We start from the raw sequence: 228110 nt of genomic DNA, 5'->3' as shown, positions 1-228110 counted from the left end.
AGATCCTGCGCCACCGCCGCATCGACTTCGTCGAGCCGTGCCGGATCCGTGCACACGCGTTCGCGCACGAAACCGGAATACAAACGACTCGACCGCGCGGACGCGGTCGAGTCGCAATCGTCCAAGAGCGCGAACGACGCGCTCTCGTTGCCTTCAGTCATGCCGTTACTCGAAGAAGCTCTTCACCCGGTCGAACCAGCTCTTGCTCTGCGGGCTGTGACGCGCACCGCCCTCGGCCAGCGACTTCTCGAACTGCTTGAGCAGGTCGCGCTGCTGGTCGGTCAGCTTCACGGGCGTCTCGACCTGCACGTGTACGTACAGATCGCCCGCGATGCTCGAACGCAGACCCTTGATCCCCTTGCCGCGCAGGCGGAACGTCTTGCCCGACTGCGTGCCTTCCGGCACCGGGAACGACGCACGGCCGGCCAGCGTCGGCACCTCGATCTCGCCGCCCAGTGCGGCGGTCGTGAACGGGATCGGCATCTGGCAGTGGAGATCGTCGCCGTCGCGCTCGAACACCGAGTGCGGCTTGATGTGGATCTCGACGTACAGGTCGCCCGGCGGCCCGCCGTTGATACCCGGCTCGCCGTTGCCGGCGGAGCGGATCCGCATCCCGTCGTCGATGCCGGCCGGGATCTTCACTTCGAGCGTCTTGGTTTCCTTCACCTTGCCCGAGCCGTGGCAGTGCACGCACGGTTCCGGGATGTAGGTGCCGGTGCCGTGGCACTTCGGGCAGGTCTGCTGGATGCTGAAGAAGCCCTGCGACATGCGCACCGTGCCCTGGCCGTGACAGGTCGGGCAGGTTTCCGGCTTCGTGCCGGGCTTCGCGCCCGACCCGTGACAGACTTCGCACGATACCCAGCTCGGCACGCGGATCTGCGTGTCGTAGCCGTGCGCGGCCTGCTCGAGCGTGATTTCCATGCTGTAGCGCAGGTCGGCGCCGCGATACACCTGCGGACCGCCGCGGCCGCCGCGCGCGGCACCGCCCGCGGCCTGGCCGAAGATGTCGCCGAAGATGTCGCCGAACGCATCCGCGAAGCCGCCGAAACCCTGTGCGCCCGCACCGCCCATGTTCGGATCGACGCCCGCGTGGCCGTACTGGTCGTACGCCGCGCGCTTCTGGTCGTCCGACAGCATTTCATAGGCTTCCTTCGCCTCCTTGAAATGCTCTTCCGCATCCTTGTTGTCCGGATTGCGGTCAGGGTGATACTTCATCGCAAGCTTGCGATACGCCTTCTTGATTTCGTCGTCGCTCGCGTTCTTCGCGACGCCCAGAACCTCGTAGTAATCCCGTTTCGCCATATCGATTCACTGTGCCGTCGCGCGTCACGCACGCGGCGGCTCCTTTCGCCCGCAGTAAAGTCTCTCGACTCGTCTGGCGCTGCGCCGTCCGCGGACGGCTCGCGCAGCACCCGCCAAAAAACAAATGTGCCCGGAGGGCCGCGAAGCCCGCCAGGCGTGGAGTCGATCCGGCCATCCGGAAGGAAAGACAGACCGCTTTCAGTCGTTGGTCAACCGCGCCGCGCGCGTTTCCACGCGCGGCGTACGGTGCCATTGCAACCCGGCTTAGTCCTTCTTCACTTCCTTGAACTCGGCGTCGACGACGTCGTCGGCAGCCTGCTGCGCACCGCCCGCCTGGGCCGCGCCTTCCGCTGCACCCGCCGCGCCGGCTTGCTGCGCCTGCATGTCGGCGTACATCTTTTCGCCGAGCTTCTGCGAAGCCTGACCGAGTTCCTCGACCTTCGCGTCGATCGCCGCCTTGTCGGCCGACGTATCCTTCAGCACGTCCTCGAGCGACTTCAGCGCCGCTTCGATCTTTTCCTTCTCGCCCGCGTCCAGCTTGTCGCCGTACTCGGTGAGCGCCTTCTTCGTGCTGTGGACCAGCGCGTCGCCCTGGTTGCGCGAATCAGCCAGCTCGCGCAGCTTGTGGTCTTCCGCTGCGTTCGCTTCCGCGTCCTTGATCATCTGGTCGATTTCAGCGTCGGACAGGCCCGAGTTCGCCTTGATCGTGATCTTGTTTTCCTTGCCGGTCGCCTTGTCCTTCGCGCCGACGTGCAGGATGCCGTTCGCGTCGATGTCGAAGGTCACTTCGATCTGCGGCACGCCGCGCGGCGACGGCGGGATGCCTTCGAGGTTGAACTCGCCGAGCAGCTTGTTGCCCGCCGCCATCTCGCGTTCGCCCTGGAACACCTTGATCGTCACGGCCGACTGGTTGTCGTCCGCCGTCGAATACACCTGAGCGTGCTTCGTCGGGATCGTCGTGTTCTTGTTGATCATCTTCGTCATCACGCCGCCGAGCGTCTCGATGCCGAGCGACAGCGGGGTCACGTCGAGCAGCAGCACGTCCTTGCGGTCGCCCGACAGGACCTGGCCCTGGATCGCCGCGCCGACTGCGACGGCTTCGTCCGGGTTCACGTCACGGCGCGGATCCTTGCCGAAGAACTCCTTCACCTTCTCCTGCACCTTCGGCATGCGGGTCTGGCCGCCGACCAGGATCACGTCGTCGATGTCCGACACCTTGACGCCGGCGTCCTTGATCGCGATGCGGCACGGTTCGATCGTGCGCTCGACCAGATCCTCGACCAGCGCTTCCAGCTTCGCGCGGGTGATCTTCAGGTTCAAGTGCTTCGGACCCGATGCGTCGGCCGTGATGTACGGCAGGTTGATTTCGGTCTGCTGGCTCGACGACAGCTCGATCTTCGCCTTTTCAGCGGCTTCCTTCAGGCGCTGCAGCGCGAGCACGTCCTTCGACAGGTCGACGCCCTGCTCCTTCTTGAACTCGCCGATGATGTAATCGATGATGCGCTGGTCGAAGTCCTCGCCGCCGAGGAACGTGTCGCCGTTGGTCGACAGCACTTCGAACTGCATTTCGCCGTCGACGTCCGCGATCTCGATGATCGACACGTCGAACGTGCCGCCGCCGAGGTCATACACGGCGATCTTGCGGTCGCCCTTCTCGGCCTTGTCGAGGCCGAACGCGAGCGCGGCTGCCGTCGGCTCGTTGATGATCCGCTTGACTTCGAGGCCCGCGATGCGGCCGGCGTCCTTGGTTGCCTGGCGCTGGCTGTCGTTGAAGTACGCCGGCACCGTGATCACGGCTTCCGTGACCGGCTCGCCGAGGTAGTCTTCGGCCGTCTTCTTCATCTTGCGCAGCACTTCGGCCGACACCTGCGGCGGCGCGAGCTTCTCGCCGTGCGCTTCGACCCATGCGTCGCCGTTGTCGGCCTTGATGATCGCGTACGGCATCAGGCCGATGTCCTTCTGGACTTCCTTCTCTTCGAAGCGGCGGCCGATCAGGCGCTTCACGGCGAACAGCGTGTTCTTCGGGTTGGTCACGGACTGGCGCTTGGCCGGCGCGCCGACGAGCACTTCGTTGTCGTCCATGTAGGCGATGATCGACGGCGTCGTGCGCGTGCCTTCCGAGTTCTCGATGACCTTGACCTGGTTGCCTTCCATGATGGCGACGCACGAGTTCGTGGTGCCGAGGTCAATACCGATGATCTTTCCCATTTTTCCTAATCTCCAGAAATGCTTGTTTGCTGCGCGAAACCCCGCGTTTTTGGGCAGTTTCGCGCGCCAGAATTCAACTCTGTTCCCGAAATGCGTCCGGCCGATCCGTTTTCAAGACCCGCCAAGCGATGCGGATATTAAATTTTTTCAATCGCCGCCGGTAGCCGGATCGTACGAACCGGCGTCGCGGTCCGACGGCGCGCCGGCCGCCGCGGCGATCTTCGCGCGCGCCGCCGACACCGCCGCCTGGAACTGCGCGAGGCCATGCCAGCCGGTCGCGCGGCCGAGCCGCTTGCCGCGGTGGAAGAAGAACCACGTCGGCACGCCGTGCAGGCCGAAGCGGCGCCCCAGCTCATGATGTTCGTACACGTTGCAATGGAACCACTTCAGATCCAGCGCGCGGATCGCGTCCGGCTGGGCGAGCATCGCCTTCTTGGCGATCTCGCAGTTGAAGCAGTCGATGCCCCAGAAGAACACCACGGCGAGCGCATCCCCGGCGCCGGCGATCGCGGCGTCGAACGTGTCGGCCGCCAGCGCCTGCATGTCGAACGCGTCGAACGCGGCCGGATCGACGCCGGCGGGAACCATCGCGTCGGCCTTACTTCGGCTGGGCGACCGTGACGAGCGCCGGGCGCAGCACGCGGTCGGCGATCATGTAACCCTTTTGCAGGACGGTCACGACGGTGTTCGGCTCCTGCTCGGCCGGCACCATCGAAATCGCCTGGTGCTGGTGCGGATCGAACTTCTCGCCGACCGGGTTGATCGCGACGACGCGGCCCTTCTCGAGCGCGCTCGTCAGCTGGCGCAGCGTCAGTTCGACGCCTTCGCGCACCTTCGTGATGTCGCCGGACGTATCGCCGACGGCAGCCTCGAGGCTGTCCAGCACGGGCAGCAGGTGCTCCGCGAAGCCCTCGATCGCGAACTTGTGCGCCTTCGAGACATCTTCCTGCGCGCGGCGGCGGACGTTCTCGGTCTCGGCCTTCGCCCGCAGGAAGCTCTCCTGCAGCTCGGCGACCTTGGCTTGAGCCTCCGCGAGCGCCGCGTCGGCTGCTTCGGCGGCGGGCGCCGCGCCTTGCGCCGCCTGCTTCTCGCTGCCGATGTCTTCGGCCGATTGGGTAGCCGGGTTCTCTTGCGTGTTTTCCATGTCGCTGAAAGTCGATTAGAGGTTGAAGCCAAATCGGCAACCGCCGGACCGTATGCCGGCGGCACCGCACATTGTTGGTGCAAATAAGGGCGAAAACTGCGATTTCAAGGGGGTTATTCACCGGCATTCGCCAATGCCGTGAAACAACCGCGCTGCGCGCCGCCGATTACGTGCATTTGTCGCCGGATCGGACGAAACGACCGGTAACAACGCTTACCAGGCAAGTACTAGCTCGGCACAGGGGGGTGCACTACACTCCATTCAAGCGTCGAAAAAGCGCGTTTACCCTAGCTTACCGGCGCCTGACATCCACCTGGCGCTGCATTCACAGTCCCATCGAGGCGCGTACCGTGAAACTGACCTTTGCCATATCGGTGGTCGCGCTGGTACTGATTGCCGGCACCACCACCATCTGCCTGTCCGGAGCCGTCACCGACCGCACGACCGAATACGGCAGCGCGCGGGCGACATTCGACCAGATGTTCAGCTCCCACCAGAAAATCTGTCGATGATGCGCCGGTCGCGCTTGGTCGGCCGGCCGTGCAGTTCCGCCGCCGGCTCGCGATAGGTGCGGCGCCGTTCCAGTTCGGCGAGCCGCGCGACGCGCCCCGCTTCCGTTTCCTCGTAAAGCGTCTGCGCGATGCTCGCGGGCCCGCGCACGTCGCAAATGCCAAGCACGGCAATGTGCCAGACGACACCGTCGATCGCAATCTCGACCTCGTCGCCGACGCGCACGTCCTTGGCCGGCTTCACCGTCGCGCCGCCGATCTTCACGTGGCCCTTGTCGACCGCGTCGGACGCGAGCGAGCGCGTCTTGAAGAAGCGGGCCGCCCACAGCCATTTGTCGATGCGCAGCTTCGCGCCGGGTTCAGTCGAAATCCTGTAGTTCATCGCGTTCAACTCACCGTTTCGGGCTGCGCGGCCTTCACCGGCCAGCCCTGCAGATTCTCGGCGACGATCTCGCCCACCGCGCCGATCCACGCGGGCGCGCCGTTCAGGCACGGAATCCGGTGGAACGCCTGGCCGCCGCCCGCGATGAACTCGTCGCGCACCTCCATCCCGATCTCCTCGATCGTCTCCAGACAATCGGCCGTGAAACCGGGACAGAACACGTCGGCCCGCCGCACCCCCGCCTCGCCGAGTTCGCGCAGCGTCGGCGCCGTGTACGGCTGCAGCCACTCGGCCTTGCCGAAGCGCGACTGGAACGTCACGCGGCATTCGAGCGTCGACAGCCCGAGCGCGGCCATCAGCAGCGCGCCCGTCTGCTGGCACTGGTCGTGATAGGGGTCGCCCAGATCGAGCGTGCGCTTCGGCACGCCGTGGAAACTCAGCACGAGCTTGTCGCCGGCCGCGAAGTCGGGCCGGCCATGCTGCGCCCAGTACTGGCGCACCTGCTCGGCGAGCGCGTGGATGTAGGCCGGATGGTCGGCGTAGTGCCGCACCGTGCGCACTTCCGGCTGGTTGCGCATCCGCGCGAGCCCGGCGAACGCGGCATCGAATGCCGTCGCGGTGGTGGACGCCGAGTATTGCGGGTACATCGGCATCAACAGCACGCGCTCGACGCCCGCACGCTTGAACTGCGCGAGCGCCTGCGCAATGCCCGGGCTGCCGTAGCGCATCGCGTAGTCGACCGTCACCTGATAGCCGTTCGACGCGAGCAGGTGGCGCACGCCGTCGGTCTGGCGCTCGGTGTACACGCGCAGCGGCGAGCCCTCGGGCATCCAGACGGCCGCATACTTCTTCGCGGACGCGCGACCGCGCAGCGGCAGGATCAGCGTGCGCAGCAGCACCTGCCAGACGACCTGCGGGATTTCGACGACACGCGGGTCCGACAGGAACTCGGCCAGATAGCGCCGCACCGCGCGTGGCGTCGGGGCGTCGGGCGTGCCGAGATTGATCAGCAGCACGCCGATGCGATGGGCAGCTGCGACGCTCGAAGGCGGCTCAAGATCGAAACGCATGGGCAGGAACGTGCTCGGGGCACGCAGTCGGACGGCCCTCAATTATAGCGGGCCGTCTCGCCCGGGTCGGCTGGCCGTTCGGCCGACTGGCGGTGCGCACGGCGCCGCGGCACGATGGCGGGACGGTATCGGTCGGGTTACTGCTGGCTCAGCGTGAGCGACAGCAGCCGCGCGGTGATGTCGACGATCGGGATCACGCGGTTGTACGCCATGCGGGTCGGGCCGATCACGCCGAGCGTGCCGACGATCTGGCCGTTCACCTCGTACGGCGCGGTCACGACGCTCATTTCCTCGATCGGCACGAGCGTCGATTCGCCGCCGATGAAGATCTGCACGCCCTGGGCGTGGCTCGACACGTCGAGCAATTGCAGGAGGCCCGTCTTTTGGTCGAACACGTCGAACAGCTTGCGCAGCCGCGCCATGTCGGACGACAGATCCGCCACTTCGAGCAGGTTGCGCTCGCCGGAAATGAGCACGGTGTCCTCGGTGTCGGGCACCTCGGTGCTGGCCGTCACGGCCGCATGCATCAGCGTGGTCATGTCGCCGCGCAGCTGGTCGATCTCGTCGCGCAGGCGGCGGCGCACCTCGTCGAACGACAGCCCGGCGAAGTGCGCGTTGATGTAGTTGGACGCCTCGGTGAGCTGCGACGGCGAATAGTCGCGCGGCGTCGCGAGCATCCGGTTCTGCACGTCGCCCTCGGGCGTGACGATGATCAGCAGGATGCGCTTGTCCGACAGCCGCATGAACTCGATCTGCTTGAACACGTGGCTGCGGCGCGGCGTCAGCACGACACCCGCGAACTGCGACAGGTTCGACAGCACGCTCGCCGCGGCCGCCACGACCCGCTGCTGCGGTTCGCCCGCCTGCAGCGTGTTCTGCACCTGGCGCGCGACGGCCTCGGCGTCGATCGGCGCCTCGACCGTCAGCATCGTGTCGACGAACAGCCGGTAGCCGCGCGGCGTCGGCACGCGGCCGGCCGACGTGTGCGGGCTCGACACGAGGCCGAGCTCCTCCAGGTCGGACATCACGTTGCGGATCGTTGCCGGGCTCAGTTCGAGCCCGGAGTAACGGGACAACGTGCGCGAGCCGACCGGCTGACCGTCGGCGATATACCGTTCGATCAGGGTTTTCAGGAGGGTTCGTGCGCGAGGATCTAGCATGGTGGAAAATTTTAGCGCAACCGCGCGAGCACGGCGAGTGGCCGCGGCCACTGTCGCCCGGGCCGACCGATCCGGCCCCGTTCGCGCACAGCCGGTTCTTTTCGTCAACGAGCTATGGTGTAATGCCGGCATGAAAACCGGTAATCAGTTCAACACCGTCGCGCTCGTCGGCCGGAGCAACACGCCCGGCATCGCCGAGCCGCTCGCCACGCTGGCTGGCTGCATCGCGAAGCTCGGCTTCGAGGTCGTGTTCGAAGCCGAAACGGCGCGCGAGATCGGCATCTCCGGCTATCCGGCGCTCACCCCGGCGGAGATCGGCGCGCGCGCGGACGTGGCGGTCGTGCTCGGCGGCGACGGCACGATGCTCGGCATCGGCCGCCAGCTCGCGCCGTACAAGACACCGCTGATCGGGATCAACCACGGGCGGCTCGGCTTCATCACGGACATCGCGGCGGCCGACATGCAGGCGCGCGTCCCGGTGATCCTGTCGGGCAAGTTCGAGCGCGAGGAGCGCTCGCTGCTCGAGGCCCGGATCATGCGCGACGGCGAACCGATCTACCACGCGCTTGCGTTCAACGACGTCGTCGTGAACCGCAGCGGCTTTTCCGGGATGGTCGAGCTGCGCGCGTCGGTCGACGGCCGGTACATGTACAACCAGCGTTCGGACGGCCTGATCGTCGCCACGCCGACCGGCTCGACCGCGTACGCGCTGTCGTCGGCCGGCCCGATCCTGCATCCGCAGCTCCAGGGCATCGTGCTCGTGCCGATCGCGCCGCACGCGCTGTCGAACCGGCCGATCGTGCTGCCCGACGATTCGAAGATCGCGATCCAGATCGTCGGCGGCCGCGACGTCAACGTGAACTTCGACATGCAGTCGTTCACGTCGCTCGAGCTGAACGACACGATCGAGGTGCGCCGCTCGAAGCACACGGTGCCGTTCCTGCACCCGGTCGGCTACAGCTACTACGCGACGCTGCGCAAGAAGCTGCACTGGAACGAACACGCATCGAACGAAGACGACAAGGCGTCCTGACGCACCCACGCCCGACACCATGCTCCGCCACCTCTCGATTCGCGACTTCGTCATCGTCGCCGCGCTCGATCTCGAATTCGACAGCGGCTTTACCGTCTTTTCCGGCGAAACCGGCGCCGGCAAATCGATCCTGATCGACGCGCTGGCCCTCGCGCTCGGCGAACGCGCCGACGCGAGCGTCGTGCGCGCCGGCTGCGGCCGCGCCGACATCACCGCCGAATTCACGCCGCACGACCGCGTCGCGCGCTGGCTCGACGAACACGCGTTCGACGCCGAGGACACCGTGATGCTGCGCCGCGTGATCGACGCGAACGGCCGCTCGCGTGCGTTCATCAACGGCACCAGCGCGACGCTCGCGCAGCTGCGCGAGCTCGGCGAGATGCTGGTCGACATCCACGGTCAGCACGCGCACCAGCTGCTGATGCGGCCCGACGCGCAGCGCGAGCTGTTCGACACGCACGCGGGGCTCGTGGCCGATGCCGCGAACGTCGCACGCGCGTGGCGCGTCTGGCGCGACGCAACGCAGGCGATCGACGCCGCGAAAGCGCATGAGCGCGAACTGCAGCTCGAACGCGAGAAGCTCGCCTGGCAGCTCGCCGAACTCGACAAGCTCGCACCGCAACCCGGCGAATGGGACGAAGTCGGCAGCGAGCACAAGCGCCTGTCGCATTCGGCGAACCTGATCGCCGGCGTGCAGGGCGCGCTCAACGCGCTGTCCGAGGCCGACGACGCGATGCTCCCGCAGCTCGGCGCGATCGTGTCGAAGCTGCGCAGCCTGGCCGACTACGACACGGGGCTCGGCGATGCGCTCGCGTCGCTCGAACCGGCCGAAATCCAGCTGCAGGAAGCCGTCTATTCGCTGTCGCACTACGCGCAGCGCCTCGATCTCGACCCGGCCCGGCTCGCGCAGGTCGAAACGCGCCTCGACGCGCTGCACTCGACCGCCCGCAAGTTCCGGCTGCCGCCCGACACGCTGCACGAGGAACATGCGGCACGCCGCGCGCAGCTCGCCGCGCTCGACGCGGCCGCCGATCTCGGCGCGCTCGAAGCCGCGCAGGCGAAGGCATGGGAAGCCTATCTCGCCGACGCGAAACACCTGTCGACGGCCCGCGCGCAGGCCGCGAAGGCGCTCGGCACGGCCGTCACGGCCGGCATGCAGGAACTGTCGATGGCGGGCGGCAGCTTTGAAGTCGCGCTCGTGCCGCTCGCCGACGGCGGCCCGCACGGGCTCGAACAGGTCGAATTCCGGGTCGCCGGGCACCCGGGCGTGCCGCTGCGGCCGCTCGCGAAAGTCGCGTCGGGCGGCGAACTCGCACGGATCAGCCTCGCGCTGGCCGTGATCGCTAGCGCCGCCAGCCCGACGCCGACGCTGATTTTCGACGAAGTCGACACGGGGATCGGCGGCGGCGTCGCCGAGGTGGTCGGCCGCCTGCTGCACCAGCTCGGGCGCGACCGCCAGGTGCTGTGCGTGACGCACCTGCCGCAGGTCGCCGCGCGCGGCGACCATCACTTCCAGGTCGCGAAAGGCGCCGACGAGCGCGGCGGCACCGTCTCGTCGGTCGTCCCGCTCGACAAGGCGAGCCGGGTCGAGGAAGTCGCGCGGATGCTCGGCGGGCTCGAGATCACCGCCACCACGCGCAAGCACGCGAAGGAAATGCTGGCGGCCTGACGCCGGCTTCGTCGGCCGAATGCAGAAGATCGGCGCATGCGCCGGTCCCGGACTGCCGACGAACCCCACGTTTTTCGGCACGTGGCGTGTCGCTTTTCCCGGAACAGGCCTGCAGCGGCACGGCGAGCAGGCAGACCGATCTGCCGGTCGAACCGCTCGCACGGCGCAGTTTTTCGATGGACGGGCGCCGCCCGGGCGCGCCCGCCCTGCCCCGCGGATTCGAGCGTCCCGCCGCGAACGCGGGATTCAAACGTCCGCCTCAAACGCCCGTTTCGACTGCGCCGAACACACGCTCCCACAACGCCGTCACGGCCGCCCGCTCGTCGGCCACCAGCGCCGGATCGACCCGCGCCTTCTCCATCCCGTCGAGCCGCAGCTTGTGCTGCAGCTTCCGGTACTTGCGGTACGCGGCGCCGACGCGCTCGGCCTCGTCCTCACCCATCAGCCCGAACCGCGCGACCTCGCGCAACAGCGCGATGTTGCCGGTGTTGCGGATCAGCTCGGCATCGCTCGACGCATGCAGCAGCACCCAGTACTGGACGATGAACTCGATGTCGACCATCCCGCCGCGATCGTGCTTCAGGTCGAACAGCTCGGTCTGGTTCGGATGGCCGGCGAACACCTTGCCGCGCATGTCGACGATTTCCTTCGCGAGCACCGCCCCGTCGCGCGGCGTCGTCAGCACCTGCTGGCGGATCGCCTCGAAGTCCGTGCCGATCTGCGGGTCGCCCGCGCTGTAGCGGGCGCGCGTCAGCGCCTGGTGTTCCCATACCCACGCGGTGTTGGCCGCGTCGCCCTCGCGCAACTGGTAGCGGCGGAACGCGTCGAGATCGGTCACGAGCAGCCCGGCCTCGCCATTCGGCCGCAGCCGCAGGTCGATGTCGAACAGCGCACCCGCGCCGGTCGCTGTCGTGAGCCACGTGATCAGCCGGCGCGTGAACGTCGTGTAGACGTCCGCCGAGCGCTCGTCGGGGTCGTCGTACAGGAAGATCAGGTCGAGATCCGATGCGTAGCCGAGCTCCTTGCCGCCGAGCTTGCCGTACGCGATCACCGCGAACTTCGGCACGTCGCGGTGGCGCTTCGCGAGCTGCGACCAGACGACTTCGATCGTCACGTCGAGCACCGCGTCGGCGAGCTCGGACAGGCGGTCGCTCACATGCTCGACCGACAGCTGGCCAGCCAGATCGATCAGCAGGATGCGGAACACTTCCGCGTGCTGCGCGTGCCGCAGCAGGTCCATCTGCTGCTCGGGGCCGTCGGCGGCCGCGAGGCGCGCACGCAATGCGTCCTTGAACGCAGGCCAGTCGAACGGGCTCGCGATCGCTTCGTCGTCGAGCAGTTCGTCCAGCAGCTGCGGATGGCGGATCAGGTAGCCGCCGCCCCAGCGCGTCGCGCCGAGCACCGACAGCACGCGGTCGAGCGCGGCCGGATACTCGGTCAGCAGCGCGAGATAGACGCCGCGCCGGCTGACCGTCTCGAGCAGGTCGAACAGCCGCACGATGGTGTCGTCGCGGCGCGCGGCATCGATCCGCGGCGCGGCCTCGAGCGCGCGCTGCGCGACGCTGTCGAAACGCTGCCGGCTCTTTTCCGGCAGGCCCGCGTAGCGCGACGACTGCCAGATCGCGCGCAGCCGCGCGAGCACGGCCGCCGGATCGGTGAAGCCCACGCCGTCGAGGCGCGCGAGCAGCGCGTCGTCTTCGCCGTCGTCGGCGAGCGCCCCGCTCCAGATCCACGTCGCGGCCGTGTCCTCGCCCGCCGCGCAGGGGCCGCCGTTCACCTTGTCGGCAAAGATCTGGTCGAACTGCGCCTCGACGAACATCCGGTGACCGTCGAGCACCGTCATCAGCGCCGCATAGTCGGCAAAGCCGAGCGACGCGGCCAGCACCGCCCGCTCGCCCGCATCGACCGGCATCGCGTGCGTCTGCGCGTCGTCGCGGTACTGCAGCCGGTGCTCGAGCGTGCGCAGGAAGTTGTAGGCGTCGGTCAGGCGCTCGCGCACGTCCTCGCCGATCAGCCCGCGCGCCTGCGCATGGCGCAGCACCGCGAGCGTCGGCCGCACGCGGAATTCCGCATCCTGGCCGCCGCGGATCAGCTGGAACACCTGCGCGCTGAATTCGATCTCGCGGATTCCGCCGCGCCCGAGCTTGATGTCGTCGGCCTTGTCGGGCCGCATCGACGCGCGGCGCGCGGCTTCCTGGCGAATCTGCTGGTGCAGCGCACGGATCGCGCCGATCACGCCGAAGTCGAGATAGCGGCGGTATACGAACGGCTTGACGATCGATTCGAGCTGCGCCGCCAGCCGCCGCGCCGCGTCGCTGTCGCCTTCGGATACGAGCCGCCCCTTGATCCACGCGTAGCGCTCCCATTCGCGCCCCTGCACGTAGAAATATTCCTCGAGCATCCCGAGGCTGCAGACGAGCGGCCCCGAATCGCCGTTCGGGCGCAGCCGCATGTCGACGCGAAACACGTAGCCGTCGGCCGTGACCTCGGACAGCACGCCGATCAGGCGGCGGCCGAGCCGCGTGAAATATTCCTGGGTGGACAGCGGCGAGCGCGTGCCGCCGGCCGTTTCGCCGTCGTCCTCGTAGACGAAGATCAGGTCGATGTCCGACGACACGTTCAGCTCGCGGCCGCCGAGCTTGCCCATCCCGACCACGCCGAGCACGACGCGCTGGCCGTCGGCGCCGCGCGGCTCGCCGTACATCGCCTCGAGTTCGGCCGACAGCAGCGCGAGCGAGCGCTGCACGGCCACTTCGGCGAGATCGGTCATCGCGCCCGTCACCTCGGCGACGCTCGCGACGCCGCGCAGGTCGCGCTCCGCGACCGCGCCGAACACCTCGATACGCAACTGCCGCAACGCGCGCTTCAGTTGCTCGTCGCCCGGCGCGGCCGTGCCGGCCGGCGTGGCGAGCAGTTCGGTCAGGCGCGCGTCGAGCTGCGCGCGCGTGAGCGGCGCGGCGGCCCACGCGGCGATCTGGCCGGACAGCGCGGGACGCGCGGCGGCCGCGCGGGCGAGATAGCGGGAATAGGACGTGCTGATCAGGGCGGAAGCGTCGGTCATCGAAAAGCGGGCCTGGCAGTAAGGCCCCGCTGCGGGACAACGCGTGCGCGCCCCGCTGCCGACAGGCCCCTTGGACTCGGCGCGGTGTCGCGACGCGGGTGCGCCGCCGCGAAAACCGCGCGCAGGAAAGCCCGTGCCGTGCGGCCTCAACGGCCGCCGGCACGAACCCGTGTGATACATTTCAACGTCAGTCTGCAAAACTACCATATCGCCGCCCTTCCGCCGCATGTCCGACCGTCAGGAATCCGCCGTAGCTGAGCCCGAAGCGGGACCTCCGAAGCACGATCATCCGGTCCTGCGTCGCGTGTTCAGGGTGACGCTGGCAGTCGGGATCGGCACGTACTTCGTCGCGTCCGGCGTGTTCCTCGGGATGCGCTACGTGCTGCTGCCGCGCATCGACGAATACCGCCCGCGCATCGAGCGCGCGGTGTCCGACAAGCTGCACGCGCAGCTTTCGATCGGCAAGCTGTCTCCGCACTGGTCCGGCATGCAGCCGGGCGTCGAAGTCGCCAACCTCACCATTCGCGGCCGTGACGGCCAGATCGCGCTGTCGGTCCCGCACGCGACGGCAGCGCTGTCGTGGATGTCGCTGCTGCGGCTGTCGCCCGCGCTGTCGAGCCTGATCGTCGACCATCCCGACCTCGTCGTCGCGCGCGCCGCCGACGGCTCGCTGAGCGTCGCGGGCGTCGGCGTCGCGACCACTCACGGCGGCAACGACACGTTCGGCACGTGGCTGCTGAAGCAGGAAGCGATCGTGCTGCGCAACGGCACGCTGCGCTGGCGCGACGCGCAGCACGACGCACCGGAGCTCGCGCTGTCCGGCATCCGCCTCGCGGTGCTCAACCACGGCCGCGAGCACAAGGCCGCGCTGCAGGCGCCCGCGAACGGCACGCTGCTGCTCGGCCCGCTCGATTTCCGCGCGCGTTTCCGCCACAAGCCGCTCGCGCCGATCGGCAAGCCGACGAACTGGACCGGCGACGCGTACCTGTCGACCGGCCCGGTCGACCTGCAGACACTCGGCCGTTATCTCGACATTCCGCTCACGATCCACGCGGGCCGGATCGACAACGCGATCTGGGCGACCTTCCAGGACGGCCACCTGCGCTCCGCGGGCGGCGACCTGCAGGGCGCCGACGTCGTGCTGCGCGTGCGGCCGACCCAGCCGCGCCTCGACGTGCCGACGGTCGGGTTCGGCTGGGACATGGCGCTGGACGCCGGCCACGACTACACGCTGCACCTGACGCGCTTCAACGCGGAGCTCGGCCAGCCGCCGCTGCCGGACGGCACGCCGCTCGCCCGTTCGCTCGCGCTGTCGACGCTGACCGCCCGCTACCGCGTGCCGACCGCCGACCAGGGGCAGCTGCTCAGCGTCGTCGGCGACCGCGTCGATCTCGGCATCCTCAGCGAGTTCATCCGCGGGCTGCCGCTGCCCGCGCGGCTGCGCAACGAGCTGATCAAGCTCGACCCGCGCGGGATGGTGTCGAACTATCACATCGAGGTCGAACGCGCGAAGCCGGCGCGGGCCGAGCTCGCCGACGAAGAACGTCGCACCGGCGCCGCGCCGATCGTCCGCTACCGTTTCCTCGGCGATCTGCAGGGCATCAGCGTCGCCGCGCAGGAGCCGCCGCCGGGTCTTTCCCCGCGCGGTCACCCGCGCGCCGGCTGGCCGGGCGTCGAGAATTTGTGGGGCCGCATCGATGCGAAGGAAACCGGCGGCACCGCGCACTTCGACACGGTCAATGCGGCGGTCACGGTGCCCGGCGAATTCGACGAGCCGCGCCTGACCTTCGACCGGCTGCGCGGCAACGCGAAATGGGTGATCACGCCGGCGCCGGGCGAGAAGCACGCGCGCGTCGACGTGACGTTGCCCGACCTGTTCGTCGCGAACCCCGATGCGGAAATCGCGGTGTCGGGCACGTACACGAACCCAGGCCACGGCCGCGGCTCGCTCGACCTGCGCGCGGATTTCGCGCGCGCATCGGTGGCGCGCATCCCGCGCTACCTGCCGACCGGGATGTCCGAGCACCTGCGCGACTATCTCGGCCATGCGCTGCAGGACGGCCAGGTGACCAAGGGGGCGTCGATCGTCGCCCGCGGCCCGCTCGAGAAATTCCCGTTCGAACACGAGCCGGACGCCGGCGTGTTCCACATCGTCGCGCCGTTCACCGGCGGGCGCTTCGAACCGACGCCGTACCCGCCGCGCAAGCTCGCGAACGGCACGCCGAGCGTCTGGCCCGCACTCGACGGAATCGACGGCGTGTTCGAGCTCGCGCAGAACAAGCTGCGCTTCGACATCGCGCGCGCGCACTACAAGCGCGTCGCGCTGACGAAGGTCGCCGGCCGGATCGACGATCTCGGCAATCCGTCGAAGTCGCCGCTCGTCATCGACGGCCATGCGCAAGGCCCGCTCGCGGACCTGATCGACTACGCGGACAACAGCTCGCTCGGCGCGATGAGCGGGCACATCGGCCAGCGGATCGATGCGCAGGGGCCCGCGTCGCTCGCGCTCAAGATCACGATTCCGCAGCACGTTCCGCATCCGCATACGCACGTCGAGGGCACGCTCGCGTTCGGCGGCAACACGCTGTCGACCGACGGCGTGCCGCCGCTGTCCGCGCTGCGCGGCAGCGTGCGCTTCAGCGAGGCCGGCGCGTCGCTGCACGAGCTGTCGGGGCGCTTCCTCGGCGGCCCGGTGCGCGCGAACGGCAACTTCCAGTCGCACGGCCCGTACGCGGTGGACGTCGACGGCAAGCTCGCGCTCGACGCCGCGCGCGGCCTGAACCTGCGGGGCACGGCCGCGGCGCTGCTCGAGCACGTGGTCGGCGACGCGCCGTACCAGCTCGCCGTGCGCGGCGCGCCGGGCCGCCTGCCGGAGGTCACCGCGCATTCCGACTTGACGGGCGTCGCGCTGAATTTCCCGGCGCCGTTCGCGAAACCGGCCGGCACGCCGATGCCGTTCCGCTTCACGCTGCAGCCGGCCGCCCAGGCCGGCGGCAAGCGCCTCGAGCATGCCGACCTGACGCTCGGGCCCGTGTCCGCGACCTACCTGCTCGACGCGACGCCCGGCCAGCCGCTGCGCGCGGTGCGCGGCGCGATGGGCATCCACCGGATGCCCGACCTGCCGCAGGACGGCGTGAGCGCCGCTGTCGACGTCGACGAACTGGACGCCGACGCGTGGCTCGCGCTCGCCCGCACGCTGCAGCACGACACGCCGCGCGCGCCGGAGCCGCAGGCCGCGCCGCGCGTCGACGTCGCGAGCTTCACGCCGAAGCGCTTCGCGCTCCACTTCGGCACGCTGAAGCTGCTCAAGCGCAACTGGGAAAACGTGATCATCGGCGCGTCGCACGTCGACGAGCTGTGGCAGGCGAACATCGCGTCGAACCAGGTCTCGGGCTACCTGTCGTGGGCGCCGGGCGGCGGCCACAACGGTGCGGGCGTGCTGAACGCGCGGCTCGCGAAGCTCGTGATCCCGCAGAGCGCGCAGCACGACCTCGTCGGCCGCGCGATGAACCTGCCGACGCCGACCGACCGGCCGATGCCGTCGGTCGACCTGATCGTCGACCAGGTCGTCGCGCGCGATCACGACATCGGCCGGCTCGTCGTCAACGCGCGCAACCTCGAGGAAGACGGCGCGCCGGTGTGGCAGCTCGACAAGTTCGAGCTGGCGAACCCGGCCGCGAAGCTGACGGCGACCGGCAACTGGCGCACGTCGCGCCGCGCGCTGGCCCGCGGCGTCGACGAAAACGATGCGCCGCGCCGCAGCGTGTTCGACTTCAAGCTCGACGTCGGCAACGCGGGCGCGCTGCTCGACCTCGTGGGCCTGCCGCGCACGCTTGCAAACGGCCACGGCACCGTGACCGGCAAGGTCGGCTGGCGCGGCGGCCCGACCGCGGTCGATCTGCCGTCGCTCGGCGGCCAGGTCGCGCTCGACCTGGAGCACGGCCAGATCCTGAAGGTCGATCCGGGTGCCGCGAAACTGCTCGGCGTGCTGAGCCTGCAGAGCCTCGCGCGCTTCCTGACGCTGAATTTCCGCGACGTGATCGGCAAGGGGCTGCCGTTCGACAAGATCACGGGCACCAGCCGGATCTCGAACGGGATCGCGCGCACCGACGACTTCTCGATGACGACGGCGCCGGCGAACGTGACGGTACGCGGCGCGGTCGACCTCGGCGCCGAGACGCAGGACCTGCACGCGCACGTCGCGCCGAAGATCGGCGCCGGCACGGCGGCAATCGCGGCCGCGATCATCAATCCGCTGCTGGGTGTCGGCGTGCTGGCCGCGAACTACGCGCTGTCGGAGACGCTGTCGCACGCGTTCGCGCTCGACTACGCGATCACGGGCTCGTGGGCGCATCCGCACATCGAGCGGGTGCGAGGCGATCAGGGTAAGATGAATCACGGTCCGGCCGATGCGGCGAGCCACTGACGCGCGCAGGGTGCCGGGCCGCACCCCATTTATGACGCAACCGATCCAGCGATGACCGATCACACCCGTTCCGCCACGCCCTTTCGGGTCGCCGCGCTGCAGATGGTGAGCACGCCGGACGTCGCACGCAATCTCGCCGAAGCCGGCCGCCTGATCGCGGAAGCGGCCGGCGACGGCGCGCAGCTCGTCCTGCTGCCCGAGTATTTCTGCTTCATGGGCCATCGCGACACCGACAAGCTCGCGCTCGCCGAACCCTACCGCGACGGCCCGATCCAGCGCTTCCTGTCGGAGGCCGCGCACCGTCACGGCATCTGGGTGATCGGCGGCACGCTGCCGCTGAAGGCGCCGGAGCCCGATCGCGTGCTGAACACGACGCTCGTGTTCGACCCGAACGGCCAGGAAGCCGCCCGCTACGACAAGATCCACCTGTTCAACTTCGAGAAAGGCGACGAATCGTTCGACGAGGCGCGCACGATCCGCGCGGGCGACACGGTCGTCGCGTTCGATGCGCCGTTCGGGCGGGTCGGCCTGTCGGTCTGTTACGATCTGCGCTTTCCGGAGCTGTATCGCAGGATGGGCGACTGCGCGCTGATCGTCGTGCCGTCGGCGTTTACGTATACGACGGGCCGCGCGCACTGGGAAATGCTGCTGCGCGCGCGGGCCGTGGAGAACCAGTGCTACGTGCTCGCGGCCGCGCAAGGCGGCAAGCACGAGAACGGCCGGCGCACCTGGGGCCACAGCATGCTGATCGACCCGTGGGGCGAGATCGTCGCGGTCCGCGACGAAGGCGCGAGCGTCGTGACCGGCGCGCTCGATCCGCAGCGCACCGCCGACGTGCGCCAGAGCCTGCCCGCGTGGCGGCATCGCGTGCTGGCCTGAACCGCTGAACCGCCCGGCGCTTGAAACGCCGCCCGGCCAACCCATCTGCCCAGAACGCACCCGACAACTTTTTGAGAACCCTCGATACCCGCATGAACATCATCGAACCCGGCATCCGCAATCTTGCGCTGGCGAAGGACATCCTCCTCACGCCGTACGGCCTCGACGAGAGCCTGCTCACGCGCACGATCGCCGACATCTTCACGCATCGCGTCGACTACGCCGACCTGTACTTCCAGGCGACCCGCAGCGAAGCGTGGAGCCTCGAGGAAGGCATCGTGAAGTCGGGCAGCTTCAGCATCGACCAGGGCGTCGGCGTGCGCGCGGTCGCGGGCGACCGCACCGCGTTCGCGTACTCGGACGACCTGTCGCCGGAAGCGATCGCGCAGGCGGCCGCGGCCACCAAGGCGATCGCGGCGGCCGGCGGCGGCCGCCAGAAGATCAAGGCGGCGACCTCCCTGAAGGGCATCTCGGGCCGCGACCTGTACCTGCCGTCCGATCCGCTCGCGTCGCTCGACGCGACCGCGAAGGTCAAGCTGCTCGAGCGCATCGAGCAGATGGCGCGCGGGCGCGACCCGCGCGTCACGCAGGTGATGGCGGGCCTCGCCGGCGAATACGACGTCGTGCTGGTCGCGCGCAGCGACGGCGCGCTCGCGGCCGACATCCGCCCGCTGGTGCGCGTGTCGGTCACGGTAATCGCCGAACAGAACGGCCGCCGCGAGATCGGCTCCGGCGGCGGCGGCGGCCGCTTCGACTACGGCTACTTCACCGATGAAGTGCTGTCGCGCTACGTCGACGACGCCGTGCACGCGGCGCTCGTCAACCTCGACGCGCGTCCCGCGCCGGCCGGCGCGATGACCGTCGTGCTCGGGCCGGGCTGGCCCGGCGTGCTGCTGCACGAGGCGATCGGCCACGGCCTCGAGGGCGACTTCAACCGCAAGGGTTCGTCGGCGTTCGCCGGCCGGATCGGCGAGCAGGTCGCCGCGAAGGGCGTGACGGTGGTCGACGACGGCACGCTGCCGAACCGCCGCGGCTCGCTGAACATCGACGACGAAGGCAACCCGACGCAGTGCACGACGCTGATCGAGGACGGCATCCTGAAGGGCTACATCCAGGACACGCTGAACGCGCGCCTGATGAAGATGCCTGTCACCGGCAACGCGCGGCGCGAGTCGTACGCGGCGCTGCCGATGCCGCGCATGACCAACACGTACATGCTGAACGGCGACAAGGATCCGCAGGAAATCATCGCGTCGGTGAAGAACGGCCTGTACGCGGTGAACTTCGGCGGCGGCCAGGTCGACATCACGAACGGCAAGTTCGTGTTCTCGGCATCCGAGGCGTACATGATCGAGAACGGCAAGATCACCTACCCGGTGAAGGGCGCGACGCTGATCGGCAGCGGCCCGGAATCGCTGAAGTACGTGAGCATGATCGGCAACGACATGTCGCTCGACTCGGGCGTCGGCGTGTGCGGCAAGGAAGGCCAGAGCGTGCCGGTCGGCGTCGGCCAGCCGACCCTGCGGATCGACAAGATGACGGTCGGCGGTACGGCATAACCGCATCGCGGCGCATACAATCCGCGCATTTTGGCAAAAGCGCGCGGATTCTCCGCATTTTTGAGCACCCCCGGTTGCCAGCGACGCGGCGACCGGGTATAAATTCCGAATCAACTTTTTTGACGAACCGAATCTCCGTCATGTCCGCCAAGTTTTATTTTTACTTTTTTTGGCATCTCAGACCGCTGGCGGATCGAGAGGGTTGATGGCGCGTGAAGCGCAACCGAAATTCCCGAAAAAACCGCCGGCGAACCCGGCGGTTTTTTTTCGCCCTTCGCCACCCGGTCGCCGCCGCAGCGGATCCCGCGGCCCCGACCGAAATCACTGAATCGCTTGAATCGATGAATCTGCCGCACGCGCACTGACCGAACGGCGCCCGCAAAACCAGGAGAAACAGCATGCCCCCGCACAACACCGACGACGTCCGCATCCGCGAACTCAAGGAACTGACGCCGCCCGCCCACCTGATCCGCGAATTCGCGTGCTCCGAGGCCGCGTCCGAGCTGATCTACAACTCGCGCCAGTCGATGCACCGCATCCTGCACGGGATGGACGACCGGCTGATCGTCGTGATCGGGCCGTGCTCGATCCACGATACGAAGGCGGCGATCGAGTACGCGGGGCGGCTCGTGAAGGAGCGCGAGCGCTTCAAGGGCGAGCTGGAAATCGTGATGCGCGTGTACTTCGAGAAGCCGCGCACGACGGTCGGCTGGAAGGGGCTCATCAACGATCCGCACCTCGACAACAGCTTCAAGATCAACGAAGGGCTGCGCACCGCGCGCGAGCTGCTGCTGCAGATCAACGAGATGGGGCTGCCGGCCGCGACCGAATACCTCGACATGATCAGCCCGCAGTACATCGCCGACCTGATCTCGTGGGGCGCGATCGGCGCGCGCACGACCGAGTCGCAGGTGCACCGCGAGCTGGCGTCGGGGCTGTCGTGCCCGGTCGGCTTCAAGAACGGCACCGACGGCAACGTGAAGATCGCGGTCGACGCGATCAAGGCCGCATCGCAGCCGCACCATTTCCTGTCGGTGACGAAGGGCGGCCATTCGGCGATCGTGTCGACGGCCGGCAACGAGGACTGCCACGTGATCCTGCGCGGCGGCAAGACGCCGAACTACGACGCGGACAGCGTGAACGCCGCGTGCGCGGACATCGGCAAGGCCGGCCTCGCCGCGCGCCTGATGATCGACGCGAGCCACGCGAACAGCTCGAAGAAGCACGAGAACCAGATTCCCGTGTGCGCGGACATCGGCCGCCAGGTCGCGGCCGGCGACGAGCGCATCGTCGGCGTGATGATCGAGTCGCACCTCGTCGAGGGGCGCCAGGACCTGAAGGAAGGCTGCCCGCTGACCTACGGCCAGAGCATCACCGACGCGTGCATCGCGTGGGACGACAGCGTGAAGGTGCTCGAAGGCCTCGCGGAATCGGTGAAGGCGCGCCGCGTCGCGCGCGGCAGCGGGAACTGACAGGCGACACCGGCCCGGACCGTGGCTTCCCGCTTGCCAGCGGGTTGCCATGGTTCGACTGCGGCCGGTATCCGGTTCTGCTAAACTAGCTAACACCCCCTAGCTAACCGGAGGTACTCATGTCGACCGTCAACATGCATGATGCCAAGTCGCGGCTTTCAAGTCTCGTCGAGGCACTGGAACTGGGGCGCGAATCCGAAGTCGTGATCGCCCGCAACGGCCATCCGGTCGCCCGCATCGTCCCCTACACGGCGCCGCGCCGCATCGGCGCCGCTCGTCAGCTGCTTGCCGGCCTGAACATCCCGACGACGGTCGAAGCATTCAACGCCGGCGACGAATCGATTGCCGCCGATTTCGATGCCAGCGCCGAGCGAGGACTCGCGCCGTGAAGCTGTTGCTCGACACGCATATCGCGCTGTGGGCGGCTGAAGGCGCGCCGCAACTGTCGCCGACCGCCGTCGCATTGATCGAGGATCCGCAGAACACGCTGTACGTCAGCGCCGCGTCTATCTGGGAAATCTCGATCAAGTATCGTAAAGGCAACCTCCCCGTTCATCCACGCGATGCCCGTTCGGCATTCCGGCTCGCTGGCTTCGCGGAATTGTCGATCAATAGCGATCACGCCGAGGCGGTCGCTGCGTTGCCGGATTTCCCTGACCATGCCGATCCGTTCGATCGCATGATGGTCGCGCAGGCGCTACATGAAGGCATGCCGCTCGTCAGTGCCGATCCGAAGGTATGGCGCTACCACGCAACCCTGATGCTACGCGCCTGAAGTCGCCCGCCTGGCGCAGCACGAACAAAAGCCCGACTCGCGCCGGGCTTTTTCATTGCCTCGGCCGGAACCGGCCGTCAGATTCCTCACTCGAGCGCACCCGAGCCGAAGATCTCGGTATTGATGCGTTCCGGCGCGACGCCGAGCGCGACCAGCGCGTCGCGTTGCGCCTTCATGAACGCGATCGGGCCGCAGATGTAGTAGTCGGCATCCGCCACCAGTGCGTATTGCTTCACGCGTTCCGGCGTCAGGCGCCCTTCGAGGTCATGATCGATGCCGACGCGATCGTTCGGGCCGACCAGCTCGTACAGCACCGTGCGCTTCACGTTCGCGTTCTCGCGCACCGTATCGTTCAGCCAGTCGCGGAACGCGTGCACCGCGCCCGACCGGCAGGCGTGGACGAACCGCACTTCACGCGTGCTGCCTTCGCCGACCAGCGTCGAAGCCATCGACACCATCGGCGTCAGCCCGACGCCGCCCGAAATCAGCACGACCGGCGTATCGGCGCCGCGCTTCAGCGAGAATTCGCCCATCGGCGCGGTCACCTCGACGATTGCGCCCTCCTCCACGCCGTCATGCATCAGTGTCGACACCTTGCCGGCCGGGATCGCTTCCGGCTGGCCGGCCTCGCGCTTCACCGAGATGCGCAGCCACTTGCCGTGCGGCGCGTCGGACAGGCTGTACTGGCGCGGCTGATCGACGCCGAGATCGCCGACGAAGCGCTTCACCGTGACGTACTGGCCCGGCGCGAAGGTCGGCGCGTCGCCGCCGTCGGCGGGTGTCAGGTAGAACGACGTGATCTCGTCGCTCTCACGCACCTTGCGGGCAACCTTGAACGGACGGAAGCCGCTCCACGCTGCGCCCGCGTACAGGTCGGCCTCGGCGCCGATCAGGATCTGCGCGAGCTGGCCGTACGCGACGCGCCATGCCTCGAGCGTCTCGGCATCGACCGCATCGCCGAGCACTTCGACGATCGACGCGAGCAGGTTCTCGCCGACGATCGGGTAATGCTCGGGGCGGATGTTCAGGCTCGCGTGCTTGTGCGCGATGTGCGACACCGCCCCGCCGAGCGCGCCGAGGTTGTCGATGTCCGCCGCATACGCATAGACCGCCTTCGCGAGCGTTTCCGGCTGGCTGCCGGTCTTCTGGTGCGTCTGGTTGAACAGGTTCTTCAGTTCCGGATGCCGCGCGAACATGCGCTGGTAGAAATGCTTCGTGATCGTCGCGCCGTGCACGGCGAGGACAGGGGCAGTGGCCTTCACGCGAGCCATCTGGTCAGCGGTGATGTGGGTCATGTTCGTTCTCCGTTAAACATGCGCATACGATACATCTTTAAAAACAGACGTCCGTCGGGCAAATTGTCGCAGTGCGGAAACACGACGCCGGGTGTCAGCGGACGCGCCCGCGCTCCCACAGCACGTCCGAGCCGCCATCCGCGCGGTTCAGCACACGCGCCAGCACGAACAGCAGGTCCGACAGCCGGTTCACGTAGCGCCGCGGCGCGTCATTGAGCGTGTCGGTGCGCCCGAGCGCGACGATCGAGCGCTCCGCGCGGCGGCACACCGTCCGGCACACGTGCGCGAGCGACGCCGCACGCGAGCCGGCCGGCAGGATGAATTCCTTCAGCGGCGGCAGCGTCGCGTTGTAGTCGGCCAGCCAGTTGTCGAGGCGCGCGAGGTGCGTGTCGTCGAGCACCGCATGGCCGGGAATGCACAGCTCGCCGCCGAGATCGAACAGGTCGTGCTGGATCGTGACGAGCGCCGTGCGCACGTCGTCCGGCAGCGTCTCGGCGAGCAGCACGCCGAGATTCGAGTTCAGTTCGTCGACGTCGCCGATCGCGGCGATCCGTGCGTCGTCCTTGCCGATGCGCCGGCCGTCGCCGAGGCCCGTGGTGCCGTCGTCGCCCGTGCGCGTCGCGATCTTGCTCAAGCGGTTGCCCATGCGAATGTCCTCTGGTGAGCGGCCGCGATGCGGCCCGGTTGGGTTGGTACGCGATTATCGCAGCCCGCGGCGGCGGGCGCAGCGGGCGCAGCGGGCGTTCCAGCGTAGAATGGGCCGAAGGTTTGACAAGCAGTCGTCAGGAGACATTCGTGAATCACCCTGCCCCGCCGGCCACCACGCGCCGCCCGCTGCCCCCCGCCATGCTCGATGCGCTGCGCGCCGCCTTCGGCGAGCGCGTGTCGACCGCCGACGCCGTCCGCGCCCATCACGGCCGCGACGAATCGCCGTTCGATCCGCAACTGCCCGACGCCGTCGTGTTCGCCCGCAACGCCAATGAAGTCCGCCAAATCGTGTCGCTGTGCGCGCTCTACAGCGTGCCGCTGATCCCGTACGGCGCCGGCTCGTCGCTCGAAGGCCATCTGCTCGCGGTGCGCGGCGGCATCTCGCTCGACCTGTCGGAAATGAACCGCGTGCTGTCGATCAACGCGGAAGACCTGACGGTCACGGTCGAACCGGGCATCACGCGCAAGGCGCTCAACGAAGCGCTGCGCGACACCGGCCTGTTCTTCCCGATCGATCCGGGCGCCGACGCCAGCATCGGCGGGATGACCGCGACCCGCGCATCGGGCACCAACGCCGTGCGCTACGGAACCATGCGCGAGAACGTGCTCGGCCTGACCGCCGTGCTCGCCGACGGCCGCGTCGTGAAGACGGGCTCGCGCGCGCGCAAGTCGTCCGCCGGCTACGACCTCACGCGCCTGTTCGTCGGCTCCGAAGGCACGCTCGGCGTGATCACCGAGATCACGCTGCGCCTGCATCCGCTGCCCGAAGCCGTGTCGGCCGCGATCTGCACGTTCCCGTCGATGGGCGACGCGGTGCGCACGGTGATCGAAACGATCCAGATCGGCGTGCCGATCGCGCGCGTCGAATTCGTCGACGCGCTCGCGGTGCGCTCGATCAACCGCCATTCGAACCTGACGCTCGCCGAAGCGCCGACGCTGTTCTTCGAATTCCACGGCACCGAGGCCGGCGTGAAGGAACAGGCCGAGCTCGTGCAGGCGCTCGCGGGCCAGAACAACGGCCAGGGCTTCGAATGGGCGACCCGCCCCGAGGACCGCACGCGGCTCTGGGCCGCGCGCCACAACGCGTACTTCGCGATGCTGCAGCTGAAGCCCGGCTGCCGCGCGGTGACGACCGACGTGTGCGTGCCGATCTCGCAGCTCGCCGCGTGCGTCGAGGAAACCGAGATCGACCTGCGCGCATCGTCGCTGCCCTGCCCGATCGTCGGCCACGTCGGCGACGGCAATTTCCACGTCGCGATCCTGATCGATCCCGACAAGCCCGAGGAAATCGACGAAGCCGAACGCATCAACGACCGGATCGTCGAGCGCGCGCTGCGCCTCGGCGGCACCTGCACCGGCGAACACGGCGTCGGGCTGCACAAGATGCGCTTCCTGCCGAAGGAGCACGGCGACAACGCGATCGACGCGATGCGCGCGATCAAGCTGGCGCTCGATCCGCGCAACCTGATGAATCCCGGCAAGATCTTCACGTGCTGACACGGCGGCGCGCCGCCGCGCCCCGGCTGGAGACCCAATGAACGCTTCCGTCGAACTGTCGAGCGCGACCCGCGCGCAGCGCCAGCGCGAAGTCGTGCAGGCGCTGATGGCCGTGCTGCCGACGCATTGCCTGCTGTTCCGCGACGAAGACACCGCGCCGTACGAATGCGACGGCCTGTCGGCGTACCGCCGGCTGCCGCTCGCGGTCGCGCTGCCCGAAACCGAATCGCAGGTGCAGCGGATCGTGCAGATCTGCCGCCGCATGGAAGTGCCGATCGTGCCGCGCGGCGCCGGCACGAGCCTGTCCGGCGGCGCGCTGCCGATCGCGAACGGCGTCGTGCTGTCGCTCGCGCGCTTCACGCGCATCGTCGAGGTCGATCCGTACGCGCGCACGGCCACCGTGCAGCCCGGCGTGCGCAACCTCGCGATTTCGGAAGCCGCCGCGCCTTACGGGCTGTACTACGCCCCCGATCCTTCGTCGCAGATCGCCTGCACGATCGGCGGCAACGTCGCCGAAAATTCCGGCGGCGTCCATTGCCTGAAATACGGGCTGACGGTGCACAACGTGATGCGCGTGCGCGCGGTCACGATCGACGGCGAGGTCGTCGAATTCGGCTCGCTCGGTCTCGACGCGCCGGGCCTCGACCTGCTCGCGGTGATGATCGGCAGCGAAGGGATGTTCGCGATCGTCACCGAAATCACGGTGAAGCTGATCCCGAAACCGCAGACCGCGCAACTCGTGATGGCGAGCTTCGACGATGTCGTGAAGGGCGGCGAGGCGGTCGCCGCGATCATCGCGTCGGGGATCATCCCGGCGGGGCTGGAGATGATGGACAAGCCGGCCACCCAGGCCGTCGAGGCGTTCACGCACGCGGGCTACGACCTCGACGCGAAGGCGATCCTGCTGTGCGAATCGGACGGCACGCCCGAAGAAGTCGCGGAGGAAATCGTCCGCATGACGGCCGTGCTGCGCGAGCATGGCGCGACGCGCATCCAGGTGTCGCGCAACGAAAGCGAGCGGCTGCGCTTCTGGTCCGGCCGCAAGAACGCGTTCCCGGCCGCCGGGCGCATTTCCGCCGACTATTACTGCATGGACGGCACCGTGCCGCGCCGTGCGATCGGCCCGCTGCTCGCCCGCATCGAGCAGCTCGAGACGCGCTACGGGCTGCGCTGCATCAACGTGTTCCATGCCGGCGACGGCAACATGCATCCGCTGATCCTCTACAACGCGAACGATCCGGACGAGCTGCACCGCGCCGAGCAGTTCGGCGCGGAAATCCTCGAATGCTGCGTGGAATTCGGCGGCAGCGTGACGGGCGAGCACGGCGTCGGCATCGAAAAGCTGAATTCGATGTGCGTGCAGTTCTCGCCGCAGGAGCGCGATGCGTTCTTCGCGGTCAAGCGCGCGTTCGATCCGGCCGGGCTGCTGAACCCCGACAAGGGCATCCCGACCCGCGCGCGCTGCGCCGAATACGGCCGCCAGCACGTGCGCGGAGGGCTGCTGCCGCACCCCGACCTGCCGCGCTTCTGAGCGCCGCGCGGTGCGCGGCCCGTGCCGCCGCGCGGGCCGCGATGTGCCGCCCTGCCCGCGCCGGCCGTGCGCGCGGCGACGCCCGCATGCATTCGTCATGCGTGGCTTAGGGATAGTCGCGATGTGGATTCGCGCCACCCCGGTACAATCGACCGGACAACAACGAGGCAGCAATACAACATGGAAGAGGACGACATCGTCGCCGGATGGGCCGAACGCGTCCGCGCCGCCTGTGCCGACGGCCGGCCGCTGCGGATTCGCGGCGGCGGCACCAAGGACTGGTACGGCCAGGCGCTGGACGGCGAAATACTCGACACGCGCGCGTTTCAGGGCGTCGTGTCGTACGACCCGGCCGAACTCGTCGTCACGGTCCGCGCGGGCACGCCGCTCGCGCAGCTTGAAGCCGTCCTCGCCGAGTGCGGCCAGATGCTGCCGTTCGAGCCGCCTCACTTCGGCCGCGCGGCCACCGTCGGCGGCTGCGTCGCGGCGGGCCTCGCGGGGCCGCGCCGCGCGACCTGCGGCGCGCCGCGCGATTTCGTGCTCGGCGTCACGCTGATGAACGGCCGCGGCGAAGCGCTGCGCTTTGGCGGGCAGGTCGTGAAGAACGTCGCCGGCTACGACGTGTCGCGGCTGATGGCCGGCTCGCTCGGCACGCTCGGGCTGATGCTCGAGCTGTCGATCAAGGTGCTGCCGGTGCCCGTCGCCGAAGTCACGCTGAAGTTCGAGATGACCGCGACCGACGCGGTGCGCAAGCTCAACGAATGGGGCGGCCATCCGCTGCCCGTCAGCGCGAGCGCGTGGCGCAACGGCACGCTCGTGCTGCGGCTGTCGGGCGCCGAGGCGGCCGTGAAATCGGCGAAGACGCTGCTCGGCGGCGAAGTCGTCGACGCGGTCGAGGCCGAGCGCTTCTGGGCAGCCGTGCGCGAGCACACCGACCCGTTCTTCAACGGCATCCCGCCCGGCTATGCGCTGTGGCGGCTCGCGCTGCCGTCGATCACCGAACCGATGCACCTGCCCGGCACCCAGCTGATGGAATGGGGCGGCGCGCAGCGCTGGTGGATCACCGACGCCGACGCGCAGACGGTGCGCATGAGCGCGAAGCAGGCCGGCGGCCATGCGACGCTGTTCCGCGCGGGCGAGTCGTACGACCGCAGCGCGGGCGTGTTCACGCCGCTGCCCGCGCCGCTGATGAAGATTCACCGCGGGCTGAAGGCTGCGTTCGATCCCGCGCGCATCTTCAACCGCGGCCGGCTTTACCCTGATCTCTGAGGGATCGATGCAAACGAACCTCGCCGATTTCATCCGCAATACGCCCGACGGCGACGAGGCCGACGCGATCCTGCGCAAGTGCGTGCATTGCGGCTTCTGCACCGCGACGTGCCCGACCTATCAGCTGCTCGGCGACGAACTCGACGGCCCGCGCGGCCGCATCTACCTGATCAAGCAGATGGTCGAAGGCGCGCCCGTCACGCGCAGCACGCAGCAGCACCTCGACCGCTGCCTCACCTGCCGCAGCTGCGAGACGACCTGCCCGTCGGGTGTCCAGTACGGCCGGCTCGTCGAAATCGGCCGCAAGCACGTCGAGGCGCAAGTGCAGCGCCCGGTGCAGCAACGGCTCGTGCGCCGCGTGCTCGCCAGCCTCGTGCCGAACGCGGCGCTGTTCTCGCCGCTCATGCGGCTCGGCCAGCACATGCGGCCGCTCTTGCCGAAACGGCTGCGCGACAAGGTGCCGCCGCGCACGCGGCTGCTCGAATGGCCGCAGCGCCCCCATTCGCGCAAGATGCTGATGCTCGCCGGCTGCGTGCAGCCGTCGATGCTGCCGAACATCAACATCGCGACCGCGCGCGTGCTCGACGCGCTCGGGGTCGAGACGATCGTCGCGCCCGACGCGGGCTGCTGCGGCGCGATCCGCCTGCACCTGAACTATCACGACGAAGCGCTCGACGACGCGCGCCGCAACATCGACGCGTGGTGGCCGTACGTCGAGCAAGGCGCCGAGGCGATCGTGATGAACGCAACGGGCTGCGGCGCGACGGTTCTCGAATACGCGCACCTGCTGCGCGACGATCCGGCCTATGCGGAGAAGGCGCAGCGCATCGTCGCGCTGACGCGCGACATCTCCGACGTGCTGCTCGCGTTCGAGGCCGAGATCGCGACGCTCGCGCGGCGCCGCGCGATCCATACCGTCGCGTACCACCCGCCGTGCACGCTGCAGCACGGCCAGCAGTCGCGCGGCAAGGTCGAGCGCCTGCTCGAGACGCTCGGCATCGACGTGCGGCTGCCGGCCGACAGCCATCTGTGCTGCGGCTCGGCCGGCACCTATTCGCTGACGCAGCCGTCGCTGTCGTACCGGCTGCGCAAGCAGAAGCTGCTGAAGCTGCAGGCACTCGAGCCGCAGATGATCGTGTCCGGCAACGTCGGCTGCATCGCGCACCTGCAAAGCGGCACGCAGATTCCGGTCGCGCACTGGATCCAGCTCGTCGAACATCTGCTGTACGGCTGACGCGGATGGCCGGCCCCGCCGGCGCCCCGTCCGTATAATGGGCGAACCGATGCGGCGCGTGCCGTGCCGCCTCCGCTGCCGCGTTCGTCGCCGCATTCGTCACCATTCGCCGCCGTACTCGCTTCCCGTGCCTGCTTCCGTGCCCGTCATGTCCGATTTCGCCGTCCGTCTCGATTCCGTTCACCGCCGCATCGCCGACGCCGCCCGCGCGGCCGGCCGCGATCCCGCCACCGTCTCGCTGCTCGCCGTGTCGAAGACGTTTCCCGCCGACGACGTGCGCGCCGCGCATGCGGCCGGCCAACGCGCGTTCGGCGAGAACTACGTGCAGGAATCGATCGACAAGATCGACGCGCTCGCGGATCTGCGCGCCGCGCTCGAATGGCATTTCATCGGGCCGCTGCAATCGAACAAGACGCGCCCGGTCGCCGAACGGTTCGACTGGGTCCATTCGGTCGACCGGCTGAAGATCGCGCAGCGCCTCGCCGAACAGCGCCCCGCGCACCTGCCGCCGCTCAACGTATGCGTGCAGGTGAACATCAGCGGCGAGGCGTCGAAGAGCGGTGTCGCGCCGGCCGACGTGGCCGACGTCGCGCGCGCGGTCGCCGCGCTGCCGGCGCTGCGCCTGCGCGGCCTGATGGCGATTCCCGAGCCGGCCGGCGATATCGATGCGCAACGCGTGCCGCATCGCGCGCTGCGCACGCTGTACGACGCATTGCGTGCCGACGGCCTGCCGCTCGACACGTTGTCGATGGGCATGTCCGCCGATCTTGAGGCCGCGGTGCTCGAAGGCGCGACCATCGTGCGCGTCGGCACCGCGATCTTCGGCGCCCGCGATTATTCGCACTGAGCGCCGCCCTTTTCCGCCTTCCCGTTCACTCACTTGCTCAATTCGACACCATGAAAATCGCATTCATCGGCGGCGGCAACATGGCCGCGGCCCTGATCGGCGGCCTGATCAAGCGCGGCGTCGCCGCTGACGGCCTGTATGCCATCGACGTCAACGAAGACGCCCGCGCGCGCACCGCGCAGCAGTTCGGCATCCGCACCGGCGCGGCCGTGGACGCGACGCTCGCGGACTACGACGCGATCGTGCTCGCGGTGAAACCGCAGGTGCTGAAGGACGTCGCGCAGGCGCTCGCGCCGCACCTGAAGTCGCAGCTCGTGATCAGCATCGCGGCCGGCATCCGCGGCACCGACCTCGCCCGCTGGCTCGGCGACTACGCACGCGTCGTGCGCACGATGCCGAACACGCCGGCGCTGGTCGGCATGGGCGTGACGGGCCTCGCCGCGCTGCCGCGCGTCGACGCGGCCGGTCGCGAGCTCGCGTCGAACGTGCTCGGCGCGGTCGGCGAGATCGTCTGGTTCGACGACGAAGCGCAGCTCGACGCGGTCACGGCGATCTCGGGCAGCGGCCCGGCGTACGTGTTCTATTTCATCGAAGCGCTGCAGGAAGCCGCGCGCCGCCTCGGCATGAACGACGAACAGGGCCGCGCGCTCGCGGTCGCGACGTTCGCGGGCGCCGCGCAACTCGCCGCGCAATCGGGCGAACCGGCGAGCGTGCTGCGCGAGCGCGTGACGTCGAAGGGCGGCACGACGGCCGCCGCGCTCGCGTCGTTCGACGCGCAAGGCGTGAAGGAAGCGATCGTGCGCGGCGCGCTCGCAGCCGAGGCACGCGCGAAGGAAATGGGCGACGAGCTCGGTCGCGCGTAAGCGCCGCGTCGTCGGCCGGACGTGCCCGGCCGCGCCAACAAAAAAAGCGGCCGCGGCCGCTTTTTTGTTGGCATCGCGCGCCGGCGAGGCGCCCGTACCGCTTCAATTGGCAGCCGGCCCCGCCAGCAGGTAATGCACGGCGATCCCCGCGAACAGCACGCCGCCGAGCCAGTTGTTGTGCCGGAACGCCGCGAAGCACGGCATCCGCTCGCGATCCTTGATCAGCGTGTAGTGATACAGCGCGCAGCCGACCGCCGCGGCCCAGCCGGCCCAGTACGCGAGACCGAAGCCGAGCGTCACGCCGATCCACACGTAGATGCCGAGCGTCACCGCATAGCACGCCATCACGGCCGCGACGTCGAAGCGGCCGAACGTCAGCGCGGATGTGCGAATGCCGATCTTGATGTCGTCGTCGCGGTCGACCATCGCGTATTCGGTGTCGTACGCGACCGACCAGAAGATGTTCGCCACCAGCATCACCCACGCGAGCATCGGCACCGTGTCCTGCACGGCCGCGAACGCCATCGGGATGCCGAAGCCGAACGCGATGCCGAGATACGCCTGAGGAATCGCGAAGAAACGCTTCATGAACGGGTACGAGCCTGCGACGAACAGCGCGACGACCGACAGCTCCTTCGTCAGCGTGTTGAGCGGCAGGATCAGCAGGAACGCGATGAACGACAGCACCACCGCGATCGCGACGGCTTCCCATGCGCGGATCTTGCCCGACGTCAGCGGCCGGTCGGCCGTGCGCTTCACGTGGCGGTCGAAATCGCGGTCGGCATAGTCGTTCATCGCGCAGCCGGCCGAGCGCATCAGCAGCGTGCCGAGCGCGAAGATCACCAGCAGCGGCCAGCGCGGATGACCGTCCGACGCGATCCACAGTGCGTTGAGCGTCGGCCAGAGCAGCAGCAGGCTGCCGATCGGCTTGTCCATCCGGACGAGCCGCAGATACAGGGGAAAGCGGGCGAGCATGGCGAACCACCGGGAAGAGAATCCCGGCATTTTAGAGCCGAGCGGCGGTTCGCGTCATGTCGGGACGGCCCGCAGCCGGGTGCGGCGGCACGCGCGCAGACTGCTCGGGCCCGCTGCACGCGGCCGAGCAGCCGCATACGTCAATCAGGGGACAGATGCATGGGGGGGCGGGACCCGCCCTGCCCGACATTCGATGCCGATGCGGGCAATCCGACCCCGCTTCGACTTCGGGACACCGCCCAGTTGACACCGGCCGCACGACGCACGGCCGGTCACGCCGGATTCAGGCAAGCAGCGACCGCAGCATCCACGCGGTCTTTTCATGCGTCTGCAGGCGCTGCGTCAGCAGGTCGGCGGTCGGCTCGTCGCTCGCCGCATCGGCGATCGGGAAGATTTCGCGCGCAGTGCGCACGACCGTCTCGTGCCCTTCGACGAGCTGGCGGATCATCTCTTCGGCCGCCGGCACGCCGTTCGCTTCCGGCACCGACGACAGCTTCGCGAAATCCGCGAACGTGCCCGGCGCGACGACGCCGAGCGTGCGAATGCGCTCGGCGACCAGGTCGACCGCGAGCCACAGTTCGTTGTACTGCTCTTCGAACATCAGATGCAGCGTGTTGAACATCGGACCCGTGACGTTCCAGTGGAAGTTGTGGGTCTTCAGGTACAGCGAAAACGTATCGGCGAGCAGACGCGACAGGCCGTCCGCGATCTTCTTGCGGTCCTTGTCGCTGATGCCGATGTTGATCTGCGTGGCGTTGCCTTTCCTGGCCATCTTCGGGACTCCTCATTCGAAATGTTGAACCGGCGAAAACGCGTCGAGCAATCCGCATGCCGCGCCGTGCGGCAGCCGTTCGCGACGTGCCAGTCTAGCGCGGCGCGCGATTCGCTGCGCTCAGCCGCCGGCGCTCGACACGAGCGGTGCGAGCGCGTGCAGCGCCTGCGCGACCAGCTCGGCCGCCCCGCCGATGACGATCGCGAAACCGACGATACGGCGCGCCAGCTCGGCCGGCGTGAACGCGGCGCGCATGTTCAGCATCATTTGCGTCATGGTCGTCACTCCTTCGACAAGACCTTGAATCGGAAGAAAAAACGGCCGGTCGTGCGACCGGCCGTTTCACGTTTACAGCGTGACTGCGTCAGCGCATCGCGACTTTCACGCGAGGTCGAAGCGGTCGAGGTTCATCACCTTGTTCCAGGCCGCGACGAAATCGCGCACGAACTTCTCGTGTGCGTCGGCGCTGCCGTACACCTCGGCCAGCGCCCGCAGCTGCGAGTGCGAACCGAAGATCAGGTCGACGCGCGTGCCGGTCCACTTGACCTGGCCCGTCGCCCGGTCGCGCCCTTCGAACACGTCGTTCGCGGCCGACACCGGCTTCCACTCCGTGCCCATGTCGAGCAGGTTCACGAAGAAGTCGTTGGTCAGCGAGCCCGGACGATCGGTGAACACGCCGTGCTTTGCGTCACCGACGTTCGCGCCGAGCACCCGCAGGCCGCCGACGAGCACCGTCAGCTCCGGCCCGCTCAGCGTCAGCAGCTGGGCCTTGTCGACCAGCAGCGCCTCGGCCGGCGTCTTGTACGCGTGCTTCAGGTAGTTGCGGAAACCGTCCGCAACCGGCTCGAGCACGGCCATCGCCTCGATGTCGGTCTGCTCTTGCGACGCGTCCATCCGGCCCGGTGCGAACGGCACCGTCACCGCGACACCCGCGTTCTTCGCGGCCTGCTCGACGCCGGCTGCACCGGCGAGCACGATCAGGTCGGCGAGCGACACCTTCTTGCCGCCCGTCTGCGCATCGTTGAACGCCTTCTGCACGCCTTCGAGCGTCTCGAGCACCGCGGCAAGCGCCGCCGGCTGGTTCACTTCCCAGTCCTTCTGCGGGGCGAGGCGGATGCGCGCGCCGTTCGCGCCGCCGCGCTTGTCCGAACCGCGGAACGTGGAAGCCGACGCCCACGCGGTCGACACGAGCTGCGCGACCGACAGCCCCGACGCGAGCACCTTCGCCTTCAGCGCCGCGACGTCGGCGGCGTCGATCAGCGGGTGGTCGACGGCCGGGATCGGGTCTTGCCACAGCAGGTGCTCGGCCGGCACTTCCGGGCCCAGATAGCGCGCACGCGGACCCATGTCGCGGTGCGTCAGCTTGAACCAGGCGCGCGCGAACGCGTCGGCGAACTCGGCCGGGTTCTCGTAGAAGCGGCGCGAGATCTTCTCGTAGGCCGGGTCGAAACGCAGCGACAGGTCGGTCGTCAGCATCGTCGGGCGATGCTTCTTCGCCGGATCGAACGCATCGGGAATCACCTCGTCGGCGCCCTTCGCAACCCACTGGTGCGCGCCGGCCGGGCTCTTGGTCAGTTCCCATTCATAGCCGAACAGGTGCTTGAAGAAGTCGTTGCTCCACTTCGTCGGCGTCGACGTCCACGTGACTTCGAGGCCGCTCGTGATCGCGTCGCGGCCCTTGCCCGATGCGTACGTGCTCTTCCAGCCGAGGCCCTGCTGCTCGATGCCCGCCGCTTCCGGCTCGGGGCCGACGTTCGTGGCGGGGCCGGCGCCGTGCGTCTTGCCGAACGTGTGGCCGCCGGCGATCAGCGCAACCGTCTCTTCGTCGTTCATCGCCATCCGCGCGAACGTCTCGCGGATGTCGCGGGCCGCCGCGACCGGGTCGGGGTTGCCGTCCGGGCCTTCCGGGTTCACGTAGATGAGGCCCATCTGCACGGCCGCGAGCGGGTTCTCGAGATCACGGTCGCCCGAGTAGCGGCTGTTCGGGCCGCCGCTCAGTTCCAGCCAGATCTTTTCCGAACCCCAGTAGACGTCGTCCGGTTCCCACGTGTCGACGCGGCCGCCCGCGAAGCCGAAGGTCTTGAAGCCCATCGATTCGAGCGCGACGTTGCCGGTCAGGATCATCAGGTCGGCCCACGAGATGTTGCGGCCGTACTTCTGCTTGATCGGCCACAGCAGCCGGCGCGCCTTGTCGAGGTTGCCGTTGTCCGGCCAGCTGTTCAGCGGCGCGAAGCGCTGTTGCCCGCCGCCCGCGCCGCCGCGGCCGTCGGCGGTCCGGTACGTGCCGGCGCTGTGCCAGGCCATCCGGATGAACAGGCCGCCGTAGTGGCCGAAGTCGGCCGGCCACCAGTCCTGCGACGTGGTCATCAGCGCCTGCAGGTCGCGCTTCACCGCCGCGAGGTCGAGCTTCTTGAACGCTTCCGCGTAGTCGAAATCCTTGTCCATCGGATCGGACAGCGCCGAGTGCCGGTGCAGGATGTTGAGATTGAGCTGGTTCGGCCACCAGTCCCTGTTCGACGTGCCGCCGGCCGCCGTATGGTTGAACGGACACTTCGATTCGGTCGACATGCTTTTTCTCCTTTGCTTGACTCGTAAGCCCCCACTTGCCGGGCGCGGTTCATGGAGCATTGCGGGGGGATGAAACGGAACAGGTTGATCCTGTCGTACTACGGGGTGTCAGGCCGCGCGGCCTTCGATGCGGGTTGCGGGACTTCGGACATGCAACGCTCCCTCATGGCTGAACGGCGGTGAGTCGGGGAACACCGAACCGGCATGCAACGGCACTCATCCGCCATACGTACGGTCCGCCAGGTACGCGAACGCAATCGGGCGCAGGCTCCGGGCCGCGGCCCTCGCACGATTGACGACCTCGTCGCGCGACGGGATGTTCCGCTGCGCGTGCTGCAGTACCGACCGCATCATGACATCCTCCTTTGACGCTTGCATTCAACGTGCGAATCGAACCGCCGATCCGACGCAATCCATGGAAATGATTCTAATTACGTCTATCGATATTTTGAATTTAATAAATTTTATCTATTCGATAGGCAAAATAAACGGGGTCGCCAGACCCCGTTCATCCGCCTGCCTCGGGAGCACTGCTCCCTGATCAGTTCACTCAGTTCATCGTCGCCGGCATGTCGAGCTTCGCGACGCCCGGCAGCTCGCACGCGGCGATCGCCTCGCTGATCGCGTCGATCGCGGGCATCCGCGTGAAGCTCTTGCGCCACACCAGCACGACGCGGCGATCCGGCACCGGTTCGTTGAACGGCACGTACGACAGCAACTCGGCGTCGGGGCCGTTCGCGCGCGGACCAACCTCGGCGACCGACATCCGCGGCAGCACCGTGATGCCGACGCCGCTCGCGACCATGTGGCGAATGGTTTCGAGCGACGAGCCCTCGAAGGTCTTCTGGATGCCGTCGGCCGTCTGCGAGAAGCGCATCAGCTCCGGGCACACGCCGAGCACGTGATCGCGGAAGCAATGGCCGTTGCCGAGCAGCAGCATCGTTTCCTGCTTCAGGTCCTCGGCATCGATTTCCTCGCGCTTCTCCCACGGATGGCCGGCCGGCAGCGCGACGACGAACGGCTCGTCGTACAGCGGCCGCACCATCAGGCCGGTTTCGGGGAACGGCAGCGCCATGATCGCGGCGTCGATCTCGCCCTGCTTCAGCAGTTCGAGCAGCTTCAGCGTGTAGTTTTCCTGCAGCATCAGCGGCATCTGTGGCACGCGCTGGATCATCTGCTTGACGAGCGTCGGCAGCAGGTACGGCCCGATCGTGTAGATCACGCCGAGCCGGAACGGGCCGACGAGCGGGTCCTTGCCCTGCTTCGCGATCTCCTTGATCGCGAAGGTCTGCTCGAGCACGCGCTGCGCCTGCGTGACGATCTGGTCGCCGATCGGGGTCACGCTCACTTCGCTCGCGCCGCGCTCGAAAATCTGCACGTTGAGCTCGTCTTCGAGCTTCTTGATCGCCACCGACAGCGTCGGCTGGCTCACGAAGCACGCTTCGGCCGCGCGACCGAAGTGCCGTTCGCGCGCGACCGCGACGATGTATTTCAATTCAGTCAGGGTCATTGTGGGTCAATCAGGGATATACAGGCGATAGGTTTAATTTATACACCCGTTGGCACCGGTTCGCCAAGTTTCTCTGTATCGCAACACGCCGAATCAGCGCTGAATGGCGGTTTTAAATCCGACCCTGAATGCGCGAATCAGGCCTTCAGATATTGCTCGCGCGCGCCGAGCCAGCGGGCGAGATGCTGCGTGACCACGTCGGGATACGCGGCGATCAGCCGCGCCGCCGCGTCGCGGGCCGGATCGATCAGCCAGCCGTCGGTCTCGAGGTTCGCGAAGCGCAGCATCGCCGCGCCGGACTGGCGCGCGCCGAGGAATTCGCCGGGGCCGCGGATCTCGAGGTCGCGCCGCGCGATCTCGAAGCCGTCGGTCGTCTCGCGCATCGTCTTCAGCCGCTCGCGGCCGGTCAGCGACAGCGGGCCCGTGTACAGCAGCACGCACACCGACGCCGCGGTGCCGCGCCCGACGCGGCCGCGCAGCTGGTGCAGCTGCGCGAGGCCGAAGCGCTCCGCGTGCTCGATCACCATCAGCGAGGCATTCGGCACGTCGACGCCGACTTCGATCACGGTCGTCGCGACGAGCAGCTGCACGTCGTTGCGCGTGAAGGCCTCCATCACGGCCGCCTTGTCGGCCGGCGACAGCCGCCCGTGCACGAGCCCGACCTTCAGCTCGGGCAGTGCCGCGGCCAGCGTTTCATAGGTTTCGACGGCCGTCTGCAGCTGCAGCGTCTCGCTCTCCTCGATCAGCGGACACACCCAGTACACCTGGCGGCCGGTCAGCGCGGCCTCGCGCACGCGGGCGATCACCTCCTCGCGCCGCGCGTCGCCGACGAGGCGCGTCAACACCGGCGTGCGGCCCGGCGGCAGCTCGTCGATCGTCGACACCTCGAGGTCCGCGTAATACGTCATCGCGAGCGTGCGCGGGATCGGCGTGGCCGACATCATCAACTGGTGCGGCTGGAAATCGCGCGCGCCGTTGGCCGCGTTCGCGGCCTTCGCACGCAGCGCGAGACGCTGCTCGACGCCGAAGCGGTGCTGCTCGTCGACGATCACGAGGCCGAGCCGCGCGAATTCGACGGTGTCCTGGATGATCGCGTGCGTGCCGATCACGAGCTGCGCGGTGCCGAGCGCCGCGGCCTCGATCGCCGCGCGCTTCTCCTTCGCCTTCAGGCTGCCCGCGAGCCATGCGACCGTGACGCCGAGCGGTTCGAGCCACGCGCGCAGCTTGCGCGCGTGCTGTTCCGCGAGGATTTCGGTCGGCGCCATCAGCGCGGCCTGGTAGCCGGCGTCGATCGCCTGCGCGGCCGCCAGCGCCGCGACGACCGTCTTGCCGCTGCCGACGTCGCCCTGCAGCAGCCGCTGCATCGGGTGCGCGAGCGTGAGGTCGTGCGCGATCTCGTCGACAACGCGCGACTGCGCGCCCGTCAGCGTGAACGGCAGCGCCGCGTAAAGGCGTGTGGTCAGCGCATCGGCATCGGTCGCGGCGCGGCGCGGCATCGCGGGCGCCGCGCGCGTGCGGCGCTCCTCGTGCGCGCGCTTGAGCGACAGCTGCTGCGCGAGCAGCTCCTCGAACTTGATGCGGGTCCACGCCGGATGCGAGCCGTCCATCAGCGCGGCTTCGTCGGAATCGACGGCCGGGTGGTGCAGGATGCGCACGGCCTGCGCGAGCGTCGGCACGCCGAGCGGCTTCAGGTAGTCGCGCTCGATCTCGGGCGGCAGCAGCTCGGGCAGCGGCGTGCGCTCGACCGCGTTCTCGATCGCCTTGCGCAGATACGCCTGCGACACGCCGGCCGTGCTCGGATAGACGGGCGTGAGCACCTGCGGCAGCGGCGCATCGGCCTCGACGACGCGCACGGCCGGATGCACCATCTCCATCCCGAAGAAGCCGCCGCGCACGTCGCCGCGCACGCGCAGCCGCTGGCCGACGGCCATCTGCTTGACCTGCGAGCCGTAGAAATTGAGGAAGCGCAGCACGAGCTGCTCGCCGTCGTCGTCCTGGATCTTCACGACGAGCTGCCGACGCGGCCGGTACGCGACCTCGTTGTCGAACACGACGCCTTCGGTCTGCGCGATGCCGCCCGGCAGCAGTTCGCCGATCGGCGTGAGCGTGGTTTCGTCCTCGTAGCGCATCGGCAGATGCAGCACGAGATCGATCGAGCGCGTGAGGCCGAGCTTCGCGAGCTTGTCGACGGTCTTCACGGGTTTGTCGGCGGCCGGCTTCTTCTTGCGTTTCGCACCGGATTGTCCCGCTGCGCCCGCCTCGTCGCTGCCCGCGCCCGGTTCGGCGTCGGGCGCGGCCGCGGCCGGCTGCGCGAGCCGGCCGTCGGCACCGCGCTTCGGGCCCGTGCGGCGCGGCGCGATACTGCGCGGCGGCTCGTGCTCCCCCGCGCTGCGCGCGGGCAACGCGGCATCGTCCGCGTCGAACGGATCGGCGGAATCGGCAACGGCGGCGGTGGAACGGCGTGGTGACACAGGCATCGGATCGTCTGGGTGCTTCGCAAGGCAAGTACAATAGCGGCTTTCACGTCGTCCGAACGAACGACGCCGGCCAGGCCGCGCATCCCGCCATCATAGCGGCTCGCGCGCTCCATTCATGGGTTTCCGCCTTGTCGGCGGCGCCCGCCGGCCGTTTCGAACCAGCCCGCATGTTCACGCTTTCCGATTTCGATTTCAATCTGCCCCCCGAGCTGATTGCGCAAACCGCGCTGCCCGACCGTACCGCGAGCCGCCTGCTCGAGGTCGACGGCACCGTCGAGCCCGCGCGCCTCGTCGACCGCCGCTTCGCCGAGCTGCCGTCGTGCATCGCGCCCGGCGACCTGCTCGTGTTCAACGATACCAAGGTCCTGAAGGCGCGCTTCTTCGGCCAGAAGGCCAGCGGCGGCAAGATCGAGGTACTGATCGAGCGCGTGACCGGCACGCACACCGCGCTCGCGCAGATCCGCGCGAGCAAGTCGCCGGGCGCCGGCACGACGCTGCGCCTCGCCGACGCGTTCGACGTGACGGTCGGCGAGCGCGTCGAGCCGTTCTTCACGCTGATCTTCCCCGAGCCGTGCCTCGACCTGATCGAGCAGTTCGGCCGCCTGCCGCTGCCGCCCTATATCGAGCACGATCCGGACGCGACCGACGAAACGCGCTACCAGACCGTCTACGCGAGCAATCCGGGCGCGGTCGCCGCGCCCACGGCCGGGCTCCATTTCGACCAGCCGCTGCTCGAGCAGCTCGACGCGATGGGCGTCGAGCGCGCGACGCTGACGCTGCACGTCGGCGCCGGCACGTTCCAGCCGGTGCGCGTCGACAACATCGCCGAGCACAAGATGCACAGCGAGTGGTACGACCTGCCGCAGTCGCTCGTCGACAAGATCGCCGCGACCCGCGCGCGCGGCGGCAATGTGATCGCGGTCGGCACGACCTCGATGCGCGCGCTCGAAGCCGCGGCGCGCAGCGCCGACGAAGCCGGCCGCCCGCTCGCGGCGACGCAGGCCGAGACCGACATCTTCATCACGCCCGGCTACGCTTTCCGGATCGTCGACCGGCTCGTCACGAACTTCCACCTGCCGAAGTCGACACTGCTGATGCTGGTGTCGGCGTTCGCGGGCGTCGAGACGATCCGCGCCGCGTACCGGCACGCGATCGACGCACGCTACCGCTTCTTCAGCTACGGCGACGCGATGCTGCTCACGCGGCGCGATACGCCGGAGGCGCCGCGCGCGTAAGCGCGCCAGGCGCGACGACACGCCGGCCCGCGCCGGCCCGCGACCGCGCAGCGGCAGCTGCGCTTCGCGCCGTCGCGCGTCGCGCCGTTGTCCCCGCGCTGTCGCCCCCGTTTTGCTGCGGTACGCGCTACGATGGCGCGCACCCGCTTTTCCCCGCCGCCGGTTGCCCGGCGGCGTTTCCAACGTGCGCCGGACTGTTTTCCGGTGGCAAGGAGAATGACGCGATGACCGAAGGTTCATCCCACGATACGCACGCTCATCCGCACGCCCCCGTGCAGGACCGCCCCGCGAACGGGCTCGAATTCGAACTGCTGACGACCGACGGCCATGCGCGCCGCGGCCGCGTGAAGCTCAACCACGGCGTGGTCGAGACGCCGATCTTCATGCCGGTCGGCACGTACGGCACCGTGAAGGCGATCCAGCCGCGCGAGCTGCACGAGATCAAGGCCCAGATCATCCTCGGCAACACGTTCCACCTGTGGCTGCGCCCCGGCCTCGACACGATCGACGCGCATGGCGGCCTGCACGGCTTCATGGGCTGGAACAAGCCGATCCTGACCGACTCGGGCGGCTTCCAGGTGTTCTCGCTCGGCGACCTGCGCAAGATCACCGAGGACGGCGTCACGTTCGCGTCGCCGATCAACGGCGACAAGCTGTTCCTGTCGCCGGAAGTGTCGATGCAGATCCAGAAGGTGCTGAACTCGGACATCGTGATGCAGTTCGACGAATGCACGCCGTACGCGACCAACGGCGTGCCGACCACGCACAAGGAAGCGGCCGAGTCGATGCGGATGTCGCTGCGCTGGGCGAAGCGCTCGCTCGACGAGTTCGACCGGCTCGGCAACCCGAACGCGCTCTTCGGGATCGTCCAGGGCGGGATGTTCGAGGACCTGCGCGACGAATCGCTCGCGGGCCTGTCGGAGCTCGGCTTCCACGGCCTCGCGATCGGCGGGCTGTCGGTCGGCGAGCCGAAGGAAGACATGATGCGGGTGCTGCGGCACGTCGGCCCGAAGCTGCCGGCCCACAAGCCGCACTACCTGATGGGCGTCGGCACGCCGGAGGACCTGGTCGAGGGCGTCGCGAACGGCATCGACATGTTCGACTGCGTGATGCCGACCCGCAACGCGCGCAACGGCTGGCTGTTCACGCGCTTCGGCGACGTGAAGATCCGCAACGCGACGCACAAGAACTCGCTGAAGCCGCTCGACGCGAGCTGCACGTGCTACACGTGCCAGAACTTCTCGCGCGGGTACCTGCATCACCTGCACCGCGTCGGCGAAATCCTCGGCGCGCAGCTCAACACGATCCACAACCTGCACTACTACCTGCAGCTGATGAGCGAGATCCGCGACGCGATCGAGACCCATACGTTCGACGCATTCCGCCAGCGCTTCGTGGAGGATCGCGCGAGAGGGGTCGACTGACGGGCCGGCGGCCCGCAGCGCGCCCGTCACATAGGACGTGTACTAAATAATGCGTTCTGAGTGCCGGTCGCGACCGCCAAACATTACAATTGCCTTTCCAAACGAGTCGCAACGGTGTCGTTTCACGCTTAACAGCTTGATCCGAAAGCGCATTTGCCGAGCCGTTCGCGCATGGGGCCGGTGGTAGAATAACCGGCTTATTTTTCGATCTTCCCCTACGGAGAGACCAACGTGCCGTTCATTTCCAATGCCTTCGCGCAAGGCGCCGGTGGCGCCGAATCGAGCCTGATGAGCTTCCTGCCGCTCATCCTGATGTTCGCGGTGCTGTACTTCATCATGATCCGTCCGCAGATGAAGCGCCAGAAGGAACACCGCAACATGCTCGCGGCCATGGCGAAGGGCGACGAGGTCGTCACGAGCGGCGGCCTCGTCGGCAAGGTGACGAAGGTCACCGAAGGCTACATCGGCGTCGAGATCGCCGAAGGCACCGAAATCACCGTGCAGAAGGCTGCGGTCACGACCATTCTGCCGAAGGGCACGATCAAGTCGCTGTAAGGTTTTCACCGAGCGTCCGGCTCCCCGCGCCGTGCCCGCCTGACAGCGCGGGCCGCCGCGGCGCCGGACGCGACGCTTTCACGCCAACCACCCGTTCGGCCCCCTCATGAATCGTTATCCACTCTGGAAATATGTCGTGATGGTCGTGGCGCTCGCCATCGGCCTTCTGTACACATTGCCCAACTTCTTCGGTGAAGCGCCGGCGGTGCAGGTGTCGAGCGGCAAGGCCACGGTCAAGCTCGACTCGACCACGCTGACCCAGGTCGAATCCGCGCTCGCGTCCGCGCAGATCACGCCGGACGACGTCACCTTCGAGAACACGGCGTCCAACGCGAACATCCGCGTGCGCCTGAAGGACACCGATACGCAGCTGCGCGTCAAGGACCTGCTGCAGAAATCGCTGAACACCGACCCGAACGATCCGCAGTACGTCGTCGCACTGAACCTGCAGAGCGCGTCGCCGCGCTGGCTGACCGCGCTGCATGCCCTGCCGATGTATCTCGGCCTCGACCTGCGCGGCGGTGTGCATTTCCTGCTCCAGGTCGACATGACGGGCGCGCTCACCAAGAAGCTCGACTCCGACGCGTCCGACGCCCGTGCGCTGCTGCGTGACAAGAACATCCGCGACGGCGGCGTGAGCCGCGTCGACCAGTCCGTCGTCGTCAACTTCAGCGACGCGCAAACGGCCGAAGACGCCCGCAAGGTGCTCGCCGCGTCGGTCACCGAACTGCAATGGGCGACCCAGCCCGGCGGCGGCGGCACGCAAGTCGTCGGCACGTTCACGCCGGCCGTGCAGAAGGCCGTCGAGGACGCCGCGCTCAAGCAGAACCTGACCACGCTCCACAACCGCGTGAACGAACTCGGCGTGTCCGAGCCGATCCTGCAGCAGCAGGGCAGCGACCGTATCGTCGTCGAACTGCCGGGCGTGCAGGACACCGCGAAGGCGAAGGACATCATCGGCCGCACCGCGACGCTCGAGGCGCGCCTCGCCGATCCGCTCAACACGCACCCGAACCCGAACGACCCCGTGCCGCCGGGCGAGGAGCTGTTCACGCAGGGCAACCAGGCGCCCGTGCTGCTGAAGAAGGACGTGATCTTCACCGGCGACCGCATCATCGATGCGTCGGCCGGCTTCGACGAACACCAGCGTCCGTCGGTCAACATCCGCCTCGACTCGGCGGGCGGCCGCTCGGTGCGCGCGGTGTCGCGCGAGAACATCGGCAAGCCGATGGCGATGGTGCTGTTCGAGAAGGGCAAGGGCGAGGTGCTGACGGTCGCGACGATCCAATCCGAACTCGGCGACCGCTTCCAGATCACCGGCCAGCCGACGCCGCAGGCGGCGGCCGACCTCGCGCTGCTGCTGCGCGCCGGTTCGCTCGCCGCACCGATGGACATCATCGAGGAACGCACGATCGGCCCGAGCCTCGGCGCGGACAACATCAAGATGGGCGTCCACTCGGTGATCTGGGGCTTCTGCGCGATCGCCGTGTTCATGATCGCGTACTACATGCTGTTCGGCGTGATCTCGGTGATCGGCCTGTCGGTGAACCTGCTGCTGCTCGTCGCGGTGCTGTCGCTGATGCAGGCGACGCTGACGCTGCCCGGTATCGCCGCTATCGCACTCGCGCTCGGCATGGCGATCGACTCGAACGTGCTGATCAACGAGCGCGTGCGTGAAGAACTGCGCGCCGGCCAGCCGCCGCAGCTCGCGATCCAGGCCGGTTACGCGCATGCGTGGGCGACGATTCTCGACTCGAACGTCACGACGCTGATCGCCGGCCTCGCGCTGCTCGCGTTCGGCTCGGGCCCGGTTCGCGCATTCGCGATCGTGCACTGTCTCGGCATCCTGACGTCGATGTTCTCCGCGGTGTTCTTCTCGCGCGGGATCGTCAACCTCTGGTACGGCGGCCGCAAGAAGCTGAAGTCGCTCGCGATCGGCCAGGTGTGGAAGCCGGAAGGCGCCACGGCCGGCGCCGCCGGTGCAGCGTTCGGCGCGGCCGACGAATCGACCGACACCGCGCGCGCCGCGAAGCTCGCCGCACCCGCGAAGGGCGACGCACCGCGCGCCGGCAAGCCGCAGCTGCGCAACCGCGCGCAGCAAGGCGTGTCGCCGAAGAAACCGGGCTCGACCCAATAAGGCCCCGGAGACGAAGCCATGGAATTTTTCCGCATCCGTAAAGACATTCCGTTCATGCGGCACGCGCTGGTGTTCAACGTGATCTCGCTGGTCACGTTCCTCGCCGCCGTGTTCTTCCTGTTCCACCGCGGGCTGCACCTGTCCGTCGAATTCACCGGCGGCACGGTGATCGAGGTCCAGTACCAGCAGGCCGCGCAGCTCGAACCCGTGCGCGACACGCTCGGCAAGCTCGGCTATGCCGATGCGCAGGTGCAGAACTTCGGCACGTCGCGCAACGTGCTGATTCGCCTGCAGCTGAAGGAAGGCCTCACGTCCGCGCAGCAGAGCGACCAGGTGATGACCGCGCTGAAGGCGCAAAGCCCCGACGTGACGCTGCAGCGCGTCGAGTTCGTCGGCCCGCAGGTCGGCCGCGAGCTTGCGACCGACGGTCTCCTCGCGCTCGCGTGCGTGGTGATCGGCATCGTGATCTACCTGTCGATCCGCTTCGAATGGAAGTACGCGGTCGCCGGTATCATCGCGAACCTGCACGACGTCGTGATCATTCTCGGCTTCTTCGCGTTCTTCCAGTGGGAGTTCTCGCTGGCGGTGCTCGCGGCCATCCTCGCGGTGCTCGGCTACTCGGTCAACGAGTCGGTCGTCATCTTCGACCGGATCCGCGAAACGTTCCGCCGCGAACGCAAGATGAGCGTGCAGGAAGTGATCAACCACGCGATCACGACCACGATGTCGCGGACGATCATCACGCACACGTCGACGGAAATGATGGTGCTGTCGATGTTCTTCTTCGGCGGCCCGACGCTGCACTACTTCGCGCTCGCGCTGACGGTCGGCATCATGTTCGGCATCTACTCGTCGGTGTTCGTCGCGGGCTCGCTCGCGATGTGGCTCGGCATCAAGCGCGAAGACCTGATCAAGGAAAAGAAGACCGCGCACGATCCGGACGATCCGAACGCGGGCGCGCAGGTTTAAGCGCCGTATCGCTTCGGCTGATACCGGAAGGCCGGTCCCTCGTGGACCGGCCTTTTTTCATGGGCGAGCCGCCGCCCTCCTCGTCCGTCGCGACTGCACGGACCGTCGGCTACAATCGCGTCACCGTCCCGCCCCGCCACCCGCCGAAGCCGCGGTCCTCATGATGCCAGCCACGCGTGTCGTTCATCGCATCGTCGCCTGGAGTACCGGTGCAGCCGCCGCGGCTGCGTTCGTTGCATGCGCATCGGCCGCGCGCGCGCAATCCGCGTCCGCGCCGCCTGCCGTCCCGCCTGCGGCCCCGTCCGCGGCCGCGGCGGCCGCTGCTGCCGCCGCGTCGCAACCGTCACCCTGCCCGCCCGACTGGGAACCGCAACTCTGCGAACTGAAGGCCGCGGTCGACGTGCTGAAGAAGCAGCACCTGACCGACGTCGACATCGGCGCGCTGCTCGACGCCACCGTGCACGACGGGATCAAGACGCTGCCGCACGCGCGCTTCTTCAACGCGAAGGAGGAGCAGGAACGGCGCGACGACGAGCGCCGCGCGCGCGACGGCACGCCGGGCATCGGCATCGTGTTCGAGACACGGCCCGACGGGCTGCACATCCTCGACGTCATCCCCGACGCGCCCGCCGAACAGGCCGGCGTGCGGCCCGACGATCTCGTCGTCGCGATGAACGACCGGAGCGTCGTCGGCATCGACAGCAGCGAGGTCGTGAAATTCGCGAAGGGCGACGCGGGCGTGCCGCTGAAGCTCACGGTCCGGCGCGGTCCGAACCACGTGACGCTGACCTTCGCGCCGGTCCGCGCGATCGTCCGGCCACACCCGGCGACGACGAAGCGGCTCGCCGGCGACATCCTGTACACGCGGCTGTCGAGCTTTCCGGAGCCCGCGGTCGGCAGCTATATCGACGCGGTGCAGGCCGCGCGCCGCGCGGGGCCGCCGGTGAAAGGCGTGATCCTCGACCTGCGCATCAACGGCGGCGGCGCGCTGAATGCGGCGATCGGCATCACCGCGCTGTTCGCCGGGCGCGACCGTACCGCGATGATCACGCTCGAGCGCGACGGCACGAAGCGCCGCCGCTTCACGACCAACTGGCCCGACTACGAACTGCCGGTCATGCGCGGCCAGGATCCGCTCGCGCCGCTGCAGGCCGACGACTGGTGGCGCACCGTGCCGCTCGTGGTGCTCGTCGACGGACAGAGCGCGTCGGCCGCCGAAGCGACGGCGGCGGCACTGAAGGATCTCGGCCGCGCGCGGCTGCTCGGGATGCCGACCTACGGAAAGGGACTCGCGCAGACCGGCGTCGACCTGATCGACGGCACGCGCCTCGCTTTCACGTTCGCGCGCAACCTGCGGCCGAACGGCTGCCCGATGGACGGCTACGGCGTCGTGCCGGACTGGCTCGTGCCGCCGCGCCGCGACTCGGACGTCGACGGCGTGCTGCTGTGGTACCGCGAAGTCGATCTCGCCCGCGCGCCGTATGCGGACCTGCTCGCGCCCGACCCGTTCGCGCAGGTTCGCAAGGCACGGCAGGCACTGCGCGAAGCCCGCGTGCGCGCGAAGATCGATACGGCGAAGAGCGCGGCGCTTCCGCAGCGCGAATTCGGCACGGCAAGTGACTGGCAGCTTCAGCAAGCGCTCGACGCGCTCGCCGGCCGCCCGGTGCAGACCGTCGCTGCACCGGCGCAACTGATGCCGGCGCAGCCGGTATGCGAGCGCGGCGAGCACTGACGTGCCGTCGGACCGACCGCATCGGCCGCGGTGGTAGATTGAACGCTCCGTCACCTCCGGACCGAAGCCGATGACACACGCCAGACCACGCCGCTCCATCCGCGCATTCCTCGAACATCCGCTCGCCGTGGGAATCGCCTGTGCACTGATCGGCAGCGCCAGCACCTGGATCGTCAACCACGAGATGGCGCGCGCCGACGAGCAGCGCAAGGCCTTCGATGAAGCGTGGGGTCGAGCCGAGCTTTTCGCCGAGAAGCAGGCACGGTACGACGATGTCGCGGCACTCGACGCGCTGGCGGCAGAGATGCCGCAAAACCCGGTGTCGCCGCTCCTCCGGAAGCACTATCGCGCGCTCGGTGCCGATGCGCAACGTGCTCGAGACGACGCACGCGATGCACTGGCCACTCGGCGCCTGCTGCTCTCTAAACCACAGTACGACGCCACTCACCGCTTCATCGAAACGGTATCCGCGACGAACCCGGCCGGCCGGCAGAACATCCCGGCCGATCTCGAAACGCTGCGCGCGACGGCAAAGACGCTGCGCGATACCGACGGCTGATCGACGGCCGCCCTTCCCGATCACCGGAACCCGAACCGCCGCCGCAACACCACCAGCGCCGCGAGGCTCAGCACGGCCGCGAACATCAGGTAGAAGCTCGGCGCGGTCTTCATCCCGGTCGCGCGGATCAGCCACGCGATGATGAACGGCCCGAAGCCGCCGAAGATCGTCACCGCGACGTTGTACGCGAGCGACATCCCGGTCGTGCGCGTCTGCACCGGAAACACTTCGGACAGCAGCCCCGGCAGCGCCGCGAAATAGCCGGTCATCAAAAACGCGAGCAGCACCTGCAGCGCGATCAGCGTGCCGAAGCCCGGATGCGCGACGAGATACGCGAACGCCGGATAGATCAGCACGAGAATGCCGACGGCCGGCGCGAGCATCACGCGCACACGGCCGTAACGATCCGACCAGTGGCCGACGAGCGGCGCGAACGCCATCTGGATCACGCCGACGACGAGGATCGCCGCGAACGCGGCCGACGGCGCGAGGCCGAGCTGCTTCACGCCGTAGGTCGGCATGAACAGCACGAGATAGGTCGCGACGGTGCCGAGCACCACCACGCCCATCGCGGCGACGAGCCGCGCCTTGTGCGACGCGAACGTGTCGCGCAGCGGGTTCGCGGTGCTTTCCGCCGCGAGGAATTCGGGCGTCTCGTCGACCTTCGAGCGGATGTAGTACGCGACGGGCCCGAGTAGCAGTCCGAAAAAGAACGGGATGCGCCAGCCCCACGCGGCCATCTGCTCGGCCGTGAGCTGCGCGTTCAGCACGGTGCCGAAACCCGCCGCGAGCAGCGTCGTGAGCCCCTGGCTCGCGACCTGCCAGCTCGCGAAGAAACCGCGCCGCCCGGGCACATGCTCGGCCAGGAACGCGGTCGCGCTGCCGAATTCGCCGCCGGCCGAAAAGCCCTGCATCAATCGCGCGGCGACGAGGATCAGCGGCGCCGCGACGCCGATCGTCTGGTAGGTCGGCAGTACCGCGATGACCAGCGTGCCGGCCATCATCAGCAGGATCGACAGCGTGAGCGCGGCCTTGCGGCCCGCGCGGTCGGCGTACGCACCGAGCACGATCGCGCCGAGCGGGCGCATGAAGAACGACACACCGAACGTGCCGAGCGTGAGCAGCAGCGACACGGTGTCGTTGCCGGCCGGAAAGAACAGCTTCGAGATCGTCACCGCGAAGAAGCCGTAGACGACGAGGTCGAACCATTCGAGCGCGTTGCCGATCGACGCGGCGATCACCGCGCGCCATACGCGCGACGACGAAGCAATGGAGCTGGACTGCGTGACGGCGTGCATCGGCGATCTCCTTGTCGTTGTACGTTCTGTCCGACGCGTCCGTTCTCGCGCCGCGAGCTGTGCGCACGATTATAGGCGCGCAAAAAAAACCGCCGCGCCCCCGAACAACGGGAGCGCGGCGGCTGGCACGCGACGGGCCGGCGAGCGTGACGCGGCGGCCGGCCCGGCCGGGCGCGTTACTGCTGCTTGACGGCTTCGGCCGTGATCAGCAGCTTTGTCTTCATCTTGAAGCCGTACTGCTTGCCGTAGTCGAGGCCGAAATCGTCGCGGCTGAATTCGCCGACCGCGTCGACGCCGCACACTTCACGCTTGAGCATCGGATGCGGCATGCACTTGAACGAATCGATCTTCAGCGTGAGCGGCTTCGTGACGCCGTGCAGCGTCAGGTTGCCGACCACCGACACCGGCTTGTCGCCGTCGAACTTGATGGTGCCCTTGTAGTTCGCCTGCGGGAACTTGGAGACGTCGAAGAACTCGGCCGTCTGCAGGTGCTCGTCGAGCTTCGCGCTGCCCGTCTGGATCGACGCGACGTCGGTCGTCACGTCGACCGTGCCGGTCTTCGCCGCGCGGTCGAGTGTCACGCTGCCGCTCGACTTGTCGAACTTGCCGCGCCAGACCGACAGGCCGCCGAAGTGGTCGGCCTCGAAGCTCGGGTACGTGTGGCTCGGGTCGAACTGGTACGTCGCGCTGTCGGCGAATGCCGAGAACGACAGCGAGGCGGCCAGCGCGCCCGCGGCGATGATCAGATGCTTTTTCAAATGCTTTCTCCTTGGAACAGCGCCGCGCCCTCGCGCGGCATTCGGGGTGATGCGACAGCCCGCCGCTTACTTCGTGGCGACGAGATGGAACTTGATCTGCACTTCGTCGGCGACGATCGACGTGTCCTTCCACTCGCCGGTGCCGACGTTGAACGCCGAACGCTTGATCGGCAGCACGCCGTCGAAGGTCTGCGTCGCGCCGCTCTGCGTGACCGTGACGGGCACGGTGACGGTCTCGGACTTGCCCTTGATCGTCAGCTTGCCGGTCACGTTGTACTTGTTGCCGCCGGCCGGCGCGATCGCCGACGACGCGAAGGTCGCCTGCGGATACGCCTTCGCGTCGAACCAGTCCTTGCCCGTGACCTGCTCGTTGTACATCTTGTCGCCGAGGTCGAAGCTCGCGATGTCGATCGACATTTGCGCGCTGCCCTGCGCCGCCTTCGCGGGGTCGAACTTCACCTGCGCGGAGAACTTCTTGAACGCGCCTTCGGTCGGCACGTTCATCTGCTTCGACACGGCGGACACCTTGCTCTTCGAGAGATCGACGTCGGCATGCGCCGCGGCCGACGCGACAAGTGACACCGCGGCGAACGCGGTCAGCATGGAGCGGGAGAAAGACACTTTCATGGGATCCTTCATTTGGCGGAGGGAAGCATCCGCGACAGCAGGCCGTCGCGGTCCAACAACTGGTGCTTGAGCGCCGCGAGCACGTGCATGGCGACGAGCGCAAGCAGAATGTAATTCAAGGACACGTGCAGCGTCTTGAAGGTTTCCTTCAGCACCGGATCGGGATCGATCAGGCGCGGCAGCGGCACGATGCCGAGGTAGACGACCGGGATGTTCGATGCCGAGCTGTACAGGTAGCCCGTTACCGGGATCACGATCATCAGCACGTACAGCAGCATGTGCACGCCGTGCGACACCGCGCGCTGCCACGCCGGCGTGTCGCCCGGCAGCGGCGGCGGCACGTGGGTCGCGCGCCACAGCACGCGCACGACGGCCAGTGCGAACACCGTCACGCCGATCCACTTGTGCCACGAGAAGTACTTCAGCTTCGTCGGCGTGAAGCCGGGGATGTCGGTCATGACCCAGCCGAGTGCGAAGCCGCAGACGATCAGCAGCGCGATCAGCCAGTGCAGCGCGATCGCGGTGTGCGCGTAGCGTGCCGGCCCGGCCGGCGGCGATTTCGATGCCATCTTGGATTCCTCAGTTGAGCGAACGGCTGCGCCGGCCCATTCGTCCGACGCTTGTCAAGGCCGCCATGCTACCGCAACCTTTTGCCACGCGCGGACTCTGAGGACACGCGCGCCAGCCGGCTGCCATGTTTACGCCATGTTACCGACCGGTCACGCGGCAACCGGGCGTTGACACGTCGAAAAAGCCGTTTTGGTAAGATTGGCGCGGGTTCCGGCCCCGTCGACGCGTCTCCCGCCCGTCGCACAACCGCTTTTCCCATGCAACGACACGACCTGATTGCCTGCCACGAATGCGACGCACTGTTGCATAAACCGCACCTCGCGCGCCGCGAAATCGCACGCTGCCCGCGGTGCGACGCGCTGCTCTATCGCGACAGCACCACGCAGATCGAGCGAATCAGCGCGCTGGCGGTCGCGGCGCTCGTCACGTTCATCATCGCGCAGGGGTTCCCGATCCTCGAAATGGACCTGAACGGCACCCGCGTTCAGACGACGCTGATCGGCGCGATCGACGCGCTGTGGCATCAGGACATGGAGATCGTCGGCGTGATGGTGTTCTGTTCGACCGTGCTGTTCCCGCTCGTCGAGATGGCCGCGCTGCTTTACGTACTGCTGCCGATCCGGCGTGGCGTCGTGCCGCCGGGCCTGAACTTCGTGCTGCGCATGATCCAGTTCGTGCGGCCGTGGGGGATGATCGAGGTGTTCATGCTCGGGATCCTCGTGACGATCGTGAAGATGGTGAGCCTCGCGCGCGTCGTGCCCGACGCGGCGCTGTTCGCGTTCGCCGCACTCACGCTGATGACCGCCGTCGTGCTGATGTTCGATCCGCGCACGCTGTGGGACATGGCCGACGACCTGCGCGCCGGGCGCTCGCCCGTGCGGCCCGACAACACCCCGCCGCGACCGGAAGCCCCCCGCCGATGACGACGCCGACCGCCGCCCGCGAGGGCTACGCCAGCTGCCACGCATGCGGGCTCGTGCAGACGATCGACCATCCGCACGCGCATTGCGCGCGCTGCGGCAGCGCGCTGCACATCCGCAAGCCGAACAGCATCATGCGTACGTGGGCGCTGCTGATCGCGGCCGCGATCCTCTATATCCCGGCGAACCTGCTGCCGATCCTGCACACGTCGTCGATCGTCGGCTCACAGGAAGACACGATCATGAGCGGCGTCATCTATTTCTGGACGTCCGGCGACTGGCCGCTCGCGGTCGTCGTGTTCGTCGCGAGCATCCTCGTGCCGATGCTCAAGCTCGGCGTGCTGACGATCCTCGTCACCAGCGCGCAGCGGCGCGCCACGTGGCGGCCGCTGCAGCGCACGCGCCTGTTCCGGATCGTCGAGCGGATCGGCCGCTGGTCGATGCTCGACATCTTCGTCGTGACGCTCACCGTCGCGCTCGTCCATTTCCGTTCGCTCGCCGTCATCACGGCCGGCCCCGGCGCGCTCGCGTTCGGCTCGGTCGTGATCCTGACGATGCTCGCGTCGATGCAGTTCGATCCCCGCCTGATCTGGGATCCAGTCGAAACCTCAGGGAAACACCATGAATAGTCCGCAAGGCCCGCAGCACGATGCGTCCCGGCCGCCCGATCCCGCGATCTCGACGAAAAGCGGCTGGCTGCCGTCGCTCGTCTGGCTCGTGCCGCTGATCGCCGCGCTGATCGGCATCGGCCTCGTGATCAAGTCCGTGCGCGAGCGCGGCCCGGAAATCTCGATCAGCTTCCACAGCGCGGAAGGGCTCGAGCCGGGCAAGACGCAGGTCAGGTACAAGGATGTCGAGATCGGCACGGTCAAGACGATCAAGCTGTCGAAAGACCTGTCGCGCGTGCTGGTGCAGGTGCAGCTGAAGAAGGAAGCCGAGGACTTCGCGATCAAGGGCTCGCGCTTCTGGATCGTGCGTCCGCGCATCGGCGCGACGGGCGTGTCGGGGCTCGGCACGCTGCTGTCGGGCGCGTACATCGGCGTCGATGCCGGCCACGGGCAGGACACGCAGACCGACTTCACCGGCCTCGAGACGCCGCCGCCCGTGACCGGCGACCAGAAGGGCACGCAGTACGTGCTGCGCGGCGATTCGCTCGGCTCGGTCGACATCGGCTCGCCCGTCTACTACCGCCGCGTGCAGGTCGGCCAGGTGGTCGGCTTCTCGCTCGACAAGGACGGCACCGGCGTCACGTTCAACGTGTTCGTCAATGCGCCGTACAACCAGTACGTCGGCGTGAACTCGCGCTGGTGGCAGGCGAGCGGCGTCGACCTGCGGCTCGATTCGAGCGGCCTGAAGCTGAACACGCAGTCGCTCGCGACGGTGATCCTCGGCGGCATCGCGTTCCAGACGCCGCCGAACCAGGACAGCGGCGCGACGGCGCCGAACAACACGACCTTCCGCCTCGGCTCCGACGAGGCCGACGCGATGCGCGATCCGGACGGCCAGCCGCTGCAGGTCGTGATGAACTTCAACCAGTCGCTGCGCGGGCTCGCGGTCGGCGCGCCGGTCGACTTCCGCGGCATCGTGCTCGGCGAAGTCACGAACATCGGCATCGACTTCGATCCGAAGACCAAGAACTTCCTGATGCCGGTGACGATGAACGTGTATCCGGAGCGGCTCGGACCGCGCTTCCGCGAAACGATCGAAAGCAAGGGCGAACCGGCCCGCCGCGAGATCGTCGAGCGCCTGGTCCAGCACGGGCTGCGCGGCCAGCTGCGCACGGGCAACCTGCTGACGAGCCAGCTGTACGTCGCGCTCGACTTCTTCCCGAAGGCGCCGGCCGTGAAGATCGACACCGCGCGCCAGCCGCTCGAGCTGCCGACCGTGCCGAACACACTCGACGAACTGCAGCTGCAGGTCGCCGACATCGCGAAGAAGCTCGACAAGGTGCCGTTCGACCAGATCGGCGCGAACCTGAACAGCGCGCTGTCGAATGCCGACAAGCTGTTCAAGCAGCTCGACACGCAGGTCGCGCCGGAAGCGCGCGACACGCTGTCGGCCGCGCGGCAGACCTTCTCGACCGCCGAGGTGACGCTGCAGCAGGATTCGCCGCTGCAGTCCGACGTGCGCGGTGCGCTGAAGGAACTCACGCGCACGCTGCAATCGCTGAACGCGCTCGCCGACTATCTGGAGCGCCATCCCGAATCGCTGCTCAAGGGCAAATCAGGAGATCGATAATGACGACGACACGCGTGAACGTCCTCGCGAGCGGCGCGGCGGCAGTGTTCGCCGCACTCGCGCTCGCCGCGTGCAGCTCGCCGCCCGCGCGGTTCTATACGCTGAGCCCGGCCGACGCCGCGGCGCCCGTGCGCACCGCGCCCGCCAACCCGCCGTTCCTGATCGAGGTGCCGTCCGTCGGCGTGCCCGAACAGGTCGCGAAGAACCAGCTCGTCGTGCAGAAGAACGCCGCGCAGGTCGACGTGCTCGAGCAGGAACGCTGGGCCGCGCCGCCCGCCGACGAGATTCGCCGCGCGCTGTCCGACGACCTCGCCGCACAGCTCGGCACGATCGACGTCGCGAATTCCGCGTATCCGGCCGGCGTGCCCGTCTATCGGATCAGCGTGAACGTGCAGCGCTTCGAGTCGTGGCCCGGCAAGCGTGCGGCGATCGATGCGGTGTGGAGCGTGCGCGCGCTCGGCACGCAGGCACTGATGACCTGCCGCACGAGCGTCGCGGAACCGGTCGCCGACGGCTACGACGCGCTCGTCGCCGGTCACCGGCGCGCGCTCGACGTGATTGCATCGCAGGCCGCGTCCGGCGTGCGCGCGCTCGCCGCGCGGCGCGGCTCGACGGCTGCCTCGACCCCGTCGACGACCGCGTCCGGCAAGGCGGCGGCCGCCGCGCCCGTCATACCCTGCCCGGCCAATCCGACGCCCGGCGGCGACGCGAGCGCGAGCGTCAAGTCCGGCGCGTAAGCGCGGCGCGCGGCTGGCGTCCGGTGCCTGCGCGCCTGCGACCGGATTCGGCACGCGCCGCCCGATAGTCCTCGTCGGCATCGATCCGCGTGCGCGCGCCGCCGCGCACGCGAACCCGCCGCCCTCGTCGCCACGGCCGACGCAGCACGGCATCCATCGGCCGGACGGCCGCTTTGCAGTGTTTGTCAAAATCCGCCGGAACCGGCGCCATGCAATGCGGTCGGCTTGCGTTTTCGCGCCCGATTGACGATCCTACGCACTTTCCGGCGCGTGCCGCGTGCCACCTGTCGCGCGCGCCAGCCGGCGGCGATCCGCCCGTTGTGTCCCGTCCGGCCGCCGCGTCTCCCGGAGCTCGCACGCGTGTTCGCGTGCACCGCATCGGGGCAGCCGCATCGCGGGTCGCCGCGCATCGCGCCGGCATCCCGACCAGCTTCACCGTTCTCGCCGGCGCCGCGCCGTGTGTTCCCGCCGGCATCCCGAACCCGCCCGTCCAGGGCCATCGCTATTCCGTTTATGTTTCGTTCCCTGACGACCCTGATCAAGAAGTGGCGCGCGTCGCGCAATGCGGGCCACCAGCTCGATGCGCTGCTCGCGCATGCCGACGCGGACGCGCCGTACGCCGAGCGCAGCGAATGGCTGATCGAGCTCGCGCACTGGCTGCGCCGCAACGGCGCGATGCAGGCCGCGCACGACACGCCGGCCGCACGCGATGCCGACGCACGCGCGTATCCGGCGCACGCGCGGCTGCGCTACCTGTTCCACGTGCTCGACCGCAACCCGGCATGGAAATCGCACGCGGCGCGCATCCTGCGCGGGATCCTGCGCGAATGCGACGGCATCTCGCTGCTGTGCGACGCGGGGATGCCCGTGCATTCCGGTTTCTTCGGCGCGCTGTTCGAGCGCATCGACTCGTCGCTGATCCCGCCGGCGCCGAACCGCCGCGAGCTGACGGCGCTGTTCACGCTGATGTTCCCGACGCCGGAAGACGCGCAATGGATCGACGCGCTGCCCGATGACCTGCTCGCCCGCCTCGCCGAGCTGATCTCGTTCGACGTCACCGACGAAGAACGCCACGAGCCCGGCTCGTTCTCGCGCGACCTGCTGGCCGCGCTGCACAACCTGACCTGCCAGATCAGCTCGACCGGCCTGTCGCAGACGGTGCGCAGCCGCCTGTCCGACGACGACGCGCGCAAGCCGCTCGAAACGCAGCCGTTCTACCGCCTCACGCGTGCGATGCTCGCGGTCGAGACCGCCCACGCGGCCGTCGAGGACGGCGGCGACCCGAGCAAGCTGCTGCACGAGGTGAATTACCTGCGCGTGCTGCTCGACGAATGCCGGATCGCGGTCGACGACGTGTTCGCGCACCTGTACCGCAACGGCGTGTCGGTCGACATCGTGTTCCAGGTCGAACGGATGCGCATGCGCATCCTGCGCGCGGAACTGCTGCTCAACGCGTGGATGGCACGCGACGACCTGCGCGGGATGGCGCGTCTGACGGCCGAGCTCGTCGACGCGAACCAGAACAGCCAGAGCGTGTCGCACCTCGTGCGCAGCAACTTCTCGCTGTTCGCGCGCAAGCTCGTCGAGACCAACGCGGACACCGGCGAGCACTACATCTCGCGCGGCCGCGCCGAGTACCTGAAGATGCTGCGGATGGCCGCGGGCGGCGGGCTCGTCACCGTCGTGACCGTGTGCGTGAAGTTCGCGATCACGGGCGCGCACCTGCAGTCGATGCTCGAAGGGCTGCTCGCGGGCGTCAACTACGCGGCGAGCTTCATGCTGATGCACTTCCTGCACTTCACGCTCGCGACCAAGCAGCCCGCGATGACCGCGCCGACGCTCGCGCGCGAGCTCGACGACACCGGTCACGAGGAAGGCGTGAAGGCGTTCGTCGCGTCGGTGGTCGCGCTGATCCGCACACAGGCTGCGGCGATCTCCGGCAACGTGCTCGTCGTGCTGCCCGTCTGTCTGCTCGTGCAGCTGTTCGCGGGCAACCTGCTGCACGCGAACCTGATCTCGCCGGAGAAGGCGCACGCGACGCTGCATTCGTTCTCGCTGCTGGGCCCGACGCCGTTCTATGCCGCGCTCACGGGCGTGCTGCTGTGGGCGTCGAGCCTGCTCGCGGGCTGGGCCGACAACTGGTTCGTGCTGCACCGGGTCGGCGACGCGCTCACGTACAACCGCCGGCTGCGGCTCACGCTCGGCGCGCCGGGCGCCGCGAAACTCGCGCACTTCTGCCGCTCGAACGTCGCGGGCGTGGTCGCCAACGTCGGCCTCGGCCTGATGCTCGGCCTGATCCCCGCGATCGTCACCGTGTTCCTGTTCCCGTTCGAAGTGCGGCACGTGACGCTGTCGGCCGGCTCGATCGGGATCGCGCTCGGCGTGCTCGGCAAGGGCGCGCTGAGCACGCCCGAACTCTGGTGGGCCGGCGCCGGCGTGCTGAGCATGGCGATCCTCAACGTGCTCGTGAGCTTCGCGCTCGCGTTCACGATGGCCGTGCGCTCGCGCAGCCTGCGCCGCACCAAGGTGCGCGCGCTGGTCGGCGCGATCGTCCGCACGGTGCTCGCGAAGCCGTCCGCGCTGTTCTGGCCGGCCGGCGGAACGGCCGCGCGCGCCGGCCAGACGGGCTCGCACTGAGCGTTCGACGGCGGCGCGCCTGCCCGGGCGGGCGCCGCCGCGCGGCCCGGCGGGCCGCCGTCACGGCCGGCCGACCCGCGCCGGCGTCCCGAATCCGACGCAACGCCGGCCCCGGGCGCCCGCGCCGCGTACAATAGTGGACTTTTGCACGTCCTCACCCGCCTTATGTCCTCGCCCACCCTGTACGAATTCTTCGCTCCCTGCCCGCGCGGCCTCGAAGCGGCGCTTGCCGCCGAGCTGGCCGAAATCGCCGGCCGCCATCTGGACGGCGCGCCGTTCACCGCGGGCGCGCAGGTGCCGGGCGGCGTCCATTTCCGTGGCGGCTGGGCCGCCGGCATGGCCGCGAACCTCCATTCGCGAATCGCGAGCCGGATCCTGCTGAAGATCGCGCACCGCCCGTACCGCAACGAACAGGACGTCTATGCGCTCGCGCTCGAGCAGCCGTGGGAACGCTGGTTCGCGTCGACGCAGACGCTGCGCGTCGACATCACCGCGATCAAGTCGCCGCTGAAGAGCCTCGAGTTCGCGACGCTGCGCGTGAAGGACGCGATCTGCGACCGGATGCGCGACAAGACCGGTTCGCGCCCGAGCATCGACACCGGCGCGCCGGACGTGCGCGTGTTCGCGTTCCTGACGGCCACCGAGTGCACGCTGTACCTCGATACGTCCGGCGAGCCGCTGTTCAAGCGCGGCTGGCGCCTCGACAAGGGCGCGGCGCCGCTGCGCGAGAACCTCGCGGCCGGCATCCTGCGCCTGACGGGCTGGACGCCCGGCACCGCGCTGTACGACCCGATGTGCGGCAGCGGCACGTTCCTCGCGGAAGCCGCGCAGATCGCGCTCGGCGTCGCGCCGGGCGTCGAGCGCCGGTTCGGCTTCGAGAAGCTCAAGCAGTACGACATCACCGCATGGCAGGGCCTGAAGGTCGCGGCGCTCGACGCGAAACGCGCGGCGCGCGGCAAGCGCGATTCGCTCGGCGTGTACGGCAGCGACATCTCGGGCGACATGCTCGAGAAGGCGCGCGCGAACCTCGAGCGCGCGGGCGTGCCGTCGGTGTGGCTCAAGCAGGTCGACGCGCGCGGCATGACGCCGCCGTGCGACGGCCCGGGCATCATCCTCGCGAACCCGCCGTACGGCGAGCGGATCGAGGTGCGCGGCCGCAGCGCGCGCGGCGAGGTGCGCGAGACGGGCCGCAACCGCGGCAACGACGACGCATTCCGCCGCACGCACACCGACGCGCCGGACAGCGAGTTCTTCAACGCGCTCGGCGATGCGCTCAAGCAGCGCTTCACCGGCTGGCAGGCGTTCCTGCTGACGTCGGACCGCTCGCTGCCGGGCCAGTTGCGCCTGCGCGAATCGGCGAAGACGCCGCTGTTCAACGGCGCGCTCGAATGCCGGCTGTTCCGCTTCGACCTGATCGCCGGCAGCGTGAAGGCACGCCCGGCCACGCCGGAAGGCGACGCCTGATACGCGAGGCGGCGGCTGCGGCCGCCTGCTGACACCGTGACGATGCCCGGCCAATCGGCCGGGCATTTTTCTTTCCGCCGCACCCAGGCGAGCGGCGCCACGCGCGCCGCCGAAGTTCCGCGCGGTCGTTGTGGGAGCGAAGCCGCCATTTGTCGGCGTCATTTGTCAGCGTCGCCACGACTACTGACAGCACGCTGTCAGCAGCCCCCGGTCACACTGCAATCCCGGCGCAATGCAAGGCTGGTTTCCATCAAGAACCCGAACAACACGGAGCTCGTCATGACGTCCGCAACTGCAACCGACACCGCAACCCTGGAACGCGCGATCGCGTGGTTCGACATCCCGTCCCTCGATTTCGACCGGGCGATCCGTTTCTACGAAACCGTGCTGCAGACGACGCTGCAGCGCGAAGTCATCGGCGGCGTGCCGATGGCCATGTTCGATCACGAAGCGTCGAGCACGGGCGGCAGCATCGTGTTCGATCCGCAGCAGATGAAGCCGAGCGCGAACGGCGTGCTCGTCTACCTGAACGCCGGCGAGTCGGTCGTCGCGGCACTCGAACGCGCGAAGCGCGCGGGCGGCGTCGTGCAGGGCTCGGTCGTCGAGTTGCCGAACAACTACGGCTACATCGGCTACCTGATCGACACCGAAGGCAACCGCGTCGGCCTGCACGCGCCGAAATGCCACTGAGCGCGTCCACGCTCCGGCGGGCACGGCGCTATCATCGCGAAGTCCCCGTAGCCGTTGGAGTCGAGGTGCAGCCATGACGCGCCGTGCCGACCGCCTGTTCCAGATCGCCGAGCTGCTGCGCGGGCGACGTCTCACGACCGCGCAGCAGCTCGCCGACTGGCTGTCGGTGTCGCCGCGCACGGTCTATCGCGACGTGCGCGACCTGCAGCTGTCGGGTGTGCCGATCGAAGGCGAAGCCGGCATCGGCTACCGGCTGAACCGCAACGCGAGCCTGCCGCCGCTCACGTTCACGGCCGAGGAGCTCGCGGCGCTCGCCGCCGGCGCGCGCATGCTCGAGACCTGGGGCGGCGCGCGCTTCGCGGGCGGCGCGCGTTCGGCGCTCGCGAAGATCGCGTCGGCGATGCCGGCCGACAAGCGCACCGCGCTCGATCGCCTGCCGGTGTTCGCGCCGTCGTTCCACATCGACGAGACGTTCTGCGCGAAGGTCGACGCGATCCACCAGGCGGTCGACACGCATCACGTCGTCAGCTTCGACTACCGCGACCGGCTCGGCGCGCACACGAAACGCCGCGTGTGGCCGCTCGGGCTCGTCTACTGGGGCGGACGCTGGACGATCGGCGCATGGTGCGAGCTGCGCGACGACTTCCGCACCTTCGACATCGCGCGGATGGGCGACATCTCCGTGCACGAGCAGTTTCCGGACATGGAAGGCCGGCGGATCGCCGACTACATGCGGATCGCGGAAGCGCCGATGCGCTGAGGCGGGGAGAGCCGCTGCCCGCTGAATGCCGCGCCGCGGTTCGGCGGTTCGGCGGTTCGGCTGTTCGGCTGTTCGGCTACCTGGTTGTCCGGCGGTCTGGCTGGCTGTCCGGCCGCCCGACTGTCTGGTTGTCTGGCTGTCTGTCCGGCTGCCCGACTGTCAGGCCACCTCGCCGCCATTCGCACGCCGGGGCGTCCGCGCCCCGGTCGCACCCGTCACTCGCCGAACACCACCGACCGCTTCGGCCGCTCGTCGACGTGCAGCGAAAACACGTCCGGGCGCGCATAGTGCCCGACCACATCGAAGTCGTAACGCGCGCGCACGAGTTCATCGGTATCGATACGCGCGGTCACGAGCCCGGCCTCGCCGATCAGCGGCTCGGTCAGCAGGTCGCCGAGCGGCCCGACGATCACGCTGCCGCCGCGGATCAGCGGCCGCTCCGGATCCCAGCCCGGCACGTCGATGCCGAGCGCGCGCGGCGACGGCTGCACCTGGCAGGCGCTCACGACGAAGCAGCGTCCCTCGTGCGCGATGTGCCGCATCGAGCTTTGCCACAGGTCGCGCTCGTCGACGGTCGGCGCGCACCAGATCTGCACGCCTTTCGCATACATCGCGCAGCGCAGCAGCGGCATGTGGTTCTCCCAGCAGATCACAGCGCCCGCGCGGCCCGCGGCCGTGTCGACCACCGGCAGCGTCGAGCCGTCGCCCTGCCCCCAGATCAGCCGTTCGGTGCCGGTCGGCATCAGCTTGCGGTGCTTCGCGACGAGCCCGTCGCGCGGATCGAAGAACAGCGCCGTGCAGTACAGCGTGCTGCCGCCGCGCTCGATCACGCCGACCACGAGGCTCGCGCCCGTGCGCTGCGACAGCGCCGCCAGTTCGTCGGTTTCGGGGCCCGGCACGTCGATCGCCTGCGCGGCGTAGCGCGCATACGCGTCGCGGCCCTCGGGCAGCCGGTAGCCGAGCCGCGTGCCGAAGATCTCGCCTTTCGGATAGCCGCCGAGCACGGCCTCGGGCAGCACGACGAGCGACGCGCCGCTGTCGCGGATCGCGGTTTCGTAGCCGAGGATCGTGTCGAGCGTGGCGCGCGTGCCGGCGGGCGATGCGCCGATCTGCAGCGCGGCGATGACTGAGGTGGACATGAGGACGTCTCCGGTGAATGGGGTGACGCCATCTTTATCGATATCATTTCATCGATCAAATCGATACAACGATAACTGACATGAATACGGATGATATCGCCGGGCTCGACCTGAACCTGCTGAAGGTGTTCGAGGCGCTGTACGAGGAAGGCGGCGCGAGCCGCGCGGCGCTGCGGCTCGGCCTCACGCAGTCGGCCGTCAGCGCGGCACTCGCGCGGCTGCGCGTAATCTACGCCGACCCGCTGTTCGTGCGCACCGGCCGCGGGCTCGCGCCGACGCCGCGCGCGGACGAGCTCAAGCCGATCCTGTCCGACGCGCTCGACCGCTGCCGCGCGAGCCTCGCGATCGCGGCCGACGGCGGCGAGCGGGTCGGCCGCACGATCTCGATCGGGCTGTCGGACGACTTCGAGATCGCGCTCGGCCGCGCGCTGATCGACGCGGTCGCGCGGGAAGCCGCGGGCATCCGGCTGATCTTCCGGCAGACCCACAGCGGCATCGCGGGCGACGCGCTGCTGCGGCACGGCGTCGATCTCGCGATCGCGTCGGGCGGGTTCTCGGCGAACGGGCTCAGCCGGCGCGCGGTCGCGACGGGCGGCTACGCATGCCTGATCGATCCGGCCGGCCGGGCGCGCGCGCCGCGCACGCTCGCGCTCGCCGATTTCCTGCGGCGCGATCACCTGCTCGTGTCGTCGGGCGGCGTGATCGGGATCGTCGACGAGGCGCTGGCCGCGCTCGGCCACAAGCGGCGCGTGGCGGCGTCGACCACGCATTTCGCGGCGCTGCCGTACCTGCTCGCCGGCTCCGACGCGGTGGCGACGATACCGGCGCACGCGGCCCGCGCGATCGCGCAGTCGACGTCGCTGCGTGCGCTCGCGTGCCCGGTCGAGCTGCCGCGCTACCCGGTGGAAATCGGCTGGCGCACGAGCACGCAGCGCGACCCGGCGATCGTGCGCGTGCGGGACACGATCGCCGCCTGCGTCGCGACGATCGTCGCGCCATAAAAGGGCGTGATACGGCGTGCACTGGTGAGGCGAGGGCGCAAGACCGGGGTCGGATTCGTCTAACGTAATGGCCGGCAGCGTCCGGGCGCAACCGGTAAAATGCCGATCCATGAAACCCGAAATCTGGACCCCGCATGTGACCGTCGCGGCGCTCATCGAGCGCGCCGGTCGCTTTCTCGTGATCGAGGAAGAAACCTCGACGGGCCTGCGCATCAACCAGCCGGCCGGCCATCTCGAGGCCGGCGAGACGCTCGCCGACGCCGTGATCCGCGAGACGCTCGAGGAAACCGCGCATCCGTTCGTCCCCGATGCGCTCGTCGGCGTCTATCTCGCGCACTACGACCGCCCCGGCAGCGCCGGCGCGACCTACCTGCGCTTCACGTTCTGCGGCACGGCCGGCGAGCCGCTGCCGGGCCACGTGCTCGACGACGGCATCGTCCGCACGCTGTGGATGAGCGCCGACGAGCTGCGCGCGTGCAGCGAGCGTCACCGCTCGCCCGCGGTGATGCGCTGCGTCGACGACTATCTGGCCGGGCGGCGCATTCCGCTCGATTTCGTGCACACGCATTCGGTCGCGCCGCGCCCGGAAGCATTCGACCGTCAGGCGGTAAACAAATGAGCAAGCGCCGTGTAGTAGTGGGCATGTCGGGCGGCGTCGATTCGTCGGTGACCGCGTGGCTGCTGAAGGAACAGGGATACGACGTGGTCGGCCTGTTCATGAAGAACTGGGAAGACGACGACGACGGCGAATACTGCTCGACGCGCCAGGACTGGATCGACGTGGTGTCGGTGGCCGACCTGATCGGCATCGACGTGGAAGCCGTGAACTTCGCGGCCGAATACAAGGACCGCGTGTTCGCCGAATTCCTGCGCGAATATTCGGCCGGCCGCACGCCGAACCCGGACGTGCTGTGCAACGCCGAGATCAAGTTCAAGGCGTTCCTCGACCACGCGATGTCGCTCGACGCGGAAATGATCGCGACCGGCCACTACGCGCGCGTGCGCGAGCGCGACGGCCGCTTCGAACTGCTGAAGGCATTCGATCATACGAAAGACCAGTCGTACTTCCTGCACCGGCTGAACCAGGCGCAACTGTCTAAGACGATGTTCCCGCTCGGCGAGATCCCGAAGACGAAGGTGCGCGAGATCGCCGCGCAGATCGGCCTGCCGAACGCGAAGAAGAAGGACTCGACGGGCATCTGCTTCATCGGCGAACGGCCGTTCCGCGACTTCCTGAACCGCTATCTTCCGACGAAACCCGGCCCGATGAAGACGCCGGACGGCAAGGTGGTCGGCGAGCACATCGGCCTCGCGTTCTACACGTTCGGCCAGCGCAAGGGCATCGGCCTCGGCGGCAGCAAGAGCGGCAGCGGCGAGCCGTGGTTCGTCGCGGCGAAGGACATCGCGTCGAACACGCTGTACGTCGTGCAGGGCCACGACCATCCGTGGCTGCTGTCGCGCGAGCTCGTCGCCGGCAACGTGAGCTGGGTCGCGGGCGAACCGCCGGCCGACGGCTTCGCGTGCGGCGCGAAGACGCGCTACCGGCAGGCCGATGCGGCATGCGCGTTCGGCGCCGCCGCACCCGGCCCGGCCGGCGAAGCCCGCTTCTCGCTCGCCTTCGACGACGCGCAATGGGCGGTCACGCCCGGCCAGTCGGCCGTGCTGTACGACGGCGAGATCTGCCTCGGCGGCGGCATCATCGAGTTCGCGGCCACCGGCCAGCCCGGCCAGACGGCGCCGGCACCGGCGGCCGCCCGCGCGGGTGCGCTCGCCGAAGCACGCTGACATCCATTCGGTTTAGACTTGCGGCACGCCGCGCCCGGCGGAACACGATTCCGCCGCGGCCGGTGCGCCGCCGCGCAGCGTACGCATGGCGGCATTTCAAGATTCTTACGGAGTCCCCATGCTTTCCAGACGCTACCTCGCGATGTGGTGTGCCGTCCTGCTGCTCGTTGCCGCGGCCGCGCTCGCGTCGATCCACGTGCTTTCCTGGCTGTGGATCATCATCCCCGTCGCCCTCGTCGCCGTCGGCCTGTACGACCTGAACCAGGACCGCCACGCGATCCTGCGCAACTACCCGCTCTGGGGCCATTTCCGCTTCCTGTTCGAGTTCATCCGGCCTGAAATCCGCCAGTACTTCGTCGAGGACGACACCGACGAGAAGCCGTTCTCGCGCGCGCAGCGCAGCCTCGTCTACCAGCGCGCGAAGAACGTCGCCGACAACCGTCCGTACGGCACCGAACTGAACGTGAAGTCCGTCGCGCACGAATGGATCAGCCACTCGCTCGCGCCGACGAAGCTGCCGAACCACGACTTCCGCATCCGGGTCGGCGCGAATCGCGCGCAGCCGTACGACATCTCGATCTTCAACATCTCGGCGATGAGCTTCGGCTCGTTGTCCGCGAACGCGATCCGCTCGCTGAACCTCGGCGCGAAGAAAGGCGGGTTCGCGCACGACACCGGCGAAGGCTCGCTGTCGAAGTACCACCGCGAGAACGGCGGCGACATCATCTGGGAAATCGCGTCCGGCTACTTCGGCTGCCGCAACGAGGACGGCACGTTCAACCCGGACAAGTTCGCGAAGCAGGCCGCCGATCCGCAGGTCAAGATGATCGAGATCAAGCTGTCGCAAGGCGCGAAGCCGGGCCACGGCGGCGTGCTGCCGGCCGCGAAGATCACGCCCGAGATCGCCGAGACGCGCGGCGTGCCGATGGGCAAGGACTGCATCTCGCCCGCGACGCACTCGCAATTCTCGACGCCGCGCGGGCTGCTCGAATTCGTCGAACGGCTGCGCACGCTGTCGGGCGGCAAGCCGACCGGCTTCAAGCTGTGCATCGGCCATCCGTGGGAATTCTTCGGGATCGCGAAGGCGATGCTCGAGACGGGTATCGTGCCCGACTTCATCGTCGTCGACGGCGCGGAAGGCGGCACCGGCGCGGCACCGCTCGAATTCACCGACCATGTCGGCGTGCCGCTGCAGGAGGGCCTGCTGCTGGTGCACAACACGCTCGTCGGGATCGGCGTGCGCGATCGCGTGAAGATCGGCGCGAGCGGCAAGATCATCAGCGCGTTCGACATCGCACGCACGCTCGCGATCGGCGCGGACTGGGTGAACTCGGCACGCGGCTTCATGTTCGCGGTCGGCTGCATCCAGGCGCAGCACTGCCACACCGATCGCTGCCCGACCGGCGTCGCCACGCAGGACCCGGTGCGCCAGCGCGCGCTCGTCGTGCCCGACAAGGCCGAGCGCGTGTACAACTTCCACCGCAATACGCTGCACGCACTGCAGGAACTCGTGCAGGCGGCCGGCCTCGGCCATCCGTCCGAGCTGCGCGCGCATCACATCGTGCAGCGCGTCGCGCCGCACGAGGTGCGGCTGATGTCGCAGCTGCTGAAGTACCTGAAGCCCGGCGCGCTGCTCGACGGCCAGACCTGCGGCTATACGCTGTACGACAAGTGGTGGCCGATCGCGCGCAGCGATTCGTTCGTGCTCGGCGAAACCGTTTACACGTCGATCGAGTAACGCGCGAGCGCCCGCCGCCGGGCGGCTCGCCAAAAAGAAAAGCGCCCCGCGGGGCGCTTTTCTCTTGTCTGCCCGATCCGCCGGCGGCGGCCGGTCAGCCTTGCGGCAGCGTGTCGACGAACGTCTGCCGCTGCGACAGCTTCACGAAATGCTTGTCGAGGTTCGGATGGCGGTCGCGCCAGTTGAGTTCGGACATCCGGAAGTCGAGGTAGCCGAGCGCGCAGCCGAGTGCGATGTCGGCGAGCGTGTAATGATTACCGACACACCACGTCTTGCCGCCGAGGCCCTGCGACATCGCGACGAGCGCGTCGTCGATCTTGCGCTGCTGGCGCGCGATCCAGCTCGCGCTGCGCTGCGCTTCGTCGCGCAGCGTGTGTTCGAGACGGATCGCCACGGCCGCGTCGAGCACGCCATCGCCCAGCGCTTCCCAGCACCGCACTTCGAGCCGCTCGCGCCCCGACGGCGGAATCAGCTTGCCGACCGGCGACAGCGTGTCGACGTATTCGCAGATCACGCGGGAATCGAACACCGCGGCACCATCCTCCATCACGAGACACGGGACCTTGCCGAGCGGATTCGATGCATGAATGTCCGTCTCCGGCGCCCATACGTTCTCGAGCTCCAGCTTGTAGTCGATCTTCTTTTCAGCAAGCACGATCCGCGCCTTGCGGACGTACGGGCTGCTGAGCGAACCGATTAATTTCATCATCTGCCTTTTCAAGGGAACTGCCGAGAGTATACGTTGTCGCCGATCATAACCGGCCGGCGCGGCCCGATAGAAAATCGCCCGTCCGGCCTGTGGATGGTTTGCAACAGCCGCCGCCGAGCCCCGTCCGGCGCGGCTTGCAGCCGTGTCTCTCACGCGCCGCGTCCGGCGGCGCTACAATCGCACGATGAATGCGCCCCTCGATACCGCCATCGCCGTCGACGTCTACCGCCAGCGCCGTGAACGCGTGCTTGCCGCACTGCGCGCCTCCGGCGGCGGCGTCGCCATCGTTCCCACCGCGCCGGAAATGCTGCGCAACCGCGATACGGCCTTTCCGTACCGGCATGACAGCTACTTCCACTACCTGACGGGCTTCACCGAGCCGGACGCCGTGCTCGTGCTGAACGCGGCCGGGTCGCACGGCGCGCCGGAATCGATCCTGTTCTGCCGCGCGAAGAATGCCGACCGCGAGATCTGGGAAGGTTTCCATTACGGGCCCGAGGCCGCGCGCGATGCGTTCGGCTTCGACGCGGCCTACGCGGTCGACGTGATCGACACCGAAATGCCGCGCCTGCTCGCCGATGCGGGCACCGTGCACTACCGGTTCGGCGCGTCGGCCGAGTTCGAGCGCCAGCTCGCCGGCTGGATCGATGCGGTGCGCGCGCAGGCGCGCAGCGGCGTCGCCGCACCAGACGCGCTGCTCGACCTCACGCCCCTGCTCGACGACATGCGGCTCGTGAAGGACGAACACGAACTCGCGATCATGATGCGTGCCGCACACATCTCCGCGCTCGCGCACCGTCGCGCGATGCAGGTGTGCCGCCCAGGGATCCGCGAGTACGAACTCGAGGCCGAGCTGCTGTACACGTTCCGCAAGCATGGCGCGCAGGCGCCCGCGTACGGCTCGATCGTCGCGGCCGGCGCGAACGCGTGCGTGCTGCACTACCCGGCCGGCAACGCGGCCGCGCGGGACGGCGACCTGATCCTGATCGATGCCGCGTGCGAACTCGACGGCTACGCGTCGGACATCACGCGCACGTTCCCGGCCAACGGGCGCTTCTCGCCCGCGCAGCGCACGCTGTACGACATCGTGCTCGCCGCGCAGCAGGCCGCGATCGACGCGACGCGCGCGGGCGTGCCGTTCGAGGCGCCGCACGACGCGGCCGTGCGGGTGCTGGCACAAGGGCTGCTCGATACGGGCATCATCCCGAAGACGCGCTTCTCGAGCGTCGACGACGTGCTCGCCGAGCGCGCGTACGCACGCTTCTACATGCACCGCACCGGCCACTGGATCGGCATGGACGTGCACGATTGCGGCGACTACCGCGAGCGGCTCGCCGCGCGCGACGCCAACGGCGCGCTGCCGTGGCGCACGCTGAAACCCGGCATGACGCTCACCGTCGAGCCGGGCCTGTACGTGCGCGCCGCCGACGACGTGCCGTCCGAATACTGGAACATCGGCATCCGCATCGAGGACGACGCGATCGTGCGCGAGCACGGTTGCGAGCTGATCACGCGCGACGTGCCGGTGGCGGCCGACGAGATCGAGGCGCTGATGCGTGCGGGCGCGGCGCACGGCGCGTGAGCGTGCCGCAGGTTGCCATCGCGCCGGTGCCGGGTCGCCGTTGGCCCGGTGTTGATCTGCCGTTGACCTGCCGTCGACCCGCAGTTGACCCGCAGTTGACCGTTACCCCGTTTCACGAACACAGATGACGACCGCTTCCTCCCCGGCCACGCCGGACTACGACCTCGCCATCGTCGGCGCGGGCCCCGTCGGGCTCGCGCTCGCCGGCTGGCTCGCCCGACGCAGCGCGACGCAGCACGCGTCGATCGCGCTGATCGACGCGCGCGAGCCGGCCGCGAGCGCGAACGACCCGCGCGCGATCGCCGTGTCGCACGGCAGCCGCGTGCTGCTCGACACGCTCGGATGGCCGGCCGACGCAACGCCGATCGAACACATCCACGTGTCGCAGCGCGGCCATTTCGGCCGCACGCTGATCGATCGCGACGAGCACGACCTCGCCGCGCTCGGCTACGTCGTGCGCTACGGCTCGATCGTGCAGGCGCTCGCGCAGGCCGTGCGCGGCACGCGCGTCGACTGGCTCACGTCGACCACCGCACACACGCCGCAACAGGACGCCGACGGCGTCACGCTGACGCTCGACGGCCCGCAAGGCGAGCGCACGCTGCGCGCGCGCATCGTCATCAACGCCGAAGGCGGGCTGTTCCACGAACAGCAGGCCGATACCGGCAAGCAACGCCGCGACTATGGCCAGACCGCGATCGTCGGCACGGTCACCGTCTCGGCGCCGCGCCCGAACGTCGCCTGGGAGCGCTTCACGCACGAAGGCCCGCTCGCGCTGCTGCCGCTTGGCGGTGCCGACTATTCGCTCGTGTGGTGCTGCACGCCCGACGAGGCGGCCCGCCGCGCCGCCCTTCCCGACGACGCGTTCCTGCGCGAACTCGGCGCTGCATTCGGCGAGCGGATGGGCCGATTCGTCGCGATCGCGGGACGCGCATCGTTCCCGCTCGGATTGAACGCGGCGCAGACGCTCGTCAACGGGCGCATCGCGATCGTCGGCAACGCCGCGCAAACGCTGCATCCGGTCGCCGGCCAGGGGCTGAACCTCGGATTGCGCGATGCGCACACGCTCGTCGACGCGCTGTCCACGCAGGGCTTCGAAGCGACCGCGCTCGCCACCTTCAACGCACGGCGCGCGCTCGACCGGCGCTTCACGATCGGCGCGACGGACACGCTCGCGCGCCTGTTTACCGTCGACGCCGGCCCTCTTCCGCTGCTGCGCGGCGCGGCGCTCACCGCGCTCGAATTCGTGCCGCCGCTCAAGAAGGCGATCGCACGCCAGATGATGTTCGGCCAGCGCAACTGACACGCCGCGCGTTGCGCGCCGTCAGGCCGCGCAAACCGGGTCAAATCGGCGGGGCATGGGAATACGGTAAAATAGCCGTTTTCCCTCTGCCCTTTTTTGTCCGCGACGCCCGGCGCTCGCGGGCGGTGCCATTGCGATGCCCGTTATCGGCTCTCACGTATTGCGTAACAACCTGTTCGTCGCCCCGATGGCCGGCGTGACGGATCGTCCGTTCCGCCAGCTGTGCAAGCGGCTGGGGGCCGGGTACGCCGTGTCCGAGATGGTCGCGTCCAATGCGCAGCTGTGGAAGAGCGCGAAGACGATGCGACGGGCGAACCACGAAGGCGAGGTCGAGCCGATCGCGGTGCAGATCGCCGGCGCCGATCCGGCGATGATGGCCGAAGCGGCCCGCTACAACGTCGACAACGGCGCGCAGATCATCGACATCAACATGGGTTGCCCGGCGAAGAAGGTCTGCAACGTCGCGGCCGGCTCCGCGCTGCTGCAGAACGAGCCGCTCGTGCAGCGGATCGTCGAGGCCGTCGTCGCAGCGGTCGGCACGGGGCCGGATGCGGTGCCCGTCACGCTGAAGATCCGCACCGGCTGGGATCGCGAGCACAAGAACGCGATCACGGTCGCGCGCCTCGCCGAGGCGGCCGGCATCTCGATGCTGACCGTACACGGCCGCACGCGCGCCGACCTCTACCGCGGCGACGCGGAATACGACACCATCGCGGCCGTGAAGGCGGCCGTGCGCATCCCGGTCGTCGCGAACGGCGACATCACGTCGCCGGCAAAAGCGAAGGCCGTGCTCGACGCCACCGGCGCCGACGCACTGATGATCGGTCGCGCCGCGCAAGGCCGGCCGTGGCTGTTCCGTGAAATCGATCATTTCCTGCAAACCGGCGAGCTGCTGCCCCCGCCGCGGATCGACGAGATCCAGCACGTGATGAACGAACACCTGGAAGACCACTACGCGTTCTACGGTGAATTCACGGGCGTCCGTACTGCGCGCAAGCACATCGGCTGGTACACTCGCGGCCTTTCCGGTGCCAACGGGTTCCGGCACAGGATGAACACGCTCGATTCCACCCGCGAGCAACTCGCCGCCGTCAATGCATTCTTCGAGGCGCAAAAGGCGCTGTCGGACCACCTCGTCTACGTCGATGACGAAGAGGAAAACGGCCAGGGCGAGTCGGACGACCATAACCAGTTAGCAGCATGAGCAAGCACAACATCGAACAATGTGTCCGCGAGAGCCTGGACGTGTATTTCCGGGATCTAGACGGCTCCAATCCGCACGACGTCTATGAAATGGTGATGTCCTGCGTCGAAAAGCCGATGCTCGAGGTCGTGCTCGTACAGGCCGGCGGCAACCAGTCGCTCGCCGCGGAGTACCTCGGCATCAATCGCAATACGCTGCGCAAGAAGCTGCAGCAGCACGGCCTGCTGTAGGCAGCCGTCCCGTCCCCGTTTCCCTGGCTATTGGTGGTTCCATCATGATCAAGCAAGCGCTCATTTCCGTTTCCGACAAGACCGGCATCGTCGACTTCGCGAAGTCGCTGTCCGACCTCGGCGTCAAACTCCTGTCGACCGGCGGCACCGCGAAACTCCTCGCCGACGCGGGCCTGCCCGTGACCGAAGTCGCCGACTACACGGGCTTCCCGGAAATGCTCGATGGGCGCGTGAAGACGCTCCACCCGAAGGTGCACGGCGGCATCCTCGCCCGCCGCGACCTGCCCGAGCACATGCAGGCGCTGGAGCAGCACGGCATCCCGACGATCGACCTGCTGGTCGTGAACCTGTACCCGTTCGTCGCGACGATCGCGAAGGACGACTGCACGCTCGCCGACGCGATCGAGAACATCGACATCGGCGGCCCGACGATGCTGCGCTCGGCCGCGAAGAACCACCGCGACGTGACGGTCGTCGTCGACCCGGCCGACTACGCGGTCGTGCTCGACGAAATGAAGGCGAACGGCAACGCGATCGGCTACGCGACCAACTTCCGCCTCGCGACCAAGGTGTTCGCGCACACCGCGCAATACGACGGCGCGATCACGAACTACCTGACGAGCCTGACCGACGAGCTGCAGCACGCATCGCGCAGCGCATACCCGGCCACGCTGAACATGGCGTTCGACAAGGTGCAGGACCTGCGCTACGGCGAGAACCCACACCAGAGCGCGGCGTTCTACCGCGACCTCGCGGCGCCGGCCGGCGCACTGGCGAACTACCGCCAGCTGCAGGGCAAGGAACTGTCGTACAACAACATCGCGGATTCGGACGCGGCGTGGGAATGCGTGAAGACGTTCGACGCGCCGGCCTGCGTGATCATCAAGCACGCGAACCCGTGCGGCGTCGCGGTCGGCAACGATTCGGCCGACGCGTACGCGAAGGCATTCCAGACCGACCCGACGTCGGCGTTCGGCGGCATCATCGCGTTCAACCGCGAAGTCGACGAGACGGCCGCGCAGGCGGTGGCCAAGCAGTTCGTCGAAGTGCTGATCGCGCCGTCGTTCACGGACGCCGCGAAGCAGGTGTTCGCCGCGAAGCAGAACGTGCGCCTGCTCGAAATCGCGCTCGGCGACGGCCATAACGCGTTCGACCTGAAGCGCGTGGGCGGCGGCCTGCTCGTGCAGTCGCTCGATTCGAAGAACGTGCAGCCGAGCGAGCTGCGCGTCGTCACGAAGCGTCAACCGACCGCGAAGGAAATGGACGACCTGCTGTTCGCATGGCGCGTCGCGAAGTACGTGAAGTCGAACGCGATCGTGTTCTGCGGCAACGGCATGACGCTCGGCGTCGGCGCAGGCCAGATGAGCCGCGTCGATTCGGCACGCATCGCGAGCATCAAGGCGCAGAACGCGGGCCTCACGCTGGCCGGTTCGGCCGTCGCGTCGGATGCGTTCTTCCCGTTCCGCGACGGTCTCGACGTCGTCGTGGCGGCAGGCGCGACCTGCGTGATCCAGCCGGGCGGCTCGATGCGCGACGACGAAGTGATCGCGGCGGCCGACGAGCACGGCATCGCGATGATCCTGACGGGCGTGCGCCACTTCCGTCACTGATCGCACGCGGCCCGTGTGGCCGCCGCACGAAAACCCGGCGGCATCATACCCGCCGGGTTTTTTATTGCGCGGCGCCGGCGCACGCAGCCACGCGGCCGGCCCCGCGCACCATTCGTTGTAGTATCGCGGCATCAGGTTTTTCTCCTCACTCATGCGAATTCTCGGCATCGACCCCGGCCTGCGCGTCACCGGCTTCGGCGTCATCGACGTCAGCGGCCACCGGCTCGCCTATGTCGCAAGCGGCGTGATCCGCACGCCCACGGCCGATCTGGCTACCCGGCTCGGCACGATCTTCCAGGGCGTATCGACGCTCGTGCGCGAACACGCGCCCGACCAGGCCGCGATCGAACAGGTGTTCGTGAACGTGAACCCGCAGTCGACGCTGCTGCTCGGCCAGGCGCGCGGCGCCGCGATCTGCGGGCTCGTCTCCGGCGGCCTGCCGGTGGCGGAATACACCGCGCTGCAACTGAAGCAGGCGGTCGTCGGTTACGGCCGCGCGACCAAGTCGCAGATGCAGGAGATGGTCACGAGACTGCTCAACCTGACCGGCCAGCCTGGCAGCGACGCGGCCGACGCGCTCGGGATGGCGATCTGCCACGCGCACAGCGGCAATACGCTCGGCACGATCGGCGGCCTCGCGCCGGCGCTCGCGAAAAGGGGGCTGCGCGTGCGGCGCGGACGGCTCGTCGGCTGACGCGACGGCACGCATCCCCTCGGCGCGGCGCGCGGCTACCCGCATCGCGCGCATTGCGCCTGCCACCGTCCTGCCTGCCTGATCGCCCCGCGTCGCGCACGCGTCGCGCGGCGCCCCGACCTGACGGCCAACCCATCGGCATCGCGCCGCAGCTGCGCTACACTCGCGCTTTCTTCCTCGCATCCCGCCATCCATGATCGGTCGCATCGCCGGCATCCTGCTCGAAAAGAATCCGCCTCACCTGCTCGTCGACTGCAACGGCGTCGGTTACGAAATCGACGTGCCGATGAGCACCTTCTACAACCTGCCGCAAACGGGCGAGCGCGTCGTGCTGCTCACGCAGCAGATCGTGCGCGAGGACGCGCACCTGCTGTACGGCTTCCTGACGCCGCAGGAGCGCACGACCTTCCGCGAACTGCTGAAGATCACCGGCATCGGCGCGCGCATGGCGCTGGCCGTGCTGTCCGGCATGAGCGTGCAGGAGCTCGCGCAGGCGGTGACGATGCAGGATGCTGCACGTCTCACGCGCCTGCCCGGCATCGGCAAGAAGACCGCCGAGCGCCTGCTGCTCGAGCTGAAGGGCAAGCTCGGCGCGGACCTCGGCGCACTCGCCGGCGCCGCGTCCCAGTCCGACCACGCGACCGACATCCTCAACGCGCTGCTCGCGCTCGGCTATTCCGAAAAGGAAGGCCTCGCCGCGATCAAGAACGTGCCGGCCGGCACCGGCGTGTCCGAAGGCATCAAACTCGCGCTCAAGGCACTGTCGAAGGTGTAACGGCCGCCCGAGCCGGCTGTCGGAGCCAGTGTCGCGCCGTCGCGCGGCACGCGCCAGTCGGCCGTTCGGCCAGTTCGGCCGCGTGACGGCGCGCGGTACAATGGCCGCATGATTGAAACCGACAAACTCGCCGCCGAGCGGATCATCGCCGCCACGCCCGCCTCGTCGCACGAGGAGGTGTTCGAACGCGCGCTGCGCCCGCGCCAGCTCGACGACTACGTCGGCCAGGAAAAGGTGCGCGGCCAGCTCGAGATCTTCATCGAGGCCGCGAAGCGCCGCGCCGAGCCGCTCGACCACGTGCTGCTGTTCGGGCCGCCCGGCCTCGGCAAGACCACCCTCGCGCACATCATCGCGCGCGAGATGGGCGTGAACCTGCGCCAGACGTCGGGCCCCGTGCTCGAACGCGCGGGCGATCTCGCCGCGCTGCTGACCAACCTCGAAGCGAACGACGTGCTGTTCATCGACGAGATCCACCGGCTGTCGCCGGTCGTCGAGGAAATCCTGTATCCGGCGCTCGAGGATTACCAGATCGACATCATGATCGGCGAGGGGCCGGCGGCGCGCAGCGTGAAGCTCGACCTGCAGCCGTTCACGCTGGTCGGCGCGACCACGCGTGCGGGGATGCTGACCAACCCGCTGCGCGATCGCTTCGGGATCGTCGCGCGCCTCGAGTTCTACGATGCCGAGCAATTGTCGCGCATCGTGCGGCGCTCGGCGTCGCTGCTGAACGCGCAGATCGATCCGAACGGCGCGCTGGAGATCGCGAAGCGCTCGCGCGGCACGCCGCGGATCGCGAACCGGCTGCTGCGCCGCGTGCGCGACTATGCGGAAGTGAAGGCCGACGGCCAGATCACCGCGGCCGTCGCCGACGCCGCGCTCGCGATGCTCGACGTCGACCCGGTCGGCTTCGACCTGATGGACCGCAAGCTGCTCGAGGCGATCCTGCACAAGTTCGACGGCGGCCCGGTCGGCATCGACAACCTCGCGGCTGCGATCGGCGAGGAGCGCGACACGATCGAGGACGTACTCGAACCGTACCTGATCCAGCAGGGCTTCCTGCAGCGCACGCCGCGCGGGCGCGTCGCGACGCTGCTCACGTACCGCCACTTCGGGCTCTCCGCGCCCGACGCCGGCAACCCGGAACGCGGGATGTGGGATACCGCCGACGGGAAGTAACCCGCTGCCCGCGCCAAGCTCGCCATGACCACGCCGCCCAGCCCGCACCCCGCCCCGCCCACACCGGGCCCGCGCTGGGTCGAACCGATCCGCAAGCGGCTCGTGGCCGGCATCACGCACCTGACGACGGGCGGCGGCGGTCCGTCGATCGATCTCTCGTCGCCGCCCGGAGACCCGGGGCTGTTCGGCCCCGACGCGATCTGCTGGCGCGTGCATGCCGATTTCACGTCGATGATGACGGGCGGCATTGCCGCGCTGCTGCTGCAGGCGCTCCATCCGCTCGCGCTCGCGGGCGTCTGGGATCACTCGTCGTTTCGCACCGACATCCTCGGCCGCTTGCGGCGCACCGCCACGTTCATCACGGGCACGACGTTCGGCAGCCGCGCGGACGCGCTCGCGCTCATCGAGCGCGTGAAAACGATCCACGCGCGCATATCGGGCACGGCGCCCGACGGCCGGCCGTATCGAGCCGACGATCCGGCGTTGCTGACGTGGGTGCATGTCGCGGAAGTTTCGAGCTTCCTCGCCGCGCATTTGCGCTATGTGAATCCGTCGCTGTCGGGCGAGCTGCAGGACGGCTATTACGCTGAAACGGCATTGATCGCGGAGTTGCTCGGCGCCCGGGATGTGCCCCGTTCACGCGCCGAGGTAGCGGCCTATTTCGCGCGCATGCAGCCCGAACTCGAAGCCGGGCCGCACACCTTCGAGGTCATGGACATCCTGCTGAACGTGCCGGTCGCAACGCCCGCGCTGCGGCCAGCCGCGTCGCTGATCATGCATGCGGGAATCGACCTGCTGCCGCCCTGGGCGCAGCGCATGCTCGACGTGTCGACGTTCGCGCCGCTGCGACGCGCGGTGGTCCGGCCCGGTGTGCGGGCAGTCGCGCCCGTGCTGCGCTGGGCGCTCGTCAACGGCGCGTCGAAGCGCGCACGCCGCCGCGCAACCGCGACACCGCCCGACGACACCCCGCCCGCCTGACGATCGGCTTCTTCCGCCGGGCGGAGCCGGTACGACCGGATCAGAGTACCTTGCGATACCCGTCGTCGTCGTCGCTCGCGGCGTCCAGGTGCGACACGTCGGCCCATTGCACGACCTGTGCGCGACCATCGACGTAATCGACGACGTTGATGCTCGTGTTGAGCAGCTGATAGCTGCGCGGCGCCGACAGGTCGATACCGTTGGCGAAGCGGTACACGCAGTCGAGCACGCCGCCGTGTGCGACACACGCGATCCGGCCGCCCGGATGCGCGGCGACGATCGGCTCGAGCGCATGCAGCACGCGATGATAGAACTCGCGCTGCGACTCGCCGCCGTCGGGCGCGAAGCCCGGGTCGCGCGTCTGCCACGCGGCGTAGGCGTCCGGAAACAGCGTCTCGATCTCGGTGCTGTCATGCCCCTGGAACACGCCGTACGCGCGTTCGCGCAGCCCTTCGCGCAACTGCGGCGGCAGCCCGAGCGCATCGGCAAAGGGTTGCGCGGTTTGTTGCGCGCGCATCAGGTCGCTCGAATAGATCGCGTCGATCCGCTGTCCTTCGCGCGCGTCCCGCGCGAGCCGGACGGCCAGCCGCTGCGCCTGCGCGAGCCCCGTGTCGGCCAGCGGAATGTCGATATGGCCCTGGATGCGCTTGATGCGGTTCCAGGCCGTCTCGCCATGTCGAATGAAGAGAATCTGCGTGGTGGCCATCGCGGCGCGTCTCCGGGAATGAATCAGGGCCGCACTTGCAGCCAGAACGTCACGGGGCCATCGTTGACGAGCGACACCTGCATGTCGGCGCCGAACTCGCCCGTCTCGACGACCGGATGACGCTCGCGCGCGGCCGCGACGAAATAGTCGAACAGGCGCGCGCCTTCGTCGGGCGGCGCGGCCGGCGTGAAGCTCGGCCGCAGCCCGCTGTTGGTATCGGCCGCGAGCGTGAACTGCGACACGAGCAGCAGGCCGCCGGCGCCGCCCGCGCCGTCGATGTTCGACACCGGCAGGTTCATCTTGCCCGCGGCATCGCTGAACACGCGATAGCCGAGCAGCTTCGCGAGCAGCTTGTCGGCCGCGGCCTCGGTGTCGCCACGCTCCGCGCAGACGAGCGCGAGCAGCCCAGCGCCGATCTCGCCCGTCGTGCGGTCGCCGACGCGCACGTCGGCGCGCTTCACGCGCTGGATCAGCGCGATCATGCGGTCAGCGTGACGCGCGCGAAGCGGCGCTTGCCGACCTGGACGACGAACTCGCCGGCCTCGACCTTCAGCCCCTTGTCGGAGACGGTCGCGCCGTCGATCTTCACGCCGCCCTGCTCGATGTTGCGCAGCGCTTCGCTCGTCGACGGCACGAGGCCCGCCTGCTTCAGCAGCTGGCCGATCGCGAGCGGCGCGCCCGCGAGCGTGACCGACGGGATGTCGTCCGGCACGCCGCCCTTCGCGCGGTGGTTGAAGTCCTCCAGCGCACGCTCGGCATCGGCCTGCGAGTGGAAGCGCGCGACGATTTCCTGCGCGAGCAGCACCTTGAAGTCGCGCGGGTTGCGGCCGCCTTCGGCGTCGCGCTTGAAGCCCGCGATTTCTTCGATGCTGCGGAACGACAGCAGCTCGAAGTAACGCCACATCAGCGTGTCCGAGATGCTCATCAGCTTGCCGAACATGTCGGTCGGCTTCTCGCTGATGCCGACGTAGTTGCCCTTCGACTTCGACATCTTCTCGACGCCGTCGAGGCCTTCGAGCAGCGGCATCGTGAGAATGCACTGCTGTTCCTGGCCGTACTGCTTCTGCAGTTCGCGGCCGACCAGCAGGTTGAACTTCTGGTCGGTGCCGCCGAGCTCGAGGTCGGCGTTCAGCGCGACCGAGTCGTAGCCCTGCATCAGCGGGTACAGGAATTCGTGGATCGAGATCGGCACGCCGCCCTGGAAGCGCTTCGTGAAATCCTCGCGCTCGAGGATCCGCGCGACCGTGTAGCGCGACGCGAGCTTGATCATCCCGTCCGCGCCGAGCGGCATCGACCATTCGCTGTTGTAGCGGATCTCGGTCTTGGCGCGGTCGAGCACGAGCGCAGCCTGCTCGAAGTAGGTTTTCGCGTTCGATTCGATCTGCTCGCGCGTGAGCGGCGGGCGCGTCGCGTTGCGGCCCGACGGGTCGCCGATCAGCGACGTGAAATCGCCGATCAGGAAGATCACCGTGTGGCCGAGGTCCTGCAGCTGACGCATCTTGTTCAGCACGACCGTATGGCCGATGTGGATGTCGGGTGCGGTCGGATCGAGGCCGAGCTTGATGCGCAGCGGCGTGCCGGTGGCCGCGCTGCGCGCGAGCTTCTGCGCGAACTCTTCCTCGATCAGCAGTTCGTCGACGCCGCGCTTCGTGACGGCGAGCGCATGGCGGACTTCGTCGGTGATCGGGAAAACAGGCTTGGAACTGGGTTCGGTGCTCATCGGGGCCAGGAAGAATGTCGCAAAGACAGGGATTTTCCCATAACTTGCGCGTGCATCGCTTAACGACGCGTCAGGTTGCGCGGATAATCGGGCGCAAGGCGCGTGGCACCGGCCCGCGCCGCTCGATCCAGGAGGACCCAACGTGCCGCAACGACATCCGCAACCCGCCCATCCGGCCGACGGCATCTACTTCGGGCTGATGTCGGGAACCAGCATGGACGGCGTCGACGGCGTCGCCGTGCGTTTCGAGACCGGCCGCGCGCCGGTCGTGCTCGCGGAAGCGTTCGTCGGCTTCGCCCAATCGCTGCGCGACGCGCTGTTCGCGCTGCAGCAGCCCGGCGACAACGAGATCGACCGCGAATCGGTCGCGGCGAATGCGCTCGTCGCGCGCTACGCGGTGTGCTGTCACGAGCTGCAGCGCACGGCCGGCCTGTCGCGCGACGAGATCCGCGCGATCGGCGTGCACGGCCAGACGGTCCGGCACCGTCCCGAGCGCGGCTACACGCGCCAGCTCAACAATCCGGCGCTGCTCGCCGAACTCACCCATCTCGACGTGATCGCCGATTTCCGCAGCCGCGACGTCGCGGCCGGCGGGCACGGCGCGCCGCTCGCGCCGGCGTTTCACGCGACGGTGTTCGGCGCGCCGGGCGAGACGCGGGTCGTCTGCAACCTCGGCGGCATCAGCAACATCACGATCCTGCCCGGCGAAGGCGGCGACGTGCGCGGCTTCGACTGCGGGCCCGCGAACGCGTTGCTCGACGAATGGGCGACGCGCCATCTCGGCAAGCCTTACGACGACGGCGGCAAGTTCGCCGCGCGCGGTACCGTGCACGCGGCGCTGCTCGACGCGCTGCTCGACGAACCCTACTTCGTCGCGCCGCCGCCGAAAAGCACCGGCCGCGATCTGTTCAATCCCGCGTGGCTCGACGCGAAGCTCGCCGCGTTCGCGCAGGTCGCGCCGGAAGACGTGCAGGCGACGCTGACGGCACTCACCGCCGTCTCGGTCGCGCGCGAGATCGCCCGGCACGCGGCCGGCTGCAAGGCCGTGTTCGTCTGCGGCGGCGGCGCCCGCAACCCGGTGCTGCTCGATGCGCTCCGGCATGCACTGCACGAGGCCGGCGTGCCGGCGACGGTGGAGACGACGGCCGCGCTCGGCGTGCCGCCGCAGCAGGTCGAGGCGCTCGCGTTCGCGTGGCTCGCGTACCGCTTCACCGCGCGCCAGCCCGGCAATCTCGCGAGCGTGACGGGGGCAGCGGGCGAGCGCGTGCTCGGCGCACTTTATCCGCGCTGATACGAGAAAACGACGAAACGAGCGGGAGCCCCGATGCGGCGCGTCCGGGACGCGCCGACAGGCCGCCCGCGCGGTTCGTCGCGTACAACGGACGCAAAAAAACGGGGCATCAAGCCCCGTTTTTCATTCCGGCGAACCGGACAGAATCCGTCGTGCGTTCAGACCGAGAACGACGAGCCGCACCCGCAGGTGGTCGTGGCGTTCGGGTTCTTGATCACGAACTGGGCGCCGTTGAGGTCGTCCTTGTAGTCGATCTCGGCGCCGACCAGGTACTGGTAGCTCATCGAGTCGATCAGGAGCTGGACGCCGTTCTTGTTCATCACGGTGTCGTCCTCGTTGACTTCCTCGTCGAACGTGAAGCCATACTGGAAGCCCGAGCAGCCGCCACCCTGCACGAACACGCGCAGCTTCAGGTCGGGATTGCCCTCTTCGTCGATCAGTTGCTTGACCTTGTCGGCCGCGGCGTCGGTGAAGACGAACGGTGCCGGCATTTCGGTGGTCGTTGCTGCGGATTCGGTAACAGCGTTCATGCGAACTCTCCAAAAAGCTTTAGCCGCTATTGTAGGGCCGATCAGAAGATCGTGCTGATGTCCATGAAATCAATAGGTTCTTGTTGATTTCAGTAAAGGAAACCGCCCGCGGGGCGCCGCCGCGCGGGCATAAAAAAACCGCCAGCGCGAAAACTGGCGGTTTTTCCGGCGGACGCCGCCCGGAAGCGGCGCGGCCATGAAGCGGAATTAACGCTTCGAGAACTGCTTTGCGCGACGTGCCTTGCGCAGACCAACCTTCTTACGCTCGACTTCACGTGCATCGCGCGTGACGAAGCCTGCGTTCGACAGCGACGGCTTCAGCGTTGCATCGTAGTCGATCAGCGCGCGGGTGATGCCGTGACGCACTGCGCCTGCCTGACCCGTTTCGCCGCCGCCGTTGACGTTGACCTTGATGTCGAACGTCTGGCCGTGGTTCGTGAGTTCCAGCGGTTGACGCACGATCATCAGCGACGTTTCACGCGAGAAGTAGTCGGCGATGGGCTTGCCGTTGACGATGATGTCGCCCTTGCCAGCCTTGATGAAGACACGTGCGACTGCGCTCTTGCGGCGGCCCGTACCGTAGTTCCAGTTACCGATCATGTGGGCTCCCCTTAGATCTCGAGCGCCTTCGGCTGTTGAGCCGAATGCGGATGCGTAGCTTCAGCGTAGACCTTCAGCTTCTTGATCATCGCGTAGCCGAGCGGGCCCTTCGGCAGCATGCCCTTGACCGCCTTCTCGAGCGCACGGCCCGGGAAGCGTTCTTGCATCTTGCCGAACGTCGTTTCATAGATACCGCCCGGGTAGCCCGAGTGACGGTAGTACTTCTTGTCCAGAGTCTTGTTGCCCGTGACCTTCAACTTGCTCGCGTTGATGATGATGATGAAATCACCAGTGTCGACGTGCGGGGTGAACTCAGGCTTGTGCTTGCCGCGCAGACGGCGTGCCACTTCGCTGGCAACACGGCCGAGAACCTTATCCGTCGCGTCAATCACGTACCATTCGCGCGTCACCTCATGGGCTTTTGCGGAAAACGTCTTCATGATCGATCCAAAAAAAATGCTTTGCCCGATGTGTTCTTCCTGCTTGTCTGTGTGCGCTTCGAGGCGCGGTGCAGGCTCTCCCTGTTCTTTTTCCGTGGGCATGAATGCGGAAAAGCCCTGAATTATAAAGGAAATACCGCAGCGCGGTCAAAGAGAATCCACGCCCCGTGCCGGCGGCGCCCGAAATGGGCCAAAATCCGGTCGTGCCCCGATACACCAGGCGAACCGAGCGCCTGGGGCGGCACCCATCGACGCGCGGCACCTGACCTGGCCGCGCCAGACCGGCCGATCACGGAAAACAACAAACAAGCATGATGAAACAACGACTTACGCCCTTTCTCGCGGCCGCGTTGCTGGCCGCCGCGGCGCCCGCCGTCGCCGCCCGGGCCGGCTGCGAGGCCAAGCTCGACGCTCTCGACGCCCGCATCGCCGACGCCCGCCACGCCCATGCCGAAGATCGCATCGCCCGCCTGCGCGCGGTGCGCGAACGCGTGCGCCACTTCTGCGCGCGCGGTCATGGCCATGCATCGGCCGCACACGTTCCGCCCCCTGCCGCCCGTTCGACGGACACGCCGCCCGGCGCGGCATCGCAGCCAGCCGCGCGGCGGCCGGCGTAAACGGGAGTCAATGACGGATATCGACGCGCGCAAACTGCGCGCCGATGCTTGCATGGGACGAAAAAAAGCCCGAACGGCTGGTTCGGGCTTAATCCACCTTAGGAGGAGGGTGGAGGAGACATGCGGAGGTTGCCGCAGCGCGACAACCAATGAGGCTCATTATACGAACGCGTCGCCGACTTCACAAGAAAATTTGCATTGCGAAATCCAACACCATAATGCGGAATCCGGTGAGCCTCACGCGATGAATGGATTTTCCCTTTTAAAATCAATCAACTGGGAGGAAAGCGCGCAGCCGGAAGCCCGCCACGCCTAGAGTAAAACCCCTAAAGACAGCAGGGAAATCGCCGTTCGGCGCCCCGCCGGGCGCCGCATGCGGCGGCATGGCGTGGCGCGTCGTGCAGCGCATCAGCCGAGCGAAGCGCTGCGGGCTACAATGCCGGATCGAATCCGAATCAGGCAACGCTGGAGTGCAAGCATGGAATGCAAAGTAAGCTGGATGGGTCAGGACGGCATGGCGTTTTCCGCCCAGACCGGAAGCGGGCACCTCGTCGCGATGGACGGCGCGCCGGAAGGCGGCGGCCACAACCTCGCGCCGCGCCCGATGGAAATGGTGCTGGTCGGCACCGGCGGCTGCACCGCGTACGACGTCGTGCTGATCCTGAAGAAGAGCCGCCAGGAAGTCACCGGCTGCTCGGTCACGCTGAAGGCCGAACGCGCGAGCGAAGATCCGAAAGTGTTCACGAAGGTCCACTTCCACTTCACCGTCACCGGCCGCAACCTGAACCCGGCCACGGTCGAGCGCGCGATCAACCTGTCGCACGACAAGTACTGCTCCGCGTCGATCATGATCGCGAAGACCGCCGAACTCACGCATTCGTTCGACATCGTCGCCGACTGAACGCACGGCAGCCACGCATGAAAAAAAGGGCCGGCGCCCCTGACGGAGCGCCGGCCCTTTCGCATTCGAACGGCAAAGCAGGCCGATAAGCCGGATTCTGTGCACGCTGCACGCCGAAGCGCGCGGCGCGTGGCAGCCATTCCTCTAGGCGCGCCATTGCTGACGCGCTCAAGCTTCCTACCCGCAGACGAGACGGGGGCCCCGTCCTGCATCCGAAAATGCGCGCCTGCCTACTTGGAATTGCTCCGGGTGGAGGTTACCGTGCCGGCGAACGTCGCCGTCGCCGCGGTGCGCTCTTACCGCACCGTTTCACCCTTACCTGATCCCGGCTTGCGCCGGGCCATCGGCGGTTTGCTTTCTGTTGCCCTGTTCCGCGTGTCGCCACGGATGGCCGTTAGCCATCACCCTGCCCTGTGGAGTCCGGACTTTCCTCGCCCCCGCCAGCCCGAAGGCGGCGAGGCCGCGACTGCCTGGCCTGCTTTGCGACGCGCATTCTAGCACTGTGCGCCGCCGCCGGCAGCGCGCGAGCGGCGGCCGCTGCGGAAAACCGCCGGATCGTCGTAGAACGCGGGCGCGGCATTCGCTTCGCACCAGCCCGGCACGCCGAGCACCGGCAGCGGCGCGAAATCGCGGCTCGTCAGGTCGCGGGTCGCCAGTTCGCCGGCGATCCGCGCATCGACATGCGCGGCACGCTGCGCGTCGGGCCACGAAAAATAGTCGTCGCCCACTTCGACGATCCATGCGTGCGCGGTGCACGACTTGTAGGGCGCGACGAGCTTCTCGAGCAGCGCATGGCCGACGAGCCGCGCCTCGCAGCGCGTGCCCCACGCGTCGCGCGCCGCCACCAGCAGCTGCTGCCAGCTGAAGCCGCGCAGCGCGTCGGCGAGCGTGCGGTCGGCCGTCACGAACAGCGCGGCATTTTCGTCGAACAGCGTCAGCGCATCGCGCAGCGTGCCGCGCACCGGCCCGACGCCGCCCGCGGCATCGATCGCCGCGGCCTGGCGTGCGTTCAGCGCGGCCTTGGTGCGCGGATACGCGAACCAGACGAGCGCATTGAAGAAGTCGTGAAGATTGTGGCGGGTCGGGACGCCGCCGGTCGCGGCGATATGGGTTTCGTATGCGATGCCGGGCGGCAGCTCGGCCTGTGGCACGAAGCGCAGCGGCTTGCCGCGGCCGCTGACTCGGGCATCACCGCGCAGTGCGCCGTTCAGTGCGTCGAGCAGCGCGGCCTCGCCGGCGAGCGCGGCCGCCTGAAGCGTGCGGCCCGGTTCCGCGTAACGCGCGAGCCACGGCGCGGACCAGTCGATCCGCGCGAACGCCGCCGCGCCGCCGCCGGCCGCGTGGCCGGCCGCGCGCGGCGGCGTGCCGGTCACGCGAACTTCCAGCCGATCGATTCGCCGGCGCGCAGCGGCACGACCGGCGTATCGCCCGCGAACACCTCGCGCGGCAGTTCCCAGGTCTCGCGGCGCAGCGTGATCGTCTCGGTGCTGTGCGGCAGCCCGTAGAAATCGGCGCCGAAGCGGCTCGCGAAATTTTCCAGCTTGTCGAGCGCGCCCGCCTTGTCGAACGCTTCCGCATACAGCTCGAGCGCGTGCAGCGCCGTGTAGCAGCCCGCGCAGCCGCACGCGGTTTCCTTCGCGTCGCGCGCGTGCGGCGCGCTGTCGGTGCCGAGGAAGAAGCGCGGGTTGCCCGACGTCGCGGCTTCGACGAGCGCGACGCGGTGCGTTTCACGCTTCAGCACCGGCAGGCAGTAGTAATGCGGGCGGATCCCGCCGACGAACAGCGCGTTGCGGCTGTACAGCATGTGCTGCGGCGTGATCGTCGCGCCGAGCAGGCCCGGCGCCGCATCGGCGTCGCGCACGTAGTCGGCGGCGTCCTTCGTGGTGATGTGCTCGAACACCACCTTCAGGCCGGGGAAATCGCGGCGCAGCGGCGCCATCACGCGGTCGATGAACACCTTCTCGCGATCGAACATGTCGATCGCCGGATCGGTCACCTCGCCGTGCACGAGCAGCGGCATGCCGGTTTCCTGCATGACCTCGAGCGTCTTCGCGCACTTCGCGAGATCGCTGACGCCGTGGTCGGAGTTCGTCGTCGCGCCGGCCGGATACAGCTTCACGCCGTGCACGAAGCCGCTGTCGCGCGCGCGGCGGATTTCGTCGGGCGACGTGTTGTCGGTCAGGTACAGCGTCATCAGCGGCTCGAACGCCATGCCCGCCGGCAGCGCGGCCAGGATTCGCTCGCGATAGGCCTGCGCTTGCGCGGTGGTCGTGACGGGCGGCTTCAGGTTCGGCATGACGATCGCGCGGGCGAACTGGCGCGCCGTGTGCGGCAGCACCGCGGCCAGCATGTCGCCGTCGCGCAGGTGCAGGTGCAGGTCGTCGGGACGGGCGAGCGTGAGCGTCGCCGGAGAGGAAGCGTTCGAGGCAGTCATAGGAGGCGTCGTGAGGAACGGGGCTGGCCATCTGCGGGGCCGGAACGCGCGTGCGCGGGCCGACTGACGGCAAACCGCAACACGGGGCCTTCGGCCGGCGGAATCCGCTTTTTACCGCTCAAGGCTCGGTGATATGCTAGAAGCCATATTGTACCGGGGTTCACCCGGTTGGTTACCCCGCTTCCGCCCCCGCCCCAAGTAAAATGTGCCAACTCCTAGGAATGAACTGCGCCGCGCCGACGGACGTCACATTCTCCTTCACAGGTTTCGCGGCCCGGGGCGGCCTCACCGATCACCATGCCGACGGCTGGGGAATCGCGTTCTTCGAGGACAAGGCCTGTCGCCTCTTCGTCGACCACCAGGCGTCGGCCACGTCGCCGCTCGCCGAAATGGTCAAGCGCTACCCGATCAAGTCCAAGAACACGATCGCGCACATCCGCAAGGCCACGCAAGGCCACATCCTGCTCGAGAACAGCCACCCGTTCATGCGCGAGCTGTGGGGGCGGCACTGGATCTTCGCGCATAACGGCGATCTGCAGGAGTACGAACCCGATCTCGACGGCAGCGTTTACCACCCGGTCGGCACCACCGACAGCGAGAAGGCGTTCTGCGTGCTGATGCAGGGGCTGCGCGAAGCGTTCCCCGGCGCGCAGCCGCCGTTGCCGGAGCTGTTCGAGCGCGTCGGCGAGCTGACGCGCGACATCACCGATCACGGCGTGTTCAACTTCCTGATGTCGAACGGCCAGGCCCTCTTCGCGCACTGCTCGACGCGGCTGCACTACCTCGTGCGGCGCTGGCCGTTCTCGACCGCGCATCTGGTCGACGAAGACCTGTCGATCGACTTCGCGAAATACACGACGCCCGAGGATCGCGTCGCGGTGATCGCCACGCAGCCGCTGACCGACAACGAAATCTGGACCTCGTTCGAACCGGGCGAGCTGATCATGTTCCAGTGCGGCGACGTCGCCGCGCGGATGCAGATTCCGGTGCCCGAGTGCGTGCTCGAGAAACTGCGCAACCCGGCGCTCGACGCATCGGCGTCCGCGCCGTGCGGTACGCAGCACGCCGTACTCGCGGCCGGCGCCGACGGCGATTCCGACGACGCGATCGATTTCTGAGCGCGCCGCGCCGCCGCCGGGCGCGCCCTTCGTGCGTTGCGCTGTTCCGCCAGCGTCGCGGCTCGGCGATCCCGCGTCATGGCCGGATCGTCGAACCACGCATTCGGCGCCCGGCATCCGCCGATGATTGCCCGCATTGAAAATCTCCCCCGACAACTCCATTCAGGCTGCCCTTTCAAGCACGCGTGCGTCGCCACACGACATTCACTTTTATTTAATTAATTTTCAAGTGAAAATGATTAACCGTCGAAACAAATAAAACAAGATATTCGTCGAAACCGGATAATCCGGAAGCCTCAGCTTAAAGCAAAATCCCCACGCCTATCGTGCGCCAGCCTACCGAACCGGCGCTTCCGCCTGTTCTATAAAAAAACCCACCAAGCCTTTACCCACAAAGGCTTTCAGTTCGATTTCCCACACAACTCAGAAATACCACCCAATACCGTTACCATCCCCACATTTCCTGATTTTTTGAAAATCGCCCGCCCCGCCAATTAGTAGACTCGCTCCATCTTCGGTGTAACGAAACCCGACCGGCGCGTCATGCAGCCACGGCTGCCGCATGTCCATTCGCGTCACGCGGCACCGTGGAATGCGCATTCGCCGCATGCGGCGAATAACACGTCAAAACAAGAAAGAGGGCATGTCGTGAATCACTCATTTCGATCGATCTGGAGCGACGCCGCCGGCTGCTGGGTCGCGGTCGCGGAAACGACACGGGCGCGCGGCAAGCGTTCACGCCGCGAATCGGGCGCAAGCACCCGCGCCGGCCGCACGGCGATCCGCCGCTCGCCGCTGCGCGTCGCCGCGCTCGGTGCCGCGCTGGTCGCGCTGTCGGCCGGCTCCGCGTACGCGTCGAGCTGCGGCGACGGTTCGGCGGTCGCGAGCGGCGGCAGCTGCGCGCTCGGCAGCGTCAGCCCGACCGTGAACGACAACCTGGCCGGCGCCACGACCGTGTCCAGCGGCGACGCGGTCGGCGTGACGGGCGCATGGACGGCGCAGAACAGCGGCGACGCCGGCTACACGCGCATCCCGTTCGGCACGACGACGATCGTGTCGGGAAATCCGGATCAGCCGCTGGTGTCGCTCGGCGGCAAGACGCAGAACATCGGCACGCCCGACACGATCACGGGCACCCATACGTCGGTCGCCACCTACGACTCGTCCGCGTTCTCCGCGTCGACGGTCGGCACGACCGACGTGCCCGTCTACCGCGACGTCAACGGCGACCAGTACGTGAACACGCGGATCGGCACCGTCGACCGCTCCGGCGGCACGCTGAACGTGTCGATCGGCAATCCCGCCAACGCGCCCGGCGCGGCCGGCAACGCAATCACGATGGCCGCGAAGCAGACGGACCTCACCGTCGCGGACGGGACGGGCGCCACCCCGAGCGTCGTCAACTGGAATTCGCGCAACCAGGTCTGGTTCACCACCGGCGACTACCTCGCGAGCGGCGGCTCCGTCGGCAACCTCCAGCTCGACGTGCCGGCCTATGCGGGCACTTTCACCGCGTTCGACGGCAGCACGTGGACCGTCAGCGACGCCGCGTCGCTCGCCGCCTACAACGACTTCCTCGTGCGTTCGGTCCGGAGCGGCGCGCTCGGCTCGCAGGCCGCGTACGACACCGCGTTCGGCCAGGCCGTCACGTTCTCGAAGGAGACCTTCCAGTACGCGAACAACGTGTCCGCCGGCGACAAGAACACGCTGCCGATCGATCATCTGTCGGCAATGCACGGCACCGGCGCGAACGCGACGCTGCAGATCGGCAAGGACGGCCAGATCGACTTCCGCGGCACCAACACGATCGCATCGAGTTCGGCCGTCCTCGCGGAAAACGGCGCGCACTTCGTCAACGACGGCAGCCTGTCGGGTGATTTCACGCTGGTGCGCCTGCTGAGCGGCGCGAGCGGCGTCAACAATGGCGTGATCTCGTCCGGCTACGCGTCCGGCGACAATTTCGACACGAGCAGCGGCACGCCGCCCGACAACTTCGGGTTCCATGCGTACAGCGAGGGCAACGGCGTGTACGCGAACGGCTCGGGCACCTCGTTCGTCAACCACGGCGTGATGAACGTCGGCGCATGGACGCTCGCCGGCGACCGCCCCGACCTGCAGAACTACGCGGTGGCCGTGACGGGCGGCGCGAACGCGTCGAACGCCGGCACGATCAACGTCGGCGTCAACGCGACGACGCTCGACAGCCAGGTGATCGGCGGCTTCGCGGCGGGCGGCACCTTCACGAACGCGGCCGGCGGCACGATCTATCTCGGCCGCGCGGCCCAGTACGGCCCGGGGGCGGCGGCGAACGACGTCGCGCTGTCCGCGCACGCGTACGGGATCCTGCTCGGCGCGTCGGGCACCGCCAGCAACCTCGGCTCGATCGTGATCGGCTCGCAGACGCAGAACGGCGTCGGGATGGCGAGCATCGGCTCGTCGTCCGGCACGCTGCGCAACGCCGGCACGATCGTCGTGAACGGCGCGGCGCCCGGCACGCCGTTCGCCAACGTCGGCATGCTCGCGGCCAACACGGCCGCGACCGTGACCAACACCGGCACGATCACGCTGAACGGCGTGAACGGCATCGGCATCATGGTGGTCGGCACCGGCTCGAGCGCAACGGCCGCGACGTCGACCGGCACGATCAACGTGGCCGGCGGGCTCGATCCGGCATCGGACACGCGCAACTACGGCGTATGGGCCGAAGGGCCGCGCGCGAAGGCCACGGTCGACGGCGCGCTCAACCTGACGGGCACCGGCGCGATCGGCGTCCATGCGCGCTCGGGCGCGACCATCAACGTCGACGCGAACGCGGTGCCCCACTTCATGTCGGGCACGAACCAGATCGGCTTCTATGCGTATGGCGCAGGCTCGAAGATCAACGTCGCCGCGCAGCACCTGAGCGTCGATACCGACGATTCGACGCTGTTCCGCATGGCGGGCGGCGCGGCCTATACGGGAGCATCGGCCGCCGGCACGCTGATGACGGACGTCAACGGCCAGCGCGCGCGCGGCGTGCTCGCGACCGGTGCCGGCACGACGCTGTCCACCGGCCACGCCACCTACAACGTCAACGGCGCGAACGGCATCGCGGTAGCAGTCGAAGGCGGCGCGAAGGGCACGATCGACTCGGGCGCGACCATCAACCTGAATGCGGCCGGCGCGATCGCGGGCGTCGTCGACGGCCAGGCGCACGACCTCGCCGGCGCGAATGCCGGCGCACCGGTCGCGACGACGCTGACCAACAATGCCGCGGTCACCTCGTCGACCTCGGGCGTGACGGGTTTCGTCGCGCAGAACCTCGGCACGCTCGACAACCGCGACACGGTGCTGCTGAGCGGCGCAGGCTCGACGGGCGTCGTGGTCGGCACGCTCGGCACCGTGAACAACGCGTCGGCGATCCGCGTGGCCAACGGCACCGGCGCGCTCGTGCAGGGCGCATCGGCGACGCTCGCCAACGCGGGCACGATCGAGGCCGACGACGGCGTCGCGGGCGTGCACCTGACCGGCGCGGGTGCGTCGGTCGCGCTGTCGGGCGCGGGCACCGTCGTCGCGAACGGCAGCGCCGACGGCGTGCTGATCGACTCGACCGTCTCGAACGGCGGGATCGCGGCCGGCGCGACGTCGATCGCGGCGGGCGGCGCCGGCAAGGGCATCGACAACCTCGGCACGAACACGACGATCGTGCTGTCGGGCACGCAGATCGGCACGACCGGCAATGGCGCCGACGGGCTGTCGTCGACGGGCACGGGCGCACGCATCGCGACCGACGCGGCGACCGTCGTACGCACCGCCGGCGACAACGCACGCGGCCTCTTCGTGACGGGGGCGGATTCGACGCTCGCGGCGGACGGCACGACCGTCGCGACGACCGGCGCCGGCGCGCATGCGATCGTCGCGGGCAGCGGCGCGACCGTGTGGCTGTCGGGCACGAAGGTCTCTGCGGCGGGCGCGGCAGCCGACGGTCTCGTCGCGCGCAACGGCGGCCGTATCGGCGACACGGGTTCGTCGCTCGCGAGCGCGGCCGGCAACGGCGCGACCGTCGACGGCGGCGGCGTGCTCGCGCTGACGGGCACGACGCTCAAGGGCGCGACGGCCGGCGTCATGAGCACGGACACGCTCGCGACCGGCGCGACGAGCTCGGTGCGCGTCGACGGCGGCAGCGTCGCGTCCGTCGCCGGGCCGGCGTTCGCCGCACGCGGCGGCACCGTCGACATCGCGGTGCGCAACGGCACCGTCGTGACGGCCGGCAACGGCACGCTGCTGGACCTCGCGAACGGCAGCACCGCGACCTTCAACGCATCCGCCGTGAATCTCGCCGGCGACATCGTGTCGGACGCGTCGAGCACCGGCAACGTGTTCCTGACGAACGGCACGACCCTGACCGGCACGATCGACCCGGTCGCGCTGAGCGTCGACGGCTCGAGCACGTGGCACATGACCGGCAGCTCCGTGCTGAGCAGCCTGAACAACGCGGGCCTGGTCGCGTTCGCCGCGCCGTCCGGTTCACCGACGGCGGCCGCCAGCTACCGGACGCTGACGACCGGCAGTTACGTCGGCAACGGCGGCACGATCGCGCTGAACACCTACCTCGGCGCCGACGCATCGCCGACCGACCGGCTGATCGTGAACGGCGGCACCGCGAGCGGCACGACCGGCCTGAAGATCGCGAACACGGCCGGCACCGGCGCGCAGACGACGGGCGACGGGATTCCGGTGGTCGTCACGGCCAATGGCGGCACGACTACCGCGTCGGCGTTCCATCTCGCGGGCCCCGTACAGGCCGGCGCGTACGAATATCGTCTCTACCGCGGCGGACAGGGCGATGCGAACGGCTGGTACCTGCGCTCGCAACTGGACCCGACGGACCCCGGCGATCCGGTCGGCCCGTCCATCATCGACGACGGCGGCGATCTCGCGTACCGTCCGGGCGTCGCGGGCTACGCGATGACGCCGCTGCTGAACGCCGACTACGGCTTCTCGACGCTCGGCAAGCTGCACGAGCGCGTCGGCGACATCTACAACCTCGAGAAGCAGGCGCCGGGCAACCGCGACGGCGTGTGGGGCCGCATCGGCGGACAGAGCCTCGACGCGAACGCGGGCCGCTTCGCGGCCGACGAGCGCACGTTCTTCGCGCAGTTCGGCAAGGACTGGACGCTCGACCAGGCGCCCGCCGGCGGCAGCACGCATGCGGGCGTGACAGCGAGCATCGGCGTCGCGAACGCAAGCTTCAGCGACATGGCACGCGCCGGCACGGCCGGGCTGTCGACGTCGACGGGCTCGGTCGAGATGCATGCGCAGAGCGTCGGCGGCTACTGGACGCGCTACCTGTCCGACGGCACCTACTTCGACAGCGTCGGCCAGGTCACGCACTACGGCAACCGCTATCGCGACAGCTACGGCAACGAGGCCTCGCAGAACGGCTTCGGCATCGCGCTGTCGCAGGAGGTCGGCAAGCCGTTCGGGATCGGCGGCACGCCGATCGCGGTCGAGCCGCAGGCGCAGCTGATGTACCAGTACCTGAAGCTGAACGGGTTCAACGACAACGTATCGGCCGTGTCGGGCACGACGACCCACGCGCTGCGCGGACGCGTCGGCGTGCGCGTCTTCCGGCCGAACCTCGACGCGAACGCGGGCGGCGGCGCCGCGACGCCGTACTTCACGGCCGACGTGCTGCACGACTTCCTGTCGCCGGGCCAGACCGTCGTCGGCGGCACGCCGTTCGCGACGCACCTGGGCCGCACCTGGTACGAGCTCGGCCTCGGCGTGACCGCGGGCTTCGGCAAGTCGGGCGCGTTGTACGCGAACGTGAAATATGCGCGCAACATCGGCGGCGATTACCGGCGCGGCGTGACCGGGCAGGTCGGCTACCGCTACAGCTGGTAACGCCCGACTCGGCAACCCGTCCGCTGCCACCGGCGGGCGACGGGCAGCCCGCGAAAAAAAACCGCCCGGTGTTCAGCCGGGCGGTTTTTTTCATCGGCGTGCATGCGGCACACGCGCTGCACGAACGCTCAGTGCAGGATTTTCGCGAGGAAGTCCTTCGCGCGATCCGACTTCGGATTCGAGAAGAAATCGTCCTTGCGGTCGTCCTCGACGATCGCGCCCTTGTCCATGAAGATCACGCGATGCGCGACCTTCTTCGCGAAGCCCATCTCGTGCGTGACGACCATCATCGTCATCCCTTCCTGCGCGAGTTCGACCATCACGTCGAGCACTTCGTTGATCATCTCGGGATCGAGCGCGGACGTCGGCTCGTCGAACAGCATCGCGATCGGGTCCATCGACAGCGCGCGTGCGATCGCGACCCGCTGCTGCTGGCCGCCCGACAGCTGGCCCGGAAACTTGTGCGCATGCGCCTTCAGGCCGACGCGATCGAGCAGCTTCATGCCCTTCTCGGCCGCTTCGTCCTTGCCGCGGCCGAGCACCTTGACCTGCGCGAGCGTCAGGTTCTCGGTGATCGACAGGTGCGGGAACAGCTCGAAATGCTGGAACACCATTCCGACCTTCGAGCGCAGCTTCGACAGGTTCGTCTTCTTGTCGCCGACCGACTGGCCGTTCACGAGGATCTCGCCCTGCTGGAACGGCTCGAGGCCGTTCACGGTCTTGATCAGCGTCGACTTGCCCGAGCCGGACGGGCCGCACACGACCACCACCTCACCCTTCTTGACCTCGGTCGTGCAATCGGTGAGGACCTGAAACTGGCCGTACCACTTGGAAACGTTCTTGATGGAAATCATCTTGTGACCTTTTTCTGGAGACCTTTGACGAGGGCAGACGCCACCGAGCAAACCACGAAATAGCATGCGCCCGCGAACAGGACCATCTCGACGGTCGTGCCGTCGCGATCGCCGACGTTGGCGGCCGTGCGGAAGAAGTCCGCGAGACTGATCACGTACACGAGCGACGTATCCTGGAACAGGACGATCGCCTGCGTGAGCAGCAGCGGCACCATCGCGCGGAACGCCTGCGGCAGGATCACGAGGCGCATCGCCTGCGCGTAGTTCATGCCGAGCGCGAACGCGGCGTTGACCTGCCCGCGCGGCACCGCCTGGATGCCGGCGCGGATGATCTCGGAATAATACGCGGCTTCGAACAGCGAGAACGCGACCATCGCCGACGCGAGGCGAATGTCGATCGTCGGCGACAGCCCGAGCACGCCCTGCAGCACCTGCGGCACGATCAGGAAGAACCACAGCAGCACCATCACGAGCGGGATCGAGCGGAACACCGTCACGTACGCCTTCGCGAACCACGCGAGCGGCTTCACGCCCGACAGCCGCAGCAGCGCGAGCAACGTGCCCCACACGATGCCGACGACGATCGCGATCAGCGTGATCTTGAAGGTGACGATCGCCCCCGTCCACAGCGTCGGTATCGCGCCGGGAATACTACTCCAGTCGAACTGATGCATCACTTGCCTCCGATGTAGCCGGGCAGCCGCGTGCGGCCTTCGATCCAGCGCATGAACGCCATCACGACGAGGTTGATGATCACGTACGCGAGCGTGACCGCGATGAACGACTCGTAGGTCTGCGCGGTGTAGTCGACGAGCTGGCGCGCCTGCGCGGACAGGTCGAGCAGGCCGATCGTCGACGCGACCGCCGAGTTCTTGAAGATGTTCAGGAACTCGGACGTGAGCGGCGGCACGATGATCCGGTACGCAACCGGCAGCAGCACGTAGCGGTACGTCTGCCATTGCGTGAAGCCCATCGCGAGGCCGGCCGCGCGCTGGCCCTTCGGCAGCGCGTTGATCCCCGAGCGCACCTGTTCGCACACGCGCGCGCCCGTAAACAGGCCGAGACAGATGATCGACGAGGTGAAGAACTGCGTGGTCGGCGGCAACTGCTTGATCCAGGTGCCGATCGACGCGGGCAGCAGCTCGGGCACGACGAGGTACCAGATGAAGAACTGCACGATCAGCGGAATGTTCCGGAAGATCGACACGTACACGGTGCCGATCGCGGACAGCCATTTGTTCGGCACCGTGCGCAGCACGCCGAACAGCGAGCCGACGATCAGCGCGATGACCCAGGCGACGAGCGACACCTCGATCGTCACCCAGAAGCCGGACATCAGCCATCCGAAATAAGTCGTCGGCTCGCCGGTCGAGACGGGGCTCAGGAAGACGCCCCAGTTCCAGTGGTAAGACATGGGCAAGACTCCAGCAAAAAGAAACGGAAGAAGCGTGGCCTCTTCCGTTTCAGTAGCGTCATTTCTGCGTCAACGGCCGCGTGGTCAGTCGAGCGCCTTGTCGTTCGGGTTCGCGTACAGCTTCTTCATCGAATCGGACAGCGGGAAGTTCAGGTTCAGCCCCTTCGGCGGGATCGGGTTCTCGAACCACTTCGCGTAGATCTTCGCGGCTTCGCCCGACTTCTCGACTTGCGAGATCGCGTCGTCGACGACCTTCTTGAAGTCCGCATCGCCCTTGCGCATCATGCAGCCGTACGCCTCTTCCGACTGCGGCGTGCCGACGATCACCCATTCGCCCGGCTGCTTCGCCTTCGCGCGCTCGCCCGCGAGCAGCGCATCGTCCATCATGAACGCGACCGCGCGGCCCGACTCGAGCGTGTTGAACGAGTCGCCGTGATCCTTCGCGCTGATGATGTTCATGCCCAGCTGCTTGTCGTTGTTCATCTTGCGCAGCAGGCGCTCGGACGTCGTGCCGGCGGTGGTCACGACCGTCTTGCCCTTCAGGTCGGCGAAGTCCTTCACGCCCGAATCCTTCTTCGTCATCAGGCGCGTGCCGATCACGAAGATCGTGTCGGAGAATGCGGCCTGCTGCTGACGCTCCAGGTTGTTGGTCGTCGAGCCGCACTCGATGTCGACCGTGCCGTTCTGCACGAGCGGGATGCGGTTCTGCGACGTGACCGGGATGTTCTTGACCTGCAGGTTCGGCAGGTTCAGCTTTTTCTTCACCGCGTCCACGACCTTCAACTGGAATTCGCGCGAATAGCCGACGACCTGCTGGTTCTGGTCATAGTAGGAGAACGGAATCGACGATTCGCGGTGGCCCAGCGCGATCACGCCCGTGTCCTTGATCTTCTTCAGCGTGCCGGTCTCCTGTGCGTGCGCGCCGCTCGCGAACGCGCACAGCGCCGCGACCATCAGGACTGCCTTGTGGTATTTCATTTTGGTCATCTCCTTGGCTAAAACCCGCGCCAGTGTATCAAAGTAATATTTTTGAAAGTACTGGTTGTTAACCGCACTACGAATCGCGCTGTGCGAAGCCGTCCTCCCGGCTCCGGGCGCCCGTTTCGGCACCTGAATGCGCGCGCGGGCGATGCCGGATTCGGCATCGCCCGCGAGGGTTCATGCACGCAATCGGGTGGATTGCGTCATGCTTTGATCGTAGTCAACCGATCGGCGATCGGCAACGACCGATCAGGGGTACAGGCCGCGCATTTCGCGCGCCATCAGGATGCGCTTGCACGCGACGATGAACGCCGCCGTACGCACCGTCACCTTGTGCTCTTCCGCGACCGCCCACACGCCGGCGAACGCTTCGCGCATCACGCGCTCGAGACGGTGGTTGATCTCGTCTTCCGTCCAGAAGAAGCTCGAGAAGTCCTGCACCCACTCGAAGTACGACACGGTCACGCCGCCCGCGTTCGCGATCACGTCGGGGATCACGAGCACGCCGTTCGCGCTCAGGATGTCGTCCGCCGCCGTCGTCGTCGGGCCGTTCGCGCCTTCGACGATGATCTTCGTGCGGATCTTCGCCGCGTTCTTTTCGGTGATCTGGTTTTCCAGTGCCGCCGGGATCAGGATGTCGGTCTCGACCGTCCAGAACTCGTCATTCGGCATCGGCTCGGCGCCTTCGAAGCCCGCGACGCCGCCCGTGCGTGCGACGTGGTCGAGCAGCTTGTTCGAATCGAGGCCGGCCGGCTGGTAGATCGTGCCCGTGTGATCCTGCACCGCGATCACCTTCGAGCCCGCTTCCTGGAACAGCTTCGCCGCGATGCCGCCGACGTTGCCGAAGCCCTGCACCGCGATGCGCGCGCCTTCGATTTCCAGGCCCTTCTTCTTCGCCGCTTCGGAGCCGACGACGAACACGCCGCGGCCCGTTGCTTCCTTGCGGCCGAGCGAACCGCCGAGCGCGATCGGCTTGCCGGTCACGACGCCGGTCGACGTCTGGCCCTGGTTCATCGAGTACGTGTCCATCATCCACGCCATCACCTGTTCGTTGGTGTTGACGTCCGGTGCCGGAATGTCGGTGTTCGGCCCGATGATGATGCCGATTTCGCTGGTGTAGCGGCGCGTCACGCGCTCGAGCTCACCACGCGACAGCTTGCGCGGGTCGACGCGGATGCCGCCCTTCGCACCGCCGTACGGCACGTTCACTGCGGCGTTCTTCACCGACATCCATGCCGACAGCGCCATCACTTCCGACAGCGTCACGTCCTGGTGGTAGCGCACGCCGCCCTTGCCCGGGCCGCGCGACACGTTGTGCTGCACGCGATAGCCTTCGAAGTGCGCGACGGTGCCGTTGTCGAGCTCGATGGGGCAGTCGACGATCAGGATGCGCTTCGGACGCTTCAGCGTCTCGAGCCAGCGCGACAGCGAGCCGAGGTACGGCGCGACGCGATCGACCTGCTGAAGGTAGTTGCCCCACGGGCCGAGATCGTCGGCGTGAAGGTAGGACGGGATGGACTGCAGTTGCGAAGACATGGACACTCCAACGTTCAACGGATTGCGCACATTGTCGAAAAACCCGTTTTTTTTATCCAATGCCGTTTGCTTATTCGATTATGCGTTTCTTGCATGATCGTGATTTTTCGCAAATCCGCGGTCGATTTGCGCAAGAACGCCCGCGATCGGCCATGCATCGCGTGCGTGAAAAATCGTCGGTGAAAGTCGCGGGATGCCCGCCGGACGGGCGTCCGAGCGGCGTCGAAAGCGGCTCGTCAGTCGCTCGCGCCCGACCGGCCCGGTTAACCGCCGACGGTTAACCGGTGGTTTCGCGCAGTTCGTCGCGCACGACGTCCCACAGCGCGCGCACGAGTTTCTGGTGCGGATCGTCGCCCTGCAGCGCGAGCTTGTCGCAGTACAGGCGGATCTCCATCGTCAGCGTGAACGGATGGGTGCCGCCGCGCGCGGAACGGTCGAGCCGGATCAGGCGGCCGCTCGCCACCGCATCCTCGACCGCGCTGTGCGGCAGGAACGCGACGCCGTGGCCCGCGAGCGCCATCGCCTTCAGCCCCTCCGCCATGTCGGTTTCGTAAACACGATCGAGGAACAGCGACGTCGGTGCATTCGCCACGATGACTTCGGTCATCCGGCCGAGATACGCGTTCGGCGTATACGACAGGTACGGCACGCGCGCCTCGGCCGTGCCCGGCAGCGTATAGCGCGGCCGGCCCGCGCGGCCCGGCGCCGAAAACGCGCTGATCGGCTCGCTGCCGAGCACCAGCATGTCGTAGCGGGCCGGGTCGAGCGCGACCGGGTGGCTCGGGTGGTGGTAGCCCATCACGAGATCGCAGCCGCCCTCGACGAGCGACAGCACGGCATCGTGCACGTTCAGCGCGCGCAGCCGCGTGTGAACCTGCCCCATCTTCGCCTCGATCCGCTGCAGCCAGCGCGGAAAATACGTGAGCGACAGCGTGTGCGGCACCGCGAACTCGATCGTCGGCACCGGCGCGCCGACGTGGCCGCGCAGCAGCGTGCGCGCCTCGTGCGCCTGCGACAACATCGTCAGCGCCTGCTCGTAGAAGATCTGGCCGGCCTGCGTGAGCCGCGTCGGATAGACCGAACGATCGATCAATTCAGTCGCGAGCCACGCCTCGAGCGCCTGGATACGCCGCGAGAACGCGGGCTGCGACACGTGCCGCAGTTCGGCGGAGCGGCTAAAGCTGCGCGTTTCCGCGAGCGAGACGAAGTCTTCGAGCCATTTCAGTTCCATGCAGGCGGGCGCGGCGGGCGGCGGTCGGGAAGAAGCCTGCATTCTACCGGCGGGCGGGCCGGCCCGGCGGCGTGGCGGGCGCCCCGGCGAACCGGCGCGGGCGCCTGCCGGCAGGCCGGTCGCGCGCCGCCCGGGCGCCGGGCGCGTGCCGATCGCCCGCGGCGGCCGCGGCCGGACCGGTTCGGCCGGGATCGCCCCGCGGCGATGGTAAAATGCCGGATTCTTCCCCCCTCGCTCGACCCGGCCCCAAGGCCCGCCCGATCATGTCCGACACTCGTCCCGATACGCTTTTCGCCCTCACCGCGCTCTCGCCCATCGACGGCCGCTACGCCAGCAAGACCGAAGCGCTGCGCGACTGGCTCTCCGAAGCCGCCTTCATGCGCCACCGCGTCACCGTCGAGGTGCACTGGCTGATCGCGCTGTCGCGCGCCGGCTTCGCGGAAGTCCCGCGCTTCTCCGACGCGTCCGAACAATTCCTGCTGCAGCTCGCCGAGCGCTTCACCGCGCACGACGCCGCGCGCATCAAGGAAATCGAGCGCGTGACGAACCACGACGTGAAGGCCGTCGAATACTGGCTGAAGGAATCGGTCAAGGGCCAGGCCGAACTCGAGAAGGCCAGCGAATTCATCCACTTCGCGTGCACGTCCGAAGACATCAACAACACGTCGCACGGGATGATGCTCGCCGGCGCGCGCGAGCACGTGATCGTGCCGGCGCTGCGCACGGTCCACCAGCGCCTCGTCGCGCTGTCGCACGCGCTCGCCGAGCAGCCGATGCTGTCGCGCACGCACGGCCAGCCGGCCAGCCCGACGACGCTCGGCAAGGAGCTCGCGAACGTCGCCGCGCGCCTCGCACGGGCGATCACGCGCATCGAGAAGGTCGAGATCCTCGGCAAGATGAACGGCGCGGTCGGCAACTTCAACGCGCACCTGTCCGCGTATCCGGAATTCGACTGGGAAGCGTTCTCGCGCGACGTGATCGAGAACCGCCTGAAGCTCACGTTCAACCCGTACACGATCCAGATCGAACCGCACGACTACATGGCCGAGCTGTTCGACGCGGTTGCGCGCGCGAACACGATCCTGCTCGACCTCGATCGCGACGTGTGGGGCTACATCTCGGTCGGCTACTTCAAGCAGAAGACGAAGGCCGGCGAAATCGGCTCGTCGACGATGCCGCACAAGGTCAACCCGATCGACTTCGAGAACTCGGAAGGCAACCTCGGCCTCGCGAACGCGACGCTGCGCCACCTCGCCGACAAGCTGCCGGTGTCGCGCTGGCAGCGTGACCTGACCGACTCGACGGTGCTGCGCAACATGGGCGTCGCGCTCGGCTATTCGCTGCTCGCGTACGACTCGCTGATCCGCGGCCTCGACAAGCTCGAAGTCAACCCGCAGCGCCTGAACGAAGATCTCGACAACTGCTGGGAAGTGCTCGCGGAGCCGGTGCAGACGGTGATGCGCCGCTACGGCATCGAGAACCCGTACGAACAGCTGAAGGAACTGACGCGCGGCAAGGGCATCACGCGCGAAGCGCTGCAGGAATTCGTCGCCACGCTCGCGATCCCGCAGGATGCGAAGGACCGCCTGCTCGCGATGACGCCGGCGTCGTACATCGGCAAGGCCGTCGAACTCGCGAAGCGGATCGCGTAAGCGCCGCCGTCGCCGGACGGAAAAAAAGCCCGATGCGAAATTGCTCGCATCGGGCTTTTTCTTTGGCAGCTCTCGCGCGCTCGACGAAAAAAGGCGCCCCGAGGGGCGCCTGTCTCACTGCGGCATCACGATTGCCGCGAACCGCGCTCAGTGCGCGTGGCCGATCTTCGCCATCACCTGATCGACGATCTGTTCGGGCGTCAGCTCGATGCTGACCTCGATCGCCTCGTCCGGGCCCGGCTCCTCGAGCGTATCGAGCTGGCTCTTCAGCAGCGACGGATCGAAGAAATGGCCGGTGCGGCTTTTCAGGCGCTCGTGCAACACCTCGAACGAGCCCTTCAGATACACGAACCGCACGTCGGTGTCGGTGCCGCGCAGCACGTCGCGGTACGACCGCTTCAGCGAAGAGCACGTGAACACGGCCGTCTCGCCGGCACGCTGCTTTTCCTCGATGGCCGCGCGGATCGTGCGCAGCCACGGCCAGCGGTCGTCGTCGGTCAGCGGAATGCCGTTGTGCATCTTTTCCTTGTTCGCCGCGCTGTGAAACGCGTCGCCGTCGGTATAGCTGCACGACAGGCGTTCTGCCAGCATTTCGCCGATTCGCGATTTGCCCGCGCCCGACACGCCCATTGCGATCAGAATCATTGACTACCCCTTGTTACAAAACCACGCTCAGCAGCAGCGTAAAGCTCAGACCGAGCACCGAGATGATGGTTTCAAGCAGCGACCAGGTCTTGAACGTCTGACCAACCGTCATCCCGAAGTATTCCTTGATCAGCCAGAAGCCGCCGTCGTTCACGTGCGAGAAGATCAGCGAGCCCGAGCCCGTCGCGAGCACCAGCAGCTCCGGACGAACCGCCGCGCCCGACGCCGCCGCGATCGGCGCGACGATGCCGCAGGCCGTCGTCATCGCGACCGTCGCCGAACCCGTCGCGAGACGCATCAGCGCCGCGACGAACCAGCCGAGCAGCAGCGGCGACAGGTGCGCGTGCTTCGCGGTCTCGACGATCTGCTGCGAGATCCCGCTGTCGCGCAGGACGCCGCCGAAGCCGCCGCCCGCACCGACGATCAGCGTGATGCCGGCGATCGGTGCCAGGCACTCGCCGCAGAACTTCTGGATCTGGTCGCGGTTGAAACCCTGCAGCTTGCCGAACGTGAAGAAGCTCACCAGCACGGCGATCAGCAGCGCGACGTCGGAGTTGCCGGCAAAGCGCAGCAGGCTGTTCGGCAGCGACTTCGGCGTGAAGATCAGGTCGGCCCAGCTGCCGACCAGCATCAGGATCACCGGCAGCAGGATCGTGAACAGCGTGATGCCGAAGCTCGGCAGTTCGCGCTGCTTGCCTTCCGTGTGCGATTCGACGAACTGCGCGGCGAGCGGATTGTTCTCCGGCAGCTTGACGAATTTCGAGATCATCAGCGCGAACAGCGGGCCCGCGACGATCGCGGTCGGCACGCCGACGATCAGGCCGAACGCGATCGTCTTGCCGATGTCGGCACCGTATTGCTGGACGGCCAGCAGCGCGGCCGGGTGCGGCGGAATCAGCCCGTGCACGACGGACAGGCCCGCGACCATCGGCAGGCCGACGACGAGCAGCGACTTGCCGGTGCGCTTCGCGACGTTGAACGCGATCGGGATCAGCAGCACGAAGCCGACTTCGAAGAACACCGGCAGGCCGACGATGATCGCGACGAACATCATCGCCCAATGGATGTTCTTCTCGCCGAACCAGTCGATCAGCGTGGTCGCGATCCGCTCCGCGCCGCCCGATTCGGCCATCATCTTGCCGAGCATCGTGCCGAGGCCGACGACCACCGCGATGTGGCCGAGCGTGTTGCCGTTGCCGGTCTCGAACGACTTGACGATCTTGTCCATCGGCATCCCGACCACGAGGCCGAGGCCGAGCGACACGATGATGAGCACCAGGAACGGATAGATCTTGAACCGCGCGATCATCACGATCAGCGCGACGATCGCGATCACGGTATAAATGAGCAGCATGCTGCCTTGGACAGCCCCCATGTGGCACTCCTCCTAGGATTGTTCGAACCGGGCGAGTTGTTGCGAGTATGCCCGGCTATGCAGGTCTCCGAAACACGGGGGTTCCCACCCCGCGAGGACGCTGAATTTTACTTATCTTTACGGTCCGCGGATAGAACCGGTTCCATCAGCAAAAACCCTCGGTAAAACAAGCACTAAGCGCTCGCTTACCGAGGGTCAAACGTTCGTTTCGTACAAGTCTTAACGGGGCAGCTGGCTCGCGGCTTGCGCGAGGCGCGTGACTTCGGCCCAGTCCTGCGCGGCGAGCGCGGCCTTCGGCGTGAGCCACGAACCGCCGACGCACACGACGTTCGGCAGCTTCAGGAAATTCGGCGCGGTGTCGACCGTGATGCCGCCCGTCGGGCAGAACTTCAGCGCCGGGAACGGACCGTGGAACGCCTGCAGCATCGGCACGCCGCCGGCTTGCTGCGCGGGGAAGAACTTGACGATCTCGTAGCCGAACTCGAGCGCCTGGATGATGTCGCTCGGCGTCATCACGCCCGGCAGCAGCGGCAGGCCGGCGTCGAGCGACGCGAGGTGCAGGTCCTTCGTCAGGCCCGGCGACACGCCGAACTTCGCACCCGCGCGCTTCGCCTGCTCGCAGTGCTCGGGCTTCGTGATCGTGCCGACGCCGACGACGATGTCGTCCGCGAGCTGGCTCGCGCGCTGGATCGCCTCCAGGCCGGCCGGCGTGCGCAGCGTGATCTCGAGCACCTTGACGCCGCCCGCGTGCAACGCGCGCGACACGTGTTCGCCCTGCTCGACCGAGTCGAATGCGAGCACCGGAATCACCGGGCCCAGCTTCACGATTTCAGCAATCGTCTTCATCTGGAACACTCCTTGAAATTCATGCAGCGACGCTGACGGCCGTTTCGCCGACCAGCGTCCCGAAAACCGATGCGCCCTGCTCGGCCGGCGCGGCCGCCGCGCGGAACACGCCGAACAGTTCGCGCCCGAAACCCGTTTCGTTGTCGGCCTGGTGCAGCGGCTGCGCGACCGGGCGCGCCTGCCACTCGGCGTCGTCGACCTCGATGTCGAGGATGCCGGCTTCCGCGTCGATCACGAGCGTGTCGCCCGTCTTCACCTTGCCGAGCGGGCCAGCCAGCAGCGCTTCCGGCGACACGTGGATCACGGCCGGCACCTTGCCCGACGCGCCCGACATGCGGCCGTCGGTCACCAGCGCGACGTGGAAGCCCTGATCCTGCAGCACGCCGAGCAGCGGCGTCAAACGATGCAGCTCGGGCATCCCGTTCGCGCGCGCGCCCTGGAAGCGCACGACCGCGACGAAATCGCGCTTCAGCTCGCCGCGATCGAAGGCCTCCTGCACGGCTTCCTGCGAATCGAACACGATCGCGGGCGCCGTCACCTTGCGGTGCTCGGGCGCGACCGCCGAGATCTTGATCACGCCGCGGCCGAGCCGGCCCTGCATCAGGCGCAGGCCGCCGTCCGGCTGGAACGGGTCGCGAATGCCGCGCAGCACCTTCGTGTCGTGGCTTTCGGCCGTGCCGTCGACCCACGTCAGCTTGCCGTCGATCAGCTTCGGCTCCTTCGTGTAGTGCGACAGGCCCTTGCCCGCCACGGTCGTCACGTCTTCGTGCAGCAGCCCGCCCTCGAGCAGGTTGCGCACCAGGAACGCGACGCCGCCCGCCGCGTGGAAGTGGTTCACGTCGGCCTTGCCGTTCGGGTAGATCTTCGCGAGCAGCGGCACGACCGCCGACAGCTCGTCGAAATCGTTCCAGTCGATCAGGATGCCGGCCGCGCGCGCGATCGCGACGAGGTGCAGCGTGTGGTTGGTCGAGCCGCCCGTCGCGAGCAGCGCGACGATCCCGTTGACGATCGCCTTCTCGTCGATCACGTGGCCGATCGGGGTGTAGTGGCCGCGCTCGACCGTCAGGTCGAGCACGCGGCGCGCGGCTTCGGCGGTCAGCGCGTCGCGCAGCGGCGTGTGCGGATGGACGAACGCCGAACCCGGCAGGTGCAGGCCCATCAGCTCCATCAGCATCTGGTTGCTGTTCGCGGTGCCGTAGAACGTGCAGGTGCCGTGGCCGTGATACGCGGCCGATTCCGCTTCGAGCAGCGCGTCGCGGCCGACCTGGCCGGTCGCGAACTGCTGGCGGATCTTCGCCTTGTCGTCGTTCGACAGGCCGCTCGTCATCGGGCCGGCCGGCACGAAGATGGTCGGCAGGTGGCCGAACTGCAGCGCGCCGATCAGGAGGCCCGGCACGATCTTGTCGCAGATGCCGAGGCAGAGCGCCGCGTCGAACATGTTGTGGGTGAGCGCGATCGCGGTGCCCATCGCGATCGCCTCGCGCGAGAACAGCGACAGCTCCATGCCCGGGTTGCCCTGCGTGACGCCGTCGCACATCGCCGGCACGCCGCCCGCGAACTGCGCGACGCCGCCGTTCTCGCGCGCGGCGGCCTTGATGATGTCGGGAAAATCCTTGTACGGCGCGTGCGCGGACAGCATCTCGTTGTAAGAGGACACGATGCCGATGTTCGGCTCGCGGATCGCCTTGATCTGGAACTTGTCGCTGCCTTCGAGACCCGCGAAGCCGTGCGCGAGGTTCGCGCACGACAGCGCGCCGCGCGCCGGGAACCTGCCTTGCGCGCCGTCGATGCGCTGCAGATAGGCGGGACGGGTCGATTGGCTGCGGGCGATCACGCGATCGGTGACTTTCGCCAGGGTGGGGTGCAGCGACGTCATGCTGGGCGCTCCTGTATGCCGGACGGACACCGGCGGTTGGAATCGTGGGGACGGTCGAGTGCATCGAACGAACGAAGTCAGTCTAGTAGAAAAACTACACGCGCGCAATGCGGATCAGCATATGCGCAACTCATACCGCCGCCACCAGCAAGGCTTTCCTAGTGAAAACCCTAATCAACGGCATCGTCCACTGCAGAAATTGCCGACGATAGAGCTAGCATTTTCATGTAGATTTTCTACAATTCGATTGCGATACACTCGCTCATCCGAACCCGATTTCCATCCGCCGTCCCATGCTGCCTCGCATTGAAGCGATTCGCGCCGACCTGCGCCCGTCCGAGCGCAAGCTCGCCGACTACATCCTCGCCGCGCCGCGCGAGGTGCTCGACCTCGCGATGACCGAGCTGTCGACCCGCGCGGGCGTCAGCCAGCCGACCATCGCGCGCTTCTGCCAGGCGCTCGGCTGCAGCGGCTTTCGCGAATTCAAGATCCGGCTCGCGCAGAGCGTCGCGCCGGGCGTGTCGTCGGTGTATCGCGACGTCGAGCCCGACGAGCCCGCGCCCGGCATCATCGGCAAGGTGTTCGACCGCACGATCGGCGCGCTGATCGAGGTGCGCAACAGCCTGTCGGCCGGCAGCGTCGCCGACGCGATCGCGCTGCTGTCGAACGCGTCGCGCATCGAGTTCTACGGCGCCGGCGGCTCCGGCATCGCCGCGCAGGACATCCAGCACAAGTTCTTCCGGCTCGGCGTGCCGAGCGTCGCGTATTCGGACCCGCACACGTTCTCGATGTCGTCGGCGCTGCTCGGGCCGCACGACGTCGTCGTCGCGATCTCGAACACCGGCCGCACGCGCGACATCGTCGAGGCCGCGCGCTCCGCGCTCGCGTGCGGCGCGAAGGTCGTCGCGATCACGCAGAGCCATTCGCCGCTCGCGAAGCTCGCGACGGTGAGCCTCGCGTCGAACGTCGCGGAGGAAACCGACGTGTTCTCGCCGATGACGTCGCGCATGTCCCATCTCGCGATCGGGGATATCCTCGCGGTCGGCGTCGCGCTGTCGCGCGGGCCCGCATTGATGGAGCGCGTCGGCCGCGCGAAGGAAGCGATCACGCGCCGCCGGATCGACGACGGCACGAAGGATTGACCGACGCACGGCGCCCCGCCGGCGCATGAGCGATGCAGAACCGACGCGCGGTCCGGCGCGTCAGCCAACACCCGACGCGCACGTAAACGAAGAACGGCGCCCCGCGGGGCGCCGTTGCGCATGGGTCGGTGCAGCCAACCGGCCGCTCAGCTCAAAACGGCTTGATCACGACCAGCGCGACCGCCACGAGCATGCCGAGCACCGGCAGTTCGTTGAACACGCGATACCACTTGTCGGTGCGACGGTTCTCGCCGCGCTCGAACACCTTCAGCAGATGCCCGCAATACGCGTGGTAGATGACGAGCAGCAGCACCACCGTCACCTTCGCATGGATCCAGCCCTGCCCCTGGCCGATGCCGATCACGAGCCATAGCCACAGCCCGCATGCGAGCGCCGGCACGGCGATCATCGTCATGAAGCGGAACAGCTTGCGCGCCATCAGCAGCAGGCGCCGCACCGCAGCCGGATCGGTCTCCATGGCCAGGTTCACGTAGATGCGCGGCAGGTAGAACAGTCCCGCGAACCACGCGGCGATCAGAACGATATGGAACGTCTTGACCCAGAGCATTGCCATCGGTTGTGCGCCTCGCTTTACTGGCGGCCTTCGCCGTGCCCGAGCACGACGTACTTCAGCGACGTGAGCCCTTCCAGGCCGACGGGGCCGCGTGCGTGCAGCTTGTCGTTCGAGATGCCGATTTCCGCGCCGAGGCCGAATTCGAAGCCGTCCGCGAAGCGCGTCGACGCATTGACCATCACGCTCGCCGAATCGACTTCGCGCAGGAAGCGCATCGCGCGGTCGTGATCCTCGGTGACGATCGCATCGGTGTGGTGCGAGCCGTAGTGATTGATGTGCTCGATTGCCGCGTCGAGGCCGTCGACGACCTTGATCGCCAGCACCGGCGCGAGATATTCGGTGTGCCAGTCTTCGTCGGTCGCGTCGACGAGCGGACCGACGCCCGCCTCGGCGAGCACCGCGCGCGCGGCTGCATCGACGCGCAGCTCGACCTGCTTGTCGCGATACAGCTTGCCGAGCGGCGGCAGCAGCGCGGCCGCGATGCCGCCCGACACGAGCAGCGTTTCCATCGTGTTGCAGGTGCCGTAGCGGTGCGTCTTCGCGTTGTCGCACACCGTCAGTGCCTTGGCGAGATCGGCGCGATCGTCGACGTACACGTGGCAGATGCCGTCGAGGTGCTTGATCATCGGCACGCGCGCCTCGTTGATCAGGCGCTCGATCAGGCTCTTGCCGCCGCGCGGCACGATCACGTCGACGTATTCGGTCATCGTGATCAGCTTGCCGACCGCCGCGCGATCGGCGGTCGCGACGACCTGCACCGCGTCCTGCGGCAGGCCGGCCGCCTCGAGCCCTTCGCCGATCAGCTTCGCGAGCGCCGCGTTCGATTCGAGCGCCTCGGAGCCGCCGCGCAGGATCGTCGCGTTGCCCGACTTCAGGCACAGCGCGGCCGCGTCGATCGTCACGTTCGGACGCGACTCGTAGATGATGCCGATCACGCCGAGCGGCACGCGCATCTGGCCGACCTGGATTCCGCTCGGGCGGTACTTGAGATTGCCGATCTCGCCGATCGGATCGGCCAGCGACGCGACCTGGCGCAGGCCTTCGACCATCGTGTTCAGCGCCTTGTCCGATAGCGTCAGGCGGTCGATGAACGCCGCATCGAGCCCCTTTTCGCGGGCACGGGCGACGTCGCGCGCATTCGCGTCCTTCAGCGCCTGCGCGTCGCGCTCGATCGCGCGGGCCACGGCGTCGAGCGCCGCGTTCTTCGCCGCCGTGCTGGCGCGCGCCATCGCGCGGGAAGCGTGCCGGGCACGGCGGCCCAGGTCCGTCATGTACTGGTCGATATCCATCGTGTGACTCGAGAAGCGAGCCGCTTCGCGCGGCATGAATTCGTGGAGAAGCGTGAGGCGCGGCGGCAGGAAGGCCGCGCCGGCTATCGAAATATTGTAAGCGGGTTGCGATGCGTGCGCTGAAGGCCCGGACGGGGCTTAACGCCGCACACGACCCGCGGTCGGCGGTCGTTCGCCGCGCGCGCCCGCCACCGTCATCGCGAGCTGGAACAGGCCGTCCCACGGATCGGGCGGCGGCTCGTCCTGCGTGCGGCGGCCCGGCGTGACGGCCGACAGCCCCTTCACCTGCCGGTCGAGCTTCGCGGCAAACGCGAGCGCCTTCTCGAGCACGGCTTCCGACACGCGGTTCAGCGCGGGGCCGATCAGCCGCTCGCGCGGCCCCCACACGCGGTTCTCGCGCAGCAGCGTGGCCAGCGGCTTGCCGGCCGTCGTGCCGCGCTTGATCCGCAGCAGCGTGCGCAGTTCCTCGACGACGGCCCACATCACGAGCACGATCGCCTCGCCCTCGCCCTTCAGCCCGTCGATCATCCGCGCAAGCCGCGCGGCGTCGCCCGCGAGCATCGCCTCGTTCAGCTTGAACACGTCGTAGCGCGCGACGTTCAACACCGCGTCGTGCACCTGCTCGAACGTCAGCACGCCCTGCGGATAGAGCAGCCCGAGCTTCTGGATTTCCTGGTGCGCGGCAAGCAGGTTGCCCTCGACGCGCTCCGCGATGAACTGCAGCGCGCGCCGCCCGTCGTCGCCGGGCGCGACGCGCTGGCCCTGCATCGACAGACGCTGGCCGATCCAGTTCGGCAGCTGCGCGCGGTCGACCGGATCGATCTTCAGCGCGACGCCGCCGTTCTGCAGCGCCGTAAACCACGCGGATTTCTGCGTGGCCGCGTCGAGGCGCGGCAACGTGACGAGCATCAGCGCGTCGGGGTTCGGTGCGGCCGCGAGCGTCTTCAGCGCGTCGGCGCCTTCCTTGCCGGGCTTGCCCGACGGAATGCGCAGCTCGATCAGCTGACGCTCGCCGAACAGCGACATCGCCTGGGTCGCGCCGAGCAGCACGCTCCAGTCGAAACCGCGCTCGACCGTGTGCACCGAACGCTCGGTGAAGCCGGCCGCGCGCGCGGCCGCACGAATGCGGTCGCACGCTTCCTGCGCGAGCAGCGGCTCGTCGCCGTAGACGGTGTAGAGCCCGGCCATCCCCTTCGCGAGGTGCGGCTCCAGCGCATCAAGTCGCAATTGCATCGATACGTGCGCCGGCGATCAGAGCGGCGGCGGCGGCAGCGGTGCGCCCGGTGCAACGCCCGGCACCACGTCTTCCGGCGCCGGCGTCAGCGAGTGGACGATCGCGAGACGCCGCATCAGCTGGTCGACCGCGTCGTTCTCCATGTCGCCGTACAGGATCTCGGCTTCCTGCGCCTTCGCGTTCGTGTACTGGTCGCTGTACGTCATCGCGCGGTTCAGCGCGATCGCGCTCGGCGGGATCAGCACGGTGCCGTCCTTGCTCGTCAGCGTGTAGTTCAGCGTATAGAACAGCGCGTATTCCTGCGCCGAGCCGTACTTGTTGAGCGTCAGCGTGTTCTGCCCACGCGACTCCCACATGCGCAGCACGGCATCGGCGTCGTCCGCCGACTTGACGATCTTCGTGTCGCTGCCGGCCTCGACGAGGCGCACCAGGCGCGCCTCGACGGGCGCCGGCGCGCCGGCCACCAGCAGGCGCTTGAACGCGTAGTCCTGCTGGCCGCGCAACTGGAAACCGCATGCCGACAGCGCGAGCGCGCTGCCGACGGCGAGCATCAAAAACGATCTGCGGATCACCTTCGCTCCTTCTGTGTGCGCCCGGCGGCCAACGGCCGTCAGACGACGATGTTCACGAGGCGGCCCGGCACGACGACGATCTTCTTCGCCGGTTTGCCGTCGCTGAACTTCGCGAATGCTTCGTCGGCCACCGCCGCCGCTTCGATCGCCTCGCGGCTCGCGTCCTTCGCGACCTTCAGCGCGCCGCGCACCTTGCCGTTCACCTGCAGCACGAGTTCGATCTCGGCCTGCTCGAGCGCGGCCTCGTCGACCTTCGGCCACGGGGCGTCGAGCAGCGGGCCGAATTCGTCCGCGTAGCCGAGCGCCTTCCACAGTTCGAACGTGACGTGCGGCACGACCGGGTACAGCACGCGCAGCAGCACGCCGTACGTCTCGCGCAGCACGCCGGGCGTCGCGCCCTTCGCGCCGTCGATCGCGTTCAGCATCTTCATCGCGGCCGACACGACCGTGTTGTACTGCAGACGCTGGTAGTCGAAATCGGCCTGCTTCAGCACGCTGTAGATCTCGCGGCGCAGCGCCTTGTCGGCATCGCCGAGCGCGGCCGCGTCGAAGCCCGCGCGCGCGGCGAGCGCTTCGCGGTTCGTCGCGCCGAAGCTCCACACGCGGCGCAGGAAGCGGCTCGCGCCTTCGACGCCCGCGCCCGACCATTCGAGCTGCTGCTCGGGCGGTGCGGCGAACATCGTGAACAGGCGCGCGGTATCGGCGCCGTACTGGTCGATCAGCACCTGAGGATCGACGCCGTTGTTCTTCGACTTCGACATCTTCTCGATGCCGCCGAGCACGACCGGCTGGCCGTCGGCGTTCAGCGTCGCGCCGACCGGGCGGCCCTTCTCGTCGAACGCGACGGTCACGTCGGCCGGGTTGTACCAGGTCTTCTTGCCCGATGCGTCTTCGCGGTAGAACGTCTCGTTCAGCACCATGCCCTGCGTCAGCAGGTTCTTCGCCGGCTCGCCGAACTTCACGAGGCCGAGGTCGCGCATCACCTTGGTCCAGAAGCGCGAATACAGCAAGTGCAGGATCGCGTGCTCGATGCCGCCGATGTATTGATCCATCGGCATCCAGTAATCGGTGCGCGCGTCGACCATCGTCTCGGCGTCCGGCGCCGTGTAGCGCGAGAAGTACCACGACGAATCGACGAAGGTGTCCATCGTGTCGGTTTCACGCTTCGCGGCCGCGCCGCACTTCGGGCACGAACAGTTCAGGAACGCTTCCGACTTCGCGAGCGGGTTGCCCGAGCCGTCCGGCACGAGATCTTCCGGCAGCACGACCGGCAGGTCCTGCTCCGGCACCGGCACGTCGCCGCACGACGGGCAGTGGATGATCGGGATCGGCGTGCCCCAGTAGCGCTGGCGCGACACGCCCCAGTCGCGCAGGCGCCACGTGACCTGCTTGTCGCCGAAGCCGCCGGCCTTCAGGTCGGCCGCGATCGCGTCGACCGCCGCGCCGTACGCGAGGCCGTCGTACTTGCCGCTGTTGATGCAGGTCGCGACTTCCTTGTCGCCGTACCACTCCTGCCATGCGTCGAGCGAGTACGTCTGGCCTTCGGCCGCGATCACCTGCTTGATCGGCAGGTCGTATTTCTTCGCGAATGCGAAATCGCGCTCGTCGTGCGCCGGCACGCCCATCACCGCGCCTTCGCCATAGCTCATCAGCACGTAGTTGCCGATCCACACCTCGACCGGCTCGCCCGTCAGCGGGTGCTTGACCGAGAAGCCCGTCGCGACGCCCTTCTTCTCCATCGTCGCGACATCGGCCTCGGCGACGCCGCCGCGCTTGCATTCGTCGATGAACGCCTGCAGTTCCGGCTTGCCCTGCGCGAGGCGCGTGGCGAGCGGGTGCTCGGCCGCGATCGCGCAGAACGTGACGCCCATGATCGTGTCGGCACGCGTCGTGAACACGCGCAGCAGCTTCTGCTCGCCGTCGAGTTCGTACGGGAAACCGAAGTTCACGCCGAAGCTCTTGCCGATCCAGTTCTGCTGCATGATCTTCACGCGCTCGGGCCAGCCGAGGCCGTCGAGGTCGTTCAGCAGCTCATCCGCGTACTGCGTGATCCGCAAGTAGTACATCGGGATCTCGCGCTTCTCGACGAGCGCGCCCGAACGCCAGCCGCGGCCGTCGATCACCTGCTCGTTCGCGAGCACGGTCTGGTCGACCGGGTCCCAGTTCACGGTGCCCGTCTTCTTGTACGCGATGCCCTTCTCGAGCATCTTCAGGAACAGCCACTGGTTCCACTTGTAGTAGTCGGGCTTGCACGTCGCGATCTCGCGCGACCAGTCGATCGCGAGGCCCATCGACTGCATCTGGCCCTTCATGTAGTCGATGTTGTCGTAGGTCCACTTCGCGGGCGGCACGCCGTTCGCCATCGCGGCGTTCTCGGCCGGCATCCCGAACGCGTCCCAGCCCATCGGCATCAGCGTGTTGTAGCCGTTCATCCGCAGATAGCGGTACATCACGTCGTTGATCGTGTAGTTGCGCACGTGACCCATGTGCAGCTTGCCGGACGGGTACGGCAGCATCGACACGCAGTAGAACTTCGGCTTCTGCGAATCTTCCTTCGTCTTGTAGGCATCGGCTGCGCGCCAGTCGCCCTGAGCGGCGGCTTCGACGTCGGCGGGTACGTATCTCTCGTGCATGGTGTGGTTCGGACTAGGCTTTAAGCGGCGCGCCACGAGGCGGGCACGCGGAAGTGGACGAAATCGGGCAGCCCGGCGGCGGGGGCAGGCTCACGGTTCTCGTGCCTGCCTCATGATCCGGATATTCGCCGGATAACCCGGAGGGTCTCCAGGTTACCCGGCGAAACCCTGCCAACCGGTCGAAAACGACGATTATACCGTTCGTGGCGGGCGGTACGGCCGGTCTCGCCGGCCGGCCCGCATTCTTGCCTGCGGGACGACACGGATGGCGCGAGCGCCCGGTGCGTCAGCCGGTCAGCCGGTCAGCCGGTCAGCGGGTCGCGCCCGCGGCGGCCGGCGCGGCGGCGCCCGCCGGCGGCACGTCGGTCACGAAGCCGATCCGCGTGAGCCCGGCGGCCTGCGCGGCGCCCATCACCTGCGCGATCACGTCGTAGCGGGTCGCGCGCGAGGCGCGCAGCCGCAGCTCGGGCGGCGCGGCGCCCGCGGCGGCGGCCCGGAAGCGCGCCGGCAGCGCGTCGAGTGCGACGGGCGCGTCGTCCCAGTAGAGCTTGCCGGCGTCGTCGATCGACAGCGTGACCGACTGTGGCGTGTCGCGCGCGACGCCGGCCGCGACCTTCGGCAGGTCGAGCCGGATCGCGTGCGTCATCAGCGGCGCGGTGATGATGAAGATGACGAGCAGCACGAGCATCACGTCGATCAGCGGCGTCATGTTGATCTCCGCCATCGGCGCGGACGTCTTGTGGTGCTCCAGCCCGCCGAATGCCATGGTCGTTCCTCCCGGCCGCGCGTCAGGCGCCCTGCGCGCACACGAATACGTGCAGGTCGCGCGCGAAGCCGTCGAGTTCCTCGGCGAGCTGGCGCACGAGCCGCCCGAGGATGTTGTAGGCGAGCACCGCGGGGATCGCGACGACGAGCCCGAACGCGGTCATGATCAGCGCCTCGCCGACCGGCCCCGCGACGTTCTCGATCTGCGCCTGCCCGCTCGCGGCGATGCTGCCGAGCGCGTGGTAGATGCCCCAGACGGTGCCGAGCAGCCCGACGAACGGCGCGGTGCTGCCGATCGACGCGAGCAGCACCTGGCCGAACTCGAGACGCCGCTGCGAGCGCAGCATCGCGTGACGCAGCGCGCGCAGCACGCGTTCGCTGCGCTCGACACGCGCGGCGAGCGCGGCCGGATCGTGTTCGTCGGCCGCATCGCGCGCGGCTTCGGCGAGCGGCACGAACACGCGCTCGCGATCGGTGCCGGCGAGCGCGGCGATGCCCGCGTCGAGCGACGGCGCGCGCCAGAACGCGGCGAGCGCGCGCGGCCCCTGCCGCTTCGCACGGACCAGCAGCCAGGCTTTCATGAGGAGGAAGCACCAGCTGGCGACGGACATCGCCAGCAGCACGTAGGCGACGGCGTGCGTGATCGCATCGCCGCTTTCGAGGTAGTGGACAACGCCGGTGGGAATGGCCATCGGAGTTTCCCCGTGAGGGTCAGCGCAGGCCGAGCACGTCCTGCATGTCGAACAGGCCGGCGCCGCGCGCCGACAGGAAGCGGACCGCACGCAGCGCGCCCTGCGCGTACGACACGCGGCTCGACGACTTGTGCGTGATCTCGATCCGTTCGCCGATCCCGGCGAACAGCACGGTGTGATCGCCGACGATGTCGCCGCCGCGCACGGCCGCGAAGCCGATCGTCGACGGGTCGCGTTCGCCCGTCACGCCCTGGCGGCCGTACACCGCGCAGTCGTCGAGCGAGCGCCCGAGCGCGCCGGCCACGGCCTCGCCCATCATCAGCGCGGTGCCCGACGGCGCGTCGACCTTGTGACGGTGGTGCGCCTCGATGATCTCGATGTCGTAGCCGTGCGAGAAATGCTTCGCCGCGAATTCGAGCAGCTTCAGCGTGACGTTCACGCCGACGCTCATGTTCGCCGCGAACACGATGCCGATCTTGCCTGCCGCGGCCTGCAGCTCGGCCTTCTGCTCGGCGGTGAAGCCGGTCGTGCCGATCACGAGCTTCACGTCGTGGCGCAGCGCGGCCGCGACGTGCGCGATCGTGCCTTCCGGCCGCGTGAAGTCGATCAGGTAGTCGGCCTGCGCGAACACGGCGTCGAGGTCGTCGGTCAGCTTGATCCCGGTTTCCTTGCCGAGAAACGCGCCCGCGTCCTGGCCGAGGAACGGCGAATCGGCGCGGTCGAGCGCGCCGACGAGCTGCGCGTCGGAATCGTTGAGAACGGCTTCGATCAGCATCCGGCCCATACGGCCCGATGCACCGGCAATCGCAATCTTCATGGCTTTCTACACGACAGGTCTAAAGGCGGGCGGCGCATGCCGCCCTGTTTCCGTACGCCAGCCGCTTACTGGGCCGGCGCGGTGAGCGGCTGGTTCTGCAGGTTGTCCGAGCCTTGCGGGCCGACCGGCGGCGACGCCTCGTTCGACGCGTTCGGCTGCGGCGGGCGATGGAACTGGAACTGCGGCTGGATCGCCGGCGCGGCGCCCGGCGGCTGCCCGCCCGGCACCGGCGCGCCGCCCGAGGCCTGCGCCGACGGCGTGAAGCGGCGGGCGGTCGTGCCCTGCCCCGACACCTGGTTGGTCGCGCGGTTCGCCGCGCGCGCCGCCTGGGCGTTCGCATCCTGGTCGACCGCCGCGCCGGAAACCGGCTCGACGGACGGGCTCGCGGCAGCGGTCGCCTGCGCGGCGCTCGCCGCAGCAGCGGCAGCGGCGGCTTCGGACGCCTTCTTCGCCGCGGCCGCGGCCTTCGCCTTCTTGCCGCCGCGATCGCCGTCGATATCGGCCAGCAGGTCGAGTTCGGACGGCAGGTTGTCGGCGCCCGTCCAGCTCGCGAGGCGATCGCCCGAGAATGTCAGCACGAGGTCACGCTGCTGGACGACGGACGTCGAGCCGCGCTTGAAGTAAAAGAGGTAATCCCAGCGGTCGGCATGGAACATGTCCGACAGCAGCGGCGTGCCGAGCAACGCGCGCACCTGCTCGCGCGTCATTCCGGCCTGCAGCTGCGCGGCCTTCTCCTGCGACACGAAGTTGCCCTGCACGACAGTGATCCGATAGGGCGTGATGCTCTGCGCGATGCGCTGCGTCACGCTGTCGTACGACGAACAACCAGCCAGCGCGGCAACGGCGGCGGCAGCGATGATGGCACTCCGCATGCGACTCCTCTGATAGTGCGAAAGGGATTCCGGGAACATTTCCGTCACCGAGCTGGCCCGCGTCGCGGGTCGCGCGTGTTTCTGGAACGGCCAAAAGCCGGTAACATTGAAGCCCTGCATTGTACTCTAGGGATGCCTAGCCATGACCAATCCGACGGATCTCAAGAATATCGGGCTAAAGGCCACCCTACCGCGCCTCAAGATTCTCGAGATCTTCCAGCAAAGCCCGGTGCGTCACCTGACGGCCGAAGATGTCTACCGCAACCTGCTCAACGAGCAGCTCGACATCGGGCTCGCCACCGTTTACCGCGTGCTGACGCAGTTCGAGCAGGCCGGCCTGCTCACGCGCAGCAACTTCGAATCCGGCAAGGCCGTGTTCGAGCTCAACGAAGGTTCGCACCACGATCACCTCGTCTGCCTCGATTGCGGCCGCGTCGAGGAATTCTTCGATGCCGAGATCGAAGGCCGCCAGCAAGCGATCGCCAAGGAACGCGGCTTCCGGCTCCAGGAACACTCGCTCGCGATGTACGGCTCCTGCACGACCGAGAACTGCCCGCACCGCAAGCACTGATCCGCACCCTGCGCGCACGCGCGACGGCCCGGCCGGCAGCTCGCCGCCCGGGCCGTATTGTTTTCGGGATGGAAAAACGGCCCGCACGTCGCGTGCGGACCGGGTCGGGAACGTTTTCGGTCGATCGTGCGGGACGAGGCGCCGCGTGTCGCCGGCGCGCGGCGCTCGATCCACTCGAATCCGCTCAACCCCTGACCCTACCTTCGCGCGTCAGGCCGTGCTCGCGCACGCCGGCTCGAACTCGAGCGCCCACGCGTCGTCGAGCGGAATCTCGTCGCAGTTCGGCTGCGGGCCGCCACGGTCGACGATCACGAAGTCGCTGACCGCGTCGAGCGCGAGCAGCGGATGGTGCCAGACGCCCTTCGCGTAGTTCACGCCCTGCCAGCCTTCGGCGAGGAACGCGCGCATCGCGTCGGGCCGAAACTCGCCGGCCGGCGCGACGACGATCGCATAGCGCGACACGGCCGCCAGCGGGATGAACGCCTGGCTGCCGTGCGGATGGCGCTCCATCAGCGTGATCGCCACCGGCAGCGCGCGCGGCTGCGCACGAAACACGCTGACGAGCGGCCGGCCGCCGTCCGCGCAGACGTCGATCGTCGCGAGATCGTGGAAGCGCTCGGTCGTGCCGCCGTTGATCGGGAAGTGCCGCGCCCCTTCGAGCGCGATCACGTCGCCGAACGGCGCGAAGGCCTCGCGGGTCAGGCGCTCGACGCGCAGGATGTGTGGTCCGCTCATGCCGATGCCCTCCTTCAAGCCGGCTCGCCCCACAGACGCAGGCGCGACACGCCGCCATCCGGGAAGATGTTGAAGCGCACGTGCGTGACGGGGCCGAGCGCCGCGAGCTGGTCGAACGTATGCACGTGGTCCATCTGCAGCTTCTGCTCGCCGAGCAGTTCGGCCCAGAACATCGCCTGCGTGACGAGCGAATCGTCGGTGCCGCCGGCGACGTGCGCGGCCTGCAGCGAACAGCGGTCGGGGAAGTTGCCCTTGAAGAACGCCGTATCGACCTCGACGCGCCGGATGATGCCCGGCCGCGCCAGCGCGACGATCGCCCAGTCGTTGCCGGGCTCGCGGCGGCGCCGCGTTTCCCAGCCGTCACCCATGTTCGCGCCGCGCCCCGGCATCAGCATCTGCGAGGCCGGACCGAAGTGCTGGTTGTTCGCGGCCACCAGATAGCCGCCGTTCTCGATCGCCGCGAGATCGACGAGTTCGCCCGCCGGCACGTGGCGCCAGTCGCGCTGCGGCTGGCCGTACACGCGCAGCCGCGCGAGCCCGCCGTCCGGATACAGGTTCACGCGCAGGTGCGTGACCGGCTGCGCATCGTCGACGCTCACGTAGTGATGCGAATTGCCCTGCAGCGTCGTCGCGGGGACGATCGTGCGCCATTCGGTGTCGTCCGGCGGCGTGTCGCCGTCCACCGCACAGGCCTCGATCGACGCGGCCGGCGGAAAGTTGCCGGTGAAGTGGCTCGTATCGAGATCGACGCCGTAGATCACGCCCGGCCGCGCGAGCCGGACCACGCAGAAGTCGTGGCCGGTGGTGCGCTTGCGGCGCGTTTCCCAGCCGTCCATCCACTTGCCGTGGTCGTCGTACTTGCCGGGAATGAAGACGGCCGGCTCGGGATTCAGCATGCGCTCCTTCGGCGCGAAGAATTCGTCGCTTGCGAAGAGCGCCTGCGCGCCCAGGCGCGGGTCGGCGAGGTTCATGTAGCGCCGCGTGAAGGCCGGCGCATTCGGATCGAGGATGGGGGCTGCCATGTCGTCTCCATTATTTTGGCAAGGACCGGCGCATCGTCGCGCCGGCCACGGGACATTCGTTCGCGCGAAGCAGCCCGAGAGGCCGCTTCGCGCGCGGGTGCGCTCAGAGCGCGTGGGCCTGGTCGCCGGCGACCGGCGCGGCGCTGCCGGCTTCGTCGGCCACGTAGCGCAGTTCGCGGTTCAGCACGCGCTTCGCACGGGCCCGGTCGATGTCGTTCTCCCACACGGCGACGACCACCGTCGCGACGCAGTTGCCGATCAGGTTGGTCAGCGCGCGGGCAATGCCGACGAACCAGTCGACCGGCAGGATCAGCACGAGGCCGAGCACCGGAATCGCGGGAATCGCCGACAGCGTCGCCGCGAGGATCACGATCGCCGAACCGGGAATCCCGTGCGCGCCCTTCGACGTGACGAGCGACACGAGCAGCACGACGATCAGGTCGTGCGTGGACAGCGGCGTGTTGGTGGCCTGCGCGATGAACAGCACGGCGAGCGTCAGGTAGATCGAGAAGCCGTCGAGGTTGAACGAATAGCCGGTCGGGATCACGAGGCCGACCGTCGAATCCTTGATGCCCATGTATTCGAGCTTGCTCATCACCTGCGGCAGCACCGCGTCCGACGACGCCGTGCCGAGCACGATCGACAGTTCCTCGCGCAGGTAGCGGATCAGCTTGAACACCGAGAAGCCCGCGAGACGCATCACCGCGCCGAGCACGACCGTGACGAACACGAAGCAGCTCAGGTAGAACACCGCGACGAGGTAGCCGAGCTGCTTGAGCGACGCGACGCCGTACTTGCCGGTCGTGAACGCGATCGCGCCGAGCACGCCGAGCGGCGCGAGCTTGATGATGAAGCCGATGATGCGGAAGAACACGTGCGACAGTTCCTCGATCAGCGAATTGACGCGCTGCGCCTTGTCGCCGAGCAGCGACAGCGCCGAGCCGAACAGCACCGCGAACACGAGGATCTGCAGGATGTCGCCCTTCGCGAACGCGTCGATCGCGGTCTCGGGGATGATCTTCATCAGGTAGCCGGCCGTGTCCTTCAGGCTTTCGGCGTTCTTCGCGTACGTCGAGAGCGAGGCCGCGTCGAGCGAGCGCAGGTCGATGTTCATGCCGACGCCCGGGCGCGTGACCCATGCGAGGACGAGCCCGATGCCGAGCGCGAGCGTCGTCATGATCTCGAAGTAGACGACCGCCTTCAGGCCGACCCGGCCGACCTTCTTCAGGTCGCCCGCATTGGCCATCCCGCTGACCACGACGCAGAACACGATCGGGCCGATGACCATCTTGATGAGCTTCAGGAAGCCGTCGCCGAGCGGCCTGAGCGACTCGGCGAAATGCGGGAAGAACGCGCCGAGCGCGACCCCCAGGATCAATGCGACGACTACCCGGCCAAACAGCGAATTGAGGAATTTCGACACGGCGCTCTCCCGATCCAACGGTTGCAGTTTCGTCTGTTCATACTGGTAAGACCAGTGATGTTATGGTGGATAGTAGGAAGCCGATATAGTCGAGTCAAGGACGGACAAAATAGGGATTTCCCGCCCCTGTGCCCCGCACCGTGCGGGGGCGGATCGTGGCTTTCCCGTAGGCCGGTCGTGCACCGCGCGCGTGCGGATTACAATGCCGGTCAGACCGGCCATCGTTCACATCATGAAAAACGTTCCGCACACCGTGACCGACGCCGCCATCGCGACGATCCGCGACCGGATCGAGGCAGGCGTGTATCCGGTCGGCAGCCTGCTGCCGGCCCAGCGCCAGCTCTCCGAGGAGCTGGAGATCAGCCGCGCGTCGCTGCGCGAGGCGCTGTCGACGCTCGAGGCGCTCGGGATGCTGCGCATCCGCGCCGGCAAGGGCGTGTACGTCGAAAGCGCGCAGGCGTCGGCCGCGCATCCGTGGCAATTCGCCGAGCAGTCGTCGCCGCCCGATACGTACCAGATGCGCTATGCGCTCGAAGGGTTCGCCGCGCGGATGGCGGCGCACGTCGTCAGCGACGACGACATCGCGTGGTTCGAGGACAACCTCGCCGACCTGCACGTCGCGCTGACCGACAGCGCGCTCGACGAAGCGTCGCAGCTCGACTTCGACTTCCACATGCGGATCATCCATCTCGCGGGCAACGCGGCGATCGAGTCGGTGCTGCGCAGCAGCGCCGACATCATGAAGGAAAGCCAGCGCATGCCGTTCTACCGGCGCGAGCTGCTGCTGTCGACGTGGCACGAGCACCGCGCGATCGTCGACGCGCTGATCGCCCGCGATGCGGCCGCGGCCGGCACCGCGATCGAGACGCACATCGCGAACGCCGCGCAGCGCGCGGGCATCTTCTTCCCGACGCCGGGCACCTGACGCAGCCGCCGGCCTACGGTCGCGGCCGGCGCGACAGCGGTTCGCCGGTCGTACCGGTCATCCCCCCGAAGGATCGCGATACGCGAGCGCGCGCTCGATGAACGCGCGCGCCGCGACGCTGCGGTATGCGCCCTTGCGCGTGAGCAGCGCGGCCGTGCGCGACGGCAGCGGCGGATCGAGTTCCAGCGCGCACAAGTCGCCGCTCTCGCGCGCGATCGCGTCGGGCAGCACCGTCGCGAGCCGCCCGCGGCGCACGAGTTCGAGCACCGCGCTGATCGTATTCGTCTCGATCGCGATCCTCGGCTGCACACCCTGCTCGATGAAATACCGGTCGATGCTCGCGCGCGTCGCGAACGCGCGGCTCAGCAGCACCAGCGGCTCGCCGGCGAGTTCGGCCGGGCTCAGCGCGCGGCGGTGGCGGGCTAGGCGGTGCGCGCGGCCCGTCACCAGGGCGAGCGGTTCGTCCCACAGCGGCAGCGCGTCGATGTCGGGCGCGCGCGGCGGCATGAACGCGAAGCCCGCATCGAGACGGTCGTCGGCAAGCTGCGCCTCGATGCGCTCCTGCGACATCGCGTCGATCGTCAGCGCGACGTTCGGGAAATCCGCATGGAACGCATCGATCAGCGAGCCGCTCAGGTAGGCCGCGAAGGTCGGCATCATCGCGAGCCGCAGCGAGCCGCTGCCGAGATCGGCAACGTCGTGCAGCGCTCGCTGCCCGGTGTCGAGCTCGTGCAGCGCCGCGCGCGCGTGGCGCGCATAGACCTCGCCGAATTCGGTGAGGCGCACCGTGCGGCCCGAGCGGTCGAACAACTGCACGCCGAGCGTGTCCTCGAGCTGGCGGACCTGCTGCGACAGCGTCGGCTGCGACACGTGCAGCGCATCGGCCGCGCGCGTGAAGCTGCGCTGCTCGGCGACGGCCAGGAAATAGCGGATGTGGCGGAGTAGCATGGCGACCCGGGTATTGGTATAACCAATTGATACCATAAGGATCCAGTCTTGGACGCTATGGTTCGGTTCCCGCATCATACGCACATCCGCTCCCGCGCACGCCGACTGGCCGCCGCACCGGAGCGGCCCGCCGGGCCCGCCCTCCCCGCCCGCCGCACGACGTTGCGCCGCCGCCCCGACCGGGTGCCGGCCACGCGCCCCCGGCGCGCATCGTCGATCCGCTGACGCCGGCCCCGATTTCCGCAACCCCGCGTTGCCGACGGCCCGTGCCGCCGGCCGGCACCGCTGTTTCTTTCGCAACCATGGAACCGCATCAAGACAACCATCCTCCCCTGACCCGCGCGATGACGCTGCTGTTCGCCTGCGCGTGCGGCATCGTCATCGGCAACATCTACTACGCGCAGCCGCTGCTCGCCGCGATCGCGCACAGCTTCGGCCGCCCGCCCGCCGAACTCGGCTATCTCGTCACGCTGACGCAGCTCGGCTATGCGGCGAGCCTGCTGCTGATCGTCCCGCTCGGCGACGCGGTCAACCGCCACACGCTGATCGTGCGGCTGCTCGTGCTCAACGTGATCGCGCTGGCCGCCGTCGCGTTCAGCACGAACTTCACGATGTTCGTCGTCGCGAACATCGCGCTCGGCTTCGTCACCTGCTCGACCCAGCTGCTCGTGCCGTTCGCTGCGTCGCTCGCAGACGCGCGCACGCGCGGCCGCGCGGTCGGCACCGTGATGAGCGGGCTGCTGCTCGGCATCCTGCTCGCGCGCGTCGCGGCCGGCGCGATCGCCGACGGGTTCGGCTGGCGCGCGGTGTACGGCATCGCCGCGGCGATGATCCTCGCGCTGACCGGCGTGCTCGCGGTGAAGCTGCCGAAGGATCGCCGCCACGCGCGGCTCGACTACGCGGCGCTGATGCGCTCGCTCGTCGCGCTGGTGCGCGCGCAGCCGCTGATCGCGCTGCGCTCGGCCTACGGTGCGCTCGTGTTCGCGTGCTTCAGCCTGCTGTGGACCGGCCTCACGTTCCTGTTGAGCCAGCCGCCGTACAGCTATTCCGAAGGGCAGATCGGCCTGTTCGGGATCGTCGGCGCGGTGGGCGCGCTCGCGGCGACGTCGGCCGGCCGGCTCGTCGATCGCGGCCACGGCAACGCGGCGACCGGCCTGTTCGCGGCGGCCGTGCTCGCGTCGTTCGCGCTGATCGCGGCCGGCGCGCATTCGCTCGTCGCGCTGATCGCGGGGATCCTGCTGCTCGACGTCGGCGTACAGGGCATGCACATCTCGAACCAGAGCGTGATCTATGCACTCGCGGGCCACGCGCGCAGCCGCGTGACGACCATCTACCTGACGAGCTACTTCGTCGGCGGCGCATGCGGATCGTTCGCGGCGAGCGTCGCGTACGGCATCGACGGCTGGCGCGGCGTGTGCATCGCGGGCGCCGCGCTCGCGGGCGTGCTGATCGCCCTGTGGCTCGCGTCGCAGCGCATCGGCGCGCGGCAAGTCGCGCAATGATCCGGTTTCGCTCCAGCCAATGAAAAAGGCACGCTCCGCCAATCGCGAGCGTGCCTTCTTTGCCTTTTTTGCCTTGCGCGCCGTCGCGCGCCATCAGCAGACGATCATGCCGCCGCGTCCGCGAAATCGATCAGCACCTTCATCGCGCGCTGCCGGTCGCCGGCCAGCTCGAACGCGCGGTTCGCGTCGCGCATCGGGAACACGCCCGTCACGGCCGGGCGCAGGTCGACGCGCTCGGCATTGATCAGCTGCACCGCGAGCGCGAATTCCGCATGGAAGCGGAACGAGCCGCAGATCGACAGCTCCTTCGCGACCACGACGTTCTGCGGCAGGCTGACGTCGCCGCCGAGCCCGAGCTGCACGACGACGCCGCGCGGCCGCATCACGTCGAGACCGTCGCGCAGCGCACGCGCATTGCCCGAACACTCGATCATCACGTCGAACGTACCCTTGTCGGCACCGTAGCGCGCAACCCAGCCGGTGTCGGCCGCCGCGTTGATCGTATGGTCGGCGCCGAGCGCGCGGGCGACCTCGAGCGGCGCATCGACCACGTCGGTCGCGACGATCTCGGCCGCGCCATGCACCCGCGCCGCCGCGACCGCCAGCACGCCGATCGGCCCGCACCCCGACACGAGCACGCGCCGGCCGATCAGCGGGCCCGCGCGCGACACCGCATGCAGCCCGACCGCGAACGGCTCGGCGAGCGCCGCGAGCGACAGCGGCACATGGTCCGCCACCTTCACGCACTGCGCGGCATCGCACACGAGCGCGTTGCGAAACGCGCCCTGCACGTGCGGCATGCGCATCGCGCTGCCGTAGAAGCGCATGTCGAGACACTGGTTCGGCAGCCCTTCGAGGCAGTAGCGGCACGCGCCGCACGGGCGGCTCGGATTCACCGCGACGCGATCGCCGACCTTCACCGACGTCACGTCCGGCGCAACCGCCGCCACCGTGCCGGCGACTTCATGGCCGAGTACCATCGGCTGCTGCAGCCGGATCGCGCCGAAGCCGCCGTGCCGGAAGTAATGGAGATCGGAGCCGCAGATGCCGCCCATCGCGACCTCGACGCGCACCTGGCCCGGGCCGATCTCGCCCGCGTCCTGCTCCTCGAGCCGCAGGTCGTTCGGCCCGTGGATCACGAGACACATGCAACGCATACGCATGACAGCCTCCTCAGGCGACCGGCGTGAGCAACGGCGCGCCGGCGAAGTGCGCGGCGAGGTTGTCGCGCACGAGCCAGCCCATCGCCTGGCGCGTCTCGACGGTGCCGCTCGCATGATGCGGCTGCAGCAGCACGTTCGGCAACGCGAGGAAACGCGGGTCGATGCGCGGCTCGTTCCAGAACACGTCGAGCGCCGCGCCGGCGATCGCGCCGCGTTCGAGCGCGTCGAGCAGCGCGGGCTCGTCGACGGTCGTGCCGCGCGACACGTTCACCAGATAGCCGCGCGGGCCGAGCGCGTCGAGCACGCCCGCGTCGACGAGGTGGCGGGTCGACGCGCCGCCCGCCAGCGTGACGATCAGCACGTCGCACCAGCCGGCCAGTTCCGCCAGCCGGCCGAAGAAGCGATGCTGGCTGTCGTCGCGCGGCGCGACGTCGAAGTAGCCGAGTTCGACGTCGAAGCCCGACAGCCGGCGCGCGAGCGTCGAACCGATCCGGCCGAAGCCGACGATGCCGACGCGCTTGCCGTACAGGCGCGTGACGAGCGGCATGTCGCCGTCGGACCATGCGCCGGAGCGGACGTACGCGTCGCCGGCGCCGATCCGGCGCAGCAGCGCGAGCGTGAGGCCGACGCCGAGATCGGCGACGTCGCCGGTCAGCACGTCGGGCGTGTTGGTCACGCGGATCCCGCGCTCGCGGGCGGCCGCGAGATCGATCGCATCGGTGCCGACGCCGTAGCACGCGATGATCTCGAGCTTCGGCAGCGCGGCGATCAGCGCCGCGTCGGCGCCGAGGTCGCCGCGCGTCGCGATCGCGCGCACGCCGGCGCCGTGTTCGGCGAGGCATGCCGCGCGATCGGCGACCTCCCACAACCGATGGACGTCGTAGCCGGTCGACAACCATGCGTCGTCCCACGGCTGGTAAGGGCCCGTCATCAGCAGCTCGGGCCGCCGGTTCGATTCGTGCGCCATCTGCGCTTGCTCCTGTCGAAAAGCGTTGAAAGTCGAATGCGTGCCGGGCCGCGTCGGCCGCCCGGCCCGTTCATGCATGCCGTGCGAGCGATTCGGCGTCCGGGGCCGATTGCGCCTGCGCGGCGTCGAGCGGATCGTCGAGATCGCGGTTCAACGTCTCCGGCATCCGCGCGGTGGTGAACAGCGTGATCAGCGTCAGCAGCACCAGGTACGCGGCGATCGGTACCCACGCATGCACGCCCGCCGCATGGTCGCCGCCGTGCCGCGCGATCACGGTCGCGATGAGCGTCGCGCCGACGAGCGGGGCAATCCCGCCCGCGAGCACGGCCGACACTTCGCGCGAGAACGACACACCCATGTAGCGATGCCGCGCGCCGAACAGTTCGGGCAGCAGCGCGGCCTGCGCGCCGAGCATCCCCCAGTTCGCGAAGCCCTGCGCGATCGAGATCGCGATCACGCTCGCCACCACGTTCCCCTGGCTGAAGATCCACCACACCGGAAACGCGAGCGCGAGCTGCAGCCACGCGAACGTACGGTACACGCGCACGCGGCCGTAGCGATCGCTCAACCGCCCGGCCAGCGGCACCGTGCACGCGCCGACGGTCGCCGCGCACACCAGCGCGAGCGCGCCGATCGGCCCCTTCATCCCGATCACGCCGGCGAGATAGCTGACCGCGAGCGCCTGGTAGATCGACGAGCCGCCGTTCTCGGCCATCCGCAGGCCGATGCCGATCAGCAGCGTGCGCTTCGAATGCCGGACCGCGCTCTTCAGCGGATTCGCCGACACCTGCGCGCGCTTCTCGAGCCGCACGAAGGTCGGCGACTCGTGCAGCCGCACGCGCATGTAGAGTCCGACCGCGACGATCACCGCGCTGAACAGGAACGGCACGCGCCAGCCCCAGCCGTCCGTCACGCGCTCGAGGTTCGCGAGCAGCAGGAAATAGACGGCGGCCGCGAGCAGCGTGCCGAGCTGGATCCCGAGAAACGGCAGCGACGCATAGAAGCCGCGTTTGCCGGGCGGCGCGTATTCGGTCATCAGCACGGCCGCGCCGGCCTGCTCCGCGCCGGCACCCAGGCCCTGCAGGATGCGCAGCAGCACCAGCAGCGCGGGCGCCCAGTAGCCGGCGCTCGCATAGGTCGGCAGCACGCCGATCAGCGTGCTCGCGACGCCCATCAGCAGCACCGTCGCGGTCAGCACGAACTTGCGGCCGACGCGATCGCCGAGCACGCCGAACACCACGCCGCCGAGCGGGCGCACCGCGAAGCCGACGAAGTACGTGCCGAAGCTCGCGATCAACCGCATCTCGGCGGTTTGCGCGGGAAAGAACAGCGGTCCGAAGACCAGCGCCGATGCGAGCGTGTACAGCGCGAAATCGTAGTATTCGAGCGCGCTGCCGAGCGAGCAGGTCCATGCCGCGCGGTTCAGCTGCTGCGTGTCGACGCCGCGACGCTCGGCGGCATCGGCCGGCGCGTCCGTGCCGGGCATTGCATCGCGCCGCGCGGGCGGCGGGGAAGTGCGATCCATCGTTGTCTCCTGTCTCCTGCGTTCCGTTCCGGAACCCGGCGCGAGACGCACCGGGATATCGGCCCGCTCGTGCGGCGGGCTCTTCTGGGCATTCGGATGCCGGCGCGAGCCGGCATTGGCCGGCGCTCACCGGCGCAACGACGCTGCGCTCACGGCGCAAGCGTCGCCGCTCAGACGGCGCTGGTCAGCCCGCCGTCGACGAACAGCGTCTGGCCGTTCACGAAATCGGATGCGGCCGACGCGAGGAAGATCGCCGCGCCGCACAGCTCGTCGACCTGCCCCCAGCGGCCGGCCGGCGTGCGCTTGCACAGCCAGTCGGAGAACGCCGCGTCGTCGACCAGCGCACGATTCAGTTCGGTCTCGAAATAGCCGGGCGCGAGGCCGTTCGCCTGGATGCCGTGGCGCGCCCAGTCGGCGCACATCCCTTTCGTCAGCATCCGCACCGCGCCCTTCGTCGCCGCATACGGCGCGATCGTCGGCCGGGCGAGCTCGCTCTGCACCGAGCAGATGTTGATGATCTTGCCGCGGCCGCGCGCGATCATGTGGCGCGCCACCGCCTGCGCGACGTTGAACACGCCGTCGAGGTTCACGCGCATCAGTGCATGCCAGTCGTCCGGGTCGAATGCGTCGAGCGGCGCGCGGCGCTGGATGCCCGCGTTGTTCACGAGGATGTCGATCGCGCCGACGCGCGCCTCGAAATCGTCGATCGCCGCGCGCACCTGCGCGTGCTCGGCGACGTCGAACACTGCGTAGTCGGCCGCGAAGCCTTCCTCGCGGAAATGGCGCGCGAGCGTCGCGGCCTTCTCCTCATTGCGATCGTTGATCACGATCGCCGCACCGGCTTCCGCCAGCCCGCGGGCGAGCGTCAGGCCGATCCCGCGTCCGGAACCCGTGATCAGTGCGCGGCGGCCATCCAGGCGGAACCGGTCAAGCGCGTTGTTCATGCATGTCTCCTCGTGCCATCGAGCCGACCGCCGGTCGCGGCCGGTCTCGCGTCGAGGGTATCTTCGGCGCTCGGCCGGGCGTCGCGCCAATGGTCTTTTTTGATCCGGTTATCATGAAAGCCGATCACCGTTCTCTTCACCGTTCGCTACCGCCCGCCCACCATGGAACTCAAGCAATTGCGCGCCTTCGTCACGCTCGCGGAAGAACTGCATTTCGGGCGCGCCGCGCAGCGCCTGTTCATCGTGCAGTCCGCGCTGAGCATGCAGATCAAGGCGCTCGAGGAGGATCTGGGCGCGCGCCTGTTCGAGCGCGACCGTCACAAGGTCGAGCTCAGCGATACGGGGCGCGTGTTCCTGCCCGAAGCGCGGGCGACGCTGCAGCAGGCCGCGCGCGCGGAGCAGATGGCGCGGCTGTCGAGCCGCGGCGAGATCGGCACGCTGCGCATCGCGTTCGTGTCGTCGGTGCTGCCGGCGCTGCTGCCGGCCGTGCTGCGCACGATGCGCGAGCGTTATCCGCTGATCGCGCTCGAACTGAAGGATTTGCCGACGCCCGACCAGATCGCCGCGCTGCGCGACCGGCGCATCGATTTCGGGATGATCCGGCTGCCGGCCGCGTATGCGGGCATCGACACGCGCGTGGTGCTCGAGGAAGGCTTCGTGGTCGCGCTGCCGCTCGACCACCCGCTCGCCGCGCACGACACGATTTCACCGTCCGCGTTGCGCGGCCAGCCCGCGTTCGTGCTCGCGCGCCGCTACGCGCCCGGCTTTCACGACGACATGCTGCTGGCACTGAGCCGCGCGGGCACGACACTCGAGATCGCGCAGGAATTCGGGGAATTCACGACGATGCTCGCGCTCGTCGCGGCCGGCATGGGGATCGGGCTGATCCCGGCGGAAGCCGCGAGCGCGCTGCCGCCGAACGTGCTCGCGCGGCCGCTCGACCTGGCCGGCCACCGGACCGGCATCGGCCTCGCGTGGACCGACCTCGACAGCCCGCTGAAGCGCGCGTTCGTCGACGCGCTCGAGCAGGTGACGGCGAACGCCGCGCAATAAAAAACCCGGCCGGGAAAAATTCCGGGCCGGGCTCGTTCGCCACGCAGGCCGCCGTGCGGCGGCCGCGCGACGTGCGGGATTACTTCGCGTTCGCGAATGCGACTGCCGTATCCAGCATGCGGTTCGAGAAACCCCACTCGTTGTCGTACCAGCTCGACACCTTGACGAGGCGGCCCGACACCTTGGTCAGCGTTGCGTCGAACGTCGACGAAGCCGGGTTGTGGTTGAAGTCGATCGACACCAGCGGTGCGTCGTTGTAGCCGAGGATGCCCTTCAGCGCGCCTTCCGATGCTTCCTTCATGATCGCGTTGACTTCCTCGACCGTCGTGTCGCGCTTCGCGATGAACGACAGGTCGACGATCGACACGTTGATCGTCGGGACGCGGATCGCGTAGCCGTCGAGCTTGCCGTTCAGTTCCGGCAGCACGAGGCCGACGGCCGACGCAGCGCCCGTCTTGGTCGGGATCTGGCTGTGGGTGGCCGAACGCGCGCGACGCAGGTCTTCGTGGTAGACGTCCGTCAGCACCTGGTCGTTCGTGTACGCGTGGATCGTCGTCATCAGGCCGGTTTCGAGGCCGATCTTGTCGTTCAGCGGCTTGACGAGCGGCGCGAGGCAGTTCGTCGTGCACGATGCGTTCGAGATGACGGTGTGCTCGGCCTTCAGCACGTCGTGGTTCACGCCGTAGACGATCGTCGCGTCGACGTCCTTGCCGCCCGGCGCCGAGATGATGACCTTCTTCGCGCCGCCCTTCAGGTGCGCGCTCGCCTTTTCCTTCGTCGTGAAGAAGCCCGTGCATTCCATCACGACGTCGACGCCCAGCTCGCCCCACGGCAGTTCTGCCGGGTTGCGGTTCGCGAGCACGCGGATCTTGTCGCCGTTCACGACGAGGAAGTCGCCGTCGACCGACACTTCGCCCGGGAACTTGCCGTGCGCGGTGTCGTACTGGGTCAGGTGCGCGTTGGTCTTCGCATCGCCCAGGTCGTTGATCGCGACGATCTCGAGATCGTGCTTCTTGCCGTTTTCATAGAACGCGCGCAGCGTGTTGCGGCCGATACGGCCGTAGCCGTTGATTGCGACGCGAATCGTCATGGTCTATCTCCTGATGGCTGAAAAAATTCGTTTCGTGCAGCTTCACGGTGCGACGCGCGCGAGGGGTGGCGCGCGTCGCGAATGCTTTTAGGCCAGCACGGCCTTGGCGGTCTCGACGACGTGCTCGACGGTGAAGCCGAAGTACTTGAACAGCACGCCGGCCGGCGCCGATTCGCCGAACGTGTCGATCCCGACGACGCCGCCTTCGAGGCCGACGTACTTGTGCCAGAACGCGGTCACGCCCGCTTCGATCGCGACGCGGCGCACGCCGTGCGGCAGCACGCGTTCGCGGTATTCGGCGTCCTGGCGGTCGAACACGTTGGTCGACGGCATCGACACGACGCGGGCCGCGATGCCCTGCTGCGCGAGCGGCTCGACGGCCTTCATCGCGAGTTCGACTTCCGAGCCCGTCGCGATCAGGATGATCTTGCGCGCGACGATCTCTTCGTCCCAGTCCTTCAGCACGTAGCCGCCCTTCTCGATGTTGGCGATCTGCGCGTCGGTGCGCGGGTTGAACGCGAGGTTCTGGCGGCTGAAGATCAGGCTCGACGGACGGTCGGCGGCAACCGCGTGGGTCCAGGCGACGGCCGTCTCGACCGTGTCGGCCGGACGCCAGACGTCGTGGTTCGGGATCAGGCGCAGGCTCGACACGTGCTCGATCGACTGGTGCGTCGGGCCGTCTTCGCCAAGGCCGATCGAGTCGTGCGTGAACACGAAGATCGACGGGACCTTCATCAGCGACGCGACGCGCAGCGCGTTGCGGCTGTAGTCGGAGAACGTCAGGAACGTGCCGCCGAACGGCTTGTGGCCGCCGTGCAGCGCGAGGCCGTTGATCGCGGCGCTCATGCCGAATTCGCGCACGCCGTAGTTGATGTGGTTGCCGAGCAGCACGCCCGCGCCTTCCGGATTCGCGCGGACCGCCTTCGATGCCTTCCAGTTGGTCAGGTTCGAGCCGGTCAGGTCGGCCGAGCCGCCGAGCAGTTCCGGCAGTGCGGCGGCGAGCCCTTCGATCGCCTGCTGCGACGCCTTGCGGGTCGCGACCGTCTCGGCGCGCTCGTTCGCACCGGCGATGATCGCCGCAGCCTTCTCGGCCCAGTCGGCCGGCAGCTTGTTGGCCATCCGGCGCTCGAATTCGGCAGCTTCTGCCGGGAACTTCGCGCGATAGGCGGCGAACGTCGCGTCCCATTCGGTCTCGGCGCGCTTGCCGGCTTCCTTCGCGTCCCACGCTGCGTAGACTTCCTGCGGAATCACGAACGGCTCCCAGGTCCAGCCGAGCGCCGCGCGCGTCTTCGCGATTTCTTCCGCGCCGAGCGCCGCGCCGTGCACGTCGTGGCCGCCCGCCTTGGTCGCCGCGCCCTTGCCGATCACCGTCTTGCAGCAGATCAGCGTCGGCTTGTCCGACAGCTTCGCCTTCGCGATCGCCGCGTCGACCGCGTCGACGTCATGGCCGTTCACGTTCGGGATCACGTTCCAGCCGTACGCTTCGAAGCGCTTCGGCGTGTCGTCGTGGAACCAGTTCACGACGTCGCCGTCGATCGAGATGCCGTTGTCGTCGTACAGCGCGATCAGCTTGTTCAGCTTCAGCGTGCCCGCGAGCGAGCAGGCTTCGTGCGAGATGCCTTCCATCAGGCAGCCGTCGCCGAGGAACACGTACGTGTGGTGATCGACGATCTTCGCGCCGTCACGGTTGAACTCGTCGGCCATCAGCGCTTCGCCGAGCGCCATGCCGACCGCGTTCGCGAGACCCTGGCCGAGCGGGCCGGTGGTCGTCTCGACGCCCGGCGTGATGCCGTATTCGGGGTGGCCCGGCGTCTTCGAGTGCAGCTGGCGGAAGTTCTTCAGTTCTTCCATCGGCAGGTCGTAGCCGGTCAGGTGCAGCAGCGAGTACAGCAGCATCGAGCCATGGCCGTTCGACAGCACGAAGCGGTCGCGGTCCGCCCAGTGCGGGTTCGTCGGGTTGTGCTTCAGGTGGCGCGACCAGAGCGCGACGCCGATTTCGGCCATGCCCATCGGCATGCCGGGGTGGCCGGAGTTCGCTTGCTGGACGGCGTCCATCGCGAGCGCACGGATCGCATTGGCCATCAGGGTGGTGGAGGCGGGAGACGAAGTCGTCATGTCGAGTCCGGAGAACGAGTCGAGGAAACGGGGGCACGGCGGCATCCGGAAGCTCGAGCGTCAATCGTTCCCGGCGCGCAGTGCGGCGCCTGACGGACGCGAAGCGGACGGAGCCTACGGACGGGGCTGCAAAGCTCGTCATTTTAACAGATGGGCTGACATTTCCCTTGTCGGCGCGTAGTGTTCCGGCACGGTTTTCCGCCAAACCGCCCGCCTCCTATAATTCAGACGTCGGAACTGTCTGCCCGAGCGGCCCGCCCGTGAACACGACCCTTCTCTTCCATCCCACGCCCGACGTCGCGTACGGCTTCCCGAACGCACGCCGGCTCGCGCACGTCGCGTCGCCGCACCAGCACATCGAGGTCTGGGAAACCCCGCAGCTCGGCCGCCTGTTCACGCTGGACGGCCGGCCGATGACGTCGGTCGGCGACGAATACGTGTACCACGAGTGCATGACGCACCCGGCCGCGCTCGCGCACCCGTGCCCGAGGAAGGCGCTCGTGCTCGGCGGGGGCGACGGCGGCGCCGCGCGCCAGCTGCTCAAGCACGCGTGCATCGAGCGGATCGTCGTCGCGGAGCTCGACGACGAGGTGATCGGCATGGCGCGCCGCTATCTCGACGACGTGCACCAGGGCGCGCTCGACGACCCGCGCGTCGCGGTCGTGATCGGCGACGCCGCGCATTTCGTCGCGTCGACCGTCGAGCATTTCGATCTCGTCGTGTTCGACCTCACGCCGCCCGACTCGCCGGCGGCCGGCCTCTATACGCGCGAGTTCTACGCGCGGCTCAAGCGGATCCTCACGCCGTGCGGCGCGATCTCGATGCATCTCGGCTCGCCGGTGTTCCACACGGCGCGCATCGCCGCGCTGCTCGACGATCTGCGCGCGAGCTTCGCGGTCGTCGATCCGCTGTCCGCGCACGTGCCGCTGTACGGATCCCAGTGGCTGATGGCGATCGCGAGCGACACGCTCGACGCGGCCGCGCTGTTCGCGCACGACATCGACGAACGGCTCGCCGCACGCCGCGTGCAGGGCTTGCGCTACTACGACGCGCGACTCCATGCGGCCCTCTTTGCCCTGCCGCGCGCGCTGCGCGATACACTGGGCGTTCGTCGCTGAGCTGCCCGGCGGAGCATCGCTTCGCGGGCGGGCCACGCTTTCTGCCGCGCCCGACCCGCCACGCGCGGGCCCGGCGCGACGCAGGCGGGCCCGCCTGCGTATCCTCTGCACGGCGCGGTGCCGCCCCGGGCGCCCGCGCGCCAATATCCGTTGGACTGCAAAGCATGGGACCGGAGTCACCGCTCAAGCGCCAACCCCGTTCGACAGGAGATTTCATGACCGATCCACGTCCGGCCAACGTGCCTTGGTTGACGCCTTACCTGGCCGTGCGCAATGCGCACGCGACCATCGAGTTCTTCAAGGCCGCTTTCGGCTTCGAATTGCGCGACGTCCTCGACGAGGACGGCGCGATCATGCACGTCGAGATGACCTACCGCGGGCAGCTGATCGTGATGTTCGCGCCCGAAGGCGCCTTCGGCTCGATCGCGCTCACGCCGAAGAGTGCGCACGCAACCGCTCCGCAGTCTTTCTACCTGTATGTCGACGACGTCGACGCAACCTGGCAGCGCGCGCTCGACGCGGGCGCGCAATCGCTGACCTCGCCGCAGGATCAGTTCTGGGGCGACCGCTTCGCCCAGATCGAGGATCTCGACGGCTACCGCTGGGCGCTCGCGCGCCGCCTGGCTGCATGAACGGAGCCGCGATACGCATGAGTGAAGCCACCACCACCGCGGCCGTGCCGCGTTTCTTCGTCGAAGCGGCGCTGCGCGCCGATACGACGCTCGCGTTGCCGGCCGACGTCGCGCGGCACGCGCAAGTGCTGCGGCTGCAGCCCGGCGACGCGCTCGCACTGTTCGACGGCAGCGGCGGCCAGTACCGCGCGCGGCTCGTCGAGATCGACAAGCGCGGCGCGCTCGCGCAGCTCGAAGCGTTCGATCCGGCCGAGGCCGAGCCGCCCTATCGCGTGACGCTGGCGCAAGGCATCGCCGGCGGCGACAAGATGGACTGGGTGATCGAGAAGGCCGTCGAGCTTGGCGTCGCGGCGGTCGTGCCGCTGTCGACGGCGCGCGGCGTCGTGAAACTGTCCGGCGAGCGCGCGGACAAGCGCGTCGCGCACTGGCGCGGCGTCGTGCGCGCATCGTGCGAACAATGCGGGCGCAACCGCGTGCCCGACGTCGCGCCGGTACGCGGCTTCGGCGCGTGGCTCGATGCGCTGCCGGCCGCGCCGGCCGACGGCGAGCTGCGGTTGCTGCTGTCGCCGCGCGCGAGCATCCCGTTTGCGTCGCTGCCCGACGCGCCGCCCGCGGCGGCCGTCACGCTGCTGATCGGGCCCGAAGGCGGGCTGTCGCCGGACGAGGAACACGCGGCCCGCGCGCACGGGTTCACCGCGTTGTCGCTCGGCCCGCGCGTGCTGCGCACCGAGACGGCCGGCGCGGCCGTGCTGGCGGCGCTGGCCGCGCGCTGGGGCGGATGGTGATGCGTCGGGGCGCGGCCGGCGTGGCATGCACCCGAAATGACCGACGCCGGCCCGATGCCTGACGCACGTTCGGACCGACGCCGCGCGTGACTTCCTGGCGCCCATCGGCCGGAACGCAGACGCAAAAAAGCCCGCGCGATGCGGGCTTTTTGCCGAATCGGCCGCGCTCGGGCGGCCAGCGGATCCGTGCTTTACGCGAACGAATAGAACACGCGGAACGCGACCTTGCGCTCGGCCCAGAACTCGGCGGCTTCGCGGAACACGTCGAGCAGCGTCTCGCGCCCTTCCTTGTCGAATTTCTGCGCGATCGGCAACCCTTCGAGAACGATCACGAAACCGGGCTGCGCGCCGGCCTTCGCGACGAGGTCGGTCAGGCAGTCGTACAGCGCGTCGTAGTTCTTGCCGAAATGCTTCGGAAACAGGAACGACGTCGCGATCGTCTCCATCACTTCCTGCTTCGACTGCGCGGCACCGCAATACGCGTACAGGAAATGCTGGCCGAGCCGGCCGGCTTCGTCGGCGAGATCCTGCACGCGGAACGCGCGGATCGACTGCACGAGATTGGGTCGCACGGTCGTGAAAAGGCTCATAGGCTCCTCGTTCGATGAAAGCCCGGGCTCGGCTTCCTGTTGCTCCGCCGCGACGCCAGCCTGTGCCGCCGCGTGAAGTTGGATCACGCGCTGAAACAGGTTGCCGTCGCCGGCCGCGAACAGTTCCGCCGCCGCCGTATCGTGCGCGTAGATGGAGTCGCTCATGCCGTTCATCCCGAAGTCATTCAACAATACGTTTAAAACTGTTGTAGTGGTCGTCCGTGTAATAACAGTTGTCGATCCGGCGCAATGGCGCGCCACAGACGATCCGGCGCGCGCCGCGATTGCGCGCGCGCGGCGTCGGCACCGTGTACTCGTGGTAGTAGCCGCGCTTCGCCTTCGGCAGGATCCGCTCGCGGTTGCCGAAGACGACGCCGTCCTTCTCGTACGGATAGGGGCCACCGGCGCCGATCAGGCCAAGCGTGGTCACGGCCTCGCGCGGCAGACGGGCGGTCGGGATCGTATCGACCCCGCCGACGGCCAGGTCGGCCGAAACGGCCTGCCGTGCGTAAGCGGCGGAAACCAGACTGCCCGTCGGTGTACCGACGATACCCATCGCGAACATCGCGAAGACGGACGCGAGCGCGCCGTTGCGGAGCCACTTGCGTGCCATGAACCAGGGTTCCCGCTGTTAAATCAAGTAGTTGACGACCAACCAAAGGCGTTAGCGTAGCGCTATTGTCCGCGCGAATCAATGTTCGTTTGGGAACCGAAAGGCTGGCTCCGCCCCGAATCGCGCATTTTTTACCGAAATAAGACTACATTTATCTTACGTGAGATAAAATATCCGCGGCATCTCTCGCATGGCAAGACCTGCCTCCTTGCCACGCCCGCTAACCTGGGTGGAGAGATGCCGCTGTTGCTTATGGGAAGCGCGTTTGCGCCCTGCCCGCGGCGTGCCCATTGCGGGCACGCCTCTTTTTGCTTTTGTTTACAATTTCGCCCGCCGCGCGGCAGCGGTTCGACCGACGCCGCGCGTTCATTCCGCTCAGCGTGCGGCGTTCACGTCGGCGACCAGCAGCGCCGCCATGTTGACGATGCGGCGAACGGTCGCCGATTCGGTCAGCACGTGCACCGGCTGGGCCGCGCCCAGCAGGATCGGCCCGATCGCGATGTTGTTGCCGGCCGCCGTCTTCAGCAGGTTGTACGCGATGTTCGCGGCATCGATGTTCGGCAGGATCAGCAGGTTCGCGTCGCCTTCCAGCGTCGATTCCGGCAGGATTTCCTTGCGCAGCGCCGCGTCGAGCGCGACGTCGCCGTGCATTTCGCCGTCGACCTTCAATTCCGGCGCACGTTCTTGCAGGATCGCGAGCGTATCGCGCATCTTCTGCGCCGAAGGCGCGTTGCTCGTGCCGAAGTTGGAGTGCGACAGCAGCGCGACCTTCGGTTCGATGCCGAAGCGGCGCACTTCCTCGGCAGCCATGATCGTGATCTCGGCGAGTTGCTCCGGGGTCGGATCCACGTTCACGTGCGTATCGACCAGGAAGATCTGGCGGCCCGGCAGCACGAGGCCGTTCATCGCCGCGTACACGCTGCAGCCCGGGCGCTTGCCGATCACCTGGTCGATGAAGTGCAGGTGGCGGTGCGTGGTGCTGATCGTGCCGCAGATCATCCCGTCCGCTTCGCCCTTCTTCACCAGCATCGAGCCGATCAGCGTCGTGCGGCGGCGCATCTCGACACGGGCCAGCTGCTCGCTGATGCCCTTGCGCGCCATCATCTTGTGGTACGTCTGCCAGAAATCGCGGTAGCGCTCGTCGTGCTCGGTGTTGACGACCGTGAAGTCGGTGCCCGGCGTGAGGCGCAGGCCGTAACGCTGGATACGGTGCTCGATCACCGACGGACGGCCGATCAGGATCGGCTTCGCGAGTTTCTCGTCGACGATGATCTGGACGGCGCGCAGCACGCGCTCTTCCTCGCCTTCCGCGAACACGACGCGCTTCTTCTCCGCCGGCGCGCTGCGCGCGAGCTGGAAGATCGGCTTCATCGTCGTGCCGCTGTGATACACGAATTGCTGCAGGTGCTGCTTGTAGGCTTCCATGTCCTCGATCGGGCGCGTCGCGACGCCGCCGTCCATCGCGGCCTGCGCGACGGCCGGCGCGATCTTGACGATCAGGCGCGGATCGAACGGCTTCGGAATCAGGTATTCGGGCCCGAACGACAGATCCTGGATCCCGTAGGCAGTCGCGACGATGTCGCTCTGCTCGTGCTGCGCGAGTTCGGCGATCGCGTTGACGACCGCGATTTCCATTTCACGCGTGATCGTCGTCGCGCCGACGTCGAGCGCGCCGCGGAAGATGAACGGGAAGCACAGGACGTTGTTGACCTGGTTCGGGTAGTCGGTGCGGCCGGTCGCGAGAATCGCGTCGGGGCGCACTTCGAGCGCCAGTTCCGGCAGGATTTCCGGCGTCGGGTTCGCGAGCGCGAGGATCAGCGGGCGCTCGGCCATGCCCTTCACCATCTCCTGCTTCAGCACGCCGGCGGCCGACAGGCCGAGGAAGATGTCCGCGCCGTCGATCACCTCGGCCAGCGTGCGGGCTTCGGTTTCACGGGCGAAACGCTCCTTGTCCGGATCCATCAGCTCGGTGCGGCCCTTGTAGACCACGCCGGCCAGGTCGGTCACCGTGATGTTCTCGAGCGGCAGGCCGATGTCGACCAGCAGGTCCAGGCACGCCAGCGCGGCCGCGCCCGCGCCCGACGCGACGAGCTTCACCTTCTTGATGTCCTTGCCGACGACCTTCAGGCCGTTCGTGACGGCCGCGGCCACGACGATCGCGGTGCCGTGCTGGTCGTCGTGGAACACCGGGATCTTCATCCGCTTGCGCGCTTCGCGCTCGACGATGAAGCAGTCCGGCGCCTTGATGTCTTCCAGGTTGATGCCGCCGAAGGTCGGCTCCAGCGCGGCGATCACGTCGACCAGCTTGTGCGGGTCCGACTCGTTCAGCTCGATGTCGAACACGTCGATGCCGGCGAACTTCTTGAACAGTACCGCCTTGCCTTCCATCACCGGCTTCGACGCGAGCGGGCCGATGTTGCCGAGCCCCAGCACCGCCGTGCCGTTCGTGACGACGCCGACCAGGTTGCTGCGCGCGGTGAAGCGCGCGGCGTTCAGCGGGTTCTCGACGATCTCCTCGCACGCATACGCGACACCCGGCGAATACGCGAGCGCGAGGTCGCGCTGGTTGATCATCTGCTTGGTCGGTGCGATCGCGATCTTCCCCGGCGTCGGGAATTCGTGATAGTCGAGAGCGGCTTCGCGGAGCTTGGCTTTGGAGGAGGCTTGGGTCGACATGTGTCTCGTGGCGGGCGGATTAGAATGACTGTTCGACGGCATTGTAGCGCCAATCGAAGGCCGTCAGACCTGCGATTCGGGTGCGACAGCCGCGACATAAATGTACTGAACGGTGCAGGAACGGCACCGCTCGCTGCGTACAATGCCATTCCTTTCACCGCTTCCGGGTTCCTCCGCCGTGCCAGCCGCCCTGTCCGAGTTTTCGCTGATCGATCGCTTCTTCGCGCGCCGCGCGGCCCGGGGGGCGCGTGCGTCGACGCTCGGCATCGGTGACGATTGCGCGCTGATCGCGCCGCGATCCGGCAAATTGCTGGCCATTTCGACGGACATGCTGGTCGAGGGCCGCCATTTCTTCCCCGATGTCGCGCCCGACGCGCTCGGCCACAAGACGCTCGCGGTCAACCTGTCGGATCTCGCGGCGATGGGCGCCGAGCCGCGCGCGTTCACGCTCGCGTGCGCGCTGCCGCGCGCCGACGCGGCGTGGCTCGAGGCGTTCAGCAACGGCCTGTTCGCGCTCGCCGAGCGGTTCGGCTGCGAGCTGATCGGCGGCGACACGACGAGCGGGCCGCTGAACCTGTGCGTGACCGTGTTCGGCGAAGTCGCGCCGGATGCGGCGCTGCGGCGCGACGCCGCGCGCGACGGCGACGACGTCTGGGTGTCCGGCACGCTCGGCGACGCGCGCGCGGGGCTCGGGCTCGCGCGCGGCGAATGGACCGCCGGCGCGGACGAAGCCGCCGCGTTCCGGCACGCACTCGAGCGCCCGGAGCCGCGCATTGCGCTCGGGCTCGCGCTCGCGGGCGTCGCGCATGCGGCGCTCGACATCTCGGACGGCCTCGCCGGCGACCTGCGGCACATCCTGACCCGCTCGAACGTGCGCGCCGAGATCGACGCCGACGCGGTGCCGCGCTCGGCCGCGCTCGCGACGCTGCCGCCCGACGTGCAGCGACGCTGCACGCTGGCCGGCGGCGACGACTACGAGCTGTGCTTCACCGCGCCGGCCGCGGCCCGCGCGGCGATCGAGGCAGCGGGCGCGAGCGCCGGGGTTCCGGTCACGCGAGTCGGTACAATACATGCGTTGTCGTCGCCGTCGGAGCAGCCCGCGATCGCGTGGCGCGACGCCGCCGGCGCGCCCCTGACTCTCACGTTGCACGGTTTCGACCACTTCCATGCAGACTGACCCGACGACCGCGCAATCCGCGGCCGCGCCAGGCGCCGCCCGCAACGCGCCGCAGCGCGCCACCGCGCGCTTCATGCTGTCGCACCCGGCGCACATCGTGTCGCTCGGCTTCGGCAGCGGGCTCGCGCCGTTCATGCCCGGCACGTTCGGCACGCTGTTCGGCTGGCTCGCGTTCGTCGTGCTCAACCGCTACCTGACGGTGCCCGAATGGTGGGCGCTGATCGCGGTCGGTTTCGCGGCGGGCACGTGGGTCACCGGTTTCACCGCACGCAGGATGGGCACGAGCGATCCGGGCGCCGTCGTCTGGGACGAGATCGTCGCGATCTGGCTCGTGATGCTGTTCGTCACGCCCGCGACCTTCATCGGCCAGTTGTGGGCGTTCGTCGTGTTCCGCTGCTTCGACATGCTCAAGCCGCCGCCGATCCGCTATTTCGACCGTCGCGTGAAAGGCGGGCTCGGCATCATGGTCGACGACCTGATCGCCGCGTTCATGACGCTGCTCGTGATCGCCTTCTGGCGCTCCGTCGTCGGCTGACCGATTTCCCGACTCCCGTTTCCCGACGCGCATGCCAACCGATTCCGTCGTCCATCAGCTTGCGATCCGCGCAGGCAACAAGCTGCGTGACGAGCACCTGTCGCTCGCCACCGCCGAATCCTGCACGGGCGGCATGATCGCCGCCGCGATCACCGACATCTCCGGCAGCAGCCAGTGGTTCGAGCGCGGCTTCGTCACCTACTCGAACCAGGCCAAGATCGACATGATCGGCGTGCCGCCCGACCTGATCGAGAAACACGGCGCCGTCAGCGAGCCGGTCGCGCGCGCGATGGCCGAGGGCGCGCTGCGCAACAGCCGCGCGCAGGTCGCGCTGTCGGTCACCGGCATCGCCGGCCCGGCGGGCGGCAGCGAGAAGAAGCCGGTCGGCACCGTGTCGTTCGCGTGGAGCAACCGGCTGCATACCGACGTCGAAACGCTCGTGTTCAAGGGCGACCGCGAGCAGATCCGCACGCAGGCGGCCGCGCACGCGCTGCGCGGGCTGCTCAAGCTGCTCGACGAGCGCGAAGGCTGATTCCCCCGCGCGACGGCAGGGGCGGCCGCCGCCCCTCGCCGCTTACTGGATCGCGTCGGGCTTCACGACGATCCAGTTCTTGTCCGCCGTGACCGGCTGGCCGAGCGCCTTCTGCTGCGCGGCCGATTCGTCCGACCATGCGCGGATCTGCGCCATCTGCTTGTCCTTCTTGTTCACCCACACGCGCACGCCGCCGCGCGCGACGTCGGTCGCGTTCAGCAGCATGTAGCCGTCGGATTTCGGCGTGTCGCCCGCGACGAGCACCGGCTTCTTCCACTGGTCGATCCAGCCGGCGATCGAGCCGAGCTTGCCTTCGTACCACGTCATCGGGTTCATCAGGAACGGCGTGATCACGAGATTGCGGTTCGCGGCCTCGTCGTACTTGCCGGCCTTGATCTGCAGCCGCGACGTGGTCAGCGCGCCCGTCGCCGGGTCGCGCAGCAGCGTCGTCACGCCGATCACGTTCTGCGGCTTCACGTTGTAGCCGTATTTCGGATCGGACAGCACGAGCCGCGCGAGCTCCTCGTGCGCGGCGGTCATCACGTACACCTCGATCCCGTTCTCGCGCAGCGCGTTGTACAGCTCCTGCATGCCGCGGAAGAAGCGCGGCGGGTTCGCGGTGCCGTCGACGACCTTGTCGCCCTGCCAGTAGCGGATCGGCACCGGCTTGCCGTCGGCGAGCATCGCGTCGACGTGGCGCTTCAGGTCGGCCAGCGACAGCCCCGCGAACGCCTGCGCAATCCACGGATAGCAGACCAGGTCGTCGATCTCGCAGAGCCGGTAGTAGTAGCTCGTCAGCGACTCCTTGTAGTCGGCGGAATCCTTGAACGGGATCAGCTTCAGCGACGGATCGAGCGAGTCGCGCGTCAGCACGCCGCGGTTCTCGAGATACGGCAGCAGCGACTCCTCGAGGTCGTAGCGATAGGTGGTGTTGTCGGCGTCGAACACCGCGTAGTCGCCGCGGTTCGCGTGCGCGGCGATCATCGCGTTCAGCGCCTTCGCGCTGTCCGCCGGCCAGTGCGACAGGTCCGCCGCGTGAGCGAACGACATGCACAACGACGCGGCAAGCGCGCTGAGAAGACGTCGGGACAGCTTGGGCATGGCGCCGCTCCTTTTATGACATTCTGGTGACGGATCGATGACAAGCGGCAGCATCGCGCGATTGTGGCGCGGGCATGCGGTGCGCAAGCGACGGGAAGTTGTTCGCGTGCGCCAGGACGGCAAACACGCGAGGCAGGCGCGCGGCCCGCGGATGCGGGTTCGGCATTGAAAGGCCGCCCGGGCGGACGGCCTGTGACTCAGCGATATTTCAGCGATGCGCGTTGATCGTATCGCGCGTCTTCTGCGCGGCGAGCGCGGCGGCTTCGGCGAAATCCTCCCCCTTGCTCGCGTACAGGATCGCGCGCGACGAGTTGATCATCATCCCGGTGCCGTCGGCGGTGCGGCCCGCGTTGACGGTCGCCTGCACGTCGCCGCCCTGCGCGCCGATGCCGGGGATCAGGAGCGGCATGTCGCCGACGATCCCGCGCACGATCTCGATCTCCTTCGGGAACGTCGCGCCGACCACGAGGCCGAGCTGGCCGTTCTTCGCATTCCACTTGTTCGCCGCGAGGTCGGCCACGACCTGGTACAGCGGCCGGCCACCCGTTTCGAGGAACTGCAGGTCCGACCCGCCCGGGTTCGACGTGCGGCACAGCACGATCACGCCCTTGCCTTCATGCTCGAAGTACGGCTCGACCGAGTCGTAGCCCATGTACGGGTTCACGGTGACCGCGTCCGCGCGATAGCGCTCGAACGCTTCGCGCGCGTACTGCTCGGCAGTGCTGCCGATGTCGCCGCGCTTCGCGTCGAGGATCACGGGCAGGCCCGGGTGCTGGAGGTGGATGTGCGCGATCAGCCGCTCGAGCTGGTCTTCCGCGCGATGCGCGGCGAAGTACGCGATCTGCGGCTTGAACGCGCTCGCATACTGCGCGGTCGCGTCGACGATCTGCCGGCAGAACTCGAAGATCGCGTCGGGCTGGCCGTCGAACTGCACGGGAAAACGCGACGGCTCGGGATCGAGGCCGACGCACAGCAGCGAATTCGTGCGCTGCCACGCGGCGCGCAGCGATTCGATGAAAGTAAGCGGGGAAGACATGGCGGATACTCGCGGCAAACCGTTGATAGACCGCGTATTTTACCCGCGTCGCCGGCGGCCTTCGCGCACGGCGGCGTCGACCCGTGCATCGGCGCGCTCGACGGTGAACGCGAAACGCCGCGTGAGCCGCTCGCCCGGCGCGAGCAGCGTCATCCCGTGCGCGGCCGCGCCGCCCGGCAGGTTCACCGCATTGATCGGATGATCGACCGGCTCGAAGCAGAAGAACGGCTCGCCGGGCGGCGTATAGAGCACGTACGCATCGGCGTCGGCCGCGATCGTCAGCAACAGCCCGCGGTGCGGCCAGCTCACCGTCGCGTGGCCGCCCCAGCCGGTGAACGCGTGATTGACGAGCGTCGCCGGCAGCGGATACGCGACGCCGAACTGCCACGCCGGCGGCACGCACACGTGCCGCACCGGCAGGAAATCCGCGCCCGACAGCCACAGGCCGCCCGCGGCCGCGGCCAGCTCGGTCGCGTCGTCGCGCACCAGGAACGGGTGCAAGCCGAGCCCGAACGGCAGCCGTGCGCGCCCCACGTTCTCGATCGTCAGCGCGATCGACAGCGTCGTGTCGTCGAGCGCGAACGACTGGATCGCACGAAACGCGTACGGCGCGCCGCTCGCGCGATCGAGCGACAGCTGCAGCGTGGTGTCGGTCGCGTCGTCCACCTGCCACGGCGCGAGCCAGCCGTCGCCGTGGATCGGCAGCGGCTCGTCGCGGCGGTTGCGCGGCACCGCGACGCTGCGCCCGTCGCATTCGAAGCGGCCGTTGCCGATCCGGTTCGAATACGGCAGCAGCGGATAGCACGCGAGTGCGTTCGGGTCCGTCGCCGTCTCCGGGTGTTCGCAGCGTCGGAACACCGGCACCAGCGCACCGTGGTCGCCGCGCCAGTCGAAGCGCGCGATGCCGCCGCCGAGGTGGGGCAGCACGTCGAGCCGCAACGCCGCGCTCGACAGCGTGACGGCCGCCGCATGCGCGGCGCCGACGCCCTGCGCGAACGTGGCGGTCTGCGGGCCGGCGCTGACCGGCTGCGCGGCGGCAGCCAGGCGCGCACGGCGCGACTGGCTCGTGGACGACGACGCTGCGCGCGAGGACGTGGCGGTCATGGTGAACTCCTTTGCTTCGTCGATGAAGCGATACGGATCGTCGCGCGGTGCCGCGCGAACACGGACATCGGCAATCAGGCCCAGCCGCCGTCGACCACCACGTCCTGCGCGGTGATCATCCGGCTGTCGTCGGCCGCGAGAAACAGCGCCATCCGGGCGAGATCGTCCGGCAGCAGCTCGGCGTCGATGCACTGGCCGGCCTTGATCGCCGCCCGGCCCGCGTCGTCGAGCCACAGCCTGCGCTGCTTGTCGGTCATCACCCAGCCGGGCACCAGCGAATTCACGCGGATCCCGAACGGGCCGAGATCGCGCGCGAGCCCGCGGGTGAGGCCCTGCACGGCCGCCTTCGCCATCACGTAGACGGGATAACCGCCGTTCTTCAGCATCCAGCTGATCGAGCCGAGGTTGATGATCGCGCCGCCGCCGCGCTGCTTCATGTCGTCGATCACCGCTTGCGCGGCGAAGAACTGGTGGCGCAGGTTCACCGCGATGCCCGCGTCGAACGACGCGGGCGTCACGTCGCCGATCGCGTGGCGCGTGTCGTTCGCCGCGTTGTTCACGAGCACCGCGATCGCGCCGATCCGTGCGCGGATCGCGTCGATCGTGCGGCGCAACGCGTCGACGTCGGTCAGGTCGCACGGCAGGAACAGCGGCGCGTGGCGCACGTCCGGCGCCTGCGCGAGGCTTTCCGCGAGCGCCTGGCCCGCCTGTGCGTCGAGATCGACGAACGCCACGCGCGCGCCCTGCCGCGCGAAGTGCTCGACGAACGCCGCGCCGATGCCGGTCGCGCCGCCCGTGATCAGCACCGCGCGATCCTCGAGGCTCGGGTAGCGCGCATAACGCGCGTCGCGCGCGGCGCGCGGATCCGGCGCGGAAGTTTCGATGGTCATGCGAATCGTCTCCGTGGAATCGGTCAGTCGCGTACGCCGCGGTTCTTCAGCTGGTCGAGCAGCACGGCCGCGAGCAGGATCGCGCCGCGCACCAGGTACTGGTAGAACGCGTCGATGTTCAGCAGGTTCATCACGTTCTCGACGGTGCCCATGATCAGCACGCCGATCACGACGCCCGAGATCGTAGCGCGGCCGCCCATCAGCGACACGCCGCCGAGCACGCACGCGGAGATCACGTTCAGCTCGAAGCCCTGCGCGGCGTTCGGCTGGCCCGACGTGATGCGCGATGCGAGGATCACGCCGGCGAGCGCCGTCACCGCGCCCTGGATCAGGAAGATGTACACGCGCGTGCGTTCGACGTTGATCCCCGCGAGACGCGACGCCTCGGGGTTGCCGCCGATCGCGAGCGTGTTGCGGCCGTACACGGTCTGGTTCAGCAGCACGCCGAACACGATGAAGCACAGCAGCGTGACCCAGATCGGCAGCGACACGCCGAAGAGCGTGAGCCCGCCGAGCGCGATGAAGGTATCCGACGACACGCCGACCGCCTGCCCCTTCGACACGATGAAGCCGAGCCCCCGCACGATTTCCATCGTCGCGAGCGTCGTGATCAGCGCGTTGATGCGCAGGTACGCGATCACCGCGCCGTTCACGAAGCCGATCGCGGCGCCTGCCGCGACCGCCGCGACGATCGCGACGAACGTGTTGTCGGTCGCGTTCAGCACCATCGCGCACAGCACGCCCGAGAACGCGACGGTCGAGCCGATCGACAGGTCGAAGTCGCGCGAGGCCAGACAGAACATCATCGTGCACGCGACCATCCCGATCTGCGAGATCGACAGCGCGAGGCCGAGCATGTTGTCGATCGAGAAGAAGTGATCGACCGTCAGCGACATCGTCAAGAACATCACCGCGAAGATCGCAATGAGGCTGTATTCGGTGAGGTGCTGCCACCACTTCTGGCGGTCGCTCTGCTGTGGAACCAGCGCGTCGGCCGACGGCTTCACGGCTGCGCTGGCGAGGTTTTCCCTGACTTGCATGGTTGTGTCTCCTGCTCCTGCGTCGCGCGGCCCGCGCCGCGCGTGATCGATTCGAATGTCCTGCGTCGCCCGCGGCGACCTCACACTGCGTCAGCCGCCTCGACGACGCTCGTCTGCGGCAGCGCGAGGCTCAGCACCGCATGCTCGTTCGCCCGTTCGCGCGGCAGCTCGCCTGCGATCCGCCCTTCGCGCATCACGACGATGCGGTCGGACACGCCGAGCACTTCCGGCAGCTCCGACGACACCATCACGATCGCGCAGCCGCGCTCCGCGAGCCGGTAGATCACGTCGTAGATCTCGTGCTTCGCGCCGACGTCGATGCCGCGCGTCGGCTCGTCGAGGATCACGACCTTCAGGTCGGGCTCCGCGAGCCAGCGCGACAGGATCGCCTTCTGCTGGTTGCCGCCCGACAGGAAGCGGATCTTCTGCCGCCGGTTCGGCGTCTTGATCTTCAGCCGCTGGATGAAGCGGTCGGCCGTTTCGCTTTCGGTCTTGCGGTCGATGAACAGGCCCGCGCGCAGCGAATGACGGCGGCAGCTGATGTTGATGTTCTCCGCGACCGACGCCATCGCGATGATCCCTTCCTCCTTGCGGTCTTCCGGACACAGCACGATGCCGTGACGGATCGCGTCGCCGGTGCGCTTCACGTCGATACGCCGGCCGTCGAGCGTCAGCGTGCCCGCGCGCCGGCGGTCGGCGCCGTACACGAGCCGCATCAGCTCGCTGCGTCCCGCGCCGACGAGGCCGAAGAACCCGACGATCTCGCCCGCGCGCACCGAGAAGCTCGCGGGTTCGCGCAGCGCCGGACCATCGACGCCTTCGGCCGACAACCGCACGTCGCCGAGCGCGCGCGGCGCGTAATGGTAGATATCCGAAATTTCACGCCCGACCATCTCGGCGACCAGTCGCTCGCGCGGCACGTCGGCGAGCGATTCGTGCGACGCGATCTTGCGCCCGTCGCGAAAGATCGTGCACGCATCGCACAGCCGGTAGATCTCGTCCATCCGGTGCGAGATGTAGATCAGCGCGCGGCCCTGCGCGCGCAGGTCGTCGACGAGCTTGAACAGCACCTCGGTCTCGCGATGCGACAGCGAGCTCGTCGGCTCGTCGAGCGCGATCACGCGCGCATTGCGCATCAGCGCCTTGCAGATCTCGACCATCTGCCGCTGCGCGATCGACAGGCGGCCGAGCTTCGCGTCCGGATCGAGATCGACGCCCATCGCCGCGAGCCGCTCGCGCACGTGGCGCTTCGCCTCGCCCTTCCTCACCCAGCCGAGCGCATTCGGCAGGCGGCCGAGCAGCAGGTTCTCCGCGACCGTCAGGTCGGGCACGTACTGCAGCTCCTGGTGAATCACCGCGATGCCGGCCGCGATCGACGCGGCCGCACTCGAGAAATGCACGGGCTGGCCGTCGACCAGCACGCTGCCCGCATCGGGCTGGTATTCGCCGCCGAGAATCTTCAGCAGCGTCGACTTGCCCGCGCCGTTCTCGCCCATCAGGCCATGCACCTCGCCCGCGTGCACGTCGAACGAGATGCCGTCGAGTGCGCGCACGCCGGGAAATACCTTGCCGATATTGTCAAAACGCAGTGCCGCTGACACGTCGTCTCCCCACTTGCAGATCCATCGATCGCCGGCCGCCGCATCGCCGCGGCGGCCGGCGTGCCGCTTACTTCGAGGCAAGCCCCATCTCCTCGCGCACCTTCGACACGTTGTCGCGCGTCGCAAGCATGCCGGTGGTCAGCGTGAGCGGCGCCGGCGCCTTGCCCTGCGTGATCCACGTGTACATCAGCTCGGAGGTTTCCTCGCCGTGGCGCTTCGGGCTGATGATCACGGTGCCGTAGAAGCCCGTCGGCTGCGGCTTCTTGAACTCGTTCAACGCCGAATCGGAACCGCCGATGCCGATGCCGATCATGTTGTCCGCCTTGAAGCCGCGCCCTTCGGCCGCGCGCACCGCGCCGAGCACGGCCTCGTCGTTCAGGCCGTAGGCGACCCAGTGCTTGAACTGCGGGTTCTTGGTGAGCGCGATGTTCGCCGCGTTGAACGCGTTCTCGGTATCGGTCTTCGCCTGCGGCGCCGCGATCACGTTCGCCTTCGGAAAGCCCGCGGCCACCAGCGCATCGGTCGCGCCGCTCGTGCGGTCGTGCGCGGTCGGCAGCTGCTCGTAGGTGATGTCGATCGCGCCGACGTCCTTCATGTTCCAGCCGCGCTTCTTGATCTCGGCCGCGATGCCGTCGCCGACCTGCTTGCCGATGTTGTACGCGGAGATCCCCATGTGCGGCACCGCCTCGATCGGCTTGCCCGCGCCGTCGACGAGACGGTCGTCGACCGTCATCATCTTCAGGTTGTGCGACTTCGCCTTCGCGACGATGCCCGGCCCGAGCTTCACGTCAGGCGTGCAGATGATGAAGCCCTGCGCCTTCTGCGCGGACAGGTTGTCGATCGCGCTCATCACCTTCTCGCCCGACGGCGCACCGATCTTCACGAGCGTGAAGCCCTTGTCCTTCGCCGCGATCTCGGCGAACTTCCATTCGTCCTGGAACCACGGCTCTTCCGGCTGCTTCACGAGGAAGCCGATCTTGACCGGGTCGGCCGCGTGCGCCACCGGGCTTCCCATCACCACCGCGGCCGCGGCGGCCAGCGTTACGAACGTTCTGCGTTTCATCTCCAGTGTCTCCTTGTCTTCATCGAACGGAATGCAGCCGCTTGTTGGTTTCGACGCAGCGTGCGCGCGGCCGTCGCACGTGCGGTCTGTCGAATCGTTGCGTCAGTCGTGGTACAGCGCCGCGCGCCCGCCGTCGACGGTAATGCACGCGGCATTGATGAACGGCGCCTCGTCGGAGGCGAGGAACACGGCCGTCATCGCGACTTCCTCCGGTTTGCCGATCCGTTTCATCGGCTGCAGCGCGAGCGTCTCGGCGCGCGCCGCGGCGGGGTCGGCCTGCGCATCCCACCAGTCGCGCGTGAGCTGCGTCTCGATGTAGCCGGGCGCGATCGCGTTCACGCGCACGTTGCGCGCCGCGTATTCGATGCCGAGCGCACGCGTGAGGCCCAGCACGCCGTGCTTCGCAACCGGGTACGGAAAGCAGCCCGGGATGATCCGGAACGCATGCGTCGACGCGATGTTGACGATGCTGCCGCGGCCGCGCTCGACCATGCCCGGCAGCGCCGCGCGGCAGCCGTGCCACACGCCGTCGAGGTCGACCGCGAAGCAGCGGCGCCAGTCGTCGTCCGTCATCGTCAGCGGATCGGCGAACACGTTGATGCCCGCGTTGTTCACCAGCACGTCGAGCGGGCCGAAAGCCGCTTCGGTCTGCGCGAGCGCGTCGCGTACCGAGTCCTGCCGCGCGACGTCCGCATGCAGCGCCAGCACGCGCGCGCCGTCGATGTCGTCGGTGATCGCCGCGGCCGTGCGCTGCGCCTGCGCGAAGTCGAGGTCGACGAGCGCGACGGCCGCGCCCTCGCGTGCGAACGCCTGCGCGATCGCGGCGCCGATCCCGCGGCCCGCGCCCGTCACCATCGCGACCTTGCCCGCGAGGCGTTCCATCATGCGGCTCCGCCGCGCGCCGCGCGCAGGCCGGCCTGGAACGCGCGTGCGTTCGCCGCGGTCGTGTCCGCCGACTGGCCGGGCCGGTACAGCGCCGAACCCAGGCCGAAGCCGTCGGCGCCTGCCGCGAGGAACGGCTGCATGTTGTCCGGCGTAATCCCGCCGACCGGAAGCAGCGGCACCGCGCGGTCGATCACCGCGCGCCACGCCTTCACGACGGGCACGCCGAGCTGCTCGGCCGGGAACATCTTCAGCACGTCGGCGCCGTTCGCGAGCGCGGCGAACGCCTCGGTCGGCGTCGCGACGCCCGGTGCGCTCGCGAGCCCGCGCTCGCGTGCGCGGCGGATCACCGCCGCGTCGCTGTGCGGCATCACGATCAGCGTGCCGCCCGCGTCCTGCACGCGGTCGACGAATTCGGCGCGCAGCACGGTGCCCGCGCCGACGATCATGTCGTCGGGCAGCGCGCGGCGCAGCGCCGCGATGCTGCCGAACGGATCGGGCGAGTTCAGCGGCACCTCGACGATCCGGAAGCCGGCTTCATGCAGCGCAAGGCCGTGGTCGACAGCTTCCGCGGGCGCGATGCCGCGCATGATCGCGATCAGCGGGCACGCGTCGAACGCGCGCATCAGCGCGGCGTGCGGCGTGTACGGCGCGGGCAGCGTAAGGTCGGACGACATCGGCGGTTCCTCTTCAATCGGTTCATTGGTCGGCGCAGACGGGTTCGCCATCCGCGCGCACGAGTCCGGCACGCGACGCGATCCACCACAAGCCGCGCTCGGTCGCCTGTGCGACGACGCGTGCATGCGTGCAGCCGAATACGCTCAGCGCGTCGACGTAGCGCATGCACAATCCGTCGTCGCCGATCAGCAGCAGCGGCTGGTTCGCGAGCGCGACACCGCGCTCCGCGAGCATCGCGTCGAGCGCGTTCAGCTCATGGCCGATCAGCAGCCCGGACAGATAGTCGCCCTGCGCATCGGGCGCGAGCCGGTCGGTCAGGCCGAGCGTGCGCGTGCTGAAGATCGTCGCGAGCAGCCCCGCGCGCTGCGCGCCGCGGGCCACCGCGACACCGCGCGCGAACGCCGCGCGGTCGGGCGACGCGCTCGCGCGCATCGTGCGGCCGAGGATCGTGTGATCGCGCAGCGCCGCGAACAGCTCGCCCGTCATGAAGGTCTGGAAGCGCTCGATGAGCCCGTCCTTCACCCATGCCCACTTCGCATGCGTGCCCGGCAAGCCGATCAGTACCCCTGAACGATCGGCATCAAGCATGGGATCGTTCGCGAGTGCGCCGAATATCTGCGTTTCTTCGCCGCGCATCACGTCGGGCAATTCGCCCGTCGCGATCACGCCCGGCACGATCGACACCGTCGTGCCGCGCGCCGTCGTCACCGTGACGAGCCCCGCGACGAGCGCGTCGGCGCCGGCCGGCACCGCGACGTACGGCGCCTCGCGCCAGCCCTGCGCGCTGCCGACCATCCCGGCCGCCAGCACCGGCACGCCCGGCGCGCGGTCGAGCCAGTCGCCGCACGCTTCCTCGAACACGACGTCGAAGGCACGCGCGCCGCCGGCCGGCACGTGCATCACGCCTGCCGCGCGGCTGCGCGTGTCGAGCAGCGCGCCGTGCGCGTCGAACAGATACGCGCGCAGCGACGTCGTGCCCCAGTCGAGCGCGATCAGCGACGGGGCGGCGGAGTTGGCGTCCGGAGCGGTCCGGGTCGAATGGGTCATCGTTTGATCCTGCGGGTACCCTGCGGCGGGCTCCAGCCCAGTTCCGCGGAAATGGCTCGCGCTTCGCGCTGCACGAGCGGAATCAGTTCGTCCATCCGGTCGTGCGGCATGTACGGGATCGTGCTCGCGACCGATACGGCGGCGACGATCGCGCCCGACGCGTCGCGGATCGGCGCGGCCACGCAGCGGATCGACGCTTCGTTTTCCTCGAGGTCGAACGTGTAGCCGCCGGCCGCGTAATGCGCCATGCGCTGCAGGAACGCGCTCGTCTCGGGCCGGTTGTCCGGCTTGAAATTGACGCCGGCCAGCGCGCGCCGCGCGGCTTCGAACAGCGAGCGCCACCGGTCCGGATCGAGGTCGAGCATCATCGCCTTGCCGATGCCGGTCGACGCGAGCGGCATCCGGTGGCCGACGCGCGAACGCATCTCGAGGCCGCGCGTGCCGGGAATCTTGTCGATGTACAGCACGTCGTCGCCGTCGCGCACACCGAGGTGGATCGTGTCGAGCGTCGCTTCGGCGAGCGCCTCGAGGTGCGGCCGTGCAACCGCCGTGAGCGGCATCTGCTCGAGCGCGATCGTGCCGAGTTCGATCAGCTTCGGGCCGAGCAGGTAGCCGCCCTGCACCTGGCGCAGGTAGCGCGCCTGCACGAGGCTGCTGACGAGACGGTGCGTCGTGCTGCGCGTCGTGCCGAGCGCGGCGCCGATCGCACGCATGTCGCGCGCGCCGTTCGCGATCGCTTCGAGGATCGCGAGGCCGCGCAGCAGCGTCTGCGTGCCGGCCTGCTGCGCGGCGAGGTCGAGCGGCGTGCTGGTCGCGCCGATGCTGTCGGTCAGCGGCGCATCGTCCGGCGTCGCGCGCCGGGCGTCGAGAGCAAGGTTATCGGGCATCTTGGTCATGGAACGGGCTTCTTCAGCGGAATCGGTCTAGCCGCTGTCGCGAGGCCGGAACGAAGTCGGGCGTCGCGGCAACGCGGCGGTCGATGCACCGAGGAAAGCGCCCGGCGAACGTCATGGAAGGTGTCTCCGTGTGCGTCGGGCGCCGCGCGATGCGTGGGTCCGAAGCTGTCGATGTGCTTCGGATTGTAGGAGCGCACGCACTCGCCTCCAATATTTGAGTGCATTGTCCAGATAATGAGAAAAGCGACGGAAGCCGCGGCATTCGGCGCGGAACCGCCGCGCCATGCGCACGGGGGCGGAACCCGACACGTTGCGGGTCCCGCCCCCGTTATCCGCGCGCGGCGCGCTTACTGCTGGTTCGTGCTGCGCGCCTGCATGTAGCGCTGCACGTCGGAGAACGACACGCGGCCGCTACCGTTCGCGTCGATCTGCCGGAAGTGGTTCGCGACGTAGCCGAGGCCGGCCGCGCGCGCCTGCGCTTCGGTGATCGAGCCGGTGTTCTGCGTGTCGGCCGCGCCGAACTGCCGCGCGAGCTTGCGCACCACCTGCGCGTGCAGCGCGGCGCCCGTCGTCTGCGTGCCGGCGGTCGGCTTGCGCGCGGCCGGCGGCACGTATGGATCGCCGAGCTGCGCCTGGCGCGCGCGCGCCGGGGTGGCGGCGTCGCTCGCCTGCGCGAACGCGGACACCGATGCGGATGCTGCAACCCCGGCGCATGCGAGCGCCGCGGCAACGACGATGAAACGTTTCTTCATGTCAGGCTCCAGTCTGGAATGAGGTCGTCGACGGCCGGCGAACGGCGCCGCCGCGGGCGCGCGTCGCCAGGCCCGCACATCGCATCAGTGCGCGGCCGCGTTGTAGAAAGTCACGAGGTCGGCTTTCTCCTGCGGACGCGACGTATCGTCGAGATAGACCATGTGTCCACCCTGATAGTCCTTGATCGTCAGGTTCGGTTGCGTGCCGAGCCGCGCGAGGTCGAGCTCGGTCTGGTAGAACGGCGTCGCGATGTCGTGATACCCGTTCAGCGACAGCACCTTCAGCGACGGATTCAACGTCAGCGCAGCCGCGAGATCGGGAATCGTGTCGGGCATCGCGAGGCCGTCGTGCGTCCAGTCCCAGGTCTCGATCGCATTGCTGCTGAGCGAATACGCCGACTGCGCGCTGTACTTCAGCACGTTCGGCAGGTAGCTGCCGATCGTGTCGGTGAACGGCTTCGTGATGAACGTGCTCGACGGGTCCCCGTCCGCCGCGAGCGGGCTCGACGACGGCACGTTCACGCGTGCGTCGTAGCGGCCGATCAGCGTGCCCGGGATCAGCGCCACCTGGAAGCTGTTGTCGAAGAAGGTCGGGACCACGTTGAAGTCAGCACTCCAAAGCGACTGCTTCACGCCGGTCGAATTCACCATCGTCGTGACGAGCGCAGGCGGAGGCGGCGTGTGGCTCGCGAGATAGGCGTTCACGGCGGGCGTGTAGCTGCCGGCCGTCAACTGGCGCATCTGGTCCGCGTACTGCGGCAGGCTCGACGGGTTCGGATTGTCGAGCTGGTAGTACGCGCCGACGGTGCCGTAGGACGGCACGAAGCCCGCGCAGCTCACCGGGCTCGCCCCGTTGTTCGAGTTGCCGACATAGTCGCTCGCCATGTCGCAGTTCGCGTTGTAGTTCAGGATCGACGACTGCAGCACGATGCCGTCGAGCTTCACGCCGGCCGTCTCGAGCAGGTTCGCGAGCACGTCGGTGCGCGGCGTGCCGTACGACTCGCCGAACAGGTATTTCGGCGAATCGTTGCGCCGGTTCACGGCGATGTAGCGCGTCACGAAGTCGCGGAACGCGCCGCCGTCCTGGTCGACACCCCAGAACGTCTGGTTCGTGTTCGGCGCGATCGCCTCCGAGAAGCCGGTGCCGATCGCATCGACGAACACGAGGTCGGTCGTGTCGAGCAGGCTTTCCGCGTTGTCGACGAACGGGAACGTCGAGGCATTCGCGTTCGGGTCGCCCGTCTGGATCCGCTTCGGACCGAACGAGCCGAGATGCAGCCACACCGATGCGGAACCGGGGCCGCCGTTGTACAGGAACGTGACGGGCCGCTTCGCCGCGGGCTGGTTGTCCGCGGTGTACGCGATGTAGAAGAACGAGGCTTCGGGCGCGCCCGTCTGCGGATTGCGCGCGACGAGATGGCCGGCGGTGGCCGTGTAGCGAATCGTCTTGCCGTTCAGCGTGATCTGGTGATGGGTGACGGCGGCCTTTTCGACCGCGGCGGACGCGTCGAGCGATGCGGTCGCGCTCGATGAATAACTGTTGGGATCGTTGTACGGCCTGTCCACCTGAGCGGCGGGATCGGCTGAATTGTCGGTACCTGCTGCCGAGGACGGGGTCACGTCGTCGTTGCAGGCCGTCAGAATCAGCGAAGAGAACACAACTCCCAACCACAGCTTCGCTTTGCTCGCTGGCATCGTTGCTTTCCTTCTCTCGAATGTTTTTTTGTGTCGAGCAGCCGGGTGAGCCGCCCCCCGCCTCGATTGCGGCCGATAAGCCGAGGCGCCGGCCAATATACGCGAGCGGGTCGGCTTTGAAAAATTTGGAAATACTCGATCGGCGGGCGGTGCAGTGCACACCTTTCAGGAATGCTTCGATTCGCGAACCGTCGCTTTTCAGTCGCCTTTCGATTGCTTTCGTGTTTACTCCGGAGCACTAAAAATCACGCGGATTTCGTGCCATATCGACAAACAAAATTCCGCGCGTGCGGGCATTGCTCAGCAAAGCGAAATAGACGAATTCGTCTAATGGATGCGGCCCGAAATGCGGGCATCACGAATGCACTGCAGTGCACCAATGGCGCACCGGCGACGGAACGGACAATGCGACGGCGCGGGTGCGCCGCTCACTGCGATTGCGGAAGTTCGGCCGCGCCCATCCGGCGGGCAATGACGGCCGCGCGCTGCGCCTGGTAGGCCGAGCCGCGGTGTGCGTCGAACCAGCGCGGCTTCGGCAGCATCACCGCGAGGCGCGCCGACTGCCACGCGCCGAGCCGGCTCGCGGGAATCCTGTAGTAATAACGGGCGGCGGCCTCGGCGCCGTACACGCCGCGGCCCCATTCGACCGAATTCAGGTAGATCTCGAAGATCCGCTCCTTGTCGAGCACCGTCTCGAGCATCCACGTGATGATCAGCTCCTGCCCCTTGCGGATGTAGCTCTTCTCGCGCGACAGGAACAGGTTGCGCGCGAGCTGCTGGGTGATCGTCGAACCGCCCGCGACGATCCGGCCGCGCGCCTTGTTCTTCTCCCATGCCTGCAGGATCGCGTCGACGTCGTAGCCGTTGTTGGTCGCGAAGGTCGAATCCTCCGACGCGATCAGCGCGCGCTTCAGGTTGCGCGAGATCTGGTCGTATGGCACCCACTGGTGCTGGATCCGCGCGGGCGGGTTGTCGCGCGACAGCCACCATGCGTCGGTCCGCATGAACGCGGTCGAACCGGGATTGATGAACGACCACGCGGCGATCTGCACGAGATAGAACAGCTGCGTCGCGAGCCATGCGCCCGCGAACACCGAACCCGCATAGACGAGCCAGCGCGTCGCGCCGACCGTGCGCGTGCGCTGCGTGCCGCTGACCGCCACCACGTGCCGCGCTCCGCTCAGCCGGCCGCGAGCGCCTGGCGCAGCGCGGCCAGCACCGGTGCGCCGTCCGGCCGCACGCCGCGCCAGATGAAGAACGATTCGGCCGCCTGCTCGACCAGCATCCCGAGCCCGTCGGCCGTGCGCGCGCCGAGCGACGCCGCATGCTGCATGAACACCGTCGGCTGCGCGCCGTACATCATGTCGTACGCGAGCGTGCCCGCGCCGAACGCGGCCGCGTCGCACGCCGGCAGCGCCGCATCGAGGCTGCCTGCCGTCGCGTTGACGATCACGTCGTACGGCTCGGCACGCACGGCGTCCGGGCCGCCGCCCGACAGTACGCAGCCCGCATCGTGCGCGGCCTGCGTGAACTGGCCGACGAGCGCCTCGGCCTTGCTCGCGGTGCGGTTCACGATCGTGATCGACAGCGGCGCGCGCTCGAGCATCGGCAGCACGACGCCACGCGCCGCACCGCCCGCGCCGAGCAGCAGGATGCGCGCGCCCGCGAGCGACACGCCGAGATTCGATTCGATGTCGCGCACGAGGCCGACGCCGTCCGTGTTGTCGCCGTAGATGCCGCCGTCGGCATCGATGCGCAGCGTGTTCACCGCGCCCGCCGCCGCCGCGCGCGGCGACAGCGTGTCGGCGAGCGCGTGCGCGTCGAGCTTGAACGGCACCGTCACGTTCGCACCGCGTCCGCCTTCGGCGATGAACGCGCGCACGGCGGCCTCGAAGCCGTCGACCGGCGCGAGCCGGTGCTCGTAGACGATCGCCTCGCCCGTCTGCGCGGCGAACTGCGCGTGGATGAACGGCGACTTGCTGTGCGCCACCGGGTTGCCGAACACCACATAGCGGTCGGCGCCGCTCGTCGACGCGGCTGCGTTCATGATGCGCGCCCCTCTTCGCTATCCTGGCCGTTGGCGGTCGCGGCCTCGTCGCCCGCGGCCGTCGCGCCGTCCGCTTCGGCCAGTGCTTCAGCCTCGGCTTGCGCCGACGCGTCCTGCGCATCGACCAGCGTGTCGTCTCCGCCTTCGTTCTCGTCTTCGTCGTCGGCCGCGTCGCCGCTCGTCACGGTCGGCGCGTCGAGCACGTTAAGCAGCCGCACCGACGCCTCGATCGTCAGCTCGTCGAGCGACATCACGTCGAGCAGCACGCGCGTGCCGCGCGCATGCACGCCAAGCCCCGGCACGTGCAGCAGCAGCGGAATTTCCTCGAGGCGCACCAGATCGCCCTTCACGACGCTCGCGACGACCTGCTTCTTCTGCTCCTGCGCGAGCCAGCGCAGGCACCAGAAGTACTCCATCCGGCGCTGGTAGTCGGCGTACGCGGTATAGGTGTCGTCGAAGCCCTGCACGACCGCGTACAGGTCGGCGTCCTTCGGCTTGAACGGCGCGGCGAGCTTCGCGGTGACGCCGTGCTGCACGCATGCCAGCAGTTGCCACTGGTTCACGAGGTCGACGTAACGGCGCAGCGGCGACGTGCTCCACGCGTATTGCGCGACACCGAGGCCTTCGTGCGGCGCGGCCGTCGTCTGCATCCGCGTGCGCTTCGGGCCCGGCGCGCCGAAGCCGCGCTGCGAGCGATAGATGCCGGGCACCGTGTGATCGTGCAGGAACGCGCCCCACGTCGAGTTCGCGAGGATCGCGAGCTCCGACACGATCAGGTCGAGCGGCGAGCCGCGGCGGCGCGGCGTGATCGTCACGTGCTCGCCTTCGACGTAGAAGTTGTAGTCGGTGTTGCGCTGCACTTCGCGCTTCAGGCCGTAGCCCGCGCGCGCGACCTGACGCTTCTCGAACAGCGCCTGCGCGAGCGGCCACAGCACGGCGATGTCGTCCTTGTGCGGATAGTCGCCGGTGCCGGCGGCGAGCGTCTCTTCGTTGACGAGCTCGTCGAGCGTGTTGTGGCGCAGGTTGTTCTTCACGAACACGAGTTCGGCGCGCGTCTCGTTCGCGACGATCTCCTGCGTCTCGCGGTTGACGATGATGTACAGCGACAGCGCCGGGCGGTAGTCGCCTTCCTTCAGCGTGAACACGTCGACCACGTCGTCCGGCAGCATCGTGATCTTGTCGCCCGGCATGTAGACGGTCGACAGGCGCGCGCGCGCGATCGCGTCGACTGCGTCGCCGCGCACGATGCCGAGCGCCGGCGCCGCGATGTGCACGCCGATCCGCACGCGACCGTCGGACAGGTGCTCGACCGAGAACGCGTCGTCGATTTCGGTCGTCGTGATGTCGTCGATCGAGAACGCCTCGACGTCCGCGCGCGGCAGGTCGTCCGGCAGCGGGCCGACCGTGACGGCCGGGAAGCCGGTGCCGTGCGGGAAGAATTCCGCGAGGAAGCGCGCCTCGTGCAGCGCACGCGGCGACGCGATGCCGCCGCAGTCGAGCATCAGCCGCGCCGGCGACACGCCGCGCGCGCCGGCCGCCGCTTCCATCGCCTTGTATTCGATCGCGTTCTTGTCCGGCCGCGTCAGCAGCCCGAGCACCTTGCCCGCGAACGCTTCCGGCAGCTTGCCGGCCTTCAACTCCTCTTCGTACTGCGCCTGGACGAGCGCCTGCTGGCGCTTGCGCTCGAGCGACGCGAGCGCCATCTTGAGCTGCTCTTCCGGCGCGCGCTGATACTGGCCGCGCCCCTTGCGGCGGAAGTAGACGGGCGAGCCGTGCAGCCGCAGCACCAGCGCCGCGCGCTCGACCGGACCGTAGGTCGCGCCGAAGTATTCCGCGGCCAGCGCCGTATACGCGAATTCGTCGGCCGGCGCGCATTCCCACAGGAAATCCAGGTCGATCTGCTGCGCGGCCGTGTCGGCTTCCTGCATCAGCTCGCTCGCGGCCGGCTTCTCGAATTCGATCAGCACGTCTTTCGCGCGCACCTTCGCCCGCCGCCCGCCGGGCAACTCGACCTGAAACGCGTCGCCCTGGCGCGACAGCACGCTGCCCGCCTTGAAACTGCCCGATTCCTCGAAGAAAACGTTCACTCAGTACTCTCGTTCAGACTGCCGGGCGCCGCATCGGCGGCGCCGCATGATGATGGGAATTCGATCGGCATGACGCCGGGTTCATGACGTTCGGTCGTCGCAAAAGGCGAGAACGTCGTCGACATAGTCGGCAAATTCGCTGATTCCGTGGTCGCTGCCTTCGATCACGCGCGTTTTCGCGCCCGGGTAGTGGGCGAGCATCTCGCGGTAGTCCAGCACTTCGTCGCCCGTCGCCGCGAACAGATAGTAGCGTTCGGGCCGCGAAATCGCCGGCACGCGCAGCGCATCGAGCTCCTGCAGGTGATGGCGTTCGACGACGATCGAGCCGCCGCCGTGCCACAGCGGCTGTTCGCCCAGATGCTGCTCGAGGTCGCGCTGCGGCACGATCGCCGGATTCAGCAGCACCGCCTTCCAGCCGTGCTTTTCGGCGAGCCAGGTCGCGTAGTAGCCGCCGAGCGAGCTGCCGATCACCGTCACGTCGCGCACCCCGGCCACCGCGGCTTCCGCGACGGCGATCGCCTCGAGCGGCGACACCGACAGCGACGGACAGCGCCATTCGGGCGTGCGGCCGAGCTCGGCCATGCGCGCGGCGAGGAGCCGCGACTTCTGCGACTCCGGCGACGACCGGAACCCGTGCAGGTACAGGATCACGCGCGGCTCCCGAGCGCGTCGAGCAGCTTCTGGTGCACGCCGCCGAAGCCGCCGTTGCTCATCACGAGCACGTGGTCGCCCGGACGCGCGGCCTCGACGACCGACTTCACCAGGAGATGGAGATCGTCGAACGCGCGAGCCTTGTCGCCGAGCGGCGCGAGCGCGTCGCCGAGGTTCCAGCCGAGCGCGTCGCGCCCGGTCGGCGCGCCGTAGCCGAACACCAGGTCGGCGTCGGCGAGACTGGCCGGCAGTTGCGCCTTCATCACGCCGAGCTTCATCGTGTTCGAACGCGGCTCGAGCACCGCGAGAATGCGGGAATTTTGGCGGCCGATGCGTGCACGAAGGCCGGCGATCGTGGTTTCGATCGCGGTCGGATGGTGCGCGAAGTCGTCGTAGACGGTTACCCCGTCCACGCTGCCGCGCACTTCCATGCGCCGCTTCACGTTGCGGAACGATGCGAGCGATTCAGCGGCCTGCGCGGGCGGCACGCCGACGTGGCGGGCGGCGGCGATCGCCGCGAGCGCGTTCATCCGGTTGTGGTCGCCCTGCACCTGCCACGCGACTTCACCGACACGCTCGGCCTGCGAATACACGGCGAAGCGCTCGTCGACCGGCACGCCGTCCTCGGCCGGCAGCGCCTGCCAGCCGCCGTCGACGCCGAAGCGCTCGACCTCGCTCCAGCAGCCGCGCGCGAGCACGCGCTCGAGCGCGTCCGAGCGGCCGTTGGTCACGATCCGGCCGACGCCCGGCACGGTGCGCACGAGATGATGGAATTGCGTTTCGATCGCGGCGAGATCCGGGAAGATGTCGGCGTGATCGAATTCGAGATTGTTGAGCACCGCGGTGCGCGGCCGGTAATGGACGAACTTCGAGCGCTTGTCGAAGAACGCCGTGTCGTATTCGTCGGCCTCGATCACGAAGAAACTCGAATCGGTCAGCCGCGCCGACACGCCGAAGTTCAGCGGCACGCCGCCGATCAGAAAGCCCGGGTTCAGCCCGGCATCTTCCAGCAGCCACGCGAGCATCGACGACGTGGTCGTCTTGCCGTGCGTGCCCGCGACCGCCAGCACCCACTTGCCTGCCAGCACGTGTTCGCCGAGCCATTGCGGGCCGGATACATAAGGCAGGCCGCGATCGAGGATCGCCTCCATCAGCGGGTTGCCGCGCGTGACGACGTTGCCGATCACGAACAGGTCGGGTTTCAGGTCGATCTGCTCGGCGCCGTAGCCCTCGATCAGCGTGATGCCCTGTGCTTCGAGCTGCGTGCTCATCGGCGGATAGACGCCCGCGTCGCAACCCGTCACCGTGTGGCCGGCCTCGCGCGCGAGCACGGCGAGACCGCCCATGAAGGTGCCGCAGATGCCAAGAATGTGGATGTGCATAGATGAATGCTTTCGCGCCGCCGGGCGCCGTCGATTCGGAAAGAATGGTCTGCGGCACGCCGGACGGGCCGCCCGGCCAACGACTTTCGCCGCGACACAAAGACCGTCATTGTAACTGACGGCCCGCCGTGCCCGGCGGCCCGAACGACGGATCCGGATGCCGCGCGGCACGGCGGACGACGCGCGGCCGCACCGCGTTCGGCCGCCGCACGATCGAGTATGATTGCCGGATCATGTCTCGCAAACCTCTTGTCGACCCGCGGCGCGCCCGCGAGGAAATCGCCCAGTCCGCCGCCCGCCTGATCGCGGAGGACGGCCTCGATTACGCCAGCGCGAAACGCAAGGCCGCGCGCCAGCTGTTCGGCGACACGCGCGTTGCCGGCGAATGGCTGCCGGATAACGACCTGATCGAGGAAGAACTGCGCGAGTACCTCGCCCTGTTCCAGAGCGACACGCAGCCGGACGAACTGCGCCGCCTGCGCGAGATCGCGCTCGACTGGATGCGCCGGCTCGCCGAGTTCAATCCGTACGTGACGGGCGCGGTGCTGAACGGCACCGCGAACGCGCATTCGGATATCCATTTGCAGATCTTCACCGACAACCCGAAGGACGTCGCGATCTACCTGCTGAACCAGAACGTTCAGTACGACGTGTCCGAGACGCGGCATTTCGCCGGTCGCGCCGACGTCGAGACGCTCAGCTTCCTGTGGCGCCCGCGGCGCGACGTGGACGCGATCGGCATTCACGTCGCGCTCTACGCGAGCGACGACCTGCGCGGCGCGGTCAAGGCCGACGCGCGCGGCCGGGTCGCCCGCGCGGACGCCGCCGCCTTGCGTGCGCTCGTCGAAGCCAGCAACGCCCCTTCCGAACCGGAATGATTCAACGATGATGATGAAACGCATGTTGCCGCTCGCGGTGGTCGCGGCCGCCGCCGTCGCCGGCGGGCTCGCCGCCGGCCACTGGTTCCGCGGCGGCAGCGCCGATGACGGCGTCGCCGTCGCCGCGCCCGCTGCGCAGGGCAGCCCGGTCGACCAGCTGTGGGCCGCGTCGCTGACCGGCGTCGACGGCAAGCCGGCGTCGCTCGCCTCCTTCAAGGGCCAGAAGGTCGTGGTCAATTTCTGGGCGTCGTGGTGCGGCCCGTGCGTCGAGGAGATGCCGGAGCTCGTCGCGCTGTCGCACCAATACAAGCAGAAAGGCATCCGCTTCATCGGGATCGGCGTCGATTCCGACCAGAACGTGAAGAACTTTCTCCAGAAGGTGAAGGTCGACTATCCGGTTTTCGTCAGCGGTTATGCGGGCGCCGATCTGGCCCGTAATTTCGGAAATACCGCCGGCGCGCTGCCGTTTACGGTCGTCATCGACGAAACCGGCAAGATTCGCGAGACAAAATTAGGACAAATCCAACCGGCCGAGCTGAAAAAGACCCTCGACGCGTTGTGATCGCCCTGAACGGCGGCCAGCACGTTGGCGGCGATTTGTACGTCGATCGCCGCAATTTCACGTGAATTCGCTGATACTTTGCAGCCGCACCGGTAATTCTTGCAGGTCCAGCGCGCTCAGCCGTTCGGCAAAACTAGACAAATTTCTCTAAATAGCGCTAAAGTTCGCGCAATTCCGCAGAAATAGAAGCGACCATGACACGATTGCTGGTGCTGCACGGCCCCAACCTGAACCTTCTCGGCACCCGGGAACCGGAGGTGTACGGCCGCGTCACGCTTGCGCAGATCGATCAGGCGCTTGCCGCGCGAGCCCAGGAAGCCGGCGCCGAACTGTCGTCGTTCCAGAGCAACCATGAAGGCGCGCTCGTCGACCGCATTCAGGCCGCGCGGGAGGAACAGACCGATTTCATCCTGATCAATCCCGCCGCGTATACGCACACGAGCGTCGCGATCCGGGACGCGATCGCCGGCGTCGGCATCCCGTTCGTCGAGGTTCACCTGTCGAACGTGCACCGCCGCGAAGCGTTCAGGCATCACTCCTACTTTTCCGACCAGGCCGAAGGCGTGATCTGCGGGCTCGGCTGGAAAGGTTATCTGTACGCGCTCGAGTACGCGCTGGACAAGCTGCAAGGCGCGTCGCGCGGCTGATTTCGCGATCTAGATTCAGCGCCGGTCCCACCGGCGCTTTCACGTATTGAAAGGGGAATTCCCGATGGATCTTCGTAAGCTGAAAACTCTGATCGACCTCGTTTCCGAATCCGGCATCTCCGAGCTGGAAGTCACGGAAGGCGAAGGCAAGGTGCGTATCGTCAAGAACGCGCCGCCGGTCTACGTGCAGCCGACGGCTGGGTATGCCCCGCAAGTCAGCGCGCCCGCTCCGTCGGTCGCGCTGCCGACCGAAGGCGCTGCCGCGCCGGCAGCAGGCGCCGCCGCCGCACCGGCCGCCCCGCAAGGCCACGTCGTGACGTCGCCGATGGTCGGCACGTTCTATCGCGCGCCGTCGCCGGGCGCGGACCCGTTCGTCCAGGTGGGCGACACGGTCAAGGAAGGCCAGACGATCTGCATCATCGAAGCGATGAAGCTGCTCAACGAGATCGAGTCGGACAAGGCCGGCGTGATCAAGGAAATCCTCGTCGAGAACGGCCAGGCCGTCGAATACGGCCAGCCGCTTTTCGTGATCGGCTAAGTCCGCCGCGCGGCCTGTCCGGCCGCGCGCCGCCGATGCTCGCCAGGCGCCGTTCGCGCGCCCCTCGAAGAGACGAATACTCGCTATGTTTGAAAAAATCCTCATTGCCAACCGCGGTGAAATCGCGCTGCGCATCCAGCGCGCGTGCCGCGAACTCGGCGTCAAGACGGTGGTCGTCTACTCGGAAGCCGACAAGGAAGCCAAGTACGTGCGCCTCGCGGACGAAGCCGTCTGTATCGGCCCGGCCCCGTCGAACCTGAGCTACCTGAACATGCCGGCGCTGATCAGCGCCGCGGAAGTCACCGATGCCGAGGCGATCCACCCCGGCTACGGCTTCCTGTCCGAGAACGCCGACTTCGCGGAACGCGTCGAGCAGTCGGGCTTCACGTTCATCGGCCCGCGCCCGGAAACGATCCGGATGATGGGCGACAAGGTCACCGCGAAGCAGACGATGATCAAGACCGGCGTGCCGTGCGTGCCGGGCTCGGAAGGCGCGTTGCCGGACGATCCGAAGGAGATCGTGAAGATTGCGCGCGCGATCGGCTATCCGGTCATCATCAAGGCAGCGGGCGGCGGCGGCGGGCGCGGGATGCGCGTCGTGCACACCGAAGCCGCGCTCGTGAACGCGGTCAACATGACCCGCGAGGAAGCCGGCCGTGCGTTCGGCAACCCGCAGGTGTACATGGAGAAGTTCCTCGAGAACCCGCGCCACATCGAAATCCAGGTGCTGTCGGACGCGCACAAGAACGCGATCTGGCTCGGCGAGCGCGACTGCTCGATGCAGCGCCGGCACCAGAAGGTGATCGAGGAAGCGCCGGCGCCCGGCATTCCGCGGCGCCTGATTGAGCGCATCGGCGACCGCTGTGCGGACGCGTGCAAGAAGATGGGCTATCTCGGCGCCGGCACGTTCGAATTCCTGTACGAGAACAACGAGTTCTACTTCATCGAGATGAACACGCGCGTGCAGGTCGAGCACCCGGTGTCGGAGATGATCACGGGCGTCGACATCGTGCAGGAACAGATCCGCATCGCGGCCGGCGAGAAGCTCGCGCTGCGCCAGCGCGACATCGAGTTCCGCGGACATGCGATCGAATGCCGGATCAACGCGGAAGATCCGTTCAAGTTCACGCCGTCGCCGGGCCGGATCACGTCGTGGCATACGCCGGGCGGCCCCGGCGTGCGCGTCGACTCGCATGCGTACAATGGCTATTTCGTACCGCCGAACTATGATTCGATGATCGGCAAGCTGATCACCTACGGCGCCACGCGCGACCAGGCGATCCGCCGGATGCGCATCGCGCTGTCGGAAATGGTCGTCGAAGGCATCCAGACCAACATCCCGCTGCACCGCGAGCTGATGATCGACTCGAAGTTCGTCGAAGGCGGCACCAGCATCCACTATCTCGAACACCGGCTCGCCCAGAAGCAGCAGGTCGCACCGGAAGAAGCGTAAGCATGAGCTATCGCGAACTCGTCGTCGAACTGGCCCGTGAGCATGCGGAGGCGCTGTCCGACGCGCTGCTCGACCTCGGCGCGCTGTCGGTGTCCGTCGAGGACGCCGACGCCGACACGCCCGACGAACAGCCGCTCTTCGGCGAGCCCGGCCTCGTTCCCGAACGCACCGCGTGGCAGCACTCGCGCGTGATCGCGCTGCTGTCGCCCGATCACGACCCGGCCGTGCTGCTCGCGGCGGCCGCGAACGAGATCGGCGTCGCCGACACGCCGACGTTCGACGTGCGCGAAGTCGAGGAACAGGACTGGGTGCGGCTCACGCAGTCGCAGTTCGAGCCGATTCCGATCGGCGAGCGGATCTGGGTCGTGCCGTCGTGGCACGACGCGCCCGACCCCGACGCGCTGATCCTCGAACTCGACCCCGGTCTCGCGTTCGGCACCGGCAGCCACCCGACCACGCGTCTGTGCATGGAATGGCTCGAACAGTCGGTGAAGCCCGGCCAGTCGGTGCTCGACTACGGCTGTGGCTCGGGCATTCTCGCGATCCTCGCGCGGAAATGCGGGGCGAACCCCGTGGTCGGCATCGACATCGATCCGCAAGCGGTCGAATCGGCGCGCCAGAACAGCGAACGCAACCATGCGGAAGTCACGTACGGGCTGCCCGATGCGTGCCCGGCCGGCGAATTCGACATCGTCGTCGCCAACATCCTGTCGAACCCGCTGAAACTGATGGCGTCGATGCTCGCATCGAAGGTGAAACCGGGCGGGCGCATCGCGCTGTCGGGCGTGCTCGCGCGCCAGGCGGACGAAGTCGCGGCCGTCTATGCGCGCTACGTCGACATCTCGGTCTGGCGCGAACACGAAGGTTGGGTATGCCTCGCCGGAACGCGGCGGGAAAGCCATTAGAATAGCGCTGTCCTTCACTCTGGCCAGCAGGCCGCCCGGCTCGACATGCTTCTTGCGACGCGCTGCCCTCATTGCGAAACCGTCTTCCGGCTGCAGCAGGAACAGCTCGCGCTGCATGACGGGCTCGTGCGTTGCGGACACTGTCAGCAGGTCTTCGACGCATCGCAGTCGCTCGTACCCGATCCGGCACCGCCGGAATCCGCGCTGACCGAAGCGGCGCCGGTCGAGCCGGCCGCCGCCAACCCGCAACACGACGCCGCGCCCGCGCGGCTCTTCACCACCGACGCACCGGTCGAACCGGCGGCCGGTTCCGATTACCAGCCGGAAGGCTGGGACATGTGGGCGCCGTGGCTCGATGCCGGCGTCGACCCGTCCCTGCAGCACAGTGTCGAGACCGTGCGCGCCGAGCCGCTGATCCCGCTTGCGCTGCCGTCGACGGAATCCGGTGTGGTTCACCTGTCCGGCACGCCGGCGCCGATCGCATCGCAGCCGGCCGAGTTGCACGCCGTCGCCGCGCGATCGGCCGGACCGGATGCAGTGCCGCCCGAAACCGACGAACCGCTCACGCCGCTCACCGAACCCGACCTGCGCGAACCGCGCTTCGTCGCGCCCGCGCCGTCGGTCGAACCCGCCGCAGCAGCGCCCGTCGAACCGGTCGGCAACGCGCGCTTCGCCGTGCCCGACGACGAGCACGCGCCACGCGAACCGCGCTTCGCGTTCAGGCCGGTGCAAGCCGAGCCCGGACTCGAACCGAAACCCGAACCCGACACCCGCGCCGAACGTGCCGCCGCACCGGCCGCAGCCGCCAGCGAACCGGGTGCCGAACCGGACGTACAACCGGCCGTCCAACCGGCCGTCCCCTTCCCCGCCGCACTGTCCGACGACGACCGCCCGCCCTTCGCCGTGACGCGCGAGCCGCGCGCGCAGCAGCGACGTGGAACGCTCGGCGGCTTTTTCGGCGGCCTCGTCGCGGCCGTGCTCGCGGTGCTGCTCGTCGCGCAGCTCGCGTGGTGGCAGCGCGAAACCGTGATGATCTACTGGCCCGTCACGCAGGGCTGGTTCCGGCAGGCGTGCGCGCCGCTCGGCTGCAAGGTGACGCCGCCGCGCGCGATCGACGGCCTGCGGCTCGACGCGGCCGACCTGCGCCAGATCGACGGCCCGCGCGTGCTGGAGTTGAAGGTGCCGCTGACGAACCGCTACCGCGTCGCGCTCGCCTACCCGTCGCTCGAGCTGACGCTGCTCGACGACACGAATCACGTGACCGTGCGCCGCGTGCTCGCGCCGCGCGACTACGTGCGCCCGGGCATGCCGATCGACGCCGGGCTGCCGCCCGGCACGACGCAGACGATGGTCGTCCGTCTCGACACGAACGGCGCGCCCGCCTCGAATTTCCGCGTCCAGATCTTCTATCCGTGACGCCCCGCGGCGCGCGCATGCGCGCCGTCTCAACCCGCGCGCCGCTGCGGCGCGCTATTTCGGAGCACGAACATGAGCAAAGTTACGCTGGGTGGCAACCCGATCGATCTCGCCGGCACGTTCCCGGCCGTCGGCTCGCAAGCCCCCGACTTCAAGCTGGTCGGCAAGGACCTCGCCGACCTGTCGCTCGCCAGCTTCGCCGGCAAGCGCAAGGTACTGAACATCGTCCCGAGCCTCGATACGCCCACCTGCGCGACGTCGACCCGCAAGTTCAACGAAGCCGCGTCGTCGCTCGACAACACCGTCGTGGTGGTCGTGTCCGGCGACCTGCCGTTCGCCGCCACGCGCTTCTGCACGACCGAAGGCCTCGCGAACGTCGTGACGGCTTCGACGTTCCGCGGCGGCCGCGCGTTCGCGAACGCATACGGCGTCGACGTGACGAGCGGCCCGCTGAACGGCCTGACGGCCCGCGCGGTCGTCGTGCTCGACGCGCAGGACAAGGTGCTCCACGCGGAACTCGTCGGCGAGATCAAGGACGAGCCGAACTACGACGCAGCGCTCGCCGCACTGAAGTAACCCGCAGCCGCCCGGCCCTGCCGCGCGAGGCCCGACAGCCTGCGCGCGCCGGCCGGGCAGCCGCCTCCCTTTGCTCTCTACAGGAACGCACGCCTTGACTACGCTGATTTGCGGCTCGCTCGCCTACGACAACATCATGACCTTCGAAGGCCGGTTTCGCGAGCACATCCTGCCCGACCAGGTTCACCTTCTGAACGTGAGCTTCCTCGTGCCGACGATGCGTCGCGAATTCGGCGGTTGCGCGGGGAACATCGCCTACGCGCTGCACATGCTCGGCGGCGACGCGCGCATCATGGCGACGGTCGGCGCGAACGACGCCGATCGCTATCTCGAGCGTCTCGACAGCCTCGGCCTGTCGAAGGCCAGCATACGCGTGGTGCCCGAAACGCACACCGCGCAGGCGATGATCACGACCGATCTCGAGAACAACCAGATCACCGCATTCCACCCGGGCGCGATGATGCAGTCGCACCTGAACCGCGCGGACGAAGTGTCGGGCGTGAAGCTCGGCATCGTCGCGCCGGACGGCTTCGACGGGATGGTCCAGCACGCCGAGCAATTCGCGAAGGCCGGCATCCCGTTCATCTTCGATCCGGGCCAGGGCCTGCCGCTGTTCGACGGTGCGACGCTGCGCCGCATCATTGAACTCGCCACCTTCGTTGCGGTCAACGACTACGAGGGCAAGCTCGTCAGCGACAAGACGGGCTGGTCCGAACAGGAAATCGCTAGCCGGGTTCAGGCGTTGATCATCACGCGCGGCGAGCGCGGCGCCACCATTCTTCACAAAAACGGCGAAGAACAGATTCCGGTCGTGCAAGCCGAGCGTGTCGTCGATCCGACCGGCTGCGGCGACGCCTTCCGGGGCGGCCTGCTGTACGGCATCGAGAATGGCCTCGACTGGGCAACCACGGGCCGCCTCGCGAGCCTGATGGGCTCGATCAAGATCGCCCACCAGGGGCCTCAAACTTACGCACTGACGCGCGCCGAAATCGACGCGCGCTTCGAGGCTGCCTTCGGGTACAGTCTCAAATGAATATTGTGGGAGAGCAAAGATGTTGACCAAGAAAACCCTCACGCTCGCTGCCATGCTGACGGCCACGCTGACGCTCGCCGGCTGCTTCACGGCGCCGGGCTCGGCAGATGTCTATAGCGTCGGCCAGGCGCAGCGCGAGCAAACCGTGCGCATGGGCACCGTCGAAAGCGTCCGTGCGGTGCGCATCCAGTCCGATGGCGGCGGCAGCGCGATCGGCACGCTCGGCGGCGGCGCGCTCGGCGCAGTCGCGGGCAGCGCGATCGGCGGCGGCAAGGGATCGATCCTGACGGCCATCGCGGGCGGTCTCGTCGGCGCGGTCGCAGGCAACGCGGTCGGCGAAAACCTCAGCACGGCGAACGGTGTCGAAATCACCGTGCGCCTCGACAACGGCGACCTGCGCTCGATCACGCAGGCAGCGAGCGGCGAAGTGTTCCGCGCCGGCGAACGGGTGCGACTGCTGTCGAGCGGCGGCGTCACGCGCGTCACGCACTAACGAGCATCCTCAGCGCGCGGCGCAAGCCGCGGTCGAACGCATGTGCGAAGCTGCACATGCGTTTTTTTTCGTCCGTGCCCGGCAGCCGGCCGGCCCATCGATGCAGGCGGACGAAAAAAATCCCGCCACCTGAACCAGATGGCGGGATCGATTGAGTAGCGCTACTCAACCCGCGGACACCGCGTGAGTGTCCGGGTAGTGCTGGTCAGCCGCGATTACGGACGGCTGCCGGTCGGGAACGGCCATGCCGCTGCCGGGTTGAGCGCGGTCTTCACGCCCGATGCCGGCGCGACCGATGCGGTCGACGCGGTGGTTGCCGGTGCAGCCTTCTTCACGACGGCCTTCTTCGGAGCAGCAGCCTTCTTCGGTGCAGCGGCCTTCTTCGCCGGTGCGGCAGCCTTCGGAGCAGCGGCAGCCTTCGGTGCAGCAGCGGCCTTCGGTGCAGCGGCAGCCTTCTTCGCAGGGGCAGCCTTCTTGGCAGGCGCAGCCTTCTTCGCAGCAGCCTTCTTCGCAGGCGCAGCCTTCTTGGCGGCAGCCTTCTTCGCCGGCGCGGCCTTCTTGGCAGCAGCCTTCTTCGCCGGTGCTGCCTTCTTCGCAGCAACCTTCTTCACCGCGACTTTCTTGGCTGCAACCTTCTTCGCAGCGGCCTTCTTCGCCGGTGCTGCCTTCTTCGCGGCAACCTTCTTCACCGCGACTTTCTTCGCAGCAACCTTCTTCGTTGCGACCTTCTTTGCCGCGACCTTCTTCGCAGCAGCCTTCTTCGCCGGTGCTGCCTTCTTCGCGGCAACCTTCTTCACCGCGACCTTCTTCGCAGCAACCTTCTTCACCGCAGCGGCCTTCTTCGCCGGAGCAGCAGCCTTCTTCGCAACGGTCTTCTTGGCAGCAACCTTCTTAGCAGCCGGTTTCTTCTTGGCAGTAGCCATGTTGTTCTCCTTCAGGTTCAGATGAGAGTCAGTTCAAACTACACCCTTCGTCAAAACCCGCTTCCCGCGGACGCTGTTCAGGACGTGCGCTTCGAAGCGGGCTATTCATCGGCGTACGCGGATACCACGCGCTTACGCTAATGAATACGGTATGGCGCGCGTGACCCCATGGCCTCGCGCGCCAAATCAAGTCGGTAGCCGGCGCGCCTCGCGCCGCCACCCCTAATCGCTTGATCAAGCGGACCGCCACACGGCCGTCCGCTTTTTCCGGAGGGAAGTTTGCCCATCCCACTGAAGGGTTCGCAAAGTGCCGATCATGTCGTTGGGCCGTTAAGGCACCGGGCATGCTTTGCATCAGGCGTTCTTGCTCCTAAACCTTGGGCCGGGGCCGAGAGGCCGCCGGCTGCTCACATCATGTGACGGGTTCGCTGCTGCGGGTTATTCCCAGGACAGCGCGCCGCCCGTCTGATACTCGATCACACGCGTCTCGAAGAAGTTGCGTTCCTTCTTCAGGTCGATCATCTCGCTCATCCACGGGAACGGGTTTTCCTCGTTCGGGAACAGCGGGTCGAGGCCGATCTGCTGGCAACGGCGGTTGCTGATGAAGCGCAGATAGCTCTTGAACATCGACGCGTTCAGACCCAGCACGCCGCGCGGCATCGTGTCCTCGGCGTAGCGGTATTCGAGTTCGACAGCCTGCTTGAACAGCTCGCGGATCTCGGCGCGGAATTCCGCGGTCCAGAGATGCGGGTTCTCGAGCTTGATCTGGTTGATCAGGTCGATGCCGAAATTGCAGTGCATCGACTCGTCACGCAGGATGTACTGATATTGCTCTGCAGCACCCGTCATCTTGTTCTGGCGGCCGAGCGCGAGAATCTGCGTGAAGCCGACATAGAAGAACAGGCCTTCCATGATGCAGGCGAACACGATCAGCGACTTCAGCAGCTTCTGATCCGCTTCGAGCGTGCCGGTCTTGAAGGCCGGGTCCGTCAGCGTGTGGATGAACGGGATCAGGAATTCGTCCTTCGCGCGGATCGACGTGACCTCGTGGTACGCGTTGAAGATCTCGCCTTCGTCGAGACCGAGCGATTCGACGATGTATTGGTACGCGTGCGTGTGGATCGCCTCTTCGAACGCCTGGCGCAGCAGGAACTGCCGGCACTCGGGCGCCGTGATGTGGCGGTACGTGCCGAGCACGATGTTGTTCGCGGCGAGCGAATCGGCCGTCACGAAGAAGCCGAGGTTGCGCTTGACGATGCGGCGCTCGTCCTCGGTCAGACCGTTCGGATCCTTCCACAGGGCGATGTCGCGGGACATGTTGATTTCCTGCGGCATCCAGTGGTTCGCGCAACCCGCCAGATACTTTTCCCACGCCCACTTGTACTTGAACGGCACCAGCTGATTGACGTCAGTCTGGCCGTTGATGATGCGCTTGTCTGCAACGTTGACCCGCGCCTCCGAACCGCCGGCGGGAACAGCCGATGCTTGCGGCGGCACCGCAAGATCGCCTTCGAAAATGTCGCGGACCTGATGGGCGGCAGGCGTTGCAGCCTGCATTCCGACAGCCATCCCTGCGGAGGTGCGCAACGCGTTTTGCTGCGCTCCGCTCGCGGGGGTTACGGCAGTCTTCTCGTCATCCCAGTTGAGCATAAATTCTCACCATCAATTTAGAACGGTTTGTACCATCTTTTCCTGAGCGATAAAAGGGCTCGCTCACGAAAAATCCTTTTTTCGATTCGCGTTGCGACCTCGATACAACACTTTGAGCAACGCATCGTCGTTCATGCAGCGCGCGACGTGTGTCGCACGTGTATCGCGAGGTGCGCTCGACGCATCGAACGCTGATCGAAACGCGACGTCGTCGGGGATGTTTCGATCGCTTGTCACTGCCTGCAACGCGAGTGCCGCGTTACAGATTCCTTATCATTTTTTTAGTTGAGAGCGGCGCACACTTCAACCTCGATCGGTTGTCGTGCGCGCCGCCCGAACCTTCTTCAGGTCATGCGCGCCGCGTTACTGGCACGCTTCGCACTCGTCGAAGCCGGGATCGCCCGGGCGCATCGTGCATACCGGACCGTCCGCTTCGACCGGTGCGAGTGCCGGTGCCGCGTCGACTGCGCCCGACGACGACGCTGCGCCGCCCGCTGCACCGAAGCCGCCTGCCGCGCCTTGCGCGCCGCCGCTGCTCGAGCCGCCGCTCGTCGGCACTGCGTTCAGCGCGCCGTGTGCAACCGTCGACTTCTCGACGTGCGTCGCCGCCATCGTGCGGAGGTAGTAGGTCGTCTTCAGACCGCGCAGCCACGCGAGCTTGTAGACCTCGTCGAGCTTCTTGCCCGACGCGCCGCCCATGTAGATGTTCAGCGACTGCGCCTGGTCGATCCACTTCTGGCGACGCGATGCCGCTTCGACCAGCCACGTCGGGTCGACTTCGAACGCGGTCGCGTAGATCGCGCGCAGGTCGGCCGGGATGCGGTCGATGCGCGACAGCATGCCGTCGAAGTACTTCAGGTCGGCGACCATCACTTCGTCCCACAGGCCGCGTTCCTTCAGGTCGCGGACGAGGTACTCGTTGACCACCGTGAATTCGCCCGACAGGTTCGACTTCACGTACAGGTTCTGGAAGGTCGGCTCGATGCACGCCGACACGCCGATGATGTTCGAGATCGTCGCCGTCGGCGCGATCGCGACGCAGTTCGAGTTGCGCATGCCGTGCGCGGCGATCCGCGAACGCAGCGTCGTCCAGTCGAGCGACTCGGACGTGTCGACCTCGACGTAGCCGCCGCGCGCTTCCGTCAGCAGCTTCAGCGTGTCTTGCGGGAGGATGCCGCGATCCCACAGCGAGCCGCGGTAGCTCGAGTAGCGGCCGCGTTCCTCGGCCAGCTCGGTCGACGCGTAGTACGCGTAGTAGCAGACCGCTTCCATCGAACGATCGGCGAACTCGACCGCCGCTTCCGACGCGTACGGCGTGCGCAGCAGGTGCAGGCAGTCCTGGAAGCCCATGATGCCCATGCCGACCGGACGGTGCTTCAGGTTCGAGTTACGCGCCTTCGGCACCGCGTAGTAGTTGATGTCGATCACGTTGTCGAGCATGCGCATCGCGACGCTGATCGTGCGCTTCAGCTTGTCGTGGTCGAGCGCGTAGCTGCCGTCGGCCTGCTTCACCAGGTGGGCGACGAGGTTCACGGAGCCGAGGTTGCACACCGCGATTTCGGTGTCGCTCGTGTTCAGCGTGATTTCCGTGCACAGGTTCGACGAGTGGACGACGCCGACGTGCTGCTGCGGTGAGCGCACGTTGCACGGATCCTTGAACGTGATCCACGGGTGGCCCGTCTCGAACAGCATGCCGAGCATCTTGCGCCAGAGCTGCTGCGCCGGGATCTTCTTGAACAGCTTGATCTCGCCGCGCGCAACCTTGTCTTCGTAAGCCGTGTAAGCCGCCTCGAACTCCGCGCCGAACTTGTCGTGCAGGTCCGGGCAGGTCGACGGCGAGAACAGCGTCCAGTCGGCGCCTTCCATCACGCGCTTCATGAACAGGTCGGGAATCCAGTTCGCCGTGTTCATGTCGTGCGTACGGCGGCGATCGTCGCCGGTGTTCTTGCGCAGCTCGAGGAACTCCTCGATGTCGAGGTGCCACGATTCGAGGTACGCGCACACCGCGCCCTTGCGCTTGCCGCCCTGGTTGACCGCGACGGCCGTGTCGTTGACGACCTTCAGGAACGGGACCACGCCTTGCGACTTGCCGTTCGTGCCCTTGATATGCGAGCCGAGTGCGCGCACGCGGGTCCAGTCGTTGCCGAGACCGCCGGCGAACTTCGACAGCAGCGCGTTTTCCTTCAGCGCTTCATAGATGCCGTCGAGGTCGTCCGCGACCGTCGTCAGGTAGCACGACGACAGCTGCGAGCGGTGCGTGCCCGAGTTGAACAGCGTCGGCGTCGAGCTCATGAAGTCGAAGCTCGACAGCACGTTGTAGAACTCGATCGCGCGCGTTTCGCGGTCGATCTCGTTCAGCGACAGGCCCATCGCGACACGCATGAAGAATGCCTGCGGCATTTCGATGCGGCTGCCGTCGACGTGCAGGAAGTAGCGGTCGTACAGCGTCTGCAGGCCGAGGTAGCCGAACTGCAGGTCGCGGTTCGCGTCGAGCGCTTCGCCCAGACGCTTCAGGTCGAACTGAAGCAGCTTGTCGTCGAGCAGGCCGGCGTCGACGCCGCGCTTCAGGAACTGCGGGAAGTATTCCGCGTAGCGGGCCGACATCTCGGCCTGGACCACTTCCTCGCCGAGGATCTCGCGACGGATCGTGTGCAGCAGGATGCGGGCCGTGACCTGGCTGTATGCCGGATCCTTTTCGATCATCGTGCGCGCAGCGAGGATCGCCGAGTCGTAGACCTGGCTCATCGGCACGCCGTCGTACAGGTTCTTCACCGTTTCCGCGACGATCGGGTCAGGGTTAACCGCAGCGCCGAGACCGTCGCATGCGGACACGATCAGCGCGCGCAGTGCGTTCAGGTCGAGCGGGCGCGTGACGCCGTTGTCGACGACGTTGATGCCGGTGCTCGACTCGCCGCCCGCTGCCGCTGCTTCCTCGCCCGCATGCTGGCGCTCGAGGTGACGCTTCTCGCGATACAGCACGTACGCACGCGCGACGTTGTGCTCGCCGCCGCGCATCAGCGCGAGTTCGACCTGGTCCTGGATGTCTTCGATATGGAACGTACCGCCGTTCGGACGGCTGCGCACGAGCGCGCGCACGACGTTGTGCGTGAGCTGCTCGACGAGTTCGCGTACGCGTGCCGATGCCGCGCCCTGCCCGCCATTGACGGCCAGGAAAGCCTTGGTCACCGCAATCGCGATCTTCGAAGGCTCGAACGACACCACGCTGCCGTTGCGGCGGATCACCTTGTAGTCGGCGAACGTGGCCTGCGGCGCGAGCGCCTGCGCGCCCTGTTCGGTCCCGCCGAGCGGACGGCTCGAGGCGCTCTCGTACTGGGACGTCGCGTTGTCGGTGGTTTGCATGTGCAAAGCTCCTGGTGTTGGATGGTGCGGAGAGAACCGCGGATTAAAACGAACGCTGCGCTATCGGATGCGCGAGCGGTAAGAGGCGAGCGATGCGTCGGGGAAGCCGGTTCGGTCGATGCGCGACAACCGATCCGGTCGTGTGCTTCGTCATGTGTACGCTGCCCCGTCGAAGTTCGCTGCGCTTGATTGCGACGCCCGGACCGCCCGGCCTGGCGCGCCGCACTGAGAACCCTGGCCGCCGGCGTTGCCCGCCGGCCGGTGCCGCTCGGGTTTCCCCTGCGACACACACTATATCTAGTACAGAACCGCTCAACTGGCACCAAGTATAGTGGACATTCCGGCGACATCAAAACGGAGAATTTTCGCCGGAGGTATTGACATCAACCCGGCCGCCCGGACGGGCAGACGCGACAAGGCATTGGTCGGAAAAAAAAATTTCGCCCGCTCAAAAACCCTGCGATCAGTGCTGACAGAAAGGAAAGTATTCGGCGGAAAACCCGGCATCGCTCGCGAAGCGTTGCCAATCGAAGTGCGGACCCGGGTCGGTCTTGCGGCCCGGCGCGACGTCGGAATGCCCGGCCACCGCATCGATCGGGTAGCGCGCGGCGAGCGTGCGTGCGAGCACCCCGAGCGTCGCGTACTGCGCCGCGTCGAACGGCACGTCGTCCGCACCTTCGAGTTCGATGCCGATCGAGAAGTCGTTGCAGCGCGGCCGGCCGAAGAACTCGGACGCGCCCGCATGCCATGCACGCTCGTCGCACGACACGAACTGCACGAGTTCGCCGTCGCGGCGGATCAGGAAGTGCGCGGACACGCGCACGTCGCGCAGGTGACGCTGGTAATAGGGGTGCGTATCGCAATCGAGGCGATTCAGGAACAGCGCCTCGATCGCATCGCCGCCGAACTCGCCGGGCGGCAGGCTGATGTTGTGGACGACGACGAGCGTCGGCACCGCGCCCGCGGGCCGAGCCTCGAAATTCGGCGACGGCGCGTGGCGCGCTTCGCGCACCCAGCCGTTCGCGTCGACCGACAGCAGCGCTGCGTCGCTCATCGGGCGTCGTGGCCGCTCGCGTGTGCGCCGTGGCGCTGCGCGTGCTCGGTGCTGCAGAAGTATTCGCCGCCCGCGGCGACGGCGTCGCCCTGCGGCGTATGCACGCCGCATTCGGCGCAACGCACCATCGGTTCGGGCAGCGAGCGCGCGTCGCCGTTCGGGCGTGCCGCCCCGGCGCCAGGACCCGGTGCGCCGTCGTTGCCGCCACCGCGGCCGGCGCGCGCCTGCGCGTGCTCCTGGGCCTGGCGCAGCTTGCGCGTGAGCCACGAACCCGCGAAGAAGAGAAGAATCAGGAGGAGAATCTGTCGCATCGGAAACCTGCGTTCAAACCACGGAGCGGTGCAGCAGCACCTCGAAAACGAACCGGCTGCCGACATACGCGAGCAGCAGCGCGGCAAACGACACGAGCACCCAGCGCGCGGCGCCGCGCCCGCGCCAGCCCGACGTCTTGTGGGCGACCAGCAGGCCGCCGAACATCAGCCACGACAGCACCGCGAACACGGTCTTGTGATCGAGCCGCAGCGCGCGTGCATCGACCTGCTCGCTGAACAGGATCCCCGACGCGAGCGTCAGCGTCAGCAGCACGAAGCCGGCGCCGATCAGGCGGAACAGCAGCTTCTCGAGCGTGAGCAGCGGCGGCAGCGTTTCGAGCCAGCTCGCGATCCAGCCGGTCGAGCCGTCGCGCCCGCCGCTCCTCAGCGACTGCAGGCGCCGCTCGACCATCAGCATCAGGACCGCGTGCAGCGCGGCGATCGCGAAAAGGCCGTACGCGATGTTCGCGATCAGGAAGTGCATCTTGAACAGCGGCGCTGCGGCATAAGGCAGCACCCGCACGCCGCCGAACACGAGCGGCAGCAGCGACGCGCCGCACGCGAGCGGCAGCACGAGCAAGCGCAGGCTGTCGAGCGGGAAGAAGAAGCTCTCGATCCAGTAGATGCCGGCGCCGAGCCAGAACATCGCGGACAGCGCGAACGCGAAGCCGAAGACCATCGCGTCGTGCGGGAAGATCGTCGTGTGCAGCAGCACGCCGTGCGCGACGAGCGCCGCGAACAGCAGCGCGCGGCCGGCGCCGCTCATTCCCGACGCGGCGGACGCCGGCACCGGCACGGCCGGCACGCTCGCGACGAGCGGCGTCGCACCCTGGCGGTGCGTGCGCCAGCCTGCGACGGCGAGGCCGCCGTACAGGAATGCGGTGAGGGCATACAGTACAATATCCATGTTCGAAGTTTACACTAGGCCCCCTTCCCGCGACGGCTCCCTTTTGTACGGTTCCGTTGCGCCTTCGGGCCCCACTGTCCATCGCTCCCCATGCTCGACAATCTCACTCAACGGATGGCGCGCGTCGTCAAGACGCTGCGCGGCGAGGCCCGGCTTACCGAGGCGAACACCCAGGAGATGCTCCGCGAGGTGCGTCTCGCGCTGCTGGAAGCCGACGTCGCGCTGCCGGTCGTCCGCGAATTCATCGCCAAGGTCAAGGAAAAGGCGCTCGGCGAGGAAGTGATCAGCAGCCTGTCGCCGGGCCAGGCGCTCGTCGGCGTGGTCCAGAAGGAACTGACCGCCGTGATCGGCGGCGACTACGAAGGCAAGGCCGCCGAGCTGAACCTCGCGGTCACGCCGCCCGCCGTGATCCTGATGGCCGGCCTGCAGGGCGCCGGCAAGACCACGACCGCCGGCAAGCTCGCGAAACTCTTGCGCGAGAAGTACAAGAAGAAGGTGCTGACGGTGTCGTGCGACGTGTATCGCCCGGCCGCCATCATGCAGCTGAAAACGGTGAGCGAACAGGTCGGCGCCGATTTCTTCCCGTCGACGCCGGACCAGAAGCCCGTCGACATCGCACTCGCGGCCGTCGACTGGGCGAAGCGCCACTACCATGACGTGCTGATCGTCGACACGGCCGGCCGCCTCGGTATCGACGAGGCGATGATGCAGGAAATCGCCGCGCTGCACGGCACGCTGAAGCCGGCCGAAACGCTGTTCGTCGTCGACGCGATGCTCGGCCAGGACGCGGTCAACACCGCGAAGGCGTTCAACGACACGCTGCCGCTCACCGGCGTCGTGCTGACCAAGCTCGACGGCGATTCGCGCGGCGGTGCCGCGCTGTCGGTGCGCCACATCACGGGCAAGCCGATCAAGTTCGTCGGCGTCGCCGAGAAGCTCGACGGCCTCGAGGTGTTCCACCCGGACCGGATGGCGAACCGGATCCTCGGCATGGGCGACATCCTCGCGCTCGTCGAGGAAGCGCAGCGCGGCGTCGACGTGCAGGCCGCGCAGAAGCTCGCCGACAAGGTCAAGAAAGGCGGCGACTTCGACCTGAACGATTTCCGCGCGCAGATCTCGCAGATGAAGAACATGGGCGGCCTGTCGTCGCTGATGGACAAGCTGCCCGCGCAGTTCCAGCAGGCGGCGGCCGGCGCCGACATGGGCCAGGCCGAGAAGTCGATCCGCCGGATGGAAGGCATCATCAGCTCGATGACGCCCGCCGAGCGCGCCAAACCCGAAATCATCAAGGCGACGCGCAAGCGCCGCATTGCAGCCGGCGCGGGCGTGCCGGTGCAGGAAGTCAACCGGATGCTGAACCAGTACGACCAGATGCGTACGATGATGAAGAAGCTGAAGGGCGGCAACATGCAGAAGATGATGCGCGGCCTGAAGGGCATGATGCCCGGCATGCGCTGATTCCGCCCGTCGGCCGGCGCGCGGGTTTTTGCCGTAGCGCGCGCCAGCCGTTCTGCTTCATTCTTATTTGTATACCGACTGCCCGCCAGAACTCATGAACCGCGAAGAAGCCCTCCACATTTTCGAACACTCCGAAGAGATCGTCTCGGCGGACGCCGTCAACGCGTCGATCGCCCGGATGGCCGAAGCGATCCGCGCCGAGATCGGCGACGCGTTCCCGCTCGTCCTCTCGGTGATGGGCGGCGCCGCGGTGTTTACCGGGATGCTGCTGCCGCATCTCGATTTCCCGCTGGAATTCGACTACATCCACCTGACCCGCTACCGCAACACGACGCAGGGCAGCCCGGAGATGCACTGGCGCGTCGCGCCGCGCGAATCGGTGAAGGACCGCATCGTGCTCGTGCTCGACGACATCCTCGACGAAGGCGAGACGATGGCCGCGATCCGCGACCGCATCCTCGACATGGGCGCGAAGCGCTTCATGTCCGCCGTGCTGTGCGAGAAGACGCTCACGAAAGCGAAACCGCTGCATCCCGACTTCTGCGGCTTCTCGGTGCCCGACCGCTACGTGTTCGGCTGCGGGATGGACGCCAAGGGCTACTGGCGCAACCTGCCGACGATCCGTGCGCTGACCGCGAACGTCTGATCGCCGCCCTGCCCGCTATATAAATGGAAAGCGGCGCTCCGGTTGCCCGGAGCGCCGCTTTTTTTCGTCGGTACGCACCGACGCGTTACATCTGCAGCTGGTGCACGAACGCCTTGATGCCGGCGAGCAGCATCTCGACCGAGATCGCGACGAGCACGAGACCCATCAGCCGCTCGAACGCGGCGACGGTCCGCTCGCCGAGCCACTGCTGGATCCGTTCGGCCAGCACCAGCGTGATCGCGCAGACGATCATCGTGACCGTCAGCGCGCCGACCCACTCGAACATCTTGCCCGGCGCCTGCGACGTCAGCAGCATCACCGTCGCGAGCGCGGACGGCCCGGCCAGCGCGGGAATCGCGAGCGGCACGATGAACGGTTCACCGCCTGCGCGCGGATCGCTGCCGAGCGCGCCGTCCGGATGCGGGAAGATCATCCGCAGCGCGATCAGGAACAGCACGATCCCGCCGCCGAGCCGCAGCGACAGGTCGGTGAGGTTCATCATCCGCAGGAAGCGGTCGCCGACCACCATGAAGAACAGCAGGATCACGAACGCGATCCCGACTTCACGCAGGATCAGCTTCACGCGCCGCTCGCGCGGCACGTCCCGCATCGCCGTGATGAACAGCGGGATGTTGCCGAGCGGATCCGTGATCAGCACGAGGAGCACGGTGGCCGACAGGAAGGTGTATTCCACCGTGTCCTCCGGTCGAAGCGCTTAGCGCGCGAGCGCGGCGCGGATCTTCTCCGTCACCGTCGCCGCGGCCGCGTCGGCCGGCAGCAGCGTCGCCTCGGCGTCGCGGCGGCCCTGATACTCGATCTTGCCTTCCTTCAGGCCGCGCTCGCCGATCACCAGGCGATGCGGCACGCCGATCAATTCCCAGTCGGCAAACATCACGCCCGGGCGCTCGCCGCGATCGTCGAGGATCACGTCGATGCCGGCCGCGGCCAGTTCCGCGTACAGCTTGTCGGCGGCCTCGCGGACCATGTCGCTGCGATCGTAGCCCATCGGGCACAGCACGACTTCGAACGGCGCGATCGACTCGGGCCAGATGATGCCGCGCTCGTCGAAGTTCTGTTCGATCGCCGCGCCGAGAATGCGCGTGACGCCGACGCCGTAGCAGCCCATCAGCATCGGCTGCGGCTTGCCCGACTCGTCGAGGAAGGTCGCGCCCATCGCTTCCGAGTACTTCGTGCCGAGCTGGAACACGTGGCCGACTTCGATGCCGCGGCAGATGTCGATCTCACCCTTGCCGTCCGGCGACGGATCGCCCTTCTTCACGTTGCGCACGTCGGCGACGTCCGGCTCCGGCAGGTCGCGGCCCCAGTTCACGCCCGCGATGTGATAGTCGACCTCGTTCGCGCCGACGACGAAATCGCTCATGTTCGCGACCGTGCGATCGGCGATCACCTTCACCGGCTTCTTCGTGCCGACCGGGCCGAGGTAGCCCGGCGGCGTGCCGAACCACTCGACGATTTCCTGCTCGGTCGCGAAGCGGTGGTTCTTCAGCCCCGGCAGCTTCGACACCTTGATCTCGTTCAGGTCGTGGTCGCCGCGCAGCATCACGAGCCAGATGGTCGGCTCGGCGCCTTCGTTGTCGGTGGCGAGCACGATCGACTTGATCGTGCGCTCGAGCGGGATCGACAGCAGTTCGGCAACGGCCTCGCACTTCGCCTTGCCGGGCGTCGCGACCTTTTCCATCGCTTCGGCAGGTGCCGCGCGTTCGGCGATCAGCGGCAGCGCTTCGGCCGCTTCGACGTTCGCCGCGAAGTCGGACGTCGGGCAGTAGGCGATCGCATCCTCGCCGGTATCGGCGATCACGTGGAACTCGTGCGAGAAGTTGCCGCCGATCGAGCCGCTGTCGGCCGCAACCGCGCGGAACTCGAGGCCGAGGCGCGTGAAGATGCGCACGTATGCGTCGTACATCTTGCGATACGACTCGTTCAGGCCGGCCGCGTCCTTGTCGAACGAGTACGCGTCCTTCATGATGAACTCGCGGCCGCGCATCACGCCGAAGCGCGGACGGATCTCGTCGCGGAACTTCGTCTGGATCTGGTAGAAGTTCACCGGCATCTGCCGGTAGCTCTTGATCTGGTTGCGCGCGATGTCGGTGATGACTTCCTCGTGCGTCGGCCCGATCACGAAGTCGTTGTCCTTGCGGTCCTTGAAGCGCAGCAGCTCGGGGCCGTACTGCTCCCAGCGGCCCGATTCCTGCCACAGCTCGGCCGGTTGCACGGCCGGCATCAGCAGCTCGATGGCGCCTGCCCGGTTCATTTCCTCGCGCACGATCGCCTCGACCTTGCGAATCGAACGCAGGCCGACCGGCAGGTAGTTGTAGATGCCGCCGGCGACGCGACGGATCATGCCGGCGCGCACCATCAGCTTGTGGCTGACGATCTCTGCGTCGGCCGGTGCTTCTTTGAGGGTGCCGATAAAGAAACGGGAAGCTTTCATGCGGACGGTTCCAAATACGGCGCCCCCAGGCGGGGCGCCCGAAAAAGTTTCAAGGTGAAAAAGCTGCGCGCGACGAACGACGATGGCGCAGATGACTTAGCAGACAAATCAGGGACAATTCAGCCGGTGTACCCCGCGCGGTTTCGCTCCGTCACGGTGCGCAGCGCCCGTTATCTGTTTATAATCAAAGCAATTTTAAAGGATTCGAAGGTGGTTGTATGCTGGATCGTGAAGGCTTTCGCCCGAACGTCGGCATCATCCTCTTGAACGCGCGCAACGAGGTGTTTTGGGGCAAGCGGCTCCGCGAGCATTCCTGGCAGTTTCCTCAAGGTGGGATCAAGTACGGCGAGACCCCCATGCAGGCGATGTACCGGGAACTGCACGAGGAGACGGGCCTGCACCCGGAACACGTCAAGATAATCGGCCGCACTCGCGACTGGTTGCGTTACGAGGTGCCTGACAAGTTCATCAAACGCGAAGTACGCGGACATTACCGCGGCCAGAAGCAGATCTGGTTCCTTCTGCGGATGGTCGGACGCGATTGCGACATTTGCTTGCGCGCGACCGACCACCCGGAGTTCGATGCGTGGCGCTGGAACGAGTACTGGGTGCCGCTCGATGCGGTGATCGAGTTCAAGCGGGATGTCTATCAGTTGGCGCTGACGGAACTGTCGCGCTTCCTGCGCCGCCCGGCGCAGCGAGCCGAAAAGCCGCGTGGGCCGCGTCTGTCGCGCTATCCGCGCGTCATCGGCGCGCAGGCCCAGCAGACGCTGACGATTGTCGACACATCGGTGGTCTGTTCGGAGATCGAAGTGGAGGCGAGCACGCTCGACGAGATGCCGCCCCGCGTGATCGTCGGCAAATGACGAGTCGGACTGCATGACCGGGCGCGACCTTGGTGTCGCGCCCTTTTTTTACGAGGAATGCATATTGAAAGCGATTGCTCTCGCGCTCGCATCGATCGTCGCGGCGGCCACGCTGGCCGGTTGCGCGAATTCGAAGACGCCGACCAACAAGGATGACAGCGAGTTCGTGTACCTGCTGGACCGCCAGGGCAACTGGAAGGAAAACCCGGTCGACACGCTGCCGCCGCTGCCGCAAGCGGGCGATCTGCTGCCGTTCAACGTGTCGCAGAACACGCCGCTCAAGTTCTCCGTCGATGCGAAGTCGCTCGCGGTCGGCAGCGACGGCGTCGTGCGCTACGCAGTCGTCATCACGAGCCCGGCCGGCGCGCGCAACGTGAACTACGAAGGCATCCGCTGCGACACCTACGAATGGCGTCAGTATGCAGGCCTGAATTCGGATCACGACGGCTGGGACCGCACGGTCGAGAACGACTGGCGTCGCATCGAGAACGGCGAGCTGAACGCGTACCACTCGGCGCTGTACCAGGACTATTTCTGCGCGAACAAGATGCCGCAGGGCACGACCCAGCAGATCCTCGAGAACATCAAGTTCCATCGCACCGCGATGAGCCAGCTGCGCTGACCACGCAACCGAGGCCGGCTACCCGGCCTCGTTTCGCTTCGTCACAACAAAAAGCCCGCGCAATGCGGGCTTTTTGCTGTCTCGCGGCGCCTGGCCGAACGGTCACACGAGCACGAGGTTGTCGCGGTGAATCAGCTCCGGCTCCAGCATGTAGCCGAGCACCGTCTCGATCTCGCCGCTCGGCTTGCGGTGAATCAGCTTCGTTTCCGCGCTGCTGTAGTTCGTGAGGCCGCGCGCCACTTCACGCCCGTCGGGGCCGACACACGCGATCACCTCGCCGCGAGCAAACGCGCCCTGCACGCCAGTCACGCCGATCGGCAGCAGGCTCTTGCCGCCGGCCGTCAGCTTCTCGACCGCGCCCGCGTCGATCACGACGTGCCCGCGCACCTGCAGGTGATCGGCCATCCATTGCTTGCGTGCGGCCATCCGCGCGGTGCGCGCGATCAGCTGCGTGCCGATCGCCTCGCCCGCCGCCAGCCGCACCAGCACGTCGGCTTCGCGGCCGCTCGCGATCACGGTGTTCGCGCCGCTGTGCGCCGCGCGCTTCGCCGCGAGGATCTTCGTCAGCATCCCGCCGCGGCCGAGGCTCGAGCCGGCGCCGCCGGCCATCGCTTCGAGCTCCGGCGCGCCCGCGCTGGCTTCCGCGACCAGTGTCGCATTCGGATCCTTGCGCGGATCGGCGGTGAACAAGCCCGTCTGGTCGGTCAGGATGATCAGCGCATCGCCTTCGATCAGGTTCGCGACGAGCGCGCCGAGCGTGTCGTTGTCGCCGAACTTGATTTCGTCGGTGACGACCGTGTCGTTCTCGTTGATGATCGGCACGACGCCGAGCCGCAGCAGCGTCAGCAGCGTCGAGCGCGCATTCAGGTAGCGCTCGCGATCGGCCAGGTCGGCGTGCGTCAGCAGGATCTGCGCGGTGCGGATATCGTGCTCGGTAAAGCGGCTTTCATAGACTTGCGCGAGCCCCATCTGGCCGACCGCGGCGGCGGCCTGCAGCTCGTCGATCTCGCGCGGACGCTTGCTCCAGCCGAGCCGCTGCATCCCTTCGGCAATCGCGCCCGAGCTGACGAGCACCACTTCCTTGCCCTGCGCGCGCAGCGCGGCGATCTGGGCCGCCCAGCGGCCGATTGCAGCATGATCGAGCCCCTTGCCGTCGTTGGTCACGAGGCTGGAGCCCACCTTCACCACCAATCGCTTCGAATCCGCGATGATCGAACGCATCGTGCGCCGTCTCCTGTATCTGATGCCTGCCCGGCCGGGCGCAATTGAATTCAGGCACCGGACGCGATGCCCGGTGCGTGTCGGGCCCGCTCAGGCGTCGTCGCCGGGCGTCGCGCCGCCATCGGCTTGCGGCGCATCGCGGAACCGCACGTCCGCGGCCAGATCTTCCTCTTCCGCCGCACGATGCGCGTCCGAATGCTCGGCGAGGTAATCGTAGATCGCGTAGCACAGCGCTTCGCAGCCCTGGCCCGTGAGCGCCGAAATCTCGAACACCGGGCCGTCCCAGCCGAAACGGTCGAGGAAATCGGCGACGCGCGCCTCGCGCTCGTCTTCCGGCACCATGTCGAGCTTGTTGAGGACAAGCCAGCGCGGCTTCTCGTACAGCGCCTCGTCGTACTTGCGCAGCTCGCCGACGATCGCGGTCGCTTCCGCGACCGGATCGACGCTTTCGTCGAACGGAGCCAGATCGACGAGATGCAGCAGCACGCCGGTGCGCTGCAGGTGTCGCAGGAACTGGTGGCCGAGGCCCGCGCCTTCGGCGGCGCCCTCGATCAGCCCCGGAATATCGGCGATCACGAAGCTCTTGCTCGGGCCGACTCGCACGACGCCAAGGTTCGGCGCGAGCGTCGTGAACGGATAGTCGGCGATCTTCGGCTTCGCGTTCGACACCGACGAGATGAAGGTCGACTTGCCGGCGTTCGGCATGCCGAGCAGACCGACGTCGGCGAGCACCTTCAGCTCGAGCCGCAGCATGCGCCGTTCGCCGGGCTTGCCGTCGGTTTTCTGGCGCGGCGCGCGGTTCGTGCTCGACTTGAAATGCAGGTTGCCGAGACCGCCTGCGCCGCCCTTCGCAAGCATCACCTGCTGATCGTGCTCGGTCAGGTCGGCGATCAGCTCGCCCGTATCCATGTCGGTCACGACCGTGCCGACCGGCATGCGCAGCGTGACGTCGTCCCCGCCCTTGCCGTAGCAATCCGAGCCGCGACCGTTTTCGCCGTTGCGCGCCAGGTGCTTCTTCGCGTAACGGTAGTCGATCAGCGTGTTGATGTTGCGGTCGGCGATCGCGTAGACGTTGCCGCCCCGGCCGCCGTCGCCGCCGTCCGGCCCGCCGAACGGAACGAATTTCTCGCGGCGCATCGACGCGCTGCCATCGCCTCCGTCGCCGGCGATGACTTCGATTCGTGCTTCGTCAATGAACTTCATTCGTCACTCCGACCAGTATTTCCGCTATTGTGCCGCGCGCCGGCGCGCTTGAACAATCTGCCGTTCGGCCGATTGCGCGCCGTTTCGCGACAGCCGCCGGTGCGCACATGCGCCCGGCGGCCAAATAAAAAAAGGCCCCGCGAAGACTGCGGGGCCTTTCGGCTACGAAGCCCGTGGGTGCCTGAACTTAGGCAGCCGCCGGGACAACGATGACCAGATGCTTCTTGTCCGCGCCCTTGGTCGCGAACTTGACGTGACCGTCGACCAACGCGAACAGGGTGTGATCCTTGCCCATGCCGACGTTCTCGCCAGCGTGCATGCGCGTACCGCGCTGACGCACGATGATGCCGCCAGCGTTGATCGCCTGGCCGCCGTACACTTTCACGCCGAGACGTTTCGACTCGGAGTCGCGGCCGTTCCGGGAAGAGCCGCCTGCCTTTTTGTGTGCCATCTGATTGCTCCTTTACCGAGGCGCTTACGCGTTGATCGCGTCGATGCGCAGCTCAGTGTAGTTCTGGCGGTGGCCGCCGTGCTTTTGGTAGTGCTTCCGGCGACGCATCTTGAAGATGGTGACCTTGGCATGACGACCGTGCGACACAACGGTGGCCTTGACGGAAGCCCCACTGACCAGCGGCGTACCGAACTTAATCGATTCGCCTTCGCCCACTGCGAGAACCTGGTCGAGCGTGATTTCAGCGTCAATGTCAGCCGGTATCTGTTCTACTTTGAGTTTTTCGCCAACGGCAACCTTGTACTGCTTGCCGCCGGTTTTTATGACCGCGTACATTGAGAACCTCACTCTGGATCCAATTTTTCCGCACACCACGCGCGGAAAACACGTGATTATACATGGGCTTAGCACCCAAGTCAAAGCCGATCCACGATTGCCGCCCGCAAGCCCTGGCCGGACGGCCAAAATCACCGGGCAGACACGTCCGACAGACCGGCATATCGCGGATTCGACTTATAATCCGCGGCATCACCCATTTCGATCATCATGTCGTCGTCCACCGCCTCCCCCACCCTCAGCGCCGCCCACCTGCTCGCCCCGATCGCCAGCGACATGGAGCAGGTGAATCGCGTTATCCGGCAAAGCCTCGCGTCCGACGTGCTGCTGATCAACCAGATCGCCGAGTACATCATCGGCGCGGGCGGCAAGCGGCTGCGTCCGGCCCTGCTGCTGCTCGTCGCCGGCGCGCTCGGCGAGACGTCGCACCAGCGGCACGTGCTGGCCGCCGTCGTCGAGTTCATCCACACGGCCACGCTGCTGCATGACGACGTCGTCGACGAATCCGAACTGCGGCGCGGCCGCCAGACGGCCAACGCGCTGTTCGGCAACGCGGCGAGCGTGCTGGTCGGCGACTACCTCTATTCGCGTTCGTTCGAGATGATGGTCGGCGTCGGCAAGATGCGCGTGATGGAAATCCTGTCGGAAGCGACGACGATCATCTCCGAAGGCGAAGTGCTGCAGCTCCTGAACATGCACGACGCGGACGTCGACGAGACGCGCTACATGCAGGTGATCCGCTACAAGACGGCGAAGCTGTTCGAGGCATCGGCCCGCCTGGGCGCGGTGCTCGCCGGCGCCGATGCGCCGACCGAAGCCGCCGCCGCCGAATACGGCCGCCGGATCGGCACCGCATTCCAGATCATGGACGACTGGCTCGACTACGCGGGCACGGCCGAAGCGATGGGCAAGAATGCCGGCGACGACCTGCGTGAAGGCAAGCCGACACTGCCGCTCATCTATCTGATCGAACGCGGCACGCCCGAGCAGTCGGCGCTCGCCCGCGAGGCGATCGAACAAGGCGGCACCGATCGCTTCGACACGATCTTCGACGCGATCACGCGTTCGGGCGCGCTCGACCATACGCTCGAATGCGCGCGCCAGGAAGCACAGGCCGCCGCGGCCGCGATCGCCGCGTTCCCGGATTCGATCTACAAGGAAAGCCTGCTCGCGCTGTGCTCGTACTCGACGTCGCGACAGTCGTAAGCGCGCGGCGACCGCGACGCGAACCGCTTTTCGAAAAATTTCTTCATCAAGGTATTCCCTTTTCGAAAAAACATCGTTATAGTTACGTTCTTGCTTGTGACGACGCAGCGATCTGAACGAAAGCGGCGAAGTCGGAAGAGCAAAAAATCGGGGTGTAGCTTAGCCTGGTAGAGCGCTACGTTCGGGACGTAGAGGCCGGAGGTTCGAATCCTCTCACCCCGACCAGATTTTGAAAAAACCGTGCACCGCGTGCACGGTTTTTTTTTGCCTTCTTCTGCCTGGTCTCGCGAGCGCGCGTGTCGCGCACGACACATCCCGGCCGCCGGCCTCTGCTATATTCCCTCCATCCCTGTCCTTCACTGCCCTTCTGACGCGTGGACCAAATTCCCTTATGGGCGCAAATCGGCGCCGTCTTCCTGCTTCTCCTCTGCTCCAGCTTCTTTTCCATTTCCGAGACCGCGATGATGGCGCTCAACCGCCATCGGCTGAAGCATCTCGCCGGCCAAGGCGTGCTCGGCGCGAAAACCACGCAGGGTCTCCTCACGCGCACCGACCTGCTGCTCAGCGTGATCCTGATCGGCAACAACCTGTTCAACACGATCATCCCGGTCCTGACGACGTCGCTCGCGCTGCACACGTTCGGCCGTAACAACCTGGCGCTGTCGATCGCGACCGGCATCGTCGCGTTCCTGATCATCGTGTTCGCGGAAATCGCGCCGAAGATCGTCGGCGCGACCTTTCCCGAACGCATCGCGCTGCCCGCCAGTCTCGTGATCGCGCCGCTGATGCGCGTGTTCAAGCCGGTCGTCTGGTTCGTCAATGAACTGGCGAACGGCGTGCTCTGGATGCTACGCATCAATACGAAGAAGGGCCGCGACCAGCGGATGTCCGCCGACGAGCTGCGCGCGATCGTGCTCGAGTCGAGCAGCTTCATGCCGACCAAGCACCGCAGCATCCTGCTCAACCTGTTCGACCTCGAGAACATCACGGTCGACGACGTGATGGTGCCGCGCCGCCAGATCGAGTCGCTCAACTTCTACGCGCCGCTCGACGACATCCTGCATCAGCTCGAGACCTGCTATCACAACCGCCTCGTCGTCTACGAAGGCGACATCGACAAGGTGCTCGGCGTGCTGCACGTCCGCAAGACGCTCACCGGGCTGCACAACCAGGATTTCGACCGCGAAACGTTGCGCACGCTGCTCGCCGAGCCGTACTACGTGCCGTCGGGCACGCCGGTCGTCCAGCAGCTCCAGTATTTCCAGGAAAGCCGGCAGCGGACCGCGCTCGTCGTCAACGAGTACGGCGAACTCGAGGGGCTCGTCACGCCCGAGGACATCATCGAGGAACTGATCGGCGAATTCACGACGTCGATGCCGCGCGGCGAACGCGCGGGCGGCTGGAACGAGAACGGCGAATGCATCGTCGCCGCCAGCATGCCGCTGCGCGAACTGAACCGCTGGCTGCACCTGCAACTGCCGACCGACGGGCCGAAGACGCTCAATGGCCTGATCCTCGAAATCCTCGAGGAAATCCCCGAAGGCGACGTGTGCCTGAAGATCCGCGACGTGATGCTCGAGGTCATGCGCAGCGACGACCAGGCCGTGCGCACCGTCAAGCTCTTCAAGCCGCGCAGCACGCGCGCACGCGGCGCGCGCTAGCCGAACGGCCGACTGTCGGCGCCGCGCACGATACGCGACCATTTGCCGGTCACGATCAACAGGCGGCCGAGCGCCGGCTCACATGCACTTCCCACTTCCCGGGGCGCCGCTGCACACGCAGCGGCCGCCTGTCTCCACCGACGCATCGCCCGCCGAAACACCGCGGTCGCTCGATGCGGCGCAACTCGACGACTCGCCCGCCGTACGGCTGCTGACCGACACGCTGCACGCCGCCCGCGTGCGCGACGCGTCCGACATCCACGTCGAACCGTTCGAAGCAGGCTGGCGCATCCGCCTGCGCATCGATGGCGTCCTGCATGAACACGCGCGGCCGCCCGCTCATCTGCGCGACGCGCTCGTGACGCGGATCAAGGTGCTCGCCCGCATGGACATCGCCGAGCGCCGGCTTCCGCAGGACGGCCGGCTGCGCATCGCGGTCGACGGCGGCACGCGCGGCGACTACCGGGTCAGCTCGCTGCCCACGCTGTTCGGCGAGAAGCTCGTGTTGCGCCGCCTCGAAACGCTGCCGCCCGACCTCACGCTCGCGCGTCTCGGCTTCGACGCGCGGCAGGCCGCGGCGATGGAAGCCGCGATACGCGCGCCGCACGGTCTCGTGCTCGTCACCGGGCCGACCGGCAGCGGCAAGACGCTGTCGCTCTACTGCGCGCTGCAGATGCTCGACCGCGATGCGCACAACGTGTGCACGGTCGAGGATCCGGCCGAGATCCAGCTCGACGGCATCAACCAGGTCGGCGTCGCCGAAAAAGCCGGGCTGACGTTCGCCACTGCGCTGCGCGCGCTGCTGCGTCAGGACCCGGACGTCATCATGGTCGGCGAGATTCGCGATGCGGAGACGGCCGACGTCGCGATCAAGGCCGCACAGACCGGGCACCTCGTGCTGTCCACGCTGCATACGAACGACGCGCCGGCAGCCGTCGCGCGACTGCTCGACATCGGCGTCGCGCCATACAACCTCGCCGCCGCGTTGCGCCTCGTCACCGCGCAACGCCTCGTGCGGCGCCTGTGCCCCACCTGCCGCGTGCGTTCGGACGCGTCGGTGCGCGCGCTGCGCGAAGCAGGCTGCAATCCGGCAGCACTGGAATCCGGGTGGCGCCCGTTCGTCGCGCGCGGCTGTGCCGCCTGTCACGGCATCGGTTATCGAGGCCGCATCGGCCTGCATCAGACGATGCCGGTTTCACCGGAGATGGCGGAACGCATCGTCGCGCGCGCAAGCGTCGGTGCGCTCGCGCAATGCGCGGCAGCCGAGGGCGTACGTAGTCTGCGCGACGCGGCACTCGCGCACGTTCGCGACGGTACGACGAGCGTCGCGGAAGCGCTGGCCGCGACGCCCGACGCGTGATCGCGATGCCTGCACCGCCGCATGAGACGCGTTTCGCGTGGCGTGGCCGTCGTCGCGACGGCACGCCATGCCGCGGGAACGTCATCGCCTTCGATGCCGCCGCCGCACGTGCGGCGCTCGCGCGCGACGGCGTCACGGTGCTGTCGCTCGATGTCCGCGGCACGGCCCGGCCGCCGTCGGCCGGCGCGCGGGAAGTCACGCGCTTCACGCGTCAGCTCGCGAGCCTGCTGCAGGCCGGACTGCCGCTCGCACCGTCGCTCGAGATGCTCGCGCGCACCCGCACGCGTGACGGGCTGCCGCGCATCGCCGCCGGCCTCGCACGCGAGATCGTCGGCGGGCAACGCTTCGCCGCCGCGCTCGCACGCTACCCGTCCCAGTTCGGCACGCTGTATCGCCAGTTGATCGAGGTAGGCGAAGCATCGGGCGCGCTCGGCACCGTACTGACCCGCGTCGCGGAACACCGCGAACGCGCCGACGCGCAATGGCGCAAGCTGCGTGCCGCGCTCGCCTACCCGGTCGCCGTCATCGTGTTCGCGCTCGCGATCTCGGCCGCGCTGATGGTGTGGGTCGTGCCGACGTTCCGGCAGATCTTCGACGGCTTCGGCGCGGCCTTGCCGGCGCCGACCCGAGCCCTGCTCGCCCTCTCGTCCGCGACCTCGGCCTGGGGCGGCACGTTCGTCGCCGGGGCAGCGGTGGCGGGGCTCGCCGCACGTCACGCGCTGCGGCGCTCGCCATCGCTGCGCTACACGGCCGCGCGGCACGTGCTGGATGCGCCGCTCGTCGGCGGCGCGCTCACGCGGTTCGCGACCGCGCGCTGGTGCCGCTCGCTCGCAACGCTGCTCGGTGCGGGCGTCCCGCTCGCCGATGCATTCGCCACGCTCGAACGCACCGCCGGCCATCCGGTGTTCGAGCAGGCCACCGCGCAGATCGCGACGCACGTGCTGCGCGGCGCGCGTCTCGCCGATGCGATGCACGCGGCGGGCTGCTTCCCGGACGACGTCGTGCAGCCGATCGCCGTCGCCGAGGAAACCGGCGCACTCGACACGATGCTCGCCGATATCGCCGCGCTATGCGAGCGTCAGCTCGACGCACGCCTCGATGCGCTCACCGCGCTCGGCGAGCCGCTGATCGTGATCGTCCTGGGTGCGCTCGTCGGCGGCCTCGTGATCGCGATGTATCTGCCCATCCTTCAGCTGGGCAACGTGGTGTAGCATCGCAACCGATTCTGTCGCCTTTCAAGCCCGAACCCGAGCCCCATGACGCCCGCGCCCCTGACCGCCGTTTTCGACTCGCCCGACAGCACGTTGCACGCGCTGGCGATGCTGCCGCTCGCGGTGCAGTATGCGTTCGCCGTCGTGCTCGGCCTGTGCGTCGGCAGCTTCGTGAACGTCGTCGTGCACCGGGTCCCGGTGATGATGCAGCGCGCGTGGCAGGCCGAAATCGCCGAAGCAACCGGCAGCGCAAGCTCGCCGCCGGACGACGGCTATCCGCCGCACTACGATCTGTGGCGCCCGCGCAGCGCCTGTCCGCATTGCGGTCACGTGCTGCGCGCGTGGGAAAACATCCCGCTCGTCAGCTACCTGCTGTTGCGCGGGCGCTGCCGTCAGTGCGGCCATGCGATCGGCGTGCGCTATCCGCTCGTCGAGCTCGCCGGTGCGCTGCTCGCCGCCGGTTCGCTCGCCGCGTTCGGCCCCACCGTTGCCGCACTCGCCGCGTTCGGACTGTGCGCCGCGCTGCTGGCGATGAGCGCGATCGATATCCAGACCGGCTACCTGCCCGATTCGATGACGCTGCCTCTGCTGTGGGCCGGGCTCGCACTGAATCTCGGCGGCACGTTCACGTCGCTGCGTTCGGCCGTGGTCGGCGCGATGGCCGGCTACCTGTTCCTGTGGTCGGTCTACTGGTTGTTCAAGTGGCTGCGCGGCATCGAGGGCATCGGCTTCGGCGACCTGAAGTTGCTCGCCGCGCTCGGCGCGTGGATGGGCTGGGCCGCGCTGCCGCAGGTCGTACTGTTCGCCGCGGTGACGGGTGCGCTCGTCGGGCTCGTCGCGACCTGGCGCGGGCGCATGCGCTTCGAGGAGCCGATTCCGTTCGGCCCGTTCCTCGCGGCAGGCGGCGTCGCCACGCTGTTTTTCGGTACCCCTTTCTATTCGGCGCTCGGCGGCTGACATGACACGCTGCCAACGTCCGCCATGTTCGCTGCGTCGCGGGGAGGCGCTTCGCTTCCGCGCGGCGGCCCGGCGGAGGCTCACATGTTTGCAATAGGACTGACCGGCGGCATCGGCAGCGGCAAGACGACCGTCGCCGACCTGTTCGCCGCACGCGGTGCATCGCTCGTCGACACCGACCTGATCGCGCACCGCATCACCGCACCGGCCGGTCTCGCGATGCCCGCGATCGAACACGCATTCGGACCGGACTTCGTCGCGGCCGACGGCTCGCTCGATCGCGCGAAGATGCGCGCACTCATTTTCAGCGACGACGATGCACGCCGGCGCCTCGAGGCGATCACGCATCCGCTGATCCGCGCCGAAACCGATCGCGAAGCCCGCGCAGCGCAGGGCCCTTACGTGATCTTCGTCGTGCCGCTGCTCGTGGAGTCAGGTAACTGGAAGGCGCGCAGCGATCGTGTGCTCGTGGTCGACTGTCCGGTCGAAACGCAGATCGCACGTGTGATGCGACGCAATGATTTCACGCGCGAACAGGTCGAAGCGATCATCGCGAGACAGGCAACGCGCGAAGCGCGTCTCGCAGCGGCCGACGACGTGATCGTCAACGACGCGACGACGCCCGATGCGCTCGCCGCGCAGGTCGATGCACTGCACCAACGCTATCTCGCATTGGCGGCTGCCGCGCACTGATCGCGGCGTGCGATCGTGATGGTGTACGAAATTGGTGCGTTGCTAGGGTAGACAGTGAGCATTAGAATGTCCTGCATTGTTTCAATCCCTACCCTAGAGGCGAGCGCGCTTGATTCTTTACGAGTATCCGTTCAACGAGCGAATTCGCACGCTGTTGCGCCTCGAAGACCTGTTCGAGCGCTTCGCGTTCTTTTTGGCTCAGGAGGACCCGCGTGAGCATCACGTCGCGCTGACGACGCTGTTCGAAATCGCCGAGGTCACGGGCCGCGCGGACCTGAAATCGGATCTGATGAAAGAGCTCGAACGTCAACGCCAGACGCTCGCCCCCTTTCGCGGCAATCCTGGCATCGAACAGAATGCGCTCGAGTCCGTGCTCGGTGAAATCGAGCAGACGCTCGCCAATCTTGCGCAGATGCAGGGCAAGACCGGGCAGCATCTGGTCGACAACGAGTGGCTCGCCAGCATCCGCAGCCGCGCGGTGATTCCCGGCGGCACGTGCAAGTTCGACCTGCCGTCGTACTACGCGTGGCAGCAATGGCCCGCGGAACAGCGGCGCCAGGACATCGCGAAATGGATCCTGCCGCTGCTGCCGCTGCGCGATGCCGCGGCGATCGTGCTGCGGCTCGCGCGCGAATCGGGCCAGGCGTCGAAGGTGATGGCGATGCAGGGCAGCTACCAGCAGATGCTGTCGGGGCGCACCTATCAGCTGATGCAGGTGCGCGTGCCGCCGGAGCTGCGCGTGATTCCCGAAGCGAGCGCCAACAAATACATGTTGTGGGTACGGTTCACCATGCAGGACGGCGACGTGCGGCCGCGCGCGGTGGACATCGACGTGCCGTTCCATCTGACACTGTGCAATCTGTAACGGCCGTGTGCCGGTTCGACGCTTTCGTATGACTACCGTTGTGAAATGTCCTTCGTGCGGCGCAGAAGTGCGCTGGACGCCTGAAAACAAGTTCCGTCCCTTCTGTTCGGCCCGCTGCAAGCAGCTCGACCTCGGCGCATGGGCCGCGGAAAAGTACCGGATCGGCGGGTCCTCCGACGAGGGTCCGTCTTCGGAGGAAGACGGCACCGACGGCCGCCGCGACAGCTGAGCGGCGCACGGCACCGCCCATGGGCGGATACGGCCCGCCTTCCAGGCGAGCCGTCACGGCGTCATTGCGACGCCGCTTCCTTCTCGAGCAGTTCCAGCACCGGCAGCGCCGCCGGCAACAGCGGCGCGACCTCGACGGGCAGTTGCTGCCATACGAACGCCTGCCCTTCCTTGCTGTGCGGCTCGCCCGTCCAGCCCGTCACCTTGCAGAAATAGAGCCGCACGTACGCGTGCGGATAATCGTGTTCGAGCGTATGCCAGCGGTGGCTGGCCGTGACTTCGATGCCGAGCTCCTCGTGCAGCTCACGCGCCAGCGCGTCCTCGACGCTCTCCCCGGCCTCCAGCTTGCCGCCCGGAAACTCCCAATAGCCTTCATACGGCTTGCCCTGCAGCCGCTGCGCGAGCAGGTAGCGACCGTCTGGCTGCACCATCACGCCGACCGCGACCTCCGTCACCTTCCGGCCGTCGGGCGCGCGCACGGCGCTCGTTACGGAATCCGTGCTCATGCCTGCTCCTTGCGGCCCGACCAGTCGCGCGCGAACTGCCATGCGACACGCCCCGAACGCGAACCGCGCTCGAGCGCCCAGACGAGCGCATCGCCGCGTGCCGTCTCGATCTCGGCGTCCGCGCAACCGAAATGGCGCAGCCAGTGCGCGACGATGTCGAGGTAGTCGTCCTGCTTGAACGGGTAGAAGCTGACCCACAGGCCGAAGCGCTCCGACAGCGAGATCTTTTCCTCGACGACTTCGCCGGGGTGGATCTCGCCGTCCGGCAGATGCTTGTACGACTCGTTGTCGCTCATGTACTCGGGCAGCAGATGGCGGCGATTCGACGTCGCGTAGATCAGCACGTTGTCGGACTGCGCGGCGATCGAGCCGTCGAGCGCGACCTTCAGCGCCTTGTAGCCCGATTCGCCATCCTCGAACGACAGGTCGTCGCAGAACACGATGAACCGCTCCGGACGCTGCGAGATCACCTCGACGATGTCGCCGAGATCGTGAAGATCGTCCTTGTCGACTTCGATCAGGCGCAGCCCGTCCTTCGCATAGGCGTTCAGGCACGCCTTGATCAGCGACGACTTGCCGGTGCCGCGGGCACCGGTCAGCAGCACGTTGTTCGCCGGCTTGCACTGCACGAACTGCCGCGTGTTCTGCTCGATCAGCCCTTTCTGCCGATCGATGTTGTGCAGGTCGTCGAGCGTGATCGTCGACGCTGCCGGCACCGGTTGCAGATAGCCGCGCCCCTGGCGCTTGCGCCAGCGAAACGCGGTGGCGGCGTTCCAGTCGACGGCCGCCGGCGCCGGGGGCAGCATCCCCTCGAGGCGGCCGAGCAGCGCTTCCGCGCGCGTCAGAAACTGTTCGAGCTTGTCCATGTCGTTCGAGCGCTCCCGATCAGGAGCGGTAGTCCGCGTTGATGCTCACGTAATCGTGCGACAGGTCGCACGTCCAGACCGTTGCCTGCGCGTCGCCGCGGCCAAGCAGCACGCGGATCGTGATTTCGCTCTGCTTCATCACGCGCTGGCCGTCCTCTTCCTGATAAGCCGGGTTGCGGCCACCGGCCTTCGCGACGAGCACGTCGTCGAGATAGAGATCGATCTTGCCGACGTCGAGATCCGTGACGCCCGCGTAGCCGATCGCCGCGAGAATCCGGCCCAGGTTGGGGTCGGATGCATAGAAGGCCGTCTTCACCAGCGGCGAATGCCCGATCGCATACGCGATCTGGCGGCACTCGGCGACGCTCTTGCCGCCCTCGACCTGCACCGTCATGAATTTCGTCGCGCCTTCGCCGTCGCGCACGATCAGCTGCGACAGCTGCTGGGCAACCTGCGTCACTGCATCGCGCAGCGCCGCATAAGCCGGCGAGTCGGTCGACGTGATCGCGGGCAGCGTGCTCTTGCCCGACGCGATCAGGATGAACGAGTCGTTCGTCGACGTGTCGCCGTCGATCGTGATGCAGTTGAACGAGCGGTCGGCCACTTCCTTCACGAGCGTGTCGAGCACCGGCTGCGCGACGTTCGCATCGAACGCGAGGAAGCCGAGCATCGTCGCCATGTTCGGCTTGATCATGCCCGCGCCCTTGCTGATGCCCGTCAGCGTGACCGTATGGCCGTCGATCGTCACCTGGCGCGACGTGGCCTTCGGCAGCGTGTCAGTCGTCATGATCGCCTGCGCGGCGTCGTACCAGTTCGCGGCCTTGCGGTTCGCGAGCGCGGCCGGCAGCCCGGCCTTCAGGCGGTCGATCGGCAGCGGCTCGAGAATCACGCCGGTCGAGAACGGCAGCACCTGTGCGGCGTCGAGGCCCGCGAGACGCGCGAGTTCCGCGCAGGTTTCGCGGGTGTTCGCGAGGCCCGGCTCGCCGGTGCCCGCATTCGCGTTGCCCGTGTTCACGACGAGCGCGCGGATGCCCGCGCCGCCCGCGCGCACCTTCGCGAGATGCTCGCGGCACACGATCACGGGCGCGGCGCAGAAGCGGTTCTCGGTGAATACGCCGGCGACCGTCGCCCCTTCGTCGACGGAGATGACCAGCACGTCCTTGCGATTCGGCTTGCGGATGTTCGCTTCCGCCCAGCCGAGCGTGACGCCGGCGACGGGATGGAGTTGGGCGGGATCGATCGACGGAAAATTGACAGCCATGGGGCACACCTGCCGGATGGAAAATGCCGGCACGCGCCGGCATCGATTGGAAGAACCGGCGGCCGCACGCGCGGGCCGCCGCAACTCACGTCACTGACTCGAAGCTGCGAACGAAGCGGCACGCGGATGCGCGCCGCCGCCGATCATGACAGCTTCCCGTGACATTGCTTGTACTTCTTGCCGCTGCCGCACGGGCACGGGTCGTTGCGGCCGACCTTCGGCATCTCGCCGCCGGGGCCGCTGTGGGTCATCGCGCTGCCGACCATGTCGGCCGTCGCCGTGGCCGCGGTGGCGGCCGCGACGTTCGCGACCGGCGCGCCGGATTCCGCGTAGTCGGCGTGCTGAAACTCGACGTTTTCGAGATGACCGCCGCGCTCCTCGATCTGCTCGGCGGCTTCCTCGAGCTGCTCAGGCGACTGGATCTGCACGTTCATCACGATGCGCGTGACTTCCTGCTTGATCGCGTCGAGCATCGCGGCGAACAGCTCGAACGCTTCGCGCTTGTATTCCTGCTTCGGGTTCTTCTGCGCATAGCCGCGCAGGTGGATGCCCTGGCGCAGGTGGTCGAGCGCCGCGAGGTGCTCGCGCCACAGCCGGTCGACCGTCTGCAGCATCACCGAACGCTCGAACGCGCTGAACGATTCGCGGCCGACCAGCGCGACCTTCGCCTCGTACTGCTCGTCGGCGGCGGTCGTCACGGCTTCGAGAATCTCCTCGGCCGTGATCGACGACGACTCGTTCACCATTTCCTGGATCGCGAGGTCGAGCTGCCAGTCGTTGCGCAGCGCTTCCTCGAGCTCGGGCACGTCCCACTGTTCCTCGATGCTGCCTTCCGGCACGAACTGGCGGACGACTTCGGTGATCACGCCGTGACGCATCGCCGAGATCGTCTCGGTGATGTCGTGCGCTTCGAGCAATTCGTTGCGCTGCTGGTAGATCACCTTGCGCTGGTCGTTCGACACGTCGTCGTATTCGAGCAGCTGCTTGCGGATGTCGAAGTTGCGCGCTTCGACCTTGCGCTGCGCCGATTCGATCGAACGCGTGACGATGCCGGCCTCGATCGCCTCGCCTTCCGGCATCTTCAGGCGATCCATGATCGAGCGCACGCGGTCGCCCGCGAAGATGCGCAGCAGCGGATCGTCGAGCGACAGGTAGAAGCGCGACGAGCCCGGATCGCCCTGGCGGCCCGCACGGCCGCGCAGCTGGTTGTCGATCCGGCGCGATTCATGGCGCTCGGTGCCGATGATGTGCAGGCCGCCCGCGGCCTTCACCTGCTCGTGCAGCGTTTCCCACTCATCGTGCAACTGCTTGATGCGGCGCGCCTTTTCGTCGGCCGGGATCGCTTCGTCGGCTTCGATGAATGCGGCCTGCTTCTCGGCGTTGCCGCCGAGCACGATGTCGGTACCGCGACCGGCCATGTTGGTCGCGATCGTGATGCGCTTCGGACGGCCGGCTTCCGCGACGATCGCCGCTTCACGCTCGTGCTGCTTCGCGTTCAGCACCTCGTGCGGCAGCCCGGCCTGCTTCAGCAGGTGCGACAGCAGTTCCGAGTTCTCGATCGAGGTCGTGCCGACCAGCACCGGCTGACCGCGCTCGTAGCACTCGCGAATGTCGCGGATCACCGCGTCGTAGCGCTCCTTGGCCGTCTTGTAGATCTGGTCCTGCTTGTCGATCCGCTTCGGCGGACGGTTGGTCGGGATCACGACCGTCTCGAGGCCGTAGATCTCGTTGAATTCGTACGCTTCGGTGTCCGCCGTGCCCGTCATGCCCGCGAGCTTCGCGTACATCCGGAAGTAGTTCTGGAACGTGATCGAGGCGAGCGTCTGGTTCTCGCTCTGGATCTTCACGTGCTCCTTCGCCTCGACCGCCTGGTGCAGGCCGTCGGACCAGCGGCGGCCCGCCATCAGGCGGCCCGTGAATTCGTCGACGATCACCACTTCGCCGTTCTGCACGACGTAGTGCTGATCCTTGTGGAACAGCGTGTGGGCGCGCAGCGCCGCGTACACGTGGTGCATCAGCGTGATGTTCTGCGGCGCGTACAGGCTCTCGCCCTCGCCGATCAGGCCCCACTCGGCGAGCAGCCGCTCGGCCTTCTCGTGGCCCGACTCCGTCAGGAACACCTGGCGCGACTTCTCGTCGAGCGTGTAGTCGCCCGGCTTCTCGACGCCCGTGCCATCGGCCTTCTCCTCGCCGATCTGGCGCTCGAGCAGCGGCGGCAGCGCGTTCATCCGCACGTACAGCTCGGTGTGGTCTTCCGCCTGGCCCGAAATGATCAGCGGCGTACGCGCCTCGTCGATCAGGATCGAGTCCACTTCGTCGACGACCGCGAAGTTCAGGGCCCGCTGCACGCGCGCGTCGGTCTCGTAGACCATGTTGTCGCGCAGGTAGTCGAAGCCGAACTCGTTGTTCGTGCCGTAGGTGATGTCCGACGCGTAGGCCTGCTGCTTCTGGTCGTGCTCCATGCCGGACAGGTTGATGCCGACCGACAGACCGAGGAAGTTGTAGAGGCGCGCCATCCATTCGGCGTCGCGCTGCGCAAGGTAGTCGTTGACCGTCACCACGTGCACGCCACGGCCGGCCAGCGCATTCAGGTACACGGGCAGCGTCGCGACGAGCGTCTTGCCTTCGCCGGTGCGCATTTCCGCGATCTTGCCGTAGTGGAGCACCATGCCGCCGATCAGCTGCACGTCGAAATGGCGCATCTTCAGCACGCGGCGGCTCGCCTCCCGGCAGACCGCGAACGCCTCGGGCAGCAGCTTGTCGAGCGACTCGCCGCCCGCGATCCGCTGGCGGAACTCATCCGTCTTGCCGCGCAACTGGTCGTCCGTCAGCTTCTCGATCTGCGTTTCGAGCGCATTGATCGTCGCGACGGTCTTTTGGTATTGCTTGACGAGCCGCTGGTTGCGGCTGCCAAAAATTTTCTGGAGAAAACCGGTTGTCATCGGATCGGATCCTGCGTCGCAGCACCGGCGCCCGGCGCGTGTTGCGCGCCCCGACGCCCGAGCCTCGGCGGCTTAGCGAATTAGTGGAATCAAACGAGGAATTTTAGCACGCGAGAAAGCATGCGCCGGTGTCCCGGCCCGACCCACGCCGCACGCCGAACCCGTGCAGGCAACCGGGCGCACGGCCCGAAAGCCGCCCGTGCGGGAGCCGGCGCGGGTACAATCGGCGTCAACGTCCGCGCCCGTGCGCGCCCGAAGAATGCCTCGATGAATCGATTTTCCAAGCGTTTCGGCCCGCTCCCCGCGTATCGCCCGCAACCCGTGTCCGAAGTGCTCAACCGCACCGACGCGTTCGCGGCGCTGCGCGCCGGCGTCGAACAGGTCGCGTCGCTGCAGCGCGACCTCGCCGCGCTCCTGCCCGACTATCTTGCGAGTCATGTCGAACCGGGCTCCATCAAGGACGGCACCCTGACCCTCTTTGCCGCGCACAATGCGCTCGCGGCCCGCTTGCGGCAAGTCGAGCCGCGCCTGCTCGCCGATCTCCAGAAGCGCGGCTGGCCGGTCTCGGCGCTGCGCGTTCGCGTGCGTCCGAAGGACGCGCCGGAACCGCCGCACGTGAAGCAGGCGCGCATGACGACCGTCGGCGCCGCCGCGTTGCGCGAGCTCGCCGATCACCTCGAGCCATCGCCGCTGCAGGCCGCGCTCGCGCGGATGGCCGCACGGCACGGTGCGAAGTCGTCGCGCTGAACGCGCACCGCCACCGCCCGTGCGGGCCGGCCGCCCAATAAAAAAGCGACCCGAGGGTCGCTTTTTTTATCGCGGGGCGCCGGACGCCGATCAGGCGAAGGCCGTCTGCGCGTCGAACGCGAAGCCCTTCGGCGCAGCCTGCGGATCGTCGAACGTGACGATCTCGTACGCGTCTTCGTGCGCGAGCAGTTCGCGCAGCAGCGCGTTGTTCAGCCCGTGCCCCGACTTGTACGCGGTGTACGACGCCAGCAGCGGATGGCCGACCACGTACAGGTCGCCGATCGCATCGAGCATCTTGTGCTTCACGAACTCGTCGTCGTAACGCAGCCCGTCGTTGTTCAGGATCCGGTACTCGTCGAGCACGATCGCGTTGTCCATGCTGCCGCCGCGCGCGAGACCCAGCTCGCGCATCATTTCGACTTCATGGGCAAAACCGAACGTGCGCGCACGCGCGATCTCGCGCACGTACGACGTATTCGCGAAATCGACCTCGAGCTCCTGGCCGGTCTTGTCGACGGCCGGGTGACGAAAGTCGATCGTGAACTTCAGCTTGAAGCCGAAATACGGATCGAGACGCGCGAACTTGTCGCCGTCGCGGATTTCGACCGGCTTCTTCACCTTGATGAAGCGCTTCGGCGCGTTCTGCTCCTCGATGCCCGCGGACTGGATCAGGAACACGAAGGACGCGGCGCTGCCGTCCATGATCGGGATTTCCTCGGCCGTCACGTCGACATAGAGGTTGTCGATGCCGAGGCCGGCGCACGCCGACATCAGGTGCTCGACGGTCGACACGCGCGCTCCATCCTTCTGCAGCACCGACGCGAGCCGCGTGTCGCCGATCGACATCGCGGATGCCGGAATGTCGACAGGCGTGGGCAGGTCGACGCGTGAGAATACGATCCCCGTGCCCGGCGCGGCCGGGCGGAGCGTCAGTTCGACCTTGCGGCCCGAGTGGAGACCGATGCCCACGGTCTTCACGATCGATTTGATGGTGCGCTGCTTCAGCATGATGTTCTTCGTCTTGATTGAGAATATCAATCAGGAGTTATATTCGATAGGTGAGATTATAGCGTAATTCCCTATTCGACGCTGTTTGAAACTGCGTATCAATCTGTTTCGACTGGTTACCCGCGCCGATACGGGACGGGCCGATGCCCGGAACGGAGGCGTTTCCGGTCATCGGCCCGTGTTACAACTGCCCTGAGGCCGGTGAGCAGCGTTGCCGGCAGGCAACGGCGCACCGCAGGATCAGGACTTCAACGTCGCGAGCACACTCGCCGCATCGCTCACTTCGAACTTGCCCGGCGCTTCGACGGCCAGCGTCTTGACCACACCGTCGTCGACCACCATCGCGTAGCGCAGGGAACGGATTCCCATGCCACGCGCGGACAAATCCTGCGTCAGCCCCAGCGCATGAGTGAAAGCAGCGCTGCCGTCCGCCATCATGCGCACCTTGCCCGCGGTGTGCAGATCACGTCCCCATGCGCCCATCACGAATGCGTCGTTGACGGACACGCACCAGAGCTCGTCGATGCCCGCCGAGCGCAGTTGCTCGGCGTGCTCGACATAGCCCGGCACATGCTGCGCCGAGCAGGTCGGCGTGAAAGCTCCCGGCAATCCGAAGATCACCACCCGCTTTCCCGCAGCCTGGTCGCGCACGCTGAAGGCATTCGGCCCCAGCGTGCAGCCTTCGCGCGCGTCGTCGATGAACTCGAACAGTTGCGCGTCGGGCAGCGCGTCGCCCACTTGAATCATGGCTGGTCCCTCATAGCGATACGGTTTTTCAGCGTGTTGCGGACAGCACAGCCCATCCCGCCTCGCTCGAGCGAAGAGGGCACGTTTCCCGGCCCGGCGTCGCATCCGACGCGGCCTGTCGTGGTCCGTGGCATCCGTCACGCCGGCGTTACCGCGGCAAACTTGCCGCGGCTTCGCCTGTGTGCGTCGTCAGTCAGCCTGCTTGCGCAGGAAAGCCGGGATGTCGTACGTGTCGACACCCTTCTCCTGCAGCGCCTGCACGTGCGATGCCGCGGTTTCGCGCGAGTTGCGCCACACCGCCGGCGTATCGAGCGCGCCGTAGTCGGCCGTGCTGACGTGCTGCGGCTGCGCATAGCCGTGCGAGACGTTCACCGGCTGGTTGTCGGTGCCGGTGCGCAGCAGCGTCATCGGAGCCGATTGCTGCTTCTTCGCCGCACGGCCCAGACCCGTCGCCACGACCGTCACGCGCAGCGCATCGCCCATCGCGTCGTCGTACACCGCACCGAAGATCACCGTGGCATCTTCCGCCGCGTAGCTCTTGATCGTGTTCATCACTTCGCGCGTTTCCGACAGACGCAGCGAACGGCTCGACGTGATGTTGACCAGCACGCCGCGCGCGCCCGACAGATCGACGCCTTCGAGCAGCGGGCTCGCCACGGCCTGTTCCGCCGCGAGGCGTGCGCGATCGACGCCGGCGACCGTCGCCGTGCCCATCATCGCCTTGCCCTGCTCGCCCATCACCGTCTTCACGTCTTCGAAGTCGACGTTCACGAGGCCATCGACATTGATGATTTCGGCAATGCCCGCAACCGCGTTGTTCAACACGTCGTCCGCGCACTGGAAGCACTTGTCCATCTCGGCGTCATCGCCCATCACGTCGAACAGCTTGTCGTTCAGGACGACGATCAGCGAGTCGACGTGATCCTCCAGTTGCTGCGAGCCTGCTTCCGCGACGCGCATGCGCTTGCCGCCTTCGAATTCGAACGGCTTGCTGACGACACCCACCGTCAGGATGCCCATCTCCTTCGCGATCTGCGCGACCACCGGCGCCGCGCCCGTGCCCGTGCCGCCACCCATGCCGGCCGTGATGAACACCATGTGCGCGCCACGCAGTGCGTCGGCGATGCGCTCGCGCGCCTCTTCCGCCGCCGCCTTGCCCATTTCCGGCTTCGCGCCGGCGCCGAGGCCCGTGTTGCCGAGCTGGATCACGGACGGTGCGCGCGCACGCGACAGCGCCTGTGCGTCGGTGTTCATCACGATGAAGTCGACGCCCTGCACGCCACGGTTGATCATGTGCTGAACGGCATTGCCGCCAGCGCCGCCAACGCCGACCACCTTGATGATGGTGCCGTTGGTTTCGGTTTCCAGCATTTCGAATTCCATTGTTGCCTCCGTCAAGAAAATAAAACTACTCGGCCGTTATTCGGCAGGAGATCGGGCAACCCCCTGTCGCGCGCCAGCCGCCGGCACCGGCGCGAATTTCGATTCGGTATGTCAAAAGTTGCTCAGGAACCATTCCTTCATCCGCGAGAAGATCTGCCCCGCGTTGCCGGACTGCACGGCGACCTTGCGGCCGCGCATGCGCTGCGCACTGCCTTCGACCAGCAGGCCCATCGCCGTCGAGTAGCGCGGGTTGCGCACCACGTCGGCGAGGCCGCCTGCGTATTCCGGCGCGCCGATGCGCACCGGTTTCAGGAAAATGTCTTCACCGAGCTCGACCATGCCCGGCATCATCGAAGCCCCGCCGGTAATGACCACGCCGGAGCTCAGCAGTTCTTCGTAACCCGACTCGCGCACGACCTGCTGCACGAGCGAGAACAGTTCCTCGACGCGCGGCTCGATCACGGCGGCAAGCGCCTGGCGCGACAGCGTGCGCGGACCGCGTTCGCCGAGGCCCGGCACTTCGACCATCTCGTCCGGATCGGCGAGCGCCTGCTTCGCGATCCCGTAGCCGACCTTGATGTCTTCCGCGTCCGGCGTCGGCGTGCGCAGCGCCATCGCGATGTCGCTCGTGATCTGGTCGCCGGCGATCGGAATCACCGCGGTGTGGCGGATCGCGCCTTCGGCGAAGATCGCGATGTCGGTCGTGCCGCCGCCGACGTCGACCAGCACCACGCCGAGATCCTTCTCGTCTTCAGTCAGCACGGCCAGCGACGACGCGAGCGGCTGCAGGATCAGGTCGTTCACTTCCAGCCCGCAGCGGCGCACGCACTTGACGATGTTCTGCGCGGCGCTGACCGCACCGGTCACGATGTGCACCTTCACCTCGAGGCGGATCCCGCTCATGCCGATCGGCTCGCGCACGTCTTCCTGGCCGTCGATGATGAATTCCTGCGTGAGGATGTGCAGCACCTGCTGGTCGGTCGGGATGTTGATCGCCTTCGCGGTCTCGATCACGCGCGCGACGTCGGTCTGCGTGACTTCCTTGTCCTTGATCGCGACCATCCCGCTCGAGTTGAAGCTGCGGATGTGGCTGCCGGCGATCCCCGTGAACACGTTGGTGATCTTGCAGTCGGCCATCAGCTCGGCTTCCTCGAGCGCGCGCTGGATCGACTGCACGGTGGCCTCGATGTTGACCACCACGCCCTTCTTCAGACCTTTCGACTCGCTCTGGCCGAGGCCGATCACCTCGTAATGGCCTTCGCCCTTCAGCTCGGCGACGATGGCCACCACCTTCGACGTGCCGATGTCGAGGGAAACCAGCAGATCCTTGTAGTCTTTGCTCATAAAGTGCTCTTGCGTGTGATCTCTCGTTACTTCTTGCGCTTGTCGGTATCGGTCAGGAACCGCATGCCTGCCGCACGAATCGCGAATCCGTTCGGATAACGCAGGTCCGCGTACTCGATGTCGTTGCCCCAACGCTCCGTGACAGCCGGCCACGCGGCGACGAGGCGCTGGCTCCGGTCATGCAGCGACTCGCTGTTGCGTTCCTTGCCCAGCTCGACCTGCATACCGTTCGACAGCTTCACCGTCCACGCGTAGCGCGCCGACAGCGTCACTTCTTCCGGCGCCGCCTTCAGCGGCGCAAACCAGTTCGCGAAGTCGTGATACCGCGTGACGACTTCCTTCGCACTGCCCTCCGGGCCGTCGAACGCGGGCAATTCCTGATCCAGTTCGCCCTGGTTCGCGGTGAACAGCTCGCCGTCGACGCTCACGAGCTGCGCACTGCCCCAGGTCCCGAGCGGTTTGTACTCCTCGAGCGTGACAGCCAGCGCATTCGGCCACACCCGGCGCACGCTCGCGTGGCGCACCCACGGCATCTGCTCGAACGCGGCCCGCGCCGCGTCGAGATCGACCGTGAAGAAATTGCCCTTCAGCCGGCCGACCACGCCCGCACGCACCGTCGGCGAGTTGATGTGCTCGGTGTCGCCATCGATCCGGATTTCGCGCAGCGCGAACGTCGGACGCTGGATCAGCCAGTAGCAGCCGGCCGCCGCCAACACGAGCAGCAACAGCGCGTACAGCGCGCTGGCGGCAAGGTTGAGTTGGCGAACGTTGTTCCACATACGTCGTTCCGTTCCTGCGTCAGTCGTTGAGCGTAAGCGACAGCACCTTCACGACCAGCTCCGAATAGCTGATGCCGATCGAGCGCGCGGCCTTCGGCGGCAGCGAGTGGTCGGTCATCCCGGGGGCCGTGTTCACTTCCAGGAAATACGCGTTGCCGGCGGCGTCGAGCATGAAGTCCGCCCGGCCCCAGTCGGTGCAGCCGAGCACGTCGAACGCGCGGCGCGCGATGCGCTTCAGTTCCGCTTCCTGTTCGGCGGGCAGCCCGCACGGAATCAGGTACTGCGTGTCGTCGGCGACATACTTCGCGTGGTAGTCGTAGAACTCGCCGGCCGGCACGATTTTGATCAGCGGCAGGTCGAGATCGCCGGCGATGCACGCGGTGTATTCGCCGCCGCCTTCGATGCTCTTCTCGACGATCACGATCTTGTCGTGCGTCGCCGCTTCCGACAGTGCGGCGGGCAACGCGTCGGCCGTCTTCACCTTCAGCACCGCGACGCTCGAGCCTTCGCTCGCCGGCTTCACGAACAGCGGCAGGCCGAGCTTCGCGACGATGTCCGTCGCGCGCGCCGCGTAGTCGTCGCCCCGCATCACCATCTCGAACGGCGGCGTCGGCACGCCCGTCTGCTGCCACACGAGCTTCGTGCGGAACTTGTCGAGGCCGAGCGCCGAGCCGAGCACGCCGCTGCCCGTGTAGCGGATCCCGTAGAAATCGAGTGCGCCCTGGATCTGGCCGTTCTCGCCGTAGCCGCCGTGCAGCGCGTTGAACGCGCGCACGAAGCCTTCGTCCTTCAGCGCCGACAGCGGCCGCTCGGCCGGGTCGAACGGATGCGCGTCGACGCCCGCGTCGCGCAGGCCCTGCAGCACGAGGCGGCCCGAGGTGAGCGACACCTCGCGCTCGGCGGATTCGCCGCCGAACAACACCGCCACCTTGCCGAAACGTTTCGGATCGATCCCGCTCATGTCATGCCTTCTGTTGAGTGTGTTGCACGAGCTTCGCCGGCACGCCGCCGATCGAACCCGCGCCCATCGTGATCACCACGTCGCCGTTCTGCGCGACCTTCGCCAATGCATCCGGCACGTCGTCGACCGTCGCGACGAACACCGGGTCAACCTTCCCCACCGCGCGCAGCGCACGCGACAGCGCGTCGCCGTTGGCCGTCGCGATCGCCGCTTCGCCCGCGGCATAAACTTCCGTCAGCACCAGCGCGTCGACCGTCGACAGCACGTTGACGAAGTCGTCGAAGCAGTCGCGCGTGCGCGTGTAGCGGTGCGGCTGGAACGCCAGCACGAGGCGGCGGCCCGGGAACGCGCCGCGCGCGGCCGCGATCGTCGCGGCCATCTCGACCGGGTGGTGGCCGTAATCGTCGATCAGCGTGTACTGGCCGCCGTCCGCGCTCGGCACCTCGCCGTAGCGCTGGAAGCGCCGGCCGACGCCGTTGAATTCCGCGAGCGCCAGCTGGATCGCGTCGTCCGCCACGCCGAGATCGGTCGCGATCGCGATCGCCGCGAGCGCGTTCTGCACGTTGTGCAGGCCCGGCAGGTTCAGCACCACCGCGAGCGGCGCACGGCCTTCGCGGATCACCGTGAAGTGCATGCGGCCGTCGCGCGCGTCGATGTCTTCCGCGCGCACCTGCGCGTCCGGCGACAGCCCGTAGCGCACGACCGGCTTCGAGATGAACGGGATGATCTGCCGCACGTTCGGATCGTCGACGCACACCACCGCGCTGCCGTAGAACGGCAGGCGCTGCGTGAACTCGATGAACGCCTGCTTGAGCCGCGCGAAATCGTGGCCGTAAGTGTCCATGTGATCGGCGTCGATGTTCGTGATGACTTCGATCACCGGATACAGGTTCAGGAACGACGCGTCCGACTCGTCGGCCTCGGCAACGATGAAGTCGCCCGTGCCGAGCCGCGCGTTCGCGCCGGCGCTGATCAGCCGGCCGCCGATCACGAAGGTCGGGTCGAGGCCGCCTGCCGCGAGCACGCTCGCGACGAGGCTCGTCGTCGTGGTCTTGCCGTGCGTGCCGGCGATCGCGATGCCCTGCTTCAGGCGCATCAGTTCCGCGAGCATCACCGCGCGCTGCACGATCGGCACGCGCTGGTGGCGCGCGGCCAGCACCTCGGGGTTGTCCGAGCGCACGGCCGTCGATACGACGACCGCGTTCGCGCCCTCGATGTTCGCCGCGTCGTGGCCGATCGCGATCCGCGCGCCGAGCGCCTCGAGACGATCGGTCACCGCGTTGCGCGACAGGTCGGAGCCGCTGACCTCGTAGCCGAGGTTGACGAGCACTTCGGCGATGCCGCTCATGCCCGCGCCGCCGATCCCGACGAAATGAATGTGTTTGACGATGTGTTTCATTGCAGTTTTTCCAGGTTCGCGCCGGCCGCCTTCGCGCAGACACGCGCGACTTCGTCGGTGGCCTCGGGCTTCGCCAGCGAGCGCGAACGCTCCGCCATGTCCGCGAGCGACGCCCGCGACTGGCCGCGCAGCCAGTCGGCGAGCAGTTCCGCCGACAGGTCGCGTTGTTGCACCAGCACGGCCGCGCCCGCATCGGCGAGGAACGCGGCGTTGGTCGTCTGGTGGTCGTCGACCGCGTACGGGAACGGCACGAACAGCGCCGCCACGCCCACCGCCGCGATCTCCGACACCGTCATCGCGCCGGAACGGCAGATCACGAGATCCGCCGCCGCGTACGCGCTCGCCATGTCGTCGATGAACGGCACGAGCCGCACGCCTTCGCCGGCCGCGAAACCGGCCGCTTCGTAATTCGCCTTCAGCGCGTCGATGTGCTTCGCGCCGGCCTGGTGCACGACGCGCGGGCGCTCGTCCGGCATCAGCAGCGCCAGCGCGCGCGGCACGACTTCGTTCAGCGCGGCCGCACCGAGGCTGCCGCCGACGACCAGCACGTTCAGCGGGCCGCTGCGCGACGCATAGCGTGCTTTGGGCGGTTCCGTGTGCGCAAGTTCCGCACGAATCGGGTTGCCCGTCCATTCCGCGTGCGGCAGCGCGCCGGGAAACGCGACGAGCACGCGTTTGGCCAGTTTCGCGAGCACCTTGTTAGTCAGGCCCGCGATCGAATTCTGTTCGTGCAGCACGAGCGGACGACCCGACAGCGCGGCCATCACGCCCGCCGGGAACGTGATGTAGCCGCCCATCCCGAGCACGACGTCGGGCCGCACGCGGCGCAGCGCGCCGAGGCTCTGCCAGCATGCGCGCAGCAGGTTGAACGGCAGCGTCAGCTTGGTCTTCAGGCCCTTGCCGCGCAGTCCGCCGAAGCGCACGTATTCCATCGGAATGCCGTGCTTCGGCACGAGCGTCGCTTCCATCCCGGCCGGATTGCCGAGCCACACGACGCGCCAGCCCGCCGCTTCCATCCGGTGCGCGACCGCGAGCCCCGGGAACACGTGGCCCCCGGTGCCGCCTGCCATCACCATCAGCGTGCGTCGCGACGCGGTCATACCTTCCCTCCCCGCATCAGGACGCGATTTTCATAATCGACCCGCAGCAGCACCGCGAGCGCGACACAGTTCAGCAGGATGCCCGAACCGCCATAGCTCACGAGCGGCAGCGTCAGGCCCTTGGTCGGCAGCAGGCCGAGGTTCACGCCCATGTTGATGAACGTCTGCGCGCCGAACCAGATACCGATGCCCTTCGCCGTCAGGCCCGCGAACGTGCGATCGAGCGCGAGCGCCTGGCGGCCGATCTCGAACGCGCGGCGCACGATCCAGTAGAACAGCAGGATCACGACCATCACGCCGACGAAGCCGAGTTCCTCGCCGATCACCGCGAGGATGAAGTCGGTATGCGCTTCGGGCAGGTAGTTCAGCTTCTCGACGCTGCCGCCGAGGCCGACGCCGAACCACTCGCCGCGGCCGAACGCGATCAGCGAATGCGTGAGCTGGTACGCCTTGCCCTGCGCATACCGTTCGTCCCACGGATCGAGATACGCGAAGATCCGCTCGCGACGCCACGGCGACAGCCATACGAGCATCGTGAAGGTGCCGACCGCCGTCGCGACCAGGCCGCCGAACAGCTTGCCGTTCACGCCGCCGAGGAACAGCACGCCCATCGCGATCGCGGCGACCACCATGAACGCGCCCATGTCCGGCTCGAGCAGCAGCAGCGCGCCGACGAGACCGACCGCGAACGCCATCGGCAGAAAGCCTTTCGCGAAGCTCTGCATGTACTCCTGCTTGCGCACCGTGTAGTTCGCCGCGTAGATCGTCACCGCGAGCTTCATGATTTCCGACGGCTGCATGTTCGTGATGCCGAGCGGAATCCAGCGGCGCGCGCCGTTCACGCCCTTGCCGACGTGCGGGATCAGCACGATCACGAGGCCGACCAGCGCGATCAGGAAGAGATGCGGCGCGTATTTGTCCCAGGTCGACACCGGCACGCGGAACGCGATCACCGCCGCGATGAACGCGACGACGAGCGACACGCAGTGGCGCATCAGGAACGCGTAATCGTGATACGACGCGTATTTCGGCGAATCGGGCATCGCGATCGACGCCGAATACACCATCACGACGCCGAGCCCGAGCAGCGCGATCGCGACCCACAGCAGCGAGTAGTCGAAGTCGAGCATCCGCGAGCGGCTCGGCCGCACGCCGTTGACGACGCTCGCGAGGCCGCCGGTCGCAGCGCGCGTGGCGGACGCGACGCGGCCGCCGGCGGCATTGCCGCCGGTGTCGCGCCGGTCGTTGAAACGGGAGACGAGGCGATCGGACCAGCTCATGGCGTCGCTCCTTTGTCGATGGCGACTTCATCCACCGCCGCGCGGAACACCTCCGCGCGATGGGCGTAGTTCCTGAACATGTCGAGGCTCGCGCACGCGGGCGACAGCAGCACCGCATCGCCCGGCTCGGCGAGCTCGGCGGCGGCACGCACCGCGCCTTCGAGCGTCGCGTGGTCCGCGAGCGGCACGCCGGTTTCGGCGAGCGTGTCGCGAATCGCCGGCGCGTCGCGGCCGATCAGCATCACCGCACGACACCAGCGCCCGACCGGCGCGACCAGCGGCGCGAAATCCTGCCCCTTGCCGTCGCCGCCGGCGATCAGCACGATCTTCTGCGCGAGCCCGTCGAGCGCGGCCACCGTCGCGCCGACGTTCGTTCCCTTGCTGTCGTCGACGTAGTCCACGTCGTCGATCGTCGCGATCACTTCGACGCGATGCGCCTCGCCGCGGTATTCGCGCAGCGCGTGCAGCAGCGGCGCTGCGGCCAAGTCGATCGCACGCGCGAGCGCGAACGCGGCCAGCGCGTTCGCCGCGTTGTGCAGCCCGCGGATGCGCAGCGCGTCGACCGGCATCAGGCGCTTCTGCGCGATGTCGGGCGTATGCGCGCCGTCGCGCTTGCGCCGGCGGGTCGTCGTCGTTTCGTCCGGCGCATCGCGGTCGACCGCTTCGACCAGCCACGCGATACCGTTATCGCGCGACAGCCCGAAGTCGCCGTCCTGCACCGGTTCGTTCAGGCCGAACGTGACCGTGCGCGCCGCATCGGCCGCGCCGGCGGCCGGCGCGAACTTCATCACGGCCGCGTCGTCGCGGTTGAGCACGCGCGTCGTCGTCGCGCCGAAGATCCGGCCCTTCGCGGCCGCATACGCGTCGAAGCTGCCGTGCCAGTCGAGGTGATCCTGCGTGATGTTGAGAATCGCGGCCGCGTCGGGTGCGAACGTGCGCGCCGTCTCGAGCTGGAAGCTCGACAGTTCGAGCACCCAGACGTCGGGCAGCGCCGTCTCGTCGATCGCGCCCGCGAGCCGGTCGAGCATCGCCGGGCTGATGTTGCCGGCGACGGCGACCTTCTTGCCCGAACGCTGGCACAGCAGGCCCGTGAGGCTCGTCGTCGTGGTCTTGCCGTTGGTACCGGTGATCGCGAGCACCTTCGGCTGGTAGCCGCTCGTGCCGAGCGCGCGCAGCGCCTGCGCGAAGAATTCCAGTTCGCCCCAGACCGCGATCGCGCGCTCGCTCGCGGCTGCGATCAGCGCCGCCAGCGCCGGTTCGAGCGGCGACAGGCCGGGGCTCAGCCCGACGATCTCGACGCCGCCGTCGAGCAGCGCGGGCGTGAACGGCCCGCCGACGAACTCCGCATCGATGCCTTCGGCCTGCAGCGCGGCAAGGTTCGGCGGCGCCTCGCGGGTATCGGCAATCCGCAGCCGGCACCCGTGCCTCGCGCACCACCGCGCGATCGCGAGACCCGATTCACCGAGCCCCAGTACGAGCACCATCGGCCGCTGCCGATCTCCAAACATCTCGCCAGACATCCTTGTTACCTTTCCTTTACCGCAGCTTGAGGGTGGACAGACCGAACAGGCACAGCATCAGCGTGATGATCCAGAAACGCACCACCACCTGCGTTTCCTTCCAGCCGGACAATTCGAAATGGTGATGCAGCGGCGCCATCTTCAGCAGGCGCCGCCCTTCGCCGTAACGCTTCTTCGTGTACTTGAACCACGACACCTGCAGCATCACCGACAGCGTTTCCGCGACGAAGATGCCGCCCATGATGAACAGCACGATTTCCTGGCGCACGATCACCGCGACCGTGCCGAGCGCGCCGCCGAGCGCCAGCGCGCCGACGTCGCCCATGAACACCTGCGCGGGGTGCGTGTTGTACCAGAGGAACGCGAGCCCTGCCCCGCCCATCGCGGAACAGAAGATCAGCAGTTCACCGGCGCCCGGGATGTGCGGGAACAGCAGGTATTTCGAATAGACCGAGCTGCCCATCACGTACGCGAACACGCCGAGCGACCCGCCGACCAGCACGACCGGCATGATCACGAGCCCGTCGAGGCCGTCGGTCAGGTTCACCGCGTTGCTCGCGCCGACGATCACGAAATACGTCAGCACGATGAAGCCCCAGACGCCCAGCGGATAGCTGATCGACTTCAGGAACGGCAGCATCAGGTCGGCCCGCGCCGGCAGCCCCATCGACAGGCCGCTCCTCACCCACGCCATGAACAGGTCGAACACGCGCACGTTGTTCGCCTCGGACACGCTGAATGCGAGGTAGACCGCCGCGAACAGCCCGATCACCGACTGCCAGAAATACTTTTCGCGCGACGACATCCCGCGCGGGTCCTTGTAGACGACCTTGCGGTAGTCGTCGACCCAGCCGATCACGCCGAAGCCGAACGTGACGAGCATCACGATCCAGATGAAACGGTTCGTCAGGTCGCCCCACAGCAGCGTCGCGACCGCGATGCCGATCAGGATCAGCACGCCGCCCATCGTCGGCGTGCCGGACTTGACGAGATGGCTTTGCGGGCCGTCCTTGCGCACGGCCTGCCCGACCTTCATTTGCGTCAGCTTGCGGATCACCCACGGTCCGCACACGAGCCCGATACCGAGCGCGGTGATGGTAGCCATCACCGCACGGAACGTCAGGTACGTGAACAAGCGCAAAAAGCTTGCGTCTCCCTGCAGCCATTGCGCCAGCGCCAGCAGCATGCTTCCTTCCTTCTACTCAGTGTGCGGCGGGCACCGTGCCCGCCGCGGGTTGGTTCGTCAGCGCGTCGACCACGCGCTCCATCTTCATGTACCGCGAGCCCTTCACGAGCACCGTCGCCCGCGCGCCATAGCCCGCCGCGAGCAGCGCCGTCACCAGCGCGCCGACGTCGCCGAAGTGGCGGGCCGTCTCGCCGTACGCCGTGCACGCATCGCGCGACGCATCGCCGAGCGCGAACAGCGCATCGATGCCGCGCTCGCGCGCATACGCACCGATCTCCCGGTGAAACGCCGGGCCTTCGTCGCCGACTTCACCCATGTCGCCGATCACCAGCACGCGCGGCGCCGGATGGGCAGCAAGCACGTCGATCGCCGCACGCATCGAATCGGGGTTCGCGTTGTACGTATCGTCGACGACCGTCGCGCCCGCGAGGCTGCCGGCGATCGCCTGCTTCACCTGGAGCCGGCCCTTGACCGGTTCGAACGACTCGAGGCCCTGCTTGATCGCCGAGAGTTCGACACCCGCGCCCAGCGCCGCGGCCGTCGCGGCCAGCGCGTTGCGCGCGTTGTGCTCGCCGAGCGCACGCAACCGCACCGTGACGGCGCCCGCCGGCGTGTCGATCGCGAGTTCGCCGCCGTGAAGGCGACCGACGACCTGCGCATCGTTCTGCCGTTCGGCGTCATGCAGTGCGAAATCGAGGATCCGGTTGCCGGTCGCCGCGACGCGCCAGATGCCCGCGTACGCATCGTCGGCCGGGAACACCGCGACGCCGTCCGGTGGCAGCGCATGGATCACTGCCGCGTGTTCGAGCGCGACGGCTTCGACCGTCGCCATGAATTCCTGGTGTTCGCGCTGCGCGTTGTTGACGAGCGCGACCGTCGGCGCGGTGAGGTGCGCCAGAACTTCGGTTTCGCCCGGGTGGTTCATGCCGATCTCGATCACCGCGAGGCGATGCGCGGTCGACAGGCGCAGCAACGTCAGCGGCAGCCCGACGTCGTTGTTCAGGTTGCCGGCCGTCGCGAGCCGCGCGTCGGTACCGACCGCCGCGGCGAAGATCGACGCGATCATTTCCTTGACGGTCGTCTTGCCGTTGCTGCCCGTCACCGCGACGAGCGGCAGCGCGAATCGTTTGCGCCAGCCGTGCGCGAGCGCGCCGAGCGCGGCACGCGTTTCGCCGCCTTCGATCGCCGGCATCGCGAGGCCCGCCGGCACGTGTGCGACGAGCGCCGCCGACGCGCCGCGCGCGGCCACGTCGCCGAGGAAGTCGTGCGCGTCGAAGCGCTCGCCCTTCAGCGCGACGAACAAGTCGCCGGGGCCGACCGTGCGGCTGTCCGTCGACACGCGCTCGAACGTGGTGTCCGGATCGCCGTGGACGGTGGCGCCGGGGATCAGGCGGGCGGCTTCGCCGAGACTGAGCATCGTCATTCGCCGCCTCCCTTGCCATGCGTCGCGCGTGCCGCGAGTGCGAGCCGCGCGTGATCCTGATCGGAGAACGTGCGCTTCTTGCCCATGATTTCCTGCGTTGCCTCGTGCCCCTTGCCGGCCAGCACGACGACATCCTCGCGGGCGGCGCCGCGCACGGCCTGCAGGATCGCGCTCGCGCGATCCTCGATGCGGCGTGCGCGATCGGGCGCGGTCATGCCCGCGATGACCTGGTCGATGATGCGCTGCGGATCCTCGCTGCGCGGGTTGTCGCTCGTGACGACGACTTCGTCGGCGAGCCGCTCGGCGATCGCGCCCATCAGCGGACGCTTGGTCGCATCGCGATCGCCGCCGCAGCCGAACATGCAGACGAGCCGGCCGCCGCGCGCCGCCGCGATCGGGCGCAACGCGTCGAGCGTCTTCTCGAGCGCGTCGGGCGTATGTGCATAGTCGATCACGACCAGCGGTTCGTCGTTCGCCAGCCGGCCGCCAAGGCGCTGCATGCGGCCGTTGACGGACTCGAGCCGCGCAATCTCCGCGACCGCCGCGTCGAACGGCAGGTCGGCCGCGAGCAGCGAGCCGAGCACCGCGAGCAGGTTGCTGACGTTGAACGTGCCGAGCGTGCCGACCTCGATGTCCGCGTCGCCCCACGACGAGCACAGGCGGAATGCCGTGCCGGTGGCGGTCGCGCGCACGTCGAGCGCGACCAGCTCGCGATCGGCGTCGGCCGCGTGCACGTCGCCGATCCCGTAGGCGATCGTGCGCACGCGGCCGGCCAGCTTCTCGAGCAGGCGGCGGCCGGCTGCGTCGTCGCGATTGACGACCGCCGCGCGCAGGCCGCGCCATGCGAACAGTTTCGACTTCGAGGCTTCGTACGCATCGAACGTGCCGTGATAGTCGAGGTGATCCTGCGTGAGGTTCGTGAACACGGCGATGTCGAATGCCGTGCCGTTCACGCGGCCCTGGTGCAGCGCGTGCGACGACACTTCCATCGCGACGGCCTTTGCGCCCGCGTCGTGCAGTTGCGCGAGGCTGCGCTGCAGCTGCGGCGCGTCCGGCGTCGTGAAGCCGGTCGGCACCAGCTGCCCCGGCATGCCGCTGCCGAGCGTGCCGATCAGCGCGCACGGCTGGTGCAGCGCCGTCAGCGCGGCCGCGATCCAGTGCGTGCACGACGTCTTGCCGTTGGTGCCGGTCACGCCGATGGCGAGCAGGCTGTCGCTCGGGTCGCCGTACCAGCCGCTGGCGATCTCGCCGGCCAGCTGGTCGAGCGCCGGCACCGCGAGTGCGACGGGTGCGGCCGGCGCGGCTGCGAGGCCTTCCGGCTGATACAGCACGGCGGCCGCACCGCGGGAGACGGCCTCGGCAATGAAGGCGCGATTGTCTGCCCCGTCGACCGCATAGCCGAGAAACACGTCGCCTGCCTGCAGGCTGCGCGTGTCGGCATGCAGTTGCGCCGCGGGGGCCACATGCTGGCGCAGCCACGCAAGCGCGGCCGCGATCTGCTGATGCGCCGGATGGGAACTGCGAGCGGCGCTCATCGAACAACTCCTGGTGAATTACGTGTCGTGCTGGATACGATCATATGCTTCGCACCGCCGCCGGCGGCGAGCTTTTGCGGGCCCGTCCTGGCGGGCGCGCCCGGCGTGTCGTCGGACACGACCAGTTGCTTGATCGGCATGTTCGGCGGCACGTTCAGCGCACGCATCGTATCGCCCGCGATCGCCGAGAATACGGGGCCGGACACCTGGCCGCCGAAGTGGCTGCCGGCGGTCGGCTCGTCGACCGACACCGCGATCACGACGCGCGGATTCGGCATCGGTGCCATCCCGACGAACGACGCGCGGTACTTGCGCGTGTAGCCGTGACCTTCATGCTTGTACGCGGTACCGCTCTTGCCGCCGACCCGATAACCCGGCACGGCCGCATCCGGCGACGTGCCGCCCGGCGCGACCACCGTCTCGAGCATCGCGCGCACTTCGCGCGCGGTGGTCGGGTTGAACACCTGCGTGCCCACGATCGGCTGATTGGGGTCGGTCTTGAAAATGGTCACGGGCATCAGCTCGCCGTCGTGCGCGATCGCCGTGTAGGCGCGCGCGAGCTGGAACAGCGACACCGACAGGCCGTAGCCGTACGACATCGTCGCCTGCTCGATGCGCCGCCAGTTCTTCCACGGACGCAGGCGGCCGGCCACCGCGCCCGGGAACCCGACCTTCGGCGCCTGACCGAGGCCGATGCTCGTATACATATTCCACATTTCCTCGGGCCGCATCGTCATCGCGATCTTCGTCGCGCCGATGTTGCTCGACTTCTGGATCACGCCGCCGACCGTCAGCGTGCCGAAACCCGCGTCGTCGGTGATCGGCGCGCCGTCGAGCACGAAATGCCCATTGCCCGTTTCGACGAGCGTGTTCGGCGTCACGCGGTGCAGGTCGAGCGCGAGCGACACCGTAAACGGCTTCATGATCGAGCCCGGCTCGAACACGTCGGTCATGATCCGGTTGCGCAACTGCTCGCCCGTCATGCGCGAACGGTCGTTCGGGTTGTACGTCGGATAGTTGACGAGCGCGAGCACCTCGCCGGTACGCACGTCGACCACCATCGCCGCGCCGGCCTTCGCCTTGAACTTCTCGACGGCGGCCTTCAGGTTCGCATACGCGATGTACTGGATCTTGCTGTCGATCGACAGGTCGACGTCTGTCCCGTTGTGCGGCGGAATCTGCTCGGCGACGTCCTCGACGATGTGCCCCATCCGGTCCTTGATCACGCGGCGCACGCCGGACGTGCCGGACAGCATCTTCTGGTCGCCGAGCTCGACGCCTTCCTGCCCTTCGTCCTCGACGTTCGTGAAGCCGATCAGGTGAGCGGTGATCTCGCCCTCCGGATAGAAGCGCTTGTATTCGTTGCGCTGATAGACGCCGGGGATGTCGAGCGCGGCGACCTTGTCCGCGATGTCGATCGGCACCTGGCGCTTCACGTAGACGAAACCCTTGTCTTCCGACAGCTTCACGCGCAGTTCCTTCGGCGTCATGCCGAGGAGCTTTCCGAGCTGATTGACCTTGTCCGCGCCGAGATCGTCCGGCACCGCATCCGGAATCGCCCAGATCGCGCGCACGGGCAGGCTCGTCGCGAGCACGAGCCCGTTACGGTCGAGGATCTTGCCGCGCGTGGCCGGCAGCTCGATCGTGCGCTGGTAGCGGCTTTCGCCCTGCTTCTGATAGAACGCGTTGCCGGGCCCCTGGATCCAGAACGCCCGCGCGGCCAGCGCGACGAACGCCATGAACAGCAGGAACACGACGAATTTCGAGCGCCACATCGGCAGGTGCACGCCGAGCACGGGGCTCGACGAGAATTTCACGTCCTGGCGCTTTTGTGCCGGCTTCATCGCGCGCCTCCCCCGCCCTTGGCGGCCGTCTCGGCCGAAGCCGGAATCGGTGCGTCGATCGCCTTCACGGCGCCCGGCGGCAGCGTCAGGTATTGGGTGCGACCCGTCGTGATCGCCTGCATCTTCAGCGAATCGTTCGCGAGTTGCTCGATACGCGACGTCTTCGACAGCGCGCTCTGCTGATATTGAAGCTGCGCGTAGTCCTGCTGGAGCTGACGCTCCTGCGACTGCGCGCGCTGCAGCTGGATGAAGATCTGGCGCTGCTGGTTCGTCGAGTTGACGACCGACAGCGCGCAGCCCATCACGATGATCAGCAGGAAGATATTGAAGCGGCTCATGGCGTGACGCGCTCCGCGATGCGCATCACGGCCGACCGGGCGCGCGGATTCGCGGCAACTTCCGCTTCGCTCGGAAACTGACGGCTGATGATCTTGAGCGGCGGGCTCGGGAGGTCGACGGCACGGATCGGCAGGCGACGATCGACCGCAGGCGCGCTCGCGTGCGCCTGCATGAATCGCTTGACGATCCGGTCCTCGAGTGAATGAAAGCTGATGACCACCAGCCGCCCCCCTTGCTCCAGCAACGACAATGCCGCGTCTAGTACGACTTGCAGGTCCGCAAGCTCTTGATTGACGTGAATCCGTATAGCCTGAAAGGTGCGGGTTGCCGGATCCTTGCCCTTCTCACGGGTTTTGACGACGTTACCCACGATTTGGGCAAGCTCGCCCGTGGTGTCGAGAGGCCCAAGACGGTCGGACTCTGCCCGGCGAGCAACAAGCGCCTTTGCAATCTGAAAAGCAAACCGTTCTTCCCCATAATCCCGTATCACCTCCGTCAATTCCTGCACCGAAGCCCGCGCGAGCCACTCGGCCGCCGACTCGCCGCGCGTCGGATCCATTCGCATGTCCAGCGGGCCATCCGCGCGAAAGCTGAAGCCGCGCGCCGGATCGTCCACCTGCGGCGAGGACACGCCCAGGTCCAGCAACACACCCGACACCTTCTCGACGCCGCGCGCCGCAAGCGCGTCGCGCATCGATGCAAAGCTGTCATGCACGATCGAGAAGCGCGCATCCTCGATGCGCTGCGCCGTCTCGATCGCCCTCGGATCCTTGTCGAACGCGATCAGCCGGCCGGCCGCCGCCAGCCGCGCGAGCACCGCGCGGCTATGACCGCCGCGCCCGAACGTACCGTCGACATAAATGCCGTCCGGCCGCGTCACGAGCGAATCGACCGCTTCGTCCAGAAGCACGGTCCGATGCTGCAATTCGTTTCCCATCGCGGGCGTCTCCGTCACCGCAATCAGAACGTGAAATTCTTCAGCGCGTCGGGCATGCCCTGCGCCATCGCTGCCTGCTCCTTCGCGATGTAGGTCTGCGAATCCCACAGCTCGAAGTGACTACCCATTCCCAACAACATGACTTCCTTTTCCAGTCCGGCCGCCATCCGCAGCTCGGGCGATACGAGAATCCGGCCCGCGCTGTCGAGATCGACATCCATCGCATTGCCGAGAAAGATCCGCCGCCACCAATGTGCATCCATCGGCAGCGCGGCGATCTTGGCGCGGAATACCTCCCATTCGGGGCGCGGAAACAGCAACAGGCAGCCGTCCGGGTGCTTGGTCACAGTCACCCGTCCTTCTGCCTGTCCTTGCAGCGCTTCGCGATAGCGAGCCGGCACCGACATCCGCCCTTTCGCATCGAGCGTCAGCGCCGACGCCCCTTGGAACACTTTCCGCTCTCCCGTTCAGGGCACCGAAGCACCCGCTCAACGCTCAAGAATTTAGCCCGAATAGCCCGCCAAATCACACAAAAATACACTTTCTCACACTGTCTCCCACTTTAGAGGAAGGGTTTGGCACGGTCAAGGGAGCGGCCCGGTTTTTTGACGAATTTTGTTAGTTAGAACAAGGACTTACGCGCACATGCTCATGCGGCCCCTCATACCAAAAACCGTTATAAATGAATGAGCTAGTGCAACTTGTGAAGGTGATACGTGAGAAAGGCGGGCCAGACTGGCGTGCGGACGGGGCTTTCGGGGGCGGGAAAACGCGGAAAAAACGGGCGGTATCGATGGGTGACGGAGGTGGGCGGCGTCATGCGCCGCCCACCTCCGAATGTCACAGATAGTATGCAGTCCGCGTCATGACTTTCGACGCGGCGCGCATCAGCATCCGCGCGGGCAGCGGCAGTTCGATCCCGCCGGCATCGGTCGCGGCCTTGCCGTGCTTCACCTCGTCGAGCCGCATCTGCTCGACGATCGCGCGCGACGCCGTGTCGGTCGCCGGCAGCTCGGACAAGTGTCCGTCGAGGTGGCTCTCGACCTGACGCTCCGTCTCCGCCATGAAGCCGAGGCTGACCTTGTCGCCCAGCGTGCCGGCGACGACGCCGATCGCGAGCGCGCCGGCGTACCACAGCGGGTTGAGCAGGCTCGGACGCGAATCGAGCTCCTTCAGCCGATGCGCGGTCCACGCGAGATGATCCTCCTCCTCGCGCGCGGCTTCCTCGAACATCGCCTTCGACGACGACGAGCGCGCGGTCAGCTTCTGCGCCTGATAAAGCGCCTGCGCACAAACCTCGCCGACGTGGTTCACGCGCATCAGCCCGGCGGCATGCGTGCGCTCCGCGGGCGTCAGTTCGCCGGCCGGCGGCTCCGCCGGCGCAGGCACCGGGCGGCTCATCCGGCTAATGCCGGTCAGCGATCGCAGGCCGCGATCGAATTCGCTGATCAGTTCGTCCAACACCATCCTGTTCTCCTGGCTGCGTGCGCTGCCGCGAGCGGCAACGGCACGTGCTCCGCTACGTAACCGACTTGATTATTCAGCGGAAATTGCGGTTAACCCGTGATTTTAACCATTGTTGCATAAAGGAAACATGGCAACCTTGAGCCACGGCATTTCGCTTTGTCGGAAAAATCGGCTTTGCTACATTACGTGCGACTTCTTGCGAAGTTGATGGGGCCCGTCAACACACCATAACTATCCGCCCCGCCAAAAAAATTCAGTGATTCTTGGAGATCCGTTAATGAAAAAGTCGCTTCTCGCGCTCGTCGCGCTGGGCGCGTTTGCTGGCGCTGCACATGCGCAAAGCAGCGTGACGCTTTACGGCATCATCGATGAAGGCTTCATCTTCAACAACAACGCCAAGGGCGGCCACCTGTACGGCCTGGCAAGCGGCGTGATGCAAGGCAGCCGCTTCGGCCTGCGCGGCACCGAAGATCTGGGCAGCGGCCTGAAGGCGATCTTCGTGCTCGAGAACGGTTTTGACGTCAACTCCGGCAAGCTCGGCCAGGGCGGCCTGATGTTCGGCCGCCAGGCTTACGTCGGCCTGTCGAGCCAGTACGGTACGGTCACGCTGGGTCGCCAGTACGACTCCGTCGTCGACTTCGTCGGCCCGCTCGAGGCAGGCGACCAGTGGGGCGGCTACATCGCCGCTCACCCGGGCGACCTCGACAACTTCAACAACGCTTACCGTGTGAACAACGCGGTCAAGTACACGAGCCCGACCTACGGCGGCTTCTCGTTCGGCGGCCTGTACAGCTTCGGCGGTCAAGCCGGCCAGTTCTCGAAGAACCAGGTCTGGTCGCTCGGCGCCGGTTACAACAACGGCCCGCTGGTGTTGGGTGTCGGCTACTTGAACGCACGTACGCCGGCGAACTTCGGCGGCATGTTCAATACGGGCGCGTCGGCTGCGGCGACGGCCGTGTCGTCGCCCGTGTACGGCGCGTATGCGAACAGCGCGAACACGTACCAGGTCATCGGTGCGGGCGGCGCATACACGTTCGGCGCAGCGACGATCGGCGCGACGTACTCGAACACGAAGTTCAAGGGCTTCTCGGTCGGTCCGTTCGTGAACCAGACCGCGACCTTCAACAACGGCGAAATCAACTTCAAGTATCAGCTGACCCCGGCATTGATCGTCGGCGCGGCGTACGACTACACGCAAGGCAGCAAGATCGACGGCAACTCGGCAGCCAAGTACCATCAGGGCTCGCTGGGCGTCGACTACTTCCTGTCGAAGCGCACGGACGTCTACGTGATCGGCGTGTACCAGCATGCATCGGGCAACACGCTCGACTCGGCAGGCAACGTCGTTCAGGCACATGCTTCGATCAACGGTCTCGATCCGTCGACGACCAGCAACCAAGTCGCAGCGCGTGTCGGTATCCGTCACAAGTTCTAATCAGCTTGCCTGACAAGCCGCAGCATCTTGAAGGCGCCTTCGGGCGCCTTTTCTTTTGGGGCTGCGAAGCGGTGTGCGGTGTGCGGTGTGCGGTGTGCGGTGTGCGGTGTGCGGTGTGCGGTGTGCGGTGTGCGGTGTGCGGTGTGCGGTGTGCGGTGTGCGGTGTGCGGTGTGCGGAATGATCGCCAGGTAACGCGCTCATGGCGACGAATCGTTCGCGATGCTGACTCGACACGAATGCCACGGTTTGCCGACTCCGGCATGCAGCGAAGTGCCGCCCACGTTCGAATCGAATCGGCTGCGGGCTGCCCGACCGGGGCGCTCCGCCCGCCGCGGCGCGCCCGGACGAACGCGAGCCGTTCCGATGTGGCGCGGCAGCCCTGATGCGCACCACAAACAAAAGAGCCCGGCACAGACCGGGCTCCTTCGTTCGACTTGAGTGTTACGCGCGTCCGTCGCGCAGCTCGCGCCGCAGGATCTTGCCGACGTTCGTCTTAGGCAGCTCCGTGCGGAACTCGACGAGTTTCGGCCGCTTGTAACCGGTGAGCCGCTCCTTGCAGTACGCGAGGATGTCCTTGTCGGTCAGCGCCGGATCCTTCTTCACGACGAACAGCTTCACGGCTTCGCCCGAGTGCTCGTCCGGAACACCGACCGCCGCCACCTCGAACACCCCCGGATGCGACGCCACCACGTCCTCGACCTCGTTCGGATACACGTTGAAACCGGATACCAGGATCATGTCCTTCTTCCGGTCGACGATCTTCACGTAACCGCGCGCGTCCATCACGCCGACGTCACCGGTCTTGAAGAAACCGTCCGCGAACATGACCTTCGCGGTTTCTTCCGGGCGGTTCCAGTAGCCGGCCATGACCTGCGGCCCGCGGATGCAGATCTCGCCCGGCTCGCCGAGCGCGACGTCATTGCCGGCGTCGTCGCGGATGGCAATTTCGGTCGACGGCAGCGGCAGGCCGATCGTCCCGCTGTACTCGGTCGCCGTCACGGGGTTGCAGGTCGCGACCGGCGACGTTTCGGACAGGCCGTACCCTTCGATGATCGCCGTTTGGGTCTTCTCGTACCAGCGCTTCGCGACGCCTTCCTGGATCGCCATGCCACCGCCGTTGGCGATCACGAGCTTCGACAGGTCGAGCTGGTTGAATTCGGGATGGTTCAGCAGTGCGTTGTACAGCGTGTTGACGGCAGGAATCGTCGAGATCTGGTATCCCTTCAGTTCCTTGATCATGCCGCCGATGTCGCGCGGATTCGGAATCAGGATGCCCATGCCGCCCGTGCGCATCGTCAGGAAGCCGCAGACCGTCAGCGCGAACACGTGATAGAGCGGCAGCGCGACAACCGTCACGAATTGCTTCACCTCCGGGTACTTCGCGTGCGCGGGATGGTGCCAGGCGCCGGCCTGCAGCACGTTCGACACGATGTTCCGGTGCAGCAGCGTCGCACCCTTCGCGACACCGGTCGTACCGCCCGTGTACTGGAGGAACGCGACGTCGTCTGGGCCGAGCTTCGGCGGCTTGAAGGTCTGCCGCGCCCCTTCGGACAGCGCGGCCTTGAAGCGCGTGAACGACGGGAGCTGCCAGGCCGGCACCATCTTCTTCACGTTGCGTACGACGTAATTGACGAGCCAGCCCTTGATGCCCAGCAGGTCGCCCATCGACGCGACCACGACATGCTTGACGGCGGTATTGGCGATAACGGCCTGCAACGTCGACGCGAAATTCTCGAGAATGACGATCGCCTCGGCCCCGCTGTCCTTCAGCTGATGTTCGAGCTCGCGCGGCGTATAGAGCGGGTTGACGTTGACGACGGTGTAGCCCGCGCGGAGCACGGCAACGATCGCCACCGGGTACTGCAGCACGTTCGGCATCATGAGCGCGACGCGTGCGCCGCGCTTCAGGCCACGCGACTGCAGCCACGCGCCGAACCGGCGCGACAGTGCATCGAGTTCGCCGTACGTGATGCTCTTGCCCATGCAGACGAACGCCTTGCGGTCGCGATACTGCCTGAAGCTCTCGTCGAGGAGATCCGGGACGGAAGGATATGGAGACGCGTCGATTTCGGCTGGAACGCCGGGTGGGTACGATTTCAGCCAAATTTTGTCCATACCGCGCGTCTCCTCACTGATTTTCGAATGGTCGTGCTAAAACGCATCGTAGCGGCTCGCCCGTCCTGAGACAACAGGGTTAGATGTCCACTTCGAACTTTCGAACGCATTCGTCCGATCATATCTGGAAGTTCCGTCAAATCCGCTCAACTTCAACCAAACAATCGTAAAAGGTCGCCGAGTTGCCGAGGTCGGTCAGCGCCTGGCTCGTCACTTCGTTCGCGTTCCGACCGTCCGCCGACAATTTCTTCCACCAGATCGACAGTCCGACGACGAGCCCCGCCCGCGCACGATCGGTCACTCTTGCGACCGCCTGCATCGATCCGCGGTCGTTGAATATGCGTACGACGTCGCCCTCCGCGATGCCGCGCGCATCGGCGTCGGCCGGGTGAATATCGAGATGCGGCTGGCCTTCCGTGCTGCGCAGGCTGTCCACGTTCACGAACGTGCTGTTCAGGAAGTGCCGGGCCGGCGGCGAAATCATCGCGAGCGGGTAGCGGGCGGCAAGCTCAGGCGCCGCCTCCGCCGATTCGAACGGCGGCAGGTAATCGGGCACCGGGTCCATGCCCATCTGCTCGAGTCGCGCGCTGTAGAACTCGCATTTGCCGGACGGTGTGCGAAAGCCGCCATTCGCGAAAGGCGCGTCCGCAACCTTGAGCTTCAGCCAGCCGGCACGCTTCAACGTCTCCCAGTCGCTGTCGAGTGCCGGATCGTCCCAGCGAAGCGCCGCCTGCGCGACCTCTTCGTCGCTGTGATAAAGCGCGGGCTCGTCCAGCCCCATGCTGCGCGCGATGCCGCGAAAGATTTCGGTGTTCGGTCGTGCGTCGCCGACCGGCGGAATCGCCGGCAGATTCGCCATCACATAGGTGTGGCCGTACGACTTGTGGACGTCGAGATGCTCGAGCTGCGTCGTGGCCGGCAACACAATGTCGGCGAAGTCGACGGTATCTGTCTTGAAGTGCTCGAGAACGACCGTGAACAGGTCTTCGCGCGCGAACCCGGCGGCGACTTTCGACGAGTCGGGGGCAACCGCAACCGGATTCGAGTTGTAGACGATCACTGCTTCGACCTTCGGCCCGAAAGTCGCGTCGCCCGGATGCAGCAGTGCATCGCCGATGGCATTCATGTTGATGATGCGCGGCAGTTTCTGCGGCCAGCCGGGCATCAGATCGGGGCGCAGCAGCGCCGCCTGATTGACCGGTGCAGATTCCGACGACGACAGCAGCAGCCCGCCGGCCCGGTCGCGCCACGCGCCCGTCAGCGCAGGCAGGCTCGCAATCGCGCGCACGGCGTTGCCGCCCCCGCGCACGCGCTGCATGCCGTAATTGAGGCGGATCGATGCCTTGCGGGTCGCGCCGTAACGACGTGCGAGTTCGATCAGTTCCGACGCCTCGATGCCGCAGATTTGCGCGACACGCTCCGGCGGATAGGACAGGGCTCGCGCCTTGAGCGCATCGAAGCCGAGCGTATGGCGTGCGATGTAGTCGTGATCGAGCAGATCCTCGGTGATCAGCACATGCATCATGCCGAGCGCGAACGCTCCGTCGGTGCCCGGTTTCAATGCGATGTGCTGATGGCATTTCTCGGCCGTCAGCGAGCGGTAGGGATCGATTGCGACGAGACGGGCACCGCGACGCTTGGCTTCCTGCGCACGGGTCCAGAAATGCAGGCTGGAGGCGATCGGGTTGGCGCCCCAGATCAGGATCAACTCGCTTTCCTCGAAATGCTCGAGATGCATGCCGACGCTTCCGCCATACGTATAGCGCAACCCTGCTGCGCCGGCCGCCGCGCAGATGGCCCGCTCGAGCCGGGACGCACCGAGTTTATGGAAGAACCGCTGGGCGATGCCTTCGCCCTGCACGAGCCCCATCGTTCCCGCGTAGCTGTACGGCAGGATCGCCTCCGGCGCGCGCGCGGCGATTTCGCCGAGACGACGACCGATCTCGTCGAATGCTTCGCTCCAGCTGATCGGCACGAAGCGCCCCTCCCCCTTCGCGCCCACGCGCTTGAGGGGCACAGTGAGTCGGTCGGGATGATGAACGCGGTCGGCGTATCGGCTGACTTTCGTACACAGCACGCCTTGCGTCGGCGGATGGTCGGGATCGCCCGCGACCTTGATCGCCCGACCGTTTTCGACGGTCACACGCATTGCGCACGTGTCCGGACAATCGTGCGGGCATACGGCCCGAGCTATCTGAGTGGCGGCGTTCATCGTTCTGGATGCTACTGGGGTGGAGATTCGCAAATTCTACGTGGACGAGCCGAATAAGGCGTCATTTCGCACGAGTTTCCGGCCTATTTGGCGAAAAAGCGGTGGCGGCCGATGGCGAATATCGATACGGGACGAACTTTGAAAAGTCGGTGCGACGATGTGGAGCGGGTATGAATGGTGCCAGGCCAGCGGCTTCGCCGAGTTCGCGCGAGTCGATTATTGACCGAAGATAGAAGCGAACAAGCGGGCAAATGGTCCTGGAGGATGGAAAGTGGATATGCGTTGCGGCTTGAGCAACAAACGGGAGAGATTCGACGGCTCGAGATCGCGCATTTCTGCGCCGCAAATGCAAAAACCCCCGCCTTT

At 67.7% G+C, this 228110-nt stretch carries 203 protein-coding genes, 1 tRNA gene and 1 other RNA gene (1 of these 205 running past the window's edge); 86 read left to right on the top strand and 119 right to left on the bottom strand.

All coding sequences use genetic code 11. The features are described from left to right. The 5 genes from U4Z64_RS11070 to grpE form a co-directional block, all read right to left on the bottom strand. Positions 1-161, bottom strand: partial view of a bifunctional anthranilate synthase component I family protein/class IV aminotransferase gene (locus U4Z64_RS11070; RefSeq protein WP_321819948.1) — the beginning only. The gene continues 1777 nt to the left of window position 1, outside the view; the window shows 161 of its 1938 coding nt (coding positions 1-161); the start codon lies at positions 159-161; its stop codon lies beyond the left edge, outside the window. A gap of 4 nt (positions 162-165) precedes the next feature. Next, entirely contained in the window at positions 166-1302 is a 1137-nt protein-coding gene (dnaJ, locus tag U4Z64_RS11065) for a molecular chaperone DnaJ (protein WP_044844050.1), read from the bottom strand. 264 nt (positions 1303-1566) lie between these two features. Further along, on the bottom strand, positions 1567-3510 hold the full coding sequence (dnaK, locus tag U4Z64_RS11060) for a molecular chaperone DnaK (RefSeq protein ID WP_044844049.1): 1944 nt from the start codon (positions 3508-3510) through the stop codon (positions 1567-1569). A 147-nt stretch (positions 3511-3657) separates the two neighbouring features. After that, positions 3658-4098 (bottom strand): thioredoxin family protein, encoded by a 441-nt coding sequence (locus tag U4Z64_RS11055; protein ID WP_321819947.1) that lies wholly within the window; start codon positions 4096-4098, stop codon positions 3658-3660. Between the two features lie 10 nt (positions 4099-4108). Next, positions 4109-4654 carry a nucleotide exchange factor GrpE gene (grpE, locus tag U4Z64_RS11050; RefSeq protein ID WP_044844047.1) on the bottom strand — a complete coding sequence of 182 codons (546 nt, stop codon included), beginning with the start codon at positions 4652-4654 and terminating at the stop codon, positions 4109-4111. A 350-nt stretch (positions 4655-5004) separates the two neighbouring features. On the opposite strand from grpE, the gene U4Z64_RS11045 reads away from it, so the two are divergent. Then, entirely contained in the window at positions 5005-5166 is a 162-nt protein-coding gene (locus tag U4Z64_RS11045) for a hypothetical protein (protein ID WP_006476841.1), read from the top strand. On the opposite strand, the gene U4Z64_RS11040 is transcribed toward U4Z64_RS11045, so the two are convergent. The 3 genes from U4Z64_RS11040 to hrcA all read right to left on the bottom strand — a co-directional run bounded on the left by U4Z64_RS11040 (position 5138) and on the right by hrcA (position 7775). Further along, a complete protein-coding gene (locus U4Z64_RS11040; protein WP_321819946.1) occupies positions 5138-5545 on the bottom strand; it encodes an RNA-binding S4 domain-containing protein in 408 nt (135 codons plus the stop codon). The genes U4Z64_RS11045 and U4Z64_RS11040 overlap by 29 nt on opposite strands. Positions 5546-5550: 5 nt before the next feature. Next, a complete protein-coding gene (gene hemH / locus U4Z64_RS11035; RefSeq protein ID WP_321819945.1) occupies positions 5551-6615 on the bottom strand; it encodes a ferrochelatase in 1065 nt (354 codons plus the stop codon). A gap of 137 nt (positions 6616-6752) precedes the next feature. After that, a complete protein-coding gene (gene hrcA, locus U4Z64_RS11030; protein ID WP_011544637.1) occupies positions 6753-7775 on the bottom strand; it encodes a heat-inducible transcriptional repressor HrcA in 1023 nt (340 codons plus the stop codon). A 130-nt stretch (positions 7776-7905) separates the two neighbouring features. Here hrcA and U4Z64_RS11025 point away from each other — a divergent pair, with 130 nt between their 5' ends. Then, positions 7906-8808, top strand: a complete 903-nt coding sequence (locus U4Z64_RS11025) for an NAD kinase (protein ID WP_044844044.1) — start codon at positions 7906-7908, stop codon at positions 8806-8808. Between the two features lie 19 nt (positions 8809-8827). Next, positions 8828-10477 (top strand): DNA repair protein RecN, encoded by a 1650-nt coding sequence (recN, locus tag U4Z64_RS11020; RefSeq protein ID WP_044844043.1) that lies wholly within the window; start codon positions 8828-8830, stop codon positions 10475-10477. Positions 10478-10736: 259 nt separating this feature from the next. On the opposite strand, the gene glnE is transcribed toward recN, so the two are convergent. Continuing rightward, on the bottom strand, positions 10737-13538 hold the full coding sequence (gene glnE, locus U4Z64_RS11015) for a bifunctional [glutamate--ammonia ligase]-adenylyl-L-tyrosine phosphorylase/[glutamate--ammonia-ligase] adenylyltransferase (protein ID WP_321819944.1): 2802 nt from the start codon (positions 13536-13538) through the stop codon (positions 10737-10739). A 226-nt stretch (positions 13539-13764) separates the two neighbouring features. Here glnE and U4Z64_RS11010 point away from each other — a divergent pair, with 226 nt between their 5' ends. From U4Z64_RS11010 to U4Z64_RS10985, 6 genes are all read left to right on the top strand, one after another. Continuing rightward, a complete protein-coding gene (locus U4Z64_RS11010) occupies positions 13765-17964 on the top strand; it encodes a YhdP family protein (protein WP_321819943.1) in 4200 nt (1399 codons plus the stop codon). Between the two features lie 51 nt (positions 17965-18015). After that, positions 18016-18843: a carbon-nitrogen hydrolase family protein gene (locus U4Z64_RS11005; RefSeq protein WP_321819942.1), complete on the top strand. Its 828-nt coding sequence runs from the start codon at positions 18016-18018 to the stop codon at positions 18841-18843. A 92-nt stretch (positions 18844-18935) separates the two neighbouring features. Beyond that, positions 18936-20402: a metalloprotease TldD gene (tldD, locus tag U4Z64_RS11000; RefSeq protein ID WP_059451318.1), complete on the top strand. Its 1467-nt coding sequence runs from the start codon at positions 18936-18938 to the stop codon at positions 20400-20402. A 398-nt stretch (positions 20403-20800) separates the two neighbouring features. Further along, complete coding sequence (aroG, locus tag U4Z64_RS10995; RefSeq protein ID WP_059465445.1) at positions 20801-21874, top strand: 3-deoxy-7-phosphoheptulonate synthase AroG; 1074 nt, start codon at positions 20801-20803, stop codon at positions 21872-21874. Positions 21875-21993: 119 nt separating this feature from the next. Beyond that, complete coding sequence (locus U4Z64_RS10990) at positions 21994-22263, top strand: type II toxin-antitoxin system Phd/YefM family antitoxin (protein WP_039323450.1); 270 nt, start codon at positions 21994-21996, stop codon at positions 22261-22263. Next, entirely contained in the window at positions 22260-22649 is a 390-nt protein-coding gene (locus U4Z64_RS10985; RefSeq protein WP_044844036.1) for a type II toxin-antitoxin system VapC family toxin, read from the top strand. The genes U4Z64_RS10990 and U4Z64_RS10985 overlap by 4 nt, the downstream gene beginning before the upstream one ends. An 86-nt stretch (positions 22650-22735) precedes the next feature. Here the strand turns inward: U4Z64_RS10985 and hmpA are convergent, their stop codons facing one another. Continuing rightward, positions 22736-23944, bottom strand: a complete 1209-nt coding sequence (hmpA, locus tag U4Z64_RS10980; RefSeq protein ID WP_321819941.1) for an NO-inducible flavohemoprotein — start codon at positions 23942-23944, stop codon at positions 22736-22738. 94 nt (positions 23945-24038) lie between these two features. Further along, positions 24039-24590 (bottom strand): cob(I)yrinic acid a,c-diamide adenosyltransferase, encoded by a 552-nt coding sequence (locus tag U4Z64_RS10975; protein ID WP_321819940.1) that lies wholly within the window; start codon positions 24588-24590, stop codon positions 24039-24041. A gap of 149 nt (positions 24591-24739) precedes the next feature. Between U4Z64_RS10975 and U4Z64_RS10970 the strand changes: the two genes are divergently transcribed. From U4Z64_RS10970 to proC, 6 genes are all read left to right on the top strand, one after another. After that, on the top strand, positions 24740-26149 hold the full coding sequence (locus U4Z64_RS10970) for an FAD-binding oxidoreductase (protein WP_321819939.1): 1410 nt from the start codon (positions 24740-24742) through the stop codon (positions 26147-26149). A gap of 37 nt (positions 26150-26186) precedes the next feature. Continuing rightward, positions 26187-27680, top strand: a complete 1494-nt coding sequence (locus U4Z64_RS10965) for an FAD-linked oxidase C-terminal domain-containing protein (protein WP_044844032.1) — start codon at positions 26187-26189, stop codon at positions 27678-27680. A 180-nt stretch (positions 27681-27860) separates the two neighbouring features. Then, positions 27861-28949: a glycolate oxidase subunit GlcE gene (gene glcE, locus U4Z64_RS10960; RefSeq protein ID WP_321819938.1), complete on the top strand. Its 1089-nt coding sequence runs from the start codon at positions 27861-27863 to the stop codon at positions 28947-28949. A 7-nt stretch (positions 28950-28956) separates the two neighbouring features. Next, complete coding sequence (glcF, locus tag U4Z64_RS10955; RefSeq protein WP_044844030.1) at positions 28957-30183, top strand: glycolate oxidase subunit GlcF; 1227 nt, start codon at positions 28957-28959, stop codon at positions 30181-30183. A gap of 148 nt (positions 30184-30331) precedes the next feature. Beyond that, positions 30332-31030 (top strand): YggS family pyridoxal phosphate-dependent enzyme, encoded by a 699-nt coding sequence (locus U4Z64_RS10950; protein ID WP_321819937.1) that lies wholly within the window; start codon positions 30332-30334, stop codon positions 31028-31030. 50 nt (positions 31031-31080) lie between these two features. Next, positions 31081-31893, top strand: coding sequence for a pyrroline-5-carboxylate reductase (proC, locus tag U4Z64_RS10945; protein ID WP_321819936.1), 813 nt, complete (start codon positions 31081-31083; stop codon positions 31891-31893). A gap of 102 nt (positions 31894-31995) precedes the next feature. Here the strand turns inward: proC and ubiA are convergent, their stop codons facing one another. The 6 genes from ubiA to recG form a co-directional block, all read right to left on the bottom strand. After that, positions 31996-32868 (bottom strand): 4-hydroxybenzoate octaprenyltransferase, encoded by an 873-nt coding sequence (ubiA, locus tag U4Z64_RS10940; RefSeq protein ID WP_124487971.1) that lies wholly within the window; start codon positions 32866-32868, stop codon positions 31996-31998. Positions 32869-33151: 283 nt separating this feature from the next. Further along, complete coding sequence (gene dpsA, locus U4Z64_RS10935; RefSeq protein ID WP_044844027.1) at positions 33152-33640, bottom strand: non-specific DNA-binding protein DpsA; 489 nt, start codon at positions 33638-33640, stop codon at positions 33152-33154. A 120-nt stretch (positions 33641-33760) separates the two neighbouring features. After that, entirely contained in the window at positions 33761-33916 is a 156-nt protein-coding gene (locus U4Z64_RS10930) for a hypothetical protein (RefSeq protein WP_185500316.1), read from the bottom strand. Between the two features lie 105 nt (positions 33917-34021). Further along, on the bottom strand, positions 34022-36208 hold the full coding sequence (gene katG / locus U4Z64_RS10925; protein ID WP_321819935.1) for a catalase/peroxidase HPI: 2187 nt from the start codon (positions 36206-36208) through the stop codon (positions 34022-34024). 550 nt (positions 36209-36758) lie between these two features. Further along, positions 36759-37718, bottom strand: a complete 960-nt coding sequence (locus U4Z64_RS10920) for a hydrogen peroxide-inducible genes activator (RefSeq protein WP_044844025.1) — start codon at positions 37716-37718, stop codon at positions 36759-36761. Positions 37719-37855: 137 nt separating this feature from the next. Beyond that, positions 37856-40195 carry an ATP-dependent DNA helicase RecG gene (recG, locus tag U4Z64_RS10915; RefSeq protein WP_321819934.1) on the bottom strand — a complete coding sequence of 780 codons (2340 nt, stop codon included), beginning with the start codon at positions 40193-40195 and terminating at the stop codon, positions 37856-37858. 167 nt (positions 40196-40362) lie between these two features. Between recG and queA the strand changes: the two genes are divergently transcribed. The 7 genes from queA (at position 40363) to U4Z64_RS10880 (ending at position 48806) form a co-directional block, all read left to right on the top strand. After that, complete coding sequence (gene queA / locus U4Z64_RS10910; protein ID WP_044844023.1) at positions 40363-41430, top strand: tRNA preQ1(34) S-adenosylmethionine ribosyltransferase-isomerase QueA; 1068 nt, start codon at positions 40363-40365, stop codon at positions 41428-41430. A gap of 224 nt (positions 41431-41654) precedes the next feature. Next, positions 41655-42854, top strand: a complete 1200-nt coding sequence (gene tgt, locus U4Z64_RS10905; RefSeq protein WP_321819933.1) for a tRNA guanosine(34) transglycosylase Tgt — start codon at positions 41655-41657, stop codon at positions 42852-42854. Between the two features lie 231 nt (positions 42855-43085). Continuing rightward, positions 43086-43409, top strand: coding sequence for a preprotein translocase subunit YajC (yajC, locus tag U4Z64_RS10900; protein WP_006476868.1), 324 nt, complete (start codon positions 43086-43088; stop codon positions 43407-43409). Between the two features lie 106 nt (positions 43410-43515). Further along, positions 43516-45546 (top strand): protein translocase subunit SecD, encoded by a 2031-nt coding sequence (secD, locus tag U4Z64_RS10895; protein WP_044844021.1) that lies wholly within the window; start codon positions 43516-43518, stop codon positions 45544-45546. An 18-nt stretch (positions 45547-45564) separates the two neighbouring features. Further along, the gene (gene secF, locus U4Z64_RS10890; RefSeq protein ID WP_044844020.1) at positions 45565-46515 is read left to right on the top strand and encodes a protein translocase subunit SecF; all 951 of its coding nucleotides are present in this window, start codon (positions 45565-45567) and stop codon (positions 46513-46515) included. Positions 46516-46675: 160 nt separating this feature from the next. Then, positions 46676-48247 carry a S41 family peptidase gene (locus U4Z64_RS10885; protein ID WP_321819932.1) on the top strand — a complete coding sequence of 524 codons (1572 nt, stop codon included), beginning with the start codon at positions 46676-46678 and terminating at the stop codon, positions 48245-48247. A gap of 70 nt (positions 48248-48317) precedes the next feature. Beyond that, positions 48318-48806: a hypothetical protein gene (locus U4Z64_RS10880; protein ID WP_321819931.1), complete on the top strand. Its 489-nt coding sequence runs from the start codon at positions 48318-48320 to the stop codon at positions 48804-48806. Between the two features lie 20 nt (positions 48807-48826). Here the strand turns inward: U4Z64_RS10880 and U4Z64_RS10875 are convergent, their stop codons facing one another. From U4Z64_RS10875 to U4Z64_RS10860, 4 genes are all read right to left on the bottom strand, one after another. Continuing rightward, on the bottom strand, positions 48827-50104 hold the full coding sequence (locus tag U4Z64_RS10875) for an MFS transporter (protein ID WP_321819930.1): 1278 nt from the start codon (positions 50102-50104) through the stop codon (positions 48827-48829). 176 nt (positions 50105-50280) lie between these two features. Beyond that, complete coding sequence (locus tag U4Z64_RS10870; RefSeq protein ID WP_044844018.1) at positions 50281-50862, bottom strand: YceI family protein; 582 nt, start codon at positions 50860-50862, stop codon at positions 50281-50283. A gap of 66 nt (positions 50863-50928) precedes the next feature. Then, positions 50929-51489 (bottom strand): YceI family protein, encoded by a 561-nt coding sequence (locus tag U4Z64_RS10865; protein ID WP_124520275.1) that lies wholly within the window; start codon positions 51487-51489, stop codon positions 50929-50931. 8 nt (positions 51490-51497) lie between these two features. Continuing rightward, positions 51498-52058: a cytochrome b gene (locus U4Z64_RS10860; protein WP_044844017.1), complete on the bottom strand. Its 561-nt coding sequence runs from the start codon at positions 52056-52058 to the stop codon at positions 51498-51500. A gap of 258 nt (positions 52059-52316) precedes the next feature. Here U4Z64_RS10860 and U4Z64_RS10855 point away from each other — a divergent pair, with 258 nt between their 5' ends. The 8 genes from U4Z64_RS10855 (at position 52317) to U4Z64_RS10820 (ending at position 61505) form a co-directional block, all read left to right on the top strand. Beyond that, on the top strand, positions 52317-52982 hold the full coding sequence (locus U4Z64_RS10855; RefSeq protein ID WP_124551333.1) for a paraquat-inducible protein A: 666 nt from the start codon (positions 52317-52319) through the stop codon (positions 52980-52982). Further along, entirely contained in the window at positions 52979-53608 is a 630-nt protein-coding gene (locus U4Z64_RS10850; protein WP_124487981.1) for a paraquat-inducible protein A, read from the top strand. The genes U4Z64_RS10855 and U4Z64_RS10850 overlap by 4 nt, the downstream gene beginning before the upstream one ends. Beyond that, a complete protein-coding gene (locus U4Z64_RS10845; protein WP_044844014.1) occupies positions 53601-55217 on the top strand; it encodes an intermembrane transport protein PqiB in 1617 nt (538 codons plus the stop codon). The genes U4Z64_RS10850 and U4Z64_RS10845 overlap by 8 nt, the downstream gene beginning before the upstream one ends. Then, positions 55217-55954, top strand: coding sequence for a PqiC family protein (locus U4Z64_RS10840; protein ID WP_321819929.1), 738 nt, complete (start codon positions 55217-55219; stop codon positions 55952-55954). Before U4Z64_RS10845 ends, U4Z64_RS10840 begins: the two co-directional genes overlap by 1 nt. Before the next feature lie 513 nt (positions 55955-56467). Further along, on the top strand, positions 56468-58591 hold the full coding sequence (locus U4Z64_RS10835) for a site-specific recombinase (protein WP_321819928.1): 2124 nt from the start codon (positions 56468-56470) through the stop codon (positions 58589-58591). A 165-nt stretch (positions 58592-58756) separates the two neighbouring features. Continuing rightward, positions 58757-60055 carry a THUMP domain-containing class I SAM-dependent RNA methyltransferase gene (locus U4Z64_RS10830; RefSeq protein WP_044848269.1) on the top strand — a complete coding sequence of 433 codons (1299 nt, stop codon included), beginning with the start codon at positions 58757-58759 and terminating at the stop codon, positions 60053-60055. Between the two features lie 279 nt (positions 60056-60334). Continuing rightward, positions 60335-60745, top strand: a complete 411-nt coding sequence (locus U4Z64_RS10825; RefSeq protein WP_044848270.1) for a VOC family protein — start codon at positions 60335-60337, stop codon at positions 60743-60745. 73 nt (positions 60746-60818) lie between these two features. Continuing rightward, entirely contained in the window at positions 60819-61505 is a 687-nt protein-coding gene (locus tag U4Z64_RS10820) for a helix-turn-helix transcriptional regulator (protein ID WP_044848271.1), read from the top strand. Between the two features lie 215 nt (positions 61506-61720). On the opposite strand, the gene U4Z64_RS10815 is transcribed toward U4Z64_RS10820, so the two are convergent. Next, complete coding sequence (locus tag U4Z64_RS10815; protein ID WP_044848272.1) at positions 61721-62644, bottom strand: carbon-nitrogen hydrolase family protein; 924 nt, start codon at positions 62642-62644, stop codon at positions 61721-61723. 80 nt (positions 62645-62724) lie between these two features. Between U4Z64_RS10815 and U4Z64_RS10810 the strand changes: the two genes are divergently transcribed. The 4 genes from U4Z64_RS10810 to U4Z64_RS10795 all read left to right on the top strand — a co-directional run bounded on the left by U4Z64_RS10810 (position 62725) and on the right by U4Z64_RS10795 (position 67168). Continuing rightward, entirely contained in the window at positions 62725-63645 is a 921-nt protein-coding gene (locus tag U4Z64_RS10810) for a LysR family transcriptional regulator (RefSeq protein WP_124520272.1), read from the top strand. Positions 63646-63754: 109 nt separating this feature from the next. After that, on the top strand, positions 63755-64264 hold the full coding sequence (locus tag U4Z64_RS10805; protein WP_044848274.1) for an NUDIX hydrolase: 510 nt from the start codon (positions 63755-63757) through the stop codon (positions 64262-64264). After that, positions 64261-65430 (top strand): tRNA 2-thiouridine(34) synthase MnmA, encoded by a 1170-nt coding sequence (gene mnmA / locus U4Z64_RS10800; RefSeq protein WP_124487986.1) that lies wholly within the window; start codon positions 64261-64263, stop codon positions 65428-65430. The genes U4Z64_RS10805 and mnmA overlap by 4 nt, the downstream gene beginning before the upstream one ends. A 118-nt stretch (positions 65431-65548) precedes the next feature. Beyond that, positions 65549-67168: an FMN-binding glutamate synthase family protein gene (locus U4Z64_RS10795; RefSeq protein WP_321819927.1), complete on the top strand. Its 1620-nt coding sequence runs from the start codon at positions 65549-65551 to the stop codon at positions 67166-67168. Positions 67169-67262: 94 nt separating this feature from the next. Here the strand turns inward: U4Z64_RS10795 and U4Z64_RS10790 are convergent, their stop codons facing one another. Further along, a complete protein-coding gene (locus U4Z64_RS10790) occupies positions 67263-67874 on the bottom strand; it encodes a glutathione S-transferase family protein (RefSeq protein WP_044848297.1) in 612 nt (203 codons plus the stop codon). Positions 67875-68061: 187 nt separating this feature from the next. Here U4Z64_RS10790 and U4Z64_RS10785 point away from each other — a divergent pair, with 187 nt between their 5' ends. The 9 genes from U4Z64_RS10785 to U4Z64_RS10745 all read left to right on the top strand — a co-directional run bounded on the left by U4Z64_RS10785 (position 68062) and on the right by U4Z64_RS10745 (position 77429). Beyond that, complete coding sequence (locus U4Z64_RS10785; protein WP_321819926.1) at positions 68062-69459, top strand: aminopeptidase P N-terminal domain-containing protein; 1398 nt, start codon at positions 68062-68064, stop codon at positions 69457-69459. A gap of 124 nt (positions 69460-69583) precedes the next feature. Continuing rightward, positions 69584-70762 carry a UbiH/UbiF/VisC/COQ6 family ubiquinone biosynthesis hydroxylase gene (locus tag U4Z64_RS10780; RefSeq protein WP_321819925.1) on the top strand — a complete coding sequence of 393 codons (1179 nt, stop codon included), beginning with the start codon at positions 69584-69586 and terminating at the stop codon, positions 70760-70762. Between the two features lie 136 nt (positions 70763-70898). Further along, positions 70899-71966 carry a tRNA dihydrouridine synthase DusB gene (gene dusB, locus U4Z64_RS10775; RefSeq protein WP_006751898.1) on the top strand — a complete coding sequence of 356 codons (1068 nt, stop codon included), beginning with the start codon at positions 70899-70901 and terminating at the stop codon, positions 71964-71966. Next, positions 71963-72196 carry a Fis family transcriptional regulator gene (locus tag U4Z64_RS10770; RefSeq protein ID WP_006476892.1) on the top strand — a complete coding sequence of 78 codons (234 nt, stop codon included), beginning with the start codon at positions 71963-71965 and terminating at the stop codon, positions 72194-72196. Before dusB ends, U4Z64_RS10770 begins: the two co-directional genes overlap by 4 nt. A gap of 44 nt (positions 72197-72240) precedes the next feature. After that, positions 72241-73806: a bifunctional phosphoribosylaminoimidazolecarboxamide formyltransferase/IMP cyclohydrolase gene (purH, locus tag U4Z64_RS10765; RefSeq protein WP_044848279.1), complete on the top strand. Its 1566-nt coding sequence runs from the start codon at positions 72241-72243 to the stop codon at positions 73804-73806. 151 nt (positions 73807-73957) lie between these two features. Then, complete coding sequence (ruvC, locus tag U4Z64_RS10760; protein ID WP_044848280.1) at positions 73958-74500, top strand: crossover junction endodeoxyribonuclease RuvC; 543 nt, start codon at positions 73958-73960, stop codon at positions 74498-74500. Between the two features lie 193 nt (positions 74501-74693). Continuing rightward, positions 74694-75275, top strand: a complete 582-nt coding sequence (gene ruvA, locus U4Z64_RS10755; RefSeq protein ID WP_044848281.1) for a Holliday junction branch migration protein RuvA — start codon at positions 74694-74696, stop codon at positions 75273-75275. A gap of 108 nt (positions 75276-75383) precedes the next feature. After that, positions 75384-76451: a Holliday junction branch migration DNA helicase RuvB gene (ruvB, locus tag U4Z64_RS10750; RefSeq protein WP_044848282.1), complete on the top strand. Its 1068-nt coding sequence runs from the start codon at positions 75384-75386 to the stop codon at positions 76449-76451. Positions 76452-76475: 24 nt separating this feature from the next. Next, positions 76476-77429, top strand: coding sequence for an oxygenase MpaB family protein (locus tag U4Z64_RS10745; RefSeq protein ID WP_321796837.1), 954 nt, complete (start codon positions 76476-76478; stop codon positions 77427-77429). Positions 77430-77469: 40 nt separating this feature from the next. On the opposite strand, the gene U4Z64_RS10740 is transcribed toward U4Z64_RS10745, so the two are convergent. From U4Z64_RS10740 to tyrS, 3 genes are read right to left on the bottom strand one after another with little or no spacing between them, the layout of a single operon-like run. Continuing rightward, complete coding sequence (locus tag U4Z64_RS10740) at positions 77470-78135, bottom strand: histidine phosphatase family protein (RefSeq protein WP_321819924.1); 666 nt, start codon at positions 78133-78135, stop codon at positions 77470-77472. Positions 78136-78158: 23 nt separating this feature from the next. Then, complete coding sequence (dtd, locus tag U4Z64_RS10735; protein ID WP_006751891.1) at positions 78159-78617, bottom strand: D-aminoacyl-tRNA deacylase; 459 nt, start codon at positions 78615-78617, stop codon at positions 78159-78161. Then, entirely contained in the window at positions 78614-79855 is a 1242-nt protein-coding gene (gene tyrS / locus U4Z64_RS10730) for a tyrosine--tRNA ligase (protein WP_044848285.1), read from the bottom strand. The genes dtd and tyrS overlap by 4 nt, the downstream gene beginning before the upstream one ends. 142 nt (positions 79856-79997) lie before the next feature. On the opposite strand from tyrS, the gene U4Z64_RS10725 reads away from it, so the two are divergent. Then, complete coding sequence (locus tag U4Z64_RS10725; protein WP_044848286.1) at positions 79998-81146, top strand: anhydro-N-acetylmuramic acid kinase; 1149 nt, start codon at positions 79998-80000, stop codon at positions 81144-81146. A gap of 158 nt (positions 81147-81304) precedes the next feature. On the opposite strand, the gene erpA is transcribed toward U4Z64_RS10725, so the two are convergent. The 3 genes from erpA to rplM all read right to left on the bottom strand — a co-directional run bounded on the left by erpA (position 81305) and on the right by rplM (position 82716). Further along, positions 81305-81676 (bottom strand): iron-sulfur cluster insertion protein ErpA, encoded by a 372-nt coding sequence (gene erpA / locus U4Z64_RS10720; RefSeq protein WP_006401687.1) that lies wholly within the window; start codon positions 81674-81676, stop codon positions 81305-81307. Between the two features lie 207 nt (positions 81677-81883). Beyond that, positions 81884-82276 carry a 30S ribosomal protein S9 gene (rpsI, locus tag U4Z64_RS10715; protein WP_011883283.1) on the bottom strand — a complete coding sequence of 131 codons (393 nt, stop codon included), beginning with the start codon at positions 82274-82276 and terminating at the stop codon, positions 81884-81886. An 11-nt stretch (positions 82277-82287) separates the two neighbouring features. After that, on the bottom strand, positions 82288-82716 hold the full coding sequence (rplM, locus tag U4Z64_RS10710) for a 50S ribosomal protein L13 (protein ID WP_009687896.1): 429 nt from the start codon (positions 82714-82716) through the stop codon (positions 82288-82290). Positions 82717-83027: 311 nt separating this feature from the next. On the opposite strand from rplM, the gene U4Z64_RS10705 reads away from it, so the two are divergent. Together U4Z64_RS10705 and U4Z64_RS10700 are read left to right on the top strand one after the other, a co-directional pair. Continuing rightward, positions 83028-83333 carry a DUF1090 family protein gene (locus U4Z64_RS10705; protein WP_044848287.1) on the top strand — a complete coding sequence of 102 codons (306 nt, stop codon included), beginning with the start codon at positions 83028-83030 and terminating at the stop codon, positions 83331-83333. A 436-nt stretch (positions 83334-83769) separates the two neighbouring features. Further along, positions 83770-84234 carry an OsmC family protein gene (locus U4Z64_RS10700; RefSeq protein ID WP_072465471.1) on the top strand — a complete coding sequence of 155 codons (465 nt, stop codon included), beginning with the start codon at positions 83770-83772 and terminating at the stop codon, positions 84232-84234. 70 nt (positions 84235-84304) lie between these two features. Here the strand turns inward: U4Z64_RS10700 and rnpB are convergent. The 3 genes from rnpB to pyrC form a co-directional block, all read right to left on the bottom strand. After that, positions 84305-84716: RNase P RNA component class A (gene rnpB, locus U4Z64_RS10695), an RNA gene on the bottom strand. A 12-nt stretch (positions 84717-84728) separates the two neighbouring features. Next, positions 84729-85607, bottom strand: coding sequence for a DUF3025 domain-containing protein (locus tag U4Z64_RS10690; protein ID WP_321819923.1), 879 nt, complete (start codon positions 85605-85607; stop codon positions 84729-84731). Continuing rightward, complete coding sequence (gene pyrC / locus U4Z64_RS10685; protein WP_321819922.1) at positions 85604-86668, bottom strand: dihydroorotase; 1065 nt, start codon at positions 86666-86668, stop codon at positions 85604-85606. The genes U4Z64_RS10690 and pyrC overlap by 4 nt, the downstream gene beginning before the upstream one ends. A gap of 203 nt (positions 86669-86871) precedes the next feature. On the opposite strand from pyrC, the gene U4Z64_RS10680 reads away from it, so the two are divergent. Beyond that, the gene (locus U4Z64_RS10680; RefSeq protein WP_321819921.1) at positions 86872-87786 is read left to right on the top strand and encodes a class II glutamine amidotransferase; all 915 of its coding nucleotides are present in this window, start codon (positions 86872-86874) and stop codon (positions 87784-87786) included. Positions 87787-88434: 648 nt separating this feature from the next. Beyond that, positions 88435-93672 (top strand): autotransporter outer membrane beta-barrel domain-containing protein, encoded by a 5238-nt coding sequence (locus U4Z64_RS10675; RefSeq protein ID WP_321819920.1) that lies wholly within the window; start codon positions 88435-88437, stop codon positions 93670-93672. Between the two features lie 128 nt (positions 93673-93800). Here the strand turns inward: U4Z64_RS10675 and U4Z64_RS10670 are convergent, their stop codons facing one another. The 6 genes from U4Z64_RS10670 to U4Z64_RS10645 all read right to left on the bottom strand — a co-directional run bounded on the left by U4Z64_RS10670 (position 93801) and on the right by U4Z64_RS10645 (position 99688). After that, complete coding sequence (locus tag U4Z64_RS10670) at positions 93801-94526, bottom strand: amino acid ABC transporter ATP-binding protein (RefSeq protein ID WP_044848292.1); 726 nt, start codon at positions 94524-94526, stop codon at positions 93801-93803. Then, a complete protein-coding gene (gltK, locus tag U4Z64_RS10665; RefSeq protein WP_044848293.1) occupies positions 94523-95200 on the bottom strand; it encodes a glutamate/aspartate ABC transporter permease GltK in 678 nt (225 codons plus the stop codon). Before gltK ends, U4Z64_RS10670 begins: the two co-directional genes overlap by 4 nt. Beyond that, positions 95200-95940 carry an amino acid ABC transporter permease gene (locus U4Z64_RS10660; protein ID WP_044848294.1) on the bottom strand — a complete coding sequence of 247 codons (741 nt, stop codon included), beginning with the start codon at positions 95938-95940 and terminating at the stop codon, positions 95200-95202. Before U4Z64_RS10660 ends, gltK begins: the two co-directional genes overlap by 1 nt. An 84-nt stretch (positions 95941-96024) precedes the next feature. Beyond that, positions 96025-96918 (bottom strand): glutamate/aspartate ABC transporter substrate-binding protein, encoded by an 894-nt coding sequence (locus tag U4Z64_RS10655; RefSeq protein ID WP_044848298.1) that lies wholly within the window; start codon positions 96916-96918, stop codon positions 96025-96027. Positions 96919-97170: 252 nt separating this feature from the next. After that, the gene (locus tag U4Z64_RS10650) at positions 97171-98457 is read right to left on the bottom strand and encodes a Glu/Leu/Phe/Val family dehydrogenase (RefSeq protein WP_044848295.1); all 1287 of its coding nucleotides are present in this window, start codon (positions 98455-98457) and stop codon (positions 97171-97173) included. A gap of 277 nt (positions 98458-98734) precedes the next feature. After that, on the bottom strand, positions 98735-99688 hold the full coding sequence (locus U4Z64_RS10645; protein WP_044848296.1) for a LysR substrate-binding domain-containing protein: 954 nt from the start codon (positions 99686-99688) through the stop codon (positions 98735-98737). Between the two features lie 263 nt (positions 99689-99951). On the opposite strand from U4Z64_RS10645, the gene purB reads away from it, so the two are divergent. After that, entirely contained in the window at positions 99952-101340 is a 1389-nt protein-coding gene (gene purB, locus U4Z64_RS10640; RefSeq protein WP_044844148.1) for an adenylosuccinate lyase, read from the top strand. Between the two features lie 147 nt (positions 101341-101487). Here purB and U4Z64_RS10635 read toward each other — a convergent pair whose 3' ends face one another. From U4Z64_RS10635 to edd, 4 genes are all read right to left on the bottom strand, one after another. Then, positions 101488-101985 (bottom strand): gluconokinase, encoded by a 498-nt coding sequence (locus tag U4Z64_RS10635; RefSeq protein WP_044844149.1) that lies wholly within the window; start codon positions 101983-101985, stop codon positions 101488-101490. Positions 101986-101998: 13 nt separating this feature from the next. Next, on the bottom strand, positions 101999-103360 hold the full coding sequence (locus U4Z64_RS10630) for a GntP family permease (protein WP_044844150.1): 1362 nt from the start codon (positions 103358-103360) through the stop codon (positions 101999-102001). Positions 103361-103579: 219 nt separating this feature from the next. Continuing rightward, the gene (gene eda, locus U4Z64_RS10625) at positions 103580-104206 is read right to left on the bottom strand and encodes a bifunctional 4-hydroxy-2-oxoglutarate aldolase/2-dehydro-3-deoxy-phosphogluconate aldolase (protein ID WP_044844151.1); all 627 of its coding nucleotides are present in this window, start codon (positions 104204-104206) and stop codon (positions 103580-103582) included. Between the two features lie 19 nt (positions 104207-104225). Next, positions 104226-106082, bottom strand: a complete 1857-nt coding sequence (gene edd / locus U4Z64_RS10620; RefSeq protein WP_321819919.1) for a phosphogluconate dehydratase — start codon at positions 106080-106082, stop codon at positions 104226-104228. Positions 106083-106375: 293 nt separating this feature from the next. Here edd and U4Z64_RS10615 point away from each other — a divergent pair, with 293 nt between their 5' ends. After that, the gene (locus U4Z64_RS10615) at positions 106376-107224 is read left to right on the top strand and encodes a MurR/RpiR family transcriptional regulator (protein ID WP_044844153.1); all 849 of its coding nucleotides are present in this window, start codon (positions 106376-106378) and stop codon (positions 107222-107224) included. 151 nt (positions 107225-107375) lie between these two features. Here the strand turns inward: U4Z64_RS10615 and U4Z64_RS10610 are convergent, their stop codons facing one another. From U4Z64_RS10610 to U4Z64_RS10570, 9 genes are all read right to left on the bottom strand, one after another. After that, the gene (locus tag U4Z64_RS10610) at positions 107376-107798 is read right to left on the bottom strand and encodes a CopD family protein (RefSeq protein ID WP_124488267.1); all 423 of its coding nucleotides are present in this window, start codon (positions 107796-107798) and stop codon (positions 107376-107378) included. 17 nt (positions 107799-107815) lie between these two features. Continuing rightward, the gene (locus U4Z64_RS10605; RefSeq protein ID WP_044844155.1) at positions 107816-109087 is read right to left on the bottom strand and encodes a glutamate-5-semialdehyde dehydrogenase; all 1272 of its coding nucleotides are present in this window, start codon (positions 109085-109087) and stop codon (positions 107816-107818) included. 138 nt (positions 109088-109225) lie between these two features. Continuing rightward, on the bottom strand, positions 109226-110320 hold the full coding sequence (gene holA / locus U4Z64_RS10600; protein ID WP_044844156.1) for a DNA polymerase III subunit delta: 1095 nt from the start codon (positions 110318-110320) through the stop codon (positions 109226-109228). An 18-nt stretch (positions 110321-110338) separates the two neighbouring features. Beyond that, positions 110339-110893, bottom strand: coding sequence for an LPS assembly lipoprotein LptE (lptE, locus tag U4Z64_RS10595; protein ID WP_044844157.1), 555 nt, complete (start codon positions 110891-110893; stop codon positions 110339-110341). A gap of 38 nt (positions 110894-110931) precedes the next feature. Beyond that, positions 110932-113526: a leucine--tRNA ligase gene (gene leuS, locus U4Z64_RS10590; RefSeq protein WP_044844158.1), complete on the bottom strand. Its 2595-nt coding sequence runs from the start codon at positions 113524-113526 to the stop codon at positions 110932-110934. A 310-nt stretch (positions 113527-113836) separates the two neighbouring features. Next, positions 113837-114292, bottom strand: coding sequence for an ExbD/TolR family protein (locus U4Z64_RS10585; RefSeq protein WP_044844159.1), 456 nt, complete (start codon positions 114290-114292; stop codon positions 113837-113839). 22 nt (positions 114293-114314) lie between these two features. Beyond that, positions 114315-114983 carry a MotA/TolQ/ExbB proton channel family protein gene (locus tag U4Z64_RS10580; protein WP_044844160.1) on the bottom strand — a complete coding sequence of 223 codons (669 nt, stop codon included), beginning with the start codon at positions 114981-114983 and terminating at the stop codon, positions 114315-114317. A gap of 19 nt (positions 114984-115002) precedes the next feature. Continuing rightward, on the bottom strand, positions 115003-115800 hold the full coding sequence (gene dapB, locus U4Z64_RS10575; RefSeq protein WP_044844161.1) for a 4-hydroxy-tetrahydrodipicolinate reductase: 798 nt from the start codon (positions 115798-115800) through the stop codon (positions 115003-115005). Between the two features lie 65 nt (positions 115801-115865). Beyond that, entirely contained in the window at positions 115866-116672 is an 807-nt protein-coding gene (locus U4Z64_RS10570) for an outer membrane protein assembly factor BamE (RefSeq protein ID WP_044844162.1), read from the bottom strand. 142 nt (positions 116673-116814) lie between these two features. Between U4Z64_RS10570 and fur the strand changes: the two genes are divergently transcribed. Beyond that, complete coding sequence (gene fur, locus U4Z64_RS10565) at positions 116815-117243, top strand: ferric iron uptake transcriptional regulator (RefSeq protein ID WP_011350926.1); 429 nt, start codon at positions 116815-116817, stop codon at positions 117241-117243. Between the two features lie 210 nt (positions 117244-117453). On the opposite strand, the gene U4Z64_RS10560 is transcribed toward fur, so the two are convergent. The 3 genes from U4Z64_RS10560 to U4Z64_RS10550 form a co-directional block, all read right to left on the bottom strand. Then, positions 117454-117978: an ureidoglycolate lyase gene (locus U4Z64_RS10560; protein ID WP_044844245.1), complete on the bottom strand. Its 525-nt coding sequence runs from the start codon at positions 117976-117978 to the stop codon at positions 117454-117456. A gap of 14 nt (positions 117979-117992) precedes the next feature. Then, positions 117993-119000, bottom strand: coding sequence for an allantoicase (gene alc, locus U4Z64_RS10555; protein WP_257768597.1), 1008 nt, complete (start codon positions 118998-119000; stop codon positions 117993-117995). 103 nt (positions 119001-119103) lie between these two features. Next, positions 119104-120423 (bottom strand): C4-dicarboxylate transporter DctA, encoded by a 1320-nt coding sequence (locus tag U4Z64_RS10550; protein ID WP_124488262.1) that lies wholly within the window; start codon positions 120421-120423, stop codon positions 119104-119106. 202 nt (positions 120424-120625) lie between these two features. Between U4Z64_RS10550 and U4Z64_RS10545 the strand changes: the two genes are divergently transcribed. Next, the gene (locus U4Z64_RS10545; RefSeq protein ID WP_185640885.1) at positions 120626-121348 is read left to right on the top strand and encodes a FadR/GntR family transcriptional regulator; all 723 of its coding nucleotides are present in this window, start codon (positions 120626-120628) and stop codon (positions 121346-121348) included. Positions 121349-121405: 57 nt separating this feature from the next. Here the strand turns inward: U4Z64_RS10545 and cynR are convergent, their stop codons facing one another. Further along, complete coding sequence (cynR, locus tag U4Z64_RS10540; protein ID WP_321819918.1) at positions 121406-122296, bottom strand: transcriptional regulator CynR; 891 nt, start codon at positions 122294-122296, stop codon at positions 121406-121408. A gap of 302 nt (positions 122297-122598) precedes the next feature. Here cynR and U4Z64_RS10535 point away from each other — a divergent pair, with 302 nt between their 5' ends. Beyond that, complete coding sequence (locus U4Z64_RS10535) at positions 122599-123798, top strand: MFS transporter (RefSeq protein ID WP_321819917.1); 1200 nt, start codon at positions 122599-122601, stop codon at positions 123796-123798. A gap of 104 nt (positions 123799-123902) precedes the next feature. Here U4Z64_RS10535 and U4Z64_RS10530 read toward each other — a convergent pair whose 3' ends face one another. From U4Z64_RS10530 to U4Z64_RS10515, 4 genes are all read right to left on the bottom strand, one after another. Then, positions 123903-124961, bottom strand: coding sequence for an L-idonate 5-dehydrogenase (locus tag U4Z64_RS10530; protein ID WP_124488258.1), 1059 nt, complete (start codon positions 124959-124961; stop codon positions 123903-123905). 10 nt (positions 124962-124971) lie between these two features. Further along, positions 124972-125928: a 2-hydroxyacid dehydrogenase gene (locus U4Z64_RS10525; protein WP_321819916.1), complete on the bottom strand. Its 957-nt coding sequence runs from the start codon at positions 125926-125928 to the stop codon at positions 124972-124974. A gap of 70 nt (positions 125929-125998) precedes the next feature. Continuing rightward, a complete protein-coding gene (locus tag U4Z64_RS10520; protein WP_321796784.1) occupies positions 125999-127453 on the bottom strand; it encodes an MFS transporter in 1455 nt (484 codons plus the stop codon). A 170-nt stretch (positions 127454-127623) separates the two neighbouring features. Next, entirely contained in the window at positions 127624-128397 is a 774-nt protein-coding gene (locus U4Z64_RS10515; protein WP_124488257.1) for an SDR family NAD(P)-dependent oxidoreductase, read from the bottom strand. Positions 128398-128559: 162 nt separating this feature from the next. Here U4Z64_RS10515 and U4Z64_RS10510 point away from each other — a divergent pair, with 162 nt between their 5' ends. Beyond that, a complete protein-coding gene (locus U4Z64_RS10510) occupies positions 128560-129450 on the top strand; it encodes a LysR family transcriptional regulator (RefSeq protein ID WP_321796780.1) in 891 nt (296 codons plus the stop codon). A gap of 79 nt (positions 129451-129529) precedes the next feature. On the opposite strand, the gene gap is transcribed toward U4Z64_RS10510, so the two are convergent. Beyond that, positions 129530-130540: a type I glyceraldehyde-3-phosphate dehydrogenase gene (gene gap, locus U4Z64_RS10505; protein ID WP_044844172.1), complete on the bottom strand. Its 1011-nt coding sequence runs from the start codon at positions 130538-130540 to the stop codon at positions 129530-129532. Between the two features lie 87 nt (positions 130541-130627). Next, a complete protein-coding gene (tkt, locus tag U4Z64_RS10500; RefSeq protein ID WP_044844173.1) occupies positions 130628-132700 on the bottom strand; it encodes a transketolase in 2073 nt (690 codons plus the stop codon). A gap of 215 nt (positions 132701-132915) precedes the next feature. Here tkt and speE point away from each other — a divergent pair, with 215 nt between their 5' ends. The 3 genes from speE to U4Z64_RS10485 all read left to right on the top strand — a co-directional run bounded on the left by speE (position 132916) and on the right by U4Z64_RS10485 (position 135190). Then, positions 132916-133773: a polyamine aminopropyltransferase gene (gene speE / locus U4Z64_RS10495; protein WP_257768620.1), complete on the top strand. Its 858-nt coding sequence runs from the start codon at positions 132916-132918 to the stop codon at positions 133771-133773. Between the two features lie 215 nt (positions 133774-133988). Continuing rightward, the gene (locus tag U4Z64_RS10490) at positions 133989-134405 is read left to right on the top strand and encodes a VOC family protein (RefSeq protein ID WP_044844175.1); all 417 of its coding nucleotides are present in this window, start codon (positions 133989-133991) and stop codon (positions 134403-134405) included. 17 nt (positions 134406-134422) lie between these two features. Beyond that, positions 134423-135190 carry a 16S rRNA (uracil(1498)-N(3))-methyltransferase gene (locus tag U4Z64_RS10485; protein WP_321819915.1) on the top strand — a complete coding sequence of 256 codons (768 nt, stop codon included), beginning with the start codon at positions 134423-134425 and terminating at the stop codon, positions 135188-135190. A gap of 191 nt (positions 135191-135381) precedes the next feature. On the opposite strand, the gene U4Z64_RS10480 is transcribed toward U4Z64_RS10485, so the two are convergent. The 3 genes from U4Z64_RS10480 to U4Z64_RS10470 all read right to left on the bottom strand — a co-directional run bounded on the left by U4Z64_RS10480 (position 135382) and on the right by U4Z64_RS10470 (position 139111). Beyond that, positions 135382-135945, bottom strand: coding sequence for a barstar family protein (locus U4Z64_RS10480; protein WP_044844247.1), 564 nt, complete (start codon positions 135943-135945; stop codon positions 135382-135384). 16 nt (positions 135946-135961) lie between these two features. Next, complete coding sequence (locus U4Z64_RS10475; RefSeq protein WP_321819914.1) at positions 135962-136393, bottom strand: ribonuclease; 432 nt, start codon at positions 136391-136393, stop codon at positions 135962-135964. 375 nt (positions 136394-136768) lie between these two features. Beyond that, positions 136769-139111, bottom strand: a complete 2343-nt coding sequence (locus U4Z64_RS10470) for an NADP-dependent malic enzyme (protein ID WP_311769724.1) — start codon at positions 139109-139111, stop codon at positions 136769-136771. A 100-nt stretch (positions 139112-139211) separates the two neighbouring features. Here U4Z64_RS10470 and thiL point away from each other — a divergent pair, with 100 nt between their 5' ends. The 3 genes from thiL to U4Z64_RS10455 are packed head-to-tail and all read left to right on the top strand — an operon-like array spanning position 139212 to position 141313. After that, positions 139212-140246 carry a thiamine-phosphate kinase gene (thiL, locus tag U4Z64_RS10465; RefSeq protein WP_321819913.1) on the top strand — a complete coding sequence of 345 codons (1035 nt, stop codon included), beginning with the start codon at positions 139212-139214 and terminating at the stop codon, positions 140244-140246. Further along, a complete protein-coding gene (locus U4Z64_RS10460; protein WP_321819912.1) occupies positions 140236-140781 on the top strand; it encodes a phosphatidylglycerophosphatase A in 546 nt (181 codons plus the stop codon). Before thiL ends, U4Z64_RS10460 begins: the two co-directional genes overlap by 11 nt. Before the next feature lie 31 nt (positions 140782-140812). After that, the gene (locus U4Z64_RS10455; RefSeq protein WP_321805142.1) at positions 140813-141313 is read left to right on the top strand and encodes a CinA family protein; all 501 of its coding nucleotides are present in this window, start codon (positions 140813-140815) and stop codon (positions 141311-141313) included. A gap of 42 nt (positions 141314-141355) precedes the next feature. On the opposite strand, the gene U4Z64_RS10450 is transcribed toward U4Z64_RS10455, so the two are convergent. The 18 genes from U4Z64_RS10450 to mpl all read right to left on the bottom strand — a co-directional run bounded on the left by U4Z64_RS10450 (position 141356) and on the right by mpl (position 161418). Further along, a complete protein-coding gene (locus tag U4Z64_RS10450; protein WP_044844181.1) occupies positions 141356-142414 on the bottom strand; it encodes a hypothetical protein in 1059 nt (352 codons plus the stop codon). A 208-nt stretch (positions 142415-142622) separates the two neighbouring features. Then, a complete protein-coding gene (gene pyrF / locus U4Z64_RS10445; protein WP_044844182.1) occupies positions 142623-143450 on the bottom strand; it encodes an orotidine-5'-phosphate decarboxylase in 828 nt (275 codons plus the stop codon). Positions 143451-143489: 39 nt separating this feature from the next. After that, complete coding sequence (locus U4Z64_RS10440) at positions 143490-144554, bottom strand: aldose 1-epimerase (RefSeq protein ID WP_321819911.1); 1065 nt, start codon at positions 144552-144554, stop codon at positions 143490-143492. Positions 144555-144628: 74 nt separating this feature from the next. Next, positions 144629-145444 (bottom strand): SDR family oxidoreductase, encoded by an 816-nt coding sequence (locus tag U4Z64_RS10435; protein ID WP_321819910.1) that lies wholly within the window; start codon positions 145442-145444, stop codon positions 144629-144631. A gap of 23 nt (positions 145445-145467) precedes the next feature. After that, on the bottom strand, positions 145468-146484 hold the full coding sequence (gene araH / locus U4Z64_RS10430) for an L-arabinose ABC transporter permease AraH (protein WP_044844185.1): 1017 nt from the start codon (positions 146482-146484) through the stop codon (positions 145468-145470). An 80-nt stretch (positions 146485-146564) separates the two neighbouring features. Beyond that, positions 146565-148085 (bottom strand): L-arabinose ABC transporter ATP-binding protein AraG, encoded by a 1521-nt coding sequence (gene araG / locus U4Z64_RS10425; protein WP_044844186.1) that lies wholly within the window; start codon positions 148083-148085, stop codon positions 146565-146567. 67 nt (positions 148086-148152) lie between these two features. Next, on the bottom strand, positions 148153-149148 hold the full coding sequence (locus U4Z64_RS10420) for an arabinose ABC transporter substrate-binding protein (protein WP_044844187.1): 996 nt from the start codon (positions 149146-149148) through the stop codon (positions 148153-148155). A 102-nt stretch (positions 149149-149250) separates the two neighbouring features. After that, positions 149251-150030 (bottom strand): SDR family oxidoreductase, encoded by a 780-nt coding sequence (locus U4Z64_RS10415; RefSeq protein WP_124520043.1) that lies wholly within the window; start codon positions 150028-150030, stop codon positions 149251-149253. Beyond that, entirely contained in the window at positions 150030-150707 is a 678-nt protein-coding gene (locus U4Z64_RS10410) for a 2-dehydro-3-deoxy-6-phosphogalactonate aldolase (RefSeq protein WP_321819909.1), read from the bottom strand. Before U4Z64_RS10410 ends, U4Z64_RS10415 begins: the two co-directional genes overlap by 1 nt. Positions 150708-150729: 22 nt before the next feature. Continuing rightward, on the bottom strand, positions 150730-151755 hold the full coding sequence (locus U4Z64_RS10405) for a 2-dehydro-3-deoxygalactonokinase (RefSeq protein WP_321819908.1): 1026 nt from the start codon (positions 151753-151755) through the stop codon (positions 150730-150732). Next, positions 151752-152651 carry an IclR family transcriptional regulator gene (locus U4Z64_RS10400; protein WP_321819907.1) on the bottom strand — a complete coding sequence of 300 codons (900 nt, stop codon included), beginning with the start codon at positions 152649-152651 and terminating at the stop codon, positions 151752-151754. The genes U4Z64_RS10405 and U4Z64_RS10400 overlap by 4 nt, the downstream gene beginning before the upstream one ends. A gap of 347 nt (positions 152652-152998) precedes the next feature. Then, positions 152999-153403 carry a hypothetical protein gene (locus tag U4Z64_RS10395; protein ID WP_044844191.1) on the bottom strand — a complete coding sequence of 135 codons (405 nt, stop codon included), beginning with the start codon at positions 153401-153403 and terminating at the stop codon, positions 152999-153001. Positions 153404-153487: 84 nt separating this feature from the next. Further along, positions 153488-155098, bottom strand: coding sequence for a S10 family serine carboxypeptidase-like protein (locus U4Z64_RS10390; RefSeq protein WP_321819906.1), 1611 nt, complete (start codon positions 155096-155098; stop codon positions 153488-153490). A gap of 428 nt (positions 155099-155526) precedes the next feature. Next, positions 155527-156264 (bottom strand): monofunctional biosynthetic peptidoglycan transglycosylase, encoded by a 738-nt coding sequence (mtgA, locus tag U4Z64_RS10385; RefSeq protein ID WP_124892853.1) that lies wholly within the window; start codon positions 156262-156264, stop codon positions 155527-155529. A gap of 14 nt (positions 156265-156278) precedes the next feature. Next, entirely contained in the window at positions 156279-157145 is an 867-nt protein-coding gene (aroE, locus tag U4Z64_RS10380; RefSeq protein WP_321819905.1) for a shikimate dehydrogenase, read from the bottom strand. After that, positions 157142-159232: an RNB domain-containing ribonuclease gene (locus U4Z64_RS10375; protein ID WP_321819904.1), complete on the bottom strand. Its 2091-nt coding sequence runs from the start codon at positions 159230-159232 to the stop codon at positions 157142-157144. The genes aroE and U4Z64_RS10375 overlap by 4 nt, the downstream gene beginning before the upstream one ends. 81 nt (positions 159233-159313) lie before the next feature. Further along, positions 159314-159883 carry a YqiA/YcfP family alpha/beta fold hydrolase gene (locus U4Z64_RS10370; protein WP_044844196.1) on the bottom strand — a complete coding sequence of 190 codons (570 nt, stop codon included), beginning with the start codon at positions 159881-159883 and terminating at the stop codon, positions 159314-159316. Then, positions 159880-161418 (bottom strand): UDP-N-acetylmuramate:L-alanyl-gamma-D-glutamyl-meso-diaminopimelate ligase, encoded by a 1539-nt coding sequence (mpl, locus tag U4Z64_RS10365; protein WP_321820044.1) that lies wholly within the window; start codon positions 161416-161418, stop codon positions 159880-159882. Before mpl ends, U4Z64_RS10370 begins: the two co-directional genes overlap by 4 nt. 80 nt (positions 161419-161498) lie before the next feature. Between mpl and U4Z64_RS10360 the strand changes: the two genes are divergently transcribed. The 10 genes from U4Z64_RS10360 to U4Z64_RS10315 all read left to right on the top strand — a co-directional run bounded on the left by U4Z64_RS10360 (position 161499) and on the right by U4Z64_RS10315 (position 169766). Then, complete coding sequence (locus tag U4Z64_RS10360; protein WP_124488239.1) at positions 161499-162143, top strand: UDP-N-acetylmuramate--alanine ligase; 645 nt, start codon at positions 161499-161501, stop codon at positions 162141-162143. A gap of 7 nt (positions 162144-162150) precedes the next feature. Beyond that, on the top strand, positions 162151-162705 hold the full coding sequence (locus U4Z64_RS10355) for a TlpA family protein disulfide reductase (protein WP_124488238.1): 555 nt from the start codon (positions 162151-162153) through the stop codon (positions 162703-162705). A 194-nt stretch (positions 162706-162899) separates the two neighbouring features. Then, positions 162900-163352, top strand: coding sequence for a type II 3-dehydroquinate dehydratase (gene aroQ, locus U4Z64_RS10350; protein WP_040143361.1), 453 nt, complete (start codon positions 162900-162902; stop codon positions 163350-163352). A 64-nt stretch (positions 163353-163416) separates the two neighbouring features. Beyond that, positions 163417-163890, top strand: coding sequence for an acetyl-CoA carboxylase biotin carboxyl carrier protein (gene accB / locus U4Z64_RS10345; RefSeq protein WP_044844199.1), 474 nt, complete (start codon positions 163417-163419; stop codon positions 163888-163890). 85 nt (positions 163891-163975) lie between these two features. Beyond that, positions 163976-165343: an acetyl-CoA carboxylase biotin carboxylase subunit gene (gene accC, locus U4Z64_RS10340; RefSeq protein ID WP_044844200.1), complete on the top strand. Its 1368-nt coding sequence runs from the start codon at positions 163976-163978 to the stop codon at positions 165341-165343. 2 nt (positions 165344-165345) lie between these two features. Further along, positions 165346-166248 carry a 50S ribosomal protein L11 methyltransferase gene (gene prmA / locus U4Z64_RS10335; RefSeq protein ID WP_321819903.1) on the top strand — a complete coding sequence of 301 codons (903 nt, stop codon included), beginning with the start codon at positions 165346-165348 and terminating at the stop codon, positions 166246-166248. Between the two features lie 45 nt (positions 166249-166293). After that, positions 166294-167664: a DUF3426 domain-containing protein gene (locus U4Z64_RS10330; RefSeq protein WP_321819902.1), complete on the top strand. Its 1371-nt coding sequence runs from the start codon at positions 166294-166296 to the stop codon at positions 167662-167664. Between the two features lie 72 nt (positions 167665-167736). Next, positions 167737-168240 carry a thiol peroxidase gene (gene tpx / locus U4Z64_RS10325; RefSeq protein WP_044844203.1) on the top strand — a complete coding sequence of 168 codons (504 nt, stop codon included), beginning with the start codon at positions 167737-167739 and terminating at the stop codon, positions 168238-168240. A gap of 94 nt (positions 168241-168334) precedes the next feature. Further along, positions 168335-169273: a carbohydrate kinase family protein gene (locus U4Z64_RS10320; protein ID WP_044844204.1), complete on the top strand. Its 939-nt coding sequence runs from the start codon at positions 168335-168337 to the stop codon at positions 169271-169273. A gap of 19 nt (positions 169274-169292) precedes the next feature. Next, positions 169293-169766, top strand: coding sequence for a glycine zipper 2TM domain-containing protein (locus U4Z64_RS10315; protein ID WP_011883213.1), 474 nt, complete (start codon positions 169293-169295; stop codon positions 169764-169766). Between the two features lie 215 nt (positions 169767-169981). On the opposite strand, the gene U4Z64_RS10310 is transcribed toward U4Z64_RS10315, so the two are convergent. The 7 genes from U4Z64_RS10310 to U4Z64_RS10280 all read right to left on the bottom strand — a co-directional run bounded on the left by U4Z64_RS10310 (position 169982) and on the right by U4Z64_RS10280 (position 177971). Then, positions 169982-170689, bottom strand: coding sequence for a histone H1-like DNA-binding protein (locus tag U4Z64_RS10310; RefSeq protein ID WP_044844205.1), 708 nt, complete (start codon positions 170687-170689; stop codon positions 169982-169984). A 28-nt stretch (positions 170690-170717) separates the two neighbouring features. After that, the gene (locus U4Z64_RS10305; protein WP_082088468.1) at positions 170718-171044 is read right to left on the bottom strand and encodes a hypothetical protein; all 327 of its coding nucleotides are present in this window, start codon (positions 171042-171044) and stop codon (positions 170718-170720) included. Between the two features lie 83 nt (positions 171045-171127). Beyond that, the gene (locus U4Z64_RS10300; protein ID WP_044844206.1) at positions 171128-172339 is read right to left on the bottom strand and encodes a ribonucleotide-diphosphate reductase subunit beta; all 1212 of its coding nucleotides are present in this window, start codon (positions 172337-172339) and stop codon (positions 171128-171130) included. Between the two features lie 363 nt (positions 172340-172702). Next, complete coding sequence (locus U4Z64_RS10295; protein ID WP_044844207.1) at positions 172703-175699, bottom strand: ribonucleoside-diphosphate reductase subunit alpha; 2997 nt, start codon at positions 175697-175699, stop codon at positions 172703-172705. A 463-nt stretch (positions 175700-176162) separates the two neighbouring features. Next, positions 176163-176753, bottom strand: a complete 591-nt coding sequence (ampD, locus tag U4Z64_RS10290; protein ID WP_321819901.1) for a 1,6-anhydro-N-acetylmuramyl-L-alanine amidase AmpD — start codon at positions 176751-176753, stop codon at positions 176163-176165. Next, on the bottom strand, positions 176750-177064 hold the full coding sequence (locus tag U4Z64_RS10285; protein ID WP_124488231.1) for a PP0621 family protein: 315 nt from the start codon (positions 177062-177064) through the stop codon (positions 176750-176752). The genes ampD and U4Z64_RS10285 overlap by 4 nt, the downstream gene beginning before the upstream one ends. 13 nt (positions 177065-177077) lie before the next feature. Beyond that, a complete protein-coding gene (locus U4Z64_RS10280) occupies positions 177078-177971 on the bottom strand; it encodes an inner membrane protein YpjD (protein WP_124488230.1) in 894 nt (297 codons plus the stop codon). Positions 177972-178061: 90 nt separating this feature from the next. Here U4Z64_RS10280 and ffh point away from each other — a divergent pair, with 90 nt between their 5' ends. Next, positions 178062-179429, top strand: a complete 1368-nt coding sequence (gene ffh / locus U4Z64_RS10275) for a signal recognition particle protein (protein WP_039317379.1) — start codon at positions 178062-178064, stop codon at positions 179427-179429. Between the two features lie 94 nt (positions 179430-179523). Next, a complete protein-coding gene (locus tag U4Z64_RS10270) occupies positions 179524-180075 on the top strand; it encodes a hypoxanthine-guanine phosphoribosyltransferase (RefSeq protein WP_044844211.1) in 552 nt (183 codons plus the stop codon). A gap of 85 nt (positions 180076-180160) precedes the next feature. Here the strand turns inward: U4Z64_RS10270 and U4Z64_RS10265 are convergent, their stop codons facing one another. Next, positions 180161-180769 (bottom strand): MarC family protein, encoded by a 609-nt coding sequence (locus tag U4Z64_RS10265; RefSeq protein ID WP_044844212.1) that lies wholly within the window; start codon positions 180767-180769, stop codon positions 180161-180163. A 21-nt stretch (positions 180770-180790) separates the two neighbouring features. Then, on the bottom strand, positions 180791-182527 hold the full coding sequence (locus U4Z64_RS10260; protein ID WP_044844213.1) for a proline--tRNA ligase: 1737 nt from the start codon (positions 182525-182527) through the stop codon (positions 180791-180793). 218 nt (positions 182528-182745) lie between these two features. Between U4Z64_RS10260 and U4Z64_RS10255 the strand changes: the two genes are divergently transcribed. Together U4Z64_RS10255 and U4Z64_RS10250 are read left to right on the top strand one after the other, a co-directional pair. Then, positions 182746-183393: an RNA pyrophosphohydrolase gene (locus tag U4Z64_RS10255; RefSeq protein WP_044844214.1), complete on the top strand. Its 648-nt coding sequence runs from the start codon at positions 182746-182748 to the stop codon at positions 183391-183393. Positions 183394-183406: 13 nt separating this feature from the next. Beyond that, on the top strand, positions 183407-184015 hold the full coding sequence (locus tag U4Z64_RS10250) for a CNP1-like family protein (RefSeq protein ID WP_044844215.1): 609 nt from the start codon (positions 183407-183409) through the stop codon (positions 184013-184015). Positions 184016-184117: 102 nt separating this feature from the next. On the opposite strand, the gene proB is transcribed toward U4Z64_RS10250, so the two are convergent. From proB to rplU, 4 genes are all read right to left on the bottom strand, one after another. Further along, entirely contained in the window at positions 184118-185236 is a 1119-nt protein-coding gene (proB, locus tag U4Z64_RS10245; protein WP_044844216.1) for a glutamate 5-kinase, read from the bottom strand. A gap of 90 nt (positions 185237-185326) precedes the next feature. After that, positions 185327-186439, bottom strand: a complete 1113-nt coding sequence (gene cgtA, locus U4Z64_RS10240) for an Obg family GTPase CgtA (protein ID WP_044844217.1) — start codon at positions 186437-186439, stop codon at positions 185327-185329. Positions 186440-186626: 187 nt separating this feature from the next. Then, positions 186627-186890, bottom strand: a complete 264-nt coding sequence (gene rpmA / locus U4Z64_RS10235; protein ID WP_006476999.1) for a 50S ribosomal protein L27 — start codon at positions 186888-186890, stop codon at positions 186627-186629. 24 nt (positions 186891-186914) lie between these two features. After that, positions 186915-187226, bottom strand: a complete 312-nt coding sequence (gene rplU / locus U4Z64_RS10230) for a 50S ribosomal protein L21 (protein WP_006025184.1) — start codon at positions 187224-187226, stop codon at positions 186915-186917. A gap of 210 nt (positions 187227-187436) precedes the next feature. Here rplU and U4Z64_RS10225 point away from each other — a divergent pair, with 210 nt between their 5' ends. From U4Z64_RS10225 to U4Z64_RS10185, 9 genes are all read left to right on the top strand, one after another. Then, on the top strand, positions 187437-188432 hold the full coding sequence (locus tag U4Z64_RS10225) for a polyprenyl synthetase family protein (RefSeq protein WP_044844218.1): 996 nt from the start codon (positions 187437-187439) through the stop codon (positions 188430-188432). Positions 188433-188580: 148 nt separating this feature from the next. Then, positions 188581-188657: transfer RNA gene (locus U4Z64_RS10220), tRNA-Pro, on the top strand. A gap of 149 nt (positions 188658-188806) precedes the next feature. Next, the gene (locus tag U4Z64_RS10215) at positions 188807-190093 is read left to right on the top strand and encodes an HlyC/CorC family transporter (protein ID WP_082088470.1); all 1287 of its coding nucleotides are present in this window, start codon (positions 188807-188809) and stop codon (positions 190091-190093) included. An 82-nt stretch (positions 190094-190175) separates the two neighbouring features. After that, positions 190176-191453 (top strand): GspE/PulE family protein, encoded by a 1278-nt coding sequence (locus U4Z64_RS10210; RefSeq protein WP_124571479.1) that lies wholly within the window; start codon positions 190176-190178, stop codon positions 191451-191453. 5 nt (positions 191454-191458) lie between these two features. Continuing rightward, entirely contained in the window at positions 191459-192664 is a 1206-nt protein-coding gene (locus tag U4Z64_RS10205) for a type II secretion system F family protein (RefSeq protein ID WP_321819900.1), read from the top strand. Between the two features lie 45 nt (positions 192665-192709). Continuing rightward, positions 192710-193621 carry a prepilin peptidase gene (locus U4Z64_RS10200; RefSeq protein WP_044844221.1) on the top strand — a complete coding sequence of 304 codons (912 nt, stop codon included), beginning with the start codon at positions 192710-192712 and terminating at the stop codon, positions 193619-193621. Between the two features lie 84 nt (positions 193622-193705). Next, on the top strand, positions 193706-194314 hold the full coding sequence (gene coaE / locus U4Z64_RS10195) for a dephospho-CoA kinase (RefSeq protein ID WP_124488225.1): 609 nt from the start codon (positions 193706-193708) through the stop codon (positions 194312-194314). A gap of 109 nt (positions 194315-194423) precedes the next feature. Further along, positions 194424-195179 (top strand): cell division protein ZapD, encoded by a 756-nt coding sequence (gene zapD / locus U4Z64_RS10190; protein ID WP_044844223.1) that lies wholly within the window; start codon positions 194424-194426, stop codon positions 195177-195179. A 28-nt stretch (positions 195180-195207) separates the two neighbouring features. Continuing rightward, positions 195208-195408: a DNA gyrase inhibitor YacG gene (locus tag U4Z64_RS10185; RefSeq protein ID WP_039317342.1), complete on the top strand. Its 201-nt coding sequence runs from the start codon at positions 195208-195210 to the stop codon at positions 195406-195408. A gap of 61 nt (positions 195409-195469) precedes the next feature. Here U4Z64_RS10185 and U4Z64_RS10180 read toward each other — a convergent pair whose 3' ends face one another. The 4 genes from U4Z64_RS10180 to secA form a co-directional block, all read right to left on the bottom strand. Next, the gene (locus tag U4Z64_RS10180; protein ID WP_044844224.1) at positions 195470-195913 is read right to left on the bottom strand and encodes an NUDIX domain-containing protein; all 444 of its coding nucleotides are present in this window, start codon (positions 195911-195913) and stop codon (positions 195470-195472) included. Next, complete coding sequence (locus tag U4Z64_RS10175) at positions 195910-196779, bottom strand: ATP-binding protein (RefSeq protein WP_044844225.1); 870 nt, start codon at positions 196777-196779, stop codon at positions 195910-195912. The genes U4Z64_RS10180 and U4Z64_RS10175 overlap by 4 nt, the downstream gene beginning before the upstream one ends. A 19-nt stretch (positions 196780-196798) precedes the next feature. Continuing rightward, positions 196799-198040 (bottom strand): bifunctional glutamate N-acetyltransferase/amino-acid acetyltransferase ArgJ, encoded by a 1242-nt coding sequence (gene argJ / locus U4Z64_RS10170; RefSeq protein ID WP_124488224.1) that lies wholly within the window; start codon positions 198038-198040, stop codon positions 196799-196801. Positions 198041-198183: 143 nt separating this feature from the next. Then, positions 198184-200982: a preprotein translocase subunit SecA gene (gene secA / locus U4Z64_RS10165; RefSeq protein ID WP_124488223.1), complete on the bottom strand. Its 2799-nt coding sequence runs from the start codon at positions 200980-200982 to the stop codon at positions 198184-198186. A gap of 267 nt (positions 200983-201249) precedes the next feature. Between secA and U4Z64_RS10160 the strand changes: the two genes are divergently transcribed. Continuing rightward, the gene (locus U4Z64_RS10160; protein WP_044844228.1) at positions 201250-201729 is read left to right on the top strand and encodes a DUF721 domain-containing protein; all 480 of its coding nucleotides are present in this window, start codon (positions 201250-201252) and stop codon (positions 201727-201729) included. A 90-nt stretch (positions 201730-201819) separates the two neighbouring features. Here U4Z64_RS10160 and lpxC read toward each other — a convergent pair whose 3' ends face one another. The 18 genes from lpxC to coq7 form a co-directional block, all read right to left on the bottom strand. Beyond that, positions 201820-202737 carry a UDP-3-O-acyl-N-acetylglucosamine deacetylase gene (gene lpxC / locus U4Z64_RS10155; protein ID WP_044844229.1) on the bottom strand — a complete coding sequence of 306 codons (918 nt, stop codon included), beginning with the start codon at positions 202735-202737 and terminating at the stop codon, positions 201820-201822. 240 nt (positions 202738-202977) lie between these two features. Beyond that, positions 202978-203484: a peroxiredoxin gene (locus U4Z64_RS10150; protein WP_321819899.1), complete on the bottom strand. Its 507-nt coding sequence runs from the start codon at positions 203482-203484 to the stop codon at positions 202978-202980. Positions 203485-203673: 189 nt separating this feature from the next. Next, positions 203674-204867: a cell division protein FtsZ gene (gene ftsZ / locus U4Z64_RS10145; protein WP_044844231.1), complete on the bottom strand. Its 1194-nt coding sequence runs from the start codon at positions 204865-204867 to the stop codon at positions 203674-203676. Between the two features lie 111 nt (positions 204868-204978). Then, a complete protein-coding gene (gene ftsA, locus U4Z64_RS10140) occupies positions 204979-206211 on the bottom strand; it encodes a cell division protein FtsA (RefSeq protein ID WP_044844232.1) in 1233 nt (410 codons plus the stop codon). A gap of 26 nt (positions 206212-206237) precedes the next feature. After that, positions 206238-206990 carry a cell division protein FtsQ/DivIB gene (locus U4Z64_RS10135; RefSeq protein ID WP_124520021.1) on the bottom strand — a complete coding sequence of 251 codons (753 nt, stop codon included), beginning with the start codon at positions 206988-206990 and terminating at the stop codon, positions 206238-206240. A 19-nt stretch (positions 206991-207009) separates the two neighbouring features. Continuing rightward, complete coding sequence (locus tag U4Z64_RS10130; RefSeq protein WP_321811387.1) at positions 207010-207951, bottom strand: D-alanine--D-alanine ligase; 942 nt, start codon at positions 207949-207951, stop codon at positions 207010-207012. 1 nt (position 207952) lies between these two features. After that, positions 207953-209350 carry a UDP-N-acetylmuramate--L-alanine ligase gene (gene murC, locus U4Z64_RS10125; RefSeq protein ID WP_321819898.1) on the bottom strand — a complete coding sequence of 466 codons (1398 nt, stop codon included), beginning with the start codon at positions 209348-209350 and terminating at the stop codon, positions 207953-207955. Beyond that, entirely contained in the window at positions 209347-210450 is a 1104-nt protein-coding gene (gene murG / locus U4Z64_RS10120) for an undecaprenyldiphospho-muramoylpentapeptide beta-N-acetylglucosaminyltransferase (protein WP_321819897.1), read from the bottom strand. Before murG ends, murC begins: the two co-directional genes overlap by 4 nt. After that, positions 210447-211730 (bottom strand): putative lipid II flippase FtsW, encoded by a 1284-nt coding sequence (ftsW, locus tag U4Z64_RS10115; protein WP_044844236.1) that lies wholly within the window; start codon positions 211728-211730, stop codon positions 210447-210449. Before ftsW ends, murG begins: the two co-directional genes overlap by 4 nt. Beyond that, positions 211727-213238, bottom strand: a complete 1512-nt coding sequence (murD, locus tag U4Z64_RS10110) for a UDP-N-acetylmuramoyl-L-alanine--D-glutamate ligase (protein ID WP_321819896.1) — start codon at positions 213236-213238, stop codon at positions 211727-211729. The genes ftsW and murD overlap by 4 nt, the downstream gene beginning before the upstream one ends. Positions 213239-213266: 28 nt before the next feature. Beyond that, positions 213267-214436, bottom strand: coding sequence for a phospho-N-acetylmuramoyl-pentapeptide-transferase (gene mraY, locus U4Z64_RS10105; RefSeq protein WP_006752439.1), 1170 nt, complete (start codon positions 214434-214436; stop codon positions 213267-213269). A gap of 16 nt (positions 214437-214452) precedes the next feature. Then, a complete protein-coding gene (locus tag U4Z64_RS10100) occupies positions 214453-215859 on the bottom strand; it encodes a UDP-N-acetylmuramoyl-tripeptide--D-alanyl-D-alanine ligase (RefSeq protein WP_321819895.1) in 1407 nt (468 codons plus the stop codon). After that, on the bottom strand, positions 215856-217394 hold the full coding sequence (locus tag U4Z64_RS10095; RefSeq protein WP_321819894.1) for a UDP-N-acetylmuramoyl-L-alanyl-D-glutamate--2,6-diaminopimelate ligase: 1539 nt from the start codon (positions 217392-217394) through the stop codon (positions 215856-215858). The genes U4Z64_RS10100 and U4Z64_RS10095 overlap by 4 nt, the downstream gene beginning before the upstream one ends. Continuing rightward, on the bottom strand, positions 217391-219238 hold the full coding sequence (locus U4Z64_RS10090) for a penicillin-binding protein 2 (RefSeq protein WP_321819893.1): 1848 nt from the start codon (positions 219236-219238) through the stop codon (positions 217391-217393). The genes U4Z64_RS10095 and U4Z64_RS10090 overlap by 4 nt, the downstream gene beginning before the upstream one ends. Further along, complete coding sequence (gene ftsL / locus U4Z64_RS10085; RefSeq protein WP_044844241.1) at positions 219235-219576, bottom strand: cell division protein FtsL; 342 nt, start codon at positions 219574-219576, stop codon at positions 219235-219237. Before ftsL ends, U4Z64_RS10090 begins: the two co-directional genes overlap by 4 nt. Then, entirely contained in the window at positions 219573-220514 is a 942-nt protein-coding gene (gene rsmH, locus U4Z64_RS10080) for a 16S rRNA (cytosine(1402)-N(4))-methyltransferase RsmH (RefSeq protein WP_044844251.1), read from the bottom strand. Before rsmH ends, ftsL begins: the two co-directional genes overlap by 4 nt. Before the next feature lie 23 nt (positions 220515-220537). Further along, positions 220538-220966 (bottom strand): division/cell wall cluster transcriptional repressor MraZ, encoded by a 429-nt coding sequence (gene mraZ, locus U4Z64_RS10075; RefSeq protein ID WP_006400450.1) that lies wholly within the window; start codon positions 220964-220966, stop codon positions 220538-220540. Between the two features lie 388 nt (positions 220967-221354). Beyond that, positions 221355-221981 carry a 2-polyprenyl-3-methyl-6-methoxy-1,4-benzoquinone monooxygenase gene (coq7, locus tag U4Z64_RS10070; RefSeq protein ID WP_124488218.1) on the bottom strand — a complete coding sequence of 209 codons (627 nt, stop codon included), beginning with the start codon at positions 221979-221981 and terminating at the stop codon, positions 221355-221357. A gap of 277 nt (positions 221982-222258) precedes the next feature. Here coq7 and U4Z64_RS10065 point away from each other — a divergent pair, with 277 nt between their 5' ends. Continuing rightward, positions 222259-223416: a porin gene (locus U4Z64_RS10065; protein ID WP_044844243.1), complete on the top strand. Its 1158-nt coding sequence runs from the start codon at positions 222259-222261 to the stop codon at positions 223414-223416. Between the two features lie 442 nt (positions 223417-223858). On the opposite strand, the gene U4Z64_RS10060 is transcribed toward U4Z64_RS10065, so the two are convergent. Both U4Z64_RS10060 and U4Z64_RS10055 read right to left on the bottom strand, forming a co-directional pair. Beyond that, positions 223859-225532 carry a long-chain fatty acid--CoA ligase gene (locus U4Z64_RS10060; RefSeq protein WP_257768783.1) on the bottom strand — a complete coding sequence of 558 codons (1674 nt, stop codon included), beginning with the start codon at positions 225530-225532 and terminating at the stop codon, positions 223859-223861. Positions 225533-225668: 136 nt separating this feature from the next. Further along, positions 225669-227744 carry a molybdopterin oxidoreductase family protein gene (locus tag U4Z64_RS10055; RefSeq protein ID WP_321819892.1) on the bottom strand — a complete coding sequence of 692 codons (2076 nt, stop codon included), beginning with the start codon at positions 227742-227744 and terminating at the stop codon, positions 225669-225671. A 174-nt stretch (positions 227745-227918) separates the two neighbouring features. Between U4Z64_RS10055 and U4Z64_RS10050 the strand changes: the two genes are divergently transcribed. Next, positions 227919-228110: hypothetical protein (locus tag U4Z64_RS10050; RefSeq protein WP_321819891.1), on the top strand; the 192-nt coding region annotated here is incomplete at its 3' end.

The organism is Burkholderia sp. BCC1996, assembly GCF_905339955.1.
Lineage (GTDB): Bacteria > Pseudomonadota > Gammaproteobacteria > Burkholderiales > Burkholderiaceae > Burkholderia.
Note: the sequence above shows the minus strand (reverse complement) of the source record. Positions and strands in the feature narration are given on the sequence as shown.

Bases quoted from the DNA above. Each gene is read 5' to 3' on its own strand.
- hemH (WP_321819945.1), bottom strand. From the start codon at position 6,615: ATGCGTTTCGATCTTGAGCCGCCTTCGAGCGTCGCAGCTGCCCATCGC.
- U4Z64_RS10515 (WP_124488257.1), bottom strand. From the start codon at position 128,397: ATGAACAACGCGCTTGACCGGTTCCGCCTGGATGGCCGCCGCGCACTG.
- U4Z64_RS10815 (WP_044848272.1), bottom strand. From the start codon at position 62,644: ATGTCCACCTCAGTCATCGCCGCGCTGCAGATCGGCGCATCGCCCGCC.
- U4Z64_RS10405 (WP_321819908.1), bottom strand. From the start codon at position 151,755: ATGACCCATTCGACCCGGACCGCTCCGGACGCCAACTCCGCCGCCCCG.
- dtd (WP_006751891.1), bottom strand. From the start codon at position 78,617: ATGATCGCGCTGATCCAGCGCGTGAAGCGCGCCGACGTGCGCGTCGGC.
- recN (WP_044844043.1), top strand. From the start codon at position 8,828: ATGCTCCGCCACCTCTCGATTCGCGACTTCGTCATCGTCGCCGCGCTC.
- U4Z64_RS10645 (WP_044848296.1), bottom strand. From the start codon at position 99,688: ATGGAACTGAAATGGCTCGAAGACTTCGTCTCGCTCGCGGAAACGCGC.
- dpsA (WP_044844027.1), bottom strand. From the start codon at position 33,640: ATGGCCAGGAAAGGCAACGCCACGCAGATCAACATCGGCATCAGCGAC.
- U4Z64_RS10840 (WP_321819929.1), top strand. From the start codon at position 55,217: ATGACGACGACACGCGTGAACGTCCTCGCGAGCGGCGCGGCGGCAGTG.
- U4Z64_RS10880 (WP_321819931.1), top strand. From the start codon at position 48,318: ATGACACACGCCAGACCACGCCGCTCCATCCGCGCATTCCTCGAACAT.
- U4Z64_RS10330 (WP_321819902.1), top strand. From the start codon at position 166,294: ATGCTTCTTGCGACGCGCTGCCCTCATTGCGAAACCGTCTTCCGGCTG.
- araH (WP_044844185.1), bottom strand. From the start codon at position 146,484: ATGCAAGTCAGGGAAAACCTCGCCAGCGCAGCCGTGAAGCCGTCGGCC.
- U4Z64_RS10490 (WP_044844175.1), top strand. From the start codon at position 133,989: ATGACCGATCCACGTCCGGCCAACGTGCCTTGGTTGACGCCTTACCTG.
- U4Z64_RS10795 (WP_321819927.1), top strand. From the start codon at position 65,549: ATGCTTTCCAGACGCTACCTCGCGATGTGGTGTGCCGTCCTGCTGCTC.
- U4Z64_RS11010 (WP_321819943.1), top strand. From the start codon at position 13,765: ATGTCCGACCGTCAGGAATCCGCCGTAGCTGAGCCCGAAGCGGGACCT.
- U4Z64_RS10885 (WP_321819932.1), top strand. From the start codon at position 46,676: ATGATGCCAGCCACGCGTGTCGTTCATCGCATCGTCGCCTGGAGTACC.
- fur (WP_011350926.1), top strand. From the start codon at position 116,815: ATGACCAATCCGACGGATCTCAAGAATATCGGGCTAAAGGCCACCCTA.
- queA (WP_044844023.1), top strand. From the start codon at position 40,363: ATGTTCACGCTTTCCGATTTCGATTTCAATCTGCCCCCCGAGCTGATT.
- U4Z64_RS10560 (WP_044844245.1), bottom strand. From the start codon at position 117,978: ATGAGCGGACCACACATCCTGCGCGTCGAGCGCCTGACCCGCGAGGCC.
- aroE (WP_321819905.1), bottom strand. From the start codon at position 157,145: ATGAACGCAGCCGCGTCGACGAGCGGCGCCGACCGCTATGTGGTGTTC.
- purH (WP_044848279.1), top strand. From the start codon at position 72,241: ATGATCAAGCAAGCGCTCATTTCCGTTTCCGACAAGACCGGCATCGTC.
- U4Z64_RS10420 (WP_044844187.1), bottom strand. From the start codon at position 149,148: ATGAAACGCAGAACGTTCGTAACGCTGGCCGCCGCGGCCGCGGTGGTG.
- rpmA (WP_006476999.1), bottom strand. From the start codon at position 186,890: ATGGCACACAAAAAGGCAGGCGGCTCTTCCCGGAACGGCCGCGACTCC.
- U4Z64_RS10180 (WP_044844224.1), bottom strand. From the start codon at position 195,913: ATGAGCACGGATTCCGTAACGAGCGCCGTGCGCGCGCCCGACGGCCGG.
- U4Z64_RS10860 (WP_044844017.1), bottom strand. From the start codon at position 52,058: ATGGCATCGAAATCGCCGCCGGCCGGGCCGGCACGCTACGCGCACACC.
- cgtA (WP_044844217.1), bottom strand. From the start codon at position 186,439: ATGAAGTTCATTGACGAAGCACGAATCGAAGTCATCGCCGGCGACGGA.
- coaE (WP_124488225.1), top strand. From the start codon at position 193,706: ATGTTTGCAATAGGACTGACCGGCGGCATCGGCAGCGGCAAGACGACC.
- U4Z64_RS10865 (WP_124520275.1), bottom strand. From the start codon at position 51,489: ATGAAAGTGTCTTTCTCCCGCTCCATGCTGACCGCGTTCGCCGCGGTG.
- U4Z64_RS10210 (WP_124571479.1), top strand. From the start codon at position 190,176: ATGCACTTCCCACTTCCCGGGGCGCCGCTGCACACGCAGCGGCCGCCT.
- mraY (WP_006752439.1), bottom strand. From the start codon at position 214,436: ATGCTGCTGGCGCTGGCGCAATGGCTGCAGGGAGACGCAAGCTTTTTG.
- edd (WP_321819919.1), bottom strand. From the start codon at position 106,082: ATGACGTCGCTGCACCCCACCCTGGCGAAAGTCACCGATCGCGTGATC.
- thiL (WP_321819913.1), top strand. From the start codon at position 139,212: ATGCCATTCCTTTCACCGCTTCCGGGTTCCTCCGCCGTGCCAGCCGCC.
- U4Z64_RS10435 (WP_321819910.1), bottom strand. From the start codon at position 145,444: ATGACCATCGAAACTTCCGCGCCGGATCCGCGCGCCGCGCGCGACGCG.
- accB (WP_044844199.1), top strand. From the start codon at position 163,417: ATGGATCTTCGTAAGCTGAAAACTCTGATCGACCTCGTTTCCGAATCC.
- aroG (WP_059465445.1), top strand. From the start codon at position 20,801: ATGCCCCCGCACAACACCGACGACGTCCGCATCCGCGAACTCAAGGAA.
- U4Z64_RS10055 (WP_321819892.1), bottom strand. From the start codon at position 227,744: ATGAACGCCGCCACTCAGATAGCTCGGGCCGTATGCCCGCACGATTGT.
- U4Z64_RS10525 (WP_321819916.1), bottom strand. From the start codon at position 125,928: ATGGCGCACGAATCGAACCGGCGGCCCGAGCTGCTGATGACGGGCCCT.
- rplM (WP_009687896.1), bottom strand. From the start codon at position 82,716: ATGAAGACGTTTTCCGCAAAAGCCCATGAGGTGACGCGCGAATGGTAC.
- U4Z64_RS10545 (WP_185640885.1), top strand. From the start codon at position 120,626: ATGCCGGTCAGACCGGCCATCGTTCACATCATGAAAAACGTTCCGCAC.
- U4Z64_RS10805 (WP_044848274.1), top strand. From the start codon at position 63,755: ATGAAACCCGAAATCTGGACCCCGCATGTGACCGTCGCGGCGCTCATC.
- ruvC (WP_044848280.1), top strand. From the start codon at position 73,958: ATGCGAATTCTCGGCATCGACCCCGGCCTGCGCGTCACCGGCTTCGGC.
- glnE (WP_321819944.1), bottom strand. From the start codon at position 13,538: ATGACCGACGCTTCCGCCCTGATCAGCACGTCCTATTCCCGCTATCTC.
- U4Z64_RS10270 (WP_044844211.1), top strand. From the start codon at position 179,524: ATGAACCGCGAAGAAGCCCTCCACATTTTCGAACACTCCGAAGAGATC.
- tkt (WP_044844173.1), bottom strand. From the start codon at position 132,700: ATGCCGCCGTGCCCCCGTTTCCTCGACTCGTTCTCCGGACTCGACATG.
- accC (WP_044844200.1), top strand. From the start codon at position 163,976: ATGTTTGAAAAAATCCTCATTGCCAACCGCGGTGAAATCGCGCTGCGC.
- U4Z64_RS10535 (WP_321819917.1), top strand. From the start codon at position 122,599: ATGGAACCGCATCAAGACAACCATCCTCCCCTGACCCGCGCGATGACG.
- secD (WP_044844021.1), top strand. From the start codon at position 43,516: ATGAATCGTTATCCACTCTGGAAATATGTCGTGATGGTCGTGGCGCTC.
- tgt (WP_321819933.1), top strand. From the start codon at position 41,655: ATGACCGAAGGTTCATCCCACGATACGCACGCTCATCCGCACGCCCCC.
- U4Z64_RS10250 (WP_044844215.1), top strand. From the start codon at position 183,407: ATGACCGGGCGCGACCTTGGTGTCGCGCCCTTTTTTTACGAGGAATGC.
- ftsL (WP_044844241.1), bottom strand. From the start codon at position 219,576: ATGAGCCGCTTCAATATCTTCCTGCTGATCATCGTGATGGGCTGCGCG.
- U4Z64_RS10440 (WP_321819911.1), bottom strand. From the start codon at position 144,554: ATGACCGCCACGTCCTCGCGCGCAGCGTCGTCGTCCACGAGCCAGTCG.
- U4Z64_RS10825 (WP_044848270.1), top strand. From the start codon at position 60,335: ATGACGTCCGCAACTGCAACCGACACCGCAACCCTGGAACGCGCGATC.
- U4Z64_RS10460 (WP_321819912.1), top strand. From the start codon at position 140,236: ATGCAGACTGACCCGACGACCGCGCAATCCGCGGCCGCGCCAGGCGCC.
- U4Z64_RS10930 (WP_185500316.1), bottom strand. From the start codon at position 33,916: ATGACGCAAATGATGCTGAACATGCGCGCCGCGTTCACGCCGGCCGAG.
- U4Z64_RS10200 (WP_044844221.1), top strand. From the start codon at position 192,710: ATGACGCCCGCGCCCCTGACCGCCGTTTTCGACTCGCCCGACAGCACG.
- U4Z64_RS10455 (WP_321805142.1), top strand. From the start codon at position 140,813: ATGCCAACCGATTCCGTCGTCCATCAGCTTGCGATCCGCGCAGGCAAC.
- proB (WP_044844216.1), bottom strand. From the start codon at position 185,236: ATGCGTTCGATCATCGCGGATTCGAAGCGATTGGTGGTGAAGGTGGGC.
- tldD (WP_059451318.1), top strand. From the start codon at position 18,936: ATGAACATCATCGAACCCGGCATCCGCAATCTTGCGCTGGCGAAGGAC.
- ubiA (WP_124487971.1), bottom strand. From the start codon at position 32,868: ATGCTCGCCCGCTTTCCCCTGTATCTGCGGCTCGTCCGGATGGACAAG.
- U4Z64_RS10355 (WP_124488238.1), top strand. From the start codon at position 162,151: ATGATGATGAAACGCATGTTGCCGCTCGCGGTGGTCGCGGCCGCCGCC.
- U4Z64_RS10090 (WP_321819893.1), bottom strand. From the start codon at position 219,238: ATGAAGCCGGCACAAAAGCGCCAGGACGTGAAATTCTCGTCGAGCCCC.
- U4Z64_RS10395 (WP_044844191.1), bottom strand. From the start codon at position 153,403: ATGAAGAAACGTTTCATCGTCGTTGCCGCGGCGCTCGCATGCGCCGGG.
- U4Z64_RS11025 (WP_044844044.1), top strand. From the start codon at position 7,906: ATGAAAACCGGTAATCAGTTCAACACCGTCGCGCTCGTCGGCCGGAGC.
- glcE (WP_321819938.1), top strand. From the start codon at position 27,861: ATGGAAGAGGACGACATCGTCGCCGGATGGGCCGAACGCGTCCGCGCC.
- erpA (WP_006401687.1), bottom strand. From the start codon at position 81,676: ATGAACGCTGTTACCGAATCCGCAGCAACGACCACCGAAATGCCGGCA.
- U4Z64_RS10650 (WP_044848295.1), bottom strand. From the start codon at position 98,457: ATGTCTTCGCAACTGCAGTCCATCCCGTCCTACCTTCACGCCGACGAT.
- U4Z64_RS10605 (WP_044844155.1), bottom strand. From the start codon at position 109,087: ATGGATATCGACCAGTACATGACGGACCTGGGCCGCCGTGCCCGGCAC.
- proC (WP_321819936.1), top strand. From the start codon at position 31,081: ATGAAAATCGCATTCATCGGCGGCGGCAACATGGCCGCGGCCCTGATC.
- ampD (WP_321819901.1), bottom strand. From the start codon at position 176,753: ATGAGCGACGCAGCGCTGCTGTCGGTCGACGCGAACGGCTGGGTGCGC.
- U4Z64_RS10475 (WP_321819914.1), bottom strand. From the start codon at position 136,393: ATGGCACGCAAGTGGCTCCGCAACGGCGCGCTCGCGTCCGTCTTCGCG.
- U4Z64_RS10315 (WP_011883213.1), top strand. From the start codon at position 169,293: ATGTTGACCAAGAAAACCCTCACGCTCGCTGCCATGCTGACGGCCACG.
- U4Z64_RS10635 (WP_044844149.1), bottom strand. From the start codon at position 101,985: ATGATTCTGATCGCAATGGGCGTGTCGGGCGCGGGCAAATCGCGAATC.
- U4Z64_RS10400 (WP_321819907.1), bottom strand. From the start codon at position 152,651: ATGACCAAGATGCCCGATAACCTTGCTCTCGACGCCCGGCGCGCGACG.
- tyrS (WP_044848285.1), bottom strand. From the start codon at position 79,855: ATGAGCACCGAACCCAGTTCCAAGCCTGTTTTCCCGATCACCGACGAA.
- U4Z64_RS10300 (WP_044844206.1), bottom strand. From the start codon at position 172,339: ATGCTCAACTGGGATGACGAGAAGACTGCCGTAACCCCCGCGAGCGGA.
- U4Z64_RS10845 (WP_044844014.1), top strand. From the start codon at position 53,601: ATGAATAGTCCGCAAGGCCCGCAGCACGATGCGTCCCGGCCGCCCGAT.
- U4Z64_RS10920 (WP_044844025.1), bottom strand. From the start codon at position 37,718: ATGACCCTGACTGAATTGAAATACATCGTCGCGGTCGCGCGCGAACGG.
- rplU (WP_006025184.1), bottom strand. From the start codon at position 187,226: ATGTACGCGGTCATAAAAACCGGCGGCAAGCAGTACAAGGTTGCCGTT.
- U4Z64_RS10255 (WP_044844214.1), top strand. From the start codon at position 182,746: ATGCTGGATCGTGAAGGCTTTCGCCCGAACGTCGGCATCATCCTCTTG.
- aroQ (WP_040143361.1), top strand. From the start codon at position 162,900: ATGACACGATTGCTGGTGCTGCACGGCCCCAACCTGAACCTTCTCGGC.
- U4Z64_RS10705 (WP_044848287.1), top strand. From the start codon at position 83,028: ATGATGAAACAACGACTTACGCCCTTTCTCGCGGCCGCGTTGCTGGCC.
- U4Z64_RS10850 (WP_124487981.1), top strand. From the start codon at position 52,979: ATGACGACGCCGACCGCCGCCCGCGAGGGCTACGCCAGCTGCCACGCA.
- ftsA (WP_044844232.1), bottom strand. From the start codon at position 206,211: ATGAGCAAAGACTACAAGGATCTGCTGGTTTCCCTCGACATCGGCACG.
- secA (WP_124488223.1), bottom strand. From the start codon at position 200,982: ATGACAACCGGTTTTCTCCAGAAAATTTTTGGCAGCCGCAACCAGCGG.
- U4Z64_RS10975 (WP_321819940.1), bottom strand. From the start codon at position 24,590: ATGGGCAACCGCTTGAGCAAGATCGCGACGCGCACGGGCGACGACGGC.
- U4Z64_RS10990 (WP_039323450.1), top strand. From the start codon at position 21,994: ATGTCGACCGTCAACATGCATGATGCCAAGTCGCGGCTTTCAAGTCTC.
- U4Z64_RS10100 (WP_321819895.1), bottom strand. From the start codon at position 215,859: ATGACGATGCTCAGTCTCGGCGAAGCCGCCCGCCTGATCCCCGGCGCC.
- coq7 (WP_124488218.1), bottom strand. From the start codon at position 221,981: ATGGTGTTGGACGAACTGATCAGCGAATTCGATCGCGGCCTGCGATCG.
- U4Z64_RS10820 (WP_044848271.1), top strand. From the start codon at position 60,819: ATGACGCGCCGTGCCGACCGCCTGTTCCAGATCGCCGAGCTGCTGCGC.
- U4Z64_RS10295 (WP_044844207.1), bottom strand. From the start codon at position 175,699: ATGCAAACCACCGACAACGCGACGTCCCAGTACGAGAGCGCCTCGAGC.
- U4Z64_RS10745 (WP_321796837.1), top strand. From the start codon at position 76,476: ATGACCACGCCGCCCAGCCCGCACCCCGCCCCGCCCACACCGGGCCCG.
- U4Z64_RS10305 (WP_082088468.1), bottom strand. From the start codon at position 171,044: ATGCAAAGCATGCCCGGTGCCTTAACGGCCCAACGACATGATCGGCAC.
- alc (WP_257768597.1), bottom strand. From the start codon at position 119,000: ATGGCAGCCCCCATCCTCGATCCGAATGCGCCGGCCTTCACGCGGCGC.
- U4Z64_RS11055 (WP_321819947.1), bottom strand. From the start codon at position 4,098: ATGGTTCCCGCCGGCGTCGATCCGGCCGCGTTCGACGCGTTCGACATG.
- dnaK (WP_044844049.1), bottom strand. From the start codon at position 3,510: ATGGGAAAGATCATCGGTATTGACCTCGGCACCACGAACTCGTGCGTC.
- rpsI (WP_011883283.1), bottom strand. From the start codon at position 82,276: ATGATCGGTAACTGGAACTACGGTACGGGCCGCCGCAAGAGCGCAGTC.
- U4Z64_RS10470 (WP_311769724.1), bottom strand. From the start codon at position 139,111: ATGCCGTCGAACAGTCATTCTAATCCGCCCGCCACGAGACACATGTCG.
- dusB (WP_006751898.1), top strand. From the start codon at position 70,899: ATGCCCGTTATCGGCTCTCACGTATTGCGTAACAACCTGTTCGTCGCC.
- U4Z64_RS10485 (WP_321819915.1), top strand. From the start codon at position 134,423: ATGAGTGAAGCCACCACCACCGCGGCCGTGCCGCGTTTCTTCGTCGAA.
- U4Z64_RS10150 (WP_321819899.1), bottom strand. From the start codon at position 203,484: ATGATTCAAGTGGGCGACGCGCTGCCCGACGCGCAACTGTTCGAGTTC.
- U4Z64_RS10660 (WP_044848294.1), bottom strand. From the start codon at position 95,940: ATGTCTTACCACTGGAACTGGGGCGTCTTCCTGAGCCCCGTCTCGACC.
- lpxC (WP_044844229.1), bottom strand. From the start codon at position 202,737: ATGCTGAAGCAGCGCACCATCAAATCGATCGTGAAGACCGTGGGCATC.
- U4Z64_RS10410 (WP_321819909.1), bottom strand. From the start codon at position 150,707: ATGTCGTCCGACCTTACGCTGCCCGCGCCGTACACGCCGCACGCCGCG.
- ffh (WP_039317379.1), top strand. From the start codon at position 178,062: ATGCTCGACAATCTCACTCAACGGATGGCGCGCGTCGTCAAGACGCTG.
- U4Z64_RS10160 (WP_044844228.1), top strand. From the start codon at position 201,250: ATGAATCGATTTTCCAAGCGTTTCGGCCCGCTCCCCGCGTATCGCCCG.
- U4Z64_RS10065 (WP_044844243.1), top strand. From the start codon at position 222,259: ATGAAAAAGTCGCTTCTCGCGCTCGTCGCGCTGGGCGCGTTTGCTGGC.
- tpx (WP_044844203.1), top strand. From the start codon at position 167,737: ATGAGCAAAGTTACGCTGGGTGGCAACCCGATCGATCTCGCCGGCACG.
- pyrF (WP_044844182.1), bottom strand. From the start codon at position 143,450: ATGTCTTCCCCGCTTACTTTCATCGAATCGCTGCGCGCCGCGTGGCAG.
- katG (WP_321819935.1), bottom strand. From the start codon at position 36,208: ATGTCGACCGAATCGAAGTGTCCGTTCAACCATACGGCGGCCGGCGGC.
- glcF (WP_044844030.1), top strand. From the start codon at position 28,957: ATGCAAACGAACCTCGCCGATTTCATCCGCAATACGCCCGACGGCGAC.
- U4Z64_RS10520 (WP_321796784.1), bottom strand. From the start codon at position 127,453: ATGGATCGCACTTCCCCGCCGCCCGCGCGGCGCGATGCAATGCCCGGC.
- secF (WP_044844020.1), top strand. From the start codon at position 45,565: ATGGAATTTTTCCGCATCCGTAAAGACATTCCGTTCATGCGGCACGCG.
- gltK (WP_044848293.1), bottom strand. From the start codon at position 95,200: ATGCATCAGTTCGACTGGAGTAGTATTCCCGGCGCGATACCGACGCTG.
- U4Z64_RS10095 (WP_321819894.1), bottom strand. From the start codon at position 217,394: ATGAGCGCCGCTCGCAGTTCCCATCCGGCGCATCAGCAGATCGCGGCC.
- leuS (WP_044844158.1), bottom strand. From the start codon at position 113,526: ATGCACGAGAGATACGTACCCGCCGACGTCGAAGCCGCCGCTCAGGGC.
- U4Z64_RS10785 (WP_321819926.1), top strand. From the start codon at position 68,062: ATGAATGCGCCCCTCGATACCGCCATCGCCGTCGACGTCTACCGCCAG.
- U4Z64_RS10390 (WP_321819906.1), bottom strand. From the start codon at position 155,098: ATGCCAGCGAGCAAAGCGAAGCTGTGGTTGGGAGTTGTGTTCTCTTCG.
- U4Z64_RS10790 (WP_044848297.1), bottom strand. From the start codon at position 67,874: ATGAAATTAATCGGTTCGCTCAGCAGCCCGTACGTCCGCAAGGCGCGG.
- cynR (WP_321819918.1), bottom strand. From the start codon at position 122,296: ATGCTACTCCGCCACATCCGCTATTTCCTGGCCGTCGCCGAGCAGCGC.
- argJ (WP_124488224.1), bottom strand. From the start codon at position 198,040: ATGGCTGTCAATTTTCCGTCGATCGATCCCGCCCAACTCCATCCCGTC.
- U4Z64_RS10740 (WP_321819924.1), bottom strand. From the start codon at position 78,135: ATGGCCACCACGCAGATTCTCTTCATTCGACATGGCGAGACGGCCTGG.
- ftsW (WP_044844236.1), bottom strand. From the start codon at position 211,730: ATGAGCTGGTCCGATCGCCTCGTCTCCCGTTTCAACGACCGGCGCGAC.
- U4Z64_RS10285 (WP_124488231.1), bottom strand. From the start codon at position 177,064: ATGCGACAGATTCTCCTCCTGATTCTTCTCTTCTTCGCGGGTTCGTGG.
- U4Z64_RS10185 (WP_039317342.1), top strand. From the start codon at position 195,208: ATGACTACCGTTGTGAAATGTCCTTCGTGCGGCGCAGAAGTGCGCTGG.
- U4Z64_RS10700 (WP_072465471.1), top strand. From the start codon at position 83,770: ATGCCGGATCGAATCCGAATCAGGCAACGCTGGAGTGCAAGCATGGAA.
- U4Z64_RS10770 (WP_006476892.1), top strand. From the start codon at position 71,963: ATGAGCAAGCACAACATCGAACAATGTGTCCGCGAGAGCCTGGACGTG.
- U4Z64_RS10175 (WP_044844225.1), bottom strand. From the start codon at position 196,779: ATGGACAAGCTCGAACAGTTTCTGACGCGCGCGGAAGCGCTGCTCGGC.
- U4Z64_RS10480 (WP_044844247.1), bottom strand. From the start codon at position 135,945: ATGAGCGACTCCATCTACGCGCACGATACGGCGGCGGCGGAACTGTTC.
- U4Z64_RS10585 (WP_044844159.1), bottom strand. From the start codon at position 114,292: ATGGCATTCGGCGGGCTGGAGCACCACAAGACGTCCGCGCCGATGGCG.
- rsmH (WP_044844251.1), bottom strand. From the start codon at position 220,514: ATGGGAAACGAATTGCAGCATCGGACCGTGCTTCTGGACGAAGCGGTC.
- U4Z64_RS10530 (WP_124488258.1), bottom strand. From the start codon at position 124,961: ATGCGTATGCGTTGCATGTGTCTCGTGATCCACGGGCCGAACGACCTG.
- mnmA (WP_124487986.1), top strand. From the start codon at position 64,261: ATGAGCAAGCGCCGTGTAGTAGTGGGCATGTCGGGCGGCGTCGATTCG.
- gap (WP_044844172.1), bottom strand. From the start codon at position 130,540: ATGACGATTCGCGTCGCAATCAACGGCTACGGCCGTATCGGCCGCAAC.
- ruvB (WP_044848282.1), top strand. From the start codon at position 75,384: ATGATTGAAACCGACAAACTCGCCGCCGAGCGGATCATCGCCGCCACG.
- U4Z64_RS10615 (WP_044844153.1), top strand. From the start codon at position 106,376: ATGCTGCCTCGCATTGAAGCGATTCGCGCCGACCTGCGCCCGTCCGAG.
- U4Z64_RS10835 (WP_321819928.1), top strand. From the start codon at position 56,468: ATGTTTCGTTCCCTGACGACCCTGATCAAGAAGTGGCGCGCGTCGCGC.
- U4Z64_RS10570 (WP_044844162.1), bottom strand. From the start codon at position 116,672: ATGCGGAGTGCCATCATCGCTGCCGCCGCCGTTGCCGCGCTGGCTGGT.
- recG (WP_321819934.1), bottom strand. From the start codon at position 40,195: ATGCCTGTGTCACCACGCCGTTCCACCGCCGCCGTTGCCGATTCCGCC.
- U4Z64_RS10450 (WP_044844181.1), bottom strand. From the start codon at position 142,414: ATGCCCAAGCTGTCCCGACGTCTTCTCAGCGCGCTTGCCGCGTCGTTG.
- U4Z64_RS11040 (WP_321819946.1), bottom strand. From the start codon at position 5,545: ATGAACTACAGGATTTCGACTGAACCCGGCGCGAAGCTGCGCATCGAC.
- murD (WP_321819896.1), bottom strand. From the start codon at position 213,238: ATGTTTGGAGATCGGCAGCGGCCGATGGTGCTCGTACTGGGGCTCGGT.
- eda (WP_044844151.1), bottom strand. From the start codon at position 104,206: ATGAAGACGATTGCTGAAATCGTGAAGCTGGGCCCGGTGATTCCGGTG.
- U4Z64_RS10780 (WP_321819925.1), top strand. From the start codon at position 69,584: ATGACGACCGCTTCCTCCCCGGCCACGCCGGACTACGACCTCGCCATC.
- U4Z64_RS10280 (WP_124488230.1), bottom strand. From the start codon at position 177,971: ATGGATATTGTACTGTATGCCCTCACCGCATTCCTGTACGGCGGCCTC.
- U4Z64_RS10260 (WP_044844213.1), bottom strand. From the start codon at position 182,527: ATGAAAGCTTCCCGTTTCTTTATCGGCACCCTCAAAGAAGCACCGGCC.
- U4Z64_RS10360 (WP_124488239.1), top strand. From the start codon at position 161,499: ATGTCTCGCAAACCTCTTGTCGACCCGCGGCGCGCCCGCGAGGAAATC.
- hmpA (WP_321819941.1), bottom strand. From the start codon at position 23,944: ATGACCCACATCACCGCTGACCAGATGGCTCGCGTGAAGGCCACTGCC.
- U4Z64_RS10855 (WP_124551333.1), top strand. From the start codon at position 52,317: ATGCAACGACACGACCTGATTGCCTGCCACGAATGCGACGCACTGTTG.
- U4Z64_RS10830 (WP_044848269.1), top strand. From the start codon at position 58,757: ATGTCCTCGCCCACCCTGTACGAATTCTTCGCTCCCTGCCCGCGCGGC.
- hrcA (WP_011544637.1), bottom strand. From the start codon at position 7,775: ATGCTAGATCCTCGCGCACGAACCCTCCTGAAAACCCTGATCGAACGG.
- U4Z64_RS10060 (WP_257768783.1), bottom strand. From the start codon at position 225,532: ATGGACAAAATTTGGCTGAAATCGTACCCACCCGGCGTTCCAGCCGAA.
- U4Z64_RS10950 (WP_321819937.1), top strand. From the start codon at position 30,332: ATGTCCGATTTCGCCGTCCGTCTCGATTCCGTTCACCGCCGCATCGCC.
- U4Z64_RS11005 (WP_321819942.1), top strand. From the start codon at position 18,016: ATGACCGATCACACCCGTTCCGCCACGCCCTTTCGGGTCGCCGCGCTG.
- U4Z64_RS10135 (WP_124520021.1), bottom strand. From the start codon at position 206,990: ATGTGGAACAACGTTCGCCAACTCAACCTTGCCGCCAGCGCGCTGTAC.
- U4Z64_RS10810 (WP_124520272.1), top strand. From the start codon at position 62,725: ATGAATACGGATGATATCGCCGGGCTCGACCTGAACCTGCTGAAGGTG.
- murC (WP_321819898.1), bottom strand. From the start codon at position 209,350: ATGAAACACATCGTCAAACACATTCATTTCGTCGGGATCGGCGGCGCG.
- grpE (WP_044844047.1), bottom strand. From the start codon at position 4,654: ATGGAAAACACGCAAGAGAACCCGGCTACCCAATCGGCCGAAGACATC.
- U4Z64_RS10965 (WP_044844032.1), top strand. From the start codon at position 26,187: ATGAACGCTTCCGTCGAACTGTCGAGCGCGACCCGCGCGCAGCGCCAG.
- purB (WP_044844148.1), top strand. From the start codon at position 99,952: ATGTCCGACACTCGTCCCGATACGCTTTTCGCCCTCACCGCGCTCTCG.
- U4Z64_RS10680 (WP_321819921.1), top strand. From the start codon at position 86,872: ATGTGCCAACTCCTAGGAATGAACTGCGCCGCGCCGACGGACGTCACA.
- dnaJ (WP_044844050.1), bottom strand. From the start codon at position 1,302: ATGGCGAAACGGGATTACTACGAGGTTCTGGGCGTCGCGAAGAACGCG.
- U4Z64_RS10310 (WP_044844205.1), bottom strand. From the start codon at position 170,689: ATGGCTACTGCCAAGAAGAAACCGGCTGCTAAGAAGGTTGCTGCCAAG.
- U4Z64_RS10415 (WP_124520043.1), bottom strand. From the start codon at position 150,030: ATGGAACGCCTCGCGGGCAAGGTCGCGATGGTGACGGGCGCGGGCCGC.
- dapB (WP_044844161.1), bottom strand. From the start codon at position 115,800: ATGAAGATTGCGATTGCCGGTGCATCGGGCCGTATGGGCCGGATGCTG.
- murG (WP_321819897.1), bottom strand. From the start codon at position 210,450: ATGACCGCGTCGCGACGCACGCTGATGGTGATGGCAGGCGGCACCGGG.
- pyrC (WP_321819922.1), bottom strand. From the start codon at position 86,668: ATGACTGCCTCGAACGCTTCCTCTCCGGCGACGCTCACGCTCGCCCGT.
- U4Z64_RS10875 (WP_321819930.1), bottom strand. From the start codon at position 50,104: ATGCACGCCGTCACGCAGTCCAGCTCCATTGCTTCGTCGTCGCGCGTA.
- U4Z64_RS10580 (WP_044844160.1), bottom strand. From the start codon at position 114,983: ATGGCCATTCCCACCGGCGTTGTCCACTACCTCGAAAGCGGCGATGCG.
- U4Z64_RS10510 (WP_321796780.1), top strand. From the start codon at position 128,560: ATGGAACTCAAGCAATTGCGCGCCTTCGTCACGCTCGCGGAAGAACTG.
- U4Z64_RS10610 (WP_124488267.1), bottom strand. From the start codon at position 107,798: ATGGCAATGCTCTGGGTCAAGACGTTCCATATCGTTCTGATCGCCGCG.
- ftsZ (WP_044844231.1), bottom strand. From the start codon at position 204,867: ATGGAATTCGAAATGCTGGAAACCGAAACCAACGGCACCATCATCAAG.
- U4Z64_RS10630 (WP_044844150.1), bottom strand. From the start codon at position 103,360: ATGGGGGCTGTCCAAGGCAGCATGCTGCTCATTTATACCGTGATCGCG.
- U4Z64_RS10205 (WP_321819900.1), top strand. From the start codon at position 191,459: ATGCCTGCACCGCCGCATGAGACGCGTTTCGCGTGGCGTGGCCGTCGT.
- U4Z64_RS10225 (WP_044844218.1), top strand. From the start codon at position 187,437: ATGTCGTCGTCCACCGCCTCCCCCACCCTCAGCGCCGCCCACCTGCTC.
- U4Z64_RS10670 (WP_044848292.1), bottom strand. From the start codon at position 94,526: ATGATTTCCATCAAGAACGTTTCCAAGTGGTACGGCCAGTTTCAGGTC.
- U4Z64_RS10130 (WP_321811387.1), bottom strand. From the start codon at position 207,951: ATGAGCGGGATCGATCCGAAACGTTTCGGCAAGGTGGCGGTGTTGTTC.
- holA (WP_044844156.1), bottom strand. From the start codon at position 110,320: ATGCAATTGCGACTTGATGCGCTGGAGCCGCACCTCGCGAAGGGGATG.
- ruvA (WP_044848281.1), top strand. From the start codon at position 74,694: ATGATCGGTCGCATCGCCGGCATCCTGCTCGAAAAGAATCCGCCTCAC.
- U4Z64_RS10655 (WP_044848298.1), bottom strand. From the start codon at position 96,918: ATGAAATACCACAAGGCAGTCCTGATGGTCGCGGCGCTGTGCGCGTTC.
- prmA (WP_321819903.1), top strand. From the start codon at position 165,346: ATGAGCTATCGCGAACTCGTCGTCGAACTGGCCCGTGAGCATGCGGAG.